This is a genomic window from Streptomyces yaizuensis (genome assembly GCF_034961445.1).
Lineage (GTDB): Bacteria > Actinomycetota > Actinomycetes > Streptomycetales > Streptomycetaceae > Streptomyces > Streptomyces yaizuensis.
The window spans coordinates 280120-510805 of record NZ_BSBI01000003.1 but is presented as its reverse complement, the minus strand read 5'-3'; the positions used below and the strand labels follow the sequence as shown (position 1 = coordinate 510805).

At 72.5% G+C, this 230686-nt stretch carries 186 protein-coding genes, 3 tRNA genes, 1 pseudogene and 1 riboswitch (2 of these 191 running past the window's edge); of the genes and pseudogenes, 75 read left to right on the top strand and 115 right to left on the bottom strand.

Annotation, left to right across the window (positions count from 1 at the left end):
• A protein-coding gene (locus SYYSPA8_RS10495; RefSeq protein ID WP_323446758.1) for a 3-hydroxyacyl-CoA dehydrogenase family protein crosses the window boundary here: on the bottom strand, positions 1-324 show its start. 525 nt of this gene lie to the left of the window's left edge; the window shows 324 of its 849 coding nt (coding positions 1-324); it begins with the start codon at positions 322-324; its stop codon lies beyond the left edge, outside the window.
• Between the two features lie 171 nt (positions 325-495).
• On the opposite strand from SYYSPA8_RS10495, the gene SYYSPA8_RS10490 reads away from it, so the two are divergent.
• On the top strand, positions 496-1068 hold the full coding sequence (locus tag SYYSPA8_RS10490) for a cob(I)yrinic acid a,c-diamide adenosyltransferase (protein WP_323446757.1): 573 nt from the start codon (positions 496-498) through the stop codon (positions 1066-1068).
• Positions 1069-1099: 31 nt separating this feature from the next.
• Here SYYSPA8_RS10490 and SYYSPA8_RS10485 read toward each other — a convergent pair whose 3' ends face one another.
• Entirely contained in the window at positions 1100-1684 is a 585-nt protein-coding gene (locus SYYSPA8_RS10485) for a hypothetical protein (protein ID WP_323446756.1), read from the bottom strand.
• Between the two features lie 201 nt (positions 1685-1885).
• On the opposite strand from SYYSPA8_RS10485, the gene SYYSPA8_RS10480 reads away from it, so the two are divergent.
• The 3 genes from SYYSPA8_RS10480 (at position 1886) to SYYSPA8_RS10470 (ending at position 5861) form a co-directional block, all read left to right on the top strand.
• On the top strand, positions 1886-3088 hold the full coding sequence (locus tag SYYSPA8_RS10480) for a sensor histidine kinase (RefSeq protein ID WP_323446755.1): 1203 nt from the start codon (positions 1886-1888) through the stop codon (positions 3086-3088).
• Positions 3085-3753 (top strand): response regulator transcription factor, encoded by a 669-nt coding sequence (locus SYYSPA8_RS10475; protein WP_323446754.1) that lies wholly within the window; start codon positions 3085-3087, stop codon positions 3751-3753. The genes SYYSPA8_RS10480 and SYYSPA8_RS10475 overlap by 4 nt, the downstream gene beginning before the upstream one ends.
• A gap of 356 nt (positions 3754-4109) precedes the next feature.
• Positions 4110-5861, top strand: a complete 1752-nt coding sequence (locus SYYSPA8_RS10470; RefSeq protein WP_323446926.1) for a glycoside hydrolase family 18 chitinase — start codon at positions 4110-4112, stop codon at positions 5859-5861.
• Between the two features lie 198 nt (positions 5862-6059).
• On the opposite strand, the gene SYYSPA8_RS10465 is transcribed toward SYYSPA8_RS10470, so the two are convergent.
• The 17 genes from SYYSPA8_RS10465 to SYYSPA8_RS10385 all read right to left on the bottom strand — a co-directional run bounded on the left by SYYSPA8_RS10465 (position 6060) and on the right by SYYSPA8_RS10385 (position 21751).
• Positions 6060-6521, bottom strand: coding sequence for a DUF2550 domain-containing protein (locus tag SYYSPA8_RS10465; RefSeq protein WP_323446925.1), 462 nt, complete (start codon positions 6519-6521; stop codon positions 6060-6062).
• A gap of 134 nt (positions 6522-6655) precedes the next feature.
• Positions 6656-7039 (bottom strand): F0F1 ATP synthase subunit epsilon, encoded by a 384-nt coding sequence (locus SYYSPA8_RS10460; RefSeq protein ID WP_323446753.1) that lies wholly within the window; start codon positions 7037-7039, stop codon positions 6656-6658.
• 197 nt (positions 7040-7236) lie between these two features.
• Positions 7237-8679: a F0F1 ATP synthase subunit beta gene (gene atpD / locus SYYSPA8_RS10455; protein WP_323446752.1), complete on the bottom strand. Its 1443-nt coding sequence runs from the start codon at positions 8677-8679 to the stop codon at positions 7237-7239.
• Positions 8679-9596: a F0F1 ATP synthase subunit gamma gene (locus SYYSPA8_RS10450; RefSeq protein ID WP_323446751.1), complete on the bottom strand. Its 918-nt coding sequence runs from the start codon at positions 9594-9596 to the stop codon at positions 8679-8681. The genes atpD and SYYSPA8_RS10450 overlap by 1 nt, the downstream gene beginning before the upstream one ends.
• Before the next feature lie 20 nt (positions 9597-9616).
• Positions 9617-11215, bottom strand: coding sequence for a F0F1 ATP synthase subunit alpha (gene atpA / locus SYYSPA8_RS10445; protein ID WP_323446750.1), 1599 nt, complete (start codon positions 11213-11215; stop codon positions 9617-9619).
• 171 nt (positions 11216-11386) lie between these two features.
• Positions 11387-12202 (bottom strand): F0F1 ATP synthase subunit delta, encoded by an 816-nt coding sequence (locus SYYSPA8_RS10440; RefSeq protein ID WP_323446749.1) that lies wholly within the window; start codon positions 12200-12202, stop codon positions 11387-11389.
• A complete protein-coding gene (locus SYYSPA8_RS10435; protein ID WP_323446748.1) occupies positions 12199-12744 on the bottom strand; it encodes a F0F1 ATP synthase subunit B in 546 nt (181 codons plus the stop codon). Before SYYSPA8_RS10435 ends, SYYSPA8_RS10440 begins: the two co-directional genes overlap by 4 nt.
• 41 nt (positions 12745-12785) lie before the next feature.
• Positions 12786-13028, bottom strand: a complete 243-nt coding sequence (gene atpE / locus SYYSPA8_RS10430; protein WP_323446747.1) for an ATP synthase F0 subunit C — start codon at positions 13026-13028, stop codon at positions 12786-12788.
• Positions 13029-13106: 78 nt separating this feature from the next.
• Entirely contained in the window at positions 13107-13919 is an 813-nt protein-coding gene (gene atpB / locus SYYSPA8_RS10425) for a F0F1 ATP synthase subunit A (RefSeq protein WP_323446746.1), read from the bottom strand.
• Positions 13920-14147: 228 nt separating this feature from the next.
• The gene (locus SYYSPA8_RS10420) at positions 14148-14585 is read right to left on the bottom strand and encodes a hypothetical protein (protein WP_323446745.1); all 438 of its coding nucleotides are present in this window, start codon (positions 14583-14585) and stop codon (positions 14148-14150) included.
• 265 nt (positions 14586-14850) lie between these two features.
• On the bottom strand, positions 14851-16206 hold the full coding sequence (locus SYYSPA8_RS10415; protein WP_323446744.1) for an MraY family glycosyltransferase: 1356 nt from the start codon (positions 16204-16206) through the stop codon (positions 14851-14853).
• Between the two features lie 374 nt (positions 16207-16580).
• On the bottom strand, positions 16581-17228 hold the full coding sequence (locus SYYSPA8_RS10410; protein ID WP_323446743.1) for an arsenate reductase/protein-tyrosine-phosphatase family protein: 648 nt from the start codon (positions 17226-17228) through the stop codon (positions 16581-16583).
• The gene (locus SYYSPA8_RS10405; RefSeq protein WP_323446742.1) at positions 17225-17872 is read right to left on the bottom strand and encodes an L-threonylcarbamoyladenylate synthase; all 648 of its coding nucleotides are present in this window, start codon (positions 17870-17872) and stop codon (positions 17225-17227) included. The genes SYYSPA8_RS10410 and SYYSPA8_RS10405 overlap by 4 nt, the downstream gene beginning before the upstream one ends.
• A 250-nt stretch (positions 17873-18122) precedes the next feature.
• Positions 18123-18968, bottom strand: coding sequence for a peptide chain release factor N(5)-glutamine methyltransferase (prmC, locus tag SYYSPA8_RS10400; protein ID WP_323446741.1), 846 nt, complete (start codon positions 18966-18968; stop codon positions 18123-18125).
• Between the two features lie 47 nt (positions 18969-19015).
• The gene (gene prfA / locus SYYSPA8_RS10395) at positions 19016-20095 is read right to left on the bottom strand and encodes a peptide chain release factor 1 (protein WP_323446740.1); all 1080 of its coding nucleotides are present in this window, start codon (positions 20093-20095) and stop codon (positions 19016-19018) included.
• 154 nt (positions 20096-20249) lie between these two features.
• The gene (rpmE, locus tag SYYSPA8_RS10390) at positions 20250-20471 is read right to left on the bottom strand and encodes a 50S ribosomal protein L31 (RefSeq protein ID WP_323446739.1); all 222 of its coding nucleotides are present in this window, start codon (positions 20469-20471) and stop codon (positions 20250-20252) included.
• A gap of 122 nt (positions 20472-20593) precedes the next feature.
• Positions 20594-21751, bottom strand: a complete 1158-nt coding sequence (locus SYYSPA8_RS10385) for an LCP family protein (protein WP_323446738.1) — start codon at positions 21749-21751, stop codon at positions 20594-20596.
• A gap of 428 nt (positions 21752-22179) precedes the next feature.
• Between SYYSPA8_RS10385 and SYYSPA8_RS10380 the strand changes: the two genes are divergently transcribed.
• Together SYYSPA8_RS10380 and SYYSPA8_RS10375 are read left to right on the top strand one after the other, a co-directional pair.
• Positions 22180-24861: a hypothetical protein gene (locus tag SYYSPA8_RS10380; RefSeq protein ID WP_323446737.1), complete on the top strand. Its 2682-nt coding sequence runs from the start codon at positions 22180-22182 to the stop codon at positions 24859-24861.
• 13 nt (positions 24862-24874) lie between these two features.
• Positions 24875-25399, top strand: a complete 525-nt coding sequence (locus SYYSPA8_RS10375) for a hypothetical protein (protein WP_323446736.1) — start codon at positions 24875-24877, stop codon at positions 25397-25399.
• Between the two features lie 86 nt (positions 25400-25485).
• Here the strand turns inward: SYYSPA8_RS10375 and SYYSPA8_RS10370 are convergent, their stop codons facing one another.
• The 8 genes from SYYSPA8_RS10370 to SYYSPA8_RS10335 all read right to left on the bottom strand — a co-directional run bounded on the left by SYYSPA8_RS10370 (position 25486) and on the right by SYYSPA8_RS10335 (position 36929).
• On the bottom strand, positions 25486-27246 hold the full coding sequence (locus SYYSPA8_RS10370) for a trypsin-like serine protease (protein WP_323446735.1): 1761 nt from the start codon (positions 27244-27246) through the stop codon (positions 25486-25488).
• 287 nt (positions 27247-27533) lie between these two features.
• Entirely contained in the window at positions 27534-29498 is a 1965-nt protein-coding gene (gene rho / locus SYYSPA8_RS10365) for a transcription termination factor Rho (protein ID WP_323446734.1), read from the bottom strand.
• A gap of 482 nt (positions 29499-29980) precedes the next feature.
• Positions 29981-30937 carry a homoserine kinase gene (gene thrB, locus SYYSPA8_RS10360; RefSeq protein ID WP_323446733.1) on the bottom strand — a complete coding sequence of 319 codons (957 nt, stop codon included), beginning with the start codon at positions 30935-30937 and terminating at the stop codon, positions 29981-29983.
• Positions 30938-31394: 457 nt separating this feature from the next.
• Positions 31395-32465: a threonine synthase gene (thrC, locus tag SYYSPA8_RS10355; protein WP_323446732.1), complete on the bottom strand. Its 1071-nt coding sequence runs from the start codon at positions 32463-32465 to the stop codon at positions 31395-31397.
• A gap of 7 nt (positions 32466-32472) precedes the next feature.
• Positions 32473-33771 (bottom strand): homoserine dehydrogenase, encoded by a 1299-nt coding sequence (locus SYYSPA8_RS10350; protein ID WP_323446924.1) that lies wholly within the window; start codon positions 33769-33771, stop codon positions 32473-32475.
• Between the two features lie 111 nt (positions 33772-33882).
• Positions 33883-35274 (bottom strand): diaminopimelate decarboxylase, encoded by a 1392-nt coding sequence (lysA, locus tag SYYSPA8_RS10345; protein WP_323446731.1) that lies wholly within the window; start codon positions 35272-35274, stop codon positions 33883-33885.
• A 10-nt stretch (positions 35275-35284) separates the two neighbouring features.
• Positions 35285-36376: an ArgS-related anticodon-binding protein NrtL gene (nrtL, locus tag SYYSPA8_RS10340; RefSeq protein WP_323446730.1), complete on the bottom strand. Its 1092-nt coding sequence runs from the start codon at positions 36374-36376 to the stop codon at positions 35285-35287.
• A gap of 55 nt (positions 36377-36431) precedes the next feature.
• Positions 36432-36929, bottom strand: a complete 498-nt coding sequence (locus SYYSPA8_RS10335; RefSeq protein WP_323446729.1) for a response regulator — start codon at positions 36927-36929, stop codon at positions 36432-36434.
• 167 nt (positions 36930-37096) lie between these two features.
• Between SYYSPA8_RS10335 and SYYSPA8_RS10330 the strand changes: the two genes are divergently transcribed.
• From SYYSPA8_RS10330 to SYYSPA8_RS10320, 3 genes are all read left to right on the top strand, one after another.
• Positions 37097-37168: transfer RNA gene (locus tag SYYSPA8_RS10330), tRNA-Arg, on the top strand.
• A gap of 287 nt (positions 37169-37455) precedes the next feature.
• Positions 37456-37719: a CopG family transcriptional regulator gene (locus SYYSPA8_RS10325; protein ID WP_323446728.1), complete on the top strand. Its 264-nt coding sequence runs from the start codon at positions 37456-37458 to the stop codon at positions 37717-37719.
• On the top strand, positions 37716-38129 hold the full coding sequence (locus SYYSPA8_RS10320) for a PIN domain-containing protein (RefSeq protein WP_323446727.1): 414 nt from the start codon (positions 37716-37718) through the stop codon (positions 38127-38129). The genes SYYSPA8_RS10325 and SYYSPA8_RS10320 overlap by 4 nt, the downstream gene beginning before the upstream one ends.
• A gap of 181 nt (positions 38130-38310) precedes the next feature.
• Here the strand turns inward: SYYSPA8_RS10320 and SYYSPA8_RS10315 are convergent, their stop codons facing one another.
• From SYYSPA8_RS10315 to SYYSPA8_RS10285, 7 genes are all read right to left on the bottom strand, one after another.
• Positions 38311-40443 (bottom strand): UvrD-helicase domain-containing protein, encoded by a 2133-nt coding sequence (locus tag SYYSPA8_RS10315; RefSeq protein WP_323446726.1) that lies wholly within the window; start codon positions 40441-40443, stop codon positions 38311-38313.
• A 22-nt stretch (positions 40444-40465) separates the two neighbouring features.
• Complete coding sequence (locus SYYSPA8_RS10310; RefSeq protein WP_323446725.1) at positions 40466-42643, bottom strand: AIPR family protein; 2178 nt, start codon at positions 42641-42643, stop codon at positions 40466-40468.
• 73 nt (positions 42644-42716) lie between these two features.
• A complete protein-coding gene (locus SYYSPA8_RS10305) occupies positions 42717-44294 on the bottom strand; it encodes a serine/threonine-protein kinase (protein WP_323446724.1) in 1578 nt (525 codons plus the stop codon).
• 279 nt (positions 44295-44573) lie between these two features.
• The gene (locus tag SYYSPA8_RS10300) at positions 44574-47765 is read right to left on the bottom strand and encodes a type I restriction endonuclease subunit R (RefSeq protein ID WP_323446723.1); all 3192 of its coding nucleotides are present in this window, start codon (positions 47763-47765) and stop codon (positions 44574-44576) included.
• Positions 47762-48955 (bottom strand): restriction endonuclease subunit S domain-containing protein, encoded by a 1194-nt coding sequence (locus tag SYYSPA8_RS10295; RefSeq protein ID WP_323446722.1) that lies wholly within the window; start codon positions 48953-48955, stop codon positions 47762-47764. The genes SYYSPA8_RS10300 and SYYSPA8_RS10295 overlap by 4 nt, the downstream gene beginning before the upstream one ends.
• A complete protein-coding gene (locus SYYSPA8_RS10290) occupies positions 48952-50943 on the bottom strand; it encodes a type I restriction-modification system subunit M (protein ID WP_323446721.1) in 1992 nt (663 codons plus the stop codon). The genes SYYSPA8_RS10295 and SYYSPA8_RS10290 overlap by 4 nt, the downstream gene beginning before the upstream one ends.
• Before the next feature lie 89 nt (positions 50944-51032).
• The gene (locus SYYSPA8_RS10285) at positions 51033-53192 is read right to left on the bottom strand and encodes an N-6 DNA methylase (protein WP_323446720.1); all 2160 of its coding nucleotides are present in this window, start codon (positions 53190-53192) and stop codon (positions 51033-51035) included.
• Positions 53193-53336: 144 nt separating this feature from the next.
• Here SYYSPA8_RS10285 and SYYSPA8_RS10280 point away from each other — a divergent pair, with 144 nt between their 5' ends.
• The 3 genes from SYYSPA8_RS10280 (at position 53337) to SYYSPA8_RS10270 (ending at position 57470) form a co-directional block, all read left to right on the top strand.
• Complete coding sequence (locus SYYSPA8_RS10280; RefSeq protein ID WP_323446719.1) at positions 53337-55034, top strand: DUF6119 family protein; 1698 nt, start codon at positions 53337-53339, stop codon at positions 55032-55034.
• A 190-nt stretch (positions 55035-55224) separates the two neighbouring features.
• Complete coding sequence (locus tag SYYSPA8_RS10275) at positions 55225-56418, top strand: cytochrome P450 (protein ID WP_323446718.1); 1194 nt, start codon at positions 55225-55227, stop codon at positions 56416-56418.
• Positions 56419-56861: 443 nt separating this feature from the next.
• Positions 56862-57470 carry a sigma-70 family RNA polymerase sigma factor gene (locus SYYSPA8_RS10270; protein ID WP_323446717.1) on the top strand — a complete coding sequence of 203 codons (609 nt, stop codon included), beginning with the start codon at positions 56862-56864 and terminating at the stop codon, positions 57468-57470.
• 173 nt (positions 57471-57643) lie between these two features.
• Here the strand turns inward: SYYSPA8_RS10270 and SYYSPA8_RS10265 are convergent, their stop codons facing one another.
• The 3 genes from SYYSPA8_RS10265 to SYYSPA8_RS10255 form a co-directional block, all read right to left on the bottom strand.
• On the bottom strand, positions 57644-58369 hold the full coding sequence (locus tag SYYSPA8_RS10265) for a zf-HC2 domain-containing protein (RefSeq protein WP_323446716.1): 726 nt from the start codon (positions 58367-58369) through the stop codon (positions 57644-57646).
• The gene (locus SYYSPA8_RS10260) at positions 58366-58932 is read right to left on the bottom strand and encodes a sigma-70 family RNA polymerase sigma factor (RefSeq protein ID WP_323446715.1); all 567 of its coding nucleotides are present in this window, start codon (positions 58930-58932) and stop codon (positions 58366-58368) included. Before SYYSPA8_RS10260 ends, SYYSPA8_RS10265 begins: the two co-directional genes overlap by 4 nt.
• 123 nt (positions 58933-59055) lie before the next feature.
• Positions 59056-60057, bottom strand: coding sequence for a DUF1996 domain-containing protein (locus SYYSPA8_RS10255; RefSeq protein ID WP_323446714.1), 1002 nt, complete (start codon positions 60055-60057; stop codon positions 59056-59058).
• Positions 60058-60188: 131 nt separating this feature from the next.
• On the opposite strand from SYYSPA8_RS10255, the gene SYYSPA8_RS10250 reads away from it, so the two are divergent.
• The 3 genes from SYYSPA8_RS10250 to SYYSPA8_RS10240 all read left to right on the top strand — a co-directional run bounded on the left by SYYSPA8_RS10250 (position 60189) and on the right by SYYSPA8_RS10240 (position 64816).
• Positions 60189-60461 (top strand): hypothetical protein, encoded by a 273-nt coding sequence (locus SYYSPA8_RS10250; RefSeq protein WP_323446713.1) that lies wholly within the window; start codon positions 60189-60191, stop codon positions 60459-60461.
• Positions 60458-61099: a hypothetical protein gene (locus tag SYYSPA8_RS10245; RefSeq protein ID WP_323446712.1), complete on the top strand. Its 642-nt coding sequence runs from the start codon at positions 60458-60460 to the stop codon at positions 61097-61099. Before SYYSPA8_RS10250 ends, SYYSPA8_RS10245 begins: the two co-directional genes overlap by 4 nt.
• 336 nt (positions 61100-61435) lie before the next feature.
• Positions 61436-64816, top strand: a complete 3381-nt coding sequence (locus SYYSPA8_RS10240; RefSeq protein WP_323446711.1) for a S8 family peptidase — start codon at positions 61436-61438, stop codon at positions 64814-64816.
• A 261-nt stretch (positions 64817-65077) separates the two neighbouring features.
• Here the strand turns inward: SYYSPA8_RS10240 and SYYSPA8_RS10235 are convergent, their stop codons facing one another.
• Both SYYSPA8_RS10235 and ku read right to left on the bottom strand, forming a co-directional pair.
• Complete coding sequence (locus SYYSPA8_RS10235) at positions 65078-66175, bottom strand: flavin-containing monooxygenase (protein WP_323446710.1); 1098 nt, start codon at positions 66173-66175, stop codon at positions 65078-65080.
• A 227-nt stretch (positions 66176-66402) separates the two neighbouring features.
• On the bottom strand, positions 66403-67605 hold the full coding sequence (gene ku, locus SYYSPA8_RS10230) for a non-homologous end joining protein Ku (RefSeq protein ID WP_323446709.1): 1203 nt from the start codon (positions 67603-67605) through the stop codon (positions 66403-66405).
• Between the two features lie 49 nt (positions 67606-67654).
• Between ku and ligD the strand changes: the two genes are divergently transcribed.
• The 8 genes and pseudogenes from ligD (at position 67655) to SYYSPA8_RS10190 (ending at position 79652) form a co-directional block, all read left to right on the top strand.
• Complete coding sequence (gene ligD, locus SYYSPA8_RS10225; protein ID WP_323446708.1) at positions 67655-68545, top strand: non-homologous end-joining DNA ligase; 891 nt, start codon at positions 67655-67657, stop codon at positions 68543-68545.
• A 44-nt stretch (positions 68546-68589) separates the two neighbouring features.
• Positions 68590-69489, top strand: coding sequence for an ATP-dependent DNA ligase (locus SYYSPA8_RS10220; protein ID WP_323446707.1), 900 nt, complete (start codon positions 68590-68592; stop codon positions 69487-69489).
• A gap of 1367 nt (positions 69490-70856) precedes the next feature.
• Positions 70857-71525 (top strand): annotated as a pseudogene (locus tag SYYSPA8_RS38325) (hypothetical protein); the annotation flags it as partial.
• A 2468-nt stretch (positions 71526-73993) separates the two neighbouring features.
• Entirely contained in the window at positions 73994-74353 is a 360-nt protein-coding gene (locus SYYSPA8_RS10210; RefSeq protein ID WP_323446705.1) for a zinc-ribbon domain-containing protein, read from the top strand.
• 156 nt (positions 74354-74509) lie between these two features.
• On the top strand, positions 74510-75235 hold the full coding sequence (locus tag SYYSPA8_RS10205; protein WP_323446704.1) for a hypothetical protein: 726 nt from the start codon (positions 74510-74512) through the stop codon (positions 75233-75235).
• Between the two features lie 77 nt (positions 75236-75312).
• Entirely contained in the window at positions 75313-76665 is a 1353-nt protein-coding gene (locus SYYSPA8_RS10200) for a HAMP domain-containing sensor histidine kinase (protein WP_323446923.1), read from the top strand.
• A gap of 78 nt (positions 76666-76743) precedes the next feature.
• A complete protein-coding gene (locus SYYSPA8_RS10195; protein ID WP_323446703.1) occupies positions 76744-78117 on the top strand; it encodes an FtsW/RodA/SpoVE family cell cycle protein in 1374 nt (457 codons plus the stop codon).
• The gene (locus tag SYYSPA8_RS10190; protein WP_323446702.1) at positions 78114-79652 is read left to right on the top strand and encodes a penicillin-binding transpeptidase domain-containing protein; all 1539 of its coding nucleotides are present in this window, start codon (positions 78114-78116) and stop codon (positions 79650-79652) included. Before SYYSPA8_RS10195 ends, SYYSPA8_RS10190 begins: the two co-directional genes overlap by 4 nt.
• Here the strand turns inward: SYYSPA8_RS10190 and SYYSPA8_RS10185 are convergent.
• The 3 genes from SYYSPA8_RS10185 to SYYSPA8_RS10175 all read right to left on the bottom strand — a co-directional run bounded on the left by SYYSPA8_RS10185 (position 79615) and on the right by SYYSPA8_RS10175 (position 82534).
• Positions 79615-80238, bottom strand: a complete 624-nt coding sequence (locus SYYSPA8_RS10185) for a Uma2 family endonuclease (RefSeq protein ID WP_323446701.1) — start codon at positions 80236-80238, stop codon at positions 79615-79617. The two genes, SYYSPA8_RS10190 and SYYSPA8_RS10185, sit on opposite strands and share 38 nt — an antisense overlap.
• 95 nt (positions 80239-80333) lie before the next feature.
• Positions 80334-81230, bottom strand: coding sequence for an ADP-ribosylglycohydrolase family protein (locus tag SYYSPA8_RS10180; protein ID WP_323446700.1), 897 nt, complete (start codon positions 81228-81230; stop codon positions 80334-80336).
• 152 nt (positions 81231-81382) lie between these two features.
• Positions 81383-82534, bottom strand: a complete 1152-nt coding sequence (locus tag SYYSPA8_RS10175) for a ferritin-like domain-containing protein (protein WP_323446699.1) — start codon at positions 82532-82534, stop codon at positions 81383-81385.
• Between the two features lie 214 nt (positions 82535-82748).
• Between SYYSPA8_RS10175 and SYYSPA8_RS10170 the strand changes: the two genes are divergently transcribed.
• Both SYYSPA8_RS10170 and SYYSPA8_RS10165 read left to right on the top strand, forming a co-directional pair.
• A complete protein-coding gene (locus tag SYYSPA8_RS10170; RefSeq protein ID WP_323446698.1) occupies positions 82749-83684 on the top strand; it encodes an AurF N-oxygenase family protein in 936 nt (311 codons plus the stop codon).
• A 107-nt stretch (positions 83685-83791) separates the two neighbouring features.
• Complete coding sequence (locus SYYSPA8_RS10165; RefSeq protein WP_323446697.1) at positions 83792-84544, top strand: TetR/AcrR family transcriptional regulator; 753 nt, start codon at positions 83792-83794, stop codon at positions 84542-84544.
• On the opposite strand, the gene SYYSPA8_RS10160 is transcribed toward SYYSPA8_RS10165, so the two are convergent.
• Positions 84531-85061, bottom strand: a complete 531-nt coding sequence (locus SYYSPA8_RS10160; RefSeq protein WP_323446696.1) for a DinB family protein — start codon at positions 85059-85061, stop codon at positions 84531-84533. The two genes, SYYSPA8_RS10165 and SYYSPA8_RS10160, sit on opposite strands and share 14 nt — an antisense overlap.
• An 877-nt stretch (positions 85062-85938) precedes the next feature.
• Between SYYSPA8_RS10160 and SYYSPA8_RS10155 the strand changes: the two genes are divergently transcribed.
• Positions 85939-86229: a hypothetical protein gene (locus SYYSPA8_RS10155; RefSeq protein WP_323446695.1), complete on the top strand. Its 291-nt coding sequence runs from the start codon at positions 85939-85941 to the stop codon at positions 86227-86229.
• A 164-nt stretch (positions 86230-86393) separates the two neighbouring features.
• Positions 86394-87656 (top strand): C40 family peptidase, encoded by a 1263-nt coding sequence (locus SYYSPA8_RS10150; RefSeq protein WP_407705972.1) that lies wholly within the window; start codon positions 86394-86396, stop codon positions 87654-87656.
• On the opposite strand, the gene SYYSPA8_RS10145 is transcribed toward SYYSPA8_RS10150, so the two are convergent.
• Genes SYYSPA8_RS10145 through SYYSPA8_RS10125 form a run of 5 tightly spaced genes read right to left on the bottom strand, consistent with a single transcriptional unit; the run spans position 87608 to position 93393 of the window.
• On the bottom strand, positions 87608-88900 hold the full coding sequence (locus SYYSPA8_RS10145; protein ID WP_323446693.1) for a styrene monooxygenase/indole monooxygenase family protein: 1293 nt from the start codon (positions 88898-88900) through the stop codon (positions 87608-87610). The genes SYYSPA8_RS10150 and SYYSPA8_RS10145 overlap by 49 nt on opposite strands.
• A 48-nt stretch (positions 88901-88948) precedes the next feature.
• A complete protein-coding gene (locus SYYSPA8_RS10140; RefSeq protein WP_407705959.1) occupies positions 88949-89650 on the bottom strand; it encodes a GTP-binding protein in 702 nt (233 codons plus the stop codon).
• A complete protein-coding gene (locus SYYSPA8_RS10135; RefSeq protein ID WP_323446692.1) occupies positions 89631-90047 on the bottom strand; it encodes a DUF742 domain-containing protein in 417 nt (138 codons plus the stop codon). Before SYYSPA8_RS10135 ends, SYYSPA8_RS10140 begins: the two co-directional genes overlap by 20 nt.
• Positions 90044-90535 carry a roadblock/LC7 domain-containing protein gene (locus tag SYYSPA8_RS10130; RefSeq protein ID WP_323446691.1) on the bottom strand — a complete coding sequence of 164 codons (492 nt, stop codon included), beginning with the start codon at positions 90533-90535 and terminating at the stop codon, positions 90044-90046. Before SYYSPA8_RS10130 ends, SYYSPA8_RS10135 begins: the two co-directional genes overlap by 4 nt.
• On the bottom strand, positions 90532-93393 hold the full coding sequence (locus tag SYYSPA8_RS10125) for a sensor histidine kinase (protein ID WP_323446690.1): 2862 nt from the start codon (positions 93391-93393) through the stop codon (positions 90532-90534). Before SYYSPA8_RS10125 ends, SYYSPA8_RS10130 begins: the two co-directional genes overlap by 4 nt.
• A 374-nt stretch (positions 93394-93767) precedes the next feature.
• On the opposite strand from SYYSPA8_RS10125, the gene SYYSPA8_RS10120 reads away from it, so the two are divergent.
• The gene (locus SYYSPA8_RS10120) at positions 93768-94562 is read left to right on the top strand and encodes a hypothetical protein (protein ID WP_323446689.1); all 795 of its coding nucleotides are present in this window, start codon (positions 93768-93770) and stop codon (positions 94560-94562) included.
• Positions 94563-94652: 90 nt separating this feature from the next.
• Here the strand turns inward: SYYSPA8_RS10120 and SYYSPA8_RS10115 are convergent, their stop codons facing one another.
• Positions 94653-95135, bottom strand: coding sequence for a MarR family winged helix-turn-helix transcriptional regulator (locus tag SYYSPA8_RS10115; RefSeq protein WP_407705958.1), 483 nt, complete (start codon positions 95133-95135; stop codon positions 94653-94655).
• Between the two features lie 303 nt (positions 95136-95438).
• On the opposite strand from SYYSPA8_RS10115, the gene SYYSPA8_RS10110 reads away from it, so the two are divergent.
• A complete protein-coding gene (locus tag SYYSPA8_RS10110; RefSeq protein ID WP_323446688.1) occupies positions 95439-96242 on the top strand; it encodes a lysozyme in 804 nt (267 codons plus the stop codon).
• Positions 96243-96263: 21 nt separating this feature from the next.
• Here SYYSPA8_RS10110 and SYYSPA8_RS10105 read toward each other — a convergent pair whose 3' ends face one another.
• Both SYYSPA8_RS10105 and lon read right to left on the bottom strand, forming a co-directional pair.
• A complete protein-coding gene (locus SYYSPA8_RS10105) occupies positions 96264-97097 on the bottom strand; it encodes a pentapeptide repeat-containing protein (RefSeq protein ID WP_323446687.1) in 834 nt (277 codons plus the stop codon).
• A gap of 133 nt (positions 97098-97230) precedes the next feature.
• Positions 97231-99654 carry an endopeptidase La gene (gene lon, locus SYYSPA8_RS10100; protein WP_323446686.1) on the bottom strand — a complete coding sequence of 808 codons (2424 nt, stop codon included), beginning with the start codon at positions 99652-99654 and terminating at the stop codon, positions 97231-97233.
• A gap of 204 nt (positions 99655-99858) precedes the next feature.
• Between lon and SYYSPA8_RS10095 the strand changes: the two genes are divergently transcribed.
• The 9 genes from SYYSPA8_RS10095 to SYYSPA8_RS10055 all read left to right on the top strand — a co-directional run bounded on the left by SYYSPA8_RS10095 (position 99859) and on the right by SYYSPA8_RS10055 (position 111607).
• Positions 99859-100488 (top strand): RNA polymerase sigma factor, encoded by a 630-nt coding sequence (locus SYYSPA8_RS10095; protein WP_407705957.1) that lies wholly within the window; start codon positions 99859-99861, stop codon positions 100486-100488.
• Entirely contained in the window at positions 100485-101399 is a 915-nt protein-coding gene (locus tag SYYSPA8_RS10090; protein WP_323446685.1) for a zf-HC2 domain-containing protein, read from the top strand. The genes SYYSPA8_RS10095 and SYYSPA8_RS10090 overlap by 4 nt, the downstream gene beginning before the upstream one ends.
• The gene (locus SYYSPA8_RS10085) at positions 101396-102262 is read left to right on the top strand and encodes an ABC transporter ATP-binding protein (RefSeq protein ID WP_323446684.1); all 867 of its coding nucleotides are present in this window, start codon (positions 101396-101398) and stop codon (positions 102260-102262) included. Before SYYSPA8_RS10090 ends, SYYSPA8_RS10085 begins: the two co-directional genes overlap by 4 nt.
• A gap of 580 nt (positions 102263-102842) precedes the next feature.
• Entirely contained in the window at positions 102843-104105 is a 1263-nt protein-coding gene (locus SYYSPA8_RS10080; RefSeq protein ID WP_323446683.1) for a hypothetical protein, read from the top strand.
• On the top strand, positions 104102-104665 hold the full coding sequence (locus SYYSPA8_RS10075; protein WP_323446682.1) for a hypothetical protein: 564 nt from the start codon (positions 104102-104104) through the stop codon (positions 104663-104665). Before SYYSPA8_RS10080 ends, SYYSPA8_RS10075 begins: the two co-directional genes overlap by 4 nt.
• Before the next feature lie 143 nt (positions 104666-104808).
• Positions 104809-105507: a spermidine synthase family protein gene (locus tag SYYSPA8_RS10070; protein WP_323446681.1), complete on the top strand. Its 699-nt coding sequence runs from the start codon at positions 104809-104811 to the stop codon at positions 105505-105507.
• A 91-nt stretch (positions 105508-105598) separates the two neighbouring features.
• Positions 105599-106336: a response regulator transcription factor gene (locus SYYSPA8_RS10065; RefSeq protein WP_003959164.1), complete on the top strand. Its 738-nt coding sequence runs from the start codon at positions 105599-105601 to the stop codon at positions 106334-106336.
• A complete protein-coding gene (locus SYYSPA8_RS10060; RefSeq protein WP_323446680.1) occupies positions 106333-107442 on the top strand; it encodes a HAMP domain-containing sensor histidine kinase in 1110 nt (369 codons plus the stop codon). Before SYYSPA8_RS10065 ends, SYYSPA8_RS10060 begins: the two co-directional genes overlap by 4 nt.
• 277 nt (positions 107443-107719) lie before the next feature.
• The gene (locus SYYSPA8_RS10055; protein ID WP_407705956.1) at positions 107720-111607 is read left to right on the top strand and encodes a multifunctional oxoglutarate decarboxylase/oxoglutarate dehydrogenase thiamine pyrophosphate-binding subunit/dihydrolipoyllysine-residue succinyltransferase subunit; all 3888 of its coding nucleotides are present in this window, start codon (positions 107720-107722) and stop codon (positions 111605-111607) included.
• 79 nt (positions 111608-111686) lie between these two features.
• On the opposite strand, the gene SYYSPA8_RS10050 is transcribed toward SYYSPA8_RS10055, so the two are convergent.
• From SYYSPA8_RS10050 to SYYSPA8_RS10035, 4 genes are all read right to left on the bottom strand, one after another.
• Entirely contained in the window at positions 111687-115109 is a 3423-nt protein-coding gene (locus SYYSPA8_RS10050; RefSeq protein WP_323446679.1) for an SAV_2336 N-terminal domain-related protein, read from the bottom strand.
• 116 nt (positions 115110-115225) lie between these two features.
• Positions 115226-116248, bottom strand: coding sequence for an AAA family ATPase (locus tag SYYSPA8_RS10045; protein WP_323446678.1), 1023 nt, complete (start codon positions 116246-116248; stop codon positions 115226-115228).
• Between the two features lie 129 nt (positions 116249-116377).
• Positions 116378-118381 (bottom strand): VMAP-C domain-containing protein, encoded by a 2004-nt coding sequence (locus SYYSPA8_RS10040; protein ID WP_323446677.1) that lies wholly within the window; start codon positions 118379-118381, stop codon positions 116378-116380.
• Positions 118378-118761 (bottom strand): CU044_2847 family protein, encoded by a 384-nt coding sequence (locus tag SYYSPA8_RS10035; protein WP_323446676.1) that lies wholly within the window; start codon positions 118759-118761, stop codon positions 118378-118380. The genes SYYSPA8_RS10040 and SYYSPA8_RS10035 overlap by 4 nt, the downstream gene beginning before the upstream one ends.
• Positions 118762-118935: 174 nt before the next feature.
• Between SYYSPA8_RS10035 and SYYSPA8_RS10030 the strand changes: the two genes are divergently transcribed.
• Positions 118936-119118, top strand: coding sequence for a DUF6104 family protein (locus SYYSPA8_RS10030; RefSeq protein ID WP_323446675.1), 183 nt, complete (start codon positions 118936-118938; stop codon positions 119116-119118).
• A 44-nt stretch (positions 119119-119162) separates the two neighbouring features.
• Here the strand turns inward: SYYSPA8_RS10030 and SYYSPA8_RS10025 are convergent, their stop codons facing one another.
• Entirely contained in the window at positions 119163-120044 is an 882-nt protein-coding gene (locus SYYSPA8_RS10025) for a hypothetical protein (protein WP_407705955.1), read from the bottom strand.
• 117 nt (positions 120045-120161) lie between these two features.
• On the opposite strand from SYYSPA8_RS10025, the gene SYYSPA8_RS10020 reads away from it, so the two are divergent.
• A complete protein-coding gene (locus tag SYYSPA8_RS10020; protein ID WP_323446674.1) occupies positions 120162-121133 on the top strand; it encodes a DUF4097 family beta strand repeat-containing protein in 972 nt (323 codons plus the stop codon).
• Position 121134: 1 nt separating this feature from the next.
• Positions 121135-122133, top strand: a complete 999-nt coding sequence (locus tag SYYSPA8_RS10015; RefSeq protein ID WP_323446673.1) for a helix-turn-helix transcriptional regulator — start codon at positions 121135-121137, stop codon at positions 122131-122133.
• Between the two features lie 119 nt (positions 122134-122252).
• Here the strand turns inward: SYYSPA8_RS10015 and SYYSPA8_RS10010 are convergent, their stop codons facing one another.
• Together SYYSPA8_RS10010 and SYYSPA8_RS10005 are read right to left on the bottom strand one after the other, a co-directional pair.
• Entirely contained in the window at positions 122253-123215 is a 963-nt protein-coding gene (locus SYYSPA8_RS10010) for a zinc-binding dehydrogenase (RefSeq protein ID WP_323446672.1), read from the bottom strand.
• 233 nt (positions 123216-123448) lie between these two features.
• Positions 123449-124678, bottom strand: coding sequence for an NAD(P)-dependent malic enzyme (locus SYYSPA8_RS10005; RefSeq protein ID WP_323446671.1), 1230 nt, complete (start codon positions 124676-124678; stop codon positions 123449-123451).
• A 535-nt stretch (positions 124679-125213) separates the two neighbouring features.
• Between SYYSPA8_RS10005 and SYYSPA8_RS10000 the strand changes: the two genes are divergently transcribed.
• The 3 genes from SYYSPA8_RS10000 (at position 125214) to SYYSPA8_RS09990 (ending at position 128012) form a co-directional block, all read left to right on the top strand.
• Entirely contained in the window at positions 125214-126209 is a 996-nt protein-coding gene (locus tag SYYSPA8_RS10000; protein ID WP_323446670.1) for an ABC transporter substrate-binding protein, read from the top strand.
• A 97-nt stretch (positions 126210-126306) separates the two neighbouring features.
• Entirely contained in the window at positions 126307-127248 is a 942-nt protein-coding gene (locus SYYSPA8_RS09995) for an amino acid ABC transporter permease (RefSeq protein ID WP_323446669.1), read from the top strand.
• Entirely contained in the window at positions 127245-128012 is a 768-nt protein-coding gene (locus tag SYYSPA8_RS09990) for an amino acid ABC transporter ATP-binding protein (RefSeq protein WP_323446668.1), read from the top strand. Before SYYSPA8_RS09995 ends, SYYSPA8_RS09990 begins: the two co-directional genes overlap by 4 nt.
• Positions 128013-128109: 97 nt before the next feature.
• Here the strand turns inward: SYYSPA8_RS09990 and SYYSPA8_RS09985 are convergent, their stop codons facing one another.
• Positions 128110-128871 carry a class I SAM-dependent methyltransferase gene (locus SYYSPA8_RS09985; RefSeq protein WP_323446667.1) on the bottom strand — a complete coding sequence of 254 codons (762 nt, stop codon included), beginning with the start codon at positions 128869-128871 and terminating at the stop codon, positions 128110-128112.
• Positions 128872-128961: 90 nt separating this feature from the next.
• Here SYYSPA8_RS09985 and SYYSPA8_RS09980 point away from each other — a divergent pair, with 90 nt between their 5' ends.
• The gene (locus SYYSPA8_RS09980) at positions 128962-129591 is read left to right on the top strand and encodes a CGNR zinc finger domain-containing protein (protein WP_323446666.1); all 630 of its coding nucleotides are present in this window, start codon (positions 128962-128964) and stop codon (positions 129589-129591) included.
• On the opposite strand, the gene sodX is transcribed toward SYYSPA8_RS09980, so the two are convergent.
• Positions 129495-129914, bottom strand: coding sequence for a nickel-type superoxide dismutase maturation protease (gene sodX / locus SYYSPA8_RS09975; protein ID WP_323446665.1), 420 nt, complete (start codon positions 129912-129914; stop codon positions 129495-129497). The genes SYYSPA8_RS09980 and sodX overlap by 97 nt on opposite strands.
• A 176-nt stretch (positions 129915-130090) precedes the next feature.
• Between sodX and sodN the strand changes: the two genes are divergently transcribed.
• The 3 genes from sodN (at position 130091) to SYYSPA8_RS09960 (ending at position 133824) form a co-directional block, all read left to right on the top strand.
• Positions 130091-130486, top strand: coding sequence for a superoxide dismutase, Ni (sodN, locus tag SYYSPA8_RS09970; RefSeq protein WP_323446664.1), 396 nt, complete (start codon positions 130091-130093; stop codon positions 130484-130486).
• A gap of 199 nt (positions 130487-130685) precedes the next feature.
• On the top strand, positions 130686-131219 hold the full coding sequence (locus tag SYYSPA8_RS09965; protein WP_323446663.1) for an NUDIX hydrolase: 534 nt from the start codon (positions 130686-130688) through the stop codon (positions 131217-131219).
• 277 nt (positions 131220-131496) lie between these two features.
• Positions 131497-133824 carry a peptidoglycan recognition protein family protein gene (locus SYYSPA8_RS09960; protein ID WP_323446662.1) on the top strand — a complete coding sequence of 776 codons (2328 nt, stop codon included), beginning with the start codon at positions 131497-131499 and terminating at the stop codon, positions 133822-133824.
• Positions 133825-133903: 79 nt separating this feature from the next.
• On the opposite strand, the gene SYYSPA8_RS09955 is transcribed toward SYYSPA8_RS09960, so the two are convergent.
• On the bottom strand, positions 133904-134863 hold the full coding sequence (locus SYYSPA8_RS09955) for a LysR family transcriptional regulator (protein WP_323446661.1): 960 nt from the start codon (positions 134861-134863) through the stop codon (positions 133904-133906).
• A gap of 179 nt (positions 134864-135042) precedes the next feature.
• On the opposite strand from SYYSPA8_RS09955, the gene snpA reads away from it, so the two are divergent.
• Positions 135043-135705: a snapalysin gene (snpA, locus tag SYYSPA8_RS09950; RefSeq protein WP_323446660.1), complete on the top strand. Its 663-nt coding sequence runs from the start codon at positions 135043-135045 to the stop codon at positions 135703-135705.
• A 111-nt stretch (positions 135706-135816) separates the two neighbouring features.
• On the opposite strand, the gene SYYSPA8_RS09945 is transcribed toward snpA, so the two are convergent.
• The 4 genes from SYYSPA8_RS09945 to SYYSPA8_RS09930 form a co-directional block, all read right to left on the bottom strand.
• Positions 135817-136257, bottom strand: coding sequence for a DUF6304 family protein (locus SYYSPA8_RS09945; RefSeq protein WP_323446659.1), 441 nt, complete (start codon positions 136255-136257; stop codon positions 135817-135819).
• 49 nt (positions 136258-136306) lie between these two features.
• Positions 136307-136573: a hypothetical protein gene (locus SYYSPA8_RS09940; protein ID WP_323446658.1), complete on the bottom strand. Its 267-nt coding sequence runs from the start codon at positions 136571-136573 to the stop codon at positions 136307-136309.
• Positions 136574-136635: 62 nt separating this feature from the next.
• Positions 136636-137217, bottom strand: coding sequence for a dihydrofolate reductase family protein (locus SYYSPA8_RS09935; RefSeq protein ID WP_323446657.1), 582 nt, complete (start codon positions 137215-137217; stop codon positions 136636-136638).
• Between the two features lie 153 nt (positions 137218-137370).
• A complete protein-coding gene (locus SYYSPA8_RS09930; protein ID WP_407705971.1) occupies positions 137371-138402 on the bottom strand; it encodes a family 2 encapsulin nanocompartment cargo protein polyprenyl transferase in 1032 nt (343 codons plus the stop codon).
• Positions 138403-138816: 414 nt separating this feature from the next.
• On the opposite strand from SYYSPA8_RS09930, the gene SYYSPA8_RS09925 reads away from it, so the two are divergent.
• Positions 138817-139833, top strand: coding sequence for a 1-aminocyclopropane-1-carboxylate deaminase/D-cysteine desulfhydrase (locus tag SYYSPA8_RS09925; protein WP_323446655.1), 1017 nt, complete (start codon positions 138817-138819; stop codon positions 139831-139833).
• Here the strand turns inward: SYYSPA8_RS09925 and SYYSPA8_RS09920 are convergent.
• Positions 139791-141413, bottom strand: a complete 1623-nt coding sequence (locus SYYSPA8_RS09920; protein WP_323446654.1) for a Na+/H+ antiporter — start codon at positions 141411-141413, stop codon at positions 139791-139793. The two genes, SYYSPA8_RS09925 and SYYSPA8_RS09920, sit on opposite strands and share 43 nt — an antisense overlap.
• A 111-nt stretch (positions 141414-141524) precedes the next feature.
• On the opposite strand from SYYSPA8_RS09920, the gene SYYSPA8_RS09915 reads away from it, so the two are divergent.
• The 3 genes from SYYSPA8_RS09915 (at position 141525) to SYYSPA8_RS09905 (ending at position 143672) form a co-directional block, all read left to right on the top strand.
• Entirely contained in the window at positions 141525-141785 is a 261-nt protein-coding gene (locus SYYSPA8_RS09915) for a UBP-type zinc finger domain-containing protein (protein WP_323446653.1), read from the top strand.
• A 466-nt stretch (positions 141786-142251) separates the two neighbouring features.
• Positions 142252-142665, top strand: coding sequence for an ATP-binding protein (locus SYYSPA8_RS09910; protein ID WP_323446652.1), 414 nt, complete (start codon positions 142252-142254; stop codon positions 142663-142665).
• The gene (locus SYYSPA8_RS09905) at positions 142554-143672 is read left to right on the top strand and encodes an RNA polymerase sigma factor SigF (RefSeq protein ID WP_407705970.1); all 1119 of its coding nucleotides are present in this window, start codon (positions 142554-142556) and stop codon (positions 143670-143672) included. Before SYYSPA8_RS09910 ends, SYYSPA8_RS09905 begins: the two co-directional genes overlap by 112 nt.
• Positions 143673-143787: 115 nt before the next feature.
• Here the strand turns inward: SYYSPA8_RS09905 and SYYSPA8_RS09900 are convergent, their stop codons facing one another.
• The gene (locus tag SYYSPA8_RS09900; RefSeq protein ID WP_323446650.1) at positions 143788-144198 is read right to left on the bottom strand and encodes a hypothetical protein; all 411 of its coding nucleotides are present in this window, start codon (positions 144196-144198) and stop codon (positions 143788-143790) included.
• 121 nt (positions 144199-144319) lie between these two features.
• Here SYYSPA8_RS09900 and SYYSPA8_RS09895 point away from each other — a divergent pair, with 121 nt between their 5' ends.
• Complete coding sequence (locus SYYSPA8_RS09895; protein ID WP_323446649.1) at positions 144320-145288, top strand: diacylglycerol/lipid kinase family protein; 969 nt, start codon at positions 144320-144322, stop codon at positions 145286-145288.
• Between the two features lie 321 nt (positions 145289-145609).
• A complete protein-coding gene (locus SYYSPA8_RS09890) occupies positions 145610-145867 on the top strand; it encodes a WhiB family transcriptional regulator (RefSeq protein ID WP_003953983.1) in 258 nt (85 codons plus the stop codon).
• A 175-nt stretch (positions 145868-146042) separates the two neighbouring features.
• Here SYYSPA8_RS09890 and SYYSPA8_RS09885 read toward each other — a convergent pair whose 3' ends face one another.
• From SYYSPA8_RS09885 to SYYSPA8_RS09860, 6 genes are all read right to left on the bottom strand, one after another.
• A complete protein-coding gene (locus tag SYYSPA8_RS09885) occupies positions 146043-147524 on the bottom strand; it encodes a histidine kinase N-terminal domain-containing protein (protein WP_323446918.1) in 1482 nt (493 codons plus the stop codon).
• 444 nt (positions 147525-147968) lie between these two features.
• The gene (locus SYYSPA8_RS09880) at positions 147969-149051 is read right to left on the bottom strand and encodes an SIS domain-containing protein (protein ID WP_323446648.1); all 1083 of its coding nucleotides are present in this window, start codon (positions 149049-149051) and stop codon (positions 147969-147971) included.
• A 78-nt stretch (positions 149052-149129) separates the two neighbouring features.
• The gene (locus SYYSPA8_RS09875; protein ID WP_323446647.1) at positions 149130-150674 is read right to left on the bottom strand and encodes a glycoside hydrolase family 3 protein; all 1545 of its coding nucleotides are present in this window, start codon (positions 150672-150674) and stop codon (positions 149130-149132) included.
• 4 nt (positions 150675-150678) lie between these two features.
• The gene (locus tag SYYSPA8_RS09870; protein WP_323446917.1) at positions 150679-151464 is read right to left on the bottom strand and encodes a carbohydrate ABC transporter permease; all 786 of its coding nucleotides are present in this window, start codon (positions 151462-151464) and stop codon (positions 150679-150681) included.
• Positions 151465-151589: 125 nt separating this feature from the next.
• On the bottom strand, positions 151590-152603 hold the full coding sequence (locus SYYSPA8_RS09865) for a carbohydrate ABC transporter permease (RefSeq protein WP_323446646.1): 1014 nt from the start codon (positions 152601-152603) through the stop codon (positions 151590-151592).
• A gap of 111 nt (positions 152604-152714) precedes the next feature.
• Positions 152715-154013: a sugar ABC transporter substrate-binding protein gene (locus SYYSPA8_RS09860; RefSeq protein ID WP_323446645.1), complete on the bottom strand. Its 1299-nt coding sequence runs from the start codon at positions 154011-154013 to the stop codon at positions 152715-152717.
• Positions 154014-154322: 309 nt separating this feature from the next.
• Between SYYSPA8_RS09860 and SYYSPA8_RS09855 the strand changes: the two genes are divergently transcribed.
• Positions 154323-155087 carry a GntR family transcriptional regulator gene (locus SYYSPA8_RS09855; RefSeq protein ID WP_323446916.1) on the top strand — a complete coding sequence of 255 codons (765 nt, stop codon included), beginning with the start codon at positions 154323-154325 and terminating at the stop codon, positions 155085-155087.
• A gap of 70 nt (positions 155088-155157) precedes the next feature.
• Here the strand turns inward: SYYSPA8_RS09855 and SYYSPA8_RS09850 are convergent, their stop codons facing one another.
• Positions 155158-155577 (bottom strand): PIN domain nuclease, encoded by a 420-nt coding sequence (locus SYYSPA8_RS09850; RefSeq protein WP_323446644.1) that lies wholly within the window; start codon positions 155575-155577, stop codon positions 155158-155160.
• Entirely contained in the window at positions 155568-155774 is a 207-nt protein-coding gene (locus tag SYYSPA8_RS09845) for a type II toxin-antitoxin system VapB family antitoxin (protein ID WP_323446643.1), read from the bottom strand. Before SYYSPA8_RS09845 ends, SYYSPA8_RS09850 begins: the two co-directional genes overlap by 10 nt.
• Positions 155775-155988: 214 nt before the next feature.
• Positions 155989-156112: riboswitch (cobalamin riboswitch) on the top strand.
• Between the two features lie 143 nt (positions 156113-156255).
• Here SYYSPA8_RS09845 and SYYSPA8_RS09840 point away from each other — a divergent pair.
• The 3 genes from SYYSPA8_RS09840 to SYYSPA8_RS09830 all read left to right on the top strand — a co-directional run bounded on the left by SYYSPA8_RS09840 (position 156256) and on the right by SYYSPA8_RS09830 (position 161231).
• Positions 156256-158691 (top strand): ribonucleoside-diphosphate reductase subunit alpha, encoded by a 2436-nt coding sequence (locus tag SYYSPA8_RS09840; RefSeq protein ID WP_407705954.1) that lies wholly within the window; start codon positions 156256-156258, stop codon positions 158689-158691.
• A 72-nt stretch (positions 158692-158763) separates the two neighbouring features.
• Complete coding sequence (locus tag SYYSPA8_RS09835; RefSeq protein WP_323446642.1) at positions 158764-159771, top strand: ribonucleotide-diphosphate reductase subunit beta; 1008 nt, start codon at positions 158764-158766, stop codon at positions 159769-159771.
• Between the two features lie 65 nt (positions 159772-159836).
• Positions 159837-161231: a hypothetical protein gene (locus SYYSPA8_RS09830; RefSeq protein ID WP_323446641.1), complete on the top strand. Its 1395-nt coding sequence runs from the start codon at positions 159837-159839 to the stop codon at positions 161229-161231.
• An 84-nt stretch (positions 161232-161315) separates the two neighbouring features.
• Here SYYSPA8_RS09830 and def read toward each other — a convergent pair whose 3' ends face one another.
• The 8 genes from def to SYYSPA8_RS09790 all read right to left on the bottom strand — a co-directional run bounded on the left by def (position 161316) and on the right by SYYSPA8_RS09790 (position 169249).
• Positions 161316-161969 (bottom strand): peptide deformylase, encoded by a 654-nt coding sequence (gene def / locus SYYSPA8_RS09825; protein ID WP_323446640.1) that lies wholly within the window; start codon positions 161967-161969, stop codon positions 161316-161318.
• Between the two features lie 157 nt (positions 161970-162126).
• Complete coding sequence (locus SYYSPA8_RS09820) at positions 162127-163131, bottom strand: hypothetical protein (RefSeq protein WP_323446639.1); 1005 nt, start codon at positions 163129-163131, stop codon at positions 162127-162129.
• Between the two features lie 198 nt (positions 163132-163329).
• The gene (locus tag SYYSPA8_RS09815; protein ID WP_407705953.1) at positions 163330-164778 is read right to left on the bottom strand and encodes an HD-GYP domain-containing protein; all 1449 of its coding nucleotides are present in this window, start codon (positions 164776-164778) and stop codon (positions 163330-163332) included.
• On the bottom strand, positions 164775-166199 hold the full coding sequence (locus tag SYYSPA8_RS09810; protein ID WP_323446638.1) for an HD-GYP domain-containing protein: 1425 nt from the start codon (positions 166197-166199) through the stop codon (positions 164775-164777). The genes SYYSPA8_RS09815 and SYYSPA8_RS09810 overlap by 4 nt, the downstream gene beginning before the upstream one ends.
• A 173-nt stretch (positions 166200-166372) precedes the next feature.
• Positions 166373-166708: a mycothiol system anti-sigma-R factor gene (gene rsrA / locus SYYSPA8_RS09805; protein WP_323446637.1), complete on the bottom strand. Its 336-nt coding sequence runs from the start codon at positions 166706-166708 to the stop codon at positions 166373-166375.
• Complete coding sequence (locus SYYSPA8_RS09800) at positions 166705-167358, bottom strand: sigma-70 family RNA polymerase sigma factor (protein WP_323446636.1); 654 nt, start codon at positions 167356-167358, stop codon at positions 166705-166707. The genes rsrA and SYYSPA8_RS09800 overlap by 4 nt, the downstream gene beginning before the upstream one ends.
• Positions 167359-167612: 254 nt before the next feature.
• Complete coding sequence (locus SYYSPA8_RS09795; RefSeq protein ID WP_323446913.1) at positions 167613-168209, bottom strand: alpha/beta hydrolase family protein; 597 nt, start codon at positions 168207-168209, stop codon at positions 167613-167615.
• Positions 168210-168433: 224 nt separating this feature from the next.
• The gene (locus tag SYYSPA8_RS09790) at positions 168434-169249 is read right to left on the bottom strand and encodes an SOS response-associated peptidase (protein ID WP_323446635.1); all 816 of its coding nucleotides are present in this window, start codon (positions 169247-169249) and stop codon (positions 168434-168436) included.
• Between the two features lie 49 nt (positions 169250-169298).
• Here SYYSPA8_RS09790 and SYYSPA8_RS09785 point away from each other — a divergent pair, with 49 nt between their 5' ends.
• From SYYSPA8_RS09785 to SYYSPA8_RS09770, 4 genes are all read left to right on the top strand, one after another.
• A complete protein-coding gene (locus tag SYYSPA8_RS09785) occupies positions 169299-170039 on the top strand; it encodes a M50 family metallopeptidase (protein ID WP_323446634.1) in 741 nt (246 codons plus the stop codon).
• A gap of 196 nt (positions 170040-170235) precedes the next feature.
• Positions 170236-171558, top strand: coding sequence for a 3-phosphoshikimate 1-carboxyvinyltransferase (gene aroA / locus SYYSPA8_RS09780; RefSeq protein ID WP_323446633.1), 1323 nt, complete (start codon positions 170236-170238; stop codon positions 171556-171558).
• 12 nt (positions 171559-171570) lie between these two features.
• Positions 171571-172584 (top strand): ribosome small subunit-dependent GTPase A, encoded by a 1014-nt coding sequence (gene rsgA, locus SYYSPA8_RS09775; protein WP_323446632.1) that lies wholly within the window; start codon positions 171571-171573, stop codon positions 172582-172584.
• 202 nt (positions 172585-172786) lie between these two features.
• Entirely contained in the window at positions 172787-173110 is a 324-nt protein-coding gene (locus SYYSPA8_RS09770; protein ID WP_323446631.1) for a DMT family transporter, read from the top strand.
• Here the strand turns inward: SYYSPA8_RS09770 and SYYSPA8_RS09765 are convergent.
• Complete coding sequence (locus SYYSPA8_RS09765) at positions 173086-173721, bottom strand: TetR/AcrR family transcriptional regulator (protein WP_323446630.1); 636 nt, start codon at positions 173719-173721, stop codon at positions 173086-173088. The genes SYYSPA8_RS09770 and SYYSPA8_RS09765 overlap by 25 nt on opposite strands.
• A gap of 149 nt (positions 173722-173870) precedes the next feature.
• On the opposite strand from SYYSPA8_RS09765, the gene hisN reads away from it, so the two are divergent.
• On the top strand, positions 173871-174671 hold the full coding sequence (gene hisN / locus SYYSPA8_RS09760) for a histidinol-phosphatase (RefSeq protein WP_323446629.1): 801 nt from the start codon (positions 173871-173873) through the stop codon (positions 174669-174671).
• Between the two features lie 179 nt (positions 174672-174850).
• Positions 174851-175258 carry a CBS domain-containing protein gene (locus SYYSPA8_RS09755; protein WP_323446628.1) on the top strand — a complete coding sequence of 136 codons (408 nt, stop codon included), beginning with the start codon at positions 174851-174853 and terminating at the stop codon, positions 175256-175258.
• Between the two features lie 355 nt (positions 175259-175613).
• On the opposite strand, the gene SYYSPA8_RS09750 is transcribed toward SYYSPA8_RS09755, so the two are convergent.
• Positions 175614-177065: a catalase gene (locus SYYSPA8_RS09750; protein WP_323446627.1), complete on the bottom strand. Its 1452-nt coding sequence runs from the start codon at positions 177063-177065 to the stop codon at positions 175614-175616.
• 129 nt (positions 177066-177194) lie between these two features.
• Between SYYSPA8_RS09750 and SYYSPA8_RS09745 the strand changes: the two genes are divergently transcribed.
• A complete protein-coding gene (locus tag SYYSPA8_RS09745) occupies positions 177195-177611 on the top strand; it encodes a Fur family transcriptional regulator (protein ID WP_323446626.1) in 417 nt (138 codons plus the stop codon).
• A gap of 176 nt (positions 177612-177787) precedes the next feature.
• Here SYYSPA8_RS09745 and SYYSPA8_RS09740 read toward each other — a convergent pair.
• From SYYSPA8_RS09740 to SYYSPA8_RS09725, 4 genes are all read right to left on the bottom strand, one after another.
• Positions 177788-177861, bottom strand: a tRNA-Met gene (locus tag SYYSPA8_RS09740).
• 97 nt (positions 177862-177958) lie between these two features.
• Complete coding sequence (locus SYYSPA8_RS09735; RefSeq protein WP_323446625.1) at positions 177959-180229, bottom strand: tetratricopeptide repeat protein; 2271 nt, start codon at positions 180227-180229, stop codon at positions 177959-177961.
• 213 nt (positions 180230-180442) lie between these two features.
• Positions 180443-180516 (bottom strand) — tRNA-Met (locus tag SYYSPA8_RS09730).
• 129 nt (positions 180517-180645) lie between these two features.
• A complete protein-coding gene (locus SYYSPA8_RS09725) occupies positions 180646-183618 on the bottom strand; it encodes a UPF0182 family membrane protein (RefSeq protein ID WP_323446912.1) in 2973 nt (990 codons plus the stop codon).
• Between the two features lie 155 nt (positions 183619-183773).
• Here SYYSPA8_RS09725 and SYYSPA8_RS09720 point away from each other — a divergent pair, with 155 nt between their 5' ends.
• The gene (locus SYYSPA8_RS09720) at positions 183774-184394 is read left to right on the top strand and encodes a PPA1309 family protein (protein WP_323446624.1); all 621 of its coding nucleotides are present in this window, start codon (positions 183774-183776) and stop codon (positions 184392-184394) included.
• Positions 184395-184506: 112 nt separating this feature from the next.
• On the opposite strand, the gene SYYSPA8_RS09715 is transcribed toward SYYSPA8_RS09720, so the two are convergent.
• The 4 genes from SYYSPA8_RS09715 to SYYSPA8_RS09700 all read right to left on the bottom strand — a co-directional run bounded on the left by SYYSPA8_RS09715 (position 184507) and on the right by SYYSPA8_RS09700 (position 187813).
• Positions 184507-185595, bottom strand: a complete 1089-nt coding sequence (locus SYYSPA8_RS09715) for a YlbL family protein (protein WP_323446623.1) — start codon at positions 185593-185595, stop codon at positions 184507-184509.
• A 132-nt stretch (positions 185596-185727) separates the two neighbouring features.
• Complete coding sequence (locus SYYSPA8_RS09710) at positions 185728-185901, bottom strand: hypothetical protein (RefSeq protein ID WP_323446622.1); 174 nt, start codon at positions 185899-185901, stop codon at positions 185728-185730.
• A gap of 223 nt (positions 185902-186124) precedes the next feature.
• A complete protein-coding gene (locus tag SYYSPA8_RS09705; protein ID WP_323446621.1) occupies positions 186125-186583 on the bottom strand; it encodes a molybdenum cofactor biosynthesis protein MoaE in 459 nt (152 codons plus the stop codon).
• Positions 186584-186685: 102 nt separating this feature from the next.
• A complete protein-coding gene (locus tag SYYSPA8_RS09700) occupies positions 186686-187813 on the bottom strand; it encodes an SDR family oxidoreductase (protein WP_323446620.1) in 1128 nt (375 codons plus the stop codon).
• A 192-nt stretch (positions 187814-188005) separates the two neighbouring features.
• On the opposite strand from SYYSPA8_RS09700, the gene SYYSPA8_RS09695 reads away from it, so the two are divergent.
• Both SYYSPA8_RS09695 and SYYSPA8_RS09690 read left to right on the top strand, forming a co-directional pair.
• Positions 188006-189544, top strand: a complete 1539-nt coding sequence (locus tag SYYSPA8_RS09695; protein WP_323446619.1) for a zinc-dependent metalloprotease — start codon at positions 188006-188008, stop codon at positions 189542-189544.
• Positions 189541-190092: an NUDIX hydrolase gene (locus tag SYYSPA8_RS09690; protein ID WP_323446618.1), complete on the top strand. Its 552-nt coding sequence runs from the start codon at positions 189541-189543 to the stop codon at positions 190090-190092. Before SYYSPA8_RS09695 ends, SYYSPA8_RS09690 begins: the two co-directional genes overlap by 4 nt.
• A 109-nt stretch (positions 190093-190201) precedes the next feature.
• Here the strand turns inward: SYYSPA8_RS09690 and SYYSPA8_RS09685 are convergent, their stop codons facing one another.
• From SYYSPA8_RS09685 to SYYSPA8_RS09670, 4 genes are all read right to left on the bottom strand, one after another.
• Positions 190202-190939 carry an AIM24 family protein gene (locus SYYSPA8_RS09685; RefSeq protein ID WP_323446617.1) on the bottom strand — a complete coding sequence of 246 codons (738 nt, stop codon included), beginning with the start codon at positions 190937-190939 and terminating at the stop codon, positions 190202-190204.
• Positions 190940-190958: 19 nt separating this feature from the next.
• Positions 190959-191642 carry an AIM24 family protein gene (locus tag SYYSPA8_RS09680; RefSeq protein WP_323446616.1) on the bottom strand — a complete coding sequence of 228 codons (684 nt, stop codon included), beginning with the start codon at positions 191640-191642 and terminating at the stop codon, positions 190959-190961.
• Between the two features lie 14 nt (positions 191643-191656).
• On the bottom strand, positions 191657-193339 hold the full coding sequence (locus tag SYYSPA8_RS09675) for a TerD family protein (protein ID WP_323446615.1): 1683 nt from the start codon (positions 193337-193339) through the stop codon (positions 191657-191659).
• A gap of 215 nt (positions 193340-193554) precedes the next feature.
• Complete coding sequence (locus SYYSPA8_RS09670; protein WP_323446911.1) at positions 193555-194079, bottom strand: M48 metallopeptidase family protein; 525 nt, start codon at positions 194077-194079, stop codon at positions 193555-193557.
• A 349-nt stretch (positions 194080-194428) separates the two neighbouring features.
• Here SYYSPA8_RS09670 and SYYSPA8_RS09665 point away from each other — a divergent pair, with 349 nt between their 5' ends.
• Both SYYSPA8_RS09665 and SYYSPA8_RS09660 read left to right on the top strand, forming a co-directional pair.
• On the top strand, positions 194429-195637 hold the full coding sequence (locus tag SYYSPA8_RS09665) for a ThiF family adenylyltransferase (RefSeq protein WP_323446614.1): 1209 nt from the start codon (positions 194429-194431) through the stop codon (positions 195635-195637).
• 67 nt (positions 195638-195704) lie between these two features.
• Positions 195705-197345 carry an ABC1 kinase family protein gene (locus SYYSPA8_RS09660; protein WP_323446613.1) on the top strand — a complete coding sequence of 547 codons (1641 nt, stop codon included), beginning with the start codon at positions 195705-195707 and terminating at the stop codon, positions 197343-197345.
• Positions 197346-197456: 111 nt separating this feature from the next.
• Here the strand turns inward: SYYSPA8_RS09660 and SYYSPA8_RS09655 are convergent, their stop codons facing one another.
• The 5 genes from SYYSPA8_RS09655 to SYYSPA8_RS09635 all read right to left on the bottom strand — a co-directional run bounded on the left by SYYSPA8_RS09655 (position 197457) and on the right by SYYSPA8_RS09635 (position 201331).
• Entirely contained in the window at positions 197457-197660 is a 204-nt protein-coding gene (locus SYYSPA8_RS09655) for a hypothetical protein (RefSeq protein ID WP_323446612.1), read from the bottom strand.
• 93 nt (positions 197661-197753) lie between these two features.
• Positions 197754-198077 carry a hypothetical protein gene (locus SYYSPA8_RS09650; RefSeq protein WP_323446611.1) on the bottom strand — a complete coding sequence of 108 codons (324 nt, stop codon included), beginning with the start codon at positions 198075-198077 and terminating at the stop codon, positions 197754-197756.
• A complete protein-coding gene (locus SYYSPA8_RS09645) occupies positions 198074-198451 on the bottom strand; it encodes a WhiB family transcriptional regulator (RefSeq protein ID WP_323446610.1) in 378 nt (125 codons plus the stop codon). The genes SYYSPA8_RS09650 and SYYSPA8_RS09645 overlap by 4 nt, the downstream gene beginning before the upstream one ends.
• Positions 198452-198639: 188 nt before the next feature.
• Entirely contained in the window at positions 198640-198984 is a 345-nt protein-coding gene (locus tag SYYSPA8_RS09640; RefSeq protein WP_323446609.1) for a hypothetical protein, read from the bottom strand.
• Positions 198985-199150: 166 nt separating this feature from the next.
• On the bottom strand, positions 199151-201331 hold the full coding sequence (locus SYYSPA8_RS09635; RefSeq protein ID WP_323446608.1) for an ATP-dependent DNA helicase UvrD2: 2181 nt from the start codon (positions 201329-201331) through the stop codon (positions 199151-199153).
• A gap of 240 nt (positions 201332-201571) precedes the next feature.
• Here SYYSPA8_RS09635 and SYYSPA8_RS09630 point away from each other — a divergent pair, with 240 nt between their 5' ends.
• A complete protein-coding gene (locus tag SYYSPA8_RS09630; protein WP_323446607.1) occupies positions 201572-201829 on the top strand; it encodes a mycoredoxin in 258 nt (85 codons plus the stop codon).
• A 132-nt stretch (positions 201830-201961) separates the two neighbouring features.
• On the opposite strand, the gene nudC is transcribed toward SYYSPA8_RS09630, so the two are convergent.
• The 5 genes from nudC to SYYSPA8_RS09605 form a co-directional block, all read right to left on the bottom strand.
• Positions 201962-202933, bottom strand: a complete 972-nt coding sequence (nudC, locus tag SYYSPA8_RS09625; RefSeq protein WP_323446606.1) for an NAD(+) diphosphatase — start codon at positions 202931-202933, stop codon at positions 201962-201964.
• Positions 202934-203055: 122 nt separating this feature from the next.
• Positions 203056-204459: a dipeptidase gene (locus SYYSPA8_RS09620; protein ID WP_323446605.1), complete on the bottom strand. Its 1404-nt coding sequence runs from the start codon at positions 204457-204459 to the stop codon at positions 203056-203058.
• A 10-nt stretch (positions 204460-204469) separates the two neighbouring features.
• Positions 204470-208186 (bottom strand): UvrD-helicase domain-containing protein, encoded by a 3717-nt coding sequence (locus SYYSPA8_RS09615; protein WP_323446604.1) that lies wholly within the window; start codon positions 208184-208186, stop codon positions 204470-204472.
• 114 nt (positions 208187-208300) lie between these two features.
• Positions 208301-211951 carry an ATP-dependent helicase gene (locus tag SYYSPA8_RS09610; protein WP_323446603.1) on the bottom strand — a complete coding sequence of 1217 codons (3651 nt, stop codon included), beginning with the start codon at positions 211949-211951 and terminating at the stop codon, positions 208301-208303.
• Positions 211952-212237: 286 nt separating this feature from the next.
• Positions 212238-212591 (bottom strand): MGMT family protein, encoded by a 354-nt coding sequence (locus SYYSPA8_RS09605; RefSeq protein WP_323446910.1) that lies wholly within the window; start codon positions 212589-212591, stop codon positions 212238-212240.
• Positions 212592-212801: 210 nt separating this feature from the next.
• Here SYYSPA8_RS09605 and SYYSPA8_RS09600 point away from each other — a divergent pair, with 210 nt between their 5' ends.
• From SYYSPA8_RS09600 to SYYSPA8_RS09590, 3 genes are all read left to right on the top strand, one after another.
• Positions 212802-215780 (top strand): lysylphosphatidylglycerol synthase domain-containing protein, encoded by a 2979-nt coding sequence (locus SYYSPA8_RS09600; protein WP_456115158.1) that lies wholly within the window; start codon positions 212802-212804, stop codon positions 215778-215780.
• A 261-nt stretch (positions 215781-216041) separates the two neighbouring features.
• Positions 216042-217646 (top strand): alpha/beta hydrolase, encoded by a 1605-nt coding sequence (locus tag SYYSPA8_RS09595; RefSeq protein ID WP_323446601.1) that lies wholly within the window; start codon positions 216042-216044, stop codon positions 217644-217646.
• 155 nt (positions 217647-217801) lie between these two features.
• Positions 217802-219340, top strand: coding sequence for an alpha/beta hydrolase (locus tag SYYSPA8_RS09590; protein WP_323446600.1), 1539 nt, complete (start codon positions 217802-217804; stop codon positions 219338-219340).
• A 155-nt stretch (positions 219341-219495) separates the two neighbouring features.
• Here SYYSPA8_RS09590 and moeZ read toward each other — a convergent pair whose 3' ends face one another.
• The 8 genes from moeZ to SYYSPA8_RS09550 form a co-directional block, all read right to left on the bottom strand.
• Entirely contained in the window at positions 219496-220674 is a 1179-nt protein-coding gene (gene moeZ, locus SYYSPA8_RS09585) for an adenylyltransferase/sulfurtransferase MoeZ (RefSeq protein ID WP_323446599.1), read from the bottom strand.
• 63 nt (positions 220675-220737) lie between these two features.
• The gene (locus tag SYYSPA8_RS09580) at positions 220738-221520 is read right to left on the bottom strand and encodes a spherulation-specific family 4 protein (RefSeq protein WP_323446598.1); all 783 of its coding nucleotides are present in this window, start codon (positions 221518-221520) and stop codon (positions 220738-220740) included.
• Positions 221508-222476, bottom strand: a complete 969-nt coding sequence (locus tag SYYSPA8_RS09575; RefSeq protein WP_323446597.1) for an NAD-dependent epimerase/dehydratase family protein — start codon at positions 222474-222476, stop codon at positions 221508-221510. The genes SYYSPA8_RS09580 and SYYSPA8_RS09575 overlap by 13 nt, the downstream gene beginning before the upstream one ends.
• A 124-nt stretch (positions 222477-222600) precedes the next feature.
• Positions 222601-223755, bottom strand: coding sequence for a hypothetical protein (locus SYYSPA8_RS09570; protein WP_323446596.1), 1155 nt, complete (start codon positions 223753-223755; stop codon positions 222601-222603).
• A 1127-nt stretch (positions 223756-224882) separates the two neighbouring features.
• Positions 224883-226601: a glycosyltransferase gene (locus tag SYYSPA8_RS09565; protein WP_323446909.1), complete on the bottom strand. Its 1719-nt coding sequence runs from the start codon at positions 226599-226601 to the stop codon at positions 224883-224885.
• 210 nt (positions 226602-226811) lie between these two features.
• The gene (locus SYYSPA8_RS09560) at positions 226812-228644 is read right to left on the bottom strand and encodes an ABC transporter ATP-binding protein (protein WP_323446595.1); all 1833 of its coding nucleotides are present in this window, start codon (positions 228642-228644) and stop codon (positions 226812-226814) included.
• A complete protein-coding gene (locus SYYSPA8_RS09555) occupies positions 228641-229630 on the bottom strand; it encodes an ABC transporter permease (RefSeq protein ID WP_323446594.1) in 990 nt (329 codons plus the stop codon). Before SYYSPA8_RS09555 ends, SYYSPA8_RS09560 begins: the two co-directional genes overlap by 4 nt.
• A protein-coding gene (locus SYYSPA8_RS09550) for an ABC transporter permease (RefSeq protein WP_323446908.1) crosses the window boundary here: on the bottom strand, positions 229627-230686 show its 3' portion. 20 nt of this gene lie beyond the right edge of the window; 1060 of the gene's 1080 nt are visible here — the last part of the coding sequence; its start codon lies off the right edge, out of view — the gene reads right to left on this strand; the stop codon is at positions 229627-229629. The genes SYYSPA8_RS09555 and SYYSPA8_RS09550 overlap by 4 nt, the downstream gene beginning before the upstream one ends.

Genomic DNA, 230686 nt, shown 5'->3' with positions numbered 1-230686 from the left:
CCGGACGAGGCCGTCGAGCGCGCGGAAGATCTCGTGCTTGACCTCCAGCTTCTCGAACACCGCCTCGACCACGACATCCGCGTCGGCGACCGCGTCCAGATCGGTCGTGGTGGTGATGCGGGCCAACGCGGCGTCGGCGTCGGCCGCTTCCACCGTGCCCTTGGCGACGAAGCGGTCGAGGGAGGTCCTGATGGCGTCGGTGCCCCGGGTCAGTGCCTCGTCGGTGACATCGCGCAGGACCACGTCCCAGCCCGCCCGGGCGGAGACCTGCGCAATTCCGGAACCCATCAGTCCGGCTCCGATGACGGCGAGCTTCCTGGCCACTGCGACACCCCTTAACGACTGTTTACCACGCGCCTCTCCGGCGGAGGTTAGCGGTCCCGGGGCGCCAAGTGGGGCCAAGGAGATGCGCGTCACGCTCCGTCCGGCGGACATCACACCGGGCATCGGCCCCGCGGGGCGCGGAAGGCGCCGGGACGAAACTACGCTGGCCCCATGGTCAATCTGACGCGCATCTACACCCGGACCGGCGACCAGGGCACGACGGCCCTCGGCGACATGAGCCGCACCGCCAAGACCGACCTGCGGATCTCCGCGTACGCCGACGCCAACGAGGCCAACGCGGCCATCGGGACGGCCCTCGCGCTGGGGGATCTGGCCGAGGACGTCGCCGGGGTGCTGGGCCGGATCCAGAACGACCTCTTCGACGTGGGCGCGGACCTGTGCACGCCGGTGGTCGAGAACCCGCAGTACCCGCCGCTGCGGGTGGAGCAGGAGTACATCGACCGGCTGGAGGCCGACTGCGACCTCTTCCTGGAGGGGCTGGACAAGCTCCGCAGCTTCATCCTCCCGGGCGGCACACCGGGCGCCGCCCTGCTGCACCAGGCGTGCACGGTGGTCCGCCGGGCGGAGCGCTCCACGTGGGCGGCGCTGGAGGTCCACGGGGAGAGCATGAACCCGCTGGCGGCGACCTACCTCAACCGCCTGTCCGATCTGCTCTTCATCCTGGCGCGGGTCGCGAACAAGGAGCGCGGGGACGTGCTCTGGGTGCCCGGCGGCGAGCGCTGAGCCGACGCCGGCACCATCCGGGCAGCAGGCACTAACGCCGCTCCACCCGCACCGGCTTCCGCTCCCCCGCCGCCGGATCCCCGGCAGGTGCCTTCCGCGGCCGGACGACGTAGCTGAGCGCGATCACGCCATGGATCCCGGCGGCCTTCCACGCCGTGCTCATCCACCCGTTCAGCGGCGCCGAGCGGGCCGGGTCGCCCACGTACCACAGGGCGAGCGTCAGCAGTCCGGTGGCGACGGCCGCGCCCACGGCGGTCCCCAGCCAGAGCTTCACCTCGTACGCCGCGCGCGCCTTCCCGTACGTGGGCGCGGGCTTCGGCGGCGGCGCACCGCCGAAGCGGTGGGCGGCCCATCCGTCGAGCCACTTCACCGTGCGGTGGCCGTGGCCGACGGTGTAGCCGATGTAGAGCGCGGCGAGGCCGTGGTGCCAGCTGGGCTCGGCGCCGTTCTTCAGGTCGACGGCGGTGGCGATCAGCAGGACGACCTCCAGCAGCGGCTCGCAGAGCAGCAGGGCCATGCCCAGCTTCGGCCTGCGCAGACCGTAGCGGGCGCCCAGTCCGGCCGCGAGCAGCACCCAGAAGCCGACCTCGCAGATGACGATCAGTGCGACGATCACGCTCTCTTCTCCCTCTTCGCTGCCCGTGCTGCCCCCGCTGCCGGCCCGGCCGACCGGGCCGGCCCCGTTCCCACAGCCTTCCGTGCCCGTGGGCCCGTGTCGTCGTCGGCAGTGAGGAAGCAGAACTGCATCCTTCGATGTACTCGCAGCTCACCCGGGCCGGTGAGGCCCCGGGGGCCCGGCTGCGTGTTGGATGGACGGGTGACCCTCCCCCGTCCGCACCGCAACGACGTGTACGCCGCCGTCGCCGCCTTCCTCAGTGGTGTGCTGCTGTGGTCCCTGGACCTCTACGTCCAGCGCGAGGCGCCGCTGCCCCCGTGGGCGACCCTGGTGCCGCTGGCGGGGATCTGCACGGCCGCGATATTCCGCCGCCCGCTGCCGCTGACGACCCTGCTCGTGGGCACGCTGATGCTCGTCGCCGACCTCTTCACCCACGGCAGTCTGATCACGTTGCTGGTCTTCACGGACACGGTGTACGCGGCGGTCGTCTACGGCTCGGCCGCCACCGCCCGGCGGGTCCCGGTGGGCTCGGTGCTGTTCACCGTCGCCTCGACCGCCGTCCTGCTGGTGCTGCTCCAGGAGCCGGAAGGGCTGTTCCTGGGAGTGCTCGTCGGCATGATCACCATCGCGCCCGCCGCGACCGGGGCCATCATCCGCAACCACCGCAACGCCGCCGACGCGGCCCGGCTGCGGGCCGAGCAGACCGCGCTGCTGGCCGAGATGGACCGGGTGCAGGCGATCACCGCCGAACGCGGGCGGATGGCCCGTGAGCTGCACGACATGGTCGCCAACCATCTCTCCGCCATCGCCATCCACTCCACGGCGGCCCTCTCCCTGGACGACCCGGCGACCACCGGGCGGGCGCTGAAGGTCATCCGGGAGAACAGCGTCGCGGGTCTGGCCGAGATGCGCCGGCTCATCGGGCTGCTGCGGGACAGCTCCGAGGACCGGGAGCCGGTCGCGGCCCCGACCCTCGCCGGCCTGGAGTCGCTGGTCGCCCAGGCCCGGACCAACGGAACCGCCAGCGGGCTCGCCTTCGCCCTGGACGACCGGCGCGACACCGCCCTGCCGATGCCCGCCCCGGTGGAGCTGGCGGCGTACCGGATCGTGCAGGAGTCGCTGACCAACGCCCTCAAGCACGCCGACCCCGGCGAGGTCCGGGTGACTCTCTCGCAGGACCCGACCGGCGCCCTGACCGTCCGGGTGTCCAGCCCGTACGGCAGCCGCTCGGGGCCGCGCGCGCCCGGCTCCGGCAGTGGCCTCGTCGGCATCCGCGAGCGGGTCGCCCTGCTCGACGGCGAGGTGGACGCGGGCCCGGTGCCCGGCCCGCCGGAGGGGCCCGGGAAGATCTGGTGCGTACGGGCGGTGCTGCCCGTCCGGGACGACAAGGAGCCGGAAGCATGACCGCAGAGCGGGCCGGGACGGTTCGGGTGCTGGTCGCCGAGGACCAGAGCGCGGTACGGGCGGGACTCGTCCTCATCCTGGGCAGCGCCCCCGACATCGAGGTCGTGGGCGAGGCCGGCGACGGCGAGGAGGCGGTGCGGCTCGCCCGTGAGCTGGCCCCCGACCTGGTGCTGATGGACCTTCAGATGCCCCGGCTCGACGGGGTCTCGGCGACCCGTCAGATCGTCGCGGAACAGCTGGCCGATGTCCTGGTGCTCACCACCTTCGACCTCGACGAGTACATCTTCGGCGCGCTGCGGGCGGGCGCCGCCGGATTCCTGCTGAAGAACACGGAAGCCGCCGATCTGATCGAGGGGGTGCGGACGATCGCCCGCGGCGAGGGTCTGATCGCCCCGGCCGTGACCCGCCGGCTGATCGCCGAATTCGCCTCCCCGCGCCCGGTGCGCGCACCCGGTGCTCCGGGTGCCGAGGTGCTGGACGTGCTCACCCGCCGGGAGCGCGAGGTGCTGACCGCCCTGGGCGAGGGGTTGTCGAACGCGGAGATCGCGAGCCGTCTGTCGATGGCCGAGGCGACGGTGAAGACGCACGTCAGCCGATTGCTGAACAAGCTGGAGCTGCGCAGCCGGGTACAAGCGGCCGTCCTGGCGCAGGAGTTGGGTGTCTGACGGACCGGCCCGGGGGGAATGCACGGACCGGGTACGGACTCGGCGACGGGCCGACCAGGGACCGGCTTCGGGAAATTTCGCGGAATCGGGAACTCCGTTCTCCGCCTTTGGTCTGGACCTATTGACGATTGGTCCAGACCTTCCTACTCTCACCGCAACACACGCTGCGGTGAGCCACGCAGAGTGCGCAGTGCACCGGTCCCACCCCACTGTCCGGACCTCCACGAGGAGCACCCGTGAGCACTCAACCCCCACCACTGCACTCCCCCAGAAGTCGTCCTACCCCCTGGGCGCGGCTTTCCACCCGGTCGAGGATCGTGGCGGCACTGACCGCCCTCGTCCTCCCCCTGGCCGCCATGGTCGGACTCGCGACGCCGGCCCAGGCCGCCACATCGGCGACCGCGACCTACGCCAAGGCCGCCGACTGGGGCAGCGGGTTCGAGGGGCGGTGGACCGTCAAGAACACCGGTACCACCACGATCAACGGCTGGACCGTCGAGTGGGACTTCCCCACCGGCACGCGGGTCACCTCCGCCTGGGACGCCGATGTCACCAGCGTCGGCAACCGCTGGACCGCCAAGAACAAACCGTGGGCCGGCTCCCTGGCCCCCGGCGCCACCGTCACCTTCGGCTTCAACGGGACCGGCACCGGCTCCCCGTCCAACTGCAAGCTGAACAACGGCAGCTGTGACGGCATCATCGACCCCGTCGACCCGCTGCCGACCGCCCCCGGCACGCCCACCGCCGGCACGGTGACCGAAACCTCCGCCGTCATCAGCTGGGGCGCCGCCACCGACGACAAGGGCGTCAAGAACTACGACGTCGTCCGCGACGGCACCACGATCGCCACGGTCACCGGTCTCACCTACACCGACACCGGTCTGACTCGCGGCACCCCGTACACGTACACGGTCGTGGCCCGCGACACCGTCGACCAGCTCGGCCCGGCCAGCGAGCCGCTGACCGTCACCACGCCGGGCGGCCCGGGGAACCCGACCGCCAAGAAGATGATCTACTTCACGCAGTGGGGCGTCTACGGCCGGAACTACCACGTCAAGAACCTCGACACCGCCGGCATCGCCGCGAAGATCACCCACATCAACTACGCCTTCGGCAACGTCCAGGGCGGCCGCTGCACCATCGGTGACCAGTTCGCCGACTACGAGAAGGCGTACACCGCCGACCAGTCCGTGGACGGCGTCGCCGACACCTGGGACCAGCCGCTCCGGGGCAACTTCAACCAGCTGCGCGAGCTGAAGCGGAAGCACCCGCACATCAAGGTCCTCTTCTCCTTCGGCGGCTGGACCTGGTCCGGCGGCTTCACCCAGGCCATGCAGAACCCGGCCGCGTTCGCCGACTCCTGCTACCGCCTGGCGGAGGACCCGCGCTGGGCCGATGTCTTCGACGGCATCGACCTGGACTGGGAGTACCCCAACGCCTGCGGTCTGACCTGCGACACCAGCGGCCCCGCCGTCATGAAGAACATGATGCAGGCGTTCCGCACCCGGGTCGGTTCCAACTACCTGCTGACCGCCGCCATCACCGCCGACGCCTCCGCGGGCGGCAAGATCGACAGTGCGGACTACGCGGGAGCCGCCCAGTACACCGACTGGTACAACGTGATGACGTACGACTTCTTCGGCGCCTGGGCGCGGACCGGCCCGACGGCCCCGCACTCCCCGCTGAACGCGTACGCCGGCATTCCGCAGGCGGGCTTCAACTCGGCCGACGCCATCAACAAGCTCAGGGCCAAGGGTGTCCCGGCGGCCAAGCTGCTCCTCGGCATCGGCTACTACGGCCGCGGCTGGACGGGTGTCACCCAGACCGCACCGGGCGGCACCGCCACCGGCCCGGCCCAGGGCACCTATGAGCCCGGCTTCGAGGACTACAAGGTCCTGAAGAACACCTGCCCGGCGACGGGAACCGTCGGTGGCACCGCCTACGCCAAGTGCGGCAGCAACTGGTGGGGCTACGACACCCCGGCGACCATCACGGCCAAGATGGCCTGGGCCAAGGCACAGGGCCTGGGTGGAGCCTTCGCCTGGGACGCCAGCGGTGACACCAGCAATGGTGAGCTGACCACGGCGATCAACAACGGTCTCAACTAGCACCAGCCGCTAGGAAGACCGATCGGGCACCGCACTGCGCGGGGGGCCGGGGAGTGATCCCCGGCCCCTTTCCCGTTGCCCGCGACACGGGATACGGGATACGGGATACGGCAGCACCGGGCAGGGCGGCACGAAGCCCCCGTACCCCAGGTCACGAGGGGTCAGGGGGCCGGAAAAGTGGGTAGGGAGCGGGCCGGATCAGGCGACGTTCACCCGCTGGCCCGGAGGCGCGGCCTCCAGCCAGGCGAGGAAGCCGGTGAGCGCGTCCTCGCTCATCGCCAGCTCACAGCGGACCCCCCGGTGCAGACAGCCCAGCACCACGGCGTCGGAGAGCAGGGCCAGCTCCTCCTCGCCCTCGGGGGTGCGCCGGCCGATGACCTCGATGGCGGAACGCTCCAGCACCCGGCGCGGCCGGGGCGCGTACGAGAAGACCCGGAACCACATGATGCGGTCGCCGCTGTACCGGGCGACCCCGTACACCCAGCCCTTGCCGGTGGGAGGGCCCGCCGACTCCGGCTCCTCGGGGACGTTCCACCGCAGCGAGCAGTCGAAGGTGCCGCCCGAGCGCTGGATCAGCCGTCTGCGCAGTCCGAAGACGAACAGCCCGATCCCCACCAGGGCAACCAGCGCCAGGACGCTCACAAGCACCGCGAGGAACATCTTCACCGACCTCCTCGCCTCGTCCTCGTTCTTGACCGCGAACCATGCCGCACCTGCATTGCCTCAGCCGCGGCCCGGGTCTGGAGGGGTCCAGTCCGGGCCGCGGCTGAGGGTGACGCCTGTGGGTGGGGTGCTCAGTGCACCGCCACCGCGTGCAGCCGGACCTCGGCGCGGCGCTCGGCCGCGCCGTCCGACTCCGACCGGGCACGCTCCAGCGCGCGCTCGGCACGCTGGGCGTCGATCTCGTCCGCCAGCTCGGCGATCTCCGCCAGCAGCGACAGCTTGTTGTCGGCGAAGGAGATGAATCCGCCGTGCACGGCGGCGACGACCGTGCCGGCCCCCTCCGGGGTACTGGTACGGATGGTCACCGGGCCCGACTCCAGCACACCGAGCAGCGGCTGGTGACCGGGCATGACACCGATGTCGCCGGACGCGGTGCGCGCGACGACCAGGGTGGCCTCGCCGGACCAGACCTGGCGGTCGGCGGCGACCAGCTCGACATGCAGCTCAGCAGCCAAGGGTGGGCTCCTCGGGTCACCACCCGGCACAGACGCCGGGTGTTGGGTCAAAGTCTAATGGGGCTCCGGGCGCCGGGGCGTCCGGACCCCGCCCCGGCCTGTCACGGCCGGGAAATCCGGGGGTGGCCCCCGGAAGAGGGGCGGGCGTACGGAGGGGGCGGGACGGAACCCGCCCCCTCCGTCATGAGTCAGCTGCCTCAGGAGACGCCGAGCTCCTTGGCATTCTTCTTGAGGTCCTCAAGACCACCGCACATGAAGAACGCCTGCTCCGGGAAGTGGTCGTACTCGCCGTCGCAGATCGCGTTGAACGCGGAGATCGACTCGTCGAGCGGCACGTCCGAACCGTCCACACCGGTGAACTGCTTCGCCGCGTGGGTGTTCTGGGACAGGAAGCGCTCGACACGGCGGGCACGGTGGACGACGAGCTTGTCCTCCTCGCCCAGCTCGTCGATACCGAGGATCGCGATGATGTCCTGGAGGTCCTTGTACTTCTGCAGGATCCCCTTGACGCGCATCGCGGCCTGGTAGTGGTCCGCCGCGATGTAGCGGGGGTCCAGGATCCGGGACGTGGAGTCCAGCGGGTCCACGGCCGGGTAGATGCCCTTCTCCGAGATCGGACGGGAGAGCACCGTCGTCGCGTCGAGGTGGGCGAAGGTGGTGGCCGGGGCCGGGTCGGTCAGGTCGTCCGCGGGGACGTAGATCGCCTGCATCGAGGTGATCGAGTGACCGCGGGTCGACGTGATGCGCTCCTGGAGCAGACCCATCTCGTCCGCCAGGTTCGGCTGGTAACCCACCGCGGACGGCATACGGCCGAGCAGGGTGGACACCTCGGAACCGGCCTGGGTGAACCGGAAGATGTTGTCGATGAAGAAGAGCACGTCCTGCTTCTGCACATCGCGGAAGTACTCCGCCATGGTCAGACCGGCCAGGGCGACCCGCAGACGGGTCCCCGGGGGCTCGTCCATCTGGCCGAAGACCAGGGCGGTCTTCTCCAGAACGCCCGACTCTTCCATCTCGTCGATGAGGTCGTTGCCCTCACGCGTACGCTCACCGACACCCGCGAAGACGGACACGCCTTCGTGGAGGTTGGCGACACGCATGATCATTTCCTGGATCAGCACGGTCTTGCCGACACCGGCACCACCGAACAGACCGATCTTTCCACCCTTGACGTACGGGGTGAGAAGGTCGACGACCTTCAGGCCGGTCTCGAACATCTCGGTCTTCGACTCGAGCTGGTCGAACGCCGGAGCCTTGCGGTGGATCGCCCAGCGCTCGGTCTTCTCGTTGTTCGCCTCGGGGTGGTTCAGCACCTCGCCGAGGGTGTTGAACACCTTGCCCTTGGTGAAGTCGCCGACCGGGACGGTGATGCCCTTGCCCGTGTCGGTCACCGGGGCCTGGCGGACCAGACCGTCGGTGGGCTGCATCGAGATGGTACGGACGACGCCGTCACCCAGGTGCTGGGCCACTTCGAGGGTCAGCGTCTTGAGGGCGCCTTCCTCGGCGGGGTCCGCGACCTCGACGTGCAGCGCGTTGTAGATTTCCGGCATCGCGTCGACGGGGAACTCCACGTCGACGACCGGGCCGATGACCCGGGCGACGCGGCCCGTGGCAGTGGCCGTCTCAACAGAGGTGGTCATTACTTGTCACTCCCCGCGGTCGCGTCGGCCAGGGCACTCGAGCCACCGACGATCTCGCTGATTTCCTGGGTGATTTCGGCCTGGCGGGCCGCGTTGGCAAGTCGGGAGAGCGAATTGATCAGGTCTCCCGCATTGTCGGTCGCCGACTTCATCGCCCGGCGGCGGGCCGCGTGCTCGGAGGCGGCGGCCTGCAGCAGGGCGTTGTAGACCCGGCTCTCGACATAGCGCGGCAGCAGGGCGTCGAGGACGTCCTCCGCCGACGGCTCGAAGTCGAACAGCGGCAGGATCTCGCCCTTGGCCGTGTTCTCCTCCGTCGCCTTCTCAAGGCTGAGCGGCAGCATCCGGTTGTCGACCGGCGTCTGCGTCATCATCGACACGAACTCCGTGAAGACGATGTGCAGCTCGTCGACTCCACCCTCCGAGGTGTCCTTGCGGACGGCCTCGATGAGCGGGGCGGCGACCTTCTTGGCGTCCGCGTAGTCCGGGCTGTCCGTGAACCCGGTCCACGAGTCCGTGACCTTCAGCTCACGGAAGCCGTAGTAGGCGACACCCTTGCGGCCGACGATGAACGTGTCGACCTCCTTGCCCTCGCCGCGGAGCCGCTGCGTGAGCTTGTCCGCCGCCTTGATGGCGTTGGAGGAGTAGCCGCCGGCCAGACCGCGGTCGCTCGTGATGAGCAGCACCGCGGCACGGGCCGGGTTCTCCGCCTCCGTGGTCAGGGGGTGCTTGGTGTTCGATCCGGTCGCCACCGCCGTGACCGCGCGCGTGAGCTCGGTCGCGTACGGCGTGGAGGCCGCCACCTTGCGCTGCGCCTTGACGATGCGCGAGGCGGCGATCATCTCCATCGCCTTGGTGATCTTCTTCGTCGCGGTGACGGACCGGATGCGACGCTTGTAGACCCGGAGCTGCGCTCCCATGAGTCAGGTCCCTTCCGTCGTCACTTCGAGACGTTGACGGTGGCCGGGGCGTCCTCGCCGAGCAGCTTGCCGTCGTGCGTCTCGAACTGCTTCTTGAACGCGGCGATGGAGTCCGCGACCTTGGTCAGCGTGTCGTCCGACATCTTGGCGCCGTCGCGGATCGAGGCCATCAGACCGGCCTCGTCGCGGTGCAGGTACTCCAGCAGCTCGCGCTCGAAGCGGCGGATGTCCTGGACCGGGACGTCGTCCATCTTGCCGGTGGTGCCGGCCCACACGGAGACGACCTGGTCCTCGGTGCGCATCGGCTGGTACTGCGCCTGCTTCAGCAGCTCGACCATGCGCTTGCCGCGCTCCAGGGCGGACTTCGACGCGGCGTCCAGGTCGGAACCGAAGGCGGCGAACGCCTCCAGCTCGCGGTACTGGGCGAGGTCCACGCGAAGACGGCCGGAGACCTGGCGCATCGCCTTGTGCTGGGCGGAGCCACCGACACGGGAGACCGAGATACCGACGTTCAGGGCCGGGCGCTGACCGGCGTTGAACAGGTCGGACTCCAGGAAGCACTGGCCGTCGGTGATGGAGATGACGTTGGTCGGGATGAACGCCGAGACGTCGTTGGCCTTCGTCTCGACGATCGGCAGACCGGTCATCGAACCCGCGCCCATGCTGTCGGAGAGCTTCGCGCAGCGCTCCAGCAGACGGGAGTGCAGGTAGAAGACGTCACCCGGGTAGGCCTCACGGCCCGGCGGGCGGCGCAGCAGCAGCGACACGGCGCGGTAGGCGTCGGCCTGCTTCGACAGGTCGTCGAAGATGATCAGGACGTGCTTGCCCTCGTACATCCACTGCTGGCCGATGGCCGAGCCGGTGTACGGGGCGAGGTACTTGAAGCCCGCCGGGTCGGACGCCGGGGCGGCGACGATGGTCGTGTACTCCAGGGCGCCGGCCTCCTCCAGCGCGCCGCGCACGGACGCGATGGTGGAGCCCTTCTGGCCGATGGCGACGTAGATGCAGCGGACCTGCTTGTTCACGTCGCCGGAGCGCCAGTTGTCGCGCTGGTTGATGATCGTGTCGACGGCCAGGGCGGTCTTGCCGGTCTGGCGGTCACCGATGATCAGCTGACGCTGGCCACGGCCGATCGGGGTCATCGCGTCGACGGCCTTGTAGCCGGTCTCCATCGGCTCGTGGACCGACTTGCGCTGCATGACCGTGGGGGCCTGCAGCTCCAGGGCGCGGCGGCCCGAGGTCTCGATCTCGCCGAGACCGTCGATCGGGTTGCCGAGCGGGTCGACGACGCGGCCGAGGTAGCCCTCGCCCACGGCGACCGACAGCACCTCGCCCGTACGGCTGACCGACTGGCCTTCCTCGATGCCGCTGAACTCGCCGAGGATGATCGCGCCGATCTCGCGCTCCTCCAGGTTCAGGGCGAGACCGAGCGTCCCGTCCTCGAACCGCAGCAGCTCGTTCGCCATGGCCGAGGGAAGACCCTCGACCTTGGCGATGCCGTCGCCGGCCACGCTGACCGTGCCGACTTCCTCGCGCGAGGCCGCGTCCGGCTTGTACGACTGGACAAAGTTCTCCAGCGCGTCCCGGATCTCCTCCGGCCGGATCGTGAGCTCCGCCATCTGGGTTCCCTGCTCTCCTTGTTGGGCCCGAAGTTTCTTACTGGGGGTCTGGGGGCCGACCCCCAGGAATCTTCTGCAATCTCTGCACGGCCCAACCGGGCCGCTGGTACTACTCGGTGCTTCGTGTGAAGCGGTTGTTCGGTCGCCGGCCGGAGCCGGCGCCTCCCGTGGTCAGCCGGCCATCCGCCGCGTGGCGTCGTCCAGACGCTCCGCGACCGTGCCGTTGATCAGCTCGTCGCCGACGCGTACCGAGATCCCGCCGACGACCGTGGGGTCGACGTCCAGGTTCAGGTGCATCTGGCGGCCGTACAGCGCGGCCAGCGCGGCGCCGAGGCGCTGCTTCTGCTGGTCGCTGAGGGGGACCGCCGAGGTGACGATGGCGACCATCCGGTCCCGGCGCGCGGCGGCGAGCTTGGACAGGGCCTCCAGGCCCCCTTCCAGGCTACGTCCCCGGGGCGCGGTGACCAGCCGGACGACCAGCCGCTCGGTGACCGGTTCGGCCTTGCCGCCGAGCAGACCGCGCAGCAGCTCCGCCTTGGCGGCCTTGCCCGCCGCCTTGTCGGTCAGCGCGGCCCGCAGGTCCTTGTTGGAGTCCACGATCCGGCCGAAGCGGAACAGCTCGTCCTCGACGTTGTCGAGGGCGCCCGCCCGCTGGGCGGCGGTGAGCTCGGCGGTGTTCGCCAGCTCCTCCAGGCTGTCGACCAGGTCGCGGGAGCCCGACCAGCGGGACCGGACCATGCCGGAGACCAGGTCGGCGCTCTCGCCGCCCACCTGGCCGGCCAGCAGTCGACCGGTCAGCTCGGCCTTGGCCTCACCGGGCTGCGCCGGGTCGGTCAGGACCCGACGCAGGGAGACCTCGCGGTCGAGCAGCGCGGTGACGGCGGCCAGCTCCTCGGCGAGCTTCGCCGCGTCGACCGAGGTGTTGTCGGTCAGTGCGTCGAGGGACTCACGCGCGGTGGCCAGCGCCTCGCGGCTCGCTCCGTTCATCGGGCGGCCTCGGCCTTCTGCTCAAGGTCGTCGAGGAAACGGTCGATGGTCCGGCTCTGCCGGGCGTGGTCCTCCAGGGACTCGCCCACCAGCTTGCCCGCGAGGTCGGTCGCCAGCTTGCCGACGTCCTGGCGGAGCGCGGCGGACGCGGCCTTGCGGTCGGCCTCGATCTGGGCGTGACCGGCCGCGATGATCTCCTCACGCTGCCGCTGGCCCTCGGCCTTCATCTCCGCGATGATCGCGGTACCCTGCTCGGTCGCCTCCTGGCGGAGTCGGGCGGCCTCGTGGCGGGCCTCGGCGAGCTGCGCCTTGTACTGCTCCAGGACGCTCTCGGCCTCGGTCTTCGCCTCCTCGGCCTTCTCCATACCGCCCTCGATGGCTTCCCGACGCTCTTCCAGAACCTTGTTGATGTTCGGGAGGAGCTTCTTCGCAAGGAAGAAGAAGACGATGGCGAACGCGATCAGGCCGACGATGAGCTCGTCCAGATGCGGAATGAGAGGAGGCTGCTCCTCCGCTGCCGCGATAGTGAGCTGAGCGATCACATCAGTGCCTTCCGTGAAAAGAGATAGGGCTGTCGGTCGGCTTACTGGAAGACGAAGCCCATGACGATGCCGATGAGGGCGAGCGCCTCACAGAAGGCGAAACCCATGATCTGGTTGGTACGGATCAGGCCGGCCGCCTCGGGCTGACGGGCGAGGGCCTGGGTGCCGTTACCGAAGATGATGCCGACGCCGATGCCGGGGCCGATGGCGGCGAGGCCGTAGCCGACAGCGTTGACGTTGCCGGAGACGGCGTTCTCGGCGGCGAGGGTCTGGAGAGCGGACATGCCGGTTCTTCCTTCTCTTTCAATGTCCCGGTGGGGGTTGGCCACCGGACGACTGCGGATCTGGAGGGGAGGGGAGGCTCAGTGGTGCTCGGAGAGCGCGCCCTGGATGTAGCTGGAGGCCAGGAGGACGAAGACGTACGCCTGGACGGCCTGGATGAAGAGCTCGAAGACGATCACAACCATGACCATCACGAACGAGGCGCCGGCGTAGGCGATGCCGATACCGCTCATCAGGTACCAGGTGGCCAGCGAGAACATCACGATCAGCATGTGGCCGGCGAACATGTTCGCGAACAGCCGGACCGCGTGCGTGAAGGGGCGGATGATCAGGTTGGAGAAGAACTCCAGCACCATCACCAGGGGGAGGATCGGCCCCAGGTTCTTGTCGTAGCCGAGGATGTTCTTCCAGGCACCTGCGAAGCCGTGCTTCTTGAAGGTGAGCGTGACCCAGGTGACGTAGACGACCAGTGCCAGACCCGCAGGGAAGGCGATCAGTGACGTGACCGGGAACTGGGCGAGCGGAATGATCGACCAGAGATTCAGGATCCACACGAAGAAGAACAGCGACACCATCAGCGGGACGTATTTTTCGCCGTCCTTCTTGCCGATGATCTCGTAGACGACGCCGCGGCGGACGAAGTCGTACCCGGCCTCACCGACCATCTGGAGCTTGCCGGGGACCAGCTTCGCCTTGCCGAAAGCGGCCCAGAAGAAGCCGACGACGAGGATCGAGCTGATGAAGGCCAGCAGCATCGGCTTGGTGAACTCAAAGCCGTTGACCGTGAAGATCGGCTCATACAGGAACGTGTGCAGGCCCGGAGCTGGGAACCCGCACCCGGAGAAGAGCTGACAGTTCGGGTCGAAGGCGAGCATCTGGGGGTCAGCACTCACCGCGGGCTCCTTCAGCGTGGCGCATGGGTACGGCAACCTCGTTGTGTCGGCGCGGCGCACGGCCGCGGTTCGGCACTGGACTGGTGTTTCGGATGTGAGGGCGGCTGGCGGGCATGGAGCCTCGCGAATGAGCAGGCGTCAGCTCAGATGCCCGCGCCCGCTGTGCCGCAGTAGTTGGCACCGGACGATAGCAGGATCGCGAACGGCTCTTTATACCGCCCCTACCCTTCACGAGGACGAGCCCGCCTTCTGGGGCTTCTCGCCCTTCGAGGACTCGGGTTCGACATACACGATCTTGGCCTTCATGAAGCCGCGCGCCTGCGCCGCGACCCAGACGATCGTCGCCGCGAGCAGCGTGAAGGCGAAGGCCTTGAAGTCGAACGCGCTGGTGTCCTTGAGCAGGGCCATCAGCATGAAGAGCAGCAGCAGCTGCGCCATGTAGAGCATCAGCCCCATGGCCTGGAACAGGTGCGGGAGTGACTTCGCGGTCCGCTGGAGGACGAACATGCCGATCCCCATGAAGCCGATGACCACCACGGTGCCGACGACGGCCCCGAGCGCACCCTTGCCGCCGGCCACCACGGCGCTCACCACGGCGGCTACAAGGCCGGTGGCGGCTGTGGGTACGGCGGTTTGAAGGAGTGTGCGGACGTCGTTGGACGGCATGGCGGCAGCTCCGCTTCCTGGGAAATGGCAGTGGTGTGTCGTCATGGACGAGCGTAATCCGGATCCGAGTCGGGTCCTCGGGGCCAAATGACCGTCGCACTACGGTCCTTCAGCGCTGTCGCCGGTTCTCGTGAACCGTATCACAAACTATTTGAAGAGACCTTTACCCAGGTGTGTGCCAACTATCACACATGAGAGCGAACGCGCGCGTGTGTGCAGAGATCATGCAGCGGAATGCGGTCATCGCCCCGGAAAGGGCCGATCGTCACCCGGGAGTGCCGGCCTTGCGCCGTTCCGGCAGACGCGAACGGGCGCCCACCGCCGTCGCCCCGTTGACGCCCGGCGGGAGCGGAGCCGCCTTCACGGCGGCCCCATCGGCCCCACGGGGCCCGTCCGCGCCCTCGGCGGGCTCCGGGGACCCCGGGGCCCCGGCGGCCTCCACAGCGGGCCCGGGGCGCCGGTAGCGCGGCGGCACGAACCGCTCCGCCCAGCGCGGCGCGCGCGGGGTGAACCGGGGCAGCAGCAACAGGACGAGACCCAGCGCGCTCAGCCCCGCGATCACCATCACGATCCACAGCGCGGTGGAATTCACCGAGTACCCCACCACGCCGAACGCGAACAGCGCGGACCAGAAATACATGATCAGCACCGCTCGGCTGTGCGAGTGACCGATCTGGAGCAGCCGGTGGTGCAGATGCCCCCGGTCCGCGGCGAACGGCGACTGCCCGTTCCAGGTCCGGCGGACGATCGCCAGCACCAGGTCGGCCAGCGGAATCGCGATGATCGTCAACGGCAGCAGCAGCGGGATGAAGACCGGCAGGGCCGCGTGCGCGGTCTGCGCGGAACCGTCCTGCGCGAAGATCCGCATGGCGTCCATGTCGACATTGCCGGTGATGGAGATCGCCGAGGCGGCGAGCACCAGACCGATCAGCATCGACCCCGAGTCACCCATGAAGATCCGCGCGGGATGCATATTGTGCAGCAGGAAGCCCAGGCACATTCCGATGAGAATGGCGGTGAAAAGCGTCGCCGGGGCGGCGGCCTGAATTCCGTTGCCGACCCAGATCCGGTACGCGTAGAGGAAGAACGCGGCCGCCGCGATGCAGACCATGCCCGCGGCGAGGCCGTCGAGCCCGTCCACGAAGTTCACGGCATTGATGGTGATCACCACCAGGGCCACGGTGAGCAGGGTGCCCTGCCAGTCAGTGAGCGTCACCATGCCGACGCCGGGGACCGGGATCCACAGGATCGTCAGACCCTGCATCACCATCACGCCGGCGGCGATCATCTGCCCGCCCAGCTTGATCAGGGCGTCGATCTCGAACTTGTCGTCCAGGACCCCGATGATCCAGATCAGGGCGGCGCCGGAGAGCAGGGCGCGCGGCTCGTTCGACCATTCGAAGACGCTGCGCAGATTGGTGAGGTGGTCGGCGACGAGGAGGCCCGCGCACATGCCGAAGAACATGGCGATGCCACCGAGCCGCGGAGTCGGTTCCCGGTGCACATCACGTGCGCGGATCTCGGGCATCGCGCCGGTCGCGATGGCGAACTTCCGCACGGGCCCGGTGAGCAGAAAGGTCACCGCGGCCGTGACACAGAGCGTCAGCAAATAATCACGCACGGACTCGCCCCACAGGAATCGCCGGCCATCTGAATCTCCATCTCAATCCCCACACCCTAGCCGCGACGGCCACCCGGGTGAGGACATGAGTGAGGACACCCGCGGGCGCGCTGTGGTTGCGCCGACAGCGTCCGCCACGGGTACGGCGGAAATCTACCGGCAAGATCACGGGCGCGGGCACGGACCCTCCCCGCTTCCACCATTCCTCCCCTGCGCCCGCCCCAGGCAGGGCCCGGAAGGGCCGGGAAGGGCCGTAGAGGCCGCCAGGACGGCGGCGCGGCCCACAGGCGCGTGATCGGGCCCCGGAGTGCGCGCCGGCCCGCTCACGGGCGGTCCCGCCCAGTGGTGAACGCGGGGGCCCGGGCGCCGGGCCGTCAGCGCTCGGCCGACGTCCCCGTCATCGCGGTCAGCACCGGGTCGAGCGCCTGGTTGATCTCGTCACCGATCGAACGGAAGAACGTGATCGGCGCTCCGTACGGATCGTGCACCTCGTCCGCGTCCTGATCCGGGGCGAGCAGCCACCCGCGCAGCGCCGCCGCCGCCCGCACCAGGGCGCGCGCACGCTCCACGACGCCCTCGTCCCGGGGGTCGGGCAGGGTCGCGGGGTCGATCGCGCGCACCAGCCGCGTGAACTCCTTCAGCGTGAACGTCCGCAGCCCCGCCGAATGCCCCATCGAGATGACCTGGGCCCGGTGGTCCCGCGTCGCCGTCAGCACCAGATCCGCCCGGATCACATGCTCGTCCAGCAGCTCCCGCCCCACGAAGCCGCTCGCGTCCGCGCCGAAATCGGCGAGCACGACCTCCGCGTTCGCCTCCATCGGGGCACCCTCGTGCCCCCAGGTGCCCGCGCTCTCCACGATCAGCCCGCAGGTCACCGGGTCGCCGAGCCGGTCGACCAGGGCCTGGCGGGTCAATCGCTCGGTGATCGGCGAACGGCAGACATTGCCGGTGCTGACATGGAGGATTCTGAACGTGTCGCCGACGGCATCCGCGCCTATGCCACGCCCCTCAGGGGCGATCAAGGGGCCACCTCAAGGTCGGGTACGACCTTGCGCAGCTCCTCCGCGTCGAGCGCGCCCGCACGCAGCAGGACCGGCACCTCACCCGTCACATCGACGATCGAGGACGGCACGATGCCCGGGGTCGGCCCGCCGTCGAGGTAGACCGACACCGAGTCGCCCAGCATCTCCTGGGCCGCGTCGCAGTCCTCCGGCGAACGGTGTCCGGTGAGGTTCGCCGACGACACCGCCATCGGGCCGACCGCCATCAGCAGCTCGATCGCCACCGGATGCAGCGGCATCCGGACCGCGACCGTGCCCCGGGTGTCCCCCAGGTCCCACTGGAGCGAGGGCTGGTGGCGGGCGACCACGGTGAGCGCGCCCGGCCAGAAGGCGTCGACCAGCTCCCACGCCGACTCCGAGAAGTCCGTGACCAGGCCGTGCAGGGTGTTCGGGGAACCGATGAGCACAGGGGTGGGCATGTTCCGGCCCCGGCCCTTGGCCTCCAGCAGATCGGCCACCGCCTCGGAACTGAAGGCATCCGCGCCGACGCCGTACACGGTGTCGGTGGGCAGCACGACCAGCTCACCACGGCGTACCGCCGACACGGCCTCACGCAGGCCGGTGGCGCGGTCGCTCGCGTCGTTGCAGTCGTATCGCCGAGCCATCAGTGGGCCTCCCTCATCTTTGTGCTCGGTTCCCCTCCGGGGCGCCCGAGCGTGCGTCGATCGTGCCCGCCCTGTCTGCGGGCCCGGTTCGCCTCCGGCGCACCGCCGAAGCGCGAAGGCGTCGGATCACTCGCGAAGGGGGGCACCGTACCGAGGCGGGGGGATCGTTCGCAGCGGGTGCGCCCGTTCGGGTCAATCGCGGAGGTGTTCCGGTCGCTCGCGGAGCCGTCGGTCGGGGTGTGCGGGGACATCAGGGGGTCGCCTTGCGGGCCGTCGCGAAGCGGGGGCGGTTGTTCAGGTCCGGGTGGTCGGCGGCGTCCGCCCAGCCGGACTCCTCGTTGAAGATCCACGGGACCTGGCCGCCCTGGGTGTCGGCGTGCTCGATCACGACGAGGCCGCCGGGCCGCAGCAGCCGGTGGGCGGTGCGCTCGATGCCGCGGATGGTGTCGAGGCCGTCCTCGCCGGAGAAGAGCGCCATCCCGGGGTCGTGGTCACGGGCCTCGGGCGCCACGTACTCCCACTCGGTGAGCGGGATGTACGGCGGGTTGGAGATCACCAGGTCGACCTGGCCGTCCAGCTCCGGCAGCGCGGTCAGGGCGTTGCCCTGGTGGACGGTGACCCGGGAGCCCTGGGCGTTCTTGCGGGTCCATTCCAGCGCGTCGTCGGAGAGTTCGACGGCGTGCACCCGGGACCTGGGCACCTCCTGCGCCATGGCGAGGGCGATGGCCCCCGAGCCGGTGCACAGGTCCACGATCAGGGGTTCGACGACGTCCATGGCGCGTACCGCGTCTATGGCCCAGCCGACGACGGACTCGGTCTCCGGGCGGGGCACGAAGACACCGGGGCCGACCTGGAGCTCCAGATAGCGGAAGAAGGCCCGCCCGGTGATGTGCTGGAGCGGTTCACGCGCCTCGCGGCGGGCGACGGCCTCCCAGTAGCGGGCGTCGAAGTCCGCGTCCTTGACGGTGTGCAGCTCCCCCCGCTTCACCCCGTGGACGAACGCGGCCAGTTCCTCCGCGTCGAAACGCGGGGACGGCACGCCGGCGTCGGCCAGCCGCTGGGTGGCCTGGGCCACCTCGGCAAGCAGCAGGTTCACTGGTCCTCCACCCGGGTTCGTACGTCAGTTGCTGCGCGGGACTGTGGTCACTGGGCGGCGGCCAGCTTGGCGGCCGAGTCCGCGTCCACGCACGCCTGGATGACGGCGTCGAGATCGCCGTCGAGCACCTGGTCCAAGTTGTACGCCTTGAAACCCACCCGGTGGTCCGAAAGACGGTTCTCGGGGAAGTTGTACGTACGGATCTTCTCGGACCGGTCCACGGTGCGGACCTGGCTGCGGCGGGCGTCCGCCGCGTTCTTCTCGGCCTCCTCCTGGGCGGCGGCGAGCAGCCGCGACCGCAGGATGCGCATGGCCTGCTCCTTGTTCTGGAGCTGGCTCTTCTCGTTCTGGCAGGAGGCGACGACACCGGTCGGCAGATGGGTGATCCGCACGGCGGAGTCGGTCGTGTTGACGGACTGGCCGCCGGGCCCGGAGGAGCGGTAGACGTCGATCCGCAGATCGTTGGCGTTGATCTCGACGTCGATCTCCTCGGCCTCGGGGGTCACGAGGACACCGGCGGCGGAGGTGTGGATCCGGCCCTGGGACTCGGTCGCGGGCACGCGCTGCACGCGGTGCACCCCGCCCTCGTACTTCAGCCGGGCCCAGACGCCCTGGCCGGGCTCGGTGGCGCCCTGGCCGCCCTTGGTCTTCACCGCGACCTGGACGTCCTTGTAGCCGCCCAGCTCGGACTCGGTGGAGTTGATGATCTCGGTCTTCCAGCCGACGCGCTCGGCGTACCGCAGATACATCCGCAGGAGGTCGCCGGCGAAGAGCGCGGACTCGTCGCCGCCCGCTCCGGCCTTGACCTCCAGGATGACGTCCTTGTCGTCGCTGGGGTCGCGCGGGACCAGGAGCAGCCGCAGCTTCTCCGTCAGCTCGTGGCGCCGCTGCTCCAGCTCCTTGACCTCGGCCGCGAAGTCCGGGTCGTCGGCCGCCAGCTCACGCGCGGTGTCGATGTCCTCACCGGTCGACTTCCAGGAGCGGTAGGTGCCGACGATCGGCGTCAGTTCGGCATAGCGCTTGCTGAGCTTCCGCGCGTTCGCCTGATCGGCGTGGACGGAAGGGTCGGCGAGCTGCTTCTCCAGATCGGCGTGCTCACCGATCAGATCCTCGACCGCCTCGAACATCGAATGGCTCCTGTGTCGTACGAGGTTTTCCGCGGGACGGCTGGACGCCGGACCGCCTGGGGCCCCGGAACCCCAGCTTCTGCTGGCGGGACGGCAAAGCGCCGGTCCCGGCCGCACCCCGTGGGGGCAGCCGTGGACCGGCGCAGTTGGCTCGCTACTTCTTGGAGCCGGCGGCCTTGCCGAAGCGGGCCTCGAAGCGGGCCACACGGCCACCGGTGTCGAGGATCTTCTGCTTGCCCGTGTAGAACGGGTGGCACTCGGAGCAGACCTCGGCACGGATGGAGCCGCTGCCGATGGTGCTACGGGTGGTGAACGACGCGCCACAGGTGCAGCTGACCTGCGTCTCGACGTACTCGGGGTGGATGTCGCGCTTCAAGGTGTCTCCTAGGTTCGGGAGGGCGCCGGGTCGCGGGGGCGGATTGCCTGCGCGTGAACCGGGGCCGACGTACCAGTCTGCCAGGACCGGCCGTATCTCCCAAAACCGGGGTGACCTCCGTGCTATTCCCCGGCCCCGCCGCCGGCCGCCCGCTGCTGCCGGGCGGGGGCGGTGCCGTCCCGTACGACCGAGCCGGCGTCGCCCTTGTCGCCCGCGGAGTCCTCCAGCGCGGCGGGCGGGATCGGCCGGTCCAGGGCGAGCGCGGACCACACCTGCTGGGCGGCGCCCCGGAGCGGGATGACGCGGTTGGGGTCGATGGGGTCGTACTCGACGGGCATGGTCACCATGTCCACGTCCTTGGCGTCGAGCCCGCTGAGCCCCCTGGCCAGGCCGGTCAGCTCGCCGATGGAGTCCAGCTCGGAGTCGGGGGTGATCGCCTTCGTGGCGGTGTCGGCGATGTCGAGGAGCTTGGCGGGGTTGGTGAGCACGCCGACCTCCTGGACCTGGCCGATGAAGGCCTTCATGAAGGCCTGCTGGAGCTGGATGCGGCCCAGGTCGCTGCCGTCCCCGACGCTCTTGCGGGTACGGACGAGGCCGAGCGACTGCTCGCCGTCGAGGGTGTGGGTGCCGGGGGCGAGGTCGAGACGGCTCTTCGTGTCCTTGATCGGCTTGTCGGTGGTGATCTCCACCCCGCCGAGGGCGTCGACGAGCTTCTTGAAGCCGGTGAAGTCGACCTCGATGTAGTGGTCCATGCGGATGCCGGACATCCGCTCGACGGTCTTCACGGCGCAGGCGGGGCCGCCGACCTCGTACGCGGTGTTGAACATGACACGGTTCTGCGACGGGACCGTCCGGTCGTCCGCGTCCAGGCACTCCGGGCGGGTGATGAGGGTGTCGCGCGGGATGGAGACGACGCTGGCCTTCTTCCGGCCCTCGTGCAGGTGGACCACCATCGCGGTGTCGGCGCGGGCGCCCTCCTCGTCGCCGCCGTATCCGGCGTTCTCGCCGGCCCGGGAGTCGGAGCCGAGGAGCAGGATGTCGAGGGACCCGTTGTCGACGTCGTCGGGCCGGTCGGTGCCGAGCCGGGCGTTGATGTCGATGCCGTCGAGGTTGCCGTCCAGCTTGAGATAGACGTACCCCGCTCCGGCGCCCCCGGCGAGCAGCGCCCCGACCAGGGACCAGGTGGCGAACCGGCCCGCTCTGCGGCCCGTGGACGGCCCCTTGCGCCGCCGGCCACGGCTGCCGCCTATTCGGCCGCCGCTGCTGCTCTGCTCGCCCATGGTCTCCTCGGTCCCGTCCGTGTGGCCGCTTCCCCTTGTCGCACCGATCAGGAGCGGTAGGCCCACCCTGTCAATTTTTGCTCCGCCACCGGGGAGACGGCGAGGGGAGGGAAAGGGTTGCACGGGTGACTGAGAACCCACTGAGAGAGAGATGGCTACGCGCCGCGTCCGGTCGCATGCGACTGGTATCGAATACGCAACCCATTCGCCAAGTTTTGGCAAAGTACGCACGCGGGAAGCTCAGACGAGACTCAAATCCATGGCTCTTTACGTCTCCCTCACCTCCCACAAAACCCTCTAACCATCCCATAGAGGTCAGCTCCCCCTGTCCCCCGATCGGCGGAACGCCCGAAATGATCATGCTTGAATACCGCGATCACACATCGTGACCACATGTGTTCATGACGGAAAACGTCAAGGGGGATCCCATGAGAATGCGTCTGCCCAACAGACCCGGACCAGGTCTGACGAGCATCGCGTGCGCCACCGCCCTGCTGGCCGGCGTGCTCACCACACCCTCCCTCGCGGCACCGGCCGCCACGGAGGGGACGCCCGCGCCGCAGCCGCCGGCCGCCGAGCCGGCGATGAAGACCTTCGACCCGGCGCTGAAGGCGGCGGCCGAGGAGGCCGTGGAGGCCGAGGCCGCCGCGCGGAAGGAACTGGACGGCCTGAAGGCGGCCGCCGCCAAGGCCGAGGAGGAGGCCAGGACGGCCCGGGCCCGGGCCGTGACGGCCGCCGCCGAGGCCGCGGTGAAGCGGAAGGCGGCCGAAGCCACCGGAGGCGTGGCCGGTGCGGCGGCCAGGGCGGAAGCCGCCGCGGCCGAGGCCAGGGCGGCGTCCCTGGACAAGGCGGCGGACAGCGCCGCCGCCAAGGCCGCGTCCGCCCGGAAGGCCCTGGCGGACGGCCAGACCGCCGTCGCGGTGGCGACGGCGAAGACGATGAAGGCACGGGCCGAGGCGGAAGCCGCGACCAGCTGCCCGTCGGCCGTCCCGGCCTATGTCCTCACCGCCAGGAAGTCCGCGAACGGCGCCCCGGCCGGCAGCACGATCACCCGCCATGTGGACTGGGACCCGCAGAACACCGAGTACGGCCACATCTTCGACACCGAGGAGAGCGGCGAACTGGGCACCGGCGTCGTCGCCTTCTCCGGCGGCGGGACCCGGCTCCTCACCGTGGACGGGGCCGAGGGCGGGACCGTCCTGCGCTCCTACCGCGACCGGACCGCCCAGGGCGGCGGGCTGCTGACGCCCGAGTACGGCTTCCCGGGCGAGACGCACGCCGTCTGGAACGGCGCCAGGAACATGTGGGCCGACGCCCAGGGCCGCATCGTCCGCATCGACGCGTCGGGCACCCTGAACGTCCTCGTGGTCGAGCGCCAGAAGGGCTCCACCACGCAGGCGAAGCTGACCCGCGCCGCGCAGCTGCCCGCCACCGACGCGGAGTTGACGGAGCTGAACCGGTCCACCCGGGTCTGGGCCGCCGGTGACACCGTCTACGGCCTGCTCGACGGCACCATCCGCAGCTGGGCGTACGCAGTCAAGGACGGCTCCGTCACCCTGACCCCGGCGGGCTCCACCGTCCGTACCGACCTGACCGACGTCGCGGACATGTGGAGCCCCGCTCCGGGCGTCGTCCACGTCGCCGCCGAGTCGGGCATCGTCCGCAAGTACGCCCACTCGCCCCTGCGCGTGGTCGACGGGGACATCGCCTCGGACATCAGCGACGCCTTCGCCGGCACGGCCGCCTGCCTCTCCCCCGCGGACGAGAACGAGGCGCCGTACTTTGGCACGAAGCCGGAGGTGACCGAGGACCCGGTGGTGGAGCCGACCGCTCCCGAGCCGGAGCCCGACCCCACGGGCCCGGCGCGGGTCTCCGGACGGTTCACGCTGGGCGACGGCTCGCCCGCCGCCGGTCTCGACGTCGACATCACGGCGGTCGTCCCGACCGGGACCGAGGGCGAGAACCTTCAGGATCCCCGGCTCGGCACGGTCACGACCGGAGCGGACGGCACCTGGTCCCTGACCCTGCCGGAGAAGCTGCCCGTGGACGTGCAGACGGCCGCGGACGCCAACAGTGGCGCGCTGAACGTCACCGCGACCACGGTGGGCAGGACGCCGTCCGGAGTGGCCATGGTCGGGGTCGACCATCTGACGGCCGCGCCGCCGGAGCCGCAGACCGGCAAGGCCAGCCGCTTCGCGATGCTGGCGAGCGAGCCGGACGGGCACTCCACCGAGCTGGTCCCGCTGCTGGACGAGAACGCCCCGGAGAACAACCTCCCGGAGCCGACCACGGAGGAGCAGGCCCGCAGCGACGCCGCGCGGAGCGAGAACGAGACCGTCCAGGAGAACTCCCCCGCCCCGCGCTGGCAGAACGACCGCGGGCCGTCCGAGATCGGCTTCAACCCCTTCCTGGTCAAGGGCAGGGACGTCTCGTCCGAGAAGGTGGCCCGCTACGGCGGGGCCTGCCACTGGACATACACGAACGGCAAGAAGCACCACGCGTACACCACGGTGGGCGAGGCGCACGCGGGCTGGGACAGCAAGGCGACCTTCGAGTACGAGAGGAAGGTCTCGAACAAGATCGACAGCGCCATCTCCACGAACGGCAAGTGGAAGCTGAGCGGTGGCATCACCGTCGGCACCTCCAGCAGCGCTCTGAGCGGCTACACGGCCAAGGGCCCCCACTTCGCCAAGGAGTGGCGGATCCCGATCCAGTACCAGGAGCGGACGCACTACTACATCTGCGCGCCGGGGGGTACCCGCAGCAAGTACAAGGAACTCCGCGCGGTCAAGTACTCCGTGCCCTCGGGCTGGAAGACCGGCACGTACGGCAAGGACGTCCGCCATTTCGACGGTGCCAAGGCGTACGACAATTCCAAGAAGGCGTACCGCGCGGTCGTCGAGAAGGGCTCGTACTTCGGCCTCAGCAGGGGCAAGAGCATGGAGTGGAAGAAGGCTGCCTCGGTCGCCGGCATCTCCCTCGGCTCGACGCTGACCTACGACACCAACCACACCCAGAAGATCACCGCGGGGAACAAGAAGGGCGTCCACCGCATCTGGGGACGCAGTGACAAGGTGACGGGCAAGCCCGGTGTCTTCTACTCGCGTTAGGACCCTGGCACCGGTGGTCTCGGTGCTGCTGCTGAGCGGCTGCGGACCGGACCGGGCGGTGTCCGGGCCGCCCGACCGGGCCGGCACGGCACTCCTGAACGAGCGCGAGGCGCCGACGTTCACCGGCTTCGACGGCGCGAAGGCCGGCGAGGAGTACCGCTTCGCGCTGCCCGTGCCGTACAACGGGTCCGCGCGGGACATCGAGATCACCCGTGCGGAGCTGCTGGATCCCCCGGCGGGCCTGAAGGTGACGGGCATGGCCGCCTACTCCGCCGCCGAGACCGACAAGTCCGTGATGCTGACGGTGCGGCCGCGGGATTCGGACCTCGAACGGATCCTGGACCGGGCGAAGGACCGGATCGGTGAACCCGCGAAGGTCGGGGCCGACTCCCTCAGCGACATCTACTACATGGTCAGCCTCAGGGTGACCGGCCCCGTCACGGGCCACACCCGGGACTGCCGCTACACCTACCGCCAGGGCGGTGAGACGTACGCCCAGATCGTGGGGTGCGACTTCCGGCTCTCGCTGGAGAAGTGAGCGGCTGACGGGAAACACCGGGCCCACCGTGCGCGACGCACGGTGGGCCCGGTGTCATGTCACCCGAAGGCGTGGGCCCGGCGGGCTCAGCCGAACAGGTTGTAGTTGTTCCAGCCGCTGCCGAACTGCACCCGGCTGCCGAAGGGCTTCGACGCCCTGCCGGTGCCCGGGTAGAGCCACATGCGGTGGGCGGTGTCCCGGCCCAGCAGGTCGGCGTGGCCGTCGCCGTTCATGTCACCGGTGGTGATGAGGGCGTTGAGGTTGTTGAAGGTCGCCACCTGGAGCTTGCCCAGGAAGGGCTTCGTCGCGCTGCCGGTGCCCTGGTAGAGATAGGTCTTCCCGCCCGCGCCCCGGGCCAGGACGTCGGCGCGGCCGTCGCCCGAGAAGTCGCCGTGGCCGCGGACCATGTCGAACTGGCCCCAGCCGGGGCCGACGAGGACCGGGGCGCCGAAGGTGCCGCGGCCGGTGCCCACATGGACGTAGGCGTTGCCCTTGTCGGTGACCGTCATCAGGTCGGGGATCTCGTCGCCGCTGAGGTCGCCGGGGGCGAGGATCTGCCGCTGGGACCGCCAGTCCTGCATGATCGTGGTGGCCGTGCCGCCGCCGCGCTTCCAGCGGACGCTGCCGTCGGGGACCCGGTAGACCAGGTCCTGGCGGTTGTCGCGGTCCAGGTCCGTCTGGACCAGGATGTCCACGCCGCGGTAGTCGCCCTGGTCCGACTTGCGGACGAGGGTCTTGCCCGTGGAGAACCAGGAGAAGAGGTTGTCGCCCCGGCGGGCGACAAGGTCCGCGTAGCGGTCCCCGCTCCAGTTGGTGTCGTGGATCTGGTGCCGGAAGGCCGCCTGGAAGGCGCTGACCTTCGCGTAGACGCCGTACTTGCCCCGGGCGGAGCAGTTGCGGTCGCCCCAGGAGACGATGCCGACCAGCCTGCCGCCGGCGACCAGCGGACCGCCGGAGTCACCGTTGCAGGTGGTCTCCGAGGTGCTGTCCTTGCCCGTCGGGGCACGGCCGGCGCAGTACATGGTGCCGGCGATGAAGTCGGAGCCGTACGCCTTGCGGCAGTTGGTGTCCGACTGGGCGTCGGCGTCGGCGACCTTCAGCATCTCGGAACCGCGGGCGTTCGCGCCGGAGCCGGTGAGTCCCCAGCCGTAGACCTTGCCGTCGGTGCCGGCCTTGTAGAGGCCGGTGTCCGTGGGCCGCATGACGGGCAGCGGCTTGGCCTTGACGGGGGCTTCCAGCGTGAGGACGGCGACATCGTTGTTGAGCGAGTAGTCGTCGTACTTGGCGTGCTGCCACTGGCGGGCCACTCCGCGCAGCTCGCCGCCGCGCAGATTGAGGATGGGCCGGCCGGCCTGGTCGACCCGGCCCGTGAGGGTGGGGGTCCGGTCGGCGCCGGTGACCACGGCGCCGGCGGTCTTCCACGCGATGCCGTCGACGCAGTGGGCAGCCGTGACGATCTTGGTGGGGGCGACCACCGCGCCACCGCAGGAGTAGAGGTCGCCGTACCGGTCGTTGAAGTACAGCTGGGCCATCCACGGCGCGGTGGCTATCGCCGTGGTCTTGCCGCCGATGATCCGGGCGCTCGGAGCGGACGCGGCACGCCGGTCGTCGCCGGGCGTGGGCCTGATCTGTGCCGTGGCGCCCTGGGCGCGGATGGACTTCAGGGCGTCGGCGACCCGCTCGTGGAGTTCTCCCTGCGGGGTGACGGACTGCCGCTCGGCCGGGAGCGGGGCCGCCGGAGCGGCTCCGGCCTGGCCGGCGAGCAGGCCGGTGGAGGCCAGGGCCAGTACGGTCGCGACGGCCGGGATCCCCTTGCCGATCCGGCGCGTGCGGATGCTGTGGGGCACTCGATAACCACCTCGGGCTTGTTCCGGTCCGGCCGGATGCCCGCTGGCGCCCCGCCGGATGTCTGGCGGTGGGGCGTGCGAAGGATGCGTGACGCGCCGGGGCCGTGGGCCCGCTCGGCGCGGCGGAGATCCCCCCAGGAGTCCCCCCTGGAACCCCCACCTGGTGATTGATCGATCGTATGTGCGGTACATGGCGATCGGCCACCCGGACAGGGGTATCGCGGTGAAATGAGACCACCCCGTCACCTCAGGGGTGACGGGGTGGTCCCGGAAGAGCTGACCTGACGTCAGTCGTTGTTGCCCGACGACGGGGTGGTCTTCTGGATCTGGAGCAGGAACTCGGCGTTCGACTTCGTCTGCTTCATCTTGTCCAGCAGCAGCTCGATCGCCTGCTGCTGGTCGAGCGCGTGCAGCACCCGGCGCAGCTTCCAGACGATGGCCAGCTCCTCGCTGCCGAGCAGGATCTCCTCCTTGCGGGTGCTGGACGCGTCGACGTCCACCGCGGGGAAGATGCGCTTGTCGGAGAGCTTCCGGTCGAGCTTGAGCTCCATGTTGCCGGTGCCCTTGAACTCCTCGAAGATCACCTCGTCCATGCGCGAGCCGGTGTCGACCAGCGCGGTGGCCAGGATGGTCAGCGAGCCGCCGTCCTCGATGTTGCGCGCGGCACCGAAGAAGCGCTTCGGCGGGTAGAGCGCGGTCGAGTCGACACCACCGGACAGGATGCGTCCGGAGGCGGGGGCCGCGAGGTTGTACGCACGGCCCAGACGGGTGATGGAGTCCAGCAGGACGACCACGTCGTGGCCCAGCTCCACCAGGCGCTTGGCGCGCTCGATGGCCAGCTCGGCGACGGTGGTGTGGTCCTCGGCCGGGCGGTCGAAGGTGGAGGAGATGACCTCGCCCTTGACCGACCGCTGCATGTCGGTGACCTCTTCGGGCCGCTCGTCGACGAGGACGACCATCAGATGGCACTCGGGGCTGTTGACCGTGATCGCGTTGGCGATGGCCTGGAGGATCATGGTCTTGCCGGTCTTCGGCGGGGCCACGATCAGACCGCGCTGGCCCTTGCCGATCGGCGACACGAGGTCGATGATCCGCGTGGTCAGCACGCCCGGGTCGGTCTCCAGACGGAGCCGGTCCTGCGGGTAGAGCGGGGTGAGCTTGTTGAACTCGGGGCGGCCACGGCCGGATTCGGCCGCCATGCCGTTGGCCGAGTCCAGGCGGACCAGCGCGTTGAACTTCTCGCGGCGCTCGCCCTCCTTCGGCTGCCGGACCGCGCCGGTGACGTGGTCGCCCTTGCGCAGGCCGTTCTTGCGGACCTGGGCGAGGGAGACGTACACGTCGTTGGGGCCGGGCAGGTAGCCGGAGGTCCGGATGAACGCGTAGTTGTCGAGGATGTCGAGGATGCCGGCGACGGGGATCAGCACGTCGTCGTCGGAGACCTGCGGCTCGCTGCTGCTCGTGAACTCGTCACGGCCGCGACGGCCCCGGCGGTCGCGGTAGCGGCCCCGGCGACCCCGGCGACCGCCGGCCTCGTCGTCGAAGTCGTCCTGCGGTCCGCTGCTCTGCTGCTGGCGCTGGCCGCCCTGCTGCTGACGCTGGCCGCCCTGCTGCTGGTCGTCGCCCTTGCCGCGGCGGTCGCGCTGACGCTCCCGGCGGTCGCCGCGACCGCGCTCACGACGGCCCTCGCCCTCCTGGGCGGAGGCGTCGGCGCGCTCCTCGGACTTCTCCTTGACCTCGACGGCCGACTCGGCCTTCGCCTCGGCCTGGACATCCGGGCTGCCGGCCGGGGCGGTGGCCCGACGGCGGCGGCGCTCGGCGACCGGCTGGTCGTCGCTGGCCGGCTGGCCGGGGATCTCGATCTGCTGCTGGGTGACGGGGGCCTTCTCGGCGGCCGCGGCCGGAGCGGACTCGGCGGCGGTGTCGCCCGTACGGGCCTTGGAGGTGGCACGGCGCTTCGGCTTGGTCTCGGCCTCGGCGCCCTTGGCGGCGGTGGCCGCCGTCTTGGCGCCGGTGGAGCCACCGGCCTGCGCCTCCTTGATGACCTCGATCAGCTGGCTCTTGCGCATCCGCGCGGTGCCCCTGATACCGAGGCCGGAAGCGACCTGCTGGAGCTCGGCCAGGACCATGCCCTCCAGGCCGGTGCCGGAACGGCGGCGCCGTGAGGTGGTGCCGGAGGCAGCACCTGCGGCGGACGCGGCGGTGTCGACGTTGCTGTCGGCGCTCACGCCCATCAGATCGGTGGTGTCGCTCACGAAGGGTCCTTCCCTGGAGCGGACGTCGGCCTTCTGGCTCGGCGACCGGTTGTGCTGTCCGACGGCGGTCCGTCTGTGCGGACCGTGCCGGGGCGGTGGTCCCCGCCGGGTCTGGTACGGCGGAGAGTCAGATACATGCAGGTCCGGCCCGAGTCCCCCTGCTCGGCCCACTCCATGGCGGAGCGGGAGGTTACGTGCCGGTTCCGGAGCGTGCTCGAAACTGCTCAGGCAGGCTGCTCAGGCAGTTGGGGAGGCTCCCGGAAGAATGGTGGTCCCGATGCGGGACACGAAGAACCGAGCCGCAATGGCTTCGGTTGCAGACTTGAGGTTAACACTACCGGCTCCAACAAACATTCCCCCTCTCCATCACCGGCAATCTCGTGTCACGGCGATTCACCGGCTGTCGCCGGACCGCCGGCGCGGCCCTGCCGGACCGCGCGGACGGACGGGGCGCGCGCCCCGTACCCGCCGTGTCCGCGCACCTACCGCGCGGAGGTGTCACCGTCGCCGGACGCGGCACCCGCGGGGGTGAGCGGCAGCACGCTCGCGCCCATGGTGTCGAAGGTGAGCCGGGCCGCGGCCCACCCCTCCCCGGCCAGCCGCGCGACCTTGTCGGCCGCGCTGTCCTCGGCCAGTGCGAGCACGGTCGGGCCCGCACCGGAGATGACTGCTGGGACGCCGTCCGCGCGCAGTCGGTTGACAAGGTCGGCGCTCTGCGGCATCGCCGGGGCGCGGTACTCCTGGTGGAGCCGGTCCTCCGTGGCGGGTAGCAGCAGCTCGGGGCGCCTGGTCAGAGCCTCGACGAGCAGGGCGGCACGACCCGCGTTCGCGGCGGCGTCCACATGGGGGACGGTCCGCGGGAGCAGTCCGCGCGCCGTCTCGGTGAGCACCGGCTTCTCGGGGACGAAAACCACCGGAACGACGGAATCCGCGGGCTCCATCCTGATGGCGCGCGCGGCCCCCCGGTCGGTCCAGGCGAGGGTGAAGCCGCCGAAGAGACAGGCGGCGACGTTGTCGGGGTGGCCCTCGATCTCGGTGGCCAGCTCCAGCAGGGCGGTGTCGTCGAGCTTGGAGTCGCCGCCTATGGTCACCGCCCGCGCGGCGACGATGCCGGCGCAGATGGCGGCGGACGACGAACCCAGACCGCGACCGTGCGGAATGCGGTTGGCACAGACCACCTCCAGGCCGCGCGGCTGCCCTCCGAGCAGGTCGAAGGCGGTGCGCAGGGACCGTACGAGGAGATGACTCTCGTCGCGCGGCAGGCCGGCCGCTCCCTCCCCGGCGATGTCGATGTGCAGACCGGAGTCCGCGACCCGGACGACGACATCGTCGTAGAGCCCCAGGGACAGCCCGAGGGCGTCGAAGCCCGGGCCGAGATTCGCGCTGGTGGCAGGCACGCGCACACGGACGGCGGCGGCACGGAACGCTGGACCGGCCATCGCTCGATGACACTCCTTGGTTCTGACTGCGAGGGTTTGATCTGCGTGATGGTGCGAGATGGTGCGAGATGTTCTGATGGCGGACGTTCCGGCTGCGGGAGATCTGTTCGCGGTAGGGGGATGAACGCCCGGGGGCCATCACGGCGGCTGCACCGCGGCATATGCGGCGGGGCTGGTTCGGTACAGCCTATCGAAGGAAGGTTCTGTGGCGACATAGGGCGCACGGCAGGCGCACGATGCGTGTCGCAAGCCTCCCGTGCCCCTGCATGCGCCGTTGACCTGCTTGGCGGCCTTTTCGCCGGGGTAGGGCTTTTCTCTCGGCCCGCAGGTACCGGGCCTGCCGTCGACCGGTACGGGGTCCTGCCACCGCGGGTACGGGTCCTGCCACGGGGGCGGGACCCGTACACCACGGGCCGTTCTCCTCGTCCACCGGCCGGGCCCGCGCACGAGGCAGGGATCAGGCCAGGCCCAGCCGCTCGGCCGCCGACGCCGCGTCCACCGGCACGGTGACCGGCTGCGGGGCGCCCGCGACGGCCCAGTCGGGGTCCTTGAGGCCGTTTCCGGTCACGGTGCAGACGATCCGCTGGCCCGGGTCGACCTTCCCGGCCTCGGCGGCCTTGAGCAGACCGGCGACGGAGGCCGCCGAGGCGGGCTCCACGAAGACGCCCTCCTGCGCGGCCAACAGACGGTAGGCCCGCAGGATCTCACGGTCCGTCACCTCGTCGATGAAGCCGCCGGACTCGTCGCGCGCGGCGAGTGCCTGCTGCCAGGAGGCCGGGTTGCCGATGCGGATGGCGGTGGCGATGGTCGAGGGGTCCTTGACCACCTCGCCACGGACGATCGGCGCGGAGCCGGACGCCTGGAAACCCCACATCCGGGGCGTACGGCTGCTGACGCCGTCGGCGGCGTACTCCCGGTACCCCTTCCAGTACGCGGTGATGTTGCCCGCGTTGCCCACCGGCAGGACATGGATGTCGGGGGCGTCGCCGAGGGCGTCCACGATCTCGAACGAGGCCGTCTTCTGGCCCTCGATCCGGTACGGGTTGACCGAGTTGACCAGGGCCACCGGGTAGTTCTCGGACAGGCTCCGGGCCAGGTTCAGGCAGTCGTCGAAGTTGCCGTCGACCTGGAGGATCTTCGAGCCGTAGACCAGGGCCTGGCCCATCTTGCCCAGGGCGATCTTGCCCTGCGGCACCAGGACCGCGCAGACCATGCCCGCGCGTACCGCGTAGGCGGCGGCCGATGCGGAGGTGTTGCCGGTGGAGGCGCAGATGACGGCCTTCGCGCCCTCCTCCTTGGCCTTGGTGATGGCCATGGTCATGCCCCGGTCCTTGAAGGAGCCGGTGGGGTTGGCGCCCTCGACCTTGAGGTGCACCTCGCAGCCCGTGCGCTCGGAGAGGACCTGCGCGGGGACGAGCGGCGTACCGCCCTCACGGAGCGTCACGACCGGCGTGGTGTCCGTGACCGGGAGCCGGTCCCGGTACTCCTCGATGATGCCGCGCCACTGGTGGGTGCCCTGGTTGGTCATGGGTCCTTTACTCCCCTTCAACACGCATGATGCTGGCGACACCGCGGACGGTGTCGAGCGAGCGCAGCGCCTCGACCGTCCCCGAGAGGGCGGCGTCCGGCGCGCGGTGGGTGACGACGACGAGGCTGGCCTCGCCGGAGGAATCAGCCCGGCCCTGCTGCCGCACGGTGTCGATCGAGACCCCGTGCTCGGCGAAGACCGTGGCCACCTGGGCGAGCACGCCCGGCTTGTCGGCCACGTCGAGACTGATGTGGTACCGCGTGACCACCTCGCCCATGGAGCTGACGGGCAGCTGGGTGTACGCGGACTCGCCCGGCCCGGTGGCGCCGGCGAGCTTGTTGCGGCAGACCGCGACCAGGTCGCCGAGGACGGCGGAGGCGGTGGGGGCGCCACCGGCGCCGGGGCCGTAGAACATCAGCTGGCCGGCGGCCTCCGCCTCGACGAAGACCGCGTTGTACGCCTCGCGGACGGAGGCGAGCGGATGGCTGAGCGGGATCATCGCCGGGTGGACCCGTGCGGTGACGGACTTGCCGTCGGCGGCGCGCTCGCAGATGGCGAGCAGCTTGACGGTGCAGCCCATGCGGCGCGCGGAGGCCATGTCGGCGGCGGTGACCTCGGTGAGGCCCTCGCGGTGGACGTCGTCCAGGCGGACCCGGGTGTGGAAGGCGATCCCGGCGAGGATCGCGGCCTTGGCGGCGGCGTCGAAGCCCTCGACGTCGGCGGTGGGGTCGGCCTCCGCGTACCCGAGGGCGGTGGCCTCGTCCAGGGCCTCGGTGTAGCCGGCGCCGGAGCTGTCCATCCGGTCCAGGATGAAGTTGGTGGTGCCGTTGACGATGCCGAGGACGCGGTTGACCTTGTCGCCGGCGAGGGACTCGCGCAGCGGGCGGATCAGCGGGATCGCGCCGGCGACGGCGGCCTCGAAGTAGAGGTCCCGGCCGTGCCGCTCGGCGGCGGCGTAGAGCGTGGCACCGTCCTCGGCGAGGAGCGCCTTGTTGGCGGAGACGACGGAGGCGCCGTGCTCGAAGGCGGTGGTGATGAGCGTACGGGCGGGCTCGATGCCGCCGATGACCTCGATCACGACGTCGATGTCGCCGCGTTTGACGAGCGCGGTGGCGTCGGTGGTGATCAGCTCCTGGGGCACGCCGGCGCGGACCCGGTCGGGCCGGCGGACGGCGACACCCGCCAGCTCGACGGGTGCGCCGATGCGCGCCGCGAGGTCGTCGGCGTGCGTCGTCATGATGCGCGCCACCTCTGAGCCGACCACTCCACAGCCCAGCAGCGCCACCTTCAGCGGACGCGTACGCATCATCCGACCTCGCCTCTCATTACACTTCTCCACATTTCTACAGTGGGACCAGTCTCACCCACCGGACGTGAATTTCTATCCTTCGTCCGGTATACGAGACAACTTTCTCCATTAACCGACGTCCAGGCGCAGAAGATCCTCTTCCGTCTCGCGCCGGACGATCACCCGCGCCACCCCGTCCCGGACGGCCACCACCGGCGGCCGCAGCGCGTGGTTGTAGTTGCTGGCCATGGAACGGCAGTACGCGCCGGTCGCGGGGACGGCGATCAGGTCGCCGGGCGCGAGGTCGGCGGGCAGGAACGCGTCCCGGACCACGATGTCACCGCTCTCGCAGTGCTTGCCGACGACACGGGAGAGCATCGGGGCCGCGTCGGAGGTGCGGGAGACCAGCGCGACGCTGTACTCGGCGTCGTACAGCGCGGTCCGGATGTTGTCGGACATGCCGCCGTCGACGCTGACATAGGTGCGCAGCCCTTGAAGGGGCTTGATGGTGCCGACCTCGTACAGCGTGAAGGCGGTGGGTCCGACGATGGCGCGGCCCGGCTCCACGGAGATGCGGGGGGTGCGCAGCCCGGCGTTCTCGCACTCGCGGGTGACGATCTCGTGCAGCGCCTTGGCGATGTGGTGGGGCTCGCGGGGGTCGTCGTCGGAGGTGTAGGCGATGCCGAGGCCGCCGCCGAGGTCGATCTCGGGCAGTTCGACGCCGTGCTCGTCGCGGATCTGGGCGAGGAGGCCGACGACGCGGTGGGCGGCGACCTCGAAGCCGGAGGTGTCGAAGATCTGGGAGCCGATGTGGGAGTGGATGCCGACCAGTTCCAGGCCGTCGAGCCCGAGCGTCCGGCGCACGGCCTCGGCGGCCTGTCCGCCGGCGAGCGGGAGGCCGAACTTCTGGTCCTCGTGCGCGGTGGCGATGAATTCGTGGGTGTGCGCCTCCACGCCGACGGTGACGCGGATGAGCACCCGCTGGCGTACGCCGAGGCCCTGGGCGATGTGGGCGACGCGGACGATCTCCTGGAACGAGTCGAGCACGATCCGGCCGACTCCGGCGCGGACGGCGCGCTCGATCTCCTCGGGGGACTTGTTGTTGCCGTGGAAGGCGATCCGGTCGGCGGGCATCCCGGCGTCCAGCGCGGTGATCAGCTCGCCGCCGGAGCAGACGTCCAGGTTGAGGCCCTCCTCGTGGAGCCAGCGGACCACGGCGCGGCTGAGGAAGGCCTTCCCGGCGTAGAAGACGTCGGCGTCCGCGCCGAAGGCCTCGGCCCAGGCGCGGCAGCGGGACCGGAAGTCCTCCTCGTCGAGGAAGTAGGCGGGGGTGCCGAACTCCTCGGCGAGCCGGGTCACTTCGATCCCGCCGACGGTGACGACGCCGTCTTCGTTCCGGGCGGCGGTGCGGGACCAGACCTTGGCGTCGAGCCGGTTGAGGTCGGCCGGCGGCGCGGGGTGGTGGCCCTCGGGGAGGACGTCGGCGTGACGGGGCCCGGCGGGGTGGGCGGAGCGGCTCATGGTGTCTCTCTCACAGATGTTCGGGTGCGCTGATGCCGAGCAGGGACAGGCCGCCGGCCAGCACCGTCCCGGCGGCTTCGGCGAGCGCGAGCCGGGAGCGGTGGGCGGCCGTGGGTTTCTCCTCGCCGACGGGCAGCACCGTGTGCTGGAAGGCGAGGAGCGCGTCGGCGGTGGCCTCCAGATGCCGTACGAGCCGGTCGGGCGCGTGATGGCGGGCGGCGGACGCGAGCTGGTCCGGGTAGTCGGCGATGAGCGCGTCGAGCGGGGTGTCGATGTGTTCCAGCGGTGCGGCCGCGAAGCCCAGGGCGGCGGCGTTCCGGGTGAGGGCGCGGCTGCGGGAGTGGGCGTAGCGGACGGTGAAGAGAGGGTTGCTCTCGTGCTGGCGGAGCAGGTGGGGGCCGGGGCGGGGGCGGTCGTGGGCGGCGGCCGAGAGGTAGGACCAGCGGAGGGCTTCGGGGCCGATGGCGGGGGCGGTGTGGCCGGCGTGGCCGGCGTGGCCGACTCGGTCCGCGAGGTCTGCGGGGTCCGCTTCGACGGGGGCGGCGATCCGGGTCCGGTGCCGGTCGGTGTGCGGGGTGTCGCCGGGACCCTGGGTGGCGGGGGCCCGGGTGGCGGGGGCCTGGGTCCCGGGGATCGGGGTCGCGGGGGCCTGGGTGGCGGCGATCCGGTGGACGGTCTCGTCCCAGACGGCGGCGCGGGAGACCGGGGGCCCGGGCGGGTGTCCCTCGGTCCCGTCCGTCCCGTCCGTCCCGCCCCCGGGGCGGTGCCCGTACCGGAGGCCCTCGTCCAGGACCCGGCGCACCAGGGCGCTCTGGGAGTCGCCGGCGAGGGAGATGTTGAGGAAGCCGGGGCCGGTGATCTCGACGGAGGCGATGCCGGGGGCCGCGGCGATCCGTTCGCGGAGCGCTCCGGCGACGGCGAGCGGCGCCATCCGGGCGGGCCCGGCGAGCCGGAGGGCGATGGTGGTGGCGTAGTCGCCGCATCCCCCGGGGCCCGGCCGCTCGATGCGGACACCGTCCGGCACGGGGACGCGCAGCACACCGTCCTCCACCGCGCGGCGCACGGCGCGCAGCACGGTACGGGACAGCTCGGCTGGGGTCACGGGGCAAGCCTAGGCGAGAGTGGGGGGCCCTTCGCGAACCTGTTTCGCCATGCGGTCAGCCCCGCGCGCTCCCGGCCCGCCCGGCACCGCTCCGCCCGTCGACTCCCGGCGGCCCGGCCGGCCGCTCCCGCCCCACCAGCCCGCGCACCATCCGGACCAGCTCCGCCGGCTCGAACGGCTTCCCCAGGAACGCGTCGGCCCCGGCCGCGAGACCGCTCTCCACCTCATGCCGCGTACACGCACTGATGATCGCCACCGGCACCCGGCTGGCCAGCGGCTCCGCACGCAGCCGGGCCACGGTCCGCAGCCCGTCGAGCCGCGGCATGACGACGTCGAGCGTCACCAGATCGGGACGGACCTTCTCGAAGACTTCCAGACACTCGACACCATCGGCAGCGGTCACGACCTCGAAGCCCTCCAGCTCCAGGTTGACCCTGATCAATTGCCGGATGACCCGGTTGTCATCGACAACGAGCACACGGCCGGACGCGCCTGACACAACTCGAGAGTAGGTCCCGTGGCGCGGCGGCGTCCGGGTTTTCCCCACTTCCACCCCCTGCGGGGGACACCCCTGCCTCCGCCCCCGTCCCCTCCCCCGCCCGCCCGGCCCTCCCGGACCCCTCCCCACCCCCGGAAATACCTGTTCACGGACACCCTCCGGGAGCTGGTAATGTTCTTCCCGTCACCGCAACAGGGCAACAGCCCGGGCGGGGACGGTGCGCCCCCGTAGCTCAGGGGATAGAGCAACGGCCTCCGGAGCCGTGTGCGCAGGTTCGAATCCTGCCGGGGGCACCCTTGGACGAGATCCTGGTCGGCAGTCATGCCGGCCAGGATTTTTTGCATGCCGCGACATGGGTGGCCCGTTGGAGCGTTCGCCGGGGTGGACGGGGGCCGATGGGTCCGGCCCCCCGGGAGCGGCGGAAGGCAGTCGTTTCTCCGTCTCTGCCCGCCGTGCTCGTGCAGAGCACGACCTCGGAGTTGACGGGCCCTCAGTCGTAGTGCGAGATGTCCGGACCGGGCCGTCATGGCGAAGAAGGACGACAGGGCCATTCGGGAGGATCGGAGGTAGGGTAAGTGGCATGAGCGAGCCTACCGGCAAGTACTCGATCACCATGCCGCGCGACATCGCCGAGGCCGCCAAGGCTCGCAGCGGGCCCTCCGGTCTGTCTGCCTATGTGGCCGCCGCCGTCGCCCGCCAGATCGAGCGCGACAATCTGAACGAGATCATCCAGATCGCCGAAGCCGAGCACGGACCCATCACCGACGAGGAGATCCAGTCCGTGCGCGACCAGCTCCACCGGGCCCGGAACGAGCAGGCGCAGAGCGGGGCGAGCGCCGCGTGACACGCTCGCCCGCCGCCCCCGGCGGCACCCTCGTGCTCGACAGCGAAGGGCTGGCCAGGGCTGTCCTGCGGGACCGTACCGTCACCACCTGGCTCGCCCTGGCGCGTGCCGATGATCTCCGTGTGATCACCTCGGCGGCCACGCTCGTGGAAGTGGTCCACCCCCGGATCAACCGCCCCGCCCTGGAGTGGACCCTCTCGCGCATCGTCGTAGAACCGGTCACCGAGGCTGTCGCCCGCCACGCAGCAGCCCTTCTCACAAGCGCCGGCCTGCACGGCCACAAGCACGCCATCGACGCCATGCTGACCGCCACTGCCCTCGCCTCACCCGGCCCCACAACGATTCTCACCTCCGACCCCGAGGACCTCACCGCGCTGTGCGCCGGACACGCCACCGTCATCAAGATCTGACAAGAATTCGGATATGCGGGACGCGAAATCCCTGCGGCCGCATCAGCCCTTCCCTGCCCCAACCATGACGCGAAAGCATGAGCTCGTCGCCCAGGGCGCCGAGCGAGGAAGCAGCGGACTCGTAGCTGTACTGACAGATCGACCTCGTAGCGTTTGTATACCGTTGGATCGTTTTCCCTGCTCACATCCCGGCTGTGAGCAGGAAAGGGCTGGGATCCCCCGTCCAGGACACGTACAGGCCGTCGCGAGCCCGGGTACAGGCGACGAACAGCAGACAGCGTTCCGCCAGCAGATCGGCCTCATGCTGAAGACGGTCGACGTCCACCGGCGTCACCGCCTTGGGAAACGGCATGGCGCCTTGGTGAACACCGACCACTGCGACGCATCGGTACTCCAGGCCCTTGAAGGAGTGCATGGTGCCGACATTCACCCCGGCGGCCGCCGTCGCCCGGTCCGCCCGCAGTCGCTGAGCGGGGATACCAGCCGCAGACAGACGCTCCGTCACCTGGTCGCAGGTCCGGTTGAAGCGGGCGCTGACGCCGATGTCGCCGGGGGCGATGCCGTCCTCAAGCCAACCCCGGACGCGCGCGACGAGCGCTGCAAGCTCAGCCTCCGGAGAACTGGCCGCATGGATCTCGGGGCCGCTCCCGTGCAGGACCGAACGGTAGCCGAGCAGGGTTTCGTGGCGGCCGTCGTCCTCGAGCTCCCCGAAGGGGCGTCCGACGAGCAGCGAGGTGGACCAGCTCAGAATTTCGTGCGTGGAGCGGTAGTTCTTGCGCATCTTCGCCGACCGCCCCGCGACTTTGATCCCGACCGCCTTCAGAGAGACCTTGCTGTCGTAGATCCGCTGGTGCGGATCACCCGCGATGAACAGGTCGTCCGGGCGCGCAGGAACGGCGGCGCGCAGGAGACGCCACTGGACGGGGTGCAGGTCCTGGGCCTCGTCGACGACGACGTGCCGGTATCGCGGCCCGGTCCGCTCCAGCAGGTCTGCGGCCTCCGCGCAGGTGTCGAGGTAGGTCCGCAGCCCGTCGGAGGCCAGCCGGGCGGCGAACTCCTCCATGGCGCCCCACACCGGCGGTCTGGCCGCCACGGGCAGTGCGCTGCCGCGCCCCTTGCGCTCTGCGGCTTCGTACTGCTCGTATGTACGCAAGTTCTGGGCAAGGACAACGTGCCTGTACTCCTGGGCGAGGAATTGCGGGCTCCCCGTGAAGCCCGCGGCCCGTGCGGCCTGCTGCCAGCGGGCAGGCTCCTCGTCTGCGCGCAGGGGCCGACGCGCCGTGGACAGCACCCGCCCGGCGAACGCGTCGACGGTCATGATGTCCACCCGGTCCCGGAGCGTCCCGTCGTCGACGAGTTCGGCAAGTCCCGCACGCAGGGCAGCCACCAGTGCATTGGTATAGGTGGTGAGCAGGACGCGGTCGCCGTCTCGCAGGTGACCGAGCAGGTGACGTACGCGGTGCAGCGCGACGACCGTCTTGCCCGTGCCAGGACCTCCGGTGACCTGGGCCGGGCCGGAGTAGGAGGGCCGGTAGGCCACCTTGTGCTGGGACGGGTGCAGGAAGACCCGCCACGCGGCGAAGGGCTTGTCAAGGATCCCGCGGAGCTCGTCCGACCCGGTGACCAGGGCGATACGCGTGCGGGTGTGCCTGATGGCGGTCTCGTAGTCGGCCGGGTTCACGGGTTCCACGCTGTCGGCGGCGGCCAGGTTGACGGCGACCACCTCACGCCACACGTCCTCCACAGTGAACCCGGCGGCCAGATACTCCAGCACCTCCCGCTGGTCCTGGGGGAAGAAGGGCGCGAATGCCTCCAGCTGCTCCGGGCTGGTCAGGACCCGGGCCTGGCGCAGGGTCGTCCCGTCGATCCCGAGGGCCGAGAGGTCCCCGTCCGAGAAGCCGGCGAAGAGCCGTTGCCCGGGGGCGGGGGCGATCCGCTCATACGCGGGGGTGAGCTCCTCCAGAACAGCCATGTCGCGGATCTCGACGGCCCGGGTGACCGCGTTGATGCTCGCCTTCTGTTTGACGGCCCACGTGTTGGCATCGTCGTGCGGCAGCACCCGCAGCAGGACGTACGTGTCGCCGCTGTCGGGTGCCAGCACGACCCCTCGCGTGCCACGGTCGATCCGGATCGTCCGGATGTGCGGGTCCCGGGCGTTCTTGAGGGACTCCAGCTTCAGACCGGGATCCTTGAACAGCTGCTCCAGAGTGAGCCGTTCGAACTTCTCCCAGGCGTCGAAGACCCCCTTGCGGACGGTCCCCTGGAGTTTGGGGAGCTGGGCGCAGAAGGCTATGTCGAAGGCGAGGCGGGGCATGGCGGGAGTCTCTTCCGATTTTCTACTGATCGGTCCGGTCGACTGTCGGAGCAACGGGTTCGTCCGACTCCTCCAGGGCGTCCAGGACACTCCACGCCAGATCGGCAAGGGTCTCCCCCGACGCGACCACCCAGCGGGCGGTTCCCTGGTTGGCCACGGGCCGGTCCGCCCAGCCGGCCTCTTCCCACATACGCGTGACCAGGCCGGAGGGCGAGTACTGCTTGCCGTCGGCGGCCCACAGAACCGGCTTCGTACGGTGGTTGACCCAAGTCGCCCGGCCGCGCCGTTCGTCTTCGGCGAGCCAGTCCCGCAGCGCCGCCGCTTCGAGCGGGTAGCCGCTGCTCAACGTCAGCGGTTCCCCGTTGCGCAGGATCCCCTTGTCGACGAGGACATACACGGCGTTGGGCCGGCGCCGCTTGCGTGTCGGACGGACACGGCGATACGTGTCGGGCACGGTGCCGCCGGGCTCGCCCGACATGACGGTGAGCACATGCTCGACGAGTTCCCGGCAACGGGTGGCGTCGGAGCACACCGCGCGGATGACAGAGCGGTCGCTGAAGAGCTTGTCGATCGCTGCCGCGGTGACCGGCAGCAGCCGCTCGACGAGCGTCTTCGTCTTCTCCTGCGCGTCGGCCGCCCATGCAAGGTCCTGGTCGGGCTCCCCGATGGCGTCGGTGTCGAGCAGGCGGAACACAAGATGGGCCAGCAGGTAGGTGCCGTGCTCCGTCAGGGCGGCGCCACGCCCCTCGTAGCGCTTGCGCAGTTCGAGCAGGCTGCGCCGTACCTGGCGCAGCACCTGCACCGTGTTCCAGAGCAGAAAGACACCGGGCTGGGGCCGGAAGAGAACGTCGTAGACGCCCTGTGAGCCACGCTCCCAGAGCGGTTCCAGGGAAAGAGCGATACGGGCTGCGTACTGGCTGTCGGTCCGGGCACAAGCAAGGGCGCAGGCGGCCTCGACCACGGAGCAACCCGACTCCTCCGGCGGATCCAGCTCGCTGCGCCTGACGCTGTACTCCAGGCCGATCTCCGCCCTCATCTCCTCCATGATCGCGGCCTGGACCGGGTCCAGCGCGATGAAGTCGCGGGCACCGACGCTGTTCTGCCGGTTGGTCGCCTTGGTCGTCTCCTTGGCGAACTCCTCGGCCTTGCCCGTCACAATGATCCGTACGCCGATCTGGGCCTCGGCGGCGATGTCATCGGCGGCGAGCGCTTCAGCGACCGACCGGACGGTCTGAGCGCCGTTGACGACGCTGGCATGGTGCAGGGTCAGCGTCAGGGGGTGGTGCTGGGGCGCGCGCATGTTCTGCTGGGCCTTCTCGACGGAGTCGCACAGCACGGTGATGCCGTTGTTGAAGTACCAGAACAGCGCCGGTTCCCGGCTGAGCGTTCTGATCAGTTCGTTGTTGATCGAGGTTCTGCCTAGGGGGTTGCGGATGTTCAGATTGAAGAGACTGGAGCCGCTCTTGGCCCACCGCGCCACTTCTTCGGCGGCGACGACACCCTGGTACGACTCGTAGGGGGAGCTGATCCCGAACCAGGGGAACAGGGTGGCCGACAGGCGCACCGGCTCGGGCGTGAGATCACGACGGACGGATGCCCATACTTCGGGCGCCAGGATGATCCTGTGGTCGAGGATCTCGCCGTATCGGTTGAACTCCTTCTCCCCGTTGACGATGGCCTGCTGGAATCCGATACCGGGGCTGTCGGGCCGCATCAGGACGACGACCTGAGTGACGGGCACCGGGCCCTGGTCCATGACGGTCTTGGCATACTCGGCCAGCTGCCGCCCGCGCGGGTTGAACGGGGCGAAGTCCTCGTCATCGATCAGACGCAGCCCGGCCAGGAGCTCCAGCACCGCGTCCCGTTCGCCCTTGGCCTTGCCGTCCTTGCTCCACTTGCCCTGCACCAGGTACACGTGGGGGTTGGGTCCATCCACGACGGCGATCGCGTCGATGCCCTGGTCCGCATGTCCGTCGATGACTGTGGCGGCCGCGTCCTCAGGGCTGAGGCCCGTGACCATGCGCACGGCCTGAGCGGTCAGAGCCCGGGAGAGCAGACGGGGCTCGCGCTCCTTGTCCGGCAGGTTGTCCAGGTCGCTGACGTCGAGCAGATCGCCGTAGAGCTGTTTGAGGGCGTTGCCCACCTGGCGCACCTGCGTGATCACGCTGGGTGCCTTCTCAGGGGTGCGGTGTGCGTCCATGTTCCTGGTTTCCTCCCACGGTCGGGGCTTCTCCGACCGCCTTGCTTCCTGGCGTAAAGGGTGCTGTGCGGGCTCAGCCCGTCGGCCCGTCGAGATCCAGCCGTATCAGCGCCAACACCTCGGCGACCTCCGCCGTCAGTTCGTCCGCGGGCCCGTAGACGACATTCAGATCGGCGTGCAGGGGTTCGAGTACGTCCAGGGCATCGACGGCACGCCCCTGGGCGAGCAGCAACATGCCGATGTCTCGGCGCAGTTCGATGGCTTCCTCGCTGACGTCGCCGTCCACGGACCTGACGATGGCCAGAACCGATTCCAGCGCTGTGAGCGCCTCCGTCACCTGGCCGAGTTCGGCGCGGCAGCGGGCGGCCTGGGCGCAGCAGGCACGGGCCTGGTCGCTCGTGGGTCCCGTTATGCGTCCGTATGCGTCGGCGAGTGCCGTGAATTCGGGCAGAGCGGCCCGGTAGTCGCCACCGAGCAGCCGGATCGCCGCCCGCTGGGTGCGCAGTTCGAGCACCTGTCGGCTCTCGGCGCCCAGGGCCCGGGCAGCTGGTTCGATGATTTCGCTCAGCACTTCCGCGGCCTGCGCGAAACGCTCTTCTTCGAGGAGGGCGCCCGAGTGTGCGTACGCCTCCTTGATGTCCGCCCTGAGCTCTTCCGGTACGGGAATTGCTGCGAGGACCGGCTTCACCGAAGGCGTCGGGGCAACCGCCGGCCGAGGCCGGGAGCGGGGTGCATACGGGTGGCGGAAAAGCCCCGTCGGGTCCGGGACTCCGGCCGGGCCCCTCTCCCCGGGCGCCGGTTCCTGGCCGGCCCGCGGGAGGAAGGGCAGCAGCCGCTCGTACACCTCCTGGACATCGGAGGGCCGCGACTCCTGGGTCTTGCGGAGCAGGTGCAGTACGAGTTCCTCCAGCGCGGCCGGGACCTCGGGTCGCAGGTGCCTGAGGGGGGTGGGGTCTTTGGTGACGTGCTGGTACATGAGTGCCAGCTCACTGTCCGCGTGGAACAGCACCTGACCGGTGAGCATCTCGTGAAGCACACAGCCGAGCGCGTAGAGGTCCGTCTGCGGAGTGACACGGCCGCCGCGGACCTGCTCGGGCGCCATGTACTGCGACGTCCCGATCGGGCTTCCGGTCGCGGTCAGCTTGGTCGCGTCGGTGCGCAGGATGGCCGCGATGCCGAAATCGAGCACCTTCACGGTCCCGTCGCGGGCCACGAGGACATTCCCCGGCTTGAGATCACGGTGGATCACCGGGACTTCGTGGGCGTGCGACAGTACGGTGGCCACCTGTGCGGCCACGGCCACGGCCCAGCTCACCGGCAGCGGCCGGGCCTGGTCCACGTAGGCGGACAGCAAGGCTCCCTCGACCAGCTCCATGACGAGAAACAGATGCTCGTGGGTGTCGTCGAGGACGGCATCGTAGACCTGCGGCACACCGGGGTGCTGGATACGGGCCGTGATCCGGGCCTCACGCCGGAACCGCTTGCCCAGCTCGTCCGCAATCTGCGGCGAGGTGACGGCTTGCGACCGGATGAGCTTCACCGCGACGGGCCGGTCGAGCACGGAGTCGTAGCCGCGCCAGACGTCGCCCATGCCGCCGTGGCTGAGCTCCTCCAGGAGTTCGTAACGTCCGGCGATCCTCTGCTGTGGCACCGCGCCCACACCCCGTTGTGTTGCTGTCGCCGACGTGGTAACCGAAGAGGTGTCGGCCGGCCCGACATGTCGTGACCATTGTTGTCAGGGGGAGATCTTCCGTCCAGAGGTCACTGGGAATGCCTGTCACATCTGGCGAAGAAACGTCTTTGCATGGCGGCTCCGCCTGTCCTGGACGGTTCGCGGAGCGGGCGGACGGGCTGCCGCACAGGACGGCGCCACCCGATGCTCTCGTGCACCAGGAAGGCGTACGAGAGCATCGGATACGTGCCGGGGGAGCTACGCGGCGTCGTCCACGCCCTCCTCACGGCGGATCATCCGCCACGCGGCACGGCGGGCGCTGCGGTCCAGGCTGGACTTGAAGTTCCGGTCGGAGCCGAAGTAGTGGCGGCCGAGACCGGCGATGGAGTCGACGTGGTCGGCCATCTTGTCCTCGAAGACCCTGTCGAAGACCTTGCCGAAGTTGTCCTCGTCGTTGACAACGGCCGCCGCCCGGACCTTGGCATCGGCCTTGGCCTCCTCGAAGGGGCGGATGACGTCCTGCTCGGTGAATTCCGTACCGAACTTGGCGTTGAACTTGTCAATCAACTCAGACAGAAGGGACTTCTCGGCATCCTTGGCACCGCCCGGCCCCTCGCCGAAGCCCGGCATCGTCGCAGGCCCCTCCGGGCTGAGGGAGACGTCGTGCTCACCGGTCTTCTGCACACGCAGATGGCTGAGGTCCACATCGCCGATGTCCACGCCACCGTCCGTGCGACCGCGCAGCCGGGTGAGGAGATAGCGTCCGTAGAGATGGAGACGCTCCAGGTCGGGATCCTGGTAGAGGACGATCTGGGCGAGGAAGCCGTACTTGCGTACGTAGTCGTTGAGGTCGGCGCGGAAGTCTTCGGCGGTCCTGACCTCGTCCTCGTCCTCGTCGTTGTCGCGCAGGGCCTCATAGCGCGTGACGGCCGGGGAGAGGAGGCGGTAGAGCTCGGCGTGCAGCTTCTCCCACTTGGCCTGTGACCCTGCGGCCCTCTCCTTCGCCTCGAAGTAGGCGGCGGTGAAACCGTCCATCTCCGCCTCGGAGATGATCGGCGCGGACATCACCCGGCTCTGGGCGGTGTAGAGCAGATTGGGGTCCGAGGGGAGGGTGTTCGCCTCCTCGAAGTACGGGCGGAACGCCTCCTTGATGTCCTCGGCCTCGTTGGTGAAGTCCAGGACGGCGAGGTCGGCCTGCGCCTTGCGTTCGGCGGTACGGTTCAAACGGGAAAGGGTCTGGACAGCCGCGATGCCGGTCAGTGTCTTGTTGACGTACATGGTCGTCAGCAGGGGCTGGTCGAAGCCGGTCTGGTACTTCTCGGCGACGACCAGGATCCTGTACTCCTGCTGCCCCTTCGCTCCGGCCTTGACCGCCTTGTCGTCGGCGCGTGTGTAGCCGAAGGCCTTGGGCAGGGCGGTCTCGGCGAGGCCCCCGTTCTCCTTCGGCTCGGTGGTCTCCTCGCCGTCGATGGTGAGGGAGCCGGAGAAGGCAACCAGGACGCCGAGGTCCGGGTACTTGGTGTGGTAGTCGCGGTCCTTGATGTAGCTCCGGATGGCACGGGCCATCTGGGCGGCGGAATGCCGTGAGGCGGTCACGACCATGGACTTGGCACGCCCGCCGAGACGGCCCCGGGTGTGAGCGACGAAGTGCTCGACGACCACCTGTGCATGCTGCGAGACGGTCGAGTCGTGGGTGAGCACGTACCGCGCGAGGAGGGAATTCGCCTTGGCGGGGTCGACCTCGCGCTCGTCGTGGTTCTGGTTCACCAGCTTCCAGTACGTGTTGTACGTGACGTAGTTGCGCAGCGGGTCGAGGATGAAGCCTTCCTCGATGGCCTGGCGCATGGAGTACGTGTGGAAGGGGCGGTAGATGTCCTTGCCGTCCACCCGGTCCGGCGTGCCGAAGAGTTCGAGGGTCTTGGGCTTCGGGGTGGCGGTGAAGGCGAAGTAGGAGAGGTTGGCGGCCCGGGACCGCTCCAGCGCCTTCTTCTTGAGTTTGTCGGTGACGGTGATGCTGGTCGCGCCGTCGTCACCGGAGTCGGAGTCGAGACCGAGTTCGCGGAGGGCGGCTCGGACGGAGGTCGCCGCGTCCCCGGACTGGGAGGAGTGGGCCTCGTCGATGACGATCGCGAAGGTGGTGCCCTTGATCTCCGTCGGGTTGCGCTTGAGGTAGTCGAGGAGCGCGGGGAACGAGTGCAGGGTGACGGTGACGATCTTGCCCGTGTCACGGGAGAGGGCGCGCGCGAGCTGCTCGCTCTTGGCACCGTGCTTCTCATCGATCTTGACGACCAGTCCGTCGGTCTGGGAGAAGCTGCCGACAGTCTCACGGAGCTGGGCGTCCAGATTCCGGCGGTCGGTGATGACGATGACCTTGTCGAAGACAGGTGCCCCGGGCTTGATGAAGCCTGCGGAAAGGGCCTCCGTGTCGAGCACGCGGGGGTCGTTGTCCGCGTGCAGGTCGGAGAGGCGGTGGACGAGCCAGCCGATGGTGTTGGACTTGCCGGAGCCGGCCGAGGCCATGATCAGGTAGTTCTGGCCGGCACCGTGGGTGGCAGCGTGGGCGGTCAGTTTCTTGACCACGTCCCACTGGTGGTAGCGCGGAAAGATCGTGGTGCGCGTGGTGCCGCCGCCGGGCGTCCTGGACTTCTGCTGGTGGGCGAAGCGCTGGAGAAGATCCAGCCAGTTGTCCCGCTCCCAGACCTGCTCCCAGAGGTAGGAGGTCGCGTACCGGCCGAAGGCCGTGGGGGCGGGGTTGCCGGCGCCGCCGGGACGGCCGGGGCCCTCGGAGCCGGTGTTGAAGGGGAGGAACCGAGTGTTCTTGCCCTTGAGCTGGGTGGCGACGAAGACCAGGTCGGGGTCGACGGTGAAGTTCGCGATGACCCGCCGGGTGAAAATCAGCTCGGTGGGGTCGCGGTCGGCGCGGTACTGCTCCTTGGCGTGCTCGACGCCCTGGCCGGTGAGCGGGTTCTTGAGCTCGGCGGTGGCGACGGGGATGCCGTTGAGGAACAGGGTCAGGTCGAGGCGATGGTTCCAGTCGAGCTGCTTGGTGGCATAGGGAAGCTCACGGACAACAGTGAGGCGGTTCGCGCGGTAGCCGTCGAGTACGGAGTCGTCGGCGACCAGGTTCGGCTTGAAGTAGGCGACACGGAGGAGGACTCCGCGGTCCTTGACTCCGTTGCGGAGGACGTGGAGCAGGCCGTCGTTGGCGATGGCCTGGTCGAGACGGCGGGCGAATCCGCGCTGGGCCTCGTTGGGGTCACCGTAGTTGGTGCGGAGCTCGTGCCACTCCTCGGCCTGCGTCCTGCCCAGGAATTCGAAGAGCTCCTGGGTGTCCAGGCCGAGGTCGGGCTGGTAGCCGGCGGGGCCGACCTCGCGCCAGCCGCGCTCGGTCATGGCGGCGACTATGGCATCACCGAAGGCGGATTCGCTGTGGACGGGGCCGGGGTTCATGCGGTGATTCCCTCCGTGACGTTGCGTCCGCTGGCGGTGGAGACGTCGAACTGGCCGGTGACGGCGGCGGTGATGAGGGCTTGGCGGCGCTCAATGAAGAGGGCAGTCTGACGGCGCAATACTTGAGCGACTTCCCTCCTTTGCCGCCTGATCCGACCAGCAGCCTGCGTCAACGCATCCAACCCTCGCTTATCAGTCGGCCAAGCGAGTCGGAAATTACCCAGGTCCTCCATACCCAGGGTGGGCTGCGCCGTATCAGAACCGGTTGCATCATTGGCCTGACGCAGGAACTCCGGCGTGGTCAGCCAGGTCGCGAGAAGCTCTGAAGGCACGTAATCCATAGGGCGCAAAGATGCTACAGCCCTAGCGACATTTGCTCCTGCGAGTTCCGTCGGCACAACGGCAGAACGCCCCATGGTCCCCACCACGCTGAGCAGGACGTCACCGGGCTTCGTCACAGTCCGGGTGTACTGCGCCGAGAGTTCCGCAGGAATCCGCGCCAGCGAGTCGGCACGGCCGGGCAGATCGAGCAAGTCATTGACGCGAATGTACCGCACCCCATCATCGACAAATTTTGGCACCAGCACCCCATAGCGCGACTTCTCAGCCAGTAGATACTTGAGGCGAGTAGGCGTATGTGAACTGCCGGCGAATGCAGTATCGAGTGCGGACCCGCTACGCTCCTCAACCAGCCGAATCTGATGATCCCGAAGTTGTAGCAGTAGATCGATGCGCATCGTCTGAGCGTCGAGGAATCCGACAATGCGCCTCTGATCCTCAAGCGATGGGAGCCAAATTCGAAAATTCCCCATCAATTCCCAGGATGTACGCGGCATCTTAGTGCCGTACGCAGTTGCTTTCGCCCACTCCAGCCAGGGATTCGACAGAGTCACATACAGCAGGAATCGCGCATCGATTCGAGGATCGGGGCGCAGGACTAGCATTTCACTCGTTCCCGTACCGGGTGCCTTCAACAAGAGAGCCTTAGCAAGATATGGCCGGAGCTTACCGAAGAGAACATCCCCAGCGCGGTGACAGATGCTGTCATCGGCCGCCTTCACTGAAAGGTTCTCACGGAGAAGCCGCCCCGTACCACCCTCTACATCTTCAAGTCCGATAAAGGGTTGGGGCGCCCCATCGGACTTCTCGACAACATTCCGGACAATCGACTTGATGCGAGTAGTCGTCATTCTGACGCCTCCCCCAGCAGTGTCTGGATCTCCGCCTCAAGTGCCTTCAGCTCCGTGTCGATCTCCGCCAGCGGCCTCGGCGGCTTGTACACATAGAAGTGCCGCGTGAACGGGATCTCGTAGCCGATCTTCGTCTTCGTGTGGTCGATCCACGCGTCCGGTACATGTGGGTGGACCTCGTGCTTCAGGTACTCCTCGACATCTTCACCCAGCGGAACGTTCTCGTAGTCCCGCAGCTCCGCGTCCGGCTCAGGCTCGCCCTTGATGAGCTGGACCTCGCCTTCCGGGTCACGCACACCGATCGTGTCACGGAGCGCCTTCATGAACGGCGCGCCCGTCGGCCACAGCAGGCCAGCGGCGGCAGCCGCGTCCTTCAGGGCCACCAGCGCTTCGGACTTGGTCACCCAGGACGAGCCCAGGAGCGTGCGGACGGCAGCCACGAACGCTTCCGCCTCCGCCAGTTTCTGGACCGGCTTCGCCGCCGCCAGGGCCGTCAGCGTCTCCTCCGTCACCTCGAAACGGAGCTTCAGCGGGCGCTCGACCGTGATACGTCGGTAACCGAAGTCAGAGTTTTCGAAGACCTTGACCTTGGCATGGAATTCGTGCTCCGATTCTGCCGCGGCCTGGATGGCCTCCGCGTACACTCGCGTCACGTCCGCGATGTGCCGCTGGCCCAATTCCTTGCGCTTGTCGCCGAGCGACTTGCGCATCTTCTGGAACTGATCGCGCGCGTCCAGCAGGACGACCTTGCCCTTGTGGTCCGGGGACTTTCGGTTGGTGAGGATCCAGAAGTACGTGGAGATACCCGTGTTGTAGAAGAGCTGGTCCGGGAGAGCGACGATCGCCTCCAGCCAGTCGTTCTCCAGGATCCAGCGGCGGATCTCGGATTCGCCCGAGCCGGCCGCGCCGGTGAAGAGCGGGGAGCCGTTGAAGACAATGGCGAGGCGGGAGCCGCCACCGCCCTTCGCGTCCACCGGCTTCATCATCGAGATCATGTGCTGGAGGAAGAGGAGCGAGCCGTCGTTGATGCGCGGCAGGCCCGCGGCGAAGCGGCCGGCCTCGCCCATGTGCTTGTGCTCGTACTCGACCTCCTCCTTGACCTTCTTCCACTCCACGCCGAACGGCGGGTTGGCAAGGAGGTAGTCGAACTTCTCGCGGCCCTGGCCCGGGTCGCTCAGCGAGTTGCCGAACGCGATGTGCTCCGGGTCCTGGCCCTTGATCATCAGGTCGGACCGGCAGATGGCCCAGGACTCCGGGTTGAGCTCCTGGCCGTAGACCTCCACCGTGGCGTCCGGGTTCAGGGACAGGATGTGGTCCTCGGCAGCCGACAGCATGCCACCCGTACCGCACGCCGGGTCCATGACCGTACGGACCGCGCCGGGCACGGTCAGGGCGTCCCCGTCGGGTGCGATCAGCAGGTTGACCATCAGTTTGATGACCTCACGGGGGGTGAAGTGCTCACCCGCCGTCTCATTGGACTGCTCCGCGAAGCGGCGGATCAGCTCCTCGAAGATGTAGCCCATGTTGTGGTTGGGCACGGCCTCCGGGCGAAGATCCAGGTCGGTGAACTTGCCGATGACCTGGTAGAGGAGGTCGGCACCGTCGAGCCGCTTGATCTGCTGGGTGAACTCGTACTTGTCGAGGACCTCGCGGGCGTTGTCCGAGAAGGCACCGACATAGATCTGAAGGTTCCTCGCCGCGTTCTGCGGGTCCGCGGCGATCTTCCTCAGGGTCAGATCGCTCTTGTTGTAGAACGAGTGCCCAGACGCCTTGCGGAGGAAGTACCCCGTGTCGATGTCCTGGTCCTGGAAGCGGGCGACGGTCTCCGCGACCTTCTCCCGGGTCGGCTCCAGCACACACTCCAGCCGGCGCAGCACCGTGAACGGCAGGATGACCTTGCCGTAGTCGGACTGCTTGTAGTCACCGCGCAGGAGATCGGCGACGGACCAGGCATGGTTCGCCAGTTCCGTGTGCTTACTGCTGTTCAAGGGATTCCCCGGTTTCCTTCCGGACCTTCCCGCCCAACCGGAGCGGGTGCGGACAAGTGTGGTGGATGGTCGAGAAGTGCACGTGTGGTTCAGGCCGGGCTGGTATCGGCCGAGGCCGTGGATGTGGACGTGGGCGGGAGGAGCGCACCGCCCGTGAGGCCGGCCGCCAACAGGGCCGCCGTCTCCTCCGCGAGCAGTGCGGCCCTGCGTGCCCGCGCGCGCAGTTCGTGGATGTGCAGGAATGCCTCGCCATAGCGGCGCTGTTCGTCCAGCGGCAGGAGCGGGACCCTCAGTCGGCCCGGAGCCACATGGAGGACGGTGCTGCCGGTGGAGGCCCCGGCGACGTTCTCCTCCGAGCCGATGAAGCCGGCCAGGAACCAGGAGTCCAGGCGGGCCGGGTCCGGGCGCAGAAGGTGGACCTGGGGTCCGAGGAGTGCACCCGTGTCCTTCTCGTCCGCGACGCGGGCCATCGGCCCGGATCCACCGGCGATCGCCCGTACGAGGACATCGCCGACGGCGATCACGGGAACGGCCGCGGAACGGAGCTCCGCCGAGTCGCCTGTCGGGCGCGTCCCCCGCGCGATATCGGCTCCGGTGAGCATCGGCACCGCCATGGCGGACCTTTCCGGCGCTGATCCTTTGGTGTCCGGCACGGTGCGGAGCAGGGTCAGCGCCCCACCCCGGGCGAGATCGGAGACGGTGGCCGTACGCCACTCACCGGACGAGCCGCGGAGTTCGGTCCGGCCGGCGAGGCCTACGGCGTCGAGCAGGGAGCGGGCTGCCTCGGTCAGCTGGCGGCGGCCTGTCTCCGTACGCGTGGACAGCTCGGCGGGGTCGACGTCCGAGCGGGAGATGCGGACCTGGCGGGCCGGGGTGAGGTCGACGAGATCGTCGAGGAGGTCGACGACCGGTACCGCACGTGCGATGCCGGGCTCGGCCGTGAAACGGTCCGGGTCGGCGGTGAAGGCGGCCCAGTGGGCGAGCGTCCGGTTGGTCAGGTCGGCCCAGTCGATCGGGGCCCGGGAGGAACCCGTACGCGGCGAGCCCGTCGCCTGTTCCCCGGCACTCGGCGAGGGCGAACCGGCGGTGTCGACGAACAGCACCGACTTCCGCTCCGGGCCTCCCGGCTCGGGGCGGCGCAGCACCCAGAGTTGCAAGCCCACGTGCAGCGGCGGGGCGGCGCCGACGGGGAGGGCCAGCATGGCCCGGACTGCGCCACTGCGCACCAGCTCCGCCCGGACGCGACGCCCGGAGGGGCGGGATGCGGTGGCAGGCGGCAGGATCAGCACGGCCAGGCCGCCCGGAGCGAGGTGGGCGAGGCAGTGCTGCACCCAGGCGAGCTCGGATTCGGCCCGGCCCGGTACGCCGTAGGCCCAGCGCGGGTCGTAGGCGAGTGCGTCGTGGCCCCAGTCCCGATCTCCGTACGGCGGGTTGCAGACCACGGCGTCCGCCATCAGACCGTCGAAGGCATCCGCGCGCAGGCTGTCCCCGACGCGCACGGTGACCTCGGCCCGGGGCGCGGCGAGGCTCAGCCCGACCGCGGTGCGCTGGGCCTGTACGGGTACGGAGTCCTGGCCGAGGAGGGTGATGGCGCCGCGCCCGGCGGCGGCCGTCAGAAGCGTGCCGCTGCCGCATGCCGGATCCAGCACTCGCCGGACGCCGACCGGGAGCAACCCCGCGATCAGCTGTGCCAGAGGTTCAGGGGTTCTGTAGACGCCGGTCGCGGCGCCGTCCTCCAGCTCTCTCTCCGCAAGCACCGTGAGCGCGGCCGGACCGCCCTCTTCGCGTACGCAGCGCAGGAGTGCGCGCAAGATGGTGCTGTCGGATGCGGAGAACAGGGGACTGCTGGGCATCGGCCCGGGGAGTGCGGTCAGGATTGCGGTCACCTCCTCCGTGGCCCGAGCGACGAGCTCGGCATCCGTGAGGTCGGCGAGCGCCGCCGTCCCGTCCGGGGAAAGCCGGGCGAGCGCGAGGACGAAGCCGATGCGGCAAGTCGTCCTGTCCGGGTCGGACGGCTGGAAGCGGACTGCGGTGCGCAGCTCCTCCCGGGGGTCGGCGACCTGCGTGTGTCCGCGCGACCCGAGCCACGCCTGAACCGCTCCGAGGTCGTAGAGCGGGCTGGTCTCGGTGCCGCCGGACGGGGTGGGGAAGTCGGCGTGCCGCCGGCGCCAGTTGCTGACGGTGGCCCGCGTGACACCTGCGATGCGGGAGATTTCCGCAGCTGTCACATGGGCTGTTGGCTCGGGCATGACCGGGCGACACCTCATCTTCTGAGTGGACAGCTCACACCTTACACCACAACCCAAACCGCAAAACATATTTGACACTGCTTTCACGTGCACGTCTACTGGGGACTGTTGGCACCAGATTCCGTCGCTGCCCCAGGAGTTCCCATGCCGCTCGGCCCGCCTGCCGTCCACAGCCCTGTCACTGCTTCCAAAACCCGGCGCAGCACTCTCTACCTGCTCCGGGACACGGGCACGTCCCCTGCGGACCTGCGCGCGGCGCTCAACGCCAGGTACGAGCGCGACCACGCATTCGTCGTCGAGGACGTGACAACCGGGAACACCCCCGCACTCCTCTGCCATGGTGTGATCGGCCTCCACCGGCCGCCCGACTGGATCTCTGCTGTCCACACCCTCACCGGGCGAAGGCCGTCCGTGGAGAACCACACGTCGGCGTGCGCCCTGCTTCTTCCTGTCGCCGGCGACGTCTTCGCCCTCACCTTCGGCATGGGGCACCTTCTGCTCGACCAGAGCAGGATCTCCCCCGGCTTCGGCTTCGACTTCGTGCTGCGCGCGGCACAGCCCGACGCCATCCGGCAGGTCACACACAGCCTGATGGATGCCAGAGGCCGCACGGACCGGAGCTCGGCCGCCCAAGGCCAGCACATCCGCGCGTTCCCGATCGAGGAATACGGAGAGGTCGTGAGCCGACTCGTCGGCACCCTGGGCTCGACGGAGCTCACGGTCGGGAAACACAGCCGCCGAACGGCTCAGGTAGCCGGCACGGACGCCCTGAAGATCCATCTCGGTGCGCAGCCGGGGGACCTGGTCGACGACCTCACACAGGTCCGGGCAATCCTTGCCCGCCGCTCTCCCGCGCCTGAGTTCGAGGCCATCGCCCGCGTTCGGCCGCTCAAGGGCGGAGACCCGCGGCGCAGCACTCTGGAGGCCCGTCTCGACGATCTGCTGGGCTCCTCGGCTGACACCGGATCGCTGGCTCTGGCCGTTCCCGCAGCCTGCCTGGACCAGGAGGACGCCGCTCTCTCCTACCGGGTGAAGGTCGGACCCGTCCGCCGTGTCATGGCTTCTCCGGCGCTCGACGACATTCTGGAGCTGCTCGACGGCATCCCGCCCGGCCGACGCCTCGGAGCCCTGCAGGCGGGCTACATACAGATGCACCGGGACGAGGAGGGCACCGATCCGGTGAGCGCACAGGTGAAGGCCCACAAGTGGATCACGGCTGAGATCCCCCTCGGCGCCAGCCGTTACTTCCATCACGAGGGACGCTGGTTCGAGATCGGGGACCAGTACCTGGAGGGCATCCGGAGCGAGGTCGGCACCCTCCTCACCACTCCGGCCGACTGTCCACTGCCGACCTGGACGACCGACCTCGCGACGGAGGAGGACTACAACCTGGAGGCGGCGAAGCAGGGTTACGTCTGCCTGGACCGCCGGCTGATCAGGACGACCCAGCACCCGCACGGTTTCGAGGCCGCCGACCTGCTCGCGGAGGACGGGACCCTGGTCCACGTGAAGCGGGCCGCTTCCTCGGCACCGCTGAGCCACCTTTTCGCCCAGGGCAGGATCTCCGCCGACGCTTTGCGCTTCGATCCGGAAGCACGCACCGAGTTCGTCCGGCGGGTGCGGGAACGGCGCCCGGGTCATCCCGTGGATGACGGGTTCACCCCGAGGAGGGTCGTGTACGCCATCTCACTCAAGAGCGGCAAGGCTCTGACGACGGAGAACCTGTTCACCTTCGCCCAGGTGTCCCTGCTACAGGCGGCCCGTGCCCTGCGGGCCCAGGGCATCGAGGTGGCGGTGGCCGGCATTCCGTCCCGGACGCCGGTGCTCGCGCCACATCCGTGACCCGTACACGTACCCGCAAACTGTGGGTGGCTGCCCGCTCCACCATGCGTCGGGGACCGTGCGGCCCTGCACGTGATCGCCTCGCGCCTCGTACTGGCCTCCTCCCGTGCTCGTACCGTGCCCGGTTCGCTCGTACGCGTGAACCGTGCGCACCCCCGCGCCGTGGGTGCGGGCAGGAGAAGGAGGCCCGATGCAGACGCAGCAGACCGTGCCCGACTATCCCTCCCACGGCTTCGCAGGGGAGCCGCACGCGTTGCCCGAGGGGCCCGTCGCGCGGGTGCGGCTGCCCAGTGGCAGCGTCGTGTGGCTGGTGACCGGGTACGAGGAGGTGCGCGCCGCGTTGGCGCAGCCGGTCTTCTCGCGGGAGTTGAAGGAAGGGGATCCCCGCGTGGGGTCGGCCGGGGTGCCCGGTGGGCCCGTTCGGGTGGCCAGGACGTTGCAGAGCGACGGGTCGGCCCATCTGGAGCTGCGGCGGCTGGCGGCGCGGCCCTTCACGCCGCGGCGGATCGAGGCGTTGCGGGAGCGGGTGCAGGAGTTGACCGACGGGTATCTGGACGCCATGGAGGCGTCCGGGGCGCCGGCGGATCTGGTGGCGGGGCTCGCGTATCCGCTGCCGATCACGGTGATCGCCGACCTGCTCGCCGTGCCGGAGGCGGACCGGCCGCGGTTCGCCGGGCTGTCGGACACCCTCGTGACCGTCCTCGGTGTCAGTGAGGAGGAGGCCGACGCGGCCCGTGCCGGGATCCAGCGGTGCTTCGGCGAGCTGATCGCGGCCCGGCGGGAGGTCCGTGGGGACGATGTCATCAGCGGCTGGCTGACGGCCGCCGAGGAGGACGGCGTCCCGCTGACCGACGGCGAGGTCGCCCGGCTCGCGCAGACCGTGCTCGTCGGCGGCTACGAGACCACCGTCAACACCATCGGGGCCGGGATGTGGCGGCTGTTCCAGCACCCGGAGCAGCTGGCCGCGCTGCGGGACGACCCGGGGCTGATCCGGGGCGCCGTGGAGGAGATCCTGCGCCACCAGCCGCAGGGCAGCTTCTTCCTGATCCTCGTGGCCCGCGAGGACGTCGAGCTGGGCGGGGTGACGATCCGCGAGGGCGAGGGGGTGATGCCGCTGCCGTACGCCGCCAACCGCGACCCCGCCCGCTTCCCCGACCCGGACCGCTTCGACATACTCCGGCCGCCCGTCGGGCACGTCACCTTCGGTTACGGGCCGCACGCCTGCCTGGGGTCCGCACTGGCGCGGATCGAGCTGGAGGTGACCCTCACGGGTCTGCTCCGCCGCTTTCCCCGGCTGCGCCCGGTGGCCACCGACCTGAACGCGCTGCCCTGGCGCCACGACCGGCTGGTCTGCGGTCTGAAGGAGCTGTACGTGGACTGGTAGCCACGGCCGGGCGCCGGGGCCGGTGGAGCACACCCGCAGCGGACGGCTGCCGCGCCGGAGCGGACTCCCGCGCGCCCCCGGGCGGTGGTCGCTCCGGCACGGCTCCCGTGCGCCGCGGCCGGGACCCCTCCGCCTCCAGCGGGGGTCAAGCCGGTTGCGGCAGACTGGTACGAGCGTCCGCGAACAGGCCGCTCGCGTGCGCGCGGCCCGTCCCGCGGGGCTCCGCTCCAGCGCACGTGGAATGCGGTGGGGAGACACGTCACCGTCCCCGCGTTCCCTGCGAAAGCCCTTCCGGGGCGGTGGTCGTGAGGGAATCGGGGGCGTCACGTGACCGGCTCTGCGCAGCTCGGATCGGCATTCCGTACCCGTACGCACCACCACGTACGTGTCCACCGGCGCGGTCGCCGTGGCCCGTTCGGCGGCGGGGCGGAAGGGAGGCGGCCGTGACCCTCGTACATGAAAGAACCCCGGACGCCGTCGTCGCCGGGGCACGCGCCCGGCAGTGCCCCGCGGACCGTCCCGTGCCCGCCGCGTCCCACGAGACCCTGCGCGAGGTGCACGCCGCCTACGGGAAGGTGCTCCTGTCGGTGGTGCTGCGGTTCACCGGCGGGGACCGGCACTGGGCCGAGGACGTGGTGCAGGAGACCTTCTTCCGGGCCTGGCGCCACGCCCATCAGCTCCGCCGGGAGGACGACGGCGGCGATCGCACGCTGCTGCCGTGGCTGGCGACCGTGGCCCGCCGGATCGTCATCAACGACCGGCGGCGGCGGGACTGCCGGCCCAGGGAGGTCGAGGTCTCCGCCGGCGACCCCGGTTTCTTCACGGTGCCCGACGGCACCAACCAGGTCCTGTCACGGATCGTCGTCCTGGACGCGATGGCCAAGCTCACCAGCGCGCACCGGCGGGTCATCACCGAGGTGTACCTGTACCGGCGCACCATCAACGAGGTCGCCGACAGCACCGGCGTACCGCCCGGGACGGTGAAGTCCCGTCTCCACTACGGGCTGCGGGTCATGCGGGCCGAGCTGGAGAAGCAGGGCGTCACCCCCTGAGCGACAGTCCACGACCCGAGCGCTGCTCCACGACCCGACCGCTGCTCCACCACCCGAGCACTGCCCTACAACCCGAGCAATGCCCTACAACCCGAGCACTGCTCCACCACGCGATCGCTGCCCTGCAACCTGAGCACTGCTCCACCATCCGACCGCCGCTCCGCCCCCACCCCTCAAGTGCCGATCCTCGCCGTCACAAACGCCCGGCCCTCCTCGTTCTCCACCACCACCGCCGCCACCTCCTCCCGCGGCACCGCCGCCGAGCCGTCGAGCGCGGCGCCCTTCTCCGCGCCGCCCGCGCGCCAGCCGCCCGCCACCTTCCGTTCCCCGTCGCGGGAGACCACGACCAGCCGGCACAGCTCCCCCGCCGGGATCCCGGTGACGGCCGCGTCGATCCGTACCCACGCGTGCGCCGGGGTCACGCGCACCACGAGCCGCGCCCCGGTACGGGGGTCGCGGGCCGACGCGACGGCGATCCCCTCGGGCGGCGGGGGCGGGGTCGGCGTCACCGTCGTCACGGATCCCGCGCCGGGCGGGGCGCCGCCGCTGTCGTCCAGGGAGCGGCCGGCGATCAGGCCGCCCGCGAGCACGGCGGCCGCCGCGACCACCGCGACGGCCCACTGGGCGGACCGCCGCCGCCACTCGGCCGTGCGCCGTTCCTCGCGGACCTGCCGCAGGGTGCGCTGGAGCAGCAGGTCGCCGCCGTCCGGCGGGCCGTCGAGGAACGCCTCGGGCGGCACCTCGCCGAGGGAGGCCTTCAGCCGCCTCAGCTCCCCCGCCTCCGTACGGCAACCGGTGCAGCCGGCCAGGTGCTCCTCCACGGCGCGCGACTCGTCCGGGTCGAGGACGCCGAGGACGTAGGCGCCGAGAAGTCCGCTGTCGTGCCGCTGGGCGCTCACGCCGCCGCTCCCTTCACCACGGTCAGCCGCGCTGTGCCGGGGTTCTCGGTGTACAGCTCTCTCAGGGCCTTCAGGGCGTAGTGCGAACGGGACTTGACCGTGCCCGCCGGGATGCCCAGGGCCTGTGCCGTCTCCGCGACGGTGCGCCCCTGGAAGTAGATCTCCATCAGGACGTCCCGGTGGTCGGGCGAGAGCCGGTCCAGGGCCTCCATGACGACCATCGAGTCGACCACCGCCTCGGCGTGGTCCTGCTCGACGGGGCCGTTGGCCGGGGATTCGGCGACCTCGGTGGGGCGGGCCGCCCGGGCGCGGAAGCGGTCCGTGACGATGTTCCGGGCGACGGTGAGCAGCCAGCCGCGGACCGACCCCTTGCCGTTGACCAGGGCCTCGGGGTGCCGCCAGGCCCGGATCAGGGTCTCCTGGACGATGTCCTCGGCGGCGCTGCGGTCCCCGGTCAGCCGCTGGGCGTACGCGAGCAGGGCTCTGCCGTGTTCCTCGTACAGCGCCCTGATGAGTACTTCGTCGTTGGTCCTCTGCCGGGTGCGGGACCACAGTGCCGCCATCCGCCCACTCCGTCCTGTGCCGGTCCGACGCGCTGAACACGGGTGGTGGCGGGCGCCGGTTCAACGGCGCGGCGGGGATGGCGGGAACAGGACCCGGATCGTCGGATACGGGGAGGTGCGCGGTCAGCGCGGCCCGCAGCGGCGGCCCTCGTTGACGCACCGGGCGATCCGCGCGAGCCGCTGCTCCGGCATCACGTTGACGAAGAACGCGTGGTCGGTCTTGGGGTGGCGCTTCTGTTCGGGGAACGAGTCGATCGCGTACGGCACGCCGTGGGGCAGCCGGTAGGCGAGGGTGACCCGCAGCCTGGGCACCGGGAAGGTCGCGGGCGGGCAGAGCCCGGACGGCGCGGGGAAGACGGCGTGGGCGCGGTGATCGGGGCTGTCCGTGTGGAGCCCGTTCCAGCAACTGGGGAACTCCAGCGTACGGGTGGGCCCGCTGCCGGCCGGGCAGCGCGGGTAGTGGCGGCCCGCCCGGTCCGGCCGGCCCGTGCAGCCCCACTGGGCCCGTACCCGTTCGTCGTTCGTGGTCGCCGCCACCGGGTCGCCGGTGACCAGCCGGAGAAAGCGGGGCATGGGGACGACCTTCGCGACGGGATTGCCCAGGAATTCGATTTTCACGGAGGCGGGCGGCAGGATCTCACCGGTATTGCCGTCACTGCCGCCGCCGTGGGCGTGCCGGTCCGCTCCCTTTCGGTCCAGCCGGCGCAGCACGGGCCAGTAGTACGGGGAAAGGTCGCCGCCCGCGCAGGTGGTGGCGGCGGCCGCCAGACTTCGGTCGGTGGAACGGGCATCGGTGGATACATTGCCCACGTACTCGTGTGTGTGGTGGGCGCCGCCGACCAGACCGGGCGAGGTCACCATATTGTCCGCGTTGTAGTGGCCTTTCTCATTGCGGCCGCAGTCCTGCGTCAAGGATCCGTAAGAGGCGTCGGCGCCCGGCCGGGGCGGGTGCGGAATCCTGGGAATGTCGGCCGCGTCGATGCGGTTCGCCGCGTACGGCGTCGCCGCGTGGCCGGTCGAACGCACGGTGACGATCCCGCCGATGACCAGCGAGAGACAGAAGATCACCAGCAACGGGGCCGATGGTGTCAACGCGATATGACGCGGCCGGGATCGCTTCACCACATCGCCAGAATCCCAGTCGCGACCGGCATCTTCAATATCAACCCGTTGAACCATCCATGCTTCTGATCCGTGCGGGGGGCATGACGGGAGGATCTCCCGTCGTTTTCGTCAGCCGCACACAGGAGGGTCCGATGGCCGAGATCGATGTCCCGGGGGATGGGGTGAAGCGCGCGGGAACGCTCCTGGGAAGAGTGCTGGATCTCAGCGAAACCAAGGCGTCGGGATTTGACGTCGCCACCGTCGGCCCACCACGGGCGCGCCCGGGTCTCCCGACCGACCGGAAAAGAAGGGACGACCGCCTTCGCATCGCCATCTGCAATTGCACGGAACTCATGAAGTCCAGGGACGTGGGCCGGGAATTCGGTGACGCGCCCGCCGGGGACGGGAGCGGAAGGAAGACATGAGCGCGAGCGACATGGCCGGTCCGCCCCGGTCCTTCGCGATCGGCATCCCGGACAGCTGGGTGCGGTACGACCTCTCGGGCGACAGCCTCACGCCGATCCGGGCGGGCATGCTCCGTACCGCACCCGACCCGCGGGGGCGCGAGCAGATCAACGAGGCGTTCCGCAACGCGCGGAGAATCCTGGAGGGCGCGCGACGGCAGGGGGCCCTGTACGCGGCGGGCACCACGTCCCTGTACGAGGACGGGCTGCTGATGGCCGGGGTCATGGTGTTCAGCGTGACCCCGCCGCAGGGGGAGACCTATTCGGCGCGTGAGCTGGCGAAGCGGTTCAGCGCGACCGGGAAGCGGCGGCGGGGCTCGGGGACCGCCCGGACGTTCTCCACCCGGACGCTGCCCTCGGTCGGCCAGGTCGGGCGGCTGGTGGGGGTGGAGGAGAGCGAGCTGGTCGACGGGGCGGGCTACAAGCTCCTGGTGATGCATACGGTGATACCGGTGCCGGGTTCGTCCAGGGCGATGGTGGTGACCTGCTTCAGCCCCAATCTGGCGCTGGCCGAGCAGTTGTACGACGTCTTCGACGCGATCACCGCGACCTTCGCGTTCGAGGAGGAACGGGCGGCGGGTCCCCAGGCCGCCGGCTGAGCAGGTGTCACAGGCGTCAGGGGCAGGCGTCAGGAGCACGCACCGCCGAACAGGGCTCAGGAGCACGCACCACCGAACAGGTGTCAGGAGCAGGCACCGACCGAACAGGTGTCAGGGGCCGTCGCAGGACGGTCCCGGGGCCGTCGCGGAGCGGCCCCGGACACCTCCCGCATCACGTGCACGCGTTGAGCCCCCTGATGCCCCCCGGCATACTGCGACCCCGGGGGAAGCGCACATCGGACCGACTGTCGCACTCCCGGCCGGGCGGGCCGTCCCGTCCGCCGTTCCCGCTCATCTCCAGGGGGAGACTTGCGCAGACAACTGAAGAGGGCGTGCGTGCCCACGGTCGCCGTGGCGGCCGCGGTGGCGCTCGCCGCGGGCATGACCGGCCCGGCATCGGCGGTGGACGGGCCCTCCGGCGGCGCCGCCACGGACGGTACGGCTTCCGCGCGGGCGGCCGCCCAGGCCCCGGGGCAGCGGCCCGGCCACGAGGTCGCGCTCATCACCGGTGACCGGGTCACCGTCGGCGCGGACGGCCGGGTGCGGCGGATCGTCCGCGCGGAGGGCCGGGAGAAGGTGCCCTTCCAGGTGCGGACCGCCAGGGGCCGCACCCTGGTGGTCCCCGAGGACGCGGCCCCGCTGCTCGCCGACGGCACGCTCGACCAGCGGCTGTTCGACGTCACGGAGCTGGCGAAGGCCCCCAGCCGCCGCGCCTACCGGGACGGCCTCAAGGTCATCGTCGGCTACCGGGGCACCGCGCGGGCCGCCCGCGCCGCCGTGGACCGGGCCGACGGCACCGGGGCGCCGCTGCGGCTGGTCTCCCTGAACGCGGACGCCGTCACCACCCGGGGCACCACCGGGCTGTGGCAGGCCCTGACCCGCGGTGGCGAGCGGGGCCCGCGGACGGCCGCGCCGGGCATCGCCCGCGTCTGGCTGGACGGTGTCCACCGGGCCGCACTCGACCGGAGCACCGCGCAGATCGGCGCCCCGAAGGTGTGGAAGTCGGGCTACGACGGCAAGGGCGTCACCATCGCCGTCCTGGACACCGGTGTCGACGGCGGCCACCCCGACCTCAAGGGCCGGGTCACCGCCGCGAAGAACTTCTCCGAGTCCCGCGACGCCAGGGACCGGGACGGCCACGGCACGCACGTCGCCTCCATCGCGGCGGGCAGCGGCGCCCGGGCGGGCGGCACGTACAAGGGCGTCGCCCCCGGGGCCCGGATCCTCAACGCCAAGGTGCTGGACGACGAGGGCTTCGGCATGGATTCCGGCATCATCGCCGGTATCGACTGGGCGGTCGCCCGGGGCGCGCGGATCGTCAATCTGAGCCTCGGCGGCACCGACACCCCCGGCTCCGACCCGCTGGAGACCCACGTCGACCGGGTCACCCGGGAGAAGGACGTCCTCTTCGCGATAGCGGCGGGCAACGAGGGTTCGGGCGCCGGCACGGTCGGCACGCCCGGCAGCGCCCAGGAGGCGCTGACCGTGGGCGCCGTCGACGGCCTGGACCGGCTGGCCGGCTTCTCCAGCAGGGGTCCGCGCGTCGGCGACGGCGGGCTGAAGCCCGATGTGACCGCCCCCGGGGTGGACATCACGGCGGCGTCCGCGGCCGGCAGTGTCGTCGCCGACGAGGAGGGCGAGAAGCCCGCCGGCTACGTCACCCTGTCCGGTACGTCGATGGCCGCGCCCCACGCGGCCGGTGCCGCCGCCCTGCTCAAGCAGCGCCACCCGGGCCTGTCCGCCCGGGAGCTGAAGGCCGTGCTCACCGCCTCCGCCCAGGGCGGCCGGTACACCGCCTTCCAGGAGGGGACGGGCCGGATAGCCGTGGACCGGGCCGTCCGGCAGAGCGTGATCGCCGACCCGCCGTCGGCGGCCTTCCCGCTCCAGCGGTGGCCCCACACCGACGACACTCCCGTGACCCGGCAGGTGACCTACCGCAACCTCGGCGACCGGGCCGTCACCTACACCCTGGGGATCACCGCCACCGGGCCCCGGGGCAAGCCCGCGCCCGCCGGCTTCTTCACCCTGGGGGCGCGGACGGTGACCGTGCCCGCGCGGGGCACCGCCTCCGTCGGCGTCACGGCCGACACCCGGATCGGCGGCTCCCTCGACGGCCACTACGCGGCCGTCGTGACCGCGACCGGCACGGGCTCCGGCGCCGGGCAGAGCGTCCGTACCGCGCTGTCCGTGGACCGGGAGGTCGAGTCGTACGACATCACCGTCCGGCACATCGGCCGCGACGGCGCCCCGTCCCCGATCGGCGCGAGCCTGCTCGTCCCCCGTAGCGGCGACTCCGAGACGAGGTACACCGCCCAGGACGCCTCCGGTACCACCACGGTCCGGCTGCCCCGGGGCCTCTACCACCTCGAATCCCGGTTCACGGTCGATCCGGAGGACTCCACCCGCGGCTACGACATCCTGGTCCGCCCGCGGCTGACCGCCCACAAGGACCAGACGATCACGGTCGACGCGCGGACGGCGAAGCCCCTCGACATCACCGTGCCGGACCCGGCCGCCGCCCCGGTGGGCGCCGCCCTGGACTTCGCCTTCGAGGGGGCCATCGGCGAGCACTACCTGTTCTCCGAGTACCGCCTCGCCGGCTTCACCGGCGTCCGCACCGCCCACCAGGGTCCGGGGAGCACCCCGGGCTCGGTCCGCTTCTCCTACGCCGGCCAGTGGCTGAAGGGGCAGAGCACCGAGTACCGCGTGGCGCGGACCGAGGATCCGTCGGACCGGTTCCCGACCGGTCTCACGCGCCCCTACCGGCCGGCCGAGCTGGCCACGCTGAAGGTGAACGCGGGCTCGTCCGCGCGGGTGCCCGGCGGCAAGCGGGGTCTGGTGAACGTCTGGAGCTTCGCCCCCGGCGGCTCCGTGGACGAGCCCCGACCCGTCGTCCGGAAGCTGCCGTTCACCCACACCTTCCACCTCTCCACCCGTGGCACCCTCTGGTCCTCGCTCTACGGGCAGCTCAGCGGGGCCGTGGTGGACGGGTTCCCCGAGGCGGACCTCGTGTACGCCAACGAAAGGGCCGTCCGCTACCGGCCGGGCAAGACGTACGAGGACACGTTCAACACCGGGGTCGTCCAGCCGCTGATCACCAGTGAGCTGGGGGTGTACCGCGAGAACAACACCCTCTACGGCGGGCTGCCGCTCTTCACCGACGCCCGGGGCCACAACGGGTGGGGCACCTGGACCGCCGCCCGGAGCACGCTCCACCGGAACGGCAGGAAGACCGGCGAGGCCGCGCAGCCCCTCGACGGGAAGGTGGCGTTCCGGGTGCCGGCGGGCGCGGCGGACTACACGCTGACGACGTCCGTCAGCCGCAGCGCGAAGGTCGCGGCGGCCAGCAGCCGGGTCGAGGGCCGGTGGACCTTCCGCTCGCAGGCGGCGAAGGACCCGACGGATGCGGTGATGCAGCCGCTCTCCTCCGTCCGTTTCGGCGCGCGGGTGGGGCTGGACAGCACGGCCCCGGCGGGCGTCACGCAGAAGGTCACGCTCACCGTCCAGGGACCGGCGGCGGGCGCGAACCTCCGTTCGCTGACGGCCGAGGCCTCCTACGACGGGGGCAGGACCTGGCGGAAGCTCACCGTCAAGGGGGGCGCGGTGGACCTGCGCAACCCGGCGAAGGGCAAGGGCGTCACGCTGCGCGGCAAGGTCACCGACAAGCGGGGCAACACCGGGTCGGTGACGATCCACAACGCCTACCTCGGCCGGTGACGGACCGGGGCGGGCAGCGGTGAGGGGGCGGCCCGCCGGGACCACGGTTCCGGCGGGCCGCCCCCTTTGCCGTGGGCTCCTTCGCCGTCGGCCCCTTTCGCCGTGAACCCCTTTCGCCGTGGACCCCTTTCGCCGTGGGCCCCTTTCGCCGTGGGCCCCCTTCGCCGTGGGCCCCCTTCGCCGTGGGCCCTTTCCCGTACGGCCGTTTCCGCATGACCCATGGCCCATGACCCATGCCGCATGGCTCGTGCCGCATGCCTCTCAGCCCGGGAGCGCCGGGGACGCGGTACGGCGGCGCAGGGCCGGTTCCCTGCGGGCGACGCGGCGGCGCAGCGCGCGGGCGATGTGCCGGGCGTCCGGGCCGACCCCGTTCAGCGCGTCCGAGAACAGGGTGTGCTGTCCCTCGACGCCGATGTAGGCGAGGCCGGGGTGGCTGGTCGACAGGCCGTGCCGCTGGCGGGGTGTGCCGTCGGCGCGCAGCGCGCCCAGCGGCCGCAGATACTCCAGCGCCGGGCGGTACCCGGTGGCCAGTACGACGGCGTCCACCATCTCGCGGGTCCCGTCGGACCAGCGCAGTTCGCGGCCCTCGCCGCCGGTGAACATCGGGCGCCGGTCCGGCCGGCCCTCCTCGACGGCCCGGCGCTGGGCGCCGCTGTAGTCGACGACGAGTCGTAACTCGGACAGCCGCGGCAGCGCCGGGCCGACGGGGAGCCGCCCGACCATCCCGAAGAACCGCCAGTAGCGCGCGCTGTCGGCCCGGAAGCGGGTGGAGCCGAACCGGATCGGCCGCCGGCTCGCGATCGTGGTGCGCGCCGTCCCGGACAGCTCACGGGCTATCTGGACGGCGGAGGTGCCGGAGCCGACCACCACGACCCGCTGCCCGGCGAAGGGTTCGGGCGAGCGGTACCCACAGGAGTGCAGCACGGTGCCCGTGTAACGGCCGAGGCCGAGGGCGGGCCGGTGCGGATGGCCGAAAGTGCCAGTGGCGGCCACCACGACCGGGGCGTGCAGCCGTGTTCCGTCCTCGGTGGTGACCACATAGCCGTCGGGGTCGGCGACGACGGAGAGGACCCGGGTCCCGGTGCGGATCTCGCAGTCCAGGAGGGAGGCGTACCTGCGGAGATAGGCGACGACCTCGTCACGGGCCGGGAAGTGGGAGGGGTCGCCCGGGAACGGGAGGCCGGGGAGGGAGAAGAAGCACACGGGGGTGAAGGCGACCAGGCTGTCGTAGTAGTGGGGCCAGGATCCGACGGGTTCGGTGCCGGCCTCCAGGACGAGGGGGCGGAAGCCCTGATTCCGGAGGGCGAAGGCCGTACCGAGGCCGCCCTGACCACCACCGATGATGATCGCCGTGTCCATACCGCGCTCCGTTCTGCTGTGGGGGTGCTCTTCCGTCGTGGGGCTCCGCCGGTCGTACGGAGGCCCGCCCGGGGGCGCGCCGGAAGGGGGAGCCCCGGGAATTCCACGGAATCAAACGGAGTCGAGCGCGGTCCAACAGCTTTCGGCCGGAATTCCAGGGCCCTGTGGCAGGTCCGGCGGACGCGGCGATTCCACCCCCGTACGGCTGGTCCGATGTCCCGGCTCCGTCAGGCCGACGCGCGCTTGCGCGACCCCGCGGTCTTCTTCGCAGCAGTCGCAGTCGCAGTCGTCTTCGCAGTCGTCTTCGCCGTGGCCGTGGCCGTCTTCTTGCCTGCGGCCTTCTTCGCCGTGGCCGCCGTGGTTGCCGTGGTTGCCGTGGCTGCCCTGGCCGCCTTGGCGGTCGACTTCCGGGCGGTGGTGTCCTTGGCGCCGGACTTCGGCATCCCGGTGGCCTTCGCCGTCCGCGCGGTGGACTTCCGGGCGGGTGCGGTCCCCTTCGCCCCGGCGGACGCCGTCTTCTGCCCCTTCGGCGCCTTGCCCGCGGCCTTCGCGGTCCCCGCCGTCCGCGCCGTCCGCGCCGGGGCCTTCTTGCGTGTCTCCAGGTGGGTCACCCCGGCCAGTTCCGCCCGCTCGCCCCCGGCCCCGGCCCCGGCGCGGGCGTCCCGCGCCGCCTTCACGCTGTTCTCCAGCGCCGCCATCAGATCGATGACCTGACCGCCGCCGCCCCCACCGCCCGCCGGTTCGGCCGGCACGCCGCCCTCCGCCTTCGCCGCGATCATGGCCTCCACGGCCTCGCGGTAGTCGTCGCGCAGCGACTCGATGTCGACCTCGCCCAGGGTGTCCATCAGCGCGTCCGCGAGATCCAGCTCGGCGTCGCGCACGGTCACCTCGGTCTGCGGGGCCACCCCCTCCGGGCGGCGGATCTCGTCCGGCCAGAGCAGCCCGTGCATGGCGATCACGTCGTCCACGACCCGGAGCATCCCCAGCCGCTCCCGCCCCCGCAGCGCGAACTTCGCCACCGCCACCTTCCGGCTCCGCTTCAGCGCCTCGCGCAGCAGGGTGTAGGGCTTGGCGGCGGGGACGCCGTCGGCGGAGAGGTAGTACGCCGCGTCCATCTGGAGCGGGTCGATCTCCGACGCCGGGACGAAGGCCACGATCTCGATCGTCTTCGCCGTCGGCAGGGGCAGCCGGGCCAGGTCCTCGTCCGTGATCGGGATGATCGACCCGTCGGCCTCCTCGTACCCCTTGCCGATCTCGGCCGCCGGGACCTCCTTCTCCTCCAGCTCGCACACCTTGCGGTAGCGGATCCGGCCCCCGTCGGCGGTGTGGACCTGGCGGAAGGAGACCGTATGGCTCTCGGTGGCGTTGACCAGCTTGATCGGGATGCTGACCAGGCCGAAGGAGATCGCGCCGTTCCAGATGGATCGCACCGTCAGACCACTCCGTCCCGATATGCGGCTTTCATGGAATTCTTATCGTATGACGCCGATCACAGAGGTGGCGGGGCGGCGGCTGCCGCTGAGCAATCTCGACAAGGTCATCCACCCCGCCACGGGCACCACCAAGGGCGAGATCCTGCACTACTACGCGGTCACGGCCGGGGCGCTCCTGCCCCATCTGCGCGACCGGCCGGTCTCCTTCCTGCGCTACCCGGACGGCCCCGGCGGGCAGCTCTTCTTCACCAAGAACCCGCCGCCCGGCACCCCGGCGTGGGTGCGGACGGCCCCGGTGCCGCACACGGACGACCCGGGCGCGCGCCAGGTCGTGGTGGACGATCTGCCCTCGCTGATGTGGGCGGCCAATCTGGTGGTGGAGTTCCACACCCCGCAGTGGACGGCGCACGCGCCCGCCGTCGCCGACCGGCTGGTCCTCGATCTCGACCCGGGCCCGCCCGCCGGGGTCGCCGAGTGCTGCGCGGTCGCGCTGTGGCTGCGGGAGCGGCTGGCGGCGGACGGTCTCGACGCGTACGCGAAGACCTCGGGCGCCAAGGGGCTGCATCTGCTCGTACCGGTCGCGCCCACGCCGTCGGCCCGGGTGTCGGCGTACGCGAAGGGGCTGGCCGTCGCGGGAGAGGCCGCGCTGCCCCGGCTGGTGCTGCACCGGATGACGAGGGCGCTGCGGCCGGGGAAGGTCTTCGTGGACCACAGCCAGAACGCGGCCGCCAAGACCACGGCCGCCCCCTACACCCTCAGGGCCCGTGCGCTGCCGACCGTCTCCGCCCCGCTGACCTGGGAGGAGGTCGCGGACGCCGCCGATGGTGGGCCGGTGCCGATGGTCCTGATGGGCGATCTCGCGGACCGTCTCGACCGGTACGGGGAGCTGCTGGCCCCGCTCACCGACCCCGGCCGGGCCCGGCCGCCGCTGCCGTGAACGGGCCCGGGGAGGGAGAGGGAGTCGGGGAAGGATTCGGGGAGGTGCCGCTGCGGCCGCCGCTCGGGGTCATGCGCCCGCGCCGCGCGGAGAGCATCCCCCCTCCGGACGGGCTGCCCGGCGGCACGCAGTACTCGGTCAAGCTGGACGGCTTCCGGGCGCTCGCCTTCGTCGGGGCGGACGGCGGGGTCTTCCTCCAGTCCCGTTCGGGGCGGGCGCTGGGCCCGGAGTTCCCCCGGATCGCCGCGCACCTCGGGAGCGTCCTGCCGGCGGGTCTCGTGCTCGACGGGGAGCTGTGCGCCTACCGCGACGGGCGGCTCAGCTTCGGCGACCTGCTGCGGTCGCGCGCCGACCGGGAGCGGTCCGGGACGGCCCTCTCGTACATCGCCTTCGACGTGCTCGCCGTGCCGGGCCGGGACGTACGGCCGCTGCCGCTGCGCGAGCGCTGGGAGCTGCTCGGGGCGGCGCTGCGGGACACCGGGCCGCCGCTGGAACGGGTGCTCGCGACGACGGACGAGGAGACGGCCCGGCTCTGGTTCCGCGAGCTGCGGGACGCGGGGGTGGAGGGGATCGTGGCGAAGGCCCTGGCGTCGCCGTACCGGGCCGGTCCCACCTGGGCCTGGCGCAAGATCCGCCACGCGGACACGGTGGACGGCGTCCTCGTCGGCGTCTTCGGGCCCGAGCGGCGGCCCGGGGCGCTGCTGGTGCGCCTCGGCGACGGGCGCGAGATCCGGGTGGCGGCGCTCACCGCCGTACAGGCGCGGCAGCTCGCCGACGCGGTGGCCGGGCGGCTGGCGCGGCCCGGCGGCCAAGGGGCGGGGTCCGGTGCGGAGTCGGGTGCGGGCGCGGCGCGGCTGCTGACGGAGCCGCTGCCGGTGGAGCTGCGCGAGGTGCCGGGGCGGCACGAGACAGCGAGGTTTGTCCGGCTGCGGTCGGACGGCTGACCGGGCGGGACGGTACGGCTGAGCGCGGACGGCTGGGCCGGCTCCGGTCGGACGGCTGAGCACGACTGCGGTCGGACGACTTCGGCCGGACGGCTGGGTACGGACGGCTCGGCGCGACTGCGGCCGGACAGCTGAGTGCGGACGGCGGCGGTACGGACGGCTGGGCGCGGCGGTCGGGCGGCTCGGCGTGGCTGAGTGCGCACGGCTGGGTACGGACGGCTGAGCACGGTTGGTCGGGCGACTGGGCACGGCCGAGTGTGGACGGCTGACCGGGCCCGGGCACGTACGGCGGCGGTCGGACGGCTCGGCGCGGCTGCGGTCGGACCTTCGAGCCTTCGAGCCTTCGGGCTTTCGGGCCTCCGGAGTCCGGACGGCCCGGACGGCCCGGTCGGCGGCGTACGGACCGGGCCCCGGGGCCCCTGAGGCCGGTGGGTCCGGGAGGCCCGGCCGGGCCTGTGGGGATCGCTGGGAGCGGTGCGGCGGCCGGGTCAGCCGCGCAGCCGGGTGCGCCGATCGCGGGCCGTCGTACGGAGGGCCACGACTTCGGCCGGTTTGCGCACCCCGCCGAAGTGGCCGATACGCCGACGCCGTTGTCCGCAGGGCGAGGACGTCACCGGGGTCCACGGCGCCGTCACCGTGACCGGCCCCGCCACGACGAGGGCCGGGCGGACCACCGTCGCGGGCGCGCGGGACGCCGGACCGGCCCGGCGGCGGTTGCGGCACGGCACCGGAACGGGCTCGTCGCGGCCGGTCGGCGCGGTCGGGAACGGCGGCGCGCCCCCCGGTGCCGCCACCCCCGGCCGGCCCCGGCGGCAGGTCGGCCACCACGGTCCGTACGGCCGCCGCAACGCAGCGCCACCAGGTGGAGAACGCGCCATCCGGCGCCGTCGAATTGGTCGGGGCCGCCGCCCGGCGGCGCGGTCGGCGGCCGTCGGCACGGGCGCCGACCCGAGGGTGAACTCCCCGGTGGGACCGGGTGTCCGAGCGGCCGCCTGCTCCCGTCGAAGAGATACATCGACCAACCAGATCCAGCCACTGTCGACACCGCTCCCCCGCCCGGCGCCCTCGACCGCCCGGACGCCGCCGGGACCGTCACACCGTGCGTACCCGGCACCGCGACGGCCGCCCGGCGTGCGCACTTGCAGCCGGAAAACGCTTTCCCTCCCGGGGCGGTGCGACTCGCAGTGTCGCCGTGCGGTCACACCCCGTTCGTGACCCCTCGGACACGACCGCGCGAACAGGCCCATGGCCTTCCGGGCAATATCCCCGCGATGTCCGGACGGTGGTGCACACTCTCCCCAAGCGCGTGGTTCCCGCGCAGGTTTCGGGGGCATGCGCGTGTCGCACGTATCTCGGGAGGGGGCGGCGTGTTCGGGGGAATCGACGAGGTCGACTGGGCCACGCTGGGGCATGCCTACGGTCCGGCGGACGACGTTCCCGAGTTGCTGCGCGGGCTGGCGTCCGCGGACGCGGTGGAGCGCGAGGCGGCTCTCGACGGAATGTACGGAGCGGTGCACCACCAGGGGGACGTCTACGACTCCACCCTCGCGTGCATACCGTTCCTGCTGGAGCTGGTGGCCGATCCGGCGGTCCAGGATCGCGGCGGGATAGTGGAGTTGCTGACCAGCATCGGCGGTATCGACCTGGACGGCGACGACGAGCTGGATCCGGAGGACGAGGAGTTCGAGTTCGCCGCCAACTACGCGATGGCGGCCTCGGCGGTGACGGCCGGCGCGGACGTCTTCCTCGGGCTGCTCGACGCGGGCGACCGGGGGGTGCGGCTCACGGTGCCGCTGGCGCTGGCGACCCTGCACAGCGAACCGGAGCTGGTGCTGGGGCTGTTGCGGGACCGGCTGGGCGCCGAGTCCGATCCCGAGGTCCGGTTCGCCTGCGTGGAGGCGGCGGGGCGGATCGCGCTGCGGCACGCCTGGCTGGCGGCGGAAGTGGTGGAGTGGCTGGTCGAGCTGGCCCGGGTGCGGTACGCGACGGGGTCGGCGGCGGACGCGGCGGCCCGGCGGTCGCCGTCGCTCCCGGGCGGCCCCTGGGAGGGGCGGTACGCGGCGGAGGGCTGGGGCGTCGTCGATCCGTGGTGCGTCCCCGGGTCACCGGACCTGGCGGACCTCACCGACCTCACCCGCCTCACGGACCTCTGGGACAGGCCGCCGCCGGGGGAACCGGGGCACGACCGGCTCCCCGGGGACCTCTACGACCCCGACGACCCGTACAGCCCCCACCAGCTGTACGAGCGACCGGACGGGGCGGGTCACCGGGGCGGACCGGACGGCCTGGGCGTTCCGGGTCTCGCCGCCCTCTGGGACACGGATCCCATGGACCGCACGGACAGCGGGGACGACACGGAAAGCGACGGCGAGGAGAACGACGACGGGACGGCGGGCGGCGGGGACGAGCCGCGCGCGACCGGTCCGGCCGACTCCGGTCCGGCCGACATCGCTCCGGTCGACATCGGTCCGGCCGACATCGCTCCGGTCGACATCGGTCCGATCGGCTCCGGGCGGCCCGTTCTCAACGCGCTGCCGTCGCCCGGCGGCCCCCGGGACCCGATCGCGGGGGCCCTTCCCGCGTACGGGTCGACGCGCGGAGACGACCCCGCCGGGACACCCCCCGGGGAAGCCGGCGGCACCCCGGCGGGCGGGGTGGGACGCACGGATCCCGCGCGGCCGGCGGTGTACGACGCCGGGCTGCGGCTCTCGGCCCTCGCCCAGCTCGCCCGGTGCGCCCCGCACGCGCTCCCCGACGACGTGGTGCCCGGGGTGACGGGTCTGCTCCGGGAGCTGCGCGCGGAGCCGGCCGACCCGCCGGAGACCGGCCCGCTGGAGACCGGCCCTTCCGGCGCACACGGCGCACACGTCTCGTCCGGTACGTACGGCTCCTGCGCGGTGTACGGGACGCACGCGGACGACGACCGGACGGGCACGGGCCCCCACGCCCTGTGGACCGGGGATCTGCTGCGGACGCTCCACACCGGCCTCGGCGACCGGGTCGCCGACCGGACCGCGCTCCTGGCGGACCAGCTGTGCAGCCCGGACCGGGGCCAGCGGATCGACGCCGTACGGATGAGCAGCGCGCTGCTGCGGACCCGGCGGGGCGAGTACGGCGAGCTGGTGGCGCTGATCGGGGAGCAGCTGGCGGACGGGGAACCGAGGCTCGCGGACGCGGCGGCGGCCGCGCTCGGGGAGCTGTTCACGCTGGCGGCCCCGGCGGCGGACGCGCTGGCGGAGTTCGCCGCTGCCGATCCCGGCTCCTGGGTGCAGGAGTGGGCCAGCGGGCCCCGGACGCTGGGCGCGGCGGTCACGGCGCTGGCGCGCGCGGGTGACGCGCGGGCGGTGCCGGTACTGGCCCGGATCCTGGAGCTGCCCCGGGCCCCGCACGACCTGGGCTACGTCCTGGACCATCTGGGCCCGGCGGCGGCCCCGCTGATACCGGCGCTGCGGGCCCGGCTGGCGGGGACGGAGCTGGACGACCGGCTCTACGACACGGCGGGCCCGCTGCTGTACGGGCTGACGGCGCTGGGCGCGGCGGAGGCCCTGCCCGAGGTGCTGCGGGTGCTGCGGGATGCGCCCGAGTACCGCAGGGAGTGGGTGGTGGAGCTGGCGCTGGGGGCGCTGACGGCCTTCGGCCCGGCCGCCCGGGAGGCGGCCGGGGAGCTGCGGGCGCTGCTCGCGGACGCCGGGCGGCCCGGCGGGCACGCGGCGGCGTTCACGGTGAAGACGGCCGGGGCGCTGTGGGCGGTGGCGGGGGACGCGGGGGCGGTGCTGCCGGTGCTGCGGGCGACGCTCGTGTCGGAGTCCGGGGCCCGGCGGGCGGCGGCCGGGGTGCTGGGGTCGATGGGCCCGGTGGCCTGGGAGGCGGAGCCCGAGCTGCGGATCGCGCTGCGGGCGGGGGACCCGGGGACGCGGGTGGACGCGGCGCTGGCGCTCTGGCGGGTGACGGGCGACCCGGAGCCGGGGTGGCCGGTGCTGCGGGCGGCGTGGGACGCGCTGCCGTTCACGCGGGTGCCCACGGCCGAGCGGCTCGCGGAGCCGTCGGCGGACGCGCCCGGGTCCGTCGCGGCGGACGGGCCGCCGGTGGCGGGGCGGGCCGAGGGCGCGGAGCAGCTGGTCCGGGACGAGCTGGCGCGGGTCCGCCGGCACAACGCCATGGACGGCGGCTACGGCAGTCATGACATCGTGAGGGACGAACGGCTGCTGGGGCTCTGCCGGCGCGCGCTGACCGCCCCCGACTCCGACGCCGACGCCGACGCCGGGAAGGAGAGCGGGAACGGGAACGGGTCCGGAACCGTTTCCGGGACGGGGGCAGAGGCCGGGGAGACCGGCCGGGCACCCGACAGGACCGACAGGACCGGCCGGCGCGGGAACGACGGGAAGGCCGTACGGCCCGGCAGCGCCGGAAAGACCGGGAGCAACGGGAGTACCGGCACGTCAGGGAAGTCCGGGAGCACCGGGCGGACGAGGGAGACCGGCGAGACCGGGGAGAGGCCCACCTCATGATCATTTTCGGTACCAAGGGGTATCTGCACCAGCTGGCGATCCTGACCCTGGTGTGCGGGGCGTGCGGCAACCCGTCGGCGCACACCCTGCGCAAGCGGGTCACCAAGTTCACGCTGTTCTTCGTGCCGCTGTTCGCGGTCTCCACGAAGTACGGGACGCAGTGCACGTTCTGCGCCGCCGAGACGAAGCTCACCGCCGAGCAGGCCGATCAGCTGCTGGCGCAGAACGCGGCGGGCCTCGGCATGCCCTCCGCCCCGGGCGCGGCCCAGGCCGGACCGGCCGGCCTCGGCGGACAGGGCGGAGCGTACGGCCAGGGATCGGCGGGACAGCAGCCGCGCAACCCCTACCAGCACTGATCCGGCCGCGGGGCCCGTTCGCGACCGGTCCGTGCCGGTCCCGCGGCGGGCCCGGCACACACGGCGCAGGACCGGCGACCGGGCGGCGGCCGGGACGAAACCTTCCTGCGAATAGGGTGGAAGCATCCACCGACCGTCCGTCCCGCGAGGAGAACGTTGCCCGCACGCCGCCACCGACCGCTCCGCCGCGCGCTGCCGCTGGCCGTCGCGGGCCTGCTGCTCGCGGGCTGCGGCGACCCGGGCAAGCTGGTCAGCGCGGGCCCCGCCGAGGAGGCCGGCGGCCCGGTCAGGCTCTGGCCCGGACTGCCGCCGGTCACCTCTCCCCCGTACGACTACGGCGAGGTGGACACCGCCCGGGTGCCGGGGATCGAGGTGCCCGCCGGCGGGGTGCGCGCGCTGGACCCGGTGGCGGTGCTGCGGGCGGAGGAGGGCGCGTCCCCGCACGAGCACTCCGGGATCGCCGGGCTCTACATGGAGACCGTGCAGGCCCTGCCCGGCTGTACGAAGAAGCCCCGGACGCCGCGGACGTGCCCGGTGCTCGCGCCGTACTACCGCGATCTGACCGGCGACGGGCGCGAGGAGCTGATCGTCGGCGTCACCATGCCCGAGCAGCAGACCGCCGTACGCTGCTACATGCCCGACGGCAGGGGCGGGCTGACCCGGATCATGGCCACGTCCGACCAGATGGTCCGGATCGAGCTGGCGGGCCGGGACCTCGTCCTGCACTCGGTGTCGGCGGGCATCCCCGGGTACGAGTACCGCACGGCCTGGTCGTGGGACGAGACCCACGGGGCGATGCTCCAGGCCCGTGACGAGATCGTCCGGGTCAAGCCGCTGCCGGAGAGCGGCCGGCCGTCCCCGGCGCGGGAGACGGCCGGATGATCCGCCGCCCGTTCTCCCGGCCGTTCCCCCGCCCGTTCTCCCGCCCGTTCTCCCGCCCGCGCGGAGCCTCCCCCCGGATGCGCCGGACGTCCTCGTACCGCTCGTATCGCTCGTATCGCTCGTACCGGCTGCGCCGCCCCCGCTGGACGGCCACCCTCCCCTGGAAGGCCGCCCTCTTCATCACCGTCATGTGCTGCGGTCTCGCCGCGCTGCTCGGTGCGCTGGTGCACGCGGCGGTGACCACGCAGACCGTGGACCAGGCCCGGGAGAAGGCGCTGGACAAGCTGGGCGAGGCGGCCCGGGCGTACGAGGCGGGCGAGCCGCTGCCCTCGTACGCCGAGGTCGATCCGGCGGGCCTGCCCGCGTCGCTGCGGCGGCTCGCGGTCGGCGGCGAGAGCGGCACCATGATGAACACCCTCGCCGGCCGCCCCACCATGTGGGCGGCGGGCCCGGCGGACGGCCGGGCGCTCGCCGTGCGGATCGACCACTCGCAGGGCGCCCGCACCATCAACGGTCTCGACCGGGCGATCGTCGGCTCGTCGGTGCTGGCGATCGCGGCGACGCTGCTGGTGGGGGCGTTCGCGGTGACCCGGGTCACCCGCCGGCTCCATCTGACCGCGCAGGTGGCCCGGCGGATCGGCGCGGGCGACCTGGACGCCCGGGTCAACGATCCGCGCACCAGCGACCCCAGCCGCCCCCTGGACGAGGTGGCCACGGTCTCCGGCGCGCTCGACACGATGGCCGCCACGCTCCAGGGGAAGCTGCTCAGCGAGCAGCGTTTCACCGCCGATGTGGCGCACGAGCTGCGGACCCCGCTGACGGGTCTGACGGCGGCGGCCGAGCTGCTGCCGGAGGGCCGCCCGGCGGAGCTGGTCCGCGACCGGGTCCGGGCCATGCGCGCGCTGACCGAGGATCTGCTGGAGATCTCCCGGCTGGACGCGGGGAGCGAGACGGTGGATCTGGATCTGCACCGGCTGGGCGAGGTGGCCGAGCGGGTGGTGCGGGCCTTCGGCACCGGGACCGAGGTGCGGGTGGTGCGGGACGCCACCGTGGAGACCGACCGGCGGCGGCTGGAGCGCGTGCTCGGGAATCTGGTGGCCAACGCCCACCGGCACGGCGCCGATCCGGTGGTGCTGACCGTGGACGGCCCCGTGGTGACGGTGACGGACCGGGGCCCCGGCTTCCCGGCGTATCTGCTGGAGCACGGCCCGGCCCGGTTCCGTACCGAGGGCGGCCGGTCCAAGGGCCACGGCCTGGGGCTGACGATCGCCCTGGGGCAGGCGGCGGTGATCGGCGCGGAGCTGCGGTTCCGGAACGCGGCGGGGGACGCGGCCGGGGGCGGCGGCGCGGTGGCCCGGCTGGAGCTGCCGGGGCCCGTGCCCTCGCGGGAGGACGCGCCGCCCCCGTCGGCGTCCGCCGCCACCCCCTGACGACCCCAGGGCCAGCACAAGCCATACAAGGGACCCATATAAGGGACATAGCATCCCGAAGTTGGTACGTTGCCGGGCATGAGCGCAACGGCGAGGGCGGCACAGGCGCCGCCGTCCGCCGCCGCGCGTCCGGCGGGCCGGCGCGGGGTCGAACTGGCGCTCCTCGTCGGGGCCGTCCTGATCTCCGTCCTCGGCTACACGATCGTCGGCGTGACCCGCGCCCACGCCGTGCCCCACGACGCCCTGCGGTACGGGGCGGGCCTCGGCGCCCTCGCGCTCCTCGCCCATGTCGCCGTCCGGCTGTGCGCCCCCTGCGCCGACCCGCTGCCGCTGCCCATCGCGGTCCTCCTCAACGGCCTCGGCCTGGTGCTGATCCACCGGCTGGACCTGGAGACCCCGGGCGAGGCCGCCGCCCCCGCGCAGCTGGTGTGGTCGACGCTGGGCGTCGCCCTGTTCATCGTCGTGGTGACGGCGGTCCGCGATCACCGGGTGCTCCAGCGGTACGCGTACCTCTCGGTCGCCGCCGCCCTGGCGCTGATGACCGTACCGATCTTCTTCCCCGCCGTGAACGGCGCCCGGATCTGGATCCGGGCCGGCGGGTTCTCCATCCAGCCGGGCGAGTTCGCGAAGATCCTGCTGGCGGTCTTCTTCGCGGCCTATCTGGCGGCCAACCACCACACCCTCGCCGCCACCGGCCGCCGGCTGCGGCGGCTGCGGCTGCCCGCGGGCCGGGTGCTGGCCCCGGTCGTGACGATCTGGCTGCTCAGCGTCGGCGTCCTGGTCCTCGAACGGGACCTCGGCACGTCGCTGCTCTTCTTCGGCCTCTTCGTGATCATGCTGTACGTGGCGACCGGCAGCACCGGCTGGATCGCGGTGGGCCTGCTGCTCGCGGCGGCGGGCGCGGTCGCCGTGGGCACGCTGGAGCCGCATGTGCACGGCCGGGTGACGGACTGGCTGCACCCCTTCGCCACCGCCGACGCCGGCGAGGGCGCGGGCCAGCTGGCGCAGTCGCTGTTCGCCTTCGGCGCGGGCGGGGTGCTGGGCAGCGGACTCGGCCTCGGCCACTCGGCGCTGATCGGCTTCGCCGCGAAGTCGGACTTCGTGCTCGCGACGGCGGGCGAGGAACTGGGGCTCGCGGGCCTCACCGCCGTGCTGCTGCTGTACGCGCTGCTGGTGGCCCGGGGGTACGGGTACGCGCTGCGGCTGCGGGACCCGTTCGGGCGGCTGCTCGCGGTGGGCCTCGCCTCGATCGTCGCGCTCCAGGTGTTCGTCATCACCGGCGGGGTCACCGGGCTGATCCCGCTGACCGGGATGGCGATGCCGTTCCTGGCGCAGGGCGGCTCGTCCGTCGTCACCAACTGGGTCATCGTGGCCCTGCTGATCCGGCTGGGCGACTCGGCCCGCCGGACCGGCCACGGCCCCGCCCCGCACCGGCCGGAGGACGGCCGGTGATCCCCTGCGTCCGGCGGTCGGGGGCACTCTGTCTGCTGCTGCTGGCGGCGCTCCCGGTGCACGCGGCCCGGGTGCAGCTGGTCGACGCGGGGAAGCTGGACGGGCATCCGGCCAACCGGCGCGGCGCCATCGCCCGCTACGCCGAGCCGCGCGGGGAGATCCTGGCGGGCGGGCGCCGGCTGACCGCGTCCCGGGACACCGGGCAGCAGCTGCGCTGGGAACGCGTGTACCCGGAGGGTCCGTTGTACGCGCCGGTGACCGGCTTCTCGTCGCAGACGTACGGCACCACCATGGTCGAGGACGCCGCCGACGCGGTGCTGTCGGGCACCGATCCCGCGCTGGCGTCGCTGCCGCTCTGGCACGAGCTGAGCCGGGGCCGTCCGACGGGCGCGGACGTGAGCACCACCGTCGAGCCGGCGATGCAGCGGGCGGCATACACGGGCCTCGGCGGGAAACGGGGCGCCGTGGTGGCGGTGGAACCGGCCACCGGCCGGATCCTGACCCTGGTCAGCAGCCCGTCATACGATCCCGGCCAGCTGTCCGGAACGGGCCCTTCGGTACGGGCCGCCTGGGACCGGCTGACCTCGCAGCCCACGCAGCCGATGCTCAACCGGGCGATCCGGCAGACCTACCCGCCCGGCTCCGCCTTCAAGATCGTGACCGCCGCCGCGGCGCTCGACGCGGGCGTGGTGACGGACGTGGACGCGCCGACCGGCACGCCGTCGCCGTATCCGCTGCCGGGCACCCGCACCCGGCTGCCGGACGCGGCGGAGGGCTGCGGCGGCGCGTCGCTCGCGTACGCGATCCAGTGGTCCTGCAACACGGTCCTCGCGCATCTGGGGACCCGGGTGGGGCTCGCGGGGATGCGGGACGCGGTGGCCCGGTTCGGCTTCAACGACCCGGGGCTGCGGATCCCGTCCCCGGTGGTGCCGTCGAACTTCGACACCCGGATGTCGGCGGACCAGCTGGCGCTGTCGTCGATCGGGCAGTTCAACACGACCGCGACCCCGCTCCAGATGGCGCTGGTGGCGGCGGCGGTGGCCAACGGGGGCGAGCTGCGGCCGCCGTACCTGGTGGACCGGGTCACCGCGCACGGCGGCACCCGGGCGGTCTCCCATCCGAGGCAGCGGCCGCCCCGGCGGGTGATGAGCCCGTTGACGGCGCGCCTGCTGGCCGGCCTGATGGTCGGCGTGGTCGAGCGGGGCACGGGGTCGGCGGCGGCCCTCCCGCACGCGACCGTCGGCGGCAAGACCGGCACGGCGCAGCACGGCCTCGGCAACTCGGGCGTCCCGTACGCGTGGTTCATCTCGTTCGCACGGGCCCACGGCTCGGCGCGGCCCGCCGTGGCGGTCGCCGTGGTCGTGGAGGACGCGGACGCGGTACGGGGTCACATCAGCGGCGGCGGGAACGCGGCCCCGGTCGCCCGCGCGGTGATGGCGGCGGCGCTGCGGGAACAGGACCTGCTGCGGGAGCGGGACCTGCTGCGGAAACGGGACGTCAGGAGGCCGGGCGCCGGCGCGGGTGGACGGCGGTGAGGTCGATGTCGAGGGGGAACGGCCGGTCGACCGTCAGCCGCCGGCGGTGGCTGACGGCAGGTCCGTAGGCATACGTGCCCGGGTCGAGTGCGAAGGCGTGGACGACCGGCAGCTCCCCGTCACTCTCCACCCGCCAGAAGTGGGGAATGCCCGCGCGGGCGTACTTCAGGGGCTTGATCCCCCGGTCGCGCGCGGCGGAGTCGTCCGACACGACCTCGACCGCGAGCAGCACGTCCGCCGGCGCGAACCCGGTCTGCCGGGGCCCCGTGAAGGCGGCGACCGCGACGACGGACACATCGGGTTCCAGGCGGTTGCGCTCGTCCAGGGTGACCGTCATCCGGCTGACCGCCTCCCACTCCTCGGGCGCCTGCTCCATCAGCAACCTCATCAGGTAGTGGATGGTGCGTGTGTGGAAGAGGGTCTGCGGACCGGTGCGGACGAGGCTCCCGTCGATCAGCTCCGTGCGCGGAGGGAGACCCGCAAGCCCGTCGAGGTCGTCGGCCCGCCAGCCGTCGGCGGGCGGACGCGGCCACACGTACCCCTCGTCCCAGGCGTCCTCCTGTGCGGCATCCGTGATCGTTCTCATACGCGGGAGTCTGGCCGACCGGATCGGCGTCCCCCGGTGGAATGCCGCTCAGCCCCTCAAACGGGTGAGCGGCACCCGGGGCCGGCCGACGGCGCTCACCCGCCCGGCAGCGGCTCCTGGCGGCTGAGCCAGGCGTCCGGGACGGCGTCGACGCCCGTGGCCGCCGCGACGATGCCACCGGTGATGGCGCAGGTGGTGTCGACGTCGCCGAGGCCCTCGGCGGTGGCCCAGAGAGCCGCTTCGAGGTCGCCGGCGTGCCGGGTGGCGGTCCAGACGGCGAAGGGGACGGTGTCGTCGGCGCGGACCCGCTGACCGCTGCCGAGGACGTCGGCGGCGTGGCCGGGCTCCGTGGCGAGGGGGAGTTCCGCGGCGCGCCGCAGGCCGTCGTGGACGAGACCCGGCGGAGTGCGGTCGGCGACGGCGGCCGGGGTGAGCCCGCCCCGGACCGAGAGGGCGGCGGCCACGGCGACCGCTATCGCGCCCGCGACACCCTCGGGGTGGGCGTGGGTCACCCGCGCGGACAGCTCCGCCTGCCGGACCACCGTCGCGAGGTCGGCGGAGAACCAGGCGCCGAGCGGGGCCACCCGCATCGACGCCCCGTTGCCGAAGCTGCCGCCGTCGAACAGCTCCGGTGCCAGCGACGGCCAGCCGGCGGGGTCCGCCAGCAGCCGGGGCAGCAGCATCCGCATCCCGTGGCCGTAGCCGCGCGCCCGGTCGGCGTCGTAGACCCGGGCGAAGGCCTGCGCCAGCCGGTCCTGCTCCACCTCCCCGTACCGCTCCAGGATCTGATGGATCGCCAGCGCCATCGCGGTGTCGTCGGTCCACTGCCAGTCGGCCTCCTGCGGGGTGCGGCGGGCCCTGATCTCCTCCCGGGCCCGCTCCCGCTCGCGGAAGAGGGGGAACCAGCGCCGTCCGAAGGCGTCCCCGAGGGCGAGCCCCTGAAGACTGCGGCGGGCGGCGCTGCGGGCGGCCCGGTTCATGGTGGTGGTCATGACGACCATCGTCCGGGAACGCGGGTGGCGGCGTATATCCACAGCCGTCCGGGAGCAGGGCCTTTTCCGTCCTTCCGCAGGACGATCTTCGGTCGGATACCCGCGACCAGCGTTTCCCGGTAGGAGCGCACCGGTCCCCCGGCCCTCCCGCCTCAGGCCGCCGCCACCGGCCCCGCCCCGTCCGGATCGGCCGCGCCGGGCTCCTCGGCGCCCAGCCGGACCGCGTCCGCCACCTCCGCCACCCGGGCCGCCTCCTCCGCCGCGAACCGCTCCCGGTCGAGCTGTTCGGCGACCTCCTCGTCCTGGGTCATCAGCAGATCGAGGCTGGCGTCCCCCAGCTCGAAGACGCCCATGTCGAGATAGGCCCGCTGCAACCGCTCGCCCCACAGCCCGATGTCCTTCACACAGGGCACGATCCGGCTGAACAGCAGCTTCCGGAAGATCTGGAGGTATTCGGAGCGCTCCGACAGCTCCTCCGCCTCCTTGCGCGGCACGCCGAAGTTCTCCAGCACCTCCACGCCCTTGATCCGGTCGCGCATCAGATAGCAGCCCTCGATCACGAACTCCTCGCGCTCGCGCAGCTCCGCGTCGCTCAGCTCCTTGTAGTAGTCCCGCAGCGCCATCCGCCCGAAGGCGACATGGCGGGCCTCGTCCTGCATCACATAGGCGAGGATCTGCTTGGGGAGCGGCTTGTCGGTGAGGTCGCGTATCAGGCCGAACGCGGCGAGTGCGAGCCCTTCGATGAGCACCTGCATGCCGAGGTAGGGCATGTCCCAGCGGGAGTCGCGGAGCGTGTCGCCCAGCAGTCCCTGGAGGTTGTCGTTGACCGGGTAGAGCAGCCCCATCTTCTCCTGGAGGAACCGGGCGTAGATCTCCGCGTGCCGGGCCTCGTCCATGGTCTGGGTGGCCGAGTAGAACTTCGCGTCGAGGTCGGGGGCGGACTCCACGATCCGCGCGGCGCACACCATCGCGCCCTGCTCCCCGTGGAGGAACTGGCTGAACTGCCAGGACGCCGCGTGCCGCCGGAAGTCGGCGCGCTGCCCCTGCGTCATCTTCGCCCAGTAGGAGGTGCCGTACAGGGCGAGGGCCTCGTCCGGGGTGCCGAGGGGGTCGTAGGGGTCGACCTCCAGCTCCCAGTCGATGCGCTTGGCGCCGTCCCACTGCTTGTCCTTGCCCTTCTGGTAGAGGGCCAGGAGCCGGTCGCGGCCTCCGTCGTACTCCCAGCTGAAGCGGGCCGCGCCGGTGGCGGGCACCTGCCAGTGGGGGGAGGGGGGCGGGTTCGTGTAGTGATCGTAGGTCGACACCGGATCGACTCCTTCGCCTCATATCCCGTACGTCCAGGGTGACTTGGGCACTCAGGGGCAGGCTCACACTTGGTAGACGGGTAGTCAACAAGTCGCGCCGGGGGTGTTGACGCGTCTGCTGACACAGAGTCTGATAAGGGTGCCCCGAACGCGCCCGCGCCCCATGGGGGACCACGCGGCACACCGCCCAGACGTTCACGAGGTGCCCTTCGCCATGACGATCGCGTCCGAACCCGACCTCACCCGGCTCCACGACGCACTCGGCCCGCTCCGGGACCGCGAACAGGTCGCCCAGCGGCTCCTGGACGCCTCCGCCCGGCACTCCTTCGACCCGGACCGGGACATCGACTGGGACGCGCCCCTCACCGACGGCACCTGGTTCTGGCCCCCGGAGCTGGTCTCCCTCTACGACACCCCGCTGTGGCGGCGGATGTCCGGGGAACAGCGGATGGACCTGGCCCGGCACGAGGCCGCCTCGCTCGCGTCCCTCGGCATCTGGTTCGAGCTGATCCTGATGCAGATGCTCGTCCGGCACATCTACGACAAGCCCGTGACCAGCACACACATGCGGTACGCGTTGACCGAGATCGCCGACGAGTGCCGGCACTCGACCATGTTCGCCCGCATGATCGTCAAGGGCGGCACCCCCGCGTACCCCGTCCCCCGCCTCCACCACCAGCTCGGCCGGGTGCTGAAGAGCGTCTCCACCGCCCCCGGCACCTTCGCCGCGACCCTCCTCGGCGAGGAGATCCTCGACTGGATGCAGCGCCTGACCTTCCCCGACGAACGGGTCCAGCCGCTGATCCGCTCCATCACCCGCATCCACGTCGTGGAAGAGGCCCGGCACGTCCGGTACGCCCGGGAGGAGCTGCGCCGCCAGATGGTGACCGCGCCCCGCTGGGAACGCGAACTGACCCGCCTCAGCAGCGGCGAAGCCGCCCGGGTCTTCTCCGTCTGCTTCATCAACCCGGCGGTGTACGAGAACGTCGGGCTCGACCGCCGGGTCGCCCTCGCGGAGGTACGGGCCAGCGGCCACCGGCGGGAGGTCATGCAGGCGGGCGCCAAGCGGCTGACCGACTTCCTGGACGACATCGGGGTGCTGCGGGGACCGGGCCGCCGGCTCTGGCGCGCATCCGGCCTGCTCGCCTGAGCACCCCGCCACCGGCCCGTACACACGCCCGGAACGGACCTCCCGTACGGGGAAACCTCCCCGCCCCGCACGTCCCCTTTCCGGCCCCGGCGGCTACCCTGCGAACCATGACCGCCCCGCTTCCCGCCGCTCCCGCCTACCGGCGGATGAGCGTCGAGGACCGTCGCAGCCAACTCCTCGCGGCGGCCCTGAGACTGTTCGCGCACCGGCCCCCCGAGGACGTCTCCCTGGACGACGTGGCGGAAGCCGCGGGCGTCTCCCGGCCGCTGGTCTACCGCTACTTCCCCGGCGGCAAACAGCAGTTGTACGAGACGGCGCTGCGCTCCGCCGCCGACGAGCTGGAACTCTGCTTCACCGAACCCCGGACGGGCCCCCCGACCGGGCGGATCTCCCGGATGCTCGACCGCTACCTCGTCTTCGTCGACGAACACGACGCCGGATTCAGCGCACTGCTGCGGGGCGGCAGCACCGCCTCGACCTCACGGACCACGTCCATCGTGGACGAGGTCCGGCGGGTCGCCGCCGAACAACTCCTGCTCCACCTCGGCGGCGACCGGCCCGGCCCCCGGCTGCGGATGCTCGTCCGCACCTGGATCGCCGCCGTGGAGGCGGCCTCCCTGATCTGGCTGGACGAGGAGAAGCGGCCCACCGCACCCGAACTGCGCGACTGGCTCCTCGACCAGCTGATCGCCGCGCTGGCCGCCGCCGCGACCACCGACCCGGAGACGGCGGCGGCGGTCCGCGGCCTGCTGGAACTCGAACACACGGAAGGGCCCGTGGGCCGACTGGCCCGCGGAATCCTGCCGACGGCCCGCCGCGCGGCCGGACAGGGCCGGCCCACCGGCCTCAGGTCCCCGTGACGCCGTCCACCCGCTCACGCAGCAGATCCGCGTGCCCGTTGTGCCGCGCGTACTCCTCGATCATGTGGATCAGGATCCACCGCAACGAGACCTCGCTGTCGCCCAGCACCTCGGCGGCCTCCGGCTCCAGGAAGGTCCCGCTGTCATCGAGGGACCCGGCCGCCGCGACGACCGCCCGGCTGCGCTCCACCTCCTGACGCCACCCGGCCAGGGTCTCCTCGGCGGTCCGCTCCGGGGCCACCGTGAACCCGTTGTCCCGCGGATACCGGAACGGCTCGTCCCGCCCGGCGAAGGTCCGCTGGAACCACTCCGCCTCGACCGCCTCCATATGCTGGACCAGCCCCAGCAGACTCATCGGCGAGGGCTCCACCGGGGTGCGCCGCAACTGCTCCTCGGTGAGCCCGGCGCACTTCATCGCCAGGGTCTCGCGGTGGAACTCCAGCCAGGTTTCGAGCATGGCGCGCTCATCGGCGCAGCGCGGGGGCGGAAAGGGACGACCATCGGGAAGTTTGACCATGCGTCCACCCTGCCAGGCCCCACTGACACTCGACCGCCTCGGCCGCCCGCCCGCACGGTGCACGGAGTCCTTGCCTCACCGTGGATGTCGCGACCGGGCCCCGCCGTTCCGGGCCGCCCGGACGCTTGCTGTCGCGGACGGCCACGGTGCCGGTCGCGTAGCACGAGGTCGGCCTCGCGCTGCGGGGCCCGCGTCGATGCGGGCGGGGTGCGCTCGTCCGGGGCCCCGGCTGTCCGGCCCGTGTCGGTACGGGGTCCCGCACCCCTTTTTCCCCCGGCTCGGGGTACCGGTCGCCTTGGCTGGCTTCGTGGGTGGGGGGTGCAGGGTCGCCCCCGCAGGGGATCGGCGGGAAGTCCGGCGTGCGTGGACCGTGGGCCTTCGGTCCGCCGACCCCGAGGAGGTGAGCCCGGAGGCCCCGCCAACCCGCACCACACCCGCACCCGGGACAGGCCGCACAAACCCGCCTCGCCGTCGATCACCCGGCAAAATCCAGCCCCCGAGCCCCCGCGCCTCAATCGCCGGCGGGGCTGATTTTTGTGCGGGTCGGCCCGGTCCGGGTGGTGGTGCGGGTTGGCGGGGCCTCCGGGCTCACCTCCTCGGGGTCGGCGAGCGTACTCACCGGGTTCAGTGCGGGGCAGGCTCCGCCGATCCCCTGCGGGGGCGACCCTGCACCCCCACCCACGGACCACGCGAAGGGCAGCCGGTACCCCAGGCGGGGGGGAAGAAGGGTGCGGGACCCCGTACCGACACGGGCAGACAGGGCCGGCCCCGGACGAGCGCCCCGCACACGTACCGACGCGGCCGGGCAGCGCAAGGCCCACCCCGTACACGCGCGGGCCACCGGTACCCCCGCGTCGGTCTGCGGGAGACTGGCACGGTGAGACGTGAGAACACCCCCTTCGTCGGCGGCCCCCTCGACGGCCAGGCCCTGCCCGTCCTCGTCGGCCCGACCGGACATCCGCCGAAGTGGTACGAGGTGCCCGTACCGCACGACGACGGCTCCCCGCCCACCGTGTACGCCTACCGCCGCGAGCCCCGGGGCCACACCCGGCGGCTCGGGCTCCAGCTGGGCTGGAAGTACGTCCTCGTCCCCGGCGGACGGGAGCGGCGCGAGCTGAGGTGGCCGTGGTCGAAGCCGGGCGGGACCGGGCGGGCGGGGGCGCGGTGAGTCGAGCCGACACGCCGTGAAGAGGCGAGGGGCCGTCGCCGGGGGTGAAGCCGCTGGGCCGATCCGCCCCTTTCCGGTGGACCGGGGCGCCCCGGTGTCCACATACCCGGTGGGGGCGGCTCCGCACCGGCGGACCCCCGCGCCCGGTCGGAGGTGGTGTGGTGGTGTCAGCCGGGAGGACACGACGGCATACGGCGGGGACGGCGGCGCTGGCCGCGGTGACGGCGCTGGCGCTCACCGGGCCGCCGGGCGAGGCGCGGCCCCGGCTCGCCCCGGCGGCGCATACCCGTGCGCCGGCCGCCCCGGTGCCCCCGCCGGACGCGGCCGTGCTGCCCGTGCTCCCGGAGGCACCGGCGACGCTCCCCGACGCGCTGACGCGGCTGCGGATCCTGTACCACCAGGCGGAGGACGCCGGTTCGGAGTACGAGGGTGCCGCCCGCCGGCTGCGGGCGCAGCGGGCCCGTACCGCCCGGCTGGGGCGGCAGCTGACCCGGGCCCGGGAGGCGCTGGGGGCGAGCCGGGTCGCGGCGGGGCACCTGGCGCGGGAGCAGTACCAGGGGCATGCGGAGCTGTCGGGTCTTTCGGCGCTGCTGCGGCTGCTGCTCGCGCGTGACCCGGGGCGGGCGGTGGACGAGCAGTATCTGATCGAGCGGGCGGCGGCGCACCGCCGGGCCACGTTGCACCGGCTGGAGGGGACGGCCCGCAGGGCCGAGGTCCTGTCCCGGTCGGCGCGCAGGGCGCTGGAGCGGGAGCGGACGCTGGCGGCGCGGCAGAAGCGGGCCCGGGACACCGCCGCCGTGCGGCTGCGGGCCGTCGAGGAGTTGCTGGCGTCGCTGACCCCGGACCAGATCGCCGGGGTGTCCGCGCCCGGTGTCCGGGACACGGTCCTGCCGGCGGGGACGCTGACGCGGGACCATCCGCCGACCCGGGCGGGCGCGCTGGCGCTGCGGTACGCGGTCGCGCAGATCGGCAAGCCGTATCTGTGGGGTGCGGAGGGCCCGGGGTCGTTCGACTGTTCGGGGCTGACGCAGCGGGCCTGGGCGGCGGCGGGGGTGCGGATCCCGCGGACCAGTCAGGAGCAGTGGGCCCGGCTGCCCCGGGTGCCGCTGCGTTCGCTGCGCCCGGGGGATCTGGTGGTGTATTTCGGGGGCGCGACCCATGTGGGGATCTATCTGGGCGGTGGCCGGGTGGTGCACGCCCCGCGCCCGGGGACGGCCGTCAAGGTCTCCCCCGTCGCCGCGAATCCGCCGCTGGGCGCGGTGCGCCCGGATCCGTACGGTCCGCCGCTGCCGCCGGGCGCGTATCTCCCGCCGCCGCTCCCCGAGGGGGCGACGGCGGGTCCCGACACGGGCTGGTCCGGCGGTGCGGTGCCGCTCGCTCAGGAGGCGGCGGGTACGGCCTCCGACGCGTCCTCGGCGGTGTCCTGAGCGGCGGCGGCCGCCGCGCCGGTCTCGGCGAGGTAGGTGTCGGCGAGGGCGGGGTCGTAGAAGAAGTTCTCGAAGTCCCCGGGGTCGTTGAACCCGTTGGCGAAGCGGTCGGCGACGGGCTGGAGCTGCCCGGCGGCGCCGAGCAGGTTCAGGACGTGCTCCGGCGGCGGCGCCAGCATGGCGTTGGTCCACTTGGTGACGTGCTGCGCCGTCTGCCAGTAGCGGTCGAACGCGGACCGCATCCATGTCTCGTCGAAGGGCCGGTCGCCGTGCTCCACGATGGACGCGAGGTAGGAGGCGGCGCATTTGGCGGCGGAGTTGGAGCCCTGGCCGGTGATGGGGTCGTTGGCGACGACGACGTCGGCGACGCCGAGGACGAGGCCGCCGCTGGGGAGCCGGCCGACGGGGTTGCGCACGGTGGGCGCGTACCGTCCGGCCAGGGTGCCGCCCGCGTCGGTCAGTTCCACCCCGGTGGTACGGGCGTGCTCCCAGGGGAGGAAACGTTCCAGCAGTTCCAGCGTGAGCCGCAGATGCTCCTGGGGGTCGCGCACCCCCTGGAAGACATCGAGGGGTCCGCCGGGGATGCCCTCCCAGAAGAGGATGTCCGCGCGGCCCGAGGTGGTCCAGGTCGGCATCACGAAGAGTTCGCCGACTCCGGGCACGAGGTTGCAGCGGACCGCGTCGAACTCGGGGTGCTCCGGGCGCGGGCCCAGACCGTGCACATAGGCGACGGCCAGCGCGCGCTGCGGCGTGTCGTAGGGGGATCGGGCGGCGTCCCGCGCGAACATGGAGACCAGCTCGCCCTTGCCCGCCGAGACCAGGACCAGGTCGTAGGTCCGGGCGAAGTAGTCCAGGTCGCCGACGGCGGCACCGTGGATCACGAGCTGGCCGCCGCGCTGGGCGAAGGTCTCCATCCAGCCGGCCATCTTGACCCGCTGGTCGATGGACTGGGCGTAGCCGTCCAGTCTGCCGACCCAGTCGATCAGGCGCTCGGATCCCGGTCCGGCGACGGAGACGCCGAGTCCTTCGATCCGGGGGGCCTGGTTCTCCCAGAAGTTGATGCCGAGGTCGCGCTCGTGCTGGAGCGCGGTGTGGAACATGCACTGGGTCGACATGACCCGGCCATGACGGATCTCGTCGGCCGTGCGGTTGGACATCAGGGTGATGTCGTAGCCCTGCGACTGGAGGCCGAGCGCGAGCTGGAGGCCGGACTGACCGGCTCCGACGATGAGTATCTTCCGCATCCGGGGGGTCTCTTCCGTCCGATACGAGGCGATGGGAACCGTGGGGGGTTATTCGGGGGTGGCGTTCAGCGCATGGGTCACCAGTTCGAGCAGGGACTCGACCACGGTGGCCTTGTTGCGCGCGTCCATGATCACGATCGGCACGTGGACCGGTATGGTCAAGGCCTCCCGCACGTCCTCGGTCGCGAAGAGTTCCGATCCGTCGAAGTGGTTGACGGCGACGATGTACGGCAGCCCGCTGCTCTCGAAGTAGTCGAGCGCGGGGAAGCAGTCGGAGAGCCGCCGGGTGTCGGCCAGCACGATCGCGCCGATCGCGCCCCGGGACAGGTCGTCCCACATGAACCAGAAGCGCTGCTGTCCGGGCGTGCCGAACACGTACAGCACCAGGTCCTGATCGAGCGTGATCCGCCCGAAGTCCATGGCGACGGTGGTCGTCAGCTTCTCGGGGGTGGCGGCGAGATCGTCGGTCTCCTCGCTGGCCTGGGTCATCAGCGCCTCGGTCTGGAGCGGGGTGATCTCCGAGACCGAGCCGACGAACGTGGTCTTGCCCACGCCGAAGCCGCCCGCGACCACGACCTTGGCGGCGGTGGGGGCCCGGGTGTGGTCCAGCTGCCAGTCGCGCAGCCCCTCCTCGGCGGGGTTCGGCACCTCCCGGCGTTCGGGACCCTGCTGCCCGGGCAGGGTCGGGAGCCGCTGCCCGGCGGGCGGCCGGCTCCCGGAGGTGAGCGTGTCAGAGGCGGCGGAGTCCACTCAGCACCCTTTCCAGCAGTGCGCGTTCGGGGCGGCCGGAACCCTGTCCGGTGCCGTATACACGAATTTTTCCCTGGTCGGCCAGATCGCTCAGCAGAACCCTCACGACGCCCAGCGGCATCTTGAGGATCGCGGAGATCTCGGCGACCGTCCGCATCCGCCGGCACAGCTCCACGATGGCCTGGAGCTCGGGCATCACCCGGGTGGGGTCCCCCTGGGTCAGCTCCGGCCGTTCGGGCGGTGCCTCCAGCGCGGCCACGAAGGTCTCCACCAGCAGCACATGGCCGAAGCGGGTCCGGCCGCCGGTGAGGGAGTACGGGCGTACCCGCGAGGGACGGTGGTTCTCCCCGCGCACGGGCAGCCCGGCGGGGGTGGCGGAACGGTGCTTCCCGGTCACTGCGCCTCCTCCAGCGACTTGCGCAACTCGCTGCGGAGTTCGGGGGTGAGCACATGTCCGGCCCGCCCCACGAACAGCCCCATGTGGTAGGCGACCACGGACATGTCGCAGTCGGCGTCGGCGTGCACCCCGAGGAGGGAGCCGTCGCTGATGGACATGATGAAGACGCAGCCGCCCTCCATGGCGACCATGGTCTGTTTGACCCCGCCGCCGTCCATCAGACGGGCGGCGCCGACGGTCAGGCTGCCGATGCCCGAGACGATGGTGGCGAGGTCCGCGCTGGAGCCCCGGGGGCCCTCCGGGCGGGTGCCCGCCGGGGGCAGGGCCGGTGCGGCGTTCCGCTCGGGGTCGGAAGAGAGCAGGAGCAGCCCGTCGGACGAGACGACGGCGACCGAGCGCAGGCCAGGCACCTCCTCCACCAGATTGCTCAGCAACCAGTGCAGATTGCGGGCCTCACTGCTCAGGCCGAACGTGCCGGTCGCAGTCAACTGCGTGCCTCCTCGACTGTGTCCCCCGCTTCTCTGGGTCCCGTGCGCGCGATCTCCGCCTCGGCCTCCTTGCGGCCGCGGTCGGCGGCCCGCTGGAAGCCGCCCAGCCTGCGGCGCAGGGCTTCGGCGTCGACGCTGCCGGTCCGCTCGCCGGGCGCGGCGGCGGGCTTGACGACCTTGGGCGTGCGCTTGGGCAGGCCCTTGTCGGTGACGCGGTCCCAGACGGGCGCGGCCCCCGTCGTCGGCGGGGACGCGGTGGGTCCCGCGGGCTCCCCCGCCCGCTCGGGCCCGGCCGCGGGTGGATGGCCCGCGGCGGTCCGGTGCGCCGCCGGGGCGGACGCGGCCGGTACGTGTGGGGTGGGCGTGCCGGGGCCCGGCAGGGCCTGCTCCGGCACGGCGGGCGCGTCCGGCTCGGGGGCCCGCATCTCGAAGGTCGGCTCGTCGACGGCGGCCACGGGGGCGCGGTCGGCGGCCCGCTCATGGGTGTCGTGCACCGGTTCGCCGGCCTGGCGGACGGCCGCCTCGGCGGCGGCCACCAGGGGGTCCTGCCGGGGCAGGGGCGGTGCGGCGTGCTGCGGCGCGTGCCCGGGGTGTGCGGGCAGCGGCCGGCGCTGTCCGCCGGGCAGGGCGTTGGAGTTGGCCTCGGCGACCGAGCCGACCAGCGCGACCTGGGTGGACGCGGTGTCCGACATGCCGGGCAGGCCCTCGGCGGGCGGCGGCGCGGGCAGCAGGCCGGCGGGGAGCACGACGACGGCGGTGACCCCGCCCTGCTTCTGCTCGCGCAGCTGGACGCGGACCTTGTGCCGGGAGGCGAGCAGCCCGGCGACCCTCAGCCCCAGGCCCTCGGCGTCGCCGCCGGTGGGGGCCAGCTCGTACGCCTGGGGGTCGTCAAGGCGGGCGTTCAGCTCGGCGAGCCGGGCGGCGGTCATGCCGATGCCGGTGTCCGTGACGGAGAGCATCACCTCGCCGTTCTCCAGCAGCCAGCCCGACAGCTCGACCTGGGCGTCGGGCGGGGAGAAGGCGGTGGCGTTCTCCAGCAGCTCGGCGACGAGGTGGCTGAGGTCGTCGGCGGCGAACCCGGCGATGTGGGCGTGCGGCGGCAGGGCCTGGATGACGACCCGCTCGTACCGCTCGATCTCGCTGACGGCGGCGCGCAGCACATCCACGAGCGGGACGGGGCCGGGGTGGCCGTGGCCGTGCTCGGCCCCGGCGAGGACGAGCAGGTTCTCGCTGTGCCGGCGCATGACGGTGGCCATGTGGTCCAGCTTGAAGAGGGTCGCGAGGCGCTCGGGGTCCTGCTCCCGCTCCTCCAGCTTCTCGATCACTCCGAGCTGGCGTTCGACCAGGCCGAGGGTGCGCAGCGAGAGGTTGACGAAGGTGTGGTCGACGGTGTGGCGCAGCCGCTGGAGTTCGGCGGCCAGCTCGTCGGTGCGCTCGCGCAGCTCGGCGCGGGCCTCGGAGAGCTTGGCGGCGAGGTTGTCCCTGGAGCCGATGAGTCCGGTGCGCTCGCTGCTCAGTTCGTCGGCGCGCTGCGCGAGGTCGCGCGTGCGGCTGTGCAGGGCGTTGAGGGACCGTACGACCTGGGCGAACTCGTCGTTGCGGCCGGTGAAGGCGATCGGCTGCCCGCTGTCGGGCGCGGAGGCGAGGCGGGCGGCGCCGATGCGGACCACGGCGAGCGGCCGGGTGAGGGTGCGGGCCGTCGCGGTGGCGACGCCGACGCAGATCAGCACCAGTCCGGCGAGGATCGCGGCCTGGATCTCCAGGGCGGTGACGTCGTCGTCGCGGAGGGCTTCGAGGGCGGCGATCCGCTCGGAGGCGAGGGTGGACTCGACGCCGCGCATCTGTTCGATACGGGCGGTGAGGGCGGCGTCCAGCTTCTCGCGGTCGGCCCGGCGGTCGTCCTCGGAGAGCCGGGGCTGGTCGGTGAGGCGGGCGAGATAGCCCTCGGCGGCCTTGACCTCGGCGCCGGTGACGGTGGCGGCGAGGGAGTCCCGGGCGTCCTTGGCGGCGGCCTGGTCGAAGTCGGCGAGGGCGGCCAGCTCGCGCACCCGGGCCTGCTGGGCGGCGGCGCTGAGGGCGTCGCGGGCCTCCTCGGCCCGCTTGCCCTCCTCGCTCTCCTCCTCGACGGTCAGCCCGGTGATCTCGTCCACGGTCTGCACGGGCTCGACGGCGGGCACGGAGAGCCCGCCCAGCAGCAGTCCGCGCGCCGCGGAGGCCTGTTCGGCGGCGAGGCCCAGCTCGGCGGTGGCGCGGGCGGCCCGGGTGGCCCCGGGGGCGCGCGGCGGCAGCCGGTCGGCCAGCTCGTCGGCGAGGCCCTGGAGCGCCCCGATGACGGTGGTGTACGCCTGGTGGGCCTCCATGGCGGAGCCCTTGCCGGTGAGCGCGGCCCGGCGCAGGGAGGGCACGGTGGCCAGCTCCCGGCGCAGTTCGGCGCGGTCGTCCGGGATGGCGCCGCGGATCTCCTCGATCTGGCGGTCCACGCGGGAGGTGCGGGCGTCGGTGACGTCGCGCCGCTCGCCGCGGCCGCCGCGCTGTTCGTCGCGGCCCGCCGCGATGTACGCGGTGACCTCGTCGCGTTCGTCGGAGAGCGAGTGGGCGAGGGTGACGGCCTGCCGGTTGAGCTGCGCGAGGGTCAGCAGCCGCTGGGACTCGCGCAGGTCGTCGAGGCCGGTGAGGACGCCGGGCGTGCCGGCGCCCGCGACGGCGAGCCCGGCGACGGCGACCCCTATGACGAGCCGGTTGCGCACCCGCTTGGCACGGCCCTTGGCGACGGGGGCCGCCGCTGTGCCGTGCGCTGTGCCGTCCTGTGCCGGATACGTCTCAGGGGCCAGGGGGGCCTGAGGCCGCTTCTTCTGCACCGGTGCTCGCAATCCTGCTTGAATCGTCCACCTTTGGGAACCTGGAGCAGAGATGACGACCGGTCATACTCGGAACCCAACCCCAGGCACGAGATGACACCATTCCAGTGCTTTTGGGGAAGGGGGCGCGCATCGGCCGCTCTGCCACCTGAACGAGTGAACATCACGGGGGAGTTGGCAAACAACTCCTCTCGGTTGTTTCGTGGGCCGATCCGTGGACACTGACTGGATCTTCCGGCCAGGCTTTGGGAGGATGCGCGCCCGCAGCTCCACCCGATGGTCCGTCAGCCCCTCCGCAGCACCCCTGACCTGCCTGTACCTACGATTTCCGCATCTGTGCGGATGGCGTGAACGAGTCATGCAGACTGGGGGCCATGCGTATGGATCTGGCCACTTCCCCCGGTTCACCCGAACGTCCCAACGAAGACTGGGCATCCGTGTCCCTGCCCGCGTCGGGCCGGGGCGGATCGCTGGTGGTGCTGGACGGTGTGACGCCGCCGGAGGGTGACTACGGGTGTGTGCACCCGGTGGCCTGGTTCACCGCCCGGCTCGGGGGCGCTCTGCTCGAACTGTCCACTTCTCGTCCGGATACGGCACTGGCCGGGATTCTCTCCACGGCAATCCGGCGCACCGCCGACGCCCACCGGGACACCTGTGACCTTTCTCACGTTCGAACACCGCAGGCGACGGTGGTCCTGGTCCGCTGGGGCGGAGCCGCCGACCCGGTCGAACATCTGGTGCTGGCGGACTCGACCCTTCTGATCGAGGAGCCCGGCGGGAAGGTACGGGCGGTGGTGGACGACCGGGTCGACCGGCTGCCCCGGGACGCGCGGCGCAGCCACGCGGGCACGGACGCCCTGCGGAACGCGGAGGGCGGCTTCTTCACGGCGGCGGCGGACCCGGCGGTCGCGGAGCGGGCGCTGACGGGGAGCACCCCGGGATCGCGGGTGCGGTCGGTGGCGGCGCTGACGGACGGGGCGGCGCGCTGGGTGGACATGTTCGGCGCGGGCGACTGGGCGCGGTGCCTCGGGGTGCTGCGCGAGGAGGGTGCCGAGCGGCTGCTGGAGCGGGTGCGGGAGCTGGAGACGTCGGGGGCGCCGGCGCGGTCGGCGGTGCTCCGGTGGAAGCTGCACGACGACGCCACGGCGGTCTTCGCGGAGCTGGGGTGAGCGGTGGCCGCGGTGCGCGGGTGCGTCGCCGGCGGTGGCACGGTGCGCGGGGCGGCCCCGGGCCGCGCGGCCCGGGGCGGCCGGTGGCGGTCAGTCCCCGGCGCGGGTGTTGAGCTGGTGGAGCAGCCGGGCCAGCTCGGAGATCTCGGCACGGTCCCAGTCGGCCAGCTTGGCGACGTACCGGGCGCGGCGGGCGTCCCTCACCCGGCGGAACCGCCGGAGTCCTTCTTCGGTGAGCCGGATGAGTGACGCCCGGCCGTCGGCGGGGTCGGGCTCCCGGACCACCAGGCCCAGCGTTTCGAGCGCCCGCAGCTGACGGCTCATCGTGGCCTTGCCGACGCCGAAGTACCCGGCGAGGTCGGTGGCGCGCAGGGAGCCGGTCTCCTCCAGCCGCACGAGCAGACCGTAGGCGGAGGCCTCCAGATCGGGGTGGAGCTGACGGGCCATCTCGCCCGACGAGGCCCGCGCCCGGCGCAGGAAGACGGCCAACTCCCGCTCCAGGGCGAGGAATACCTGTTCCCCGCCGATGTCGCCCTTGAGGTCGGCCACGCTCGCCGTGTCGCTTCTGTGCACGTCAGCACCCCTCGTACGGTCTCTGCTTCCGGAAGGTCGGTGCCGCCGGCGGCGATGGCGGCGACGGGTTCCAGTATTTCGCAGACGCGACGGCCCGGCGGCCCCCGGCGGGCTCCCCCGCGGCGGGCGCGGCCGCCCGCGGCCGGTCCGTGGCGCGTTGCTCCATCCCGGTGGGGGCGCCGGTCGGGGCGGCCTCGCGCGGGCCCGCCGCGGTCCGGCCGGCGGAGGCAGGGTGGTTCCGTGCAGAGATCCGGATTCATCACTTTCAGAAACGCGCCGGGCGCACCCCGCCGCCGGTTTCCGGTGGCCGGTGCGCTCCTCACCACCCTCTCCTTCCTCTCGTTCCTCTCCCTTCTCTCGCTCTCGCTGGCCCCCCGGCCGGCCGGGGCCGCCGATGTCCCGCCGCGCGGCTCGGCCTATCTGGGGATGGGCGTGATCGCCCACGACGGTCAGGGGCCGCTGCCGCCCAGGACCCGCGCCGTGCAGACGGAGGGGGTCGACGTGGCCAGCCATCAGGGCAACGTCGACTGGGCCGCGCTGTGGGCGAGCGGGGTCAAGTGGGCCTACGTCAAGGCCACCGAGGGCACCTACTACCGCAACCCCTACTACGCCCAGCAGTACACCGGCTCCTACGACACCGGGATGATCCGGGGGGCGTACCACTTCGCCACGCCGGACACGGCGACGGGGGCGGCGCAGGCCGACTGGTTCGTCGACAACGGCGGCGGCTGGAGCCGGGACGGCCGGACCCTGCCGGGCGCCCTGGACATCGAGTGGAACCCGTACGGCCACACCTGCTACGGCCTGACGCCGGCGCAGATGGTGGGCTGGATCCGGGAGTTCCTGGACCGGTACCGGGCCCGTACCGGGCGGGACGCCGTGATCTACACCGCGACCAGCTGGTGGACGCAGTGCACCGGCCGGTACACGGGGTTCGGGGCGGTCCACCCGCTGTGGGTCCCCCGGTACGACACCACACCGGGGGAGCTGCCGGCGGGCTGGAGTTTCCACACGATGTGGCAGTACACGTCGTCGGGGCCGCTCGTGGGCGACCACAACCGGTTCAACGGGGCCCTGGACCGGGTGCAGGCCCTCGCGAACGGCTGACGGGCCGCCGCGGTGGGGGTGTCAGGTCCAGTGGGCCGGGCGCTCCAGCCGCTCCGGGAGCCGGGTGGCGCCGTCTCCCCTGGCGGCGTTCAGCTGGGGCCGGGTGAGGAAGATGCTCCCCGTCAGATCGGCGCCACCGAGGTCGGCGTCGCGCAGGTCCGCCCCGATGAGGTCGGCCTGCCGCAGGTCGGCGCCCCTCAGGTCGGCGGCGATGAGGAGGGCTCCGCGCAGGCTCGCGCCGCGCAGGTCGGCGCCCCGCAGACGGGCGCCGGCGAGGTCGGCTCCCCGGCGGTCCTTGCGCCGGCGCGGGCCGGCCGGCGACCCGGCCCGGACCAGTTCGCTCGTCCGCAGCAGCTGGACGTTGACGCGCTGCCGGTGCGCGGCCAGGTCGAGGGCGGCCAGGGCGGCGGGGTCGAGCAGGGTCAGCTCCCCGGTCTGCGCGCGCAGGGCCCGCAGCTCGGTGTGGAGGGGGCGGGCGGCCGCGAGGCCCAGGGCCTCGTCCAGGTACCAGAGCAGTTCGTGGAGATGGCGGACGACGGGGAAGGCCGCGAACATCGCCGGGGCGCCGGCGGGGTCGCGGCGCCAGTCGGTGCCGCCGAAGGTGACCTGGGAGACCTTCTGGCCGGCGCCGAAGCAGTCGTACACCGTGCAGCCGGTGAAGCCGCTCGGGCGCAGCCGGGTGTGGATGCCGCAGCGGAACTCGGCGTCGAGGTTGCGGCAGGGCTGCCCGGCCGCCTTGTCCACGGCGAAGTCGGCCGACGCGGCGAAGGGGAGGGCCACGCAGCACAGGCCGAAGCAGTTCGCGCAGTCCGCCCGCAGCTCCGGGTCCCCGGACGCCCGGTTGATCGTTTCCATCGGCCCATTGTGACGGTGGGTGAGGGCGGCGGAAGCGCCTGGGGACGCGTCGGCCCCCGGGCGCGGGAAGGGGAGGGAAGCGCGCCCGGGGGCCGGTGGTGGGCCCGCTTGCGGGGAAGCGGGCCCGGGTCCGTCAGGCGGCGGCCGCGATCGGGACGTCCGCCGGGGCGAGGGCGATGTCGAGCACCTGCCGTACGTCGGTGACGAGGTGGACCTCCAGCGTGTCGCGGATCTCCGCCGGCACGTCGTCCAGGTCGGCCTCGTTCCGCTTGGGGATCACCACGGTGGTGATGCCCGCCCGGTGGGCGGCGAGGAGCTTCTGCTTCACGCCGCCGATCGGCAGCACCCGCCCGGTGAGCGAGACCTCGCCGGTCATGGCCACGTCGGTGCGGACCGGCCGGCCCGACAGGAGCGAGGCCAGCGCCGTCGTCATGGTGATGCCCGCGCTCGGCCCGTCCTTGGGGACCGCGCCCGCCGGGAAGTGGATGTGCACGCCCCGGTCCTTCAGATCGGCGACCGGAAGCTCGGCCTCCGCACCGCGTGAGCGCAGGAAGCTCAGCGCGATCCGCGCCGACTCCTTCATCACGTCGCCGAGCTGGCCGGTGAGGGTCAGCCCGGAGCCGCCGGTCTCCGGATCGGCGAGCGACGCCTCGACGTAGAGGACGTCGCCGCCCGCGCCGGTGACCGCGAGTCCGGTGGCGACACCGGGCACGGCCGTGCGCCGCTCGGCCGGGTCCTGCGCGGACTCCGGTACGTGGTGCGGCCGCCCGATCAGCTCGCGGAGCTGTTCGGCGCCGACGGTGAAGGGCAGCTCGCGCTCGCCCAGCTCGTGCTCGGCCGCGACCTTGCGGAGCAGCCGGGCGAGGGCCCGCTCCAGGTTCCGCACGCCGGCCTCGCGGGTGTACTCCCCGGCCAGCTTGCGCAGCGCCGACTCCGCCAGCTCCACTTCGCCGGTGGCCAGGCCGGCCCGGTCCAGCTGGCGCGGGAACAGGTGGTCGCGGGCGATGACGACCTTCTCGTCCTCGGTGTAGCCGTCGAGGCGGACCAGTTCCATCCGGTCGAGCAGCGCCTCGGGGATGGCCTCCAGCACATTGGCGGTGGCCAGGAAGACGACATCGCTCAGGTCCAGCTCGACTTCCAGGTAGTGGTCCCGGAATGTGTGGTTCTGGGCCGGGTCGAGGACTTCGAGGAGGGCGGCGGCGGGGTCGCCGCGGAAGTCGGAGCCCACCTTGTCGATCTCGTCCAGGAGGATCACCGGGTTCATCGAGCCGGCCTCCTTGACCGCCCGGACGATCCGGCCGGGCAGCGCGCCGACGTAGGTGCGCCGGTGGCCCCGGATCTCGGCCTCGTCCCGGACGCCGCCGAGGGCGACCCGGACGAACTTGCGGCCCATCGCGTGGGCGACGGACTCGCCCAGCGAGGTCTTGCCCACGCCCGGCGGGCCGACGAGCGCGAGCACCGCGCCCCCGCGCCGCCCGCCGACCACGCCGAGCCCCCGGTCGGCGCGCCGCTTGCGCACCGCCAGGTATTCGGTGATCCGCTCCTTCACGTCCGCGAGGCCCGCGTGCTCGGCGTCGAGGACGGCACGGGCGCCCCGGATGTCGTAGGCGTCCTCGGTCCGCTCGTTCCAGGGGAGTTCGAGGACGGTGTCCAGCCAGGTGCGGATCCAGGAGCCCTCGGGGCTCTGGTCGCTGGACCGCTCCAGCTTGGCGACCTCCTTGAGGGCGGCCTCGCGGACGCTCTCGGGCAGGTCGGCGGCCTCCACGCGGGCGCGGTAGTCCTCCGCTTCGTCGGCTCCGTCGGCGTCGCCTTCGCCGTTCAGCTCGCGCAGTTCCTTGCGGACGGCGTCCAGCTGGCGGCGGAGCAGGAACTCGCGCTGCTGCTTGTCGACGCCCTCCTGGACGTCCTTGGCGATGGACTCGGCGACGTCCTGCTCGGCGAGGTGCTCCCGCAGCTGCTCGGTGGCGAGCCGCAGCCGGGCCACCGGGTCGGTGGTCTCCAGCAGCTCGATCTTCTGGGCGGTGGTGAGGAAGGGGGAGTAGCCGGAGTTGTCGGCGAGCTGGGACACGCCCTCGATCTGCTGCACCCGGTCCACGACCTGCCAGGCGCCGCGCTTCTTGAGCCATTCGGTGGCGAGGGCCTTGTACTCGGTGACCAGCTCGGCGATCTGGCCGGGGAGCGGATCGGGGACGGTCTCCTCGATCCGGGTGCCCTCGACCCACAGGGCGGCGCCGGGGCCGGTGGTGCCGGAGCCGATGCGCACCCGGCCCACGCCCCGGATCAGGGCGCCGGGGTCGCCGTCGGAGAGGCGGCCGACCTGCTCGACGGTCCCGAGGACGCCGGTCGCCGCGTACTGCCCGTCCACGCGGGGAACAAGGAGCACCCGCGGCTTGCTGCCCCCGGAGGAACCGGCGGCGGCCTGCGCGGCCTCGACGGCGGCGCGGACATCGCCGTCGGTGAGGTCGAAGGGCACCACCATTCCGGGCAGCACGACCTCGTCGTCGAGCGGCAGCACGGGCAGGGTGAGCGGTGTGAACGTCTGGGACTCAGCAGCCATGATCTCCCCTTAGGCAGTGAACTTGAGCGTCAAGGACTCAATGCAGTTATGTGGAGTCAATGCATGGGCGGCGCCGGATGTTCCCGGGCCCCTGTTCGCTCTGAGCGATCACTCCCCGACCGGTACGGAACCGGCCCCTCCGGCCCCTCCGGCCCGATCCGCGGAACCGAGAACCGGCACCGCCCCGGCGAGCGATAGAGGGGTGTGAGACGGATCCGCCCCGCACGGGGAGACACACGGGAAGACCGGGAAGCCACGGAGGGAGACGGAGACCGGGACGACGCCGCTCTGCTGCGCGCCGTCGCCCGGGGGGACGCCGACGCGCTCGCCGCCCTCTACGACCGCCACGCCGGCTGGCTGCACGCCCGGCTCACCCGCCGCTGCGCCGACCCCGAGACCGTGCGCGAGGTCGTCCAGGACACCTTCGTCGCGGTCTGGCGGAACGCGGGCGGCCACCACGGCGGCGAGGCCGGCGGCTGGCTCTGGGTGATCGCCGGCCGGCGGCTCCTGGACGCGTACCGGACGGGCGCCCGGCAGGGCAGACCCGTCCCCGACAGCGCCGCCCCGCCGCCGAACGCCCCCTCCGCCGAGGAGCGGGTGCTGATCTCGCTGGAGTACGGGGACCTCGGCGACGCCCTGGACCGGATCCCGCCGGAGCTGCGGGACGTCCTGCGCGCCACCGTCATCGACGGCCTGTCCACCCGGGAGGCCGCCCACGCGCTCGGCATCCCCGAGGGCACCGTCAAGTCCCGGGCCCGACGGGCCCGCCGTGAGCTGCGCTCGGCGCTGGAGGCCCTGGCGCCGGGGAGCTGCCCGCTGGGAGGTACGGCATGACCGGCATGAGCCACCCGACCGGCGGGCACGTGTCCGCACCCCTGGCCCTGCGGTACGCGCTCGGCACGGCCCGCGAACCGGACGCCCGCGCACTGGAACGCCACATCGAGGGCTGCGGACCGTGCGCGGCCCGGGTCTCCGCCGCCGTCCGGCGCGGCCCCGCCGGCGCCGTCCTCGACGACATCCGCACGGCGGTCCTGGCGGAGGCGGCCGGACGGGCCCCCGAGCACGCGGGCCCGGCGGGATCCGGAAGGGAGACCCCGGCCCCGGCGGGCTCCGTGGGCCTGGTCACCCGGCTCGGCTGGGCGGCGGGACCCGCCGTCCGCAGGGCCTGGTGGCCGGCGCTCCTCGCCGTCGTCGGCGGCGCGCTCCTCCTCGCGTACGCCGTGGACCTCCCCCGGGCCGCCCGGCCGCTGCTGCTGGCCCTCTCCCCCGTCGTCCCGCTGCTGGGGGTGGCGCTGTCGTACGGCCGCCGCGCCGACCCCCTGCACGAGATCATCGCGTCCACGCCGTCGGGCGGGCTGCGGCTGCTGCTCACCCGGACCGCCGTGGTGCTGCTGGCCGGTGTGGTCCTGCTGGCGGCCGCCGGGACGCTGCTGCCGCCCGCGACCGGGCTCCCGGGCGTCCCCGGCCCGGCCTCCTGGCTGCTGCCCGGCCTCGCCCTGACCCTGGCGGCCCTGGCCCTCGGCTCCTACACGGGCTGCCAGGCCGCCGCGTCCGCACTCGCCTGCGGCTGGCTGCTGGCGGTCCTCACGCCCCTGGCGGGCTCCGTTCCGGCCGAGGCCGCCGCCCGGCTCGGCGGCTATGTCGCCGGACCGGCTGCACAGACCACCTGGGCGGCCGCCGCCCTCCTCTGCGCGGGGCTGCTCGCCCTGCGCCGTTCCTCCTTCGACCGTCTGGAGCGGGTGTGAGTACGAACTCGGGTACGCGTACGGGTACGGGCGCGGCCGACGGACCCGCCGTACGGGTCGGCGGGCTGTCCGTGCGCCACCGGCGGACCGTGGCCCTGGACGGCGTCGACCTGGACCTCGGCACCGGGGTGCACGGGCTGCTCGGCCCGAACGGAGCGGGCAAGACCTCGCTCATCCGCGTCCTCGCCACGGTCGCCGCACCGGCGGCCGGCCGGGTGGAACTCCTCGGCCACGACACCGCCGACCGCCGGAGCCTGGCCCGGGTCCGGCGGCGGCTCGGTTATCTGCCACAGGAATTCGGCCACTACCCGGGCTTCACCGTGCGGGAGTTCGTCGCGTACATCGCCTGGCTGAAGGAGATGCCCCCGGCCGCGATCCCCGCCGCCGTGGAACGCGCGGTGGAACGCGTGGGCCTCGCCGACCGCGCCGACACCAAGGTCCGCCGGCTCTCCGGCGGCATGGTCCGCCGGGTGGGCATCGCCCAGGCCATCGTGAACGACCCCGACCTGCTGCTCCTCGACGAGCCGACGGCCGGACTCGACCCGGAGCAGCGGGTCGAGTTCCGGGCGCTGCTGCGGGAGGTGGGCGCCACCGCCACCGTGATCGTCTCCACCCATCTGGTCGAGGACGTGGCGGCCGCCTGCACCGAGGTGACCCTCATCGACTCGGGCCGGATCGCCTACCGGGGCACCACGGCGGAGCTGACCGCCCTCGGCGCACCGGACGCCTCGGACCCGTCGGCTCCGTCGGCGCTGTCCGCTCTACCGGATCCCGCGTCCACCAGCCCGATCGAACGCGGGTACACGGCCGCCCTGCGCGCCCACCGGGCCCTTGCGGCCGACCGGAAGGGAGCGGGCCGATGACCGCGGCCGACGACAGCGGGAGGAGCGTGCCCCGGTCGTGGGATCCCGGCGCGACCGGCCGGCCACCCGGGGCCCGGACCATCGTGACGGGCGGATGAGGCTCCACCGCGGCAGCCCGAACCGGAACACCGACCGCCACCGAACCACCCCGGCGAACAGACACCGTGCCGCAGCAGTCCACTCCCCGCTGCCGCCGCAGCCGACCGGAACGGACCGAACGGCCACGGCGGATCCGCACACCACCCCGCACCACGCGGCGGACGCCGAACCACCACCACAACCAGACGGAGACCCGATGCGGCGGGCACACCCCGACCCTGCACGACGCCCCGAACCGGAACCCATCGGGTCAGCCGGGGCCGACATCGACCCAGCGCCCTCCCGGCGCGGAGACGGAGCTTCCGTGCCGCAGACCGCACCGGACCCGGAGCGGCGGGCAGCCACGACATCCCCGGGCCGGACCGGAACAGACCCATCGCCGGGCGGGGACCGGTCGTCGCGTACCACCCGGGTACCGGCGCGGTGGCGGGCACATCCCGTCCGCAGTGAGGCCGTACGCGGGTCCGCGCCCTGGGCCGGGGTGCTGATCCTGCTCGCCGCCGGAGCCGCCATGGCGGGCAAGGCCGACGAGTGGCAGGGCGACTGGGGCGCGACGCAGGGGCTGCTGCACATCGCCGGAACGCTGGTCGCGGCCCCGCTCGCGGGCGCGGCCGGGGCCCTGATCGGCGGGCGCGAGCACCGGCAGCACACCGGGGAGCTGCTGAGGACCACCACCCGTCCCCCGCTGGCGCGGGTCCTCGTGGCCGCGCTGCCCACCGCCGTATGGGCGGCCCTGGGCCAGCTCGCCGTGGTCGCCGGGGCGCTGCTCGCGTCCTGGCCCTACGCCTCGGGCGGCCGCCCGGTGGTCTCCACGCTGCTCGTCCCCGCCGTCCTGGTGCTGTCGACGGCCCTCCTCGGGTACGTCACCGGCGCGGTGGTACGGGTACGGCTCGCCCCGCCGCTCTTCGGTGTCGCGGTCTACGCCGGACTCGGCATCCCGGGCTACAGCGACCGGACGGCCGCCTACCTCTCCCCCGCGAGCTGGGAGTCCGTGGTGGACGGCGGAGTGCCGGTGTGGTGGCAGCCGCTGGTGGCGGTGGCCTGGGCGGGCGGGTCGGCCGTCGCCGCCGTGCTCGTCCTCGCGGCCCGGCGCCGCTGGACCGCGCTGGTGCCGCTGACGGCCGCCGCCGTCGCCGGCGTGCTGATCGTCCAGACCGACGAGCGGATGTGGCGGGACGACCCGCTGGTGTTCCGGCCGGTCTGCGACACCTCCGCCTGGCCGGAACTGTGCGTACCGGCCCGCTACCCGGGGATGCTGCCGGACATACGGCGGGCCCTCGAACCGGTCACGGACCGGCTGGCGGGCGTCGAGCACCTGCCCGTGCGTCTCACCGCCGTACCAGGAGACCTCGCGCCGGGCGAGGAGCGGCTGCCCGCCCTCACACCCCTCGGCCAGTCGATGGTCCGGGGCCGGCTGACCGACCCGGAGTTCTACGCCTGGGGGACGGCGGCCTCGCTGGTCCACGCCCGCGAGGGCTGCACAGCGCTGGACGAGGACCAGCGCTACCAGGATCTGTCGCTGGTGCTGCGGGAGTGGCTCGGCGCCGCGCCGGGCCGTACGGGGGAGGAGATCTGGGATACGTACCACCACCCCGACACCGCCGCCGAACAGGCACGGACCCGGACGTTCCTGCGGCGCTTCGACCGGCTGGAGACGATGGAGCGGGAGGAGCGCCGCCGCTGGCTGTCGGCGTACTTCGGCGCGCTCGCCCGGTGCGCCCCGGACCGGATGCCCGCGCTGTGAACGGCCGATTCGGATACGGATTCGGGTACGGGCTCCTGCTGCACGCCCGTGCCCGCCGGGTCCCCGCGACGGCGGCCGTGATCGTCGCGGCGGCGGTGCTCGCCCCGGGTCCCGGGCAGGGCGCTCCGGCGCTGCTGGGCCCGCTGGCCGTGGCGGCGGCCGTCGGCGCCGGGCTGCGCACCCATGACGAGGACCTGGACCGGGCCGCCGCCCGTCGCTGGTGGCCGCTGCGGGCGGCGCAGGTGCTGCTCCTGGCAGCGCTCGCCGTCGCGGCCCTGGCGCTCGCCGTCCCCGGGCCCGCCGTGCCGGTGCGGGCCGCTCTGGGCGCGGTGGGTGTCACGGCGGCCGCCGCCGTGCTGTTCGGTGCCCGGCTGAGCTGGGTCCCGACGCTGCTGTACCTGTGGCCGGCCACGCTGCCGCGCCACGGCGCGGGGCCGGTGCTGCGGTGCTGGCCGGTGCGGCCCGGCGACGACGTCTCCGCCTGGGCCGCCGCCCTGGTGCTGTGCGCCGTCGGCACCGCCCTCGTCGCCTGGCGCGGGCCCCGGCCGCAGGGACGCTGACGACGGCTGTTTCCGGCCTGGTGGGACGGTTTCCGGCCCGTGGGACACCCGCGAACACGCCACCGGGCCGGAATGGGTTTGATGCGGGCCCCCACGACGGACACGATGGCCTCCGACGAGCCCCCGCCGGACCGGAGAACCTCTTGCGCCCCGAGCCGTACGACCTCCCCGTCACCCTCGACCGCCGCGACGGCCCCCACGGCGAGGTCGTCCTCCGCCGCCGGGGCGGTGTGCACGAGATCATCGTCAACGGCTGCTTCCTGATGGACACCTCGGACGGCCGCTCCGAGCGTCTGCTGATCGACGCGGCCTTCGCCGCGCTCGGCGCGGACGGCGGGCGCCGCCGGGCCGGGCCGCCGTCGCTGCTCATCGGCGGCCTGGGGGCGGGCTTCTCGCTCGCGCACGCCGCCGCCCGCCCCGGCTGGGGCCCGATCACCGTCGTGGAGCGGGAGGCCGCCATCGTCGACTGGCACCGGAGGGGCCCCCTCGGGGAGATCACCGCCGCCGCGCTCGCCGACCCCAGGAGCGTGATCCTCGTGACGGATCTGCTCACCCGTCTCCGTGACAGCGACGACCGGTACGACGCGCTCTGCCTGGACATCGACAACGGGCCCGACTGGACCGTCTCCCCGGACAACGACTCCTTGTACACACCAGCCGGACTGGCGCTGTGCCGGGCCCGCTTGACACCCGGTGGAGTACTCGCCGTATGGTCCGCGAAACCCTCCGCCGCATTCGAAGACTCCTTGCGGAATGCCGGATTCAACGGGGTAAGAACCGAAGAGATCCAGGTTGCCCGAGGCGTACCTGACGTGGTCCATCTCGCCGTCAGGCCCGCGTAGCCCCAAGGCTCCAACTGCCTTTACGCTGCTGAGCTACACACGGATCCACAATGCGCAGGCAACTTGCTGATAGCGCTTACAGGGGCGGGCGATGGAACAGACACACACCACCCACAACGGCGTCGCGGCCACACCCGGTGCCCAGCGCCGGGTGCTGGTCGTCGAGGACGACTCGACCATCGTCGACGCGATCGCCGCCCGGCTGCGGGCCGAGGGCTTTCTGGTGCAGACCGCCGCCGACGGACCCGCGGCCGTGGACGCGGCCGAGGCGTGGCAGCCCGATCTGATGGTCCTCGACGTGATGCTGCCCGGCTTCGACGGCCTGGAGGTCTGCCGCCGGGTCCAGGCCCAGCGCCCGGTGCCGGTGCTGATGCTCACCGCCCGGGACGACGAGACCGACATGCTGGTCGGCCTCGGCGTGGGCGCGGACGACTACATGACCAAACCGTTCTCCATGCGCGAGCTGGCCGCCCGCGTCCATGTGCTGCTGCGCCGGGTGGAGCGGGCCGCGCTCGCCGCCGTCACCCCCCGCAGCGGCATCCTCCGCCTCGGCGAGCTGGAGATCGACCACGCCCAGCGGCGGGTCCGGGTCCGGGGCGACGACGTGCACCTGACCCCCACCGAGTTCGACCTGCTGGTCTGTCTCGCCAACACGCCGCGCGCGGTCCTCTCCCGGGAACAGCTGCTCGCCGAGGTGTGGGACTGGGCGGACGCCTCCGGCACCCGCACCGTCGACAGCCACATCAAGGCGCTGCGCCGCAAGATCGGGGCCGAGCGGATCCGTACCGTCCATGGCGTGGGATACGCGCTGGAGACCCCCGCGCCATGAACTGTCCCCGGGGGGAGCCACCCGCTCAGGAGCACCGGCGGTCCGTCCCGGCCAGGACCAAGATCTCCATCAAGACCAGGCTGGGCACCCTGGTGGTGGTGTCGGTCTTCATCACCACCGGGCTGCTCCTGGTGGCGCTGGAGACCTCCACCGAGCTGCGCTTCATCACCGTCTTCTCGGTGATCGCGACCCTGCTGATCACCCAGTTCGTGGCGCACGGCCTGACCGCGCCGCTGGACGAGATGAACACGGTGGCCAAGGGGATCTCGCACGGCGACTTCACCCGCCGGGTGCGCGGCGCGGACCGCCGGGACGAGCTGGGCGACCTCGCCTCGACCATCAACCGGATGGCGGACGACCTGGAGGCGGTGGACCGGCACCGCAAGGAGCTGGTCGCCAATGTCTCGCACGAGCTGCGCACCCCGATCGCCGCGCTCCGGGCGGTGCTGGAGAACGTGGTCGACGGGGTCTCCGCCGCCGACCCGGAGACGATGCGCACCGCGCTGAAGCAGACCGAGCGGCTCGGCCGGCTGGTCGAGACCCTGCTCGACCTCTCCCGGCTGGACAACGGGGTCGTCCCGCTGCGGGCCCGCCGGTTCGAGGTGTGGCCCTATCTCTCCGGGGTGCTGAAGGAGGCCAACCTCGCCGCCGCCCAGCGGGGCCTGGCCTCCGGCTCGGGCCATCACACCCGTACCGACGTCCATCTCCGTCTGGACGTGTCGCCGCCGGAGCTGACCGCGCACGCGGACGCGGAGCGGCTGCACCAGGTGGTCGCCAATCTGATCGACAACGCGGTGAAGCACTCGCCGCCGCACGGCCGGGTGACGGTCCGGGCCCGGCGCGGCCACTACCCGGAGTCGCTCGACCTGGAGGTGGAGGACGAGGGTCCGGGCATCCCCGAGCAGGAGCGCCATCAGGTGTTCGAACGGTTCAACCGGGGCACCGGGAAGCCTCCGCAGGGCAAGGGGGACGGCGGCACCGGTCTGGGGCTCGCCATCGCCCGCTGGGCGGTCGATCTGCACGGCGGCCGGATCGGGGTGGCCGAATCATCCCGGGGCTGCCGGATCCTGGTCACTCTTCCGGGGATCCCCGGACCCCGCCCTTGACGTAGGGTTCGAATCGGAAGCAATCCTTCTATGTGTGTGGAGAGAGGGCAGGAAGCCGGTCCGGCAGGTGAACGCCTGTCGAAGCGCCGCCGCCGGGAGTCATACCAGCGGCGCGGGTAAACCGTGCTTATTTCCCGCCATTCCCCACCCCGAAACCCGCTTTTCGATGTGACTTGCGCGACTGTGGCCCGCCTGGCCTGCACGTCCAGGCCAGGGAGGCGTAGCCTTGTTTCCCGCTGTCCATCACCTTGTGAAGCGGAAGAGGGCGGTTGCCGCCGTGTCGTCTCAGTCCCCCAGTAGCCCCAGCTCACCCAGCCTCCGGCCGGGTGCTGCCCCCACGACCGACCAGAGCGGGCAGGGCGCCGACCCCGCCGCCGCTTTCGGCCCCAACGAGTGGCTTGTCGACGAGATCTACCAGCAGTACCTCCAGGATCCGAACTCGGTCGACCGGGCCTGGTGGGACTTCTTCGCCGACTACAAGCCCGGCGCGCAGAACGCCGCCGCCACCGGGGCCGAGCCCACCGGGGACGCGGCCGCCGCGCCCGTACCGGCTCCGGCCCCCGCGCCGGCCGCCCCGGCGCCCCGCGCGAGCACCAACGGCGCCGCAGCCCCGCAGGCGGCCCCGGCCGCCCCCGTGGCACCGGCACCGGCACCGGCTCCGGCCCCCGCAGCGCCGGCGCCCGCGCAGCCCGCCCCGGTGCAGCCCGCCCCGGTGAAGGCCGCCGCGCCCGTGCGGCCCGCCCCCGCGAAGGCCCCGGCCCCCGCGAAGCAGGCCGCGCCCGCCGCCCCGGCCGCCGCCGGACCGGAGCTGATCACCCTGCGCGGCCCCGCCGCCGCCGTCGCGAAGAACATGAACGCCTCGCTGGAGATGCCCACGGCCACGTCCGTGCGCGCCGTCCCGGTGAAGCTGCTCTTCGACAACCGCATCGTCATCAACAACCACCTCAAGCGCGCCCGGGGCGGGAAGGTCTCCTTCACCCACCTCATCGGCTACGCGATGGTGCAGGCCCTCAAGGCCATGCCGGCGATGAACCACTCCTTCGCGGAGAAGGACGGCAAGCCGACGCTGGTCAAGCCGGAGCACGTCAACTTCGGCCTCGCCATCGACCTGGTGAAGCCGAACGGCGACCGCCAGCTCGTCGTCGCGGCCATCAAGAAGGCCGAGACGCTCAACTTCTTCGAGTTCTGGCAGGCGTACGAGGACATCGTCCGCCGCGCCCGGGGCAACAAGCTCACGATGGACGACTTCACCGGGGTCACGGTCTCCCTGACCAACCCCGGCGGCCTCGGCACCGTCCACTCCGTGCCGCGGCTGATGCCCGGCCAGTCCGTGATCATGGGCGTCGGCTCCATGGACTACCCGGCCGAGTTCCAGGGCACCTCCCAGGACACCCTGAACAAGCTGGGCATCGCCAAGGTCATGACCCTGACGTCGACCTACGACCACCGGGTCATCCAGGGCGCGGCCTCCGGCGAGTTCCTGCGGATCGTGGCCAACTTCCTCCTCGGCGAGGAGGGCTTCTACGACGGCATCTTCGAGGCGCTGCGCATCCCCTACGAACCGGTCCGCTGGCTCAAGGACATCGACGCCTCGCACGACGACGACGTCACCAAGGCCGCCCGCGTCTTCGAGCTGATCCACTCCTACCGGGTCCGCGGCCATGTCATGGCCGACACCGACCCGCTGGAGTACCGCCAGCGCAAGCACCCCGACCTGGACATCACCGAGCACGGGCTCACCCTGTGGGACCTGGAGCGCGAGTTCGCGGTCGGCGGTTTCGCGGGCAAGTCCCTGATGAAGCTGCGCGACGTCCTCGGCGTGCTGCGCGACTCGTACTGCCGCACCACCGGCATCGAGTTCATGCACATCCAGGACCCCAAGCAGCGCAAGTGGATCCAGGACCGGGTGGAGCGCCCGCACGCCAAGCCGGAGCGCGAGGAGCAGCTGCGGATCCTGCGCCGCCTGAACGCGGCCGAGGCGTTCGAGACCTTCCTCCAGACCAAGTACGTCGGTCAGAAGCGGTTCTCGCTGGAGGGCGGCGAGTCCGTCATCCCGCTGCTCGACGCGGTCATCGACTCGGCGGCCGAGTCCCGCCTGGACGAGGTCGTCATCGGCATGGCCCACCGCGGCCGGCTGAACGTGCTCGCGAACATCGTCGGCAAGTCGTACGCGCAGATCTTCCGCGAGTTCGAGGGCAACCTCGACCCGAAGTCGATGCACGGCTCCGGCGATGTGAAGTACCACCTGGGCGCCGAGGGGACCTTCACCGGTCTGGACGGCGAGCAGATCAAGGTCTCGCTGGTCGCCAACCCCTCCCACCTGGAGGCCGTCGACCCGGTCCTGGAGGGTGTCGTCCGCGCCAAGCAGGACGTCATCAACAAGGGCGGCACCGACTTCACCGTCCTGCCGGTCGCGCTCCACGGCGACGCGGCCTTCGCGGGCCAGGGCGTCGTCGCCGAGACGCTGAACATGTCGCAGCTGCGGGGCTACCGCACCGGCGGCACCGTGCATGTGGTGATCAACAACCAGGTCGGCTTCACCGCCGCCCCGGAGTCCTCCCGCTCCTCGATGTACGCCACCGACGTGGCCCGCATGATCGAGGCGCCGATCTTCCATGTGAACGGCGACGACCCGGAGGCGTGCGTCCGCGTGGCGCGGCTCGCCTTCGAGTTCCGCCAGACGTTCAACAAGGACGTCGTGATCGACCTCATCTGTTACCGCCGCCGCGGTCACAACGAGGGCGACAACCCGCAGTTCACCAACCCGCAGATGTACAACCTGATCGACAAGAAGCGCTCGGTGCGCAAGCTGTACACCGAGTCGCTGATCGGTCGCGGGGACATCACGCTGGAAGAGGCGGAGCAGGCGCTCCAGGACTTCCAGGGCCAGCTGGAGAAGGTCTTCGCGGAGGTCCGCGAGGCCACCAGCCTGCCGGCGCCGACGCAGGTCCCCGACCCGCAGGCGGAGTTCCCCGTGGCGGTGACCACGGCCGTCTCGCAGGAGGTCGTGAAGCGGATCGCCGAGTCCCAGGTGACCATTCCGGACAATGTCGCCGTCCACCCGCGGCTGCTGCCGCAGCTCCAGCGGCGCGCGTCCTCCGTCGAGGACGGCACCATCGACTGGGGCATGGGCGAGACCCTGGCCATCGGCTCGCTGCTGATGGAGGGCACCCCGGTGCGCCTCTCCGGCCAGGACACCCGGCGCGGCACCTTCGGCCAGCGCCACGCGGTCCTCGTGGACCAGGAGACCGGCGAGGACTACACCCCGCTGCTCTACCTGACCGAGGAGCAGGCCCGGTACAACGTGTACGACTCGCTGCTCAGCGAGTACGCGGCGATGGGCTTCGAGTACGGCTACTCGCTGGCCCGCCCGGACGCGCTGGTGGTCTGGGAGGCGCAGTTCGGTGACTTCGTCAACGGCGCGCAGACCGTCGTGGACGAGTTCATCTCCTCCGCCGAGCAGAAGTGGGGCCAGCACTCCGGTGTGACGCTGCTGCTGCCGCACGGCTACGAGGGCCAGGGCCCGGACCACTCCTCGGCCCGCCCGGAGCGGTTCCTCCAGCTCTGCGCGCAGAACAACATGACGGTCGCCATGCCGACGCTGCCGTCGAACTACTTCCATCTGCTGCGCTGGCAGGTGCACAACCCGCACCACAAGCCGCTGATCGTCTTCACCCCGAAGTCGATGCTCCGGCTGAAGGCCGCGCAGTCGAAGGCGGAGGAGTTCCTGACCGGCGGCTTCCGCCCGGTCATCGGGGACGCCTCGGTGGACCCGGCGGCCGTGCGCAAGGTCGTCTTCACGTCCGGCAAGGTCTACTACGACCTGGACGCGGAGCGGAAGAAGCGCGGTCTGACGGACACCGCGATCATCCGTCTGGAGCGGCTGTACCCGCTGCCGGGCGCGGAGCTCCAGGCCGAGATCGCGAAGTACCCCGGGGCCGAGAAGTACATCTGGGCCCAGGAGGAGCCGGCCAACCAGGGTGCGTGGCCGTTCATCGCGCTCAACCTGATCGACCACCTGGACCTGGCCGTCGGCGCGGACGTGCCGCACGGCGAGCGGCTGCGGCGGATCTCCCGTCCGCACGGCTCGTCCCCGGCGGTCGGCTCGAAGAAGCGTCATGAGCAGGAGCAGGAGCAGCTGGTCAACGAGGTCTTCGACGCCTGACCGGCCGTGCATGCAGTACGGAGGGCCGGCACCGCGGGGTGCCGGCCCTCCGGCGTTCCCGCGCGCACAGGGCCCGGTGTCACCGGCGTTCCAGGCGCTCGACCTCCTGGCGGATCAGCTCCGCCGAACGCGAGCGCACCGACGACAGCAGCCCCAGCACCGCGCGGTGCTCCTCCAGCGCCCGGTCCGGCCCGGCCGTGTGCTCCAGCCGTCCCGCGCGCGCCCACTGCGCGGTGATCGCGCTCTCCAGCAGCCCGTCGGGCCCCTCCTCGGCCCGCCGGTAGTGGGCGACGGCCGCCCGCAGCCGCGCCGGTGAGCCGGTGCGCCGGGCCAGCAGCGCGCAGGCCACCGCGCGGTACCACCAGGCGTACGCGGCCAGCTCCGGGTCGGCGGCCTCCCGGGCGGCGGCCCCGAGCGCCCACTCGGCCTCGTGGAGGTCGGCGACGGCGCCGTCGGCCCGGAACCGTTCGATGTGGGCGTGCCCCAGCAGCGCCCGGCGGCGCGGCAGCTCGGGGTCGGCGGCGGCGGTCTCCTCGATCGCGCCGCGCAGCGCCCGTACCGCCGCGTGGATGTCGGCCGGGTGCTCCTTGTCGACGCCCCGCTCGGTGAGCTGGCGGCCGAGGGCGGCCAGGACGGCGGTGCGCCTCGGGTCGGACCAGGGCAGCAGGGGCAGGGCCTCGGTCCAGGCGGCGATCGCGGAGTCGCGGTGGGCCCAGCCGCCGGTGGTGAGGTAGCGCTGTTCCAGCAGGGCGGCCATCCGCAGCAGGATGTGGGCCTGGGCCTCCTCGTCCCCGGCGGCGTTGCGCCGGGCCTGGTCGAGGGCCTGGAGGATGCGCAGCCGGGTGTCGTCGTCGGGGTGCTCGTCGGCGAACTCGATGGCGTCGGCGTAGTCCAGCCACACCCGGCACAGCTCGGCGGGGCCGACGGCGTCCCAGTCGATGCCGTCGATCCCGGTGTGCAGGTCGTGGCCGGCGCTCTCCGCGTACGCGCGGGCGGCGGCCACGTCCACGGTCCGGGGGGCGACCGGGCCCTCGCCCCGGTGGTGGCGGGCCAGCTCCAGCAGGAGTCCGCCGCGGGCCAGCAGCGCGGATTCGTGCCGCTCGTCGGTGCGCAGCTCGGTCAGGGCCTCGGGGACGGTCTCCTCCGTCAGCACCTGGACCACGCCGATGGCGGTGTCGAGGGTGGCGGTGAACCAGTCGCCGGGGTCGGTGGGGCCGGCGAGTCCGTAGGGGGCGGCGAGGACGGCGAGCCGGCGCAGTACCCGGATCCGGGCGGTCGCGGCCTGTTCGCGCAGCCCGCCGTCCCAGTCGCCGGGGGCGGGGTCGGTCAGCTCGGCGAGGCTGCTGTCGGCGGCGGTGAGCAGGACGGCGGCCACCGGTTCGGGGTCGTCGCCGGCCTGGAGCCAGGCCCACTCGGGGACCAGTTTGGTGGGCAGCCGTTCGGAGACGACCTCGTCGGCCATCGACTCCAGGACCCGGGCGAGGGTGAGGTGGGCGCGGGGCGGGCCGCCGGCGATGGCGTTCTGGGCGGCGTCGAGGGCTTCGGGCAGGTCCTCCGGCAGGGGGCGGACCAGCCAGCGGCGGAGCAGGGCGGCGGCCAGTTCCTCGTAGAGCCCGGCGCGCGCGGTGGGGTCCCGTTCGGTCTGGGCGGCGGCGTGGAGGAGCGCGATGGCGGCGTCCAGGTCGCGTACGGTGCCGTGCTCGGCGTAGTGGGCGAGGCAGGCGCGGGCACGGGCGCGCAGCGAGGCGGTGCCCTCGCGGGGGAGCCCGCCGGGGAGGACGGCGGCGCGGTCGGCGCCGAGGCGGCGGAGCACCTGGGTGGAGACCTGGGCGAAGGAGAGCGCCGCGGGCTCCTCGTCCGGTCCTGGCGGGGCGGGCGGCCGGGGGTCGGGGTCGACGGATCCGGTGAGGAAGGCGGCGGCCATGGCGGGGAAGTTGCGCACGGTGCGGCCGTAGCGGGACTCGACGTACTCGGAACAGTGCTTGAGCACGAGGGCGGCGCTGCCGGTGCCGAGCCGGCCGAGCAGTTCCTCGCGTACGCCGTCGAGGAAGACGTAGGCCGGGCCGCCGTCGCCCGTGCCGGGGCCCGCGGGGTCGCGCCGCAGCAGGCCGCTGAGCAGGATCTCGGCGAGGACGTCGGGGCCGCTGCGTTTGAGGGTGGCGCGCTGGACGAGCTGCATCACGGGGAGCAGCAGCGGTACGGCGGAGAGGTGGACGGCGAGTTGCGCGGCGGCGGGCGAGGCGGTTCTGCGGAAGCGGCGGACGCGTTCGGCGGGGTCGAGCCGGTGGGCGGTGCGGGTGCGGGTGGCGGCGGGCCGGTGGCGGCGGAGCACGATGCCGGCGGCGGCGTGCAGGGTCTGCCCGGTGCCGCCGGCGACGAGCCGGGTCCAGGCCTCGAAGGAGGAGCGGCGCAGGGCGAGCACGGGGACGGGGATGCCCCGGGGGGCGGCGGTGCCCTCGTCGGGGGTGAACTCCAGCCGTCCGGCGGGTCCCTCGCGGCGCCGCAGCACGCCGGGGAACGCGGGCAGGTGGGTACGGGGCCACATCCGCTGGGGCAGCGGCTGGACGACGGCGACGGGCGCGGTGGCGGCCCAGGTGTGGAGGAGGCGTTGCATGCGGCCGCTGCGCCAGAGGGGGCCGGCGCAGTCGCTGAGGACGACGGTGAGGCGGCGGCCCGTGGGGTCGCCGACGCCGGTGGGGGGCGGGCCGCTCTCGTGCACGTGGTGGACGGTGACCTCGCGGAAGGCGCCGGAGCGCTCGCTGATCCGGCGCAGTTCCTCCAGGGCGTCGCGCCAGACGACGTTGGAGGTGGAGTCGTCCATGACGAGGGCGAGCCGGGCCTCGCGGCTGCGGCGAGTGGTGAGGACGGGCAGGACGAGTCCGGTGTCGGCGGCGCGGTCGGCGGTGGCGGTCTCGTCGAGTTCGCGGCGCAGGGGGCGCTGGGGCGGGCGGTAGCGCTGGAGGGGGCGCAGGGAGCGTTCGAGGGCGGCGGCGTCGGGGAGGGCGGCGGGGACGGGGACCCTGATGCGGCGCATCACGGCGCCGGGCGGGGCGCCGCCGCCGGGCGCGGGGCGGCCGGGGCCGTACAGCGCGACGGGTGAGCGGGGGGAGGTGGCGCGGCGCAGGACGGCGGGGAGTACGGCGTCGGGGGCGCTGTCGCGTACGGGGTCGGCGGGGTCGGCGGTGTCGGCTGTGTCCTCGTCGGCCCCGTCGGGGGCGGGGGGTGTGCCGGGCCGGGCGCCGGGCGGCGGGGTCGCGGGGACGTGGCGGGCCAGCCAGAGGGCGTCGGCCAGCTCTTCGGCGGTGGGGTCGAGTCCGGCGCGGCGCATGCGGTGGACGAGGGCGGTGAGGGGGCTGCCGGCGGGGTGGGGTGGTCGGCCGGGCTCCGGTGGTCGGCCGGGGGCGGCGGGGGTGCCGGGGGTGCCGGGCTCCGGTGGTCGGCCGGTGCCGGAGGGGGTGTCCGGGTCGGGTGGCGCGCGGTGCGCGGGGGTGTCCTGGCTCATGGCCGCTCCCGCGGGGTGGCGCGGCAGGGGCCCGGCCGGGCGGGGCCGCGGATACCGCGCGGGGCGGGCCGGTGCCTGGCGGGCCGGTGCGGTGCGGGCCGGTGCGGAGGCACGGCTCACCTCCGCCGGGTGTCGAGGGGGCGCATCAGCAGTCCGGCGATCTCCTCGCGCCGCCCCGGTTCGCCGCGCACGGTGTGCTGCGTCAGATAGATCGCGTTCAGCAGCTGGTCGGTGGGGCGGAGTTCGCCGTCGCCGTCCTCGCTGGTGAAGCGGCCGATCAGATCGAGGTTGCGCTCGTCGGCCCCGGTCCCGAAGTGGGCCTGCACCATGGCGGCGAGCCGTTCGTCGCGCGGCGGGTCGAGATGGAGGTGGATGCAGCGGCGCAGCAGCGGGGCGGGGAAGTCGCGTTCCCCGTTGCTGGTCATGAGGACGAAGGGGAAGGCGTGGCAGCGGATGCGGCCGCCGCGCACGGGGACGCGCCGTCCGTCGTCGGTGAGGACGCGCACGACCTGCCGGCCGGGCCGGTCGGCGGTCCGCTCCAGCTCGGGCAGGGCGAATTCGCCCTCCTCGACCACGTTCAGCAGGTCGTTGGGGAGGTCGATGTCGCTCTTGTCGAGTTCGTCGATGAGCAGGACCCGGGGCAGTTCGGTGGGGAGCAGCGCGGTGCCGAGGGGCCCGAGGCGGATGTAGCGGCCGATGTCGTCGGGTTCGCGGGCGCCGGTGCCGGGGTCGCGTTCGGCGAGCTGGGCGTCCTGGAGCCGGCCGATGGCGTCGTACGTGTAGAGGCCGTCCTTCAGTTCGGTGCGGCTGACGACGGGCCACTGGAGGACCCGGCCGAGGCCCAGTTCGTAGGCGACGGAGTGGGCGAGGGTGGATTTGCCGGAGCCGGGTTCGCCGGTGACGAGGAGGGGGCGGCGCAGATAGAGGGCGGCGTTGATCAGCTCCAGGGCGCGGGGGTCCTGGGCGGGCGGGGTGCCGACCCGGGAGCCGAGGCGGCGCAGCGAGGAGGCGTCGACGGGGGGTACGGGGTCGGGCAGCGGCTCCCCGGAGAAGGCGCGCCAGGGCGGGGGTGGCGGCAGTGCGCGTATCCGCTGGAGGTCCGGGGCTCCGACGCCCCGGTAGATCAGCCAGTCGTCCATCGCTCGCTCCTCAGTGACGGGCAGGGGACCGGTCGCGGGCAACGCCGGTTATGTACCCATGGCGGTCTCCTCCCATGGCTCCCGGCGGCGATCTTTTGAGGCTCTCCCCGGGGCGCCCGCACGGGGCCCTCATGGGGAGTCCACCGGTCCGCTGTCGTCGGCGGGGAGCGGGCGGCCCGGATCGTCGTAGAGGAGGGCCGCGGACTCGGCCCAGTGGCCGCCGTTGCGGGTTCCGCTGATGTCGTCCCTGAGGCGTCTGAGGCGGTCGGGGAGTTCGACGGGTTCGGCTGTCTGTTCGAGGAGGCGGGCCGCGCCGTCGTGGAACCGTTCGCAGAAGTCGCCGCACCCGTGGTCGGGGTGGCCGTCGGTGTGCCAGAGGGCGATGCCGCACCCGGCGGCCAGGGCCATGCCGATGGCCCGGCGGCCGGGTCCGGTGGTGACGGGGCGGCAGAGCACGGGCACGGCGGACGGGCCCATCTCCTGGAAGTGGCGGGAGCGGGGGACCTGCCGGAGCGGGGGCGTGCGGACGGCGACGGGCGCTCCCGCGCGCTCCATGGCGCGCCACCGGCGGAGCCGGACGGGGTCCGGTTCACCTCGTCTGGCGATATCACGCAGGACCACCATGCGGCGTACGCCGACATACGCCGGTTGGTGCAGCCGGGCCATCTCGGTGAGCTGCCAGCGGTGGACCGCCGTGTCGAAGTGGTCGACCGGGAGGGCGACCTCCAGCGGGGCGGGGGCCCCGGGCGCGTCCACGGTGGCGAAGACCTCGACGAGGGGCCCGCGCAGATGGCGGACGAGTTCGCCGGGGAGGACGCCCTCACCGGTCTGGTTCTCGTGCAGGGGCTCGTTGAGGTCGAGGCCGTCGTCCACGCGTATCCGCCAGTAGAAGCGGCCGGCGCCCGGGGTGCCGGGTGCGCCGAGAACCGGGTCGAGTTCCACGACGACGACGGTGGCGCCGTCGCCCGGCCGGGGGTAGCGGACGACGGACGCGGCCGGTGCGGCCCCGGGGGCGGGTGGGACGAGTCCGGGCGGCAGGCTCGCCTCGGTGACCACCGTGTGCACGATCCGGGGGACCTCCTGGAGCCGGCGGGCGACCCAGGCGGCGAGCGCGGACGCGTCCCCGCCGCGCGTCCGTTCGTACGCGACGACCAGCTGGAGGTAGTGGAGGGCGGCGATGGCGGCGACCGGCGCCCCGGCCTCGTACAGGAGTCCGTGGCCGTCGCGCCAGGCGTACGGCAGCAGCTGCCCCGGGGGCGCGGCGACCCCGCCGCGGGCCTTGCGGGCCAGCTCGGCGACGGGCCGGATGCCGTCCGGCGGGGGTACGGCGGCGAGCAGGCCCAGCGCCTCCCGGCGGTCGCGGGGGCTCCACTGGTCGCCGCCGGTGTGCACCCCGCTGCCGGGCAGCTGCTGCTGGCGCTCGATCCAGTTGTGGCCGGTGGCCTTCGGGGACTGTCCGTGCCAGCGGTCGTGGGCGGCGACCAGCGGCTGGTAGGCGGGGCCGAGGCGGCGCAGGGCGGTGACGGCGACGGCGGTGCCGCCGTCGCGGCCCGCGCGCCGGGACTTCAGGACGCCGACGACGGCGCCGGTGTGGGCGTCCAGGACGGGGGATCCAGAGCCGCCCGGGGGGAACTCGGCGTCGGGGCGGAAGCGCAGCCCGTGGTCGTCGTCGAAGCCGTTGATGCGGGCGGTGGCCTTCCAGCGGACGGCCCGGCCGCCCTCCTCGGGGCGGTAGCCCTGGACGACGCCCCGGCCGCCCGCGTAGTCGGTGCGGTCGGTGAGCCAGACGCACTCGTGCTCCAGGCCGCCGTCCACCAGCCGGACCAGGGCCAGGTCCTGGGCGACGGGGATGCGCTGTTCGGGGCGGGGGTCGCCGTCGAGGAGCCAGCGCTCCAGCCGGGCGGGCAGCGCCTCACCGCCGGCGACCTCGCTGCCCCGGACCGCGAAGATCCGCCCCCGGTCGCCGCGCAGCTGCGGCGCCAGGACATGGGCGCAGGTCAGGACGAGCCCGGGGGCGACGAAGAAGCCGGTGCCCCAGAGCGGGGGGTCCGGGGAGCCCGGCGGGAGGAGGGGGAGGAGATGGACGGTGGCGGCGCGGGCGAGGGCGTCGATGACGGGGTCGGCGTCGCTCATGACGGGGAGGTTCCGGCGTCCCCCGGGGGCCGCTCGGCGGGCGGGGGCCCTCCCCGCCGCCAGGTGAGGGTGACCTGCACGGAGGCACGGGCCTCGCCCGCCGCGAGCACCGCCAGCGCCGCGCCGGACTTGGCGGTCAGCTCTATCCCGAAGGAGACACTGGCCTCGTCGGGCCCGGCGGCGGCCGCGGCGGCGAGCACCGACGAGCCCACCGCGCCGATCAGCTCCTCCAGCTGCCGCACGCGGGCGGTGGCGCTCTCCACGAAGCCCACGTCCTCGTCGTCGGCGGCGTACTCGCCGTAGCCGCCGCTCCCCTGCGAGAGCCGGGCGTGCACGACGGCACCCCCGGGCAGCTCGATCCGCTGGACACGTCCGCTCATGGTCCCCCCGATCGTCGACGGAGAACTCCCCCGGTATGTACCGCAGCCGGGCGCCGGATGAACGGGGTACGGGCGGCGCGTCCCCGCCGCCCGTACCGGGGAGCGGCGGCGAGGGACGGTCACGGGGACCGTAGGCTGAGAGGAGTAGTCCCCCATCCGTCCCGGGAGCATGTTGTGTACTTCACCGATCGAGGCATCGAGGAGCTGGAGAAGCGGCGCGGCGAGCAGGAGGTCACCTTCGAGTGGCTGGCCGAGCAGCTGCGGACCTTCGTCGACCTCAACCCCGACTTCGAGATCCCGGTGGAGCGCCTGGCGACCTGGCTGGCCCGGCTGGACGACGAGGACGACGACGAGTGACGCGCCCGGCGTCCTGAACGGGACCCCCTGCCGGTGCGAGTCCGCTAGCGGCCGCGCCCGGTGCGTGGCCGCAGCGCCAGCCCCCCGTTCAGCAGGAGCACCGCCCCGGCCGTGAGCCAGCCGGCGTCGCGCCGCCGCAGCCCGTGCAGGACGGCCGGCACCCCGGCGGCGAGCTGGGCCGCGCCCAGCGCGCGGGCGCCGTCGGCCTCGCGGTCCCGCAGCCAGTGGTCGAGTCCTTCCTCGACCGCGTGCAGCTCCGCCCTGACCGCGTCGCGCCAGCCCGCCCACTCGACGGGCTCCGCGCCGGCGCCCCGGGCGGCGGCCCGCAGCGCCTCCCCCGCCTCGCCCGGCGCGAGCCCCGGGGGCAGCCGCAGCCCGGTCCGCGCCAGGACGGCGACGAGTCCGAGCAGCCGGGCGCGCGCGTCCGCCTCGCTGTCGGGGCGGGTGAGCGGATCCAGGGACTGCACATCGAGGACGGGGTCGAGTCCGAGGCGGGCGGCGAAGGTGTGGACGGCCTCGTCCTCACCGGCCGGGGTCCCGTCGGTGAGCCACACGTACCCCACGGGCCGGCGGAAGCCGGAGGCGAGGGTGAAGCCGGAGCGCTCGCCGTCCCACCACAGGGCGAGCGCGGGCCGGTTGGTGGCGACCGAGACGGCCGACGCCCAGCCGCCGAGGACCCGGTCGACCGGTTCGTCCCCCTCCCGCCAGGGCTTGCCCTCGGGGACGAGCACACTCCAGCCGTCGCCCGCCGGGGCGAGCAGCTGCCGCTCGCGCAGCAGCTGGGCCGGGGGCCGGACGGCGGAGGGCTCGGCCCGGCAGAGCAGCAGCGCGCCCACGGGTGTCGCGTTTCCGGAATCCACAGCATTCTCGGGGTTCACAGCATTCACGCTAGGGCAGTTTGCCCCGCCATGGTGGTTTTTGGTCATGCGACCGGTCGCCTCCCGCCCCTTGACATCGAGTACTCGCGATATATCGTATCGAACGAGGAAGACGCGATATGTTGCGTCGTATCTCCGTCCGGTCCGGCTGGGAGGGCAGTACTCATGACAGGGTCGACAAGGACGCAGGGGTCGACATGGGAGATCACCGAGCCGGTGAAGCTCGCCTTCGATGAACCGCTGACCCCGCTGACCGCGCTGACGGTCCGGCTCGTCCAGGGCACGGTGAACGTGGTCGGCAGCGACGACCCGACGGCACGGCTGGAGGTCTCCGCCGTCGCGGGCCCGCCGCTCACCGTCACCCGGCGCGGCTCCGCGCTGTCCGTCGGCTACGGGGACGTGCCCTGGAAGCGCTGGCTGAAGCTGCTGGGCCCGGGGACCCGCGACCACACCGCCACCGTCACGCTCACCGTGCCCGCGCACATCCGGGTGGACATCGGGGTGGTGGGCGCGGAAGCGGTCGTCACCGGTGTCGACGGCGGGATCTGCGTCCAGAGCGTCAGCGGGGACACCACGCTGGTGGGGGTGGCCGGTGAGGTGCGGGCCGAGTCCGTCTCCGGCGATCTGGAGGTCCAGGCCCTGAGCGGCCGGCTGCGCTACCACTCCGTATCGGGTGATCTCACGGTGATCGAGGGGGTCCCGGACGCCCGGGTGCGGGCCGAGTCGGTCAGCGGCGACCTGCTGCTGGACCTCGCCGCCCCGGCCGACGGCGCCGCCCGCGCCACCGACGTCAAACTGACCACGGTCTCGGGCGAGGTGGCGATCCGGCTGCCCGGGGCCCTGGACGCGAAGGTCGATGTGAACACGGCGGGCGGCTCGGTCGTCAACGCCTTCGACGCCCTGCGGGTCACCCATGACTGGGGCGAGAACAGGATCAGCGGCCGGCTCGGCGCGGGCGGCGGCACCCTGAAGGCCTGGACGATGTCCGGCTCGGTCGCCCTGCTGTCCCGGCCCGAGGACGAGGAGTCCGGCCCCGGCCCCGGTCCTGGCCCCGGCCCTGACGACTCCGCCGGTCCCGCCGATCCCGCCCGCCCCGCCGACTCCACCGGAGCCGACTCCACCGGAAAGGTGCTCTGAGATGCCGCCCGTCTTCGCCCACGGCCGACTGCGCCTGTATCTGCTGAAGCTCCTGGAGGAGTCCCCCCGCCACGGGTACGAGGTGATCCGCCTGCTGGAGGAGCGCTTCCACGGCCTGTACGCGCCGTCCGCCGGCACCGTCTACCCCCGCCTCGCCAAGCTGGAGGCGGAGGGCCTGGTCACCCATGCCACCGAGGGCGGACGCAAGGTCTACTCCCTCACCGACGCCGGCCGCGAGGAGCTGGCCCGGCGCGAGGGCGAACTGGCCGCCCTGGAGGTGGAGATCCGGGAGTCCGTCTCCGAGCTGGCCGCCGAGATCCGCGAGGAGGTGCGGGGCGCCGCCGGACAGCTCCGCAGCGAGCTGCGGGCCGCCGCGTCCGCCACCCGCGGCCGCCCCCAGGCCGACCCGGCGGGGCGGGAGCGCGAGGAGCGCGAGGAGTGGCGCAAGGTCACCCACGAGTGGCAGGAGCAGGCCCGCCGCGCCCGTGAGGACGCCCAGCAGGCCCGCCGCCAGGCCAAGGAGGCCCAGGAGAAGGCCCGCCGCGAGGTGCAGCGCATCACCCGGCAGGTGCAGGAGCAGGTCCAGGACCACTTCGCCCGGGGGGAGTGGCCCACGGGCGTCCGCGAGGGGCTGGGCGAGCTGACGAACCTGCTCGGCGGGCTGGCCAAGCAGGCCGCGCCCCGCGGCGGGGCCCGTCCGGAGCCGGAAGGGGCCGAGCGGACCGACGCACCGGAGGCGTCCCCCGGGTCATCCCCCGGGGCATCCCGCGCGGCGGAGCCGGATCCGGAGTGGCCCGGACAGCCCTTCTCCACCGGCGCCCCCGCCCGCGATCTGGAACGGCTGCTGGACCGGTTCCGGGACGACATCCGGGACGCGGCACGCGACCACGGGGTGACCGAGTCCCAGCTCACCGAGGCCCGCCGCCATCTGTCGACGGCCGCCGCGCACATCACGGCGACGCTGATCACGGGCCGGACGCGGGGCGAAGCGAAGGACTGACCCGGACCGCCGCCCCCGTACCCCCCGTACCCCCTTGTCCCCTGCGCCCGGTGCCGGCTCTCCGGCGCCGGGCGCAGGGGCAGGGGCACGGGCAGGGGCAGTCGGGGCGCACCCGGTGGTCAGGGCGTCAGCACGATCTTGCCGAAGAGCCCGCCGTCGGCCATCCGGGCGAACCCGTCCCGGGCCCGCTCCAGCGGCAGCACCTCGTCGATCACCGGCCGTACCCCGGTCGTGGCGCAGAAGGCCAGCAGGTCCTCCAGCTCGTCCCGGGAGCCCATGGTGGAGCCCACCACCCGCAGCTCCAGGAAGAAGATCCGGGTCAGCTCGGCATGGGAGGGCCGGTCCCCGCTGGTCGCGCCCGAGATCACCAGGGTCCCGCCCGGCCGCAGCGACGTGACGGAGTGGGACCAGGTGGCCGCCCCCACGGTCTCGATCACCGCGTCCACCCGGTGCGGCAGCCGCTCCCCGGGCGCGAAGGCGTCCAGCGCCCCCAGCTCCACCGCCCGCGCCCGCTTGGCTCCGTCCCTGCTGGTCGCGTACATCCGCAGCCCGGCGGCCCGCCCCAGCACGATCGCGGCACTGGCCACTCCCCCGCCCGCGCCCTGGACCAGCACCGAGTCCCCGGGGCGCACCCCGGCGTTGGTGAAGAGCATCCGGTACGCGGTGAGCCAGGCCGTGGGGAGGCAGGCGGCCTCCTCGAAGCTCAGCTCCGGCGGCTTGGGCAGGACGTTCCACGCGGGTACGGAGACCTGCTCGGCGAAGGTGCCCTGGTAGCGCTCGGTGAGGATGGAGCGGGGCTCGTCGGGGCCGACGCCGTGGCCGCTCTGGCCGATGACGGAGTGGAGGACCACCTCGCGGCCGTCGGCGTCGATCCCGGCGGCGTCGCAGCCGAGGATCATCGGCAGCCGCTCCTCGGGGAGACCGACCCCGCGCAGGGACCAGAGGTCGTGGTGGTTGAGGGAGGCGGCCCGGACGGTCACGGTGGTCCAGCCGGGCCGGTCCACGGGGGCCGGGCGCTCCCCCAGTTCCAGCCCCTTGAGGGGATCGTCACGGTCGATACGGGCGGCGTAGGCGGCGAACATGGCCCGACCCTAGGCCGGAGCGCGCCGTGACGGAACGACGCCGGGATGTGACCCACGCCGCTCACCCGCGCCACTCACCCGGACCGCTCACCCGCGCCGCCCACCCGGATCGCTCACCGGTATCCCGTGCGCGCGCGACCCCGTACCCGTACACCCGTACTGCCCGTACCGACGGGAGCGGGCCCCGCCGCACGACGGGACCCGCTCTCGTACGCGTACGCGTGACTCCGGTACTAGCGCCGGGCCACGCCCTCCGCACGGGCGGCGGCGGCCACGGCGGCCGTCACCGCCGGGGCGACCCGCTCGTCGAACGGCGAGGGGATGACGTGGTCGGCGCCCAGCTCGTCACCGATCACGTCCGCCAGCGCGTTGGCCGCGGCGATCTTCATGCCCTCGGTGATCCGGGCGGCCCGCACCTGGAGCGCGCCCGCGAAGATGCCGGGGAAGGCCAGCACGTTGTTGATCTGGTTGGGGAAGTCGCTGCGGCCGGTCGCCACCACGGCCGCGTACTTGTGCGCGACATCGGGGTGGATCTCCGGGTTCGGGTTGGCCATCGCGAAGACGAAGGCGCCCGGCGCCATCGACGCGACGGCGGCCTCCGCCACGGTGCCGCCCGAGACCCCGATGAACACGTCGGCGCCCGCGAGCGCGGACTCCAGCGAGCCGGCGAGCCCGGCCCTGTTGGTCAGCTCGGCCAGCTCGCGCTTGACCGGGTTCAGGTCCTCGCGGTCCCGGCTGACGATGCCCTTGCGGTCGGCGACCGCCACATCGCCCAGCCCCGCGGCGAGCAGGAACTTCGCGATGGCCACACCGGCCGCGCCCGCGCCCGAGATGACCGCGCGCAGGTCGCCCAGCTCGCGTCCGGTCAGCTTCGCCGCGTTCCGCAGCGCGGCGAGGGTGACCACCGCCGTGCCGTGCTGGTCGTCGTGGAAGACCGGGATGTCCAGCCGCTCCTGGAGCCGGCGCTCGATCTCGAAGCAGCGCGGCGCCGAGATGTCCTCCAGGTTCACCCCACCGAAGGACGGGCCGAGCCGGACGACGGTCTCCACGATCTCGTCGGTGTCGGTGGTGGCCAGGGCGATCGGGACGGCGTCGACGCCGCCGAACTGCTTGAAGAGGATCGCCTTGCCCTCCATCACCGGAAGGGACGCCTCCGGTCCGATGTCACCGAGGCCGAGCACGGCGGTGCCGTCGGTCACGACGGCGACCACCTGCGACTTCCAGGTGTAGTCATGGACCAGCTCGGGCTGCTCGGCGATGGCGCTGCACACCTTGGCGACACCGGGCGTGTACGCGAGGGACAGATCGTCCCGGTTCCGCACGGGGACGGTGGCCTGGACGGCCATCTTGCCGCCCCGGTGGAGCGCGAAGGCCGGATCGAAGGGCTCCGGGGCGCTCTCGGCGCTCTCCGGGCCGTCGGCGGCGCTGCTGCCGCTGGGGGGATTGACGATCTCCGCTGCCATCTGTGTATGACCCCTTAGTCATTCATGGTCGAGGGTTGCCGCTCCTGGTTGAGGAGGGGTGGGCGGGCACCGTGTCCGTGCCCCGCTGTCGCGGTTGAGCCGCCTGACAGGGGGGTTGATACGGCCACGCGGGGCACGCCGCACACGTGCCCTGAGCCCCAGGTGAGGGGTGTAAGGGTCCTTCTTACCCGAACGAGCCGCCGAGGACGAGTCCGATATCCGGTGCTGTGACGACTGGTCTCCGATTTCCGGACAAGGGAGCTACGCACCTTCTTTCTGGCTCGCGACCGGCCGTACACCGAAGAACTTCCGGCCGGATGGGTGTATTCCCGCGAAAGGTCCGGCTCCGGTCGGCCGGGCACGCGGTGGGCGGGGGTGTCCCGTTACCCGATTTTGACATGCTTGGGCCCCTAAATGGGCTAGCCCGAATGGCAAGATGCCGAAAACACTCAAGGTCGCAGCCCTCGACGACGAGGACGCGATCGGGATACGACCAGGAAATGGCAGCTCCCTGACACGCCGGAGGACATCCAACATGACCGCACGCACCACGCGCCGGACGACCGCACCGGGGACCCGGAAGCCGGTGACCTTCCGGCTGGCCGCGGTCGGCGCCATCGCGGTCGCCGGCACCCTGCTGCTGACCGGCTGCGGTGACCAGACCGAGAAGAAGAGTTCGGGCGGCGGGAACACCACCGACGCCTCGGCCTCCGCCGGTACCGGCAACAAGCTCAACGCCATGCTGCCGCAGAACATTCGCGACAAGGGCGTCGTCCGGGTGGGTTCGGACATTGCCTACCCGCCGGTGGAATTCAAGGATGATTCGGGCAAGACGGTCGGTATCGACCCCGATATCGCCGCCGCCCTGGGCAAGGAGCTGGGGGTGACGTTCGAGTTCGAGAACGGCACCTTCGACACCCTCATCACGGGGCTGCGCTCCAAGCGGTACGACATCGCCATGTCGGCCATGACCGACACCCGGGACCGCCAGAACGGCATCGACTCCGAGACCGGCAAGAAGGTCGGCGAGGGCGTCGACTTCGTCGACTACTTCACCGCCGGCGTCTCGATCTACACCAAGAAGGGCGACGACCAGGGCATCAAGTCCTGGAGCGACCTCTGCGGCAAGAAGATCGCCGTCCAGCGCGGCACGGTCTCCGAGGACCTGGCCAAGGCCGAGAACAAGAAGTGCGGCGACAAGGGCTCGATCAAGATCGAGGCGTTCGACACCGACCTGGAGGCCCAGACCCGGCTGCGGGCCGGTGGCGCCGACGCGGGCTCCGCCGACTTCCCGGTGGCCGCCTATACGGTTAAGAAGTCCGGTGGCGGCAAGGACTTCCAGCTCGTGGGCGAGCAGGTGGAGGCCGCCCCGTACGGCATCGCCATCGCCAAGGACAACACCCAGCTGCGGGACGCCATCAAGGCCGCGCTGGCGGAGATCATCACGAACGGCGAGTACAAGAAGGTCGTCGACAAGTGGGGTGTCGCCGAGGGCGCGGTGACCGAGGCCAAGGTCAACGGCGGCTCCTGACCCCACCGGGCCGGGCCGCCACCGCTCGGCGGCCCGGTCCGCGGCCGGTCCCCGGCCGGCCCCGCACCCACTCGCCACGAAAGGCTCAAGGCTCCCTGTGACTGCCGATCTGAAAAAAACAGACCCGGAGGACGCTCCCCCGCCGCCACCGGCGGGACCGGAGGCCATCAGGGCCGTCCCGGTCCGCCACTACGGCCGCTACGTCTCCGCCGCGGTCGCGTTCGCCCTCTTCGGTCTGATCGTGTACGCCTTCTCCCAGGGCAGGATCAACTGGGACGCCATCCCCGAGTACTTCTTCGACGAGCGCATCCTCGACGGTGTCGCCGAGACCCTGGTCCTGACCGTCCTGTCGATGACCATCGGTATCGCGGGCGGCATCCTGCTCGCCGTGATGCGGCTGTCGAAGAACCCCGTCACCTCCTCCATCGCCTGGTTCTACATCTGGTTCTTCCGGGGCACCCCGGTCCTGGTCCAGCTGTTCGTCTGGTTCAACCTCGGCCTGGTCTTCGAGTACGTCAACTTCGGCTTCTACAAGGACGAGTGGTCGGACTTCATGACCCCGTTCCTGACGGCGCTGCTCGGCCTCGGCCTGAACGAGGCCGCGTACATGGCGGAGATCTGCCGGGCCGGTCTGCTGTCCGTGGACGAGGGCCAGACCGAGGCGTCCCACGCGCTGGGCATGAGCCACTCCAAGACCCTGCGCCGGATCGTGATCCCGCAGGCCATGCGGGTGATCGTGCCGCCCACGGGCAACGAGGTCATCAATATGCTGAAGACGACCTCGCTGGTGGCGGCGGTGCAGTTCACCGAACTCTTCTGGCAGGCCCGGAACATCGGCCAGACCTCCGGCTCCCCGGTCGAGATGTACTTCGTGGCCGCCGCCTGGTACCTGGTGATGACCTCGGTCCTGAGCGTGGGCCAGTACTACCTGGAGCGCCACTACGCCCGGGGCACCTCCCGCACCCTGCCGTCGACCCCGTTCCAGAAGATCAAGTCGACGGTGTTCTCCGTGCGCCGCCCGAAGGGAGCGTCCGCATGAGCACGCACGCCATGGTCAAGGCGGAGGGCGTCCACAAGTCCTTCGGCCCCGTCGAGGTCCTCAAGGGGATCGACCTGGAGGTCGCGCCGCGCGAGGTGTTCTGTCTGATCGGCCCCTCCGGCTCGGGCAAGTCCACCTTCCTGCGCTGCATCAACCATCTGGAGAAGATCAACGCCGGCCGGCTCTACGTCGACGGCGAGCTGGTCGGCTACCGCCAGAAGGGCGACAAGCTGTACGAGCTGAAGGACAGCGAGGTCGCCCTCAAGCGCCGTGACATCGGCATGGTCTTCCAGCGCTTCAACCTCTTCCCGCACATGACGGCGGTGGAGAACGTGATGGAGGCGCCGGTCCAGGTCAAGGGCGAGTCCCGGGCCACCGCCCGCGCCCGCGCGCTCCAGTTGCTGGACCGCGTCGGCCTCGCCGACAAGGCGGGCAACTACCCCTCGCAGCTCTCCGGCGGCCAGCAGCAGCGGGTGGCGATCGCCCGCGCCCTGGCGATGGAGCCGAAGCTGATGCTCTTCGACGAGCCGACCTCGGCGCTCGACCCCGAGCTGGTGGGCGATGTCCTCGACGTGATGCGCGGACTCGCCGAGGACGGGATGACGATGGTCGTCGTCACGCACGAGATGGGCTTCGCCCGCGAGGTGGGTGACGCGCTGGTCTTCATGGACAACGGCGTGGTGGTCGAGTCCGGGCATCCGCGCGAAGTCCTGACCAACCCGCGGCACGAGCGGACGAAGTCGTTCCTGTCGAAGGTCCTCTGACGGGACCGCGGCACGGCAGGGCGAAGGGCGGTACGGGTCTCCCGTACCGCCCTTCCGCGTCTCCGGCTCCGGAGCCGGAGCCGGATCCGGCTCCGGCTCAACGCAGTGCGAGGACCATGGTGTCGGTGGGCGACGCCCAGACCGTGCGGGCCTCGGCGAAACCGGCCGTCCGCAGGGTCTGGACGTGCCACTGCGCCGAGGGCATCTCCCCGTCCGCGTGCTCGCCGTAGATCTCGAACCGGCGGGCCGTCGGCTCCGCCAGCGCCGGGTCCCGCGCGGCGAGCGCCCACCACTGGGCCCAGTCCAGCGCGCCGGCCTCCTTGGCCCGGTCCTGCCGCGCGTGCCGGTGGGCGCGCTCGGCCGCGTTGATCCGCGGGGTGGACAGGTCGATCATGTGGTCGGCGTTCGCGAACACCCCGCCCTCCCGGACCACCCCGGCGAGCTGCCGGTAGAGGGTGGCGAGCGGCCCGGCGAAGAGCCAGTGCAGCGCGGTGGCGGTGAGGACGGCGTCGTACTGCCGGTGCGGCAGGGCGTCCACCCAGGCGGGGTCGGTGAGGTCGGCCGTGACCAGGGTGACGCGCTCGTCCCCCGCGAAGGTGCCCCGGGCGATGGCGAGCAGCGCGGGATCGAGGTCGACCCCGGTGCTGACCGCGTCGGGGAAGCGGCGCAGCAGCCGGTCGGTGATACTTCCCGTACCGCAGGCGAGGTCCAGGACCCGGGGCGCGGGGCCGACGGTCGCCTCGACCATGTCGAGCATGACCGCGAAGCGCTCCTCGCGGTCCGGCATGTACCACTCCTGCTGCCGGTCCCAGCTCTCCTGCCAGGCCCGCCAGTCCGTCCCCTGCGCGGTTTCCGTCACCGGAACCCCTCCATTCGTAATACCCTGTACTGGAGAACGCCTATTACTCGCCCCTGTCGGAACTCTAGACGCTGTCGGTAAGGACTACAAGTGGAACTGGTCTATTACTCGGACTACGCGGTGCGGCTGGTCAACACCGAGGAGCCGGCGCGCAACAAGGACTCCCTGACCTCCGTCGACGCGGTCCGGGGGCTCTTCGGCCCGTCCATGCAGGCCGCGCGCCGGGCCACCGACGCGGACGTCACCCGGTTCCGCGCGGTACGGGGCAGACTGCGCGCGGTCTTCGCCGCCGCCGACTCCGGGGACGAGGAGGGCGCCGTCGACCTGCTCAACTCGCTGCTGCTGGAGTTCCCCGTCAGCCCGCAGATCTCCGGCCACGACCAGCGCGACGAGGACGGCCGCCCCGACTGGCACATGCACCTGGCCGACCACCCGTCGAACGCGACGGCGGGGTACGCGGCCATCGCGGCCATGGGGCTGGCCTTCCATCTGACGGAGTACGGGGTGGACCGGCTCGGCCTCTGCCAGGCGCAGCCCTGCCGCAACGCCTATCTGGACACCTCCACCAACCGCTCCCGGCGCTACTGCTCGGACCGGTGCGCCACCCGCGCCAACGTCGCCGCCTACCGGGCGCGCAAGCGCCAGGCCGCCGAGCGGGCCGAGAGCACCGGCCTGACCGCCGAGAACAGCCAGGAGGCGAGCGCGGGCCAGGAGCGCTGATCCGGATCGCGCGGCCGGTAGCGGCCCCGGACCCGGCCCAGCAGCAGCTCCGGGGGGACCACGCCGAAGACGCGGCTGTCCCCCTCGGCCGCCGGGTTGTCCCCGAGCACCCACCAGCCGCCCTCGCGCCGCTCCACGAGCCGCTTGACGACGAGCAGGTCCTGCTGGAGCGGATGGCGCAGCACGGCCACATCGCCCGGCTTCACCGGGGCGCCGTAGTGCACCAGCAGCCGGTCGCCGTGGTGGAGCGTGGGGTACATCGACGGGCCGGTCACCTCGGCCACGCCGAACGGGGCCACGGGCCCGGCCCCCTCCTCGTTCATCTCCGCCTCCCGGTCACAGCGGGTCCCAGCCTATGCGGGCCCGGTCCGCGCGGCTCCGCCCCGGGTCCCATACGGGTCTCGGACTTTCGGCCCAAGCATCCGGGGCCCCTCGCGAAATCGGTCCTCTCACGGAGTAATGTCCCACCTGAGAAGACGATCACGAGGAGGACTCCCGCATGCTTTCCCGCCTGTTCGCCCCCCGGGTGAAGGTCAGTGCCCACTGCGACCTGCCCTGCGGCGTGTACGACCCGGCCCAGGCCCGGATCGAGGCCGAGTCGGTCAAGGCCGTCCAGGAGAAGTACCTGGCCAACGAGGACGCGCACTTCCGCGCTCGCGCCACGGTCATCAAGGAGCAGCGCGCCGAGCTGGCCAAGCACCATGTCTCGGTCCTGTGGAGCGACTACTTCAAGCCGCCGCACTTCGAGAAGTTCCCCGAGCTGCACACGCTCGTCAACGACACCCTGAAGGCGCTCTCGGCGGCCAAGGCCTCCACGGACCCGAAGACGGGCGAGCGGGCGCTGGAGCTGATCGCCGAGATCGACCGCATCTTCTGGGAGACCAAGAAGGGCTGAAACCCTCCTCTCCTGGTCGGCGCGCGGCGGCCCGGCTCCCCTCGGGGGCGGGGCCGCCGTCGTCGTTCCCGGCGCCGGTGCGCGGGGCGCGGCCGTGCCGTCAGCCGTACGGGTGAGCGCGCGTAGGGCGGGCCGGTGGTGAGCGTGGAGAGTGGTCCCGACATCCCGGAGCGGCGTTGTGATCACGAGGAGTTGGGCAATGCGCTGGACGGTCCACGGCGAGCGCCAGATCTATGACAACCAGTGGGTCAATCTCTGGCTGGCGGACGTCCAGCAGCCCGACGGGCTCCGCTTTGAGCACCATGTGGTGCGGATGCGGCATCTGGCGGTCGCCGCCGTGGTGGACCGGCGGCGGGTGCTGATGATGTGGCGGCACCGGTTCATCACGGACACCTGGGGGTGGGAGCTGCCGATGGGGCTGATCGAGGCGGGCGAGACCCCGGAGCAGACCGCCGCCCGGGAGGTGGAGGAGGAGACCGGCTGGCGTCCCGGGCCGCTGCGGCCGCTGGTGTACGCGCAGCCGGCGAACGGCATCACGGACTCGGAGCACCATGTCTTCCGGGCCGACGGCGCGCACTGGGCCGGGCCGCCGACCGAGCTGAACGAATCCGACCGGATCGAATGGGTCCCGCTGCGGGAGGTACGGGGCATGGTGGACCGGCGGGAGATCGTCAGCGGGGGCAGTCTGCTCGGGCTGCTCTATCTGCTGCTGGACGAGGCGACGGCGGCGTAGGGCCCGGCCGCCCTCAAGAACCGGCCGCCCTCAGGGCCCGGCGGCTTCGGCGGCTTCGGCGGCTTCGGCGTCATCACGTGCTATCACCGCGCGGTGGCGAACCGGCGCCGTCCGGCCAACGTCCCCCGTATCAGGGACATACGGGGCTTGACCGGCCACCCCGCCCACGGATCGACCCGCCGTCGGTCGGAAGGGGAGAGCCCGCTTCCATTATCACTTCCGCCCCTCGGGTAGCTTGCGACGCAGCGTTCCCGAGGGAAAGGAAGACCGAGCCAAGATGAGCAGACGTCGTTGGGTGGGGGCGGCCTCGGTGGTGGCCGCGGCGGTGACCGGGGTCCTGGTGGTCCAGGCGCTCCCCGGGGAATCCGGGGACTCCGGTGAACGGGCCGTGGCGGCCGCCGGGGCCGACACGGTACCGCCGGGCCCCGCCACGAGCGAGATACGCACCGAGAACATAGCCGTGGACCGGTCGCGGAGCAGCGCGGCCCTCCCCCGGCAGAGCACCGACACGTTCAGCATGCTGGGGGTCACCTGGACCGACCCGTCCGCCCGGGTCGCCGGGAAGGTCGAGGTCCGCACCCGGGCCACCGGCTCGGGGGACTGGTCCGCCTGGCGCGAGCTGGAGTCCCACGACTCCCCCGACCCGGGCGAGAGCGGGCGCGGCGGCACCGAGCCGGCCTGGGTCGGCCCCTCCGACGGGGTCGAGGTACGGATCGACGGGAAGTCCGGCGCGCTGCCCCGGGGGCTGCGGCTGGCGATGATCGACCCCGGCACCGGCCGGACCTCGGGGATGGAGCCCGCCGGTTACGCGGCCGAGCTGACCCCGTCGCCGGAGCAGGCGACCCCGACCGGGCAGGCGCCGACTCCGTCGTCGCCGGTGCCGACGGACGGCACGGGGACCGGTCCCGGCGCGTCCGAGCCGCCGGTTCCCTCGGGTTCCCCGGCTCCCACGACCACCCCGCCGACCACCGCGCCGACGCAGTCCCCCGTACCGTCCACGGTGGCGCCCTCGCCGTCCGCCCCGACGGCCGTGCCGACGACGGCCTCGCCCACGCCCACCCCCACGGCCGGTCCGCCGTCGACCGCGCCGCGGCCGCCCATCACCTCGCGCACGGGCTGGCGGGCGGACGAGACGATCAGCCCGGAGCCGCCCGGCTATCTCCCCGGCGGGGTCGTCAAGGCCATGGTCGTGCACCACACCACCGGCTCCAGCACCTACGCCTGCACGGACGGGCCGACCCTGGTGCAGGGCATCTACGCGTACCACGTGAAGGAGCGCGGCTGGAAGGACATCGGCTACAACTTCCTCGTCGACCGGTGCGGTGTGATCTACGAGGGCCGCAAGGGCGGTGTGGACCAGCCCGTGATGGGCGCCCACTCCTACGGCTTCAACTCGGAGACGAGCGGCGTGTCCGTGCTCGGTGACTACGACACCGTCGAGCCGCCGCAGGCCGTGCTGACGTCGCTGGCCCGCCTCTCCGCCTGGAAGCTGGGGCAGTACAAGGTCCCGCCGACCGGCACCGCCCAGCTCACCGCGGGCGCCGACGGCGTCAACTTCGCCGGTGCGCGCTGGAAGAAGGGCGATGTCGTCTCCCGGCCCGCGATCCACTCGCACCGCGACGACTACAACACCGTCTGCCCGGGGGCGAAGCTGTACGCCCGTCTCGGCGCCATCCGCGAGCTGGCGGGCGGCCAGGTCAACGGGATCAGCGTGACCTCGGTCGGCGGCGCGACCCGCGCCGGGTCCACGTACTACGCCAAGGGGCCCGTCACGGTGAACTGGTCGGCCACCACGCCGGCCTCCCTCATCGGCAGGTACGAACTGCTCGTGGACGGCAAGGTGGTGGCCACCGCGCCCGCCACCGCGACCTCCGCGAAGGCGACCCTGGCCGCCGGGACCCGTACCGTGCAGGTGCGGGGCGTCCACCAGTCCGGCAACAACAAGGGCGGCGCGAGCGTGACCGTGGTCGCCGACGCCACCGCGCCCCGCTTCACGACGGCGCCGTCGCTGACGCTCCGCAAGGCCACGGTGAACGCCACCGCCGTGCCGCTCACCCTGGGCTGGAAGGCGGCCGACACCGCCGCGCTGAAGGAGGTCCGGCTGACGGCCCCGGTGAAGGCCGTCTACGGCCCGACGGCCACGAGCGCCTCGCACACCGCGAAGCCGGCCGCCACCACCGCGTTCGCGCTGACCGCGCAGGACCAGGCGGGCAACACCGCCTCCGGGTCGGTCAGCGGCTCCCCGGTGATCCTCCAGGAGACCTCGGCGGCGAAGACCGGCACGTGGGCCGCCAAGTCCTCCACCAGCTACCTCGGCGGCAAGTCCCTCTCCAGCGGCACCCGGAACGCCTCGCTGACCTGGACCTTCACCGGCCGTTCGGCCGCGCTGGTGGTCTCCAGGGCCGCCACGTCGGGGCAGGTGCACATCTATGTGGACGGCAAGAAGACGCAGACCGTCGATCTGAAGTCGACGACCACCAAGTACCGTGACGCGCTCTGGACCCAGTCCTGGAGCACGAGCGGCAAGCACACGGTGAAGATCGTGGTGGCCGGGACCACCGGACGTCCCACGATCACCACGGACGGGCTCGTCTACCTCAAGTAGCCGCCGCGCACCCGTTCCTGAGCGCCCCCGTACCGACGTCGGTACGGGGGCGCTCCCGGTTCGTGCGGAGGTACGGCGGTCAGGCGGCGGGGGCCGTCAGCAGCGGGCTCTTGTGTCGCAGCAGCCACTGCCGGTACGCCACCGCGCCGGACGCCACGTCCCGGTAGGCCGCCTGGAGATCCGCGTACACCGCCGCGTACCGGTCCCCGGTGCCGGGTCCCGAGCAGAGCAGCAGCCGGACCGCGAGCGGGTCGCCGCGCAGCGGGCGCACCGCCGTCTCCTCGCCGGCTCCCGAGGTCGGCTGGCAGGGGGCGACGGCCTCGCCGGCCGCGATCAGGGAGGCGGCGGTGTGGTAGTCGCCGTGCAGGATGGACGGGGTGATCCCGGCGTCCTGGAGCACCCGGCGCAGCCCGTCCCACTCGCCGTCGACGGTCGGGTCGACGATCCAGCGGTCCTGTGCCAGGTCCGCCAGCTCCACCACGGGGGCGAGGGCGGCCGGGTGGTCGCGCGGCAGCGAGACGAACTGCGGTTCGCGCTCCAGCAGGACGCGGAGGGCGACCCCTTCGGGCAGCAGCAGCGGGCAGCCCTCCACCTCGTGGACGAAGGCGACGTCGAGCTGGCCCTCGGCGACCATCCGCAGCAGGGCGTTGGCCGATACGTCCATGTGCAGGGAGATATCGGTTCCGGCCAGTCGCTGGCGCAGCCTGCCGAGCCAGCCGGGCAGGGCGCGGCTGGCGGTGGAGCCGATGCGCAGGCGGGGGCCGCCGGAGTGGGCGGCGGCGGCCTTCGCCTCGACGACGAGGGCGCTCATGTCGGCCAGCAGGGGGCGGGCCCGGGTGAGCACCGCGCGGCCCACCGGTGTGGGCCGGCAGCCGGACCGCTCCCGCCAGAACAGTTCGGCGCCGAGGGCCTTCTCGATCCGCCGGAGCTGAGTCGTCAGCGAGGGCTGGCTGACTCCGAGCCGGCGTGCGGCCTTGTGCACACTGCCGGTGTCCGCGATGGCGCACAGGACGCGCAGATGCCTCACTTCGAGCTGCATGACCCGAGAGTAGGACCGATTCCAGCCGCCACACCAGACACATAGTCCGGGCATGACGGACGGACATGGACATGACGATTGGCTGGTGTTATCGCTGTTTGGCATCATCCCCCCGCGGGGTTCCCTGCCGGAAACTCCCCCTACCGAATCCGTTCACCGGAGGAGTAGGAGCCCCCCACATGCGTCACTCCAGAATCATCGTCCCGGCCCTCGGTGCCGCCCTCGCCGCCGCCCTCGGCGCGGTGCCCGCGTCCGCCGCCGTCGCGCCGGAGTCCCCCGCGGCCGCCGCCCCGACCACCGCCGCGCCCTACGCCGCCTACGAGGGCTCGAAGGAGGACAGCAGGGCGAACGAGGCGTTCTTCGCGGCCGTCCTGAAGTCCGTCGCCGAGAAGCGCAAGGCCAACCCGGGCGCCCGGGTGGTCACCGTCACCTACAACGCGGCGGGCGCCCCCACCTTCCGCGCCCAGATAGCCCGCTCCACCCAGATCTGGAACAGCTCGGTCGCCAACATCCGGCTCCAGGAGGGCTCGAACCCCAGCTTCCGCTACTACGAGGGAAATGACTCCCGGGGCTCCTACGCGAGCACCGACGGCCGCGGCCGGGGCTACATCTTCCTCGACTACCGGCAGAACCAGCAGTACGACTCGTACCGCGTGACGTCCCACGAGACCGGGCACGTGCTCGGTCTGCCGGACAACTACCGGGGCCCGTGCTCCGAGCTGATGTCGGGCGGCGGCCCCGGCCCCTCGTGCACCAACGCCGTGCCGAACGCCGCCGAGCGCGCCCGGGTCAACGCCATCTGGGCCTCCGGGCTCGCGTCGGCGATGAAGCAGGTCTCCTGACCTGACCCCGCCGTCCGGACCACACCCGGGTCCGGACGGTTCCGGAACGCGTACGAGGGCGCCCCGCCTGCCGCGGCGGGGCGCCCTTCGCGTGCTCGCGCCGCGGGCCGCTCAGGCGGCGGGCCGGAGCGCGCCCAGCTCGGCCCCCGGCGGCAGCTGTTCGCGGATCCGGCCGAGGGCGCCGTCGAAGTCGCCCCCGGCGATCCCGGAGGCGAAGGCCGCCCCGGCGTAGTGCAGGGTCAGCTGGAGGTCCGCCCGGTCCAGGGCGCCCTCGGGCCGTAGCTCACCGAGGGTCAGCAGACAGCTCAGCGTGGCCCGTTCGACGGTCCCGTCCGTGTGGACGGGCAGCGGTATGTCCCACTCCAGTACGCAGGAGGAGAGCAGCACGCCCTCCGTCCCGACCGCCTCCAGGGCGGCGATGGCGGCCCCTTCGTACTCAACACCCCTGATGCGCGTGCGCAGTTGCCGTCCGTGCGCCGCGATCGTGACCGCTTCCGCGCCCCGTCGGTCGCGGTACCAGCCCGCCCAGACTTCAGTCGACTCCGATGACATGGCGCGGACTGTAGCGGTACCGGGAACTCCGCTGAACGGCAGGGATGGTTCAGACCGCGCCGGAGCGCGCGCCGGGGTCGCCTTCCGGCCGTCCCGCCCGGCCCGCGGGGTGCCGTCCGGCGGGGTGGAGGGCGCGGGCGGGCGGCTCGGCGAAGGCGGCGCACTCGGCGTTACGGCAGGGCCCGGGGCCCCAGGAGGGGACGAACGCCCCCAGGGTCTTGCGGCGGGTGATGACCGTCCCGACGGGCAGGCCGCAGACCGGGCACCGGGGCTCGGCCCGCGGGCCGCGGACGGTCCCGCGTCCATCGCTGGTCATGCCTCCAGCGTACGGCGCGCGGGGCGCCCCGGACAGCCGGGAGGCCGGGGCCGGGGCGCGGGTCAGCGCTGCCGGCGGTAGGTGCGCACGACGACCCCGTTGTCGAAGGAACGCAGCGACTCCAGCGCGAACGCGTCGATCCGGAACCCCGCCGCGAACATGGGCATCCCGGAGCCGAGGACCACCGGATACGTCTTGATCACCAGCTCGTCCACCTCGTCCCGGAGCTGCCCGGCGACGTCCGCGCCGCCGCAGAGGTAGATGCCGAGGCCGTCCTCGCGCTTCAGCTCCCGCACCCGGGCGGCGATGTCCCCGGAGACGATCTCGACATGGGGGTCGGGGAACTCGGTGATGCTGCGGGAGACGACCAGCTCGCGCAGGTGCGCGTACGGGCTGGTGATCCCTTCGGCGAGGGCCAGTTCATAGCTGGCCCGGCCCTGGATGACCGTGTCGAAGCGGGAGTTCGGCACGGATTCGATGCCGAACAGCCGCCGCGCGGGGGTCGGCAGGGTGTCCGCGCCCTCGGTCCTGAGGTAGTCGAGGTACTCGCCGTGGACGTAGGTGTTGAAGAAGGCCGCGTCACCGTCCGGGGCTCCGATGAAGCCGTCGATGGAGACCGCGACGTAGTAGCTGAGCTTGCGCAAACCGGTCCTGTCGTCAGGGGATGGAGCAGGGCGATGGGTGCGGCGAGCGGGCGGGCCGCTCGACCACTCCACTCATAGTGCTCCATCCGTAGTGGCTTGGCAAGGGTGTTCCGCGCGCACCGCGCCGGGCCCCTGTCGCGGGGCCCGCGGGGGTCAGCGGCTGCGCCGTGTGACGAACTCCGCCAGGTCCAGCAGATCGCCCGCCGCCGCCGGGTCCGGCACCGCCCGGGACAGCTCCTGCACCGCGCCCGCCATCCGGTCGGCGGCCTGGAGCTGCGCCCAGTCCCGCCCCCCGGCCCGCTCCACGGCGTCGGCCGCCCTGCGGACGTCCGCGCCGGTCAGCGGGGTCCGGTAGAGCCGGGCCAGCTCCGCGCCCGCGGGGGTGCCGGACCGGAGCGCCGCCACCACCGGCAGCGACTTCTTGTGCGCGACCAGATCCGCCCCGGCCGGCTTGCCGGTGCGCGCCGGATCCCCCCAGATGCCGATCAGATCGTCGATCAGCTGGAAGGCGAGCCCGGCCTCGCGGCCGAAGGTGTCCAGCGCGGCGATCCGCTCCGGCTCGGCCCCCGCGTACAGCGCGCCCAGGGCGCAGGAGCAGCCCAGCAGCGCCCCCGTCTTGGCGATCGCCATCTCCACGCACTCCGCGAGCGAGACCTCGCGGGGGCCGCGCCCCTCGAAGGCGCAGTCCGCCTGCTGCCCGCCGCACAGCTCGATGACGCAGGCGGACAGCCGTCCGGCGGCGGCGGCCGACGCCGGGTGCGGGTCCTCGGCGAGGATCCGCAGCGCCAGCGCGAAGAGGGCGTCACCGGCGATGACGGCGTCCGCGACACCGAAGACGGTCCAGGCCGTGGGCCGGTGACGGCGGGTGGGGTCCCGGTCGATGACGTCGTCGTGGAGCAGGGTGAAGTTGTGCGCCAGCTCCACCGCGACCGCGGCGGGCACGGCCGTGAGGGGGTCGCCGCCCAGCGCCCGCGCGGCGGCGAGGACGAGCGCGGGCCTGACGGCCTTGCCCGCGCCCCCGTCGGCCGGGGCGCCGTCGGCGTCCTCCCAGCCGAAGTGGTAGAGCGCGATCCGGCGCAGCGGGCCCGGGAGGGTGTCGAGCGCGGTCCGCAGCGGGGGGTCGACCACCGCCCGGGCGCGCTCCAGCAGCGCGAGGGCGGCACGGCCCTCGATGGCCTCCGACATGGTCAACGGTCTGTCCTCTCGGTCATGCGGTGGAGCGGCGGGTCATCCGTTCGCCGCCGACCCACGAGAGAAGCCTTTCAGCACGCAGAGTCCTAGCACCATTACACAAACGGATGGGACTACATTCCCACCGCCGGGGCACGGGAGGGAGGAACTTCGCGAACTGCCGAGTGGATGACCGGATCGGCTCGCACACAAACCGAACGACTCACCCCGGCAATGAAGTTGTGACCAAAACGATTGCGCCACCGTACGCACCCCGTCCCGCGCTCCCGTCCCGCGCCGTGTCGCACCTCCGTACGCCCTCTCGCACCACCGCGCGTCCGGATCCCCCGGACGCGCCGGACCCTCCCCCGTCCCCGGGGCGCGGCCGTACCGCGAGCCCGCCGGAAGGGGCGCTGCGACAATGGGCATATGCCTCCGGAAGTCCCCGCCGACCTGCCCGGTCCCCCCGGTCCGCCCGGTCCCCCCGCTCCTGCCGGCCCCGCCGCCCTGCGGCCCCGGCCGCCCTCCCCCCTCCAGCGGGTCGACGACGAGCGGTTCACGCGGCGCGGACTGCGTCTGCTGCTCAAGCGGGACGACCTGGTCCACCCCGAGCTGCCGGGCAACAAATGGCGCAAACTCGCGCCCAATCTGCGGGCGGCCGCCGGGCGGCCCCTGCTCACCTTCGGTGGCGCCTACTCCAACCACCTGCGGGCGACCGCCGCCGCCGGACGGCTGCTCGGCTGCCCGACCATCGGCGTCGTCCGGGGCGACGAACTGGCCTCCCGCCCGCTCAACCCCTCGCTGGCCCGCTGCGCGGCCGACGGCATGCGGCTGGTCTTCGCCGACCGGGGCTCCTACCGCCGCAAGGACGAGCCGGAGGTGCTGGCCCGGCTGGTGGAGCGGGCCGCCCCGGACGGCGAGGTGTACGTGATACCCGAGGGCGGCAGCAACGCCCTCGCCGCACGCGGCTGCGCCGGCCTCGGCCGCGAACTCGCCACCGGCCCGGCCGCGGCCCCGTGGACGGCCCCGTACGGCCCTGTCGTGGCCGGGGTCGCCTGCGGCACCGGCGGTACGCTCGCGGGGCTCGCGGCGGGGCTCGCGCCGGGCGCCCGCGCGATCGGCTTCCCCGTCCTGCGCGGGGACTTCCTCGCGGACGAGGTCCTGCGGCTCCAGCACGACGCCTTCGGCGGCCGCCGGGGCGACTGGACCCTGGACGGCCGCTTCCACGCCGGCGGCTACGCCCGGACGTCGCCGGAGCTGGCCCGCTTCGCGGACGGCTTCGAAGCCGCGCACGGTCTCGCCCTGGAGCGGGTGTACGTGGCCAAGATGCTGCACGGCCTGACCACGCTCGCCGAGGAGGGCGCCTTCGCCCCCGGCACCACCGTCGTCGCCGTGGTCACCGGTCACGCCGACCCCGACGCGTCCCCGTCCTCCTCCTCGCGGTAGGCGGCGGCCTCCTCCAGGTCCAGCCGGCGCAGCAGCGTCCGCATCATCTCGTCGTCGATCCGCCGCGCGTCCCGCAGCTGGACGAAGACCGTGCGCTCGGTCTCGATCAGCTCCCCTGCCAGCCGCCGGTAGGTGGCGTCCGTCGTCTCCCCCGTCACCTCGTTGACGGCCCCCAGCCGCTCCCACACGGCGTTGCGCCGCCGCTCCAGGACGGCGCGCAGCCGCTCCTCCAGCGGCTGGGGCAGGGCGTTGCGCTCGTCCCGCAGCAGCTCGTCGAGGCGCGCGTCCGCCGCCCGGGACGCCTCGCTCTGCGCCTGCGCCTCCGCCAGGGTCTCGGCCTGCGCGTCCGGCTGCGGCAGCCGCAGCGCCCGGATCAGCGCGGGCAGGGTCAGCCCCTGCACCACCAGCGTGCCGATCACCGTCGTGAAGGTCAGGAACAGGATCAGATTGCGCGCGGGGAAGGGGTCGCCCGCCAGGGTGACCTGGGGGATCGAGAAGGCGATGGCGAGCGAGACCACCCCGCGCATCCCGGCCCAGCCGACGATGACCGGGCCCTTCCAGGTGATCTCCCGCGCCTCCCGCTCCCTGATCCGGCGGGAGAGGACCCACGGCAGATAGGTGCCGGGGAAGACCCACACGTACCGCACCACCACGACGAAGACGAACACGGCGACGGCGTACCCCAGCGCCTCGGCGACGCCGGTGTCGCCGAGGCCCCGGACGACGTACGGCAGCTGGAGCCCGATCAGCAGGAAGACGGTGGACTCCAGGACGAAGGCGACCATCTTCCAGACGGCCCCCTCCTGGAGCCGGGTGGCGAAGTCGACCTGCCAGCGGCGGTGGCCGAGATAGAGCCCCACGACGACCACGGCGAGCACCCCGGAGGCGTGCACCTGCTCGGCGGCGGCGTAGGCGACGAAGGGGATCAGCAGCGACAGGGTGTTCTGGAGCAGGGGTTCGCGCAGATGGGTGCGGAGCCAGTGCAGCGGGACCATGAGCACCAGGCCGACCCCGACGCCGCCGAGGGCGGCGAGCGCGAACTCCTCCGCACCCCCCGCCCAGCTGGCCCCCTCGCCGATCGCGGCGGCCACGGCGACCTTGAACGCGGTGATGGCGGTGGCGTCGTTCACCAGGGACTCGCCCTGGAGGATGGTGGTGATCCGGTGCGGCAGCCGCAGCCGGCGGGCGATCGCGGTGGCGGCGACGGCGTCCGGGGGCGCGACGACCGCGCCGAACACCAGGGCGGCGGTCAGCGGGACCGCCGGCACCAGCAGATGGAGCAGCAGGCCGACGGCGACGGTGGCGAAGAGCACATAGCCCACCGACAGCAGGGCGATGGGCCGCGCGTTGGCCCGCAGGTCCAGATAGGAGGCGTCGAGGGCGGCGAGGTGGAGCAGGGGCGGCAGCAGCAGCGGCAGGACGATGTGCGGATCGAGTGTGTAGTCGGGCACGCCCGGCAGATAGGCGCCCACGAGTCCGGCGGTCACCAGGATGAGGGGCGCCGCCACGGGCGTCCGGCCGGCGGCCCCGGCGATCACGGCACTCGCCGCGATCAGGGCCACCAGGGAGAGTGCGTCCATGCTCCGGTCCTCTCCGGTCCTCGGGGGATCGGCGCCGCCGCCGCGAGGGGCCGATCCCCCGAGGACCGGTTCGCCGGGACGGCGCGCCGTCATCGCCGTAACCTGGCCATCATGAGCGAGTGTCCGCACATCGCCGGGTTGCCCCGCCCTGAGCCCGCCCCGGCGAGCGATACCTGTCCGGAGTGCGTGGCCGCCGGTACCGTCCCGGTCCATCTGCGGCTCTGCCTGGAGTGCGGCCATGTCGGCTGCTGCGACTCCTCACCGCTGCAACACGCCACCGCGCACTTCGCCGGGACGGGTCACCCGGTGATGAGGAGCTTCGAGCCGGGCGAGGACTGGCGGTGGTGCTTCGTGGACGAGTCCCTGGTCTGACGCCGCGGACACCGCAGGACGGCGCAGGAGCACGCGGTACCGCGCAGGCCCGCGCCCCGACACCGGCCTGCCTTCCCGCCCCCGGGGCGGCGGGAAAGAGCCGCCGTGCGACGGGGTCCCCGCCGCGTCCCGCCGGCACCGGGCACAGGCCGCGCCCACCATCGTCACACAGTGTGATGATCGGATCGTGGCCATCTCCGGCCCGCACCACGGTTCGACGGCCCCACGTGCGGGTACGTCAACCATCCACCCCTTCCTCACATTTGAGCCTCCAACCCCTAGCCACCGTGTGTGGTCATATGCTTACCATGAGTGATCGAGGCGGAGGAGGGGGGCCCGGCGACAGCGCACCATGGATCGCGATAGCGTCGCCGGGCCAGTACCGGCTACGTACGGACTGCGTAGCGACGGCTTCGGGACCTTTCTCCCGCGGCCCGGAAAGAGCTTGTGCCACTTGGAGGTGAGGGTGTCCCAGATCGCAGGCGAGCCCGGGACCCAGGACTTCGTGGAAGTCCGGCTGCCCGCTGCGGGTGCCTATCTGTCGGTGTTGCGGACGGCCACGGCCGGTCTCGCGGCACGGTTGGACTTCACCCTCGACGAGATCGAGGATCTGCGGATCGCGGTCGACGAGGCGTGCGCGATCCTGCTGCAGCAGGCGGTCCCCGGCTCCGTCCTCAGCTGTGTCTTCCGGCTCATCGACGACTCCCTGGAGGTGACGGTCTCCGCGCCGACCACGGACGGCCGGGCGCCGGAGCGGGAGACCTTCGCCTGGACGGTGCTCTCCGCCCTGGCCGGCAAGGTCGAATCCTCGGTCGCCGAGGACCGCACGGTCTCCATCAGCCTGTACAAACAGCGCGGCGCGGGACCCGGGCCGGCGTGAGGAACGGGGACGGTCCGGTGCGGAACGAGGACGGTCCGGTGCGGAACGAACCACCCCCGGTGCATGACTTCCCGGAGCAGCAGGCCCGGCCGCACCCGGTGGACGGACTCGACGGCCGCGGCGCGGCCGGCGTGGAGCGGGCGCGGGCGGGGGGTGGCCCTCCCGGTGATGCCGGGGGCGCCCCGCGTGTGGTGGAAGGCCGGGAGAGGGCAGGCCGTATGAGCGAGCACGGGCACGGACAGGGGCAGGAGACACCGGACCGCAACGGCGCGCGGGCGAAGTTCGTCGAGCTGCGCGAGCTGCCCGACGGCTCCCCGGAGCGGGCCGAGCTGCGCAACCAGCTGGTACGGATGCATCTGCCGCTGGTCGAGCATCTGGCACGGCGGTTCCGCAACCGCGGGGAGCCACTGGACGACCTGACACAGGTGGCGACGATCGGCCTGATCAAGTCGGTGGACCGGTTCGACCCGGAGCGGGGGGTCGAGTTCTCGACCTATGCCACCCCGACCGTGGTCGGGGAGATCAAGCGCCACTTCCGGGACAAGGGCTGGGCGGTCCGGGTGCCGCGGCGGCTCCAGGAGCTGCGCCTGGCCCTGACGACGGCGACGGCCGAGCTGTCCCAGCTGCACGGCCGCTCCCCCACCGTGCACGAGCTGGCCGAGCGCCTCGGCATCTCGGAGGAGGAGGTCCTGGAGGGCCTGGAGTCGGCGAACGCGTACTCCACCCTCTCGCTCGACGTCCCCGACACGGACGACGAGTCCCCGGCGGTGGCGGACACCCTGGGCGCCGAGGACGAGGCGCTGGAGGGCGTCGAGTACCGGGAGTCGCTCAAGCCGCTGCTGGAGGACCTGCCGCCGCGCGAGAAGCGGATCCTGCTGCTGCGCTTCTTCGGCAACATGACCCAGTCGCAGATCGCGCAGGAGGTCGGCATCTCCCAGATGCACGTCTCCCGGCTGCTGGCGCGCACCCTGGCCCAGCTGCGCGAGAAGCTGCTGGTCGAGGAGTAGCGGGACGGCAGGACAGGACGGCAGGAGAAGGGCGAGGGGCGGGCCGGCGTCGACCGCGGCCCGCCCGTTCCGTCCGATCACGCGGTGCTGCCGGTCACGGCCGGCCAGGCGGGTGTCAGGCGTCGCGGGCGGCGCCGATACCCAGCGCCCGGGTGGTCTCCGCGTTCACGATCAGCACCAGGCCCGAGACCGCGACCGCCGCGACCAGGATCCCCAGCGGGATCAGCCCGCCGGTCGACTTCAGCAGCGTGTACGCGGGGATCAGCGCCATCAGATGGGTGATCAGCGCGGGGCCCCGGCTCCAGCTCCGGCACAGCAGCAGCCCCCGGGCCGCGATCAGCGGGATGGCGCCGAGTGCGATGAGCGTCACTCCGCCCGTCTCGGCCTGGACCGGGCTCTCCGGCCGGCCGAGCAGACCCATCACCAGCAGATAGACGCCGTACCCGACCAGGGCCAGGCCCTCCACCGCGGACACCGCGGCCGCGGCGGTCAGACGGGCGGGGCGCGGGGTCCTGTCTTCAGTCACACCGGTAAGGGTAGCCGCCGGGCGCGGACGCCTTACGGGGTGCCTTGCCGGGCGCCTTGCCGGGCCCGCCGGAGGGTCCCGGCCTGTGCCCCTGTCACCCTCAGTGGGTACGCTGCTGCGCATGCGCGCACTTCTCGTGGTCAACCCGGCAGCTACCACCACCAGCGCGCGGACGCGTGACGTACTGATCCACGCACTCGCCAGCGAGATGAAGCTGGAGGCCGTCACCACGGAGTACCGGGGGCACGGCCGGGACCTGGCCCGCCGGGCGGCCGAGTCGGACGACATCGACCTGGTGGTCGCCCTCGGCGGCGACGGCACCGTCAACGAGGTCGTCAATGGTCTGCTCCACGACGGCCCCGACCCCGACCGGCTGCCCCGGCTCGCGGTCGTCCCCGGCGGTTCGACCAATGTCTTCGCCCGCGCGCTCGGCCTGCCGAACGACGCCGTGGAGGCCACCGGCGCGATCCTCGCCGCCCTCGCCGAGCAGAGCGAGCGCACGGTGGGCCTCGGGCTCGCCTCCGGCACCCCGGGCACCCCGGACGAGGGCACCCCGGAGCGCTGGTTCACCTTCTGCGCCGGCGTCGGCTTCGACGCGAGCGTGATCGGCCGGGTCGAGCAGCAGCGCGAGCGCGGCAAGCGCTCGACCCACGCCCTCTATCTGCGTCAGGTGGTCCGCCAGTTCCTGGGCGACCCGCACCGGATACACGGCCAGCTCACCCTGGAGCGCCCCGGCCACGAGCCGGTCACCGATCTCGTCCTGTCCATAGTGGCGAACACCTCGCCGTGGACCTTCCTGGGGAACCGTCCGGTGTACGCGTCGCCGAAGGCGTCGTTCGACACCGGCCTCGATGTCCTGGGGCTCTCCCGGCTCTCCACCCCGGCGGTGGCGCGCTACGCCACCCAGCTGCTCACGTCCAGCCCGAGCCGGGGGGCGCAGGGCAAGCACGCGATTACTCTGCATGACCTCGGCGAGTTCACCTTGAATTCAAAGGTCCCGCTGCCTTTCCAGATGGACGGCGACCACCTCGGGCTGCGTACGAGCGTGACGTTCACAGGCGTACGCCGTGCACTGCGTGTGATTGTGTGAGTAGAAGGCTCAAACAGCCTTTATCTCGAACGTACGGACTGGTCTCCACCCCATGGAATGACGGCTGTGACCTAGTCGACACCGTAGAATCAAAAAAAACTTTCCGGAAGGGGTTGTATCCGTCGCCGAGGTTTGCGAGTCTCTTCATGGCGATCGGGACGGCCCGCAGGATCGGGTGACCGCAGATCGCCGGAACCCCCTCTCAAAACCCTGGACCACACGTCGACGTGTCGGCGGTCGGCCCTTCCCTTGCGGGGGGATTCGTGAAAGCGTTCACATTCACAAGCAACCTGCACGTAATACCAAGGAGAGGTAGCAGCCATGGACTGGCGTCACAACGCCGTTTGCCGCGAGGAAGACCCCGAGCTCTTCTTCCCCATCGGCAACACCGGTCCTGCGCTGCTGCAGATCGAGGAAGCCAAGGCCGTCTGCCGCCGCTGCCCCGTCATGGAGCAGTGCCTGCAGTGGGCGCTTGAGTCCGGCCAGGACTCCGGCGTCTGGGGTGGCCTCAGCGAGGACGAGCGCCGCGCGATGAAGCGCCGCGCCGCCCGCAACCGGGCGCGCAACGCCAGCGCCTGAGCCGCCCCGCACCGAGCCTGGGTTTCGGCGGCGCGTACAGCGTGTACGCACTCACCGCCCCCCGAGCCGCAGCGCGCAGCAGTAACCCACAGCATTCGAGCCCCGGACCGAAATCCCTTCGGTCCGGGGCTCGCTGCTGTTCCCGTATCGGTAAATCGCCTTACCTGTACGGAAATTACTTCTGGGCGCTTACCGGGATATCGAGCACAACTCTGGTACCGGTGTCAGGGCCGGGCACAGGGAGCATGTCGAACGTTCCGCCCAACTCCCCTTCCACAAGGGTTCGTACGATCTGCAGACCGAGATTTCCGTCCCGGTGCGCGTCAAAGCCCGCGGGCAGTCCCCGGCCGTCGTCCTGGACCGTGATCAGCAGTCGTGCGGCGCTCCGGTCGACGCGGATCTCGCCCCGGACGGCGGACACCTCGACCGAGCCCCGCTCCCCCGCCGGGAAGGCGTGCTCCAGCGCGTTCTGGAGCACCTCGGTGAGGACCATCGAGAGCGGGGTGGCGACCTCCGCGTCGAGGACCCCGAACCTGCCGGTGCGGCGGCACTCGACCTTGCCCGGCGAGATCTCGGCGACCATGGCGATCACCCGGTCGGCGATCTCGTCGAACTCCACCCGCTCGTCCAGGTTCTGCGACAGGGTCTCGTGCACGATGGCGATCGACCCGACCCGGCGGACGGCCTCGTTGAGGGCCTCGCGGCCGCCCTCGGAGTCCATCCGGCGGGCCTGGAGCCGCAGCAGGGCGGCGACCGTCTGGAGGTTGTTCTTGACCCGGTGGTGGATCTCCCGGATGGTGGCGTCCTTGGTGATCAACTCGCGTTCCCGGCGGCGCAGTTCCGTCACGTCGCGCAGCAGGACCAGGGAGCCGATGCGGGTGCCCTTGGGCTTGAGCGGGATGGCGCGCAGCTGGATGACGCCGCCGTTGCCCTCGACCTCGGTCTCCCGGGGGGCGTAGCCGCTGGCCAGCTTCACCATGGCCTCGTCGACGGGGCCCCGGGAGGGCGCCAGCTCGGCGGTGACCTGTCCCAGGTGGTGTCCCACCAGGTCGGAGGCGAGTCCGAGCCGGTGGTAGGCGGAGAGCGCGTTGGGGCTGGCGTACTGGACCAGTCCGTCGGCGTCGAGGCGGATCAGTCCGTCGCCGACGCGCGGCGAGGCGTCCATGTCGACCTGCTGCCCCGGGAAGGGGAAGGAGCCGGCGGCGATCATCTGGGCGAGGTCGGACGCGGACTGGAGATAGGTCAGCTCCAGCCGGGACGGGGTCCGCACGGTCAGCAGATTGGTGTTGCGCGCGATCACGCCGAGGACCCGGCCCTCGCGGCGGACCGGGATCGACTCGACGCGTACGGGGACCTCCTCACGCCACTCCGGGTCGCCCTCGCGCACGATCCTGCCCTCGTCCAGGGCGGCGTCGAGCAGGGGGCGGCGGCCGCGCGGGACGAGATGGCCGACCATGTCGTCCTGGTAGGAGGTGGGGCCGGTGTTGGGCCGCATCTGGGCGACGGAGACATAGCGGGTGCCGTCCCGGGTCGGGACCCACAGCACCAGGTCGGCGAAGGAGAGGTCGGAGAGCAGCTGCCACTCCGAGACCAGGAGATGGAGCCATTCGAGGTCGGATTCGCTCAGCGCGGTGTGCTGGCGTACGAGGTCGTTCATGGAGGGCACGTGTGCGAGCGTACCCGCGGGGTGAACCGGGTGCGGCGGGCGCCCGTGTCAGGGGGTGGGGGCACCGGGCGGGAACTCCTCCGGGACCGGGGTCGGGAATCCACCCGGGGGCGCCCGGTGACCCCACCTCCGCCGGGGCGCACCCGGGGGGCGTTCGAGTGCGCCAAGCAATCCCCGCCGATCCATGGACATCCGCGAATGGTCTAGTCCACAATGAAGACGCAGGCTGAACTTCCGCTCTCCACCGCACAGGAGAGTGGAACGAGGTCCCGGTGCTCTCTGCCCTGACTGCGCCCGGTCCTCCCTGACGGCCGCGCGGGACCGCACACCCGCGTCGGCCGAGCACTCCGGGCCGCGGTGCCGGACGGGTTGAGGGTCCCGTCAGGCGCCGCGGCCCGCGGGTATGTCAGGGCCCTGCTCCCCTTGCCTGCGCGTTCAGTGGGTCTCCGTCACCTTCGCCAGCGCCCTGGGCGCGTCCGGGTCCTGCCCCCGCGCGATCGTGACCTCGTACGCCAGCTGTTGCAGTGGCAGGATCTCCAGGATCGGCTGAAGCTCCTCCAGGACCCCTGCCGTGGGCAGGACGAACCCCGCCGAGGCCGCCGCCACCTGCGCGGACGGCCCGACCACCACCAGATCGGCGCCCCGGCCCCGCAGCCGGTCGAGCACGGGTTGCAGGGCCTCGCCGCCCCTGCCGTCGGTGACCACGGCGATCACCGGGGAGATGTTGTCCACCATCGCCAGCGGGCCGTGCAGCAGGTCGGCGCCCGAGTAGGACAGGGCCGGGATGTAGCTGGTCTCCATCAGCTTCAGCGCGGCCTCCTTCGCGGTGGGATAGCCGTAGCCGCGCGAGGTGATCACCATCCGCTCGGCGAAGCGGTAGCGGGACGCCAGCCGCCGTACCTCGTCCTGCCGGGCGAGGACCGCCTCCGCCAGCTCGGGCAGGGCACCCGCGGCGCCGGCGGCCGCGTCTCCTTCCCGCCCGCGCACCCCGGCGACCAGCAGATAGAGGCTGAGCAGGGACGCGGTGTAGGTCTTGGTGGCCGGCAGGGCCTTCTCCGGGCCGGCCAGGATGTCGATGTGGTACTCGGAGACGGCGGCCAGCGGCGAGTCGGGGTTGTTGGTGACCGCGAGGGTGAGGGCGCCCGCCTCCCGGGCCGCCCGGGTGGAGGCGACCAGGTCGGGCGAGCCGCCCGACTGGCTGACGGTGACGACGAGGACGTCCCTAAGGCGGGCCCGCGCCCCGTAGGCGGTGGTGGTGGACATGGAGGTCAGCCCGCACGGCAGGCCCAGCTGGATCTCCAGCAGGTACTTCGCGTACAGGGCCGCGTTGTCGGAGGTGCCGCGCGCGGTCAGCAGGACGAACCGCGGCTCGCGCTCGGCGATCCGGGCCGCCACCTCATGAATCAGCGGCGCACCCTCGTCCAGGATGCGCCGCAGTACCGCGGGCTGCTCCGCCATCTCGCCGGACATGATCCGGCCGGGCCGTTCGCTCGCGCCGGCCGAGTACGGGGTGGACATGACGGTGCCTCCCACTGCTCGTGACGACGCCGGGGCGGGAGGTGTCCCCCCGCCCCGGCGTCGTACGGTACGTGTCGGTCAGCCGCCGGCTCCCTGACCGGTGATGACCTCGGCGGCGGCCGCACCGCAGACCCGGGCGGCGCCGTGGGTCGCGATGTGCAGCGCGCCCTTGGGCTGTGCGCGGTTGAGGCCCATCTCGACCACGATGGTGTCGGGCCGGGCCTCGACCAGCGCGTCGAGTGCGGCCGTCATCCAGGCGTGCCGGTGGGCATCGCGGACCACTGCGACGATCCTACGGTCTGCCGCGCGTGCCAGCACCTTGCCCACCAGCTCGGACGGGTCCGTCTCGGAGGCGTCGTAGCTGTCGGACTCGGTCCCGGGCAGCAGCTTCGCCAGCTCGGCACCGACACCCCAGGGGGTCTCGTTGCTGACGGCGATGTTGTTCTCGGGGGCGAAGGAGGCGATGTACGGAGCGGTGGTGACCGGCTCGTAGGGCAGCTCTCCGGCGGTGACCCGGATGGCCCGGCGGGCGGCGACGAGGCCGACGCCGGGGCCGGACGCGATCCCCTCCTGCTGTGCCGCGCCCGGCTCCGGCGCGGACGTCCTGGACCGGCGCGTCCACTCGGCGAGGGAGCGCACCCGCGCCGCCGCGTCCGCCAGCCGCTCCTCGGGCAGGTCGCCGTTGCGGACGGCGGCGACCAGGGCGTCGCGCAGTCGCAGGACGGTGCCCTCGTCGCAGAGCCCGCCGCCGACGCAGATGGCGTCGGCACCCGCGGCGATGGCGAGCACGGTGCCGCGCTCGATGCCGTAGGTCGCGGAGATGGCCTTCATCTCGATGCCGTCGGTGATGATCAGCCCGTCGAAGCCCAGCTCCTGGCGGAGCAGGCCGGTGAGGATCTGCGGGCTGATGGTCGCCGGGCGCTCGGGGTCGAGCGCGGGCAGCAGGATGTGCGCGCTCATCACGGCCTTGGGGCCCGCGTCCAGGGTGTCCCGGAAGGGCGGCAGGTCGCGGACGCGCAGGGTGTCCATGCCGACGTCGATGCGCGGCATGGCGTGGTGCGAGTCGACGTTGGTGTCGCCGTGGCCCGGGAAGTGCTTGAGGCAGGCGGCGACGCCGGAGGCCTGCATGCCCTCGACGTAGGCCCGGGTGTGCCGGGTGACCAGGCGGGCGTCGTCGCCGAAGGACCGGACGCCGATGACCGGGTTGTCCGGGTTGGCGTTGACGTCGGCGGTCGGGGCCCAGTTGAGGTTGACCCCGCACTCCGCGAGCCGGCGGCCCAGCTCACGGGCGACCTCACGGGTGAGGTCGACGTCGTCGACGGTGCCGAGCGCGTAGTTGCCGGGGAAGGAGGAGCCCTCGCGGACCTCCAGCCGGGTCACGTCGCCGCTCTCCTCGTCGATGGCGACGAGGATGTCGTCCCGCTCGGCGCGCAGCTGCGCGGTGAGCGCGGCGACCTGCTCCGGGGTCTGGATGTTCCGGCCGAAGAGACCGACGGCGGCGAGGCCGTCGGCGACATGGCGGAGCACCCAGTCGGGAGCGGTGGTGCCGACGAAGCCGGGCTGGAGCACAGCCAGGGCGTCGCGGGTCAGAGTGTCGGAGGTACCGCGTGCAACAGTCGTCATGCCGTTATCCCTTCACAGCGCCGGAGGTCAGGCCGGCGGCCATCTTCTTCTGAATGATCATGAAGAAGATGACGACCGGGATGGCGACGATGACGGAGGCGGCCATCAGCGCGCCGTAGTCGGTGCCCCGGGAGGTGGTGAAGTTCGCCAGCCAGATGTTGAGCGTGTACTTGTCGTTGTCCTGGAGAACGATGTACGCGAGCATGTACTCGTTCCAGGCGTTGATCAGCGAGAAGATCGACGCGGCCGCGAGACCGGGCGCGAGCAGCGGGAAGACGATCCGCCAGAAGGCGCCCATCTGGCTGCACCCGTCCACCATCGCGGACTCCTCCAGCTCCTTCGGGATGTTGATCACGAAGCCGCGGATCATCCAGGTGGCGAAGGGGAGCGTGGAGACCATGTAGATGATGATGATTCCCCAGAACTCGTTCAGCGCGCCGAACTCGTTGAGCTGGAGATAGATGGGGATCAGCATCGCGGTGGGCGGCAGCAGCTGCACCACGATGAGCACGATCATCAGCGGACGGCGGCCGTAGAACTTGAAGCGGCCGATGGCGTACGCGGCGATGGTGGCCAGCAGCATGGCGCCGGCGACGGCGGTGATGCTGATGATGAGGCTGGCCTGGATGGCGGTGTCGAAGTTCTCGTACTTCACCGCACGCTTGAAGTTGTCGAAGGTCAGCGAGGAGGGCCAGAGGGTCTGGTCCCAGCTGCGGATCTCCCGGTTGGGCCGCAGGGAGCTGACGACGAGCCAGTACACCGGGAAGGCCATGACCGCGAAGATCAGCATTCCCAGCGTGTTGTAGACGTGGCGGCTCTTCTTCTTACGGTCCGTCGAGCGCTTGAGCTTGACGGCCGGCGCGGACTTCACGGTGGTCACGGGTGTCTCGGTCTTCGGCGCGGAGGCAGTGGTGCTCAATCGACCTCTCCGATCTTGAGCAGCTGACGCAGGTAGTACACGGCGACACCGGACAGCAGCAGAACGGTGATCAGGGAGATGGCCGCGCCCTGGCTGAAGGAGTTGTTCTCGAATGCCTTGTTGAAGGCGTAGAGGCCGATGATCTCGTACTCGGGTTCCGGCTTGCTTCCGCGCATCAGCCATACCTGGCCGAGGACGTTGAAGTCCCAGATCACCGAGAGGGTGGCGACCATCTGGAAGACGGGCTTGATCACCGGGAAGGTCACATAGCGGAAGTTGCCGAAGGCGTTGACGCCGTCGATGGCGGCGGCCTCCTCCAGCTCCTTCGGGACCTGGGTGAGGGCGGCGTAGAGAGTGATCGCGACGAAGGGGATGGCGCCCCACACGACGACCGCGCCGATGATGACGAAGCCCTGCTTGTAGTCGAGCCACCAGTTGTGGCCCTGGAAGTCCAGTCCCAGGTACTTGGTCAGGACCATGTTGATGACGCCGTAGTCCGAGTCCGCCAGCCAGCGGAAGATCGAGGACGCGACGAGCAGCGGGATGGACCACGCGGCGATCAGGGCGCCGGTCAGCATCAGCCGCGCCCAGTCGGACATGCGCTGCATCATCAGCGCGACGCCCAGACCGATGACGAGTGTGGTGACCACACAAGCAATCATGAAGATAACGGTCAGCGTGACCGAATCCCAGAACTCGCCGTCGGTGAGGATGTCCTCGAACTGCTGGAAGCCCACCCACTCCGGGTCGGTGCCGAGCCAGAGTTCCTTGCGGCCCACGTCCTGGAAGGACATGATCACGGTTCTGATCAGCGGCCAGACGAACACCGCCGCGATGGCGATGAAGGCCGGTGCGATCAGGAGATAGGGCAGCAACGCCCCCTTGCGTCTCCGCTGGCCACCTCCCCCGGACGTCTTGGGTTCGTGGACTTCGGCGGGCCGCTTGTCGGCCGCCTCCGTGGCGGCTTGGGGGTCCGGTCCCCCGGGGGTCTTGAGCTCGGCGGCACTCATGGTGCGTGGCCTTCCGTTCGGACTTTTCACCTGAGGCGGGGGTGACGGCCCCGGCGCCATCGCGCGGGACCGTCACCCCCCGGGGAGATCAGAGGCTGGTGACCGGAAAGGTCAGGCGCCTTCGTTGTTGATCAGCTTGTTGATCTCCGCGTCGGCCTTCTTCGTGGCGTCGGCGACCGAGGTGCCCTTGATGATGTCGAGGAGCATCAGCTCCAGGACCTCGGACTTCTCGATGGCGGCCCAGCCCGGGGCGATCGGGGTGAACCAGGAGGTCTCGACCGCGTTGGCGGCCGGAGCGGTCGCCGGCTTGGTCTTCAGCGGCTGGAGCTGCTTGGTGTTGTTCGGCAGGATGTCCTGGGCCATCAGGCCCTCCTGCGACTTCTCGTTCGTGTAGAACGAGATCCACTCCTCGCCCAGGTCCTGCTGCTTGGACTTGGCGATGGTGGCGAGGTCCGAGCCGCCGATGAAGGTCGGGAGCGGCTTGCCGTCGGGGCCGGGCATACCCGCCGTGAGGATCTTGCCCTCCAGCTTCGGGTTGCCGTTCTCGCCGCCGAAGACGCTGCCGGCCTCCCAGGCGTTGCCGTAGATCACGGCGGCCTTCTCGTTCGCCATGACGTTGGCGTGGTCCTGCTCGTCCTTGGTCTTGTCGGCCTTGTTGTACTTGTTGACCAGGTCGACGTAGTGCTGGATGCCCTTCTGGGCCTCCGGGCTGGAGAGCGAGGCGGTCCACTTGCCGTCGCCGTCGACCTCGGCGATCTTGCCACCGTAGGCAGCCACGTAGGACATGGCGGCGTACCAGTACTTGCCCGGCAGGTAGAGGGAGGAGTAGCCCTTGTCCTTGCCGTACTTCGCCGCGACCTTGTCGAGGGCGGCGGTCAGCTCGGCCTCGGTGGTGGGCAGCTTGTCGACCTTGGCGCCGGCCTTGAACATGTCGGTGTTGTAGACGGCGACGCGTGCACCCGCGTAGTAGGGCACACAGAACATCTTGCCCTCGAAGGTGCAGGTGTCCTTCAGACCCTTGATCCAGGTGTCCGAGTTCGCGTACTTCTTCGGGTCGATCTCGCCGAGGGCGCCACCGAGGATGTACGTCATCGTCTCGGTGTTGCCCAGCTCGACCACGTCGGGGAACTTGTCACCGGAGAGGGCGGCGTCGAGCTTCTTGGTCTTGTCGCCCCACTGCTGGTACTGGACGTTGACCTTGACCTTGGGGTACTTCGCGTTGAACTGCTTGGTGGCGTCGGCGACGACCTCGGGCCAGGTGGACTGGGCGTCGTTCATCAGCCAGACGGTGAGTTCACCGGTACGGTCCTTCGGGGCCGCGTTGTCGTTGCCCTTGTCGTCGGAGCCACACGCCGCCACCGAGACCATCATGGCCGCTACACCGACTGCAGCAATGAGCTTGCGCTTCACGCCACCCTCCTCAGGGATGCAAGAGTTCCCCCCACCGCCCGGGAGTCGCACAACACGCAGTGCACAGTGACAGCGCTTCAGGTCTGCCCGTGGGGCTGGGACCTGGTCTTTAATGGTTTAGACCAGTACCCGGGAGCTTGGCCTAGACCTTTTGGGGTGTCAAGGGTGTATAAGAAGGGCAGTCGCGTCCGTTATAGGACCGACACCTGAGGGAGGGCGACGTCCCGTGACCGGACCGTGCCACCATGTGAGCCGCTACAGACGGAGGAGCCGGTGACGGCAGCAGCGCAGGAGTCGGGAAGGCTGGGCATGACCACGGACGGGGTGGGGACGGAGAGCGAGGGCGGGCCTTCGACCCGTACCGCGCGCGTACCCAAGTACTACCGGCTCAAGCGCCACCTTCTGGACATGACAGAGACTATGCCCCCGGGGACGCCCGTGCCCCCCGAACGCACACTCGCGTCCGAATTCGACACCTCACGGACCACCGTACGCCAGGCACTTCAGGAGCTGGTGGTCGAGGGACGGCTCGAACGCATCCAGGGCAAGGGCACCTTCGTGGCCAAGCCGAAGGTCTCCCAGGCACTCCAACTGACCTCGTACACCGAGGACATGCGGGCCCAGGGTCTGGAACCCACCTCCCAGCTGCTGGACATCGGCTATGTGACCGCCGATGACACCCTGGCCGGGCTGCTGGACATCACCACCGGCGGCCGCGTGCTGCGGATCGAGCGGCTGCGGCTCGCGAGCGGCGAGCCGATGGCGATCGAGACCACCCACCTTTCGGCCAAGCGCTTCCCCGCGCTCCGGCGCAGCCTCGTCAAGTACACCTCGCTGTACACCGCGCTGGCGGAGGTCTACGACGTCCATCTCGCGGAGGCCGAGGAGACCATCGAGACCTCGCTGGCGACCCCGCGCGAGGCGGGGCTGCTCGGGACCGATGTGGGGCTGCCGATGCTGATGCTCTCCCGCCACTCGCTGGACGGGCGGGGCGAGCCGGTGGAGTGGGTGCGCTCGGTCTACCGGGGCGACCGCTACAAGTTCGTCGCCCGCCTCCAGCGGCCGGCCCGCTGACCGGGGCGCGGGGCGTTCCGCACGGCCGCCCCGCCCCCGCGACCGCCAACAGGCCCCGGGCACACCACTTCTAGTCGGCCGTGCCCCGGGGGACGACCCACTCGGCGGGCTGCCCCGTCGCCTCGGCGATCAGGTCGAAGTCACCGTCGTAGTGCAGCACGGTGAGCCCGTGGCGCTCGGCCGTGGCGGCGACCAGCAGGTCCGGGATGGACAGCGCCCGGTGGTGGCCCTTGTCCGCGCAGATGCCCTGGACCTCGATGGCCCGGGTGACGATCTCGTCGGTCGTCGGAAACCATTCGAAGGCCCGGCGGCGGCTCAGCATCCGCCGGTACTCGTCCCCGTTCCGGGCGCTGTAGAGCATTTCGAGATCGACGATGCCGGACGTGCCCACCAGCCCGCGCAGCAGCCTGGGCTCCAGCGCGGCCCGTACGCCCGGCTTTCCCGCGCGCGCCCACACACTCTTGTCGACCAGATAGCGCGCTACTGCCATGCCGACGCCATGACCTCGGGGTCGGCCAGATCCGGGTACGCGCCCGACGCCAGCTCGTCCAGATGACGCAGCTGCGTCTCCAGGGCCACCAGCCGCCGCAGGGCCTCGTTGACCGTCGCCTTCTTGGTCGCCGTGCCCAGTATGTCCGCCGCCTGTGCCAGCAGCTCGTCATCCAGGTCGATCTGGGTCGTGGTCACAACAGCCTCCCGATCATGTATGCGAATAAAGCCCGGATGCATACATTGACTACGGATTTCAGGATACACCTCTGCGCCGATTCGCCCCATAGGCCGCCCGCCGGGGCGCCCGGAACACGGCCGCGCGGCCATCGGCACGCTTACGCACAGCTCCCTCGTCACCACCCCCGCGACACAACATCTGGGGGGCATCACCACCCATCGCCCCCACATGTATGCTCATCTCGCTGTCGCCGCAGAGGAATCCGGTGTGAATCCGGAACTGTCCCGCAACGGTGTGCCGTGGTGCCTTTGTCGTACCCGCGAGTCCGGACGTCTGCCGACAGTGCGCCCGGTTCGACCGACCCGGGTGCCCAGACGTCCGGGCCTCGCGGTTAGGGCCGGGGACGCCGTCAGGAGCGCTGCCCGCAGTCGGGTACGCGTGCCCTGCGGCCTGCCCGCTCCCCCGCCGGTCCGTGAGCCGAGCGAGGGAGAGCACCACGTGACCATCGCGCCAGCCGATCCGGCCTCCGGTACGACCGAGCAGACCCCGGGGACCACCGTCCCCCAGGCCGCCGGACGGGGCACCGCGCCCGTCCCCGGACAGGGCGAGGAGCCCGGGACCGCACTGCTGCGGACCCTCACCGACCTCACCGCCGATCTGCCGGACACCGACCCGGGCAAGGTCGCCGCCGCCGCCCTGCGCGGCCGGCACCCCGGCTCGGACGCGGCCGGGCTGCGCGCGCTGGCCACGGACGCGGCGGCGGGCCTGATCTCCGAGGACCCCGCCTACTCCCGGCTCGCCGCCCGCCTGCTGACCCGCACCATCGCGGACGAGGCGGCCGGCCAGGGCGCCGTCTCCTTCTCCGCGTCGGTCGCCGTCGGCCACGCCGAGGGCCTGATCGCCGACCGCACCGCCGCCTTCACCGCGCTGCACTCCGCCCGGCTCGACGCGCTGATCGACCCGGCCGCCGACGACCGCTTCGGCTACTTCGGGCTGCGCACCCTCTACAGCCGGTACCTGCTCCGCCACCCGATCACCCGGCAGGTCGTCGAGACCCCGCAGCACTTCATGCTCCGGGTCGCCTGCGGCCTCGCCGAGGACGACAGCACGCGGGCGCTGGACGAGGTCGCCGCGCTGTACGGGCTGATGAGCCGGCTGGACTACCTGCCCTCCTCGCCCACGCTCTTCAACTCGGGCACCCGCCACCCGCAGATGTCCTCCTGCTACCTGCTGGACTCCCCGCAGGACGAGCTGGACTCCATCTACGACCGCTACCACCAGGTCGCCCGGCTCTCCAAGCACGCGGGCGGCATCGGCCTGTCGTACTCCCGGATCCGTTCCCGGGGCTCGCTGATCCGTGGCACGAACGGCCACTCCAACGGCATCGTGCCGTTCCTCAAGACGCTGGACGCCTCGGTCGCGGCCGTGAACCAGGGCGGCCGCCGCAAGGGTGCCGCCGCCGTCTACCTGGAGACCTGGCACGCGGACATCGAGGAGTTCCTGGAGCTGCGCGACAACACCGGCGAGGACGCCCGGCGCACCCACAACCTCAACCTCGCGCACTGGATCCCGGACGAGTTCATGCGCCGGGTCGACGCGGACACCGAGTGGTCCCTCTTCTCCCCCGCCGACGTGCCCGAGCTGGTCGACCTCTGGGGCGACGAGTTCGACGCCGCCTACCGCAAGGCCGAGGCGGCGGGCCTGGCCCGGCGGACCCTGCCCGCGCGGGAGCTGTACGGCCGGATGATGCGCACCCTGGCGCAGACCGGCAACGGCTGGATGACCTTCAAGGACGCGTCCAACCGCACCGCCAACCAGACCGCCCTGCCCGGCCACACGGTCCACTCCTCGAATCTCTGCACCGAGATCCTGGAGGTCACCGACGACGGCGAGACCGCCGTCTGCAACCTCGGCTCGGTCAACCTCGGCGCCTTCGTCAGCGGCGGCGACATCGACTGGGAGCGGCTGGACGCCACCGTGCGCACCGCCGTGACCTTCCTCGACCGGGTCGTGGACATCAACTTCTACCCGACCGAGCAGGCCGGCCGCTCCAACACCAAGTGGCGCCCCGTCGGCCTCGGCGCCATGGGCCTCCAGGACGTCTTCTTCCAGCTGGGGCTGCCCTTCGACGCCCCCGCCGCCCGGGAGCTGTCCACCCGGATCGCCGAGCGGATCATGCTGGCCGCGTACGAGGCGTCCGCCGATCTCGCCGAGCGCAACGGGCCGCTCCCGGCCTGGGAGAAGACCCGGACCGCGCGCGGAGTGCTGCACCCCGACCACTATGGCGTCGAGCGGCACTGGCCCGAGCGCTGGGCCGCGCTGCGCGAGCGGATCGCCGCCACCGGCATGCGCAACTCGCTGCTGCTCGCCATCGCCCCGACCGCGACGATCGCCTCGATCGCCGGTGTGTACGAGTGCATCGAGCCGCAGGTCTCCAACCTCTTCAAGCGCGAGACCCTGTCCGGCGAGTTCCTCCAGGTCAACTCCTACCTGGTGGCCGAGTTGAAGCGACTCGGCGTCTGGGACGCGCAGACCCGGGAGGCGCTGCGCGACGCCAACGGCTCCATCCAGGGCTTCACCTGGGTCCCGGCCGAGGTGCGCGAGCTGTACCGCACGGCGTGGGAGATCCCGCAGCGCGGCCTGATCGACATGGCTGCGGCACGCACCCCGTTCATCGACCAGTCCCAGTCGCTGAACCTCTTCCTGGAGACGCCGACCATCGGGAAGCTCAGCTCGATGTACGCGTACGCCTGGAAGCAGGGGCTGAAGACGACGTACTACCTGCGTTCGCGGCCCGCTACCCGGATCGCGCGGGCCGCGTCCGCCGCGAATTCCGCCGCCGCGCCGGTACCGGTGCAGCAGGCCGCAGCAGACGCGGCCGACGCGGTGGCCTGCTCGCTGGAGAACCCCGAGTCCTGCGACGCCTGCCAGTAGGCAGTGCCCCGCCCGCCCCTCACCCCCACTCCCCTTTCTCTGGAGGACGGCGCCCCCCGCGCCCGATTCGCTATGACCGAAAAGAATCTTCTCGACCCCGGCTTCGAGCTGACGCTCCGCCCGATGCGCTACCCCGACTTCTACGAGCGCTACCGGGACGCCATCAAGAACACCTGGACCGTCGAGGAGGTCGACCTCCACTCCGACGTCGCCGACCTCGCCAAGCTGTCCCCCGGCGAGCAGCATCTGATCGGGCGGCTGGTGGCGTTCTTCGCGACCGGTGACTCGATCGTGGCGAACAACCTGGTGCTGACGCTCTACAAGCACATCAACTCCCCGGAGGCCCGGCTGTACCTCAGCCGGCAGCTCTTCGAGGAGGCGGTGCACGTCCAGTTCTATCTGACCCTGCTGGACACCTACCTCCCCGACCCGGAGGACCGTACGGCCGCCTTCGCGGCCGTCGAGAACATCCCCTCCATCCGGGAGAAGGCGCAGTTCTGCTTCCGCTGGATGGACTCGGTGGAGAAGCTGGACCAGCTGGAGACGCAGGCGGACCGCCGCCGTTTCCTGCTCAATCTGATCTGCTTCGCCGCCTGTATCGAGGGGCTGTTCTTCTACGGGGCCTTCGCCTACGTGTACTGGTTCCGCTCGCGCGGCCTGCTGCACGGCCTGGCCACCGGCACCAACTGGGTCTTCCGGGACGAGACCATGCACATGAACTTCGCGTTCGAGGTCGTGGACACGGTCCGCAAGGAGGAGCCGGAGCTGTTCGACGACGCCCTTCAGCAGCAGGTCACCGACATGCTGCGGGAGGCCGTCGAGGCGGAGCTCCAGTTCGGTCAGGACCTGTGCGGCGACGGTCTGCCGGGCATGAACACCGAGTCCATGCGCGAGTACCTCCAGTGCGTGGCCGACCAGCGGCTGACCCGGCTGGGCTTCGCCCCGGTCTACGGCTCGGAGAACCCGTTCTCCTTCATGGAACTCCAGGGCGTCCAGGAGCTGACGAACTTCTTCGAGCGCCGTCCGTCGGCCTATCAGGTCGCGGTCGAGGGCTCGGTCGGCTTCGACGACGACTTCTAGAGCCGCCCCGGGGGAGGGCGTTGGGCGCTGGACGTTGATCGTTCAACCCCCTAGCGTCCTCCCTCATGGGGAGACATGCCTGGTGGTCCAGGCTTCTGTGGTGGGGGGCGGTGCTGTCGGCGACGGCCGCGGCGCTCCGGTTCGTGTTCGGGCCGGGGATCGCGCACCCCCGGATCGATGTCGTGGTGCTCGGCGGTCTTTCGCTCGTCCTCATGGCCGGCTGGGCGTGGGCCGGGTCGCGGACCCACCCCGGCCCGGGTGTCGCCGCGTCGCTGGAGAAGGTCTCCGACGCGTCCTCCGCACCGCCGCCGCCGAACGGGATCCCGCTGCGGCGGCTGCCGTTCCTCGGCGCGGCCTTCGCCGTGGTCCTGGCCCTCGTCCTGCTGCCGGTCCTCGTCGTCGAGCTGGCCAGCCGCCCGGACGGCGGGGACCTGCGCCGGATATCCGCGATCCAGAAGGCCGGTGCCGAGGTGCGATGGGGACAGATCGTCTCCATCGACAACGCCAGGGACAGCGGGTACACCCCCTACCCGGACCATGACTTCGACCGGGCCGACCTGGTCCTGGAGGTGCCGGGGCCAGGCAGCGAGAAGATCCGGGTGAAGGCCCCGCGCGCCCATGTGCCGTGGAACGACGACGGGAAGAAGGGCGACTGGGTCGAGGTGCTCTACGCCCCGTCGGACCCTGCCGTCGGCGGCTATGTCGACACCCGGGACCGGTTCCTGACCCCGTACGCGGACGACTCCTGGTGGAGCTGGTCCCTGCCCATCGGGGCCGGCTCGCCCACCCTCTTCATCGTGATGTTCCCCGGCGCCGTCGCCCTGGTGGTGCTGGCGTTCCTGTGGCACAAGGAGCGCAGGCTGCTGCGGTCCGACGCCCGCGCGGGCAAGGTGTTCGCGCGCCGGGGCCGGATCACCGGCACCCTGCGCGAGGAGTACCGGGGCCGGCCGTCGGGCGGCGGCGCGGAGACGACCCTGTACCGGCACGGACTACGGATGCGCGTCGAGGACGGCGAGCGGCGGCTCCTCAACACCGCGCAGGTGATGAACCCGCTCGTCTTCGCCTGGGCCGGCCACCGGGACGGCTGGCTGATCGGCAGCCCCCGGTGGGAGGAGCGGCCCGGCTTCCAGTACCTGGCGTTCGTCACCGACGACGGACGGGTGCTGTGGCTGACGGTGGACCGCGAGACCGCTCTGTGGACGAAGAAGCAGGCCACGGTGGAGACCGGCCCCCGGACGGGCCTGCGTCACCACTGGCTGCCCCGGCCGCTCGTGCTCCGGCAGGAACTGCGCCGGCTGGCGTTCTTCGCCCTCGCGTACGGCCTGCTGCTGCCGGTGCTGCTGACGCCGCTGACCAACCTCTGGTCCATCCTCCTGACCATCGGGGCGCTGGCGGCGGGTCTGGCGGGCGCCTTCCGCGGCGAACGGGCGGGCGAGACGCCCTACTGGAAGCAGCGGTAGCGGGACGCCGAGGGCCCGGTGCGGATGCCGCACCGGGCCCTCGGTCCACCGTCCTCGCGGATCGGCTCAGTCGTGTCAGTCGTCTCAGTCGTTCGGGACGACCTCGTAGCGCGGGGTCCCCTCGGCCATCTGCCGCAGCGCGTCCTTGCGGTCCCGCTTGGAGAGCCGGTCGATGTAGAGCCGCCCGTAGAGGTGGTCGGTCTCGTGCTGGAGGCAGCGGGCGAAGTAGCCGGTGCCCCGGAGCTTCACCGGGTTGCCGTCCAGGTCCACCCCGCTGACCTCGGCGTAGTCCGGGCGGGCCAGCTCCGCGTACGCGGTCGGCACCGACAGGCAGCCCTCGTTGGAGCTGTCCAGGACCCGGCGCTCGGGCGGCAGCTCGGCGAGGACCGGGTTGATGATGTAGCCGGTGTGGCGGACGCCGTCGTCGTCGGGGCAGTCGTAGACGAAGACCTTGCGGTCCACGCCGATCTGGTTGGCCGCGAGGCCGACGCCCTCGGCCGTGTGCTGGCTCGCGAACATGTCGTCGACGAGCCGGGCGAGGCCGGCGTCGAACTCGGTCACGTCCTGGCACTCCTGGTGCAGCACCGGGTTGCCCACGACCGTGATGGGGTGCGAGGTGCCCCGCTCCCGGTGGGCGAGTTCACGCGCCTCGCAGTCCTCCGTGTCCACGACGAATCCCTCGTCGTCCACGGCAAAGGTCCCCGTGACCTGCTGGTCAGTCTCCTGCTGCGACGCCATGTCTGCCGTACGCCTTCCTCGGTCCTCGGTATGTCGGTACGTCCACGGCCGGTGACCCTGCGTGTCCTGCCATCGGCCGGGTCATCCGCCGCCCGTACAGCCTACGGGCACTCCTCGGGGAAACGTCAGCCGAAGCCCGGGGAGGGCCCACCGGCGATCAGCAGACCTCTTCGAGATCCCGCCACTCCCGTGTGTCCGGACTGTCGGCGACCCAGCCGTCGAGCAGTCCGCGCACCAGGGAGGCGGGGGCGGCTATCCCGCATTCGCGCTCCGCCGACCACTGCTCCCCGGAGGTGCGGTGCCCGAGCGGCCCGGGGTGGCCCGGCTCGCTGTGGTCGTGCGGATCCAGGTGCTCGCCCTCGCCCTCCGCGCTCGGCATGCGGCTCTCCGAGCAGGAGCGGCAGAGCAGCCGTACCGACGAGGACCAGTCCTCGGCGGCGCAGCCCGCGTCGGAGGCCAGCCGTTCCAGGGCGTCCCGGTCGGCCTCGGTGGCGGCCTCCAGGAGCACCACCCAGGTGGGTACGGGTGAGGGCGCCCAGAGTTCGATCTCGTCGAAGACGGGGTAGGAGGGGCCGGCGGTCGTGGTCCGCTCCCCGTTGGGCACGCCGTCGTGCAGGACGACCTCGCCCCAGCGGCGGCCGGAGGACGGCAGCGGGATGGAGAGCACTTCCATCCGGGCCGGGTCGAGCCGGCGGCCCCAGACCACCTCGGCCTCGCCCTCCGGGGAGAGCCGGACGGCGGCGCTGCCCAGGTCCATGGCGAGCGGCGCGCCGTCGGGGGCCGCGCCCACGCCACCGGTGCGGGTGGGGACGCCGGGCACCTTCAGCCCGTACGCCTGCCAGGCGCGGCGGGCGAGCGGCCAGTCCTGGAGGGCGGTGGCCGCGATGCCCACGTTCCACCAGTCCGGGGCGCCGCCGCTCCTGTCGAGGAGGGCCACGGCCCGCAGCCCGGCGGCGCGCGCCTGCTCCCAGTCATGGCGGAATTTGTGCAGCAGGGCGAGGTTGAACCAGGACTCGGAGAGCCAGGGCTCCAGATCCGCCGCTCTGGTCAGCAGCGCGCCCGCGTCCTCGTAACGCCCGTCGCCGATCAGCGTGAACGCGCGGTCGGTTGCCTGCCGCCACGAGGCGGACGGCCGGTGCCGTACCTTCCCGAAGATCTTCACGATAACCGCCTGCCGGTCGTTCGGGTGATGTTCCCGGACGCTGTTGGTGTGCTTCCTGACGTTCGTTCGTGTGTCCGCTTGACGCTGGTCGATGCCTCTCTTCGCATCCAACCATGCCCGCCTTGAGGCTGACTCATTACCCATGGGTTACCCCGCTGGAGCGCATGCCGGAACCTCAGGACGCGGGGGTCAGGGGGGTCAGCGGGGGGTGTCGCCGGTGCGGCCCTTCGGCGGCCCGGGGCGCGGGCCGGCGGCCGGATCCCCGTAGTCGCGCGGCATCGCCCGCTCCGCCCCCAGGGAACGCAGGGTTCCAAATGTGCGGGCCGCCCCGCCGGCCGTGGCCTGCCAGGGCCCCTCCGCCCCGGGGCCGCCCCGGGCCAGCACCCTGGCCAGCGCCTCCACGACCTCGCGCTGGTACTCCCGCCCGCTGCCGTGGCGCAGCCGCTCCAGCGCCCCGGACGGGCCGGTCGCCGGGTCCGCCGCCAGATCGTCGTACGCGTTGACCGCGCGGACGATCCGGGCGGGCAGCGGCTGCTCCCCGCAGGGGTCCGCCTGCCGCTCCACGACCACGGCGACCTCGGCGGGGACACCGGTCTGCCGGACCACGGCCCCGCCGAGCCGGGCGATCCTGCGCTGCTCGGCGGCCGGGAGCGGCGCGGTGGCCCCGGCGGGCACCGGGTCGACCAGGGAGAGCTGGCCGATGTCGTGCATGAGGGCCGCGTACTCCAGGACGGTCAGGTCCTGGCCGGTCAGCCTCAGCTCCCGGCCGACGGCGCAGCTCAGCGCGGCGACCCGGCGGGAGTGGCCGGGCGGGGTGTAGCCGGCGATCTCGGTGGAGCGGGAGAGGGAGGCGATGGTCTGCCGGTAGACGGCGCGGACGGCCTCGTACCGCCGGAAGGAGAGCTGGGTGAGGAGCAGGGGTACGCAGAAGACGGGCAGGGCCCACAGTCCGGCGACGGCGACGGCGAGCGCGATGACGGCGCCGGTGGCGCAGACGGCGGTGCCGATGCCGGGCAGGGCGCGCAGCTCGTCCCGGAGCAGGGCCCCGTAGGGGAATCCGGTGCGGGCCCGGAGCAGGAAGGCGGCGAGGAGGGCGCCGTACAGGGCCGTCAGGACGGTGAGGACCAGCAGGAACAGGGCGTACGAGGCTCCGCGCGCCCAGGGGACCAGCTCGCCGGAGTTGTAGATCGGCTGGAAGCAGACGGCGGCGAAGGTGCCGCACAGGACGCGCCGGACGGCGTGGTCGAGGGCGGGGCCGGCCTCGGCGGGCGGGCCGAGCAGCCGGGGCACGGCACCGGCGAGCGCCCCGGCGGCGACGACGGCGGTGACCTGGAGGACGCCGTGTCCGGTGGGGGTGCCGCCGCATTCGCCGAGGAGGGCGTAGGCGAGGGCACCGGCGGCGCCGAGCGGGGCGGTCTCGTGCCCGCCGGGGGCGGCGGCGCAGCGCGTCAGCTCGCCGACGACGATCAGGGTGGCGAAGGCGAGGGCCTTGCCGGGTTCGTGGAAGCCGTCACGCACGGTGAGCACGACGGCGGTGGCGACCAGGAGCGCGGTGGAGATGTGGACGAGGAGGACGACGGCGGGTCCGGGGCGGGGGCGGCGGTGGCGGGCCCGGTGGCGGCCCCCGCCCGGGGCGGCGCGGGTCACGCGGTGCCGCCCCGGGTGGGGGTGCGGCCCGCGAGCCGTACCGGCTGGGAGGGGATGGCGCCCCGGGCGCCCGTGCCCCCGGCGGGGGCGTCGGTGCCGTCGGCGTCGTCACCGGCGGTGACCTCGGTCTCCCAGCCGTGCCGCTCCAGGGCCCGGACGAGTGCGGCGACCATCTCGGGGTCGAACTGGGTGCCCGCGCAGCGCCGCAGCTCGTCCAGGGCGACGGACACCGGCCGGGCCCGGGAGTAGGAGCGGGTGGAGGTCATCGCGTCGAAGGCGTCGGCCACGGCGACCACCCGGGCGAAGGCGGGGATGCGCGGCCCGGCGAGGCCGCAGGGGTAGCCGGTGCCGTCCATGCGTTCGTGGTGGTGCAGGATCGCGGCCCTGGCCTCGTCGAGGAAGCCGATGCCGCGCACGATCTCGTGGCCGTACTCGGGGTGGAGCTGGATCACCCGGCGCTCGTCGGGGGTGAGCGGCCCGTCCTTGCGCAGCACCCGGGTGGGGACGCCCAGCTTGCCGACGTCGTGGAGGATCCCGGCGAAGCGGATGACCTCGGTGCGGCGTTCGTCCCAGTCCAGTTCGCGGGCGATGAGGACGGAGGCGCGGCCGACGCGCTCGCTGTGGCCCCGGGTGTAGCGGTCCTTGAGGTCGACGGCCTGCACCAGGGCCCGGATGGTGGCCTGGTGGGCGAAGCGCTCGCGGTGGTACTGGGCGAAGAGCCAGCAGGAGATGTACATCGGCAGCAGGACGAAGAGCGCGGAGACGGGCCCGTACGGACTGGTCCAGAGCACCGCCATCATCAGCCCGGCGAGGCCGTGGACCAGATGGGGGACGAGGGAGCGCAGGAGCAGCCCGCGCCAGGCGGTGCGGGCGGGCTGCCGTTCGGCGGTGGCGAGGATGCCCGCTTCGAGGATCGTCAGGACCAGGCAGAAGGTGACGGCGGCCGCGGCGGCGGGGAGCAGCGCGTAGGGAAACTCAGACCCACCGGCACCGTCGGCGCCACCCGTGCCGCTCCCGCCGCCGAGTGCCGCCTCGCCGCCGAGGAGGGCATCGGTGGCGGCGGCGCTCCAGGTGGCCAGGGCGAGCTGGGCGGCCCGCCAGATCCTGCGGACGGCGACGGGGCTGCCGGTGACCTGTCCGAGCAGGGCCCCGGGCACGGCGACGAGCGCGGCGGCGGCGGGGGGCAGCAGGAAGGCCGCCGCCAGCAGCACGGGGAAGAAGGATCCGGCGTTCACCGGCATCGCGGGACCCAGATGCCGGCAGCGGGAGGGCAGCTCGCACCCCGCGTAGAGCGCGGCGAGCAGGGCCGGCACGCCCCAGCCGGCGGGGGTCTGCTGCCAGAGCGCGGGCAGTGCGCACGCCACCGCGCAGAGCGCCCCGCAGAGAATGTACGCGCGTGCCGTCGCCGGTACGGACCTCACGGCGCCGCCCCCCTTCACATCTCGCGCGTCACGCTAGCGAGTTGAGGAGGGAGGTGCGGCTGCGTCGGCCGTTGTTCGCACAGACGAGTGACAGCCGCTGCGTACGAAGAGGGGGTGTCGCGTCAGCCGCGGCCGGTCCGACTCATACAGTCGTACAGCCGTACGGCGTACGATCACTCGACCCCGGGGGCCTCCGCCCGGACGGGGGTCTCCGTGCCGGGTCCGGCGGTGACGTCCCCGTCGGGGACGGCCTGGCCGGAGCGGATCAGATCGATCCGGCCCATGACCTTCGACCGCAGGTCGGAGGGGACGTCGTCATGACCGCAGCACCGCTTGACCAGCTTCTTGACGGCCTGCTCCAGGCCGTACTTCTCCAGGCAGGGCGAGCATTCCTCGAAGTGCGACTCGAACTTGGTGCAGTCGCCTTCGGGCATCTCCCGGTCGAGGAACTCATAGAGATGGTCGAGCACCTCCGAGCAGTCCGTCTCGTGCGGCTCTTCGCAGCTCATGAGCCCGAACCTTTCGCTTCGTCCGACTCCCCCGCGCCGGCGGGGACGAGCCCGCGCTCACGCGCGTAGTCCTCCAGCATGCCGCGCAGCTGGCGACGGCCGCGGTGCAGGCGGGACATCACCGTACCGATGGGGGTACCCATGATGTCCGCGATCTCCTTGTAGGCAAAGCCTTCGACGTCCGCGAGATAGACGGCGATGCGGAACTCCTCCGGGATCGCCTGGAGCGCGGACTTCACATCGGAGTCGGGAAGGTGGTCGAGGGCCTGGGACTCGGCGGAGCGCAGCCCGGTCGACATGTGCGACTCGGCGCGGGCGAGCTGCCAGTCCTCGATCTCCTCGGCGGCGCTGCGCTGGGGCTCGCGCTGCTTCTTCCGGTACGAGTTGATGAAGGTGTTGGTCAGGATCCGGTACAGCCACGCCTTGAGGTTGGTGCCCTCGCGGAACTGGTGGAAGGAGCCGTACGCCTTGGCGAAGGTCTCCTGCACCAGGTCCTCGGCGTCGGCGGGGTTGCGCGTCATGCGCAGCGCCGCGGAGTACATCTGGTCGAGGTAACCGAGAGCGTCCCGCTCGAAGCGGGCGTTGCGCTCGGCAGCCGTCTCCGCGGGCTGTGCCGTCTGGCCGTCTTCGGTCCCAGTGACCGGACCCACCTCCTCCAACGCTCCGGGCCCGGGTGCGGACCCGCTCGTTTCGGAGAATAGTCGACCTTCGGCCCCGGGCCCCTGTCGATCGACGCCGCCCGGCGCCCGGCGCGGGGCCGTCCGCGCCGCCGTGAGCACGGTCCACTCCAGATCGGCGGTACGCGTGCGGCGGGGGCAGATGGTCGAACCCATGCGCGGGACTCCCTACTCCATGCTCTGCTGCTGACGTCCTGACACTCGCTGCAACAGAGCGGGACGCGCGGTCATTCCCCGGGCGACCGGGTCCAGGCCAGGACGGCGTCTGTGATCGTTGTCACGGTCTGCCGCTCGGTGATACCCGCCCGCTTGGGGACGGCGAAGCCGTGGTCCGCCCCGGCCACCGCCACCAGCCCGTACGGCCCTTCGGGGAACTCGTCGGGCCTGCCGAACGGGTCGCCGTCGCCCTGGACGACGAGGGTGGGCAGCCCCGTGCCGAGGAGTTCGTCCGCGCGGGAGCGCTCGGGGCGGCCGGGCGGGTGAAGGGGGAAGGAGAGCGCGAGCACGGCGGCGGCGCCCAGCTCCCGGCCGGTGCGACAGGCGACCCGGGCGCCCGCGCTGCGGCCGCCGGCGACGACGGGCAGGCCGTGGGCACCGCCGAGCAGGGCGGGCCACAGGCCGCGCCAGGCGGTGTCGAGGGTGGCGGGGGCGGGGGCGACCTTCTTTCCGGCGACCCGCCAGGGCTGCTCCACGAGGGCGACGGTGACGCCGTCGGCGGGGAGGACGGCGGCGAGGCCGAGCAGGTCGCGGGTGGCGGTGCCGCCGCCGGCGCCGTGACCGAGGGCGAGGACGAGCCGGGGGCGGGCGGCCGGGTACCAGGCGATCCGGGCGGGCCCGGGGGTCCCGGTGTCGACGGTCTCGACCGCTGCGGGGGGTCCGGGGACGGCGCCGGGTTCGGGGGCGGGGCCCGGGGTGCGCGAGGGGGTCACGGGGCCATCCTGCCGTGCCAGGTACGGGGGTGGGGGGCCCGGGGGCGGCCGTGTCGGTCGCCCGTGTCGGTCGCCGCCCCCGGGCCGCCGCCCGTGCGCCCCTTCGGGAAGGTCGGGGTTCAGAAGAGGGTGCCCTCCTCCGGCCCCTCCAGCTCCGTCAGCAGCTCCGGCCCGTTGTTGCGGACGTTGCTGACCGCCGTGCCGACCGGGTACGCCCGCATCAGCCCCTCCGGCGGCGGCCGGAGCAGCGACTGGAGCAGTTCCGGTTCCGTGACCGCCGGATCCAGCCAGGCGTCCCAGCGGTCGGGGGTGAGCATCAGCGGCATCCGGGGGTGGATGTCGGCCAGCGAGCGCGGGCCCTCGGCCGGCGCCACCCCGAGCGGCCCGGTCTCCGCCTCGGTGGTCAGCACCGTGCAGGTCGCCCACCACGCCCTGGGGTGCCCGTCCGGCAGGGTCCGGTCCCGCCAGAACTCGTACAGGCCCGCCATCGCGAGGACCGAGCCGTCCGCCGGGGTGACGAAGTAGGGCTGCTTGCGGGCGCGTTTGCGCCGGCCCTGCTCCTCCAGCTCCCGTTCCCCGGCCTCGGTCACCCACTCGTAATAGCCGTCGGCGGGCACGATGCACCGCCGGGCGGTGAAGGCGGCGCGGAAGGACGGCTTCTCGTGCACCGTCTCGGAGCGGGCGTTGATCATCCGGGCGGCACCCTCGGGGGTCTTCGCCCAGGACGGCACCAGACCCCAGCGCAGCGGACGGAGCTGGCGAACCGGACGACGGTCCTCCGCGTCTTTCAGAGGGCGTTCCAGGATCGCGTGGACCTCCTTGGTGGGGGCCACGTTCCAGTCGGGGGCCAGCGTCTCCTCGGGCTCCCAGGCCCCGACGCCGAAGATGTCCACCAGGTCCTCCGGCCGACGACTGGCCGCATACCGTCCACACATGAGTGCCACACTGCCACTCCCGCCCGCCGCACAAGGAGCCGCCCCAGAAATGGAAAGCACTCATTCCGCTTTTACGCTCGGCAGCGCGTCCGTCGGCGGGCTCTGGGACCGGCTCACCGGCACCCAGCCGCCCCCGGAGACCTGGCTCGTCGTGGCGACGGCCCTGCTCGCCCTCGCCGCCGTGGGGCCCCGGCCCCTGTGGCTCCTCTCGCGCAACGCCATCACCATCGCCCACGAGGGCGGCCACGGGCTGATGGCCCTGGTCAGCGGCCGCACCCTGGAGGGCATACGGCTGCACTCCGACACCAGCGGACTGACCGTGAGCCGGGGCCGGCCGACCGGGTTCGGCATGATCCTCACGGCCGCCGCCGGCTACACCGCGCCACCGCTGCTCGGCCTCGGCGGCGCCTGGCTGCTCGCGTCGGGCCGCGTCACCCTGCTCCTCTGGGCGGCCACGGCCCTGCTGCTCGCCCTGCTGGTGATGGTCCGCAACGCGTACGGGGTGCTCACCGTGGTGCTCACCGGCGCCGCGTTCCTGCTGGTCTCCTGGCTGGCCGGCCCCGAACCGCAGGCCGCGTTCGCGTACACGGCGGTCTGGTTCCTGCTGCTGGGCGGGGTACGGCCCGCCTTCGAGCTCCAGGCCAAGCGGAGGCACGGCGGCGCCCCGGACTCGGACGCGGACCAGCTCGCCCGGCTCACCCACGCGCCCGCCGGGCTCTGGCTGCTGGTCTTCCACGTGGTGTCGCTCACCTCGCTGATCGGCGGCGGCACCTGGCTGCTGGACCTCTAGGCCGCCTCTTACGGATCCTGCTGAGGCTCGCGCCCCGGAGCCGGCCCCGTACCCCGTACCGGAATCGCCCGGTGATCACCCGGGCCCACCGGCCGGTCACCCCGCGTCATCGCTCCCTATCACTCCTGGATTACGCCCCGGTTTCGGCGTATTTGATCAAGATCGCGGCCTCCGGCGAGCCACTAAAGTAAGGCTCATGACCGAAGCTCCCGTGCACCCCGCCCTCTGGCCCGCCCCCTACGCGACCGGAGCCGTCGACGCGACGGTGACCGTGCCCGGATCGAAATCGGTCACCAACCGTGCCCTGGTGCTGGCCGCCCTCGCCGCCGAGCCCGGCTGGCTGCGCCGCCCGCTGCGCTCCCGCGACAGCCTGCTGATGGCCCAGGCCCTGCGCGCCCTCGGCGTCGGCATCGAGGAGGGCGTCGGCCCCGACGGCGAGGGCGAGGCCTGGCGCGTCATCCCCGCCGGTCTGCACGGCCCCGCCGCCGTCGACGTCGGCAACGCGGGCACCGTGATGCGCTTCCTCCCGCCCGTCGCCACCCTCGCCGACGGCCCCGTCCGCTTCGACGGCGACCCCCGCTCCCACGAGCGCCCCCTCCACGGCGTGATCGACGCGCTGCGCGCACTCGGCGCCCGGATCGACGACGACGGCCGCGGCGCCCTGCCGATGACCGTCCACGGCAGCGGCGCCCTCGACGGGGGTGCGGTCGAGATAGACGCCTCCTCGTCCTCGCAGTTCGTCTCCGCCCTGCTGCTCTCCGCCCCCCGCTTCAACCAGGGCGTCGAGGTCCGCCACACGGGCGACCGGCTGCCCTCGATGCCGCACATCCGGATGACCGTCGACATGCTGCGCGCGGTCGGCGCCCAGGTCGACGAGCCGGAGACCGGCGGCGAGCCCAATGTCTGGCGGGTCTCCCCCTCGGCCGTGCTCGGCCGGGACATCACCATCGAGCCCGACCTCTCCAACGCGCAGCCCTTCCTCGCCGCCGCGCTGATCACCGGCGGCCGGGTCACCATCCCCGACTGGCCCCGGCGCACCACCCAGCCCGGCGACGCGCTGCGCGAGATCTTCACCGGGATGGGCGGCTCCTGCGAGCTGACGGAGACCGGTCTGACCTTCACCGGCACCGGAAAGATCCACGGCATCGACGTGGACCTGAGCGAGGTCGGCGAGCTGACCCCGGGCATCGCGGCCGTCGCCGCCCTCGCGGACTCCCCCTCCACCCTGCGCGGCGTGGCCCATCTGCGACTCCACGAGACCGACCGGCTGGCGGCGCTCACGAACGAGATCAACGGGCTCGGCGGCGAGGTGACGGAGACCGAGGACGGTCTGCACATCCGGCCGCGCGCGCTGCACGGCGGCGTCTTCCACACCTACGACGACCACCGCATGGCGACCGCCGGAGCGATCATCGGCCTCGCCGTCGAGGGCGTGGAGATCGAGAACGTGGCGACCACCGCGAAGACCCTCCCCGACTTCCCCCGGATGTGGACAACCATGCTCGGGGCGGAAAGCTGAACGGGGCCTGACATGCGGCGCTACGGCAAGAACCCCGACGAGGACGACATCCGCGTCCGCCCCAATCGCAAGGGCAACCGACCGCGGACCAGCATCCGCCCCAAGCACGAGGACGCCTCGGAGGGCATGGTCCTCACCGTCGACCGGGGGCGGCTCACCTGTCTCGTCGAGGACCGGGTCGTCACCGCGATGAAGGCCCGTGAGCTGGGCCGCAAGGCAGCCGTGGTCGGCGACCGGGTGTGGCTGGTCGGCGACCTCTCCGGCGCGAAGGACACCCTCGCGCGGATCGTCCGCATCGGCGAGCGCTCCTCCGTGCTGCGCCGCACCGCCGACGACGACGACCCGTACGAGCGGGTGGTCGTCGCCAACGCGGACCAGCTCGCCATCGTCACCGCGCTCGCCGACCCCGAGCCCCGGCCCCGGCTGATCGACCGCTGTCTGGTGGCCGCGTACGACGGCGGTCTCGAACCGCTGCTGGTGCTGACCAAGTCGGATCTGGCGCCGCCGGACGCGCTGCTGGAGATGTACGGGGCGCTGGGCGTCCCGTACGTCGTCACCACCCGGGACGAGTTCGTGGACGGGGCCGCAGCCGACCGGGTGCACGCGTATCTGTCCGGCCGGACCACGGCCTTCGTCGGCCACTCCGGGGTGGGCAAGACCACGCTGGTCAACGCCCTGGTCCCGGAGGACAGACGACGGGTCACCGGGCATGTCAACGCGGTCACCGGGCGCGGCCGGCACACCACCACCTCCGCGCTCGCCCTGCCGCTCGCGGACCCGCGGGGCGGCTGGGTGATCGACACCCCCGGGGTGCGGTCCTTCGGGCTGAACCACGTGGACCCGTCGCGGGTGATCCTCGCCTTCCCCGACCTCGAACCGGGGACGGTGAACTGCCCGCGCGCGTGCAGCCACGACGAGCCGGAGTGCGCGCTCGACGCGTGGGTGGCCGAGGGCCACGCCGATCCGGCGCGGCTGCACTCGCTGCGCCGGCTGCTCGCGACCCGCGAACGCCACGAGGGCGACTGACCCGCGGCCCGACCGGGCCCCGGACTCGTACCCCGGACTCGTACCCCGGACTCCGGAACGGCCTCCGGCCCGGGCTCCGGTCCGGGGTTCGCCGACGCGATCAGGGTGAATTACCCACAATTACCCCATTCCGGGGCGGTCAGCTGCCTACAATCGCGCCACATCCGACGGAGCGGTCGTCGACCGACGGGGAGGCTGGTCCATGGCGTGGCTGCTGGTGGTGGTCGCCGGGCTGCTGGAGACGGGGTTCGCCGTCTGTCTGAAGCTGTCCCACGGGTTCACCCGGCTCTGGCCGACCGTCGCGTTCGCCGCCTTCGCCCTCAGCAGCTTCGGCCTGCTGACGCTGGCGCTGAAACGGCTGGACGTGGGCCCCGCCTACGCGGTGTGGACCGGGATCGGCGCGGCCGGTACCGCGATCTACGGCATGATCTTCCTCGGCGACCTGGTCTCCGCCCTCAAGATCGTGTCGATCAGCCTGGTCATCGTCGGGGTGATCGGCCTTCAGCTGTCGGGGTCGGCGCACTGACCACCGCCCGTCCCCGCGACGGCCCGGCGCACCAGCGTCCCCACCCCGTCCTGCGCGGGCGCGACCACGCAGGAGAGCGCGAGCCGCATGGCCAATTCGCAACGGTCGCCGAGCCCCCACGACCCCACGGGCCGCGCCTCCCCGCCGCACGGCGCCAGCGCGGCGAGCGAGCGTTCGCGTACCAGTGCCACCACCTCCGCCGGACCCGGCAGCCCGGCGTCGGCCCGGCGCTGCGCCGGCACCCCGGTCGGCACCGTCCCCGGCGGTACGGGGCGGGGCGCCGGCAGCCGCTCGCCCCAGCAGCCGGTGAGCAGCGCCCGCAGCAGCGGCCGGGCGCGGGCCTGGCCCACCGTCCACTCCGCGACGGCGACCAGCGGATCCACCGGCCCGCCGGCCTCGTCGAGGAGCCGGTCGACGCCGTGCAGATAGCTGTCGGCCTCCCGCCGCAGCAACGCCCTGGCCAGCCCGTCCTTGCTGCCGAACTCGTTGTAGAGCGTCTGCCGCGAGAGACCCGCGTCGGCCGCCACATCGACCATGCGCACCGCCGTCCACGGCGCGCGGGCGAGTGCCGCCAGGGCGGCGTCCAGCAGGGACTCACGGGCCGTGGGCATACGCGCCTCCCCAGACCGCCCGGCGCACGGGCCCGATGCCCTGGTGCCGCACGGCGTTGCGCACAGGTTTGATGGGCCTCCTCGCACTGTCAAGAGCCATGGACCGACCCTGTCCGACGCGCCGTGGGCGGCTCAGTAGAGTGGCGGCCATGCCCGACTACGAGGACGATCTGCGTCTTGCCCACAGCCTCGCCGACGCCGCCGACGCGGCCACCATGGACCGCTTCCGGGCGATGGACCTGAAGGTGGAGACCAAGCCGGACATGACGCCGGTGAGCGAGGCGGACAAGGCGGCCGAGGAGCTGATCCGCGCCGGACTGCTGCGCGCCCGCCCGGGCGACGCGATCCTCGGCGAGGAGTACGGCCTGGAGGGGTCGGGCCCCCGCCGCTGGGTGGTCGACCCGATCGACGGCACCAAGAACTACGTCCGGGGCGTGCCGGTCTGGGCGACGCTGATCTCGCTGATGGAGGAGGGCGAGGACGGCTACCAGCCGGTGGTCGGGGTGGTCTCGGCCCCGGCGCTGGGCCGGCGCTGGTGGGCGGTGCGGGGCGGCGGCGCGTACACCGGGCCCTCCGCCGACGACGGCAGCAGGATCCGGGTGTCGGGGGTCAGCCGCCTTGAGGACGCCTCCTTCGCCTTCTCCTCCTTGACGGGGTGGGAGGAGCAGGGGCGTCTCGACGGCTTCCTGGAGCTGACCCGGGCCTGCTGGCGCACCCGTGGATACGGCGACTTCTGGCCGTACATGATGGTCGCGGAGGGTTCGGTCGACCTGTGCGCCGAGCCGGAGCTGTCGCTGTGGGACATGGCGGCGCTGGCGGTCGTGGTGCAGGAGGCCGGTGGCACCTTCACCGGCCTGGACGGTGTGCCGGGCCCGCACAGCGGCAACGCGGCGGCCTCCAACGGCCTGCTCCACGCCGAGTTGCTGGGCCACCTCGGCCGGCGCCCCTGACCGTCGCCCACCGGATCGATTCCGTCACCCCCAGGGGTGATTCACCGGAACGGGGAAAACCGTCCCCGCCAGGCCCCTTGCCGCCACCGGCCCCGGCTGCGACTCTGAGGATTCCCCCACTTGTGAACTTGTGAATCGGTTCCCGAGGGGACCGGTCGCCCAAGGAGGTGGCTCCATCCATGCTCGTCCGTGACGCCATGAGCACGGTGGTCCTCACCATCGGACCCGCCCACACCCTCCGTCAGGCCGCCCGGCTGATGGCCGCGCGCCGGGTCGGCGCCGCCGTCGTCCTCGACGGTGACACCGAGGGCGGGCCCGGCATTCTGACCGAGCGGGACGTCCTCGCCTCGGTCGGCGCCGGGCAGGACCCGGACCGGGAGACGGCGGGGACCCACACCACCACCGATGTCGTCTTCGCCGCTCCGTCCTGGACGTTGGAGGAGGCCGCCGAGACGATGTCCCGGGGCGGTTTCCGGCATCTGATCGTGCTGGACGGGCAGGGCCCGGTCGGGGTGGTCTCCGTCCGCGACATCATCCGCGCCTGGGCCCCGACCCGCGCCCACCGCCCGCCCACCCTGGTCGGCTGACCGCCGCTCGCTCGTTCCGGACCTCTGCGTCCGGGGCAGCCCGCCCACACCGGACAAGCACCCGCACCCCGTGGTGGCGTCTGCCGGTGACCGACCCGCAGACACCCCGCACCGAACAAGCGCCTCGCCCTCTGGACGGTTCCCCTGTCGCGAGTGAGCCGAAGGGGCGCCGCGGGTGTCGAAAGGGAGAACGCGCGGAAGGTCCACCGGTACGCCGGCAACGACGCCCAGAGCACGATCGACCGTCGACACTCGCTCCAGCGCCCCGGAGGCGAACCGAGCCTGCAAAAAAAAGGGGGGAGGGCCGGACCCCCCTGGACAGTGGATCCGGCCCTCCGTCTACGACAAGCGTCCGTCAGCCGCGCAGGGCCTGGACGGCGGCTTCCAGCCGCTTGCCGAAGTCTCCGTCGGCCTGACGGAAGTTGTTGATCGCCCGTTCGGCGATGTCGTCGCGTGAGACCTTCGCGATGAAGCCGGCCAGGTTGTCGACGAGGCGGCCCTTCTCGTCGTCGGACATCAGCCGGTACAGGTTGCCGGCCTGGACGAAGTCGTTGTCCTCGGTGTGGCCGGGGGCCACGTGGTCGCCGGTGACGCCGGAGACCGGGGTCGCCGCCCACAGCGGCTTGTCGGTCTGGAAGGGGCCGCCGAAGCTGTTGGGCTCGTAGTTCTTGGCGCCCTTGTGCCGGCCGTCGTACAGGAAGCCGTCCCGGCTGTTGGTGCGGGCTTCGGTGGCGTGGGGGCGGTTGACCGGCAGGTGGTCGGCGTTGATGCCGACGCGGTAGCGGTGGGCGTCGCCGTAGGCGAAGAGCCGGCCCTGGAGCATCTTGTCGGGCGAGGGGCCGATGCCGGGGACGAAGTGGGCGGGCGAGAAGATGGACTGCTCGACCTCGGCGAAGATGTTCTCGGGGTTGCGGTTGAGTTCCAGCCTGCCGATCTCGATCGGCGGGTAGTCCTCGTGCGGCCACACCTTGGTGAGGTCGAACGGGTTGAAGCGGTAGCCGGCCGCGTCCGCCGCGGGCATGATCTGGACCTGCACGGTCCAGCTGGGGAAGTCGCGGCGTTCGATGGCCTCGCGCAGGTCGCGCTGGTGGCTGTCGGGGTCCTCGCCGGCGAGCTGGTTGGCTTCGGCCTGGGTGAGGCTCTTGATGCCCTGGTCGGTCTTGAAGTGGTACTTCACCCAGAAGACTTCACCGGCGGCGTTGTTCCACTGGTAGGTGTGGGATCCGTAGCCGTTCATGTGGCGGTACGAGGCGGGGATGCCCCGGTCGCCGAAGAGCCAGGTCACCTGGTGGGTGGATTCGGGGGAGAGACCCCAGAAGTCCCAGACGTTGTCGGCTTCCTGGGAGCCCGAGTAGGGGTCGCGCTTCTGGGTGTGGATGAAGTCGGGGAACTTGATGGCGTCCTTGATGAAGAACACCGGGGTGTTGTTGCCGACGAGGTCGTAGTTGCCCTCTTCGGTGTAGAACTTCAGCGCGAAGCCCCGGGGGTCGCGCACGGCGTCCGCCGCGCCGAGGTTGCCGGCCACGGTGGAGAACCGCAGGAAGGTCTCCGTCTCCTTGCCGACCTCGGAGAGGAAGGCGGCCCGGGTGTACTGCGTCACATCGGCGGTGACGGTGAAGGTGCCGTAGGCACCCGCGCCCCGCGCGTGGACGACACGCTCCGGGATGCGCTCGCGGTTGAAGTGCGCGAGCTTCTCCAGGAGGGACTGGTCCTGGACCAGAACCGGACCACCGACGCCCGCGGTCTCGCTGTTCTGGTTGTCGGCGACCGGTGCTCCGGCCTCCGTGGTGAGCGGTCCCTGCGTCACGTACGCCTCCATGATCGTCGTCCTGGCCCTTGTGCCGATCCGATCCTACGATGGACTTTGTCTAAGTCAAGCGAGCTTCCAAAGTCACACCCGTTCGGGATCCTGATCCCCCGCTGTTAGGCTGGTCCTATGAGTGACCTGTTGGAACGACTTCGCGGCCGCGGCTGGCGCATGACTGCGCAGAGGCGTGTCGTGGCCGAGGTCCTCGACGGTGAACATGTCCATCTGACGGCCGACGAGGTCCACGCGCGGGCAGTGCGGAAGCTGCCGGAGATCTCCCGTGCGACCGTCTACAACACCCTCGGTGAAATGGTCTCGCTCGGCGAGATCCTCGAAGTGGCCACCGATCGCCGCGCCAAGCGGTACGACCCCAACGCCCACCGCCCGCACCAGCACCTGGTCTGCGCCCGGTGCGGCGCCATCCGCGATGTGCACCCCGCGGGCAACCCCCTGGCGGACCTGCCCGACTCCGAGCGCTTCGGCTTCACCATCTCCGATGTCGAGGTCACCTACCGGGGCATCTGCCCGTCCTGCGCGAGCGTCTGAGCCGCGCCCGGCCCGGCCACCGGGCCGCCGCCGACCACCGCCCCTGAGCCCCTGAGCCCCTGAGCCCCTGAGCCGCAACCGACCCCGAACGGCCCGGGTCACCGGGCTGCCGCCATTCCGGATCGTGAACGCACCGAAGGCCCGGATCCATCAGGATCCGGGCCTTCGGCCTTGAGTAGCGGGGACAGGATTTGAACCTGCGACCTCTGGGTTATGAGCCCAGCGAGCTACCGAGCTGCTCCACCCCGCGTCGGTAAACACAACCTTACGGGACCCGACCGGGTGGTGCAAATCCGTTCCCCCGTACCCCCGCACACCCCTGGCCACAGGGAACGCGGGCGGCGGGATCACGCGGTCAGCTCCTGGTGCAGGGCTTCCCGCAGCCGGGCCGCGCGCTCGGCGACCTCCGCCGGGCCCAGCTCCACCGCGCGGGCGCACCAGTGCTCGCCCTCGGCCAGCTCGCCCCTGCGGGCGGCCAGCAGGGCCAGGCGCAGGGCCGCCCGGCCGTGGCCCGCGCGCGCCGCACGGCTCCACCAGAGGGACGCCTCGCGCTCGCTGCCCTCGCGGGCCAGCAGCAGCCCCAGGTTGAAGGCGCCGTTGCGGCTGCCCGCCTCCGCGGCCTCGCGGTACCAGCGGGCCGCCCCGGCCATGTCCCCGCGGGCCGCGGAGAGCATCCCCACGCGGACCTGGGCCCGCCGGTGGCCCTGCTCGGCCGCGCGCTCGTACCACTCCTCGCACTCGGTCTTCTCGCCCATGGGCTCACCGAGCACGGGCGGCCCCGGCGGCGGCTGGCGGGAGTCGAGCAGGGTCGCCAGCCGGAACGCGGCCTCCGGGCTGCCGCCCCCGGCCGCGCAGCGCAGATGCCGTTCGGCGCCGTGCTCGTCCCCGTCGCGCAGCCGGGCGATGCCGACCTGGAGCGCGGCCTCGGTGTGACCGCCGGCCGCCGCCCGCTCGTACCAGAGCAGCGCCGTACGGTCGTCGTCCCGGCCGACGTGGAGAATGCCGAGGTTGAAGGCGGCGTCCACGCTGCCCGCCTCGGCGGCCTTGGAGAACCAGGGCTCGGCCCCGGTGGCGTCGCCGGCCTGGAGCAGCAGCACGGCGAGCGCGTTGGCGGCCTCCCGGTGCCCCGCGTAGGCGGCCTGGCGGTACCACTGCTCGGCCTGCTGGACGCGATCCTGGGTGGCGCAGAGCAGGCCGAGGTTGTACGCGCCGTTCACATCGCCGGCCGTCAGCGCGGCGCGGTACCAGCGCTCGGCGGTCTGCGGCTCGCCGCGTGCCGCGTGCAGGGCTCCGAGGGCGTTGGCGGCGTTGCCGTCGCCGTCCTGGGCGGCGCGCAGCCACCAGACGGCGGCGCTCTCCTCGTCCCCGGCGTCCCGCAGCAGGAAGGCGAGCGCGCAGGCGGCCCGGGTCTCGCCGTCCTTGGCGGCGGTGAGGTACCAGCGCCCGGCCTCCTTGAGGTCGCCGCGCTTCTCCAGGATGGCGCCGAGGTGGAGGGCGGCGCGGCGGTGGCCGCGCGCGGCGGCCTGCCGGTACCACTGGGCGGCCTCGTCGAGGGTCGACAGCCGCAGCCGGGTCGCGCTGTCGGTGGCCGCCGCAGCAGCGGCACCGGGGGCGGTGCGCTGCGGCCCGGTGCCGTGCGGGCGGACCGCCGGCGCCCCGGTGCGGTGCGATCCGGTGCCGGATACGCCGTTGCCGCTGCCGTTGCGGGGTACGCCGTTGCCCGGCGCGCCGGTGCCCGCCGTGCGCCGTCCCGGGGCCGTGCCTCCCCGGCCCGGGGCCGAGGGGGCGGGTCCGCCGTGCACCGCGCTGTAGTCCCCGATACGGAGCCGGGTGCCCGAGTGCGGTCCGGTGTCCCGGTGTCCGCCGGGCCGCTCCTCGTCGGCGGCGCGCAGCTCCAGCATCCGGGCGAGCCGGAACGCGGCCTCCCGGTGCCCCTGCTCGGCCGCCGCCCGCAGCCAGCGTTCGGCACCGACGTCGCTGCGGTGCTCCAGGAGTTCGGCCAGGGCGTACGCGCCCAGCGCATGGCCCTGCTCGGCGGACTGACGGAGCCAGTACTCGGCGGCGGGTTCGTCGCCGCGCTCGCGGAAGTGGCGTCCCAGGGCGTGCGCGGCGGCGGCCGATCCGGCGACGGCGGCGATCCTCCACCAGCCGGCCGCCTCCTCGGCGTAGCCGCGCTGATGGAGCAGGACGCCCAGGTTGTTGGCGGCGGCACGGTCACCGGCGGCGGTCGCGCCGCGCAGATGCGGTTCGGCGCCGTCCGGGTCGCCCCGGCGCAGCAGCAGCGCGCCGAGTGCGCTCATCGCGGCGGTGTCACCGCCGGCGGCCGCGCGGCGGTAGCGCTCCTCGGCTCCCGCGGTCTCCACGGTGTCGGTGGTCCCGCCGCCTGGGGCGCTCGTGTCGATGCTCTCGGCGGGCTCGGTCGTGTCGGTCCCGACGGTGGCGTCGGTGGTGCCGGTGCCGCCGCCGGTCCGGTTGCCGGAGCCCCGGCGTGCGGCGGTCGGGGCGGCCGCTGCGGTGCCGTCCGGCACAGGCGGGACCGATCCCGCTGCGCTCCCGGCATGTCGCTGCACAAACCGCCCTGTCTCCAACAGAGTTGCCCTGTCCCCCATATATTCCATCGTCGCACCACCTGCAACCCGCTCACACCCGGTATACCGCAACCGGGAAGGTCACTTCAGTGTTTTGTCGACTTGCCCACAGAGAGATAAATCAAACGCGGTCCACCACCCTGCGCCCGCCCCGGCACTTCCGCCCCCCGGCCCCCCGGCCCTCACCATGACGCACGGAGAGGGCCCGGATCCTCAAGGATCCGGGCCCTCTTCGATAAACAGTAGCGGGGACAGGATTTGAACCTGCGACCTCTGGGTTATGAGCCCAGCGAGCTACCGAGCTGCTCCACCCCGCGTCGTTGTGTTCACACACTATCACGGTGCGGGATGCCGCCTGCCCGGGCGGCCGTGCCCGGTGGATCTCGCTCGGCGAGGAGCCCGGTGGGCCGGCGGGGCGCGATGCCCCGCCGGCCCACCGCCCCCCGTCAGGTCTGCGAGGGCGCTGCCGGCCGCTGCCCGGCTGGATCCCGGTTCGAGCCCGGGTTCCCCCGCTGGGCCGCTTCGAGGCGGTCCAGCGCCTTCTCCAGCTCCTCCTGGGCCCTGCCGTAGGCGCCCCAGTCCTTCGGATCCTTGTCCAGCGCCGCGTTGGCCTCCTCATTGGCCTTGAGGACATCGGCGATGGCGTCCTTGAGGGCCGCGTCACCGGTCGCCGGTGGCGTGGGCCGCTCGGTCTCGCCCTCCTTCGGCGGAGGCGGCGGGGGCGGAGTCTCCGTACCGCCCTCCTGCTCGAAGACCGCGTCGAGCGCCTCGTCCAGGGAGTCCTTGAAGACCGGCTTGCCTCCGCCGTAGGCGGCGGCCACCTTCCTCAGCAGCGGATAGTTGGCGCTGCCACCCCGGGCGTAGACCGGTTCGACATAGAGGAAGCCGCCGTCCAGCGGGATGGTGAGCAGGTTTCCGTACTCGATGTCCGAGTCGGTGCCCCTGAGGTCGCGGACGAAGGTGGCGACCTCCGGCACACCGTTCAGCTCGGACTGCACCTGCGACGGCCCCTGGACCGTCTCCGTCACTCTGAGCAGCCTTATCGAGCCGTACGCCGAACTGTTGGCGTCGGCGTCCACCGCCATGAACGCGCCCAGGTTGGGGCGGCCCGCCGGGGTGAACGTCGTCGTCAGCGAGAACTTCTGCGCGCTCTCGCCCGGCATCTTCAGGCTCAGGTAGTACGGCGGGACCGCACTGCCCTTCTTGTTCGTCGGGTCGTCCGGCACCTGCCAGGCGTCACTGCCGCTGTAGAACTGCTCGGGCTCCGTGACGTGGTACCGGGTCAGCAGCTCGCGCTGCACCTTGAACATGTCCTGCGGATAGCGCAGATGCGACTTCAGCTCCGCCGGGATGTCGCCCTTGGACTCGACCGTGCCCGGGAACGCCTTCATCCAGGTCTTCAGGATCGGGTCCTTGGTGTCCCACTCGTAGAGCTTCACCGAGCCGTCGTAGGCGTCGACGGTCGCCTTCACCGAGTTGCGGATGTAGTTGACCTGGTTCTGCTGGGCGACGACGGCCCGCTGGTTGGTGGTCAGCGAGTCCTCGGTGGTGTCCCCGAGGGTCGTCCGCGACGCGTACGGGTAGCTGTTGGTGGTCGTGTAGGCGTCGACGATCCACTGGATCCGGCCGTCGACCACCGCCGGGTAGGCGTCACCGTCGATGGTGAGCCACGGCGCCACCGCCTCGACCCGCTCCTTGGGCGTGCGGTTGTAGAGGATCTTCGAACCCTCGCCGACCGCTCCCGAGTACAGGATCTGCGGCTCGTTGAAGGCCACCGCGTACGCGGCGCGGTTCAGCGTGTTGGAGAGGCTGACGCCGCTGTTGCCCCGGTAGCTGGTGTACTTCGTGCTGCTGCCGCTGGCCTCGTAGTCCAGCTCCTTCTGCGGTCCGCCGACGATCGAGTACTGCTCGGTCTTCTCGCCGTAGTAGATCCGCTGCTCGTACTTGCCGCCCGGGTTGTCCCGGCTCAGCTGGCCCTCGGTCGGCAGCCCGGACTCCGTGAAGTCCGGCGACCCCACCGTGCCCTCCGCCGAGTCGGTGATCACGCTGGTGCCCTTGGCCGCGATCGCGCCGTAGCCGTGGGTGTAGGTGAAGTGGTCGTTGATCCAGTTCCGCTTGGGGATGCCGTCGAGGTCCAGCTCGCGCAGACCGATGACGGTGTCCTGCGGCTTCCCGTCGGGGCCGGCGTACCGGTCCACGTCGAGCGTCGCCGGGAACTGGTAGTACTTCCGCTCCTGCTGCCGCTGCTGGAACGCCGGCGAGACGATGTTGGAGTCGACCACGCGATAGCTGGCCGCCGACTTCGCGTCCTCGCGCTGCTGCGCCTTGCGGGTCGGATCACTCGTACCGGCGTAGTCCTCCTGCTTGGCGCTGTCGATGCCGTACGCCTTGCGGGTGGCATCGATGTTCTTCTGGATGTACGGGCTCTCCTTGGCCTGCTCGTTCGGCTGGACCTGGAACTTCTGCACGATGGCCGGGTAGAGGCCACCGATCAGGATCGCCGACAGGACCATCAGGCCGAAGCCGATCACCGGCAGCTGCCAGGTGCGGCGCCAGAGCGTCGCGAAGAAGAGCACCGCGCAGATCACGGCGATGCAGAAGAGGATCGTCTTCGCCGGGAGATAGGCATTGGCGTCGACATACCGCAGGCCGGTCCAGTTCCCCGTCGCCTTGAAGTCGCTGGACTTCACCGCGAGGCCGTACCGGTCCAGCCAGTACGCCACCGCCTTCAGCGAGACGAAGACCCCCAGCAGCACCGAGAGGTGCCCGGTGGCCGCGCCGGTCGCGCGCGCGCCGGGGCTGGTGACCCGCAGCCCGCCGTACAGGTAGTGCGTCAGCGCGGCGGCGATCAGCGACAGGACCACGGTCGCGAAACCGAAGCCCAGCAGGAAGCGGTACCAGGGCAGGTCGAACGCGTAGAACGACACGTCCATCTGGAACTGCGGGTCCTTCTCGCCGAAGGGCACGCCGTGGATCCACATCAGCCAGGTCCGCCACTGACCGGTGGCCGAGGCCCCGGCGATCAGCCCGACGAGGGCGGTGACCGCGAGGAGGACCCACTTCTTGTACGGGGCGATGCCCATGCGGTACCGGTCGAGGCTCTGCTGCTCCAGCGACATCGCGCTGAGCGGCGGCCGCAGCCGGTGGGCGAGCCAGATGTTCACCCCGACGGCCGTGGCCATCAGCAGACCGAAGACGGCGAAGAGCCCGATCTTGGTCAACAGGGTGGTGGTGAACACCGATGAGTATTTGACGGATCGGTACCAGAGCCAGTCGGTCCAGAACCCGGCGAACATGACGAACGCCATGGCCAGGACTGCCAGCACCCCCAGTGTCATCAGCAGGGTGCGGACACGCCGGGACGGGCGGCCCACTCTGATCCGTGGCCCGGTCGGGGGGCCTCCGCCGCGGTCCGGCATCTGGAAAGCCAACGTGCGCACCTCGAAGTTCGCGGTCGGGTGAATATTCGCGGTCTGTCAAATCGGGCCCCGCGATCCTAGAGCCCCACTCATGCAACTTACCGAGGCTTTACCTAGTTCCCGTCTGGGGTCCCGGAGGAGGCAGGATATTGGGCATGTCCAATGTTTCCCCTTCCACCCCCTCCGCCGCCGGGTCCCCCCAGGACCCCTCCGGCGGCAACGGCCCGGCACCCGCCGGGTCCGGCCCGGTCGCCGCGAGCCCGCTGACCCGCGCCGTCCTCGAAATCGACGCATACGCCTCGGGGCTCGGCTGGGACCAGCCCGCGCGGCTGTTCGCCCTGGTCGACACCGCGCGGCTGCGCGCCCAGGAACCCGGTCTCGCCGCCCAGCTCGGCCTCGACGGCGACGAGGCCGCCCCGGTCCTCACCCCGGTCGAGCAGGACGAGATCCCGGCCGGCACCCCCCTCGACGAGTTCCTCGGCACCATCGCCTGGCCGGACGCCGTCGCCGGATGCGCGTTGACGGTCGAACGCCAGATGCTGCCGCCGTCGGCGGAGGCGTCCGTCCCGGACAACCTGGACGAGAAGTCCCTCGCCCGGTGGGTCTCCGCGCACCCGAACCGCCAGGAGGTCCGCATGACCGTGGCGGTACTGCGCGACGGCGCCCGCGAGTCGGCCCTGCGGCTGCGGGAGAAGGACTCCCCGAACGAGGTGCTGACCGGCTCCGACCTGGTACCGGGGCTGGCGGAGGCGCTGGCGGCCACCTTCGAGTCGTAACCGACGTAAACGACGCAAACGACGTAAACCGCCGGGTCCGTCATGGACCTCCGGGCGTGGCGGGTGCGGGACCGGGACCGATCCGGGACCGGTACCCGCCCCGCCCCGGGGTTCAGCCGGCGGCGCAGGAGGGCAGCCCGGCGGTCCGCCCGGACCTGATCTTCTCCAGGGACGCCGTCGCGTCGGCGATGGTGTCCACCTTCACCAGCGTCAGCCCGTCGGGGATGTCGGAAGCGGCCGCCCGGCAGTTGGCCTGCGGCACGAGGAAGTACTCGGCGCCGGCCTGACGGGCGCCGACCAGCTTCATCTCGATCCCGCCGATGGGGCCGACCTTGCCCTCGTCGTCGATCGTGCCGGTGCCCGCGACGAACTTCCCGCCGGTCAGATCACCGGGGGTGAGCTTGTCCACGATGCCGAGCGCGAACATCAGTCCCGCGCTGGGCCCGCCGACATCGGCGAGATTGATGTCGATGGTGAAGGGGAACGTGTGGTCCGTCCCGGCCTGGATGCCGACGATCGCCTTGCCCGTCTCCGGGGACTTCGCCGTGGTGATGGTCACATCGTCGGTGATCGTGGGCTGCTTCCCGGCCTTCTCCGCCGCCACGGCCTCCTTGGCCGGAACGATCGTGAAGACGACCTTCTCCCCCGGCTTGCGTTGGGTCACCAGGGCCGCCACGTCCTCCGGCTCCGTCACGGGCTTCCCGTCCACCGCGCGGATCACGTCCCCGGCGTGCAGCCGGTCCTCGGCGGGGCTGTCCTTGACCACCGTGGAGACGACGACCTGCGCGCGCACGGGGATCTTCAGCTCCTTCAGCGCGGCCACCTTCGCGCTCTCCTGCGACTGGGTGAACTCCTCCGCGTTCTCCTGCGTCGACTCCTCCTCCGTCTTCCCGTCCGGATAGAGGGTCTCGTGCGGCACCACCACCTGGTCGTGGGCCAGCCAGCCGTACACCGTCTCCACCAGGTTCATCCGGTAGTCGGCCCCGGTGACCCGGACCGTGGTCATGTTCAGATGGCCCTTGGTGGGGTACGTCTTGCGGCCGGAGATCCGCAGAACCGGTTCGCCGCCCGCGTTGCCGAGGGTGTTGAAGGTCGGCCCCGGCGACATCTCCGCGTACGGCACGGGGACGAGGACTCCGGCACAGATCAGCGCGATGAAGATCAAAGTGGAGGCGAGCATCGTCGCGGTGCGGCGTGGCATGGAACGACAGTACGGGACACGACCGGGGACGCACTGTCCGGGCCGGTCCGTCCGGGGCGGGGGCGACAGGCCGCACGACGGCGGCGGGCGGGGCACCCCGCGGACGGGACGATGACCGCGCCGTCCGGCCGGCTACTCGGCCGTCGTATTACCGGAAGCGGCCTTCTCCATCGCATCGCGGAACCGCGCATAACCGGCCAACTCGGCGACATCGCCGGTTGTCCGGTTCCGGGCGGCCCAGCCTCCCCATATCGCCGCGCCGACAACAGCAAAGAGCGGAATCAGCAACCAGGCGAGCGCTGCCATCGTGACCTCCCTACCCCATGACATCCCCAACTGAGTGATCAGCAGATTAGCCATCTGCCAGTTCAACGCTCAGGGCAGGGGGGCGGTTACGCAAATCGGGCGCTTGGCCTCCGGCGGGGTTTCAGCACCCCCGCGTCCCCCGAACGCCGGGACTGCGACAAGCGCGCCTCACCGAGGCTCCACGCGCCCACCCGCCGCTCGACCACCACCCCTCAACGAGCGCTTACGCGCCCACCCACTCATCGGTCCCGTCCGAGAACGTCTGGTGTTTCCAGATGGGGACATCGCGCTTGAGGACGTCTATCAGCTCACGGCAGGCGTCGAACGCGTCACTCCGATGGGCGCACGCCACCGCCACGACCACCGCCAGGTCGCCGATCGCCAGCTCACCCACCCGGTGGACGGCGGCCAGCGCCCGCACCGGGTATTTCTCCGTGATCGCCTCGGCCGTCCGGCGCAGCTCGGCCTCCGCCGACGGATGGCTCGAATAGCCCAGGCCGTCGACCGCCGCACCGCCGTCGTGGTCACGCACCGTGCCGACGAACAGGGCGGTGCCCCCGGCGGCGGCGTCACCCACCGCCGCGAAGACCTCGTCCAGGGAGAGAGGGGTGTCGCGGATCGCCAGCAGACGGATCGGGTCCGGCCCCGTCCGCTCACCCGGATGGTCGTCACTGATGCCCATGCACTCATCGTGCCGCACCCCACTGACAACCCGGAAAACACCCCCACCCCGGCCACCGGCCCCGGGCGGCACGGCGGGGGCTCCCGGCCCGCCTCCGGGTCGCTACATCCGCCGCCGGGCCTTGCGGGCCCGCCGCACCAGCGCCGCCGTGCCGAGGAGCGCGACCGTCGCACCGGCGGCACCCGCCGCCGTGGCGTCCTTGCGCCCCAGCCGGCGGCCCGCGACCGTGTGCCGGCCCTCGACCTCCTCCAGGAGGGCGGCCAGCACCTCCTCGTTCGTCCACTGCGGCCGCCAGCCCGCGTCGTGGAGCCGGCTCACGCTCACCACCCACGGGTGCATCGTGTACGCGAGGTCACCGGCGGGTGACGGCGTGAGCCCGATGCGGTGCAGCCGGGCGGCCGCGCCGAGGGCCACCGCCGACGGCAGCTCCATCCGCCGGATGCCGCTCAGCTCCTCGACCTCGTCCTGTTCCAGCCAGCCGTCGCAGCCGACCGCCAGCTCGCCATCGACCTTCTCCAGAGCGGCGTACTCCAGCGCGCTCACCAGGTCCTCGACATGGCAGAACTGCCAGGTGGGGCGAGATCCGGCCACGACCAGCAGCCGAGGCGACTCGAAGTAGCGGGTCAGCGCGGTGTCGGTGCCCCCGACCAGGACAGCGGGCCGGACCACCGTCACATTGAGCCCGGGGTGGGCGCGCGGTGCCCGGCGCCCCAGACGTTCGATCTCCAGCAGGTCGCCGACGCCGGTGGCCTCGGCCGTGGCCCGCAGCTCCGCGTCCTCGGAGAGCGGGATGTCGTTCTCCGGCAGCGCCCCGTAGACCATCGCCGAGGTGCACAGGACCACCCGCCGCACCCCGGCCGCCGCCGCGGCGGTGAGCACGGTCTGCGTTCCGCGTACGTTGTACGCGGTCCGGGCGGCGGCGTCGGTCTCCAGGTCGAGATCGAGCGCCAGGTGCACCACGACGTCCGCGCCCCGCAGCTTCTCGGCGATCGCCGGGTCGCGGACATCGAGGATGTGCCACTGCGCCTCGGAGACCTCGCCCCGGCGCTCGTCGATCGCGACCACCTGCTTGACCTCGTCGGACGCGGCGAGCCGGCGCGTCAGGAGATCACCGACGCCGGTGGCGGCGCCGGTGACCGCGACGACGGGCCCACGTCCTTTGGGCCCGCCGCCGGGCGACGGGGTCGATCGGTTTCGCGCTCCGCGAACCTGTGGATCTGGGGAACTCACCAGGGGTCTCCAGCGGTTGTCTTCAGTACATGGGCGCATGACGCGTACGTACCAGGTGGCGTCCATCCTGCCCCAGGCCACGAGTCGGCGGAGCACCGAGCCCACAGGCGGGCGCGGATGTCTACGCTGGGGTGTGTTGTCGGGCATTCGCCGCCGGCAGGAAGCCGGCGGCCCTACGAGCCGAGGAAACCCGTGAGTGACACCCCATTCGGATTCGGCCTTCCGCCGGAGGAGCCGGAGAACGGCGACGAGGGCAAGAAGAAGGATCCCGCCGGCGGTGGCCACGGCGCCGGCGGCTCCACCCCGGCCAATCCCTTCGGATTCGGCCCCGGGAGCGGCGGCGGGGACAATCCCTTCGCCGCCATGTTCGGGTCGCTGAACCCCAATGACCTGGGCGCGGCCTTTCAGCAGCTCGGCCAGATGCTGAGCTATGAGGGCGGCCCGGTGAACTGGGACATGGCCAAGCAGATCGCCCGCCAGACCGTCTCCCAGGGCACCGCGGACGGCACCAAGGACGAGAGCGTGGGCCCCGCCGAGCGGACCGCCGTCGAGGAGGCGCTGCGCCTGGCCGACCTCTGGCTGGACGGGGTGACCTCGCTGCCGTCGGGCGCGAGCACCGCCGTCGCCTGGAGCCGCGCCGAGTGGGTCGAGGAGACCCTGCCCGCGTGGCGCCGGCTGGCGGACCCGGTCGCCGAGCGCGTCGGCATGGCCATGGGCGGTGTGCTGCCCGAGGAGATGCAGGCCATGGCGGGCCCGCTGATCGGCATGATGCGGTCCATGGGCGGCGCGATGTTCGGTCAGCAGATCGGGCAGGCCGTCGGTGTGCTGGCGGGCGAGGTGGTCGGCTCGACCGACATCGGTCTGCCGCTCGGCCCCGCCGGCAAGGCCGCGCTCCTCCCGCTGAACGTGGCCGCGCTGGGCAAGGACCTCGGTGTGCCGAAGGAGGAGGTCCGGCTCTACCTGGCGCTGCGCGAGGCCGCCCACCAGCGGCTCTTCGCCCATGTGCCGTGGCTGCGGTCGCATCTGTTCGGTGCGGTCGAGGGCTACGCCCGTGGCATCACGGTCGACACGCGCAAGCTGGAGGACGTGGTCGGGCAGTTCGACCCGACGCATCCGGAGCAGTTGCAGGAAGCACTCCAGCAGGGCATGTTCCAGCCGGAGGACACCCCGGAGCAGAAGGCCGCGCTGGCCCGGCTGGAGACGGCGCTCGCGCTGGTCGAGGGCTGGGTCGACGCGGTGGTCCACGAGGCGGCCGCATCCCGGCTGACCTCGGCCGGAGCCCTGCGCGAGACGCTGCGCAGGCGGCGTGCCTCCGGTGGCCCCGCCGAGCAGACCTTCGCCACGCTGATCGGTCTCCAGCTGCGTCCGCGCCGGCTGCGGGACGCGGCACGGCTGTGGGCCTCGCTCACGGACGCGCGCGGCGTGGACGGCCGGGACGCCCTGTGGGAGCACCCGGACATGCTGCCGACCGCCTCCGACCTGGACGACCCGGACGGTTTTGTCCACCGGGAGCACCTGGACTTCTCCGAGCTGGACCGGATGCTCGGTGAGGCGGCGTCCCAGGGCTCCGCCGGTGGCGCGGCGGGCACGGCGGGCACACGGTCCGCAGACGACGCCGGCGCTGATGCTGATGCTGGTGCTGATGCCGACGACGCCAAGGGCGGCGAGGGGCCGCAGGACGGCCAGGAGCGCGGCGACGGCGACGAGGGCAAGGGTGGATCCGGCCGGTGAGCCTGCACGAGGACGCCGTACGGACGCTGAAGGAGTACGACGGCGCTGCGCCGGACCAGGACGAGCTGCGACGGCTCTATCTGGACCATCTGGCGGCGTACCCCGACGGCATGTGGAAGGCCTGCGGTGAGGGGCATCTGACGGCCAGCGCCCTGGTCGTCGACCCGGAGCGCGGGCGGGTGCTGCTGACGCTCCACCGCAAGCTGGGGATGTGGCTCCAGATGGGCGGCCACTGCGAGCCCGGGGACCGGACACTGGCCGACGCGGCGCTGCGCGAGGCCGGCGAGGAGTCCGGTATCCGGGGTCTGACCCTGCTGGACGGCGGCCCGGTGCGGCTCGACCGGCATCCGATCCCGGCGCCCTGCCACTGGCACCTGGATGTGCAGTACGCGGCGCTGGCCCCGGCGGGCGCGGTGGCGGAGATCAGCGACGAGTCGCTGGATCTGCGGTGGTACGGATACGACGAGGTGGCGGGCGTGGCCGACGAGTCGGTCGTACGGCTGGTCGAGCGCACCCGGGCGGCGCTGGACCGGACGGCGGCCCGCTGAGCCACGCCGGTGTGCTCAGGATGCGGGGCGGTCCCTCCAGGGGGGCCGCCCCGCTCCCGTTTCCCAGTCAGGTCCGGGGTCTCGCGTCTCAGGTCCGGGCTCCTGTGTCTCAGGTCCAGGAGTTGCCCGGGTTGCGTCCGTCGTTGCCGAAGCGGCCGCGCAGCCCTTCGCCGATCCGCGCGTGCTGCGGCGGCAGCACCTCGCTGGGCTGGACGAGGGCGAAGCCGTGGCCGAGGAAGCTCAGCTCCCAGCCCTCCCCGGTGGATCCGCGCCGCCGGTGGACGGGGGCGGAGTGCGTCTGCGCCTGCATCTGCACCCGCAGCGCCGTCGACCAGGCGACGATCGCGTCCGCGTCGACGTTGACCGATGTCTCCGGGGTGATCCGCATCATCAGCGGCAGGCCCGAGGTCATCAGGGCGACCCGGCCCCGGCCGCTGATGTTCAGCTGGTGCTTGCCGGAGCCGGAAATGCCGTACTGGCTGTCCACGGCGATCAGCTCGGTGTGCAGCGCGGCGTCGAGCGCGAGGACGTAGTCGCTGTCGACCGTCAGACCCTCCGGGTCGACGTCCACGACATGGATGTGCTGGGCGAGGTTGGCGAGAAAGACGGTGCCCTGCCCGGAGCAGCGCATCAGCTCCAGCTTCTCACCGGCGCGCCGCCGCTCCCCGCGCCGGAAGGACGGCTCGTACTCGCCGTCGAAGTCGATCATCCCCTGGTAGGCGACCATGGCGCCCTTGCGGGCGAGTACGTCGTCGCCCTGGAGGGCGACCCTCAGCAGCTGGGGGTTCTGGAGCACATAGCGTCCCTGGGACTGCTGCTCCGCGTGGTGAAACAGTGCGCTCTGCATGGTGGTGTTCCGCTCCCCCTCAGCCCTGGATCCGCAGCCGGTCCGAGCTGTCCTCGCTGGGCTGGACGACGACGATGCCCTGGCCCGAGAAGGCCAACTGGTACGCCTCCCCGCTGCCGCGCCCAACCAGCGACGACGCGGTGAAGCTGCGCTTCCCCTTCACTTTGAGCTGCGGTGACCAGGCGACGAGTGCGTCCGGGTCGACACAGGTCTCGTCCTCGCCCCGGCCGCAGTCCACGACGATCGGGATGCCCCGGGAGGTGAGGGCGAGCCAGCCGGTGCCCGCGATCTGTACGTTCCACAGGCCCTGCCCGGCCAGTTTGGCCGGCCCCTTGACCCGTTCGACGCCCCACTGGAGGTGCGCGTCGAAGGCGAGCACGTTGGTGCCGTTGACCGAGATCGCGTCGTTGTCGAGGTGGATGACGACGACGTCGGCGCCGTAGTCGGCGAGGTAGAGCACGCCGTCGCCGGAGCACTTCATCACCGGCGCGCCCTCCCCGGAGATCCACTGGGCGGCGGCCTGGCGGGCGGCGGGCGGATTCGGCTCGTACTGGACGAAGCCCTCGTAGGACACGATCGACCCGGTCCGCGCGAAGAGGTCGTGGCCGGTGGCCATGGCGACCTTCAGCATGGTGCTGCCGTGGTTCTCCATCCGGGCCGTCAGGGGGGTGGGGGCGTAGCCCGCGAGTTGCTGCTGTTCCATTGCTACCGGCTCCCTCAGACCTCGTAGGGCTGGACGACGACGAAGTTGCCGGGCGCTCCCCGGAACTGGAGGTTGACCGTCTCCCCGCTGTGCCCGGGGTAGGCGCTGCGGCGCAGCCCGACCTGGCTGGAGAGGATCACCTGGGCCCCCGCCGACCAGGCGACGACCGCGTTGGCGTCGGCGAAGGTGCTCGGGGTGACGGGCAGGACGACGGGGGTGCCCCGGGTCGTGACGACGACGGTGCCGGTGCCGGTGAACTGGAGGGTGAACAGGGCGCCGCCGGGAATGCCGTGGCCCTCGATCCGGCGGATCTCGTGCCGCAGGCTCTCGTCGAAGGCGAGGACGTTCGCGGCGGAGACGCAGATGCCGTCGCCCTGGAGTTCGATGGCGTGCAGATGGGCGGCGTCCTGGGCGAGGAAGACCTGGCCGCGGCCGGTGCAGCGCATCAGCTGGAGTTCCTGGCCGGTGGCGCTGCCGAGCCGGGCGCCGAGGAGTCCGGCGCTCTGGTGGGAGAAGTCGACCTTGCCCTGGTACATCACCATGCTGCCCTGGCGGGCGAGGACGGCAGGTCCGCCCCTGGCCAGCTCCACCCGCATGAGCTGGTGGTTCTGTGCGGCCCAGCGCTCGCCTGCGGGCGTCTCCCGGTAGGGCTGGAGGGCGGCCCGCAGGCCCGGGCCGTGCGCGGGGAGGCCCTGGGGGATGCCGGCGGCCTGGGTCGGGAAGGCCCCTGGGGGCTGTCCGTAGGGGGCCGGGGCCGGCTGTCCGAAGGGCGGCGGAACGACCGGTCCGGGGGCCCCGCCGAATTGTGGCGGAGGTACGGCCCCGTACCCCGGCGCAGGTGTCTGTGTCTGTGTCGGTATCGGTAGCGGTGCCGGTGCCGGTGGCCCGGGCGGCGGCGCCATCGGGGCGGGGTACTGCGCCGGTACGGGGAAGGGCGGCGGCGCGGGCGGCGCAGGGGGCGCAGGGGGCGCAGGGGGCGTGGGCGCCACCGGAGGAGTGTGCGGCGCAGGAGGAATGGGGAGCGCGGGAGAAGTGGGGGGTACGGGAGCCACCGGCGGGACCGGGGCCGCCGGGGCGCCGGGTATCGCGAACGCGGGCGGCGCGGCCGCGGCCTGGGCGGGCGGCGCGAACGCGGGCACCGTCCCCGGGCCGGGTGCGGCGGGCTGTTCCTCGGCGACCTCGCCGCCGAAGTTCTTCAGCAGCGCGTCGAGACCGCCGTCGAAGCCCTGCCCGACGGCCGCGAAACGCCACACGTCCTTCCGGTAGAAGTCCCCCAGCATCACCGCGCGCTCGGTGCTGAACTCGGCCCCGGTGAAGGGATAGCGGACGACTTCCTCACCGCCGGCCACGATCCGGAGGTAACCGGAACCGATCGCGGACATCTGCCCGGGGCCGTCGATGGTGGCGGTGAAGGAAAGCCGGTGCACATGGGCGGGAAGCCGGTCCAGGGTGACCCGGAAGGACTCGGTGTCACCGGCTTGCGGGCCGAGAAGTCGAATGGACTCTTCCGGCGACGCGGGCTGATTGAAGAAAATGAAGTACCGGTCGTCCGAGAGCCGCTCTTCGGCATCGAGCCCGAAGCAGCTGATGTCGAATACCAGTCCCGGTGCCGAGATCTGAACCCCGACATACAGATCGGTTCCTGCCGTCAGATCGCTGATCCTGGCCTTGTGGCCGCGTTGGAATTCCCTGGCCATGTGCTGCGCCCGTCCCCCATCCGTCGATCACGTCCGCGCCAGGCTAACCGCTGGGCAGGACACCGGGCCAAGGGCCGGACGGGCCCTGGGACACATTCGGTACACGCCACGGCGCTCCGGTCCGCGGGGCCCGGCCGGAGGCTCCGGGCCCGGTGCGGCGGCCGGGCACGGGTGCGCTGCGGCGGTGCTCCGTGCCCGGGTCCGTCCCGGTGCGGTCACGCTCCGTCGGGCGGCGTGGGGTGCGGCAGCCGGGCCGCGGCGACGACGCCCTCCAGATATCCACGGGCCCGCTCGGTCCGGGGATACGCCTCCAGCAGCCGCCAGAAGCGCGGTCCGTGGCCGGGGACCAGCAGATGCGCCAGCTCGTGCAGGAGGACGTAGTCGACGACGTACTCGGGCATGCCCTGGAGCCGGTGCGAGAGGCGGATACTGCCCTCCGCGGGGGTGCACGAGCCCCAGCGGGTGTTCTGGTTCGTCACCCAGCGCACGGACGCGGGGGTGGCCCGGCCGCCGAGGTACTGCGTGGACAAACGCTCGGCGCGCTCGGCCAGTTCCCCGTCGCCGAGGGTCCGTCTGCTCTCCTGGGCGGCGAGCTTGTCGAGCATCACGCCCACCCAGCGCTGCTCCTCCGCCTCGGACATCCGCGCGGGGATCAGCACGATCGTCCGGTCGCCCTCGCGATAGGCGGATACGGTTCTGCGGCGGCGCGCGCTTCTGCGGACCTCGACCGCGCTTGTCATCGATCGGCGGGGCGGCCGGGGCTGGGTCTGCCCCGTGACGCTGGGGGACGGCTCGACGGACACGCCCCGACGTTACCCGGTGACCGTGGAATAAGTCCCGCCCCCGGTTCGGTTCCCCCGGGATCCATCATGATCCATTCCCTGGCCACCCTATTCATATGACTAATGCGGGCTCCTGTGGACAACTTTCCACGCGGATCGTGACGGCCGTGCATTCTTCATCCATCGGCATGCGTCGGCGGACACCGGCATCCATCGGTGTCCATCGGTGGATGCCGGTGTCCGGCACAGGACCGGCGGGGGCACGGTGCCGGTGAACCAGGTTCGGAACGACGACGGGGGTAGGGAAATGCATCCCATGCTGAAGCCGGCACTGCGGCGGGCCTGGCGGGAGCGGCAGAGCGTGCAGTTCGGGGTGACGGGACCGGTCGCGGTGACGCTCGGCCCGGTGGACACGGCGACCGGCGCGCTCCTGGAGCTGCTCGACGGCACCCGGGGGCTGCCGCTGCTCCGGGAGGAGGCCCGCTCCCTGGGGCTGCCGGACGGACAGCTGGACGCCCTGGTGGGACGGCTGACGGCGGCGGGGCTGCTGGACGATGTCACCGCAGGCGGCCCGGAGGCCGAGGCCCTGCGCCGCAGGACCGGGGCGGTCGACCGGCTCCGGCCCGATCTGGCGGCGCTCTCCGTGGTCGATCCCGCACCGGGCGGGGGGCTGCGGCGGCTGGTGTCCCGGCAGGCGACGCGGGTCCAGGTCCGGGGCGCGGGCAGGGTCGGGGCGGCGGTGGCGGCGCTGCTCTCCGCTTCGGGCGTGGGGCGGGTGGAGGTGGTCGAGGGCGGACACACCGAGCCCTGGGACGTGGCTCCCGGCGGCCTTCCCGCGGAGGCGGTCGGCGAGCGGCGGGACACGGCGGCCCGCAGGCTGGTGCGCGCCGCCGCCGTCCTGCCGGCCAGGGCCGTGGCGGCCGGCGGCCGGGGGCGCGGCGCCGGTCCCGGCAGTGGGTCGGCAGGAGCGGTGGCGGCGCGGGGCCCCGGTGGAGCGCGCCGGGGGGAGCCGGGGCTCTCGCTGGTCGTGGTCTGCCCGCGCGACGGGCTGGCCGCCCACGCTCCCGACCCGGCGGCGGCAGCGGACTGGATCGCCACCGGGACACCCCATCTCTACGCGGGCGTGATCGAGGCGACGGGGATGGTCGGCCCGCTGGTGCTGCCCGGCGGGACGGCGTGCGCGGGCTGTCTGGACCGGGGCCGGGCCGACCGGGACCCGGGGTGGCCCCGGCTGGTGGCACAGTGGCGGTCGGGTGGCCGCAGGGCCCCGGTGCCCGCCTGTGATCTGTCCCTCGCCACGGCCGTCGCGGGAACGGCGGCGGCCCACGCGCTGTCCTTCCTGGACGGGGAGTTGCCGGTCAGCGCGGGTGCCCGCTGGGAGGTCTCGCTGCCCCTGCTGGACTGGCGGAGGGAGCGGATCGCCCCGCACCTCGACTGTTCCTGCGGGGCGGTGGGGAAAAGTGAGGGGCAGGACACCCCCGGTCGCGCCCGTTCGCACGAGACAATGGCCGGGTAACCGCCGTCGACGGAGCAAGGCCCGTCGGGGCGCCACGGGCACGGCCGACTGGGACATGGAGGGGCATATGTCTGATCTTCCCCGGAAGGCGGTCACCCGGACCGCCAAGTTGGCCGCTCTGCCACTGGGGTTCGCCGGCCGCGCCACCTGGGGGCTCGGCAAGCGGATCGGCGGCAAGTCCGCCGAGATCGTCGCCCGTGAGCTGCAACAGCGCACCGCCGAACAGCTCTTCAAAGTGCTCGGGGAGTTGAAGGGGGGCGCCATGAAGTTCGGTCAGGCGCTGTCCGTCTTCGAGTCCGCGCTGCCCGAGGACATCGCGGGCCCCTACCGCGCCGCGCTCACCAAGCTCCAGGACGCGGCACCCCCGATGCCGACGCGCACGGTCCACGAGGTGCTGGCCGAGCGGCTGGGCGAGGAGTGGCGGGAGCTGTTCCTGAATTTCGAGGACAAGCCGTCGGCCGCCGCGTCCATCGGCCAGGTGCACCGCGCGGTCTGGCACGACGGCCGCGAGGTCGCGGTGAAGGTGCAGTACCCGGGCGCGGGGGACGCGCTGCTCTCGGATCTGACGCAGCTCAGCCGGTTCGCCAAGCTGCTGGGTCCGCTGATTCCGGGGATGGACATCAAGCCCCTGATCACCGAGTTGCGCGACCGGGTGGCGGAGGAGCTGGACTACGCGCTGGAGGCGGAGTCCCAGCGGGAGCACGCGGCGGAGTTCGCGGACGACCCGGATGTCCTCGTGCCGGATGTGGTGTTCCACTCCGATCAGGTGCTGGTGACCGAGTGGATCGACGGGATCCCGCTGGCCGAGGTGATCTCCCAGGGCACCGAGGAGCAGCGGAACCGGGCGGGTCAGCTGCTGGCGCGCTTCCTCTTCTCCGGGCCCGCGCGGACGGGGCTGCTGCACGCCGACCCGCACCCGGGGAACTTCCGGCTGCTGCCCCTGGAGGACGGCACGGGCTGGCGGCTGGGCGTGCTGGACTTCGGCACGGTGGACCGGCTGCCCGGCGGGCTGCCGCTGCCGATCGGCGAGTGTCTGCGGCTGACGCTGGACGGCCACGCCGACGCGGTGTACGAGCTGCTGTGCGACGAGGGGTTCGTCAAGCAGGAGATCGAGCTGGACCCGGACGCGGTGCTGGAGTATCTGCTGCCCATCATCGAACCGGCGGAGGTGACGGACTTCACCTTCACCCGCAGCTGGATGCGGGCGCAGGCGGCCCGTATCGCGGACATCCGCTCGCCCGCGCACCAGCTGGGCAAGCAGCTCAATCTGCCGCCCTCGTACCTGCTGATACACCGGGTCACCCTGAGCACGATCGGGGTGCTCTGCCAGCTGAACGCCACGGTGCGGCTGCGGGAGGAGTTGGAGACCTGGGTGCCCGGCTTCCTGTGGGCCCCCGAGGACGACGGAGACGACGGGGCCGACGAAACAGGGGCAGCCGGGGAAGCGGCCGGAGCGGAGGTGGCGGGCGAGGCGGGCGGTTCACCGGCGGCCGTGGACCTCGCGGGCGCCGAAGACAGGGCGGGCCCCGGAGACATCGCGGATGCCGGGGCCGACGATGCCCACGGCGGGGCGGCCACCGCGAAGGACGGTGGGGCCGGGGGTGTCGATGGCGCGCGGCCCGGGGCCGGGGCGGTGAGCGCGAAGGCCGGGCCGGTCAGCGGTGAGGACGGCCCGGTGGGCGAAGCGGTGGTGGCGGACCGGGCCTGAGCCTGTCCGGGCCGCCGGTCCTCCGGCGCGGGCGCCCGCGCCGGTGCCGGCCCCGGTCCCCGGGCGGAGCCGGGGCGGGGCGGCGGGCGGCCCCGGCCGGAGCGGCCGGGGCTACCACCAGGCGGAGTCGAGCCTGCTCTCGATCGCGCGGAGATTGGCGCGGGCGCACTCGTCGCAGAAGTAGCGGCGGGTGTGGTTCTCCACCGAGCAGGTCCAGGTGGGCGGGGTGCCGTCCACGGCGGCGGTGCCGCAGCGGGAACACACGGTGCCCTCGGCGCCCGGGCCCACGGGGTGGGGGGTCTGCTGCTGGTCCACCCTGTGACGATACCCCCCGGGGGAGCCTTCGGCGGGGGAACGCACCGCTGGGGCAGGTCCGGACGGACCTGCCCCGGGGGCAGTGGCCTGCCGTCAGTTCATGACGGCCATGGCCAGCGCGCGGCGGGCGCGCATCGACACGCGCTCCGCGCGGCGCTGCATGCGGCGCGCGGTCACCAGGCGGACCGCCCGGCGTTCGATGTCGGCTTCGCGCAGGCGATCGTGCATATGCGCACGAGCCAGGGCTTCTGGGATGAGTTGCATTTCGCGGGTCCTGTTCTGACGCGAGGCGTTCGCGCCCATGGTGGTGACGACTGGGGTGGCGGAGCCGGCGGGCTCGCTCAGGGAAGTGGGCATGGGGGCCTGCTTCTGGGGATCGTGCGTGAAGGGGTTGTCGATGGTCCCGATGGCGCTCATGCCGCGACCGGGTTCTTGCGCGGGCGGCCACGCGGCCGCTTCCGGGCGACGACGACACCCTGGACGAACAGCTCTCCGCCCCAGACGCCCCACGGCTCACGCCGCTCCTTGGCGCCCGCGAGGCAGGCCGCCATCAGCGGGCAGGTGCGGCAGAGCGACTTGGCGTACTCGACGTCCGCGGGGGACTCGGCGAAGAAGACCTCGGGGTCGTACGAACGGCAGGGTACGGGCGTGCCAAGGCTCTCGATCGCGTCGTCGAGAGCGGTGAGCGAGGTGAGCGCGGTGAGCGCGGTCAAGGTGGAGTCCTCCGTGGGCGCGGGCGGGGTGATGATCTCGGAAGGCGGTACGGACGGGGCGTGCGCTTCGAGTTGCACGGTGGTGTATTCCTCGTCTTGTCGGTCCGGCCGATCGGCCGGTTGGTGGTCCCCCGGGCGGGCCGGGGGGCTGGTACCGGGTGCTGCTGTCCCGAGGCCCCTTCGCTCTGCTCCCCGATGAGGGCAAACAGAAGGGCCGCGGATCCCGAGTGGGGTTCCGCGGCCCTGAAGGCGCCGGCCTGATCACCTCAGGCTGGATCACTCCAGGGTTCGAGCCCACGGAAGGCCCACGTCTTGTGGTTCTGGTCGTGCTGCGTGAATCCGGCACCGGTCGCCGCAAAGGCATAGGTGGGAACCTGTGCCGCTGCCACTACTGCTTCCAGTGCCTTGGTCGGTCGCTCGATCCGCTCCAGGACGGGAAGGCCGCCCAGAGGCCGCAGGGCTGCCTCGGTCATGGCACCGGACACACCGGTGGCACGGAACGAAGCGGCGAGGCCGAGCGAGACGGAGAAGCCGAGCGAGCAGGCGGAGGCGACGACCGGGCGATCGGTCATTTTGACGGACTGGTCAAAGCTGATGATGTTGCTGATCACTGGACTCGCCTCCTCTCGGCGTCTCGGGGGGTCGGACGGGCCGACCGCTGGTATTCGGATAAGTAGAGCACGGGGACAGGGCTTCGGAGAAGCCCGCTGTTCCCGTGGTTAAGAACCTATGGGGGATGTCGGGGCCTGCGCAAACTATTTTTCCGACGAGTTCGTCTCAGTCTTCCGCGGCGGGCTCCGCGACCCCCTCGTCCAGGTCCTGACCTGCGCAGATGGCCAGTACATCGGCGCCGAAGCGCTCCAGCTTGCGGCCTCCCACACCGGAGATGCCGGACAGCTCCCCCTCGTCGGCGGGGACGGCCTCCGCGATGGCCATCAGCGTCTTGTCGGTGAACACGCAATAGGCCGGCTGGCCGAGTTCGCGCGCCTGGCCGGAGCGCCACTCCCGCAGCCGCTCGTACAGTCCCTCGTCCATGTCGGAGGGACAGTCCTCGCAGCGCATCAGCTTCATCTCACCGGCCTCGGTGAGCGTCTTGCCGCAGACCCGGCAGAGGGCCGGGCCCCGGCGGCGGCGACGGCTGCCGCGCTCGGTCCCGCCGGCGCCACCGGCGGCACGTGCGCCGGCCGGGGCGGAGCCGGGGCGCATCCCGTTGAGGAAGCGTGTGGGGCGGCGGGAGGCCCGCCCGCCCGGGGAGCGGGAGAGCGCCCAGGAGAGCGAGAGATGGAACCGGGCCCGGGTGACCCCCACATAGAGGAGCCGGCGCTCCTCCTCCACCTGCTCGTCGGTCTTGGCATAGGTGATGGGCATCATGCCCTCGGTCAGCCCGACCAGGAAGACCGCGTCCCACTCCAGGCCCTTCGCGGCGTGCAGCGAGGCCAGCGTGACGCCCTGGACGGTCGGGGCGTGCTGGGCGGCGGCCCGCTCGTCCAGCTCGGTGACGAGGTCGGCGAGGGTGGCCGAGGTGCGGACGCGGGCGAAGTCCTCCGCGAGCCGCACCAGCGCCGCCAGGGACTCCCAGCGGTCCCGCACCGCGCCCGAGCCCGCGGGCGGCTCGGAGCTCCAGCCCTGGGTCGAGAGCACGGCGCGGACCTGTGCCGGAAGGTCCTCGGCGTCGTCGAGCAGGGAGTCGTTGCCCCCGGCGCGGGCCGCTCCGCGCAGCGCCACGCCCGCCTCCCGGACCTCCTGGCGCTCGAAGAACCGCTCGGCCCCGCGCAGCTGGTAGGGGACCCCGGCGTCGGCGAGGGCCTGCTCGTAGACCTCGGACTGGGCGTTGACCCGGTAGAGCACGGCGATCTCGCCCGCCGGGACCCCGGCGTCGATCAGCTCCCGGATGCGGCGGGCGGTGCCCTCGGCCTCCGCGGGCTCGTCCGGATACTCCGTGTAGGCCGGCTCGGGGCCGGCCTCGCGCTGCGAGACCAGCTCCAGCCGGTGCTCGGCGGCCCGGCCCCGGGCCTGGCTCAGCAGCCCGTTGGCGAGGTGGACGACCTGCGGCGTCGAACGGTAGTCCCGGATCAGCTTCACCACGGTGGCGGACGGGTGGCGGGTGCGGAAGTTCAGCAGGTGGTCGGGGGTGGCGCCGGTGAAGGAGTAGATCGTCTGGCTGGCGTCCCCGACGACGCACAGGCTCTCCCGCTCGCCCAGCCACAGCTCCAGCAACCGCTGCTGGAGCGGGCTGACGTCCTGGTACTCGTCGACGACGAAGTGCTGGTACTGGCGGCGGATCTGGTCGGCGATGTCGTGCCGGTCCTGGAGGATGCCGACGGTCAGCAGCAGCACATCCTCGAAGTCAATCACCGCGCGATCGCGCTTCAGCTGCTCGTACATGCCGTAGATCTGGCTGATTTCCGCTGGGTCCCGGGGGGCGTCCCGCAGGGACTTCGCGACCGCCGCCGGATAGTCGGCGGGCACCGTCTGCGTGACCTTCGCCCACTCGATCTCGCTGGTGACATCGCGCAGCTCATTGCGGTCGAGCCGGATCCGGCAGCGGGCGGCGGACTCGGCGACCAGCTGGATCTTCCGCTCCAGCAGCCGGGGGACGTCGCCACCGACTACTTTCGGCCAGAAGTACTGGAGCTGGCGGAGAGCAGCCGAGTGGAAGGTGCGCGCCTGCACACCGCCCGCGCCGAGCTGGCGCAGCCGCCCGCGCATCTCTCCGGCCGCCCGGTTGGTGAAGGTGACGGCCAGCACACTCGCGGGCTGGAGTATCCCCGCACGGACGCCGTAGGCGATGCGGTGCGTGATCGCCCGCGTCTTGCCCGTGCCGGCACCCGCCAGCACACACACCGGACCGTGCAGGGCCGTGGCCACTTCGCGCTGCTCCGGGTCGAGCCCGTCGAGCACCGCGTCCGCCGACTCGGGGACCTGCGGGAAAAGAGAGGAGTGCGTTGCTGCTGTCACCCCGCCATGCTGCCAGGTCCGGCGGGGCCGGCGCGGCGGTTGTCCACAGCCGGGGCATCCCGGTCGTACAAATCACTCCCGGGGGTGACGCCGGGTGACCCCGCCCACGCCCTGGGAGAGCGTGGCCGGGCCCGGACCCGATTGCGGGAATGGTGTCCGGACCTCGTGCGTTCTCTTCGATGCCCCCGCACTGTGCGGGGGCGGACACCTGCGGTGAGCCAGCGAAGGAGCCGGAAGACGATGTCGGGCACTGTGACGATGTACAGCACCACCTGGTGCGGATACTGCCGCCGGCTGAAGAGCCAGATGGACCGCGAGGGCATCGCGTACACCGAGATCAACATCGAGCAGGACCCGGAGTCCGCCGCGTTCGTGGAGAAGGCCAACGGCGGCAACCAGACCGTGCCGACGGTCCTGGTCGTCCCGGCGGGCGGCGGCGCGGACGTCGTCATGACCAACCCGAGCCTGGCGCAGGTGAAGCAGGCGCTCAGCGCCTGACCCCGACAGCGGGCGACCCCCGGCGGCCCTGCGGCCGACCGGGGGTCCGGTGCGTCCGGAGCGGGCCGCCCGGGACAGGCCGCCCGGGACGGACCCGCAAGCGTCGCGGGCCCGCCCCAAAAGGCCGGTGCCTCAGGTGCGGGGCCGGGCGCGCGGCAGGGGCTCCCCGTACCAGCCCTCGATCAGCCGGGCCGCGATGGAGATCCCGTACGGCGGCAGCACCTCGCCCGAGGCGAAGGCCGCCCGCAACTCCTCCCGGGAGAACCAGCGGGCCTCGTGCAGCTCCTCCCCGTCCACAGTGATCCGCGACGACGTGGCGCGGGCCGTGAAGCCCAGCATCAGGCTCGACGGGAACGGCCAGGGCTGGCTGGCCACGTACGCGACCTCGCCGACCTCGACGCCCGCCTCCTCCCGTACCTCGCGGCGCACCGACTGCTCGACGGACTCGCCCGGTTCCACGAACCCGGCCAGCGTGGAGAAGCGGCCCTCCGGCCAGTGCACCTGCCGCCCCAGCAGCGCCCGGTCCTCCTCGTCGGTGACCAGCATGATCACGGCCGGGTCGGTCCGGGGGTAGTGCTCGGCGCCGCACGCCTGGCAGCGGCGGACGTGCCCCGCCGCCGCGATCACGGTCCGCTCGCCGCAGCGGGAGCAGAACCGGTGCAGGCGCTGCCAGTTCTCCAGCGCCACCGCGTGCACCAGCAGGCCCGCGTCCCGGGGGGAGAGCAGCTGCCCGGCCTCCCGCAGCCCCGCCGGGCGGGCGGACTGGTCCATCCGGCCGGGCAGGGAGTCCTTCTGGAGGGCGAAGTAGCGCACCCCGTCCTCGTCGGTCCCCAGGAAGTAGCGGTGGGTCTCGGTGACGGGTGCCTCGAACGTCGGCGTCATCACCAGTTCGGTGCGCCCGTCAGGGGTGTCGTCGATCAGCGCCTGGCCCCCGCTGACCACGAAGACCCGGGTGGTGGGGTGGCTCCACGCCGCCGCCAGCCACGCCTCGTCCAGCCGGTGGTGCGCCTCGCGGTCGATCCCGCTGGGCTCGGTCAGGGTGACGGGCGGCGGCGCGCTGAGGCCGGTGGCACGGTCCGCTGTGACATGGCCGTAGGTGCTCACGTACTTCCAACTCCCCGGTGGATCGGGTCTCGGTTCGGCGGTCGGTCAGCCAAGGGCTCGTTCACGTTCAGCCGAGGGCTCGTTGCGTGCGGCCGGGGTCCCGGCCGGTCGGCCGGGACCCGCTACGGCCGGCCAAGAGCCCCGGCAAGGTCGTCCCAGAGGTAGGCGGCCGTCTCCACGCCCTTGAGGAGCAGATCCAGCTCGACCTTCTCGTTCGGGGCGTGCCAGCCGTCGGACGGGACGGAGATGCCGAGGAAGAGCACGGGCGCGCCCAGCACGTCCTGGAGGTCGGCGGCGGGACCCGAGCCCCCTTCCCGGGTGAACCGGATCTTCCGCCCGTCGAAGGCGCGGCTCATCGAGCGGACGACGGAGCGCAGCGCGGGGTGGTCCAGCGGCGTGAGGCAGGGGCGGGTGGCCGCTCCGAAGGTGAGGCTGTAGCGGATCCCCTCGGGGACGCGCTGGGCCACCCACTGGCTGAACGCGGCCTCGATCCTCCCCGGGTCTTGCCCGGCGACCAGCCGGAACGACAGCTTCAGCGTCGCGGACGAGGGGATGATCGTCTTGCCGCCGGGGCCCTGGTAGCCGCCGCCGATGCCGTTGACCTCGGCCGTCGGGCGGGCCCAGACGCGCTCCAGGGTCGAGTAGCCGCTCTCGCCGAGGGTGCCGTGCGACTGGGCGGTGGCCAGCCAGTCCCCCTCGTCGAAGGGCAGCTCGGCGAAGAGCGCCCGCTCGACGTCCCCGAGCGGGGTGATGCCGTCGTAGAAGCCGGGGACGGTGACCCGCTCCTCGTCGTCGTGGAGCGCGGCCACCAGCCGGGCGGCGACGGTCGCCGGATTGGGCACGGCACCGCCGAAGGAGCCCGAGTGGATGTCCTGGTCCGGCCCGTACAGCTCGATCTCGCAGTCCGCGAGGCCGCGCATGCCGGTGCAGACGGTGGGGGTGTCCTCGGACCACATGCCGGTGTCCGAGACGATCACGGCGTCGGCGCGCAGCCGCTCCGCGTTGGCCTCGACCAGCTCCCGGAAGTGCGGTGAGCCGGACTCCTCCTCGCCCTCGACCAGCAGCTTGAGGTGGACGGCGGGCGCACTGCGGCCGGTGGCGGCGAGGTGCGCCCGGACCCCCAGCGTGTGGAAGAAGACCTGGCCCTTGTCGTCGGCCGCGCCCCGGGCGTACAGCCTGTTCCCCACGATCTCGGGCTCGAACGGGTCGGTGTGCCAGCCGTCCTCACGGGCGGCGGGCTGCACGTCGTGGTGGCCGTAGACGAGGACGGTCGGCGCGTCCGGGTCGTCCGAGGGCCACTCCGCGAACACCGCGGGGGCCCCGGCCGTCGGCCACACCTCGGCGACCGGGAAACCGGTCGCGGTCAGCCGCTCCGCGAGCCAGTCGGCGCTGCGCCGTACATCCGCGTCGTGCTCGGGCTGGGCCGAGACGGAGGGGATCCGCAGCCACTCCACGAGGTCGTCGAGGAAGGCGGCGCGGTGCTCTTCGATGTACTGGCGGACGGCGCTGTCCGGGGTGTCGCTCATGTGTCTGAGCCTAGCCGCCTCCGGCACCCCCCTGGTCTGCCGTCCCACCGAGCAGGATCCGCTCCAGCTCGGCGCGGCCGGGCAGCGACCGGGGCCGTACGACCTCTCCGCTGCGGACGAACACGAACGCCGCGTCGACCCGCTCCGGGTCCAGGCCGTGCTGCTCGGCCCAGGCGAGACGGTAGACGGCGAGCTGGAGGGGGTCGGCGCCGCCGGTGGCGCCGGTCTTCCAGTCCACGATCTCGTACGCGAAGCCGGGCGGCTCCGCTGCGGCGTCGGCGGGCGTGCGGTAGACGGCGTCGATCCGGCCCCGGACCACCCGTCCGGCGAGGGTGATCTGGAACGGACTCTCCACCCGGTGGGGGGTGCGGCGGGCGTACGGGGTGCGCTCGAACGCCTCCTTGAGCGCGGCGAGGTCCCGCTCGTCGGCGATCTCGGCCAGGTCGGGGCCGTCCAGGTCGCCGCCGGGCAGCTCGTCCGGGCCCAGCAGGGGCAGGGGCAGCTCCTCGAACCGGGACTCCACCCAGGCGTGGAACCGGGTGCCCCGGCGGGCGGCGGGCTGCGGCGGCCGGGGCATGGGCCGGGCCAGCTCCCGCGCGAAGCCGTCGGGGTCGGCGGCGAGCCGCATCACCTGCGACGCGGTGAGGGAGGGCGGCAGCGGCACCTCGTGCGTGGTGGCGCGGGCACGGCGCAGCTCGCCGGTGAGCGCGGTGAGGTCGCGGTCCCAGGAGGCGATGGCGCGCAGCTCCTCGGGGGTGGCCCCGCCCGCCGGCCCCGGATGCCGCGCGGGGGCCGCCGGCTCCCCGCCGGGCGGGCCCGCCTGGTGGGGCAGCCGCACCGCGACGGGGTGCGGAGCCCGTGGCGGGGTGTCGGCGGTGGCGTACGAGGGGTCCGTGGCCGGGTGGGCGCCTGCAACGGCCCCAGCGTCCGCCGGGTGTGCGGTGTCCGCCGGATGTCCGGTGTCCTCGTGGCCCCACGGATCCTCCGGGTGCCACGGCTCGTCGGAGTGCCACGGCTCGTCCGGCTCCGGGGGCTCCTCGGGCTCCCACTCCCCGTACGGGTCGGCGGTGCCCTCGGGGTGCGCGGATTCCCCGGGGTGGCCGGGGTCCTGCGGCGGTCCGTCCGAAAACAGCTCCTCCGAAAACAGCTCCTCCGGGAACGGCTCCCCGGATCCCGCCGGTCCCGTGACCGTGGGCTGCGCGCGTGTGGCGTCGGCGGCCGCCGCCTCGTCCAGGTACGACAGCACCGTGTCCCGGGCCGCGCGGCGGCGGCGCAGCGATACGGGGTCCAGCGGCAGCGGCCAGACCCGGTCCGGGCCGCCCTGCTCCAGCCCCGGATTCACGGCGTCCGCCGCCGGTGCGTCGGCCCAGACCTCGATCTCGCCGAACCCCTCGGCGCAGTGCTCGTACAGCGCGGTGAGGAAGGCCGAGGGGCCGCGCCGGCGCTTCTGCTCCGGCCCCCACCAGTGCGCCGAACCGAGCAGCAGCGAACGCGGCCGGGTGAAGGTGACGTAGCCCAGCCGCAGCTCCTCGGTGTGCTGGTGCTCCCGCATCGCCTCCTTGAACGCCTTCAGCCCCTTCGCGTCCCAGTCCGCCACGTCCGGCAGGGTCGCCGCGTCACCGCGCAGCGCGTGCGGCAGCACCTGGGGGTGCGCGGTCCACGACTCGCGGGCCTGCTCACTGGGGAAGTGCTTGACGGTCAGCCCGGGGACCGCCACCACGTCCCATTCCAGCCCCTTGGACTTGTGCGCCGTCAGCACCTTGACCGTGTTCTCCCCGCCGGGGAGGGCGTTGTCGAGGCCCTTCTCGTACTGGGCGGCGGTGCGCAGGAAGCCCAGGAACGCCAGGAGGGTGGCCTGCCCGTCCAGCGCGGCGAAGGAGGCCGCGATGTCGAGGAAGTTGCCCAGGGTCTCCCGGCGGCGCGCGGCGAGGGCGTGCGGGGACGCGGCCAGCTCGACGTCGAGCCCGGTGGTCGAAAGGACCCGGTGCAGTACGTCCATCAGCGGATCGGCGAGTGAGCGGCGCAGCTCGCGCAGCTCACGGGCGAGGTGGGCGAAGCGGTGCCGGGCCTCCGCCGAGAACGGCAGCCCGTCGTCCGCCGCGGCCGGGTCGATGAAGGTGTCGAGGGCGTCGGCGAGCGAGACGACCTCGGCCGGGTCGGTGCCCTCCACGGCGGCGGCCAGCCGCTCCGCGAGGCCGGGGCCGTCCGGGCCGTCGCCCTGGTCCCCGTGGTCGCGGTGGACGAGGAGCCGGGCGCGGCGGCCCAGCAGGGCGAGGTCCCGCGGCCCGATCCGCCAGCGGGGCCCGGTGAGCAACCGGACCAGGGAGGCGTTGGCCCCCGGGTCCTGGAGCACCTCGCAGACGGCGACGAGATCGGCGACCTCGGGCAGGTGCAGCAGCCCGGACAGGCCGACGACCTCGACGGGGACATCCCGGGCCACCAGGGCGCCCTGGATCTCGGGGAAGTCGCCGGCGGTGCGGCAGAGCACGGCGATCTCGCCGGGGGGCGTGCCGGTGCGGACCAGGTGGGCGAGGGAGTCGGCGAGCCAGTCGATCTCCTCGGCGTGCGTGGGCAGCAGCGCGACGCGTACGGAGCCGTCGCGCTCGGCGCCGGGGGCGGGGCGCAGCGCCTCGACGCCTTCGTGCAGGGCGCGCAGCGGGGCGGCGAGGCCGTTGGCGAGGTGGAGCAGCCGGCCGCCGCTGCGGCGGTTCTCGCTGAGCGCGTACCGGGTGGCGGGGGTGCCGTCGGCGTACGGGAAGTGCTCGGGGAAGTCGTCCAGGTTGGCGACGGAGGCACCGCGCCAGCCGTAGATGGCCTGGCAGGGGTCGCCGACGGCGGTGACGGCGTGGCCGGTGCCCTGGCCGAAGAGGCCGGAGAGCAGCAGCCGCTGCGCCACCGAGGTGTCCTGGTACTCGTCGAGCAGCACCACCCGGTACTCCTCGCGCAGCAGCGTGCCGACGGCGGGTCTGGTGAGCGCCAGCTCGGCCGACAGGGCTATCTGGTCGCCGAAGTCCAGCAGCTCGCGGGAGCGCTTGGCGGCGCGGTAGCGCAGGGTGAGGTCCAGCAGCTCGCGGCGGGCGGCGGCGGTCTCGGGGAGCTTGCGCAGATCGGCGTTGGTGAGGTTCGCGGACTCCAGAGCGCGCAGCAGCCCGGTGTCGTGCTCGGCGAGCCGGTCGGGGGGGACCAGGTGCTCGGACAGCTCGCCGTCGAGGGCGAGGAGATCGCTGACGAGCGTGGAGAAGGAGCGGGTGAGCGCCGGGTAGGGCCCGGGGGCCGAGCGCAGCACCTGGGCGGCGAGCTGGTAGCGGGTGGCGTCGGCGAGGAGCCGGGCGGTGGGCTCCAGGCCGATCCGCAGCCCGTGGTCGGCGAGGAGCTGCCCGGCGAAGGCGTGGTACGTGGAGATCCGGGGCTCGCCCGGGGGATTGTCCGGGTCGATGGCGTCGGGGTCGGTCACTCCGGCGCGGACCAGTGCGGTGCGGACCCGCTCGGCCAGCTCACCGGCGGCCTTGTTGGTGAAGGTGAGGCCGAGGACCTGCTCGGGGGCGACCTGCCCGGTGCCGACCAGCCAGACGACGCGCGCGGCCATGACCGTCGTCTTGCCCGACCCGGCTCCGGCCACGATGACCTGCGGCGCGGGCGGCGCCGTGATGCAGGCCGTCTGCTCCGGGGTGAAGGGGATCCCCAGCAGCTCCTTGAGCTGCTCGGGATCGGTGATTCGAGCGGTCACCCTGAAGAGGCTAGCCGCCCGCCACGACAGTCGGGTGCGCCTGTGGACAACCCTCCCGGCTCACCCGTCCGTCCCGGTTCGTCCGGTACGGGCTGTCAGCCCGGTACGAGCGGCTCACTCGACGATGTGGCGGCCTTCGGGGCGCGCGCTGCACGAGGCGCGGAAGGAGCAGGTGGAGCACTGGGTTCCGGTGGCCGGGGCGAAGCGTTCGTCCAGGACCCGGCCGGCGGCGGTGGCGAGCAGTTCGCCGACCCACTCGCCGCTGAGCGGCGGCTGCGCCTGCACCTTGGGGAAGGCGTCGCCGCCCTCCTTCCTGGTGGCGGCCTGCCGCAGCTGGACCAGTTCGGCGCCGCCGACCTCGGGGGGAGCCGTCTCAGGAGCGGAGGTACCGGTCGCGGAGGGGTCGGTGACGGAGGGGTCGGTCACCGACGGATCGGTCGGGGCCAGGTCGGTCGCGGAGGTGTCCGCCGAGGGGTCCGCGGCGAGGTCTGCCGAGGGGTCTGCTGCGGACGGGTCCGGGCTGTCCAGCGCTCCTTCCCGCACGGCCAGCTGGTAGACGGCGAGCTGGGCGTGACGCTCGACCTCCGGGGCGCTGGGGGCGGACTTCCCCGTCTTGAAATCGACGACGTAAAAACGACCCTGGGCATCCTGCTCGACACGGTCCATGGAGCCGCGGATGCGCACCGCGTACTCGCCCGCCTCCAGCGTGACGTCGAAGGGGTGCTCCGTGGCGACGGTGGCCCGGCCGCCCCGGTCCAGCACATGCCAGCGGAGGAAGCGTTCCAGTGCGGCCCGCGCCTGCTCCTTCTCCTGCTGGGACTTCCAGGGGGCGTCGAAGGCGAGCCCGTCCCAGACGGAGTCGAGCCGTTCCATGACGACGGCGAGATCGGCCGGGGTGCGGCCGGAGGCCACGTCGTCGGCGAGGACGTGGACCACGTTGCCGAACCCCTGTGCGGCGGTGGCGGGGGCCTCCGCGCGGACCTCCCGGCCGAGGAACCACTGGAGGGAGCAGCCTCCCGCGAGCTGCTCCAGGGCGCTGCCGGAGAGCGCGACGGGACGGTCGCGGTCCCGCAGCGGCACCTGGCTGCGCGTGGGCTCGTGCAGCCCCCACCAGCGCTCCGGATGGGCGGCGGGCACCAGGGGCGTGCCCTCCTCGTCCGTGAGCACGGCGAGCCGGGCCAGCCGCCGGGCGGCGGCCTCGCGCAGCACCGGGGACGCGCCGGGGTCGACGGTGGTGGCGCGCAGCTCGGCGACGAGGGCGGCCACGGCGAGCGGGCGGCGGGGCCGTCCGGTGATGTCCCTCGGTTCCGCGCCCAGCTCGGTGAGGAAACGGGAGGGCTGGTCCCCGTCGTCGGCGGGCGCCTTGACGGCGGTGACGACCAGCCGGTCGCGGGCGCGGGTGGCGGCGACGTAGAACAGCCGGCGTTCCTCGGCGAGGAGGGCGCCCGGGGTCAGCGGCTCGGCGAGGCCGTCCCGGCCGATCCGGTCGGCCTCCAGCAGCGAACCCCGGCGGCGGAGGTCGGGCCAGAGCCCCTCCTGCACCCCGGCGACGACGACGAGACTCCATTCGAGGCCCTTGGAGCGGTGGGCGGTCATCAGACGGACGGTGTCGGGGCGGCTGTGCCGGGTGGAGAGGGTGTCGGCGGCGATGTCCTGCGCCTCGATCTCCTCGATGAAGTTGAGGGCGCCCCGGCCGCCGGTGCGCTCCTCGGCGCGGGCGGCGGTGTCGAAGAGCGCGCACACGGCATCGAGGTCACGGTCGGCGTTGCGGCCCGCGGCACCGCCGCGCAGGGCGGCCCGTTCCAGCCTGGCCGGCCAGCCGGTGCCGTCCCACAGCGCCCACAGGGCCTCTTCGGCGGTGCCGCCGCGCTCCAGCAGCTCGCGGGCGGTCCGCAGCAGCCCGCCGAGCTGCCGGGCGCCGAACGCGTACGCGCGGTCGTGGACGGTCAGCCGCTCGGGTTCGGCGAGGGCACGGGCGACGAGTTCGTCGGAGGGCGGGGGTACGCGGTTGCCCGCCGCGCGCTCCTCGTCCCGCAGGGCACGGCCGAGGCGGCGCAGGTCGGCGGCGTCCATCCCGCCGAGGGGGGAGCCGAGCAGGGTCAGCGCGGTCTCCGTGTCCAGCCAGGCCCGGCCCGGCCGCCCCTCGGACACCCCGGGCGTCTCGGGCGCCCCGGATCCGTCGGACGTCTCGGACCCGTCGGCGCCTGTGGCCCCCTCGGACCCCCCGTCCGTCCCCGGAACTCCGTCCGTCTGCGGATCGCCGCTCGTTTCCGGGGCACCGCCGACAACGCCGTCAACACCGGCGTCGCCGACAGCAACGGCGGCGGGGGCGGCGGCACGGTGAGCGGCCGCGTCCTTCCCCTCCCCCGGGGCCGAGGCCGCCGCCGCCACCGCGCGCAGGGCGGTGAGCAGCGGCGCGACGGCCGGTTCGTGCCGCAGCGGCACATCGGCGCCGTCGACCTCCAGCGGCACCCCCGCCGACGTCAGCGCGCGTCGGACGGCCGGAATGCTGCGGGCACCCGCACGCACCAGAACCGCCATCTCGTGCCACGGGACGCCGTCCTCCAGATGCGCCCGGCGCAGGATGTCGGCGATGTTCTCCAGCTCGGTGGACGGCGTCGGGAAGGTGTACGTCTCCACCGCCCCGCCCGGCCGGACCGCCGCGAGTTCGCGGTGGGCCCGGACCTTGTCGGCGGGGAGCCTCGTGAGCGGCATCCGGCGGGTCAGCAACCGGGTCGCCGCGAGCAGTTTCTCGCCACTGCGGCGGGAAGTGCCGAGCACGGCGACGCCCGCCGGCCGGCCGTCCCGGTCCCGGAAGGTCTCGGGGAAGTCCAGGATGCCGTTGACGTCGGCACCCCGGAAGGCGTAGATCGCCTGGTCGGGATCGCCGAAGGCGACCAGGGTGCGGCCACCGCCCGCGAGAGCCCGCAACAGCCGCACCTGGGACGGGTCGGTGTCCTGGTACTCGTCGACGAAGACGGCGTCGTACGGGAAGTCCAGCGGTGTGCCGCCCCGCTCCGCCAGCAGCACCGCTCGGTGCACCAGCTCCGCGTAGTCGAGCACCCCCTGCATGTCGAGGACGTCCAGGTACTCCGCCAGGAACGACGCCGCCGCCCGCCAGTCCGGACGGCCGGTGCGCGCGGCGAACCGGGCCAGGGACTCCGGCCCGAGCCCCAGCTCGCGGCTGCGGGCCAGCACCGCGCGCACCTCGTCGGCGAACCCCCGGGTGGTCAGGCAGGCCCGCAGCTCGTCCGGCCACTGGTGGCGCGCGGCCCCGTCCGACTCCAGGTCGAGCTGGCCGGTCAGCAGCTCGCGTACGGCCACGTCCTGCTCGGGGCCGGAGAGCAGCCGCAGCGGCTCGGCGAAGAGGTCGGCGTCCTGGTGGGCGCGGACCAGGGCGTAGCAGAAGGAGTGGAAGGTGGTGGCCTGGGGACCGCGGGCGGACCCGAGCCGCAGCGCCATCCGGTCCCGCAGCTCCACCGCCGCCTTGCGGCTGAAGGTGAGCACCAGGATCCGCGCGGGATCCGCCCCCGCCGCCACCCGCGAGGCCACAGCCTCCACCAGGGTGGTGGTCTTGCCGGTGCCCGGACCCGCGAGGACGAGCAGGGGGCCGCTTTGGTGGTCGGCCACGGCGCGCTGGGCCGCGTCCAGCAGCGGGGGCGCCACGGCTCCCGGCGGAGTCCGCACCAACCGGTACGCGCCCGGACCGCGCCGCCGTATCGGTCGCTGATACGGCGGGTGTCCGGTGGTGGTGGAGGTACTCACGTGGATCGCCGGTCCTGAGGGGTTACGGATGGGGTACGGGTACGGGCTGGGGGGGTGGGGAAGGCGGTGCGCGGTCGAGGCGCGGAGGATCGAGGCTACGCCGTCCGGCGCCCGGAGCGCGGCGGCGGCCCGTGCGCCCTGTGCGCCCCGGCCGGATCCGTCCGTACCGGAAGCCGGGGAACAGCAGCCCCGGGCCGGACCCCGAGCCGGAGCCGGGACCGGAGCCGGAGCCGGAGCCGGGGCCCGGCGGATTGCCCCCGGCACCCCGTCACCCCCGGGAGTCCCGTCAGTCCCGTCGATCCGGAATGCTCGCGCCGTCCCACCGCGCCCGCTTCATGTCGATGCGCGGCACATGCCCCTCGGCACCGGGCGGCGCCGGGCGCAGGGGCGTGCCCTCCGTCCGGTACTGCTCCAGGGCCCGTATCTCATGGCCGGCCAGGGGCACCCCGTCCGCCCGGACGACCCGCCACCAGGGCACGGCGCCCCCGTACAGCGCCATGACCCGGCCCACCTGACGCGGACCGCCCTCACCCAGCCATTCGGCGACGTCCCCATAGGTCATCACCCTTCCGGGCGGGATCAGCTCGGTGACCTCCAGCACCCGCTCGGCGTACTCCGGCAGCTCTTCCACCCGCCCCATCCTGCCCCACGGCACCGACAGCCCGTGGCCCCTGTGCACAGACATGCGGTGCAGAATGGATTTCACGGCCGAAGCAGCGGATAGCACACTGGCACCTCCCGCGCACGGCCCCCTGAGTCCTCCGCCGGCCGCCCGGTCGTGCCACCATCGTGCGGGCGGTGACGGGTGATACGAGATCAAGAAGAGACCGAGACGGCGAAGGAGCAGGGCGTGCAGCCAGGCAGGCCGGCGGGCACCCCTGGGACCGAGCCCCAGCCGGAACGGACCGGGCCGAAAGCGGATGAACCCCCGCCGCGGCAGGACCCCGGGGACGGCACCGGATCCGCCGCACCCGCCGATTCCGCCGAGCCTCCGCCCGGAGTGACCGCCAGCGACCGGGTGTCGGGCGACGAGCCGCTGCTCGCCGCCCGGGTGCACCGCCCCTCCGACCTGCTGCGGCTGCTGACCGGCGCGCTCGCGATCGCCGTCCTGCTCGCCATCGCCGCCTTCGCGCACGGCACCACCGCCGGCCTTGAGGAGGACATCACCAAGGGCACCGGCCAGGCCCCCGACCTCCTGGTCAAGATCGCCGGACTGGTCTCCTCCATCGCCGTCCTCCTCGTCCCCATCGCCTTCGCCATCGAGCGGCTGATCAAACGCGACGGACTGCGGATCGCGGACGGCGTCCTCGCGGCGGTGCTCGCGCACGGGGTCACCCTCGCCACGGACCTCTGGGTGGCACGGGCGGCGCCCGACAGCATCCGCGACGCCCTCACCCAGCACCAGGGCAGCGGGCTCACCGACCCCGTCCACGGCTATCTCGCACCCGTGATCGCCTACATGACGGCCGTCGGAATGGCCCGCAGACCCCGGTGGCGGGTGGTGCTGTGGGTGGTGCTGCTGCTGGACGCCTTCGCCATGCTGGTGGCCGGGTTCACCACCCCGTTCTCGATCGTGCTGACCGTGCTGCTGGGCTGGACCGTCGCGTACGGGACGCTGTACGCGGTGGGCACGCCCAATGTCCGCCCCACCGGGCAGACCCTGCTGGCGGGGCTGCGCCGGGTGGGCTTCCACCCGGTCACCGCGATGCGCGCGGAGGACGCGGCCGGGACGGCCTCAGTGCCGGTCCCGGACGACACCGCGACCCCGGCGCCACGGAAGGCCGCTCCGCAGGACGCCACGCAGGGGACGCGGGAAACGAAGGCCACGGCGGACACAGCCGGAAGCGACCCCGCCGCCCCGGCCACCGATGCCTCGACCCCCGACACCCCGGCCACCGCCGACGGGACCGTCTCCGACGGGACCGCGCGGGACCGCAAGGCGCGCAAGCGGGAACGCAGCGAGCGGAGATCCGAGCTGAACGACCGGGGCCGCCGCTACCTGGTCACCCTGGAGGACGGCCCTCCGCTCGATGTCACCGTCGTCGACCGGGAACAGCAGGCGCAGGGCTTCTTCTACCGGGTGTGGCGCCGGCTGACCCTCCGGTCCATCACCACCCGCCGATCGCTCCAGTCCCTCCGCCAGGCCCTGGAGCAGGAGGCGCTGCTCGCGTACGCGGCGATCTCCGCCGGCGCCAACGCCCCCAAGCTGATCGCCACCTCCGAGCTGGGCCCCGACGCCGTGATGCTGGTCTACGAGCACCTCGGCGGCCGGTCCCTGGACACCATGGCCGACGACGAGATCACCGACGAGGTGGTCCGCGAGGCGTGGCAGCAGGTGAAGGCGCTCCAGTCGCGCCGGATCGCCCATCGCCGCCTCAGCGGCGAGGCGATCCTGGTGGATCGTTCCGGCAAGGTGATCCTCACCGATCTGCGGGGCGGCGAGATCGCGGCGGGCGACGTGGTGCTGCGCATGGACATCGCCCAGCTGCTCACCACCTTCGCCCTGCGGCTCGGCGCCGAGCGCGCGGTCGCCACGGCGGTCGCGGTGCTCGGTCCGGACAGCGTCGCCGACTGTCTGCCGCTGCTCCAGCCGATCGCGCTGACCCGCTCCACCCGGGGCACCCTGCGCCGGCTGGCCCGGGAACGGGCCCAGCGGGAGCGGGAAGCGGTCCTGGAGGCGTCCGCCGCCGCCAAGCGGGCCCGTGCCGAGGCGGCTGCCGCCGGGGCCACGGAGGGCCGTAAGGCGGGCCGCAAGTCCGAGCGGGCGGAGAAGCAGGCCGACAAGCGCGCCATCGACGAGGCGATGGACGAGGCCCGCGAGGAGGACCTGCTCTCCCAGATCCGCCACGAGGTGCTGCGGATCCGCCCCCAGGCACCGGTGGAACCGGTCCGCCTGGAACGGATCCGGCCACGCACCCTGGTGAGCCTGATCGCCGGTGCGGTCGCCGCGTACTTCCTGCTCACCACGATCGCCGGCACCGACTTCACCACCGATTTCAGCCACGCCCACTGGGGCTGGGTGGCTGCGGCCGCCGCGTTCTCCGCCCTCAGCTATGTGGCGGCGGCGATGAGCCTGCTGGGCTTCGTCCCCGAGCGGGTGCCGTTCCCGCGTACCGTGGCGGCGCAGGTGGCCGGCTCCTTCGTCAAGATCGTGGCACCGGCGGCGGTCGGCGGCGTCGCCCTGAACACCCGGTTCCTCCAGCGCTCCGGGGTACGTCCGGGACTCGCCGTGGCGAGCGTGGGCGCGTCCCAGCTCTTCGGGCTCGGGGCGCACATCATCCTGCTGCTGACCTTCGGCTATCTCACCGGCACGGAGAAGACCCCGTCGCTCAACCCGTCCCGGACGGTGATCGCCGGTCTGCTGACGGTCGCCGTGCTGGCGCTGGTGGTGACCGCGATCCCGTTCCTGCGCAAGTTCGTGTCCACCCGGCTGCGGTCGCTGTTCGCCGGCGTGGTGCCCCGGATGCTCGACGTGCTCCAGCGGCCCGTGAAGCTGCTCACCGGCATCGGCGGGATGCTGATGCTGACCGGTCTGTTCGTGCTCTGCCTGGACGCCTCGGTACGGGCCTTCGGCGACGGGCACCAGCCGCTGAGCTACGCCAGCCTCGCGGTGGTCTTCCTCGCGGGCAACGCCCTGGGGTCGGCGGCTCCCACGCCCGGCGGTGTGGGCGCGGTCGAGGGCGCGCTGATCCTCGGCCTGATCGCGGCGGGCGTGCCCAAGGAGGTCGCCACCCCCGCCGTGCTGCTGTACCGGACGATGACGCTCTGGCTCCCGGTCCTGCCGGGCTGGTTCGTCTTCAACCATCTGACGCGCAAGGGCGCCCTGTAGGCCCGCTCCCCCGGATCGTGCCGCGCCGGTCCGGCGGCACCGAGCAGTACCCAAGGAGCGTCGGCGGACTGCCACGGACAGCGGTCCGTCCGGCCCCGGGCCACTGAGGACCCGGCCCTCCGCGTCACCGGCCCTCCGCGTCACGGGGATCCGCGTCACCGGCTGCTCCGGTGCTCCGGTGCTCCGCCCACGGTCCGTGAGGGGTCACCCGAACGGCCCCGCGCACGGGCGGCCACCGCCCCCGGCGCCCACGATGGAGCCATGCCGACCACCGCATCCGCCCTGCGGGCCGCAGCACTCGTCGCCTCCCTCGCCGTGCTGCTGGCCGCGGGGGGCTGCTCCGACGGCGGCGAGGGGGACGGCGGGACCGCCGGATCCCGGACCACCACCCCCGCCCCCACCGGCAGCGAGGCGCTGGAGCGGTTCACCGCGCAGAAGCTGAACTGGCGCACCTGCCCACCGCCTTCCGAGGCCGAGGGCGGCGGCCCCGCGCCCTCGCCGCTGCCCGGCGGCACCCCCTGGCAGTGCTCCTTCCTGGAAGTCCCGCTGGACTACGCCGATCCGGGCGGCGAGACCATCGAACTGGCGCTGATCCGCGGCCGCGCCGTGAATCAGCAGAAACGAATCGGCTCGCTGATCTTCAACTTCGGCGGACCCGGCGGCTCCGGCGTCGCCGCCCTGCCCAACTTCGAGAGCGACTACGCCGATCTGCGCACCCGCTACGATCTGGTCAGCTTCGACCCCCGGGGAGTCGGCCGCAGCGTCGCCGTCGAGTGCGAGGACAACCGGCGGCTCGACGCCTTCTACGCCGGCGACTCGACCCCCGACACCCCGGACGAGGAACGGAAGTTCCAGGACGCGCTCGCCTCCTACAACCGGGCCTGCGAACGGAACTCCGGCACCGAACTCCCCCATGTCGGGACCACCAACGCGGCCCGCGACATGGACCTGATGCGCCAGGCCCTCGGCGACCGCCGGCTCCACTACGTCGGCGTCTCCTACGGAACCGAACTCGGCGGCGTCTACGCGCACCTCTTCCCCCGTACGGTGGGCCGCGCGGTCCTCGATGCCTCCGTCGACCCGACCAAGACCGCCGAACAGTCCGCCCTCGGCCAGGCGAAGGGCTTCCAGCTCGCGTTCGGCAACTTCGCCCGGGACTGCCTCGACCGGGGCGACGAGTGCCTGCTGCCCGGCGAATCCGTCGAGGACATCCAGAACTGGGTCGCCGACCTGCTCGCCCGGCTCGACGAGAAGCCGATCCCGGCCATCGGGGACCGTGACCTCACCCAGTCGCTGGCCCTCACCGGCATCGTGCAGACGCTGTACGCGCAGGACTTCTGGCAGTATCTGGAACAGGGCCTCGACGAGGCCGACGGCGGCAACGGCGGACTCCTGCTCACCTTCGCCGACCTGATGAACGGCCGGGAGCAGAACGGCCACTACGACAACAGCATGGCGGCGCTCACCGCCATCAGCTGCGCCGACTACCGGGACCGCTTCAGCCTGGCCGAGACCAGGGAGCGGCTGCCCCGGTTCCGCGCGGCGTCGCCCCTCTTCGGCGACACCCTCGCCTGGGGGCTGATGAGCTGCGACGGCTGGCCCGTCGCCGGCGCCTGGTCGCACCCCGACGTCTCCGCCCCCGGCTCGGCCCCGATCGTGGTCATCGGCAGCACCGGCGACCCCGCCACCCCCTACGAGGGCACCCGCGCGATGGCCGAGGCCCTCGGCCCGGACGTCGGCGTCACCATGACCTACAAGGGCGAGGGGCACGGCTCGTACACCAGCGGGGACACCTGCGTACGGGACGCGGTGAACGCCTATCTGCTGGACGGCACGGTCCCGCCGGCCGGCAAGGTCTGCCCCTGACCGCGCTCCGCAGCCGGGAAAGCTCCGTCACCGCAGGTCACGGGGGAGCCCGGGGCACTGTCAGTGGCCGTGCTTAGGATGGCGGGCAGGATCCGGGAGTTGTGGCACGCCATGGCATCCGGAAGATCGTGAACGTTCCGACGTGTGGGGGCGCAATGAGCACGAGGGTACGGGTGGGTGCCCTGGCCGCCGCCCTGGTCCTGCTGGCCGGCGCGGCCGGGTGCAGTGACAGCGGCGACAAGAGCGACAGGGGCTCAGCGCCCGCCCGCGCGGACGGCGGCGGCCCGGCGGACGGGCGGCAGCCGGCCTGGAAGCGGTGCGAGGCCCCGGTCAAGGCCCATGGCAGCGAGGCCCAGCGCCCCGGCGACCGCTGGCAGTGCGCCAGCCTGCCGGTGCCTCTCGACCACGGCGACCCCTCGCGCGGGACGGTCGACATAGCCCTGGTCCGGGCCAAGGCCAAGGGACCGGGCAAGCGCATCGGCTCCCTGCTCTTCAACTTCGGCGGACCCGGCGGCTCCGGTGTGGCCGGGCTGCCCCTGTCCGCCGCCCAGTTCTCCACCCTGAACAGCCAGTACGACCTGGTCAGCTTTGACCCGCGCGGAGTCGCCGACAGCTCCGCCGTGGTCTGCCGGGACAGCGAGCGGACGGAGGAGGCCCACCGGATCGACCAGACCCCGGACACCGCCGCCGAGGAGAGCACCTACCTCGCCACGGCGCGGGCCTTCGGCGCGGGCTGCGCCGAGCGGTCCGGCCGGATCCTCCCCCACGTCGGCACGGAGAACGCGGCGCGCGACATGGACCTCATCCGTGGGGCCCTCGGCGACGAGAAGCTGCACTACCTGGGCTTCTCGTACGGCACCGAACTGGGCGCCGTCTACGCCCACCTCTTCCCCGCCCGGGTCGGCAGGCTCGTCCTGGACGGCGTGGTCGACCCCACCGCCGACTTCGTCGGGGGCGCGCGCAACCAGGTCATGGGCTTCCAGCGGGCCCTGGAGAACTACTTCGAGGACCGGGGCATCGGCGCGAAGGAGGGCACCGAGCAGGTCGTGCGGCTCCTGGAGCGGGTGGACCGGTCGCCGCTGCCCACCGACTCGGGCCGCACACTCACCGAAGGGCTCGCGCTCACCGGCATCATCCTGCCGCTGTACTCGGAGGACAGCTGGCCCCAGCTGACGAAGGCGCTGAAGGCGGCGGAGGACGGCGACGGGACCGATCTGCTGACCCTGGCCGACGCGTACAACAACCGGGACAGCGAGGGGGAGTACTCCCCGCAGGACCACGCCCAGCGCGCCATATCCTGCGCCGACAGCAAGGGGCGGGTGACGGCGAAGGAGGTCAGGGACCGCCATCTGGCCGACTTCACCGGGGTGTCGCCGGTGTTCGGCCCCTATCTGGCCTGGGACCTGGCCGGCTGGTGCGCCGACTGGCCGGTGCCGGGCACCTGGGACGCGCCGGACGTCTCCGCGAAGGGGGCGGCGCCGATCCTGGTCGTCGGCACCACCGGCGACTCGGCGACGCCGTACGAGGGCGCGCGGCGGATGGCGGACGAGCTGGGCGAGGGGGTCGGTGTGCTGCTCACCAACGAGGGCGACACGCACGGCGCGTACGGCACCTCGGAGTGCACCACCGAAGTGATAGACGACTATCTGCTGAAGGGCGCGATACCCGAGGACGGCAGGACCTGCTCGGCCTGAGCCCTGCTCACCGAAGGGCCTGTCGTCCGGACCCCGCCCGCCCGGGGCACCCGGTCCCCGGTGGGGCGCGCACAGCACCCCACCGGAGGGACGGACCGGTCCTCGGCGATTTCAGCGGCCTCAGCGGCCTCGGCGACGGACCGGTCCGGGACGGGTCAGTAGACGGGCTTGTGCGGCTCGATCTGGTGGACCCAGCCGATCACGCCGCCGCCGACATGGACGGCGTCCGCGAAGCCCGCGGCCTTCAGCACGGCGAGCACCTCCGCACTGCGGACACCCGTCTTGCAGTGCAGGACGATCTTCTTGTCCTGCGGCAGCCGCTCCAGGGCGGTGCCCATGAGGAACTCGTTCTTCGGGATGAGCGTCGCGCCGGGGATGGAGACGATCTCGTACTCGTTGACCTCGCGGACATCGATGATCTCGATGTTCTCGCCCTCGTCGATCCACTCCTTGAGCTGCTTGGGAGTGATCGTCGAACCGGCCGCCGCCTCCTGGGCCTCCTCGGAGACGACTCCGCAGAACGCCTCGTAGTCGATCAGCTCGGTGACGGTGGGGTTCTCGCCGCAGACCGCGCAGTCGGGGTCCTTGCGGACCTTGACCTGGCGGTACTGCATCTCCAGGGCGTCGTAGATCATCAGTCGGCCGACCAGCGGGTCGCCGACCCCGGTCAGGACCTTGATCGCCTCGGTGACCTGGATGGAGCCGATGGAGGCGCAGAGCACACCGAGCACACCGCCCTCGGCGCAGCTGGGGACCATGCCCGGCGGCGGGGGCTCCGGGTAGAGGCAGCGGTAGCAGGGGCCGTACTCGGACCAGAAGACGGACGCCTGCCCGTCGAACCGGTAGATGGAGCCCCAGACGTACGGCTTGTTCAGCAGCACACAGGCGTCGTTGACCAGATAGCGGGTGGCGAAGTTGTCGGTGCCGTCCACGATCAGGTCGTACTGGCTGAAGATGTCCATCACGTTCTCGGCTTCGAGCCGCTCGGTGTGAAGGACGACGTTGACGTACGGGTTGATCCCGAGGACCGAGTCCCGGGCCGACTCGGCCTTGGGGCGGCCGATGTCGGCCTGGCTGTGGATGATCTGGCGCTGGAGGTTGGACTCGTCGACCTCGTCGAACTCGACAATGCCGAGGGTGCCGACACCCGCCGCGGCCAGGTACATCAGGGCCGGCGATCCGAGACCGCCGGCCCCCACGCACAGCACCTTGGCGTTCTTCAGCCGCTTCTGACCGTCCATCCCGACATCCGGAATGATCAGATGGCGGGAGTACCGGCGGACCTCGTCGACGGTGAGCTCAGCTGCTGGCTCGACCAGGGGGGGCAGCGACACGGGGACTCCGTAGCGTCGTTAAATCAATACGGTTGTTCCCTGGTAACACTGCCACGCGTCCCCTCATTCCGAGACACCCGGTCCGATCCGCGAGACGATTTCGTCCCAGTAGCCGGGCAGCGCCTCATAGGGGCTGATCTGCGCTCTTCGCCCGCCGGGGGCGGGGCCGGGCTCCTGGACGTCGGTGCGGTCGGTGAAGAAGACCGTCCCGGCCCCCTGCCAGCGGGCGATCCGGGCGGCCTCCTCCAGCCGGGCCAGGGGCACCCCGTGGACGAAGTGGGCGAACCGTTCCGGGGGGTGCTCCGCCGTCCACTCGGCCACCTGGGACCAGCGGTAGTCCGTCCATGCCCCGGAGAAGGTGACCAGTTGGTCGGCGGCGTCGGCGTAGCCCGGGCAGGGGTGGGTCCCGTGCCCCAGGACGATATGGCCGCCCCCGGTCACCTCCCGCAGGGTGGCCGTCGTACGGCTCACCGGGGCGAGCCGGGCGCGGTCGGCGGGGCAGCGGCCGAGGAGGAACCCGCCGACGCGGTACCAGTCGGCGTACCGCCGGGCGTCGGCGATCACCTCGGCGAGGGGGCGGGTGCCGTGGGCCAGGTCGAGATGGCCGAGGACGCGTACGCCGGCGTTGTTCAGCCGTCCGGCGGCGGCCAGGCAGTGCGGGTCGGGGCGGTCGCCGGGGCCGTCCGCGACATTGAGCACCACCCAGTGCAACGGGATGCCGGGCCGGGTCAGCTCGGCCCATTCGACGGGGGCGAGGAGGGGGTGGGCGTAGCCGGGGACGCCGAAGCCGAGGCGTTCGGCGCCCGTCGCGGACAGCGGGGCGCCCGCTCTGGTCAGATACGGCATGCCGCCTCCATCCAGATGTCGGCGAGGGATTCCTCCAGGTTGATGCGGGGCCGCCAGCCGAGCCGGTCGCGGGCGGTGCGGACGTCCGCCTGCTGCCAGCTGCCGCAGCCGTCGGGGTAGGGGACGGGGGTCGCGGCGAGGTGTTCGAGTACGGATTCGGAGCGGGGGGCGCCGATGCCGGGGACGCCGGACCGGACGGGTGGGCCGTCGAGTTCGTGGAGCGCCCCCGTGTAGCCGGCGACCCGGGCCAGGACGGCGGCGGCGTCCCGGAGGCGCACGGCGCGGCCGGTGCCGATGTTGACGACGCCCTGCGCGGCGGAGAGCGAGGCGGCGTGGACGGCGCGGGCGACGTCGCGGACGTCGACGAAGTCGCGCTGGACGCCGAGGCCGCTGAGTTTCAGTTCGCCGTCGCCGGACTGCATGGCCCGCCGCATGGCCTCGGCGAGGCGGCCCAGGGGGGAGCCGGCCGGGGTGCCGGGGCCCACGGGGGAGAAGACCCGCAGGACGACCGCGTCGAGGCCGGAGCCGAGGACGAGTTCGGTGGCGGCCAGTTTGCTGACGCCGTAGGGCCCGCCGGGGCGCGGAATGGCGTCCTCGGCGGTGGAGGAGCCCTGTTGGGACGGCCCGTACTCGGAGGCGCAGCCGAGTTGCACCAGCCGGGCGCCGCAGCCGCTGCGGCGCAGGGCCTCGCAGACGGTGGCGACTGCGACGGTGTTGTGCCGGGTGAGTTCGCGGGCGCCGCCCCGGGTGGCCCCGGCGCAGTTGATGACCACGCCGGGGTGGACGGCGCTCAGGAAGCGGGTGAGCGCCCCCGGGCTGCCCCCGGCGAGGTCGAAGCGGACGTCGGCGTCGTCGCCACGGCCGAGTGCGGTGAGGTGGACGGCCGGGTCGGCGAGCAGGCGGTCGGCGACGAACCGGCCGAGAAAGCCGTTGGCTCCGAGCAGCAGCACCCTCATCGTGCGGCCCCTCGGTGCTGGGGTGCCGACGCCTTGGACCAGGCGGTCTGGGGGGTCATAGGGTCTTTCTCCTCCGTGATATCGATGCGGCCGCCGGGGTGGGGTGTCCGGTCGGCCGGGGGGTTCATCGGGGTGCCCGTCCGGAGTGGGCGGAGGCCCGGGAGAGGGCCAGGGCGGTGTGGATCAGCAGGGCGGTGCCGGTGGTGGCGCACGCGAGGACCGCCACGACCCCGGTGCCGAAGGCGGTGACCGCCGATTCGACGGGGGCCGCGAGGGCGGCGCAGCCGGGGAGCCGGCCGCCGAACAGCAGCGCGGTGGCCGTCACTTCGACGGCGCAGGCGGCGGCGAGTCCCCGGGCGGCGGTCCGGGCCCGGCCGTGGGCGGTGAGCAGCAGGGCGGGGAAGAGCAGCAGCCCGAGGGCGGCGGCGGGCAGGAACGCGGGGACGGCCCCGGCGATGCCGTCGGAGGTGGCCGGGGCGGTCAGCGCGAGAACGGTGGCCAGGGCGGCGGCGAGGGCGAGCGCGTGGCCGCCGGCGGCGAGCAGGGCGAGGCGGCGGGCCCGGGTGGCGAACTCGGCGAGCCCCCGGCTGTCGTCGAGCGCGCGTCCCACCCGTACGGCGAACAGCCGGGCGGCCCAGAGGGCGGGCGCGGTGGCGAGGGCGAGCCCGGCGAGGGGCGCGAGGACCGGTGCGGGCGGCGCGTCGGGGCCTCCGGCCGGGATCGCGGCGGTCAGGTCGTCCCCGTACACCGTCCAGGCCAGCAGCCAGAGCGTGGTGAGGGCGAGGGTGGCGCGTTCCCGGATACGCGGGTGGCCGTGCCCGGGGGCGGTCGTGGCGAGGGCGACGGTGACGGCGAGGGCCCCCGCCAGGGCGCAGCCGTCCTGGAGCGGGCCGTCGGCGACGACGAGCCCGGCGGCGGCGAGGACGCCGGTCGCACCGCACAGCAGGGCGAGCGGCGTGCCGCCGCGACGGGGGCGGGGGTCGCCGGGCCCGGCGGGGGGCGGGGGCGTCTCCTCGCTCCTCGGGACGCGTGCGTACAACTCCTCGGCGAGGGAGAAGAGATCCCGGTGCCGGCAGTGCGCGACGGTCCGCTGGGTCACGCCCCGCGCCTCCAGCCCGGCGGCGATCTCCAGGGGGTCGACGGCCCGCGCGCACAGCTCCCGGTGCCGTCGGAGCAGTACGGCGACGGGGTCGGCGGTGCCGTAGCGGCCGGTGCCCCGGTGCGTGGGTCCGCCGGCCCGGTACCGGGCGGCTCCGTGCCCGCCGCCGGGGGCTCCCACCGGGCCGTGCCCCCGCGACCGCGCGGATCCGTACCCACCGTCCGGGACCGCCCTGGCGGCGGCCCGCCGGCTGTGCGGCTGGCCGACGGGACCTTCGGCCGGTCTGGCCCCAGGTGCCGGGCCAGGGGCGGCGTGCTGCGGAGCGGCGGCGTTCTCGCGGTCGGCTGCCGGTGCCGAGCCGACCGGTGCGGCGGGCCAGACCCCCGGGATCACGCCACCACGGCCGAAATCGGGGCCTGGCCCTCCCGCCCCGGCAACCCGCCCAAGACCCTCCGGGCCGACAGATCCAGCAGCACCACAACCGGCGCCCAAGACCTCCGGCACCGGACCAGGAGTCGCGGACACAGCGGAAGGACCGACCTGCGGAGCGACGGCGTTCTCGCGGTCGGCTGCCGGCACCGATCCCACCGGCGCAGCGGGCCAGACCCCCGACATCACGCCACCACGGCCGAAACCCGGGCCCGGCTCCCCCGCCCCGGCAACCCGCCCAAGACCCTCCGGGCCGACAGATCCAGCACCACCACAACCGGCGCCCAAGACCTCCGGCACCGGACCAGGAGCGGCGGACACAGCAGAAGGGCCGACCTGCGGAACACCGGCGCTCCCGCGGTCGGCTGCCGGCACCGGGCCGACCGGTGCGGCGGGCCACAGGTGCCGTACCGCGCTCTCGCCGTCGGCCGCCCAAGGGCCGCCCTCAGCCGCAGGGTTCGCGGGGGGCGGAGGTGTCGTGGGGGCTTCCGTCGTCAGGCCGGGGGGGTGCTGGGCGGCTGTGGGCGGGGTGCCGGGCGACAGGGGCGTGGATGGCGGGTACGGGTCCGCCGGCGCGGCGGGTCGGGAAGCCGGGGCGGCAGCGGGGGCGGCGGAACCCGGGCCTTCAGTGTCCCTGCGGCCGGGTTCCGGGTCCCCCGCAGGCCCCCACGGGTCCTCGGCCTCCGCGAGCGGCGACGCACTCGCCCGCTGGGGACCGGTGCCGCCTGTCGGCACCCCCCAGGGGCCCTCCGCGTGCGCGGGGTCCGGTGACGGGGCTTCCGGTTCGGGGCGGGAGTGGGGGGTGCCCGCCAGGGGCCAGCGGGGGGCAGGGCGGCCCTGGGGCGGGACCGGGGTGAGGTCGAAGGGGGAGGGCGCGGTCATCGGGGGGTCTCCTGGCGGAAGGGGAATCCGGGGCGGGGCGCCGCAGTGGAGGTCAGCGCGGTCAGGGGGACCCTGGCCTCGGCCGGGTGGGCGAAGGGGAGGGGCGTGCCCGCGTCGTCGAGTGCCTCGCGCCGCACCGGGGAGCGGGAGATCAGCTCCAGGTAGATGCCGTGGAACGCCGTCAGGTTCTGGTCGACGGTGAACAGCTCCAGCGCGCGGTCGCGGGCCACCGCGCCCAGCCGGTGGGCGCGTTCCGGGTCGCCGAGGAGCGTGAGGCAGGCGTCGGCGAGGGCGCGCGGGTTGCGCGGGGGCACGACGAGACCCGTACCGCCGACGACCTCGGCCGCCCCGCCCGCGTCCGTGGCGACCGTGGCCCGGCCGCAGAGCATCGCCTCGGCCAGCCCGGTGGGAAAGCCGTCCACGGCGCCCGTCAGCGCGACGACCCGGCCCATCGCGTACGCGTCCGCCGCCCCCGGGGCCTCGGGTCCGCCCAGTTCCTCGAAGGAGACCGGGTTCTCCCCCGCCGTACGGTCGTCGGCGGCTTCGTCGGGGAAGAGATGGGCGGCCAGGGCCCGGCAGTGGGCGCGGGCCTCCGCCGCCTCCTTCGCCTCCTTGTCGTCGGGGGCCGACTCGCCGAACAGCCGCAGCCTGGCGCGCGGTTCGGCGGCGCGGACCCGGGCGAAGGCGTGCAGGAGGGCGACGAGGTCCTCGGCGGGCGTGAAGGGCCCCCTCCAGACGACGGTGTACGGGTCGCCCGGGCATCCGCCGTCCCCGACGGCGGTGAAGGGCTCGGGGTCGAGACCGGGGTGGACGGTGCGCAGCTTGGCGGGGTCGGTTCCGCACCGTTCCTGCCAGCGGCGGCCCGCGCGGTCCCCGGAGACGACGAGGGCCGCCGCGCCGTAGATCTCGGCGGCCAGCAGTCGCCGTGCCGCGGCGAGCAGGGCGCGTACCGGCGCACTCGGGCGGTCCGCCCCGGCGTGCGCGCCGCTGAGGTAGTGCGCGCGCAGATGGACGCCGTACTCCGTGACCAGGAGCGGGATTCCGAAGAAGCGTTTGGCCAGCACGCCGGGGAGCGCGGCCGGGCCGCCGGTGGCGGCGTGGCAGAGGTCGACCGCGCCGAGACCGTTCCCCTCGTACCAGGGCAGGGAGAGCGGGGCGAGGAGCCCGGCGAGCCCGGCGGCGAGGGCGAGGTGGTCGGTGAGTCCGGTGGGTCCGAGGCCGTGCGCCCCGCGCGCGCCGGGCGTGCGGCACAGGGATTCGATCACCCGGACCGCCGGGTCGGACCGGAGGGCGTCGGTCAGGGGGCCGTGGTCGCGGGCGAGCAGGGCGAGGCCGTACAGCCCCTCGGCGAAGTCGGCGCCGCCCGGGTCGGTGCCGCCCACCGCGTCTCCGGCCGCGCCGACGAGCAGGCCGAAGTGGTCGAGGAAGGAGCGGCGTTCGCGGCGGCCCAAACGGTACGAAGGCCGGTACGCGGGCTGGCGCGCAGACTGGTACGAAGGCCGGTACGGGCGCGGGTGCGCGGACCCGGGTACGGACGGACCCTCGGCGTCGGGCACGGCACAGGGGGCGCCGCCGGAGCGTCCGGCGCCGTCGGCGGCCAGGTCGAAGACGTGGAACTCGTGCGGCGCAAGCCCGCGCACGAGCCGCTCACTCCAGACCCGGGCCTCACTCCCCGCAGCGCACGAGTCGCTGTCCGCGAGCAGTCCGATCCGCATCGAGCGCACCCCCGATCTCCCTTGTGGACGGCCGCCACCGTTCCGGTGACCCGCGGCGCAAAGACCGTAAGCCGGTGGAGAGGTGGCGCGACGGACGGTTGTCCGTCGCGCCACCGGAAGGGGTGAATGCTCGTGACTTTCGACCCGGGGTAGCGTTCTGTCGCGCTAAAGGGACTCTGTGTCACCCAGCCCGCCGGGCCGGCCCGCCGATCAGGCCGGTACGGGCTCCCCGCGCCGCGTGCGCCGGGCGCGGGCCCGCTCCGGGTCGGGGCTCGGCACGGCGTCGAGCAGTGCGCGTGTGTACGGGTCCTCCGGGGCGCCGTACACCTTCTCCACCGGCCCCAGTTCCACGATCCGGCCCCCGCGCATCACGGCGACCCGGTCGCTGATGCCCCGGACGACGGCGAGGTCGTGGGCGATGAAGACCAGGGTGAGCCCCAGGTCGCGCTGGACCTCGCGGAGCAGGTCGACGATCTGCGCCTGGGTGGTCACGTCGAGCGCGGAGACCGGTTCGTCGCAGACGACGATCCTCGGCTCGGCGACCAGGGCGCGGGCGATGCCGACGCGCTGCCGCTGACCGCCGCTGAACTCGTGCGGATGGCTCGCGTACCGGCCGGGGTCGAGCCCGACCCGCTCCAGGGCCTCGCTCACCCGCCGCCGGATCTCGCCCTCGTCCCGCACCCCGGCGGCCCGCAGCGGGTCGGCGACGGACTCGCCGACGGAGCGGCGGGGGTTGAGGGAGGCCACCGGGTCCTGGAAGACCATCTGGAGTTCGCGGCGGATGGGCCGCAGCGCCCGCTCGGACAGGGCTCCGATGTCCCGGCCGCCGTACTGGATCCGGCCGGCGGTGGGCTCGGCGAGGCGGACCAGGAGCCGGCCGAGGGTGGTCTTGCCGCTGCCGCTCCCGCCGACGACGCCCAGGGTCTCACCGGCGGCGAGGGAGAGGTCGACGCCGTCGAGGGCGACGGTACGGGACCGGCCCCTGCCGAACTCCCGCCGCAGCCCGGTGGCTTCGAGCAGGATCTCGCGGGAGCCCGGGGAGCCCGAGGAGCCCGAGGAGCCCGGCAAACCCAAGGGACCCGGGAAGCCCGGGGCACCCGAAGAGCCCGGGAGGCCCGGGGCGCCCTTCCCCGTACCCCTGTCCGTACGCGTATCCGTACCGGCGGCGGGGGCAGGGGTCAGCGGGGCGTCCAGCCGTGGCACCGCCGCCAGCAGTGCCCGGGTGTACGGGGCGGTGGGCGCCGACAGCACCGACCCCACCGGGCCCCTCTCCACGCGCCGGCCGTCCTTCATCACCAGGACCTCGTCCACGCTCTCCGCCGCCACCGCCACGTCATGGGTGACCAGCAGCAGCGCCATGCCGGTGGCCTCCCGCAGCCCGTGCAGCAGATCGAGGATCTGCGCCTGTACGGTCACGTCCAGCGCCGTCGTCGGCTCGTCGGCGATCAGCAGCCTCGGTTCGCAGGCCAGGGCCATCGCGATGAGGGCCCGCTGCCGCATGCCGCCGCTGAACTCGTGCGGCCGGGAGCGCGCGCGGCGGGCCGCGTCCGGGATGCCGACCCGGTCGAGGACGTCGACGGCGCGGGCGCGGGCGGCCCGCCGGGAGGCTCCGGTGTGCACCCGGTACACCTCGGCTATCTGGGCGCCGACCGCGTAGTAGGGGTCGAGCGCGGACAGCGGGTCCTGGAAGACCATCGCCGCGACCGCGCCGCGCAGCCGCCGCAGTTCGCGGGGGCTCGCGGTGTCCACGTCCGTGCCTCCGACGCGTACGGTGCCCGAGGTGCGGGCGCCGGTGCCCCGGTGGAGTCCGAGGAGCGCGCCCGCGACCGTGCTCTTGCCGCTGCCGGACTCCCCCACCAGCGCGAGGGCACCGCCCGGCGCGAGGGTGAACGACAGCCCGTCGACGGCGCGGACCCCGCCGGAGCCGGGGAACTCGACCACCAGGTCCCGCACCTCGGCGAGCGGGCCGCCGGAGTCCGGCAGACCGCCGGCCACCAGGTCCGTCACCAGGTCCGTCACCGAGTCCGTCACCGGGTTCGTCATGACAGCACCACCCTTCGGTCGGCGACGGCGTACAGCACATCGGCCAGGAGGTTCGCGAGCACCACCGCGGTGCCGATCACCAGGACCACCCCCACCACCACCGGCAGATCGATGACCTTCACTCCGTCGATCAGGGTCTTGCCGAGCCCCGGGATGCCGAACAGCGACTCGGTGAGGACCGCGCCGCCGAACATCGTCCCCACGTCGAGGGCGCTGAGCGCGATCACGGGCGGTACGGCCCCGCGCAGCGCGTGCCGGGTGACGATCGCCCGCTCGCCGACCCCGTACGCGCGGAAGGTGCGGACATGGTCCTCGGCGAGGGTCTCCAGCGTGGCGCCCCGGGTCAGCCGGGCGTACTTCGCGGATTCGAAGAGCCCGAGCGTCAGCCAGGGGAGCAGCAGATTCCACGCCCACTGCTCGGGGTTCTCCGTGAACGGGACATAGCTCGGGAAGGGCAGCCAGCGCAGATAGGCGCAGACGGCCATGAGCAGCAGCAGACCCAGGATGAAGACCGGCATCCCGGTCGCGGCGAGGGTCAGCACGGTCAGGGCGCGTTCGGTGAACCCGCCCCGGCGCAGCGCGGAGAGGAGTCCGACGCCGACGCCGATGACCAGCCAGATCACCAGCGCGCCGAGGGCGAGGGACGCGGTCGCGGGGAGCCGTTCCAGGATCAGCCGGGTGACCTCCTGGTCGCTCTGGTACGAGAGGCCGAGGCAGGGCGCGGCACAGTGCCGTACGGAGGTGCCGGTGCTGTAGTCGCGTCCGGCGACGATGCCCTGGAGGAAGTGGAGGTACTGGGTGACCACGGACTCGTTCAGGCCGAGGGTCCGGCGGACCTGGGCGATCTGCTGCGGGGAGCAGCGTTCGCCGCAGGCGAGGCGGGCGGGGTCGCCGGGGGCCAGGTAGAAGAGGCCGTAGACGAGGACGGAGAGCGTCAGCAGCACGAGCAGCGCGCCGCCGAGCCGTCGGAGCAGGAAGAGGGTCATGACAGCGTCTTCTTCTGGGGCCGGAGGGGTCCGGGGGACTTGAGGGGCTCGGAGGGCCCCAGGGCCGGGCGGGGTCCCTGGGCCGCACCGGATCGCCCGCTCGGTCGCCCGGCCGGCCGACCGTTCAGCCGCCCGCTCAGCCGACCGTTCAGCCGCCCGGCCGGTCGCCCGGACCGTTCCCGGCGGGTGCCGACGGCGAGCCTGCTCGCCTCCCTCGGGTCCAGGGCCGTGCGCACGGCCTCGCCGAGGACGGTGAAGGACAGGACCGTGACGAAGAGCAGCCCGGCGGGGAGCAGGACGTACATCGGATCGGCCCGGAACCAGGTCTGCGCGCTGGAGAGCATCTGTCCCCAGGACGGTGTCGGCGGTTTCACGCCGACGCCCAGGAAGGAGAGGGACGCCTCGACCACGATGTTGGCGGGGAGCAGGACGGCGGCGTACGTGATGACCGGCGCGCCCAGCGACGGCAGCAGTTCGCGGCGGGCGACCCGCCAGGGGCCGTGGCCGCTGAGGCGGGCGGCGGCGACGAAATCCAGCCGTTTGAGAGTGAGGGTCTGGGCCCGCACGATCCGGGCGGTGCCGCCCCAGCCGAGCGCGCCGATGAGCAGGATCAGCAGCAGCGGGCGCGGGAAGTCGGCGGGGACGACGGCGGTGAGCGCGATGCCGACGACGAGCATCGGCAGGGCGACGAGGATGTCGCCGACCCGGCTGAGCAGGGAGTCGAGCAGGGGGGAGCCGAGGCCGGCGGCGAGTCCGACGGCCACGCCGATCGAGATCTGGACCACGGTGGCGCCGGCGGCCACGAGCAGGGAGATCCGGGCGCCGTGGAGGAGCCGGGCGAGCAGGTCGCGGCCGGTGCCCGGCTCGACGCCCAGCCAGTGTTCGGCGCTGACGCCGCCGAGGGGGCCGACGGGGACCCCGCCACGGGCGGAGTCGACCAGGTCGTCGTGGTACGTGTGGGGGTCCTGGCCGGTGAGGGCCGTGATCAGCGGGGCGGCCAGGGCGAGCAGCACCAGCAGGGCGAGGACGCCGGCGGAGATCAGCGCGGCGGGGCGG

Coding starts and splice junctions, on each gene's coding strand:
- SYYSPA8_RS10145 (WP_323446693.1), bottom strand. CDS start 88,900: ATGCGGAAGATACTCATCGTCGGAGCCGGTCAGTCCGGCCTCCAGCTC.
- SYYSPA8_RS09870 (WP_323446917.1), bottom strand. CDS start 151,464: ATGCTGATCTTCGCGGTCATGGCCTTCCCGGTGTACTGGCTCGTCGTC.
- SYYSPA8_RS09735 (WP_323446625.1), bottom strand. CDS start 180,229: ATGGAATATATGGGGGACAGGGCAACTCTGTTGGAGACAGGGCGGTTT.
- def (WP_323446640.1), bottom strand. CDS start 161,969: ATGGCGTCGCAGCAGGAGACTGACCAGCAGGTCACGGGGACCTTTGCC.
- SYYSPA8_RS10160 (WP_323446696.1), bottom strand. CDS start 85,061: ATGGTCAAACTTCCCGATGGTCGTCCCTTTCCGCCCCCGCGCTGCGCC.
- SYYSPA8_RS10210 (WP_323446705.1), top strand. CDS start 73,994: ATGATCATTTTCGGTACCAAGGGGTATCTGCACCAGCTGGCGATCCTG.
- sodN (WP_323446664.1), top strand. CDS start 130,091: ATGCTTTCCCGCCTGTTCGCCCCCCGGGTGAAGGTCAGTGCCCACTGC.
- SYYSPA8_RS09855 (WP_323446916.1), top strand. CDS start 154,323: ATGACCACGGACGGGGTGGGGACGGAGAGCGAGGGCGGGCCTTCGACC.
- SYYSPA8_RS10040 (WP_323446677.1), bottom strand. CDS start 118,381: ATGAGCGACGCCGACCCCGTCATCGACGCCCTCGCCCGCGCCGCCACC.
- atpA (WP_323446750.1), bottom strand. CDS start 11,215: ATGGCGGAGCTCACGATCCGGCCGGAGGAGATCCGGGACGCGCTGGAG.
- SYYSPA8_RS10025 (WP_407705955.1), bottom strand. CDS start 120,044: ATGACCAAAAACCACCATGGCGGGGCAAACTGCCCTAGCGTGAATGCT.
- SYYSPA8_RS10475 (WP_323446754.1), top strand. CDS start 3,085: ATGACCGCAGAGCGGGCCGGGACGGTTCGGGTGCTGGTCGCCGAGGAC.
- SYYSPA8_RS09705 (WP_323446621.1), bottom strand. CDS start 186,583: ATGGGCATCAGTGACGACCATCCGGGTGAGCGGACGGGGCCGGACCCG.
- SYYSPA8_RS10325 (WP_323446728.1), top strand. CDS start 37,456: ATGAGCGAGCCTACCGGCAAGTACTCGATCACCATGCCGCGCGACATC.
- SYYSPA8_RS10035 (WP_323446676.1), bottom strand. CDS start 118,761: ATGAGCGGACGTGTCCAGCGGATCGAGCTGCCCGGGGGTGCCGTCGTG.
- SYYSPA8_RS09725 (WP_323446912.1), bottom strand. CDS start 183,618: ATGCCGGACCGCGGCGGAGGCCCCCCGACCGGGCCACGGATCAGAGTG.
- SYYSPA8_RS09770 (WP_323446631.1), top strand. CDS start 172,787: ATGGCGTGGCTGCTGGTGGTGGTCGCCGGGCTGCTGGAGACGGGGTTC.
- rsgA (WP_323446632.1), top strand. CDS start 171,571: ATGCGGCGCTACGGCAAGAACCCCGACGAGGACGACATCCGCGTCCGC.
- thrB (WP_323446733.1), bottom strand. CDS start 30,937: ATGGCCGGTCCAGCGTTCCGTGCCGCCGCCGTCCGTGTGCGCGTGCCT.
- rsrA (WP_323446637.1), bottom strand. CDS start 166,708: ATGAGCTGCGAAGAGCCGCACGAGACGGACTGCTCGGAGGTGCTCGAC.
- sodX (WP_323446665.1), bottom strand. CDS start 129,914: ATGAACGAGGAGGGGGCCGGGCCCGTGGCCCCGTTCGGCGTGGCCGAG.
- SYYSPA8_RS10465 (WP_323446925.1), bottom strand. CDS start 6,521: ATGTTCCTCGCGGTGCTTGTGAGCGTCCTGGCGCTGGTTGCCCTGGTG.
- SYYSPA8_RS10350 (WP_323446924.1), bottom strand. CDS start 33,771: ATGCGTACGCGTCCGCTGAAGGTGGCGCTGCTGGGCTGTGGAGTGGTC.
- SYYSPA8_RS10250 (WP_323446713.1), top strand. CDS start 60,189: ATGGCCGAGATCGATGTCCCGGGGGATGGGGTGAAGCGCGCGGGAACG.
- SYYSPA8_RS10180 (WP_323446700.1), bottom strand. CDS start 81,230: ATGACCACCACCATGAACCGGGCCGCCCGCAGCGCCGCCCGCCGCAGT.
- SYYSPA8_RS09620 (WP_323446605.1), bottom strand. CDS start 204,459: ATGAGCGACACCCCGGACAGCGCCGTCCGCCAGTACATCGAAGAGCAC.
- SYYSPA8_RS09965 (WP_323446663.1), top strand. CDS start 130,686: ATGCGCTGGACGGTCCACGGCGAGCGCCAGATCTATGACAACCAGTGG.
- SYYSPA8_RS09875 (WP_323446647.1), bottom strand. CDS start 150,674: ATGACGACTGTTGCACGCGGTACCTCCGACACTCTGACCCGCGACGCC.
- SYYSPA8_RS10200 (WP_323446923.1), top strand. CDS start 75,313: ATGCGCCGGACGTCCTCGTACCGCTCGTATCGCTCGTATCGCTCGTAC.
- SYYSPA8_RS09630 (WP_323446607.1), top strand. CDS start 201,572: ATGTCGGGCACTGTGACGATGTACAGCACCACCTGGTGCGGATACTGC.
- SYYSPA8_RS09590 (WP_323446600.1), top strand. CDS start 217,802: ATGAGCACGAGGGTACGGGTGGGTGCCCTGGCCGCCGCCCTGGTCCTG.
- SYYSPA8_RS10470 (WP_323446926.1), top strand. CDS start 4,110: ATGGTCGGACTCGCGACGCCGGCCCAGGCCGCCACATCGGCGACCGCG.
- SYYSPA8_RS09720 (WP_323446624.1), top strand. CDS start 183,774: ATGTCCAATGTTTCCCCTTCCACCCCCTCCGCCGCCGGGTCCCCCCAG.
- SYYSPA8_RS10005 (WP_323446671.1), bottom strand. CDS start 124,678: ATGGCAGCGGAGATCGTCAATCCCCCCAGCGGCAGCAGCGCCGCCGAC.
- SYYSPA8_RS09915 (WP_323446653.1), top strand. CDS start 141,525: ATGAGCGAGTGTCCGCACATCGCCGGGTTGCCCCGCCCTGAGCCCGCC.
- hisN (WP_323446629.1), top strand. CDS start 173,871: ATGCCCGACTACGAGGACGATCTGCGTCTTGCCCACAGCCTCGCCGAC.
- SYYSPA8_RS09960 (WP_323446662.1), top strand. CDS start 131,497: ATGAGCAGACGTCGTTGGGTGGGGGCGGCCTCGGTGGTGGCCGCGGCG.
- SYYSPA8_RS10295 (WP_323446722.1), bottom strand. CDS start 48,955: ATGACGACTACTCGCATCAAGTCGATTGTCCGGAATGTTGTCGAGAAG.
- SYYSPA8_RS10165 (WP_323446697.1), top strand. CDS start 83,792: ATGACCGCCCCGCTTCCCGCCGCTCCCGCCTACCGGCGGATGAGCGTC.
- SYYSPA8_RS09755 (WP_323446628.1), top strand. CDS start 174,851: ATGCTCGTCCGTGACGCCATGAGCACGGTGGTCCTCACCATCGGACCC.
- SYYSPA8_RS09595 (WP_323446601.1), top strand. CDS start 216,042: ATGCCGACCACCGCATCCGCCCTGCGGGCCGCAGCACTCGTCGCCTCC.
- SYYSPA8_RS10260 (WP_323446715.1), bottom strand. CDS start 58,932: ATGGCGGCACTGTGGTCCCGCACCCGGCAGAGGACCAACGACGAAGTA.
- SYYSPA8_RS09945 (WP_323446659.1), bottom strand. CDS start 136,257: ATGTCATCGGAGTCGACTGAAGTCTGGGCGGGCTGGTACCGCGACCGA.
- SYYSPA8_RS10280 (WP_323446719.1), top strand. CDS start 53,337: ATGCCGCTCGGCCCGCCTGCCGTCCACAGCCCTGTCACTGCTTCCAAA.
- SYYSPA8_RS10490 (WP_323446757.1), top strand. CDS start 496: ATGGTCAATCTGACGCGCATCTACACCCGGACCGGCGACCAGGGCACG.
- SYYSPA8_RS10405 (WP_323446742.1), bottom strand. CDS start 17,872: ATGGCTCGGCGATACGACTGCAACGACGCGAGCGACCGCGCCACCGGC.
- SYYSPA8_RS09835 (WP_323446642.1), top strand. CDS start 158,764: ATGACCGAAAAGAATCTTCTCGACCCCGGCTTCGAGCTGACGCTCCGC.
- SYYSPA8_RS10105 (WP_323446687.1), bottom strand. CDS start 97,097: ATGGAAACGATCAACCGGGCGTCCGGGGACCCGGAGCTGCGGGCGGAC.
- SYYSPA8_RS10195 (WP_323446703.1), top strand. CDS start 76,744: ATGAGCGCAACGGCGAGGGCGGCACAGGCGCCGCCGTCCGCCGCCGCG.
- SYYSPA8_RS09850 (WP_323446644.1), bottom strand. CDS start 155,577: ATGGCAGTAGCGCGCTATCTGGTCGACAAGAGTGTGTGGGCGCGCGCG.
- SYYSPA8_RS10120 (WP_323446689.1), top strand. CDS start 93,768: ATGCGTATGGATCTGGCCACTTCCCCCGGTTCACCCGAACGTCCCAAC.
- atpE (WP_323446747.1), bottom strand. CDS start 13,028: ATGTCCGCTCTCCAGACCCTCGCCGCCGAGAACGCCGTCTCCGGCAAC.
- lon (WP_323446686.1), bottom strand. CDS start 99,654: ATGGCTGCTGAGTCCCAGACGTTCACACCGCTCACCCTGCCCGTGCTG.
- SYYSPA8_RS09660 (WP_323446613.1), top strand. CDS start 195,705: ATGTCTGATCTTCCCCGGAAGGCGGTCACCCGGACCGCCAAGTTGGCC.
- SYYSPA8_RS09685 (WP_323446617.1), bottom strand. CDS start 190,939: ATGCAGAGCGCACTGTTTCACCACGCGGAGCAGCAGTCCCAGGGACGC.
- SYYSPA8_RS10440 (WP_323446749.1), bottom strand. CDS start 12,202: ATGAACGGAGCGAGCCGCGAGGCGCTGGCCACCGCGCGTGAGTCCCTC.
- SYYSPA8_RS10420 (WP_323446745.1), bottom strand. CDS start 14,585: ATGCCGTCCAACGACGTCCGCACACTCCTTCAAACCGCCGTACCCACA.
- SYYSPA8_RS09785 (WP_323446634.1), top strand. CDS start 169,299: ATGGAAAGCACTCATTCCGCTTTTACGCTCGGCAGCGCGTCCGTCGGC.
- SYYSPA8_RS10090 (WP_323446685.1), top strand. CDS start 100,485: ATGACCGGCATGAGCCACCCGACCGGCGGGCACGTGTCCGCACCCCTG.
- SYYSPA8_RS09990 (WP_323446668.1), top strand. CDS start 127,245: ATGAGCACGCACGCCATGGTCAAGGCGGAGGGCGTCCACAAGTCCTTC.
- SYYSPA8_RS10015 (WP_323446673.1), top strand. CDS start 121,135: ATGCCGCCCGTCTTCGCCCACGGCCGACTGCGCCTGTATCTGCTGAAG.
- SYYSPA8_RS09745 (WP_323446626.1), top strand. CDS start 177,195: ATGAGTGACCTGTTGGAACGACTTCGCGGCCGCGGCTGGCGCATGACT.
- SYYSPA8_RS10450 (WP_323446751.1), bottom strand. CDS start 9,596: ATGGGAGCGCAGCTCCGGGTCTACAAGCGTCGCATCCGGTCCGTCACC.
- SYYSPA8_RS10065 (WP_003959164.1), top strand. CDS start 105,599: ATGGAACAGACACACACCACCCACAACGGCGTCGCGGCCACACCCGGT.
- SYYSPA8_RS10315 (WP_323446726.1), bottom strand. CDS start 40,443: ATGCCCCGCCTCGCCTTCGACATAGCCTTCTGCGCCCAGCTCCCCAAA.
- aroA (WP_323446633.1), top strand. CDS start 170,236: ATGACCGAAGCTCCCGTGCACCCCGCCCTCTGGCCCGCCCCCTACGCG.
- SYYSPA8_RS09605 (WP_323446910.1), bottom strand. CDS start 212,591: ATGGGGCGGGTGGAAGAGCTGCCGGAGTACGCCGAGCGGGTGCTGGAG.
- SYYSPA8_RS09560 (WP_323446595.1), bottom strand. CDS start 228,644: ATGACGAACCCGGTGACGGACTCGGTGACGGACCTGGTGACGGACCTG.
- SYYSPA8_RS09670 (WP_323446911.1), bottom strand. CDS start 194,079: ATGACAAGCGCGGTCGAGGTCCGCAGAAGCGCGCGCCGCCGCAGAACC.
- SYYSPA8_RS10385 (WP_323446738.1), bottom strand. CDS start 21,751: ATGGGCGAGCAGAGCAGCAGCGGCGGCCGAATAGGCGGCAGCCGTGGC.
- SYYSPA8_RS09885 (WP_323446918.1), bottom strand. CDS start 147,524: ATGAACGACCTCGTACGCCAGCACACCGCGCTGAGCGAATCCGACCTC.
- SYYSPA8_RS09930 (WP_407705971.1), bottom strand. CDS start 138,402: ATGTCGGAGGCCATCGAGGGCCGTGCCGCCCTCGCGCTGCTGGAGCGC.
- SYYSPA8_RS10050 (WP_323446679.1), bottom strand. CDS start 115,109: ATGAGCCAGGACACCCCCGCGCACCGCGCGCCACCCGACCCGGACACC.
- SYYSPA8_RS10060 (WP_323446680.1), top strand. CDS start 106,333: ATGAACTGTCCCCGGGGGGAGCCACCCGCTCAGGAGCACCGGCGGTCC.
- SYYSPA8_RS10300 (WP_323446723.1), bottom strand. CDS start 47,765: ATGAACCCCGGCCCCGTCCACAGCGAATCCGCCTTCGGTGATGCCATA.
- SYYSPA8_RS09715 (WP_323446623.1), bottom strand. CDS start 185,595: ATGCCACGCCGCACCGCGACGATGCTCGCCTCCACTTTGATCTTCATC.
- prfA (WP_323446740.1), bottom strand. CDS start 20,095: ATGTTCGAGGCGGTCGAGGATCTGATCGGTGAGCACGCCGATCTGGAG.
- SYYSPA8_RS10275 (WP_323446718.1), top strand. CDS start 55,225: ATGCAGACGCAGCAGACCGTGCCCGACTATCCCTCCCACGGCTTCGCA.
- SYYSPA8_RS10185 (WP_323446701.1), bottom strand. CDS start 80,238: ATGAGAACGATCACGGATGCCGCACAGGAGGACGCCTGGGACGAGGGG.
- SYYSPA8_RS10235 (WP_323446710.1), bottom strand. CDS start 66,175: ATGGACACGGCGATCATCATCGGTGGTGGTCAGGGCGGCCTCGGTACG.
- SYYSPA8_RS09555 (WP_323446594.1), bottom strand. CDS start 229,630: ATGACCCTCTTCCTGCTCCGACGGCTCGGCGGCGCGCTGCTCGTGCTG.
- SYYSPA8_RS10285 (WP_323446720.1), bottom strand. CDS start 53,192: ATGCCCGAGCCAACAGCCCATGTGACAGCTGCGGAAATCTCCCGCATC.
- SYYSPA8_RS10020 (WP_323446674.1), top strand. CDS start 120,162: ATGACAGGGTCGACAAGGACGCAGGGGTCGACATGGGAGATCACCGAG.
- SYYSPA8_RS10045 (WP_323446678.1), bottom strand. CDS start 116,248: ATGGACGACTGGCTGATCTACCGGGGCGTCGGAGCCCCGGACCTCCAG.
- thrC (WP_323446732.1), bottom strand. CDS start 32,465: ATGACCAACCAGGGCACCCACCAGTGGCGCGGCATCATCGAGGAGTAC.
- SYYSPA8_RS10310 (WP_323446725.1), bottom strand. CDS start 42,643: ATGGACGCACACCGCACCCCTGAGAAGGCACCCAGCGTGATCACGCAG.
- SYYSPA8_RS09680 (WP_323446616.1), bottom strand. CDS start 191,642: ATGGAACAGCAGCAACTCGCGGGCTACGCCCCCACCCCCCTGACGGCC.
- ligD (WP_323446708.1), top strand. CDS start 67,655: ATGACGCCGATCACAGAGGTGGCGGGGCGGCGGCTGCCGCTGAGCAAT.
- SYYSPA8_RS09765 (WP_323446630.1), bottom strand. CDS start 173,721: ATGCCCACGGCCCGTGAGTCCCTGCTGGACGCCGCCCTGGCGGCACTC.
- SYYSPA8_RS09895 (WP_323446649.1), top strand. CDS start 144,320: ATGCGCGCACTTCTCGTGGTCAACCCGGCAGCTACCACCACCAGCGCG.
- SYYSPA8_RS09865 (WP_323446646.1), bottom strand. CDS start 152,603: ATGAGTGCCGCCGAGCTCAAGACCCCCGGGGGACCGGACCCCCAAGCC.
- lysA (WP_323446731.1), bottom strand. CDS start 35,274: ATGAGCCGCTCCGCCCACCCCGCCGGGCCCCGTCACGCCGACGTCCTC.
- SYYSPA8_RS09790 (WP_323446635.1), bottom strand. CDS start 169,249: ATGTGTGGACGGTATGCGGCCAGTCGTCGGCCGGAGGACCTGGTGGAC.
- atpD (WP_323446752.1), bottom strand. CDS start 8,679: ATGACCACCTCTGTTGAGACGGCCACTGCCACGGGCCGCGTCGCCCGG.
- SYYSPA8_RS09675 (WP_323446615.1), bottom strand. CDS start 193,339: ATGGCCAGGGAATTCCAACGCGGCCACAAGGCCAGGATCAGCGATCTG.
- SYYSPA8_RS09940 (WP_323446658.1), bottom strand. CDS start 136,573: ATGACCAGCGATGGACGCGGGACCGTCCGCGGCCCGCGGGCCGAGCCC.
- SYYSPA8_RS09710 (WP_323446622.1), bottom strand. CDS start 185,901: ATGGCAGCGCTCGCCTGGTTGCTGATTCCGCTCTTTGCTGTTGTCGGC.
- SYYSPA8_RS10170 (WP_323446698.1), top strand. CDS start 82,749: ATGACGATCGCGTCCGAACCCGACCTCACCCGGCTCCACGACGCACTC.
- SYYSPA8_RS10010 (WP_323446672.1), bottom strand. CDS start 123,215: ATGTTCGCCGCCTACGCCGCCCGTATCGACCGTGACGATCCCCTCAAG.
- SYYSPA8_RS09650 (WP_323446611.1), bottom strand. CDS start 198,077: ATGAGCGCCATCGGGACCATCGACAACCCCTTCACGCACGATCCCCAG.
- SYYSPA8_RS09665 (WP_323446614.1), top strand. CDS start 194,429: ATGCATCCCATGCTGAAGCCGGCACTGCGGCGGGCCTGGCGGGAGCGG.
- SYYSPA8_RS09920 (WP_323446654.1), bottom strand. CDS start 141,413: ATGGACGCACTCTCCCTGGTGGCCCTGATCGCGGCGAGTGCCGTGATC.
- SYYSPA8_RS09925 (WP_323446655.1), top strand. CDS start 138,817: ATGCCTCCGGAAGTCCCCGCCGACCTGCCCGGTCCCCCCGGTCCGCCC.
- SYYSPA8_RS10245 (WP_323446712.1), top strand. CDS start 60,458: ATGAGCGCGAGCGACATGGCCGGTCCGCCCCGGTCCTTCGCGATCGGC.
- SYYSPA8_RS09890 (WP_003953983.1), top strand. CDS start 145,610: ATGGACTGGCGTCACAACGCCGTTTGCCGCGAGGAAGACCCCGAGCTC.
- SYYSPA8_RS09880 (WP_323446648.1), bottom strand. CDS start 149,051: ATGTCCACCCCGTACTCGGCCGGCGCGAGCGAACGGCCCGGCCGGATC.
- SYYSPA8_RS10000 (WP_323446670.1), top strand. CDS start 125,214: ATGACCGCACGCACCACGCGCCGGACGACCGCACCGGGGACCCGGAAG.
- SYYSPA8_RS09565 (WP_323446909.1), bottom strand. CDS start 226,601: ATGCGGATCGGACTGCTCGCGGACAGCGACTCGTGCGCTGCGGGGAGT.
- snpA (WP_323446660.1), top strand. CDS start 135,043: ATGCGTCACTCCAGAATCATCGTCCCGGCCCTCGGTGCCGCCCTCGCC.
- SYYSPA8_RS09575 (WP_323446597.1), bottom strand. CDS start 222,476: ATGAGGGTGCTGCTGCTCGGAGCCAACGGCTTTCTCGGCCGGTTCGTC.
- SYYSPA8_RS09955 (WP_323446661.1), bottom strand. CDS start 134,863: ATGCAGCTCGAAGTGAGGCATCTGCGCGTCCTGTGCGCCATCGCGGAC.
- SYYSPA8_RS10380 (WP_323446737.1), top strand. CDS start 22,180: ATGAGAATGCGTCTGCCCAACAGACCCGGACCAGGTCTGACGAGCATC.
- SYYSPA8_RS09830 (WP_323446641.1), top strand. CDS start 159,837: ATGGGGAGACATGCCTGGTGGTCCAGGCTTCTGTGGTGGGGGGCGGTG.
- SYYSPA8_RS09580 (WP_323446598.1), bottom strand. CDS start 221,520: ATGCCGTATCTGACCAGAGCGGGCGCCCCGCTGTCCGCGACGGGCGCC.